Annotated in this window: 188 protein-coding genes and 3 tRNA genes (2 of these 191 only partly in view); 106 read left to right on the top strand and 85 right to left on the bottom strand. The window is 44.7% G+C overall.

Annotated features, from left to right (window positions below; translation table 11 throughout):
* On the top strand, positions 1 to 64 hold the end of the coding sequence (locus tag BUR09_RS07075; RefSeq protein ID WP_074216242.1) for a PAS domain-containing sensor histidine kinase. The gene continues 1,808 nt to the left of window position 1, outside the view; only the last 64 of its 1,872 coding nucleotides appear in the window; the start codon falls outside the window, past its left edge; it ends in the stop codon at positions 62 to 64.
* 9 nt (positions 65 to 73) lie between these two features.
* Positions 74 to 1,546: a sigma-54-dependent transcriptional regulator gene (locus BUR09_RS07070; RefSeq protein ID WP_074216241.1), complete on the top strand. Its 1,473-nt coding sequence runs from the start codon at positions 74 to 76 to the stop codon at positions 1,544 to 1,546.
* A 434-nt stretch (positions 1,547 to 1,980) separates the two neighbouring features.
* On the opposite strand, the gene BUR09_RS07065 is transcribed toward BUR09_RS07070, so the two are convergent.
* Positions 1,981 to 2,511, bottom strand: coding sequence for a PAS domain-containing protein (locus BUR09_RS07065; protein WP_074216240.1), 531 nt, complete (start codon positions 2,509 to 2,511; stop codon positions 1,981 to 1,983).
* Positions 2,512 to 2,560: 49 nt separating this feature from the next.
* Between BUR09_RS07065 and BUR09_RS16825 the strand changes: the two genes are divergently transcribed.
* Positions 2,561 to 2,749 carry a hypothetical protein gene (locus BUR09_RS16825; RefSeq protein ID WP_074216239.1) on the top strand — a complete coding sequence of 63 codons (189 nt, stop codon included), beginning with the start codon at positions 2,561 to 2,563 and terminating at the stop codon, positions 2,747 to 2,749.
* Positions 2,750 to 2,881: 132 nt separating this feature from the next.
* Here the strand turns inward: BUR09_RS16825 and BUR09_RS07055 are convergent, their stop codons facing one another.
* The 3 genes from BUR09_RS07055 to murI all read right to left on the bottom strand — a co-directional run bounded on the left by BUR09_RS07055 (position 2,882) and on the right by murI (position 5,144).
* Positions 2,882 to 3,040 (bottom strand): rubredoxin, encoded by a 159-nt coding sequence (locus BUR09_RS07055; protein ID WP_074216238.1) that lies wholly within the window; start codon positions 3,038 to 3,040, stop codon positions 2,882 to 2,884.
* Positions 3,041 to 3,130: 90 nt separating this feature from the next.
* Positions 3,131 to 3,961: an arylesterase gene (locus tag BUR09_RS16540; RefSeq protein ID WP_175566000.1), complete on the bottom strand. Its 831-nt coding sequence runs from the start codon at positions 3,959 to 3,961 to the stop codon at positions 3,131 to 3,133.
* 352 nt (positions 3,962 to 4,313) lie between these two features.
* Positions 4,314 to 5,144 carry a glutamate racemase gene (gene murI, locus BUR09_RS07045; protein ID WP_074216237.1) on the bottom strand — a complete coding sequence of 277 codons (831 nt, stop codon included), beginning with the start codon at positions 5,142 to 5,144 and terminating at the stop codon, positions 4,314 to 4,316.
* A 277-nt stretch (positions 5,145 to 5,421) separates the two neighbouring features.
* Here murI and BUR09_RS07040 point away from each other — a divergent pair, with 277 nt between their 5' ends.
* The gene (locus BUR09_RS07040; RefSeq protein WP_074216236.1) at positions 5,422 to 7,077 is read left to right on the top strand and encodes a DUF342 domain-containing protein; all 1,656 of its coding nucleotides are present in this window, start codon (positions 5,422 to 5,424) and stop codon (positions 7,075 to 7,077) included.
* 1 nt (position 7,078) lies between these two features.
* On the opposite strand, the gene BUR09_RS07035 is transcribed toward BUR09_RS07040, so the two are convergent.
* Positions 7,079 to 8,035 (bottom strand): DUF362 domain-containing protein, encoded by a 957-nt coding sequence (locus tag BUR09_RS07035; protein WP_175565999.1) that lies wholly within the window; start codon positions 8,033 to 8,035, stop codon positions 7,079 to 7,081.
* A gap of 359 nt (positions 8,036 to 8,394) precedes the next feature.
* On the opposite strand from BUR09_RS07035, the gene BUR09_RS07030 reads away from it, so the two are divergent.
* The 3 genes from BUR09_RS07030 (at position 8,395) to BUR09_RS07020 (ending at position 9,878) form a co-directional block, all read left to right on the top strand.
* A complete protein-coding gene (locus BUR09_RS07030; protein WP_074216234.1) occupies positions 8,395 to 9,159 on the top strand; it encodes a DUF4198 domain-containing protein in 765 nt (254 codons plus the stop codon).
* A gap of 1 nt (position 9,160) precedes the next feature.
* A complete protein-coding gene (locus BUR09_RS07025; RefSeq protein WP_074216233.1) occupies positions 9,161 to 9,646 on the top strand; it encodes a carboxypeptidase-like regulatory domain-containing protein in 486 nt (161 codons plus the stop codon).
* Between the two features lie 155 nt (positions 9,647 to 9,801).
* A tRNA-Pro gene (locus BUR09_RS07020) sits at positions 9,802 to 9,878 on the top strand.
* Positions 9,879 to 10,894: 1,016 nt separating this feature from the next.
* Here the strand turns inward: BUR09_RS07020 and BUR09_RS07010 are convergent.
* Both BUR09_RS07010 and BUR09_RS16820 read right to left on the bottom strand, forming a co-directional pair.
* Positions 10,895 to 12,286 (bottom strand): tyrosine-type recombinase/integrase, encoded by a 1,392-nt coding sequence (locus BUR09_RS07010; protein ID WP_074216231.1) that lies wholly within the window; start codon positions 12,284 to 12,286, stop codon positions 10,895 to 10,897.
* 393 nt (positions 12,287 to 12,679) lie between these two features.
* The gene (locus BUR09_RS16820; protein ID WP_175565998.1) at positions 12,680 to 12,856 is read right to left on the bottom strand and encodes a hypothetical protein; all 177 of its coding nucleotides are present in this window, start codon (positions 12,854 to 12,856) and stop codon (positions 12,680 to 12,682) included.
* 215 nt (positions 12,857 to 13,071) lie between these two features.
* On the opposite strand from BUR09_RS16820, the gene BUR09_RS07005 reads away from it, so the two are divergent.
* Positions 13,072 to 13,677, top strand: coding sequence for a recombinase family protein (locus BUR09_RS07005; protein WP_074216230.1), 606 nt, complete (start codon positions 13,072 to 13,074; stop codon positions 13,675 to 13,677).
* Positions 13,678 to 13,744: 67 nt separating this feature from the next.
* On the opposite strand, the gene BUR09_RS07000 is transcribed toward BUR09_RS07005, so the two are convergent.
* The 7 genes from BUR09_RS07000 to BUR09_RS06970 form a co-directional block, all read right to left on the bottom strand.
* Positions 13,745 to 14,152 carry a hypothetical protein gene (locus tag BUR09_RS07000; protein ID WP_074216229.1) on the bottom strand — a complete coding sequence of 136 codons (408 nt, stop codon included), beginning with the start codon at positions 14,150 to 14,152 and terminating at the stop codon, positions 13,745 to 13,747.
* A 723-nt stretch (positions 14,153 to 14,875) separates the two neighbouring features.
* A complete protein-coding gene (locus BUR09_RS06995; protein ID WP_074216228.1) occupies positions 14,876 to 15,946 on the bottom strand; it encodes a replication initiation protein in 1,071 nt (356 codons plus the stop codon).
* Positions 15,947 to 16,477: 531 nt separating this feature from the next.
* Positions 16,478 to 17,428, bottom strand: a complete 951-nt coding sequence (locus tag BUR09_RS06990) for an AAA family ATPase (RefSeq protein WP_074216227.1) — start codon at positions 17,426 to 17,428, stop codon at positions 16,478 to 16,480.
* 9 nt (positions 17,429 to 17,437) lie between these two features.
* Positions 17,438 to 18,232 carry a hypothetical protein gene (locus tag BUR09_RS06985; protein ID WP_074216226.1) on the bottom strand — a complete coding sequence of 265 codons (795 nt, stop codon included), beginning with the start codon at positions 18,230 to 18,232 and terminating at the stop codon, positions 17,438 to 17,440.
* A gap of 608 nt (positions 18,233 to 18,840) precedes the next feature.
* Positions 18,841 to 19,734 carry a sensor domain-containing diguanylate cyclase gene (locus tag BUR09_RS06980; RefSeq protein ID WP_074216225.1) on the bottom strand — a complete coding sequence of 298 codons (894 nt, stop codon included), beginning with the start codon at positions 19,732 to 19,734 and terminating at the stop codon, positions 18,841 to 18,843.
* A gap of 160 nt (positions 19,735 to 19,894) precedes the next feature.
* Complete coding sequence (locus BUR09_RS06975) at positions 19,895 to 21,895, bottom strand: autotransporter domain-containing protein (RefSeq protein WP_074216224.1); 2,001 nt, start codon at positions 21,893 to 21,895, stop codon at positions 19,895 to 19,897.
* Between the two features lie 617 nt (positions 21,896 to 22,512).
* A complete protein-coding gene (locus tag BUR09_RS06970; protein WP_074216223.1) occupies positions 22,513 to 22,938 on the bottom strand; it encodes a DVU_2496 family lipoprotein in 426 nt (141 codons plus the stop codon).
* Positions 22,939 to 23,181: 243 nt separating this feature from the next.
* Between BUR09_RS06970 and BUR09_RS06965 the strand changes: the two genes are divergently transcribed.
* Positions 23,182 to 24,300 (top strand): Fic family protein, encoded by a 1,119-nt coding sequence (locus BUR09_RS06965; RefSeq protein WP_074216222.1) that lies wholly within the window; start codon positions 23,182 to 23,184, stop codon positions 24,298 to 24,300.
* 509 nt (positions 24,301 to 24,809) lie between these two features.
* Here BUR09_RS06965 and BUR09_RS06960 read toward each other — a convergent pair.
* Positions 24,810 to 25,310, bottom strand: a complete 501-nt coding sequence (locus BUR09_RS06960) for a MarR family winged helix-turn-helix transcriptional regulator (protein WP_074216221.1) — start codon at positions 25,308 to 25,310, stop codon at positions 24,810 to 24,812.
* Between the two features lie 1,135 nt (positions 25,311 to 26,445).
* Here BUR09_RS06960 and BUR09_RS06955 point away from each other — a divergent pair.
* The 3 genes from BUR09_RS06955 to BUR09_RS06945 all read left to right on the top strand — a co-directional run bounded on the left by BUR09_RS06955 (position 26,446) and on the right by BUR09_RS06945 (position 30,725).
* Positions 26,446 to 27,456: a TRAP transporter substrate-binding protein gene (locus tag BUR09_RS06955; RefSeq protein ID WP_074216220.1), complete on the top strand. Its 1,011-nt coding sequence runs from the start codon at positions 26,446 to 26,448 to the stop codon at positions 27,454 to 27,456.
* 66 nt (positions 27,457 to 27,522) lie between these two features.
* Positions 27,523 to 29,385 carry a TRAP transporter large permease gene (locus tag BUR09_RS06950; RefSeq protein WP_074216219.1) on the top strand — a complete coding sequence of 621 codons (1,863 nt, stop codon included), beginning with the start codon at positions 27,523 to 27,525 and terminating at the stop codon, positions 29,383 to 29,385.
* Between the two features lie 518 nt (positions 29,386 to 29,903).
* The gene (locus BUR09_RS06945; protein WP_074216218.1) at positions 29,904 to 30,725 is read left to right on the top strand and encodes a potassium channel family protein; all 822 of its coding nucleotides are present in this window, start codon (positions 29,904 to 29,906) and stop codon (positions 30,723 to 30,725) included.
* Between the two features lie 356 nt (positions 30,726 to 31,081).
* On the opposite strand, the gene BUR09_RS06940 is transcribed toward BUR09_RS06945, so the two are convergent.
* The 8 genes from BUR09_RS06940 to BUR09_RS06900 form a co-directional block, all read right to left on the bottom strand.
* Positions 31,082 to 31,531, bottom strand: a complete 450-nt coding sequence (locus tag BUR09_RS06940) for an iron-sulfur cluster assembly scaffold protein (protein WP_074216217.1) — start codon at positions 31,529 to 31,531, stop codon at positions 31,082 to 31,084.
* A 453-nt stretch (positions 31,532 to 31,984) separates the two neighbouring features.
* Positions 31,985 to 33,658 carry an FmdE family protein gene (locus BUR09_RS06935; RefSeq protein WP_074216216.1) on the bottom strand — a complete coding sequence of 558 codons (1,674 nt, stop codon included), beginning with the start codon at positions 33,656 to 33,658 and terminating at the stop codon, positions 31,985 to 31,987.
* 33 nt (positions 33,659 to 33,691) lie between these two features.
* Positions 33,692 to 34,576 (bottom strand): formate dehydrogenase accessory sulfurtransferase FdhD, encoded by an 885-nt coding sequence (fdhD, locus tag BUR09_RS06930; RefSeq protein WP_084539367.1) that lies wholly within the window; start codon positions 34,574 to 34,576, stop codon positions 33,692 to 33,694.
* Between the two features lie 18 nt (positions 34,577 to 34,594).
* On the bottom strand, positions 34,595 to 35,551 hold the full coding sequence (locus BUR09_RS06925) for a formate dehydrogenase accessory protein FdhE (protein WP_074216214.1): 957 nt from the start codon (positions 35,549 to 35,551) through the stop codon (positions 34,595 to 34,597).
* A gap of 60 nt (positions 35,552 to 35,611) precedes the next feature.
* Complete coding sequence (locus BUR09_RS06920; protein ID WP_074216213.1) at positions 35,612 to 36,340, bottom strand: 4Fe-4S dicluster domain-containing protein; 729 nt, start codon at positions 36,338 to 36,340, stop codon at positions 35,612 to 35,614.
* A 46-nt stretch (positions 36,341 to 36,386) separates the two neighbouring features.
* Positions 36,387 to 39,428 (bottom strand): formate dehydrogenase-N subunit alpha, encoded by a 3,042-nt coding sequence (gene fdnG / locus BUR09_RS06915; protein WP_139296752.1) that lies wholly within the window; start codon positions 39,426 to 39,428, stop codon positions 36,387 to 36,389.
* 197 nt (positions 39,429 to 39,625) lie between these two features.
* The gene (locus BUR09_RS06905; protein ID WP_074216210.1) at positions 39,626 to 40,024 is read right to left on the bottom strand and encodes a winged helix-turn-helix domain-containing protein; all 399 of its coding nucleotides are present in this window, start codon (positions 40,022 to 40,024) and stop codon (positions 39,626 to 39,628) included.
* A gap of 892 nt (positions 40,025 to 40,916) precedes the next feature.
* Positions 40,917 to 41,111, bottom strand: coding sequence for a hypothetical protein (locus tag BUR09_RS06900; RefSeq protein WP_074216209.1), 195 nt, complete (start codon positions 41,109 to 41,111; stop codon positions 40,917 to 40,919).
* A gap of 243 nt (positions 41,112 to 41,354) precedes the next feature.
* Between BUR09_RS06900 and BUR09_RS06895 the strand changes: the two genes are divergently transcribed.
* Positions 41,355 to 43,127 carry a sigma 54-interacting transcriptional regulator gene (locus BUR09_RS06895; protein WP_175565997.1) on the top strand — a complete coding sequence of 591 codons (1,773 nt, stop codon included), beginning with the start codon at positions 41,355 to 41,357 and terminating at the stop codon, positions 43,125 to 43,127.
* A gap of 236 nt (positions 43,128 to 43,363) precedes the next feature.
* On the opposite strand, the gene BUR09_RS06890 is transcribed toward BUR09_RS06895, so the two are convergent.
* Complete coding sequence (locus BUR09_RS06890; protein ID WP_074216207.1) at positions 43,364 to 45,025, bottom strand: methyl-accepting chemotaxis protein; 1,662 nt, start codon at positions 45,023 to 45,025, stop codon at positions 43,364 to 43,366.
* A 701-nt stretch (positions 45,026 to 45,726) separates the two neighbouring features.
* Between BUR09_RS06890 and BUR09_RS06885 the strand changes: the two genes are divergently transcribed.
* Positions 45,727 to 46,686, top strand: coding sequence for an omptin family outer membrane protease (locus BUR09_RS06885; protein WP_074216206.1), 960 nt, complete (start codon positions 45,727 to 45,729; stop codon positions 46,684 to 46,686).
* Between the two features lie 188 nt (positions 46,687 to 46,874).
* Here the strand turns inward: BUR09_RS06885 and BUR09_RS06880 are convergent, their stop codons facing one another.
* Both BUR09_RS06880 and BUR09_RS06875 read right to left on the bottom strand, forming a co-directional pair.
* On the bottom strand, positions 46,875 to 48,587 hold the full coding sequence (locus BUR09_RS06880) for a cation:proton antiporter domain-containing protein (RefSeq protein ID WP_074216205.1): 1,713 nt from the start codon (positions 48,585 to 48,587) through the stop codon (positions 46,875 to 46,877).
* A gap of 538 nt (positions 48,588 to 49,125) precedes the next feature.
* Entirely contained in the window at positions 49,126 to 49,428 is a 303-nt protein-coding gene (locus BUR09_RS06875) for a hypothetical protein (RefSeq protein ID WP_322788045.1), read from the bottom strand.
* 324 nt (positions 49,429 to 49,752) lie between these two features.
* Here BUR09_RS06875 and BUR09_RS06870 point away from each other — a divergent pair, with 324 nt between their 5' ends.
* Entirely contained in the window at positions 49,753 to 50,157 is a 405-nt protein-coding gene (locus BUR09_RS06870) for a hemerythrin domain-containing protein (protein ID WP_074216204.1), read from the top strand.
* Between the two features lie 474 nt (positions 50,158 to 50,631).
* Positions 50,632 to 51,630: a TRAP transporter substrate-binding protein gene (locus BUR09_RS06865; RefSeq protein ID WP_074216203.1), complete on the top strand. Its 999-nt coding sequence runs from the start codon at positions 50,632 to 50,634 to the stop codon at positions 51,628 to 51,630.
* Positions 51,631 to 52,052: 422 nt separating this feature from the next.
* Here BUR09_RS06865 and rsgA read toward each other — a convergent pair whose 3' ends face one another.
* Positions 52,053 to 53,159 carry a ribosome small subunit-dependent GTPase A gene (rsgA, locus tag BUR09_RS06860; protein WP_074216202.1) on the bottom strand — a complete coding sequence of 369 codons (1,107 nt, stop codon included), beginning with the start codon at positions 53,157 to 53,159 and terminating at the stop codon, positions 52,053 to 52,055.
* 1,020 nt (positions 53,160 to 54,179) lie between these two features.
* Here rsgA and BUR09_RS06855 point away from each other — a divergent pair.
* The 3 genes from BUR09_RS06855 (at position 54,180) to BUR09_RS06845 (ending at position 56,816) form a co-directional block, all read left to right on the top strand.
* Positions 54,180 to 54,626: a type III secretion system chaperone gene (locus tag BUR09_RS06855; protein WP_074216201.1), complete on the top strand. Its 447-nt coding sequence runs from the start codon at positions 54,180 to 54,182 to the stop codon at positions 54,624 to 54,626.
* 2 nt (positions 54,627 to 54,628) lie between these two features.
* Positions 54,629 to 55,858, top strand: coding sequence for a lipase family protein (locus tag BUR09_RS06850; RefSeq protein ID WP_074216200.1), 1,230 nt, complete (start codon positions 54,629 to 54,631; stop codon positions 55,856 to 55,858).
* 748 nt (positions 55,859 to 56,606) lie between these two features.
* The gene (locus BUR09_RS06845) at positions 56,607 to 56,816 is read left to right on the top strand and encodes a rubredoxin (protein WP_020000753.1); all 210 of its coding nucleotides are present in this window, start codon (positions 56,607 to 56,609) and stop codon (positions 56,814 to 56,816) included.
* A gap of 296 nt (positions 56,817 to 57,112) precedes the next feature.
* On the opposite strand, the gene BUR09_RS06840 is transcribed toward BUR09_RS06845, so the two are convergent.
* Both BUR09_RS06840 and BUR09_RS06835 read right to left on the bottom strand, forming a co-directional pair.
* Positions 57,113 to 57,760, bottom strand: coding sequence for an OmpA family protein (locus tag BUR09_RS06840; protein WP_074216199.1), 648 nt, complete (start codon positions 57,758 to 57,760; stop codon positions 57,113 to 57,115).
* A 610-nt stretch (positions 57,761 to 58,370) separates the two neighbouring features.
* Complete coding sequence (locus BUR09_RS06835; protein WP_074216198.1) at positions 58,371 to 60,578, bottom strand: spermidine synthase; 2,208 nt, start codon at positions 60,576 to 60,578, stop codon at positions 58,371 to 58,373.
* Positions 60,579 to 61,011: 433 nt separating this feature from the next.
* Here BUR09_RS06835 and BUR09_RS06830 point away from each other — a divergent pair, with 433 nt between their 5' ends.
* The 5 genes from BUR09_RS06830 (at position 61,012) to BUR09_RS06815 (ending at position 66,685) form a co-directional block, all read left to right on the top strand.
* Positions 61,012 to 61,893: a helix-turn-helix domain-containing protein gene (locus BUR09_RS06830; RefSeq protein ID WP_074216197.1), complete on the top strand. Its 882-nt coding sequence runs from the start codon at positions 61,012 to 61,014 to the stop codon at positions 61,891 to 61,893.
* A gap of 190 nt (positions 61,894 to 62,083) precedes the next feature.
* Positions 62,084 to 62,833, top strand: coding sequence for a 4Fe-4S binding protein (locus BUR09_RS06825; RefSeq protein WP_074216196.1), 750 nt, complete (start codon positions 62,084 to 62,086; stop codon positions 62,831 to 62,833).
* A 424-nt stretch (positions 62,834 to 63,257) separates the two neighbouring features.
* Complete coding sequence (locus BUR09_RS16535; protein ID WP_084539365.1) at positions 63,258 to 64,484, top strand: paraquat-inducible protein A; 1,227 nt, start codon at positions 63,258 to 63,260, stop codon at positions 64,482 to 64,484.
* The gene (locus tag BUR09_RS16530) at positions 64,485 to 66,083 is read left to right on the top strand and encodes a PqiB family protein (protein WP_084539364.1); all 1,599 of its coding nucleotides are present in this window, start codon (positions 64,485 to 64,487) and stop codon (positions 66,081 to 66,083) included.
* The gene (locus BUR09_RS06815; protein ID WP_074216195.1) at positions 66,083 to 66,685 is read left to right on the top strand and encodes a PqiC family protein; all 603 of its coding nucleotides are present in this window, start codon (positions 66,083 to 66,085) and stop codon (positions 66,683 to 66,685) included. Before BUR09_RS16530 ends, BUR09_RS06815 begins: the two co-directional genes overlap by 1 nt.
* 45 nt (positions 66,686 to 66,730) lie before the next feature.
* Here BUR09_RS06815 and BUR09_RS06810 read toward each other — a convergent pair whose 3' ends face one another.
* Positions 66,731 to 67,150: a winged helix-turn-helix transcriptional regulator gene (locus BUR09_RS06810; protein WP_084539363.1), complete on the bottom strand. Its 420-nt coding sequence runs from the start codon at positions 67,148 to 67,150 to the stop codon at positions 66,731 to 66,733.
* 162 nt (positions 67,151 to 67,312) lie between these two features.
* Between BUR09_RS06810 and BUR09_RS06805 the strand changes: the two genes are divergently transcribed.
* Entirely contained in the window at positions 67,313 to 67,924 is a 612-nt protein-coding gene (locus BUR09_RS06805; protein WP_074216193.1) for a flavodoxin family protein, read from the top strand.
* A gap of 115 nt (positions 67,925 to 68,039) precedes the next feature.
* Here the strand turns inward: BUR09_RS06805 and BUR09_RS06800 are convergent, their stop codons facing one another.
* The 3 genes from BUR09_RS06800 to BUR09_RS06790 all read right to left on the bottom strand — a co-directional run bounded on the left by BUR09_RS06800 (position 68,040) and on the right by BUR09_RS06790 (position 72,802).
* Positions 68,040 to 69,236 carry a phosphoglycerate kinase gene (locus tag BUR09_RS06800; protein ID WP_074216192.1) on the bottom strand — a complete coding sequence of 399 codons (1,197 nt, stop codon included), beginning with the start codon at positions 69,234 to 69,236 and terminating at the stop codon, positions 68,040 to 68,042.
* 106 nt (positions 69,237 to 69,342) lie between these two features.
* Positions 69,343 to 70,338: a type I glyceraldehyde-3-phosphate dehydrogenase gene (gene gap / locus BUR09_RS06795; RefSeq protein WP_074216191.1), complete on the bottom strand. Its 996-nt coding sequence runs from the start codon at positions 70,336 to 70,338 to the stop codon at positions 69,343 to 69,345.
* A gap of 1,003 nt (positions 70,339 to 71,341) precedes the next feature.
* Positions 71,342 to 72,802: an APC family permease gene (locus tag BUR09_RS06790; protein WP_074216190.1), complete on the bottom strand. Its 1,461-nt coding sequence runs from the start codon at positions 72,800 to 72,802 to the stop codon at positions 71,342 to 71,344.
* A gap of 908 nt (positions 72,803 to 73,710) precedes the next feature.
* Between BUR09_RS06790 and BUR09_RS16815 the strand changes: the two genes are divergently transcribed.
* Both BUR09_RS16815 and BUR09_RS06785 read left to right on the top strand, forming a co-directional pair.
* The gene (locus BUR09_RS16815; protein ID WP_175565996.1) at positions 73,711 to 73,866 is read left to right on the top strand and encodes a hypothetical protein; all 156 of its coding nucleotides are present in this window, start codon (positions 73,711 to 73,713) and stop codon (positions 73,864 to 73,866) included.
* Between the two features lie 476 nt (positions 73,867 to 74,342).
* On the top strand, positions 74,343 to 74,879 hold the full coding sequence (locus BUR09_RS06785; RefSeq protein ID WP_074216189.1) for a hypothetical protein: 537 nt from the start codon (positions 74,343 to 74,345) through the stop codon (positions 74,877 to 74,879).
* Between the two features lie 100 nt (positions 74,880 to 74,979).
* Here the strand turns inward: BUR09_RS06785 and BUR09_RS06780 are convergent, their stop codons facing one another.
* Together BUR09_RS06780 and BUR09_RS06775 are read right to left on the bottom strand one after the other, a co-directional pair.
* On the bottom strand, positions 74,980 to 76,497 hold the full coding sequence (locus BUR09_RS06780) for an L-lactate permease (RefSeq protein WP_074216188.1): 1,518 nt from the start codon (positions 76,495 to 76,497) through the stop codon (positions 74,980 to 74,982).
* A gap of 990 nt (positions 76,498 to 77,487) precedes the next feature.
* On the bottom strand, positions 77,488 to 78,243 hold the full coding sequence (locus BUR09_RS06775) for a sulfite exporter TauE/SafE family protein (protein WP_074216187.1): 756 nt from the start codon (positions 78,241 to 78,243) through the stop codon (positions 77,488 to 77,490).
* A 579-nt stretch (positions 78,244 to 78,822) separates the two neighbouring features.
* Between BUR09_RS06775 and BUR09_RS06770 the strand changes: the two genes are divergently transcribed.
* Together BUR09_RS06770 and BUR09_RS06765 are read left to right on the top strand one after the other, a co-directional pair.
* Positions 78,823 to 79,755, top strand: a complete 933-nt coding sequence (locus tag BUR09_RS06770; RefSeq protein ID WP_074216186.1) for a diguanylate cyclase — start codon at positions 78,823 to 78,825, stop codon at positions 79,753 to 79,755.
* A 248-nt stretch (positions 79,756 to 80,003) separates the two neighbouring features.
* Positions 80,004 to 81,761: an HD domain-containing phosphohydrolase gene (locus BUR09_RS06765; RefSeq protein WP_074216448.1), complete on the top strand. Its 1,758-nt coding sequence runs from the start codon at positions 80,004 to 80,006 to the stop codon at positions 81,759 to 81,761.
* A gap of 97 nt (positions 81,762 to 81,858) precedes the next feature.
* Here BUR09_RS06765 and BUR09_RS06760 read toward each other — a convergent pair whose 3' ends face one another.
* Positions 81,859 to 83,445, bottom strand: a complete 1,587-nt coding sequence (locus tag BUR09_RS06760) for a methyl-accepting chemotaxis protein (protein WP_074216185.1) — start codon at positions 83,443 to 83,445, stop codon at positions 81,859 to 81,861.
* Positions 83,446 to 84,197: 752 nt separating this feature from the next.
* On the opposite strand from BUR09_RS06760, the gene BUR09_RS06755 reads away from it, so the two are divergent.
* Positions 84,198 to 84,273: transfer RNA gene (locus BUR09_RS06755), tRNA-Thr, on the top strand.
* 772 nt (positions 84,274 to 85,045) lie between these two features.
* Here the strand turns inward: BUR09_RS06755 and ald are convergent.
* The 4 genes from ald to BUR09_RS06735 all read right to left on the bottom strand — a co-directional run bounded on the left by ald (position 85,046) and on the right by BUR09_RS06735 (position 90,334).
* Entirely contained in the window at positions 85,046 to 86,158 is a 1,113-nt protein-coding gene (ald, locus tag BUR09_RS06750) for an alanine dehydrogenase (protein ID WP_074216184.1), read from the bottom strand.
* 33 nt (positions 86,159 to 86,191) lie between these two features.
* Positions 86,192 to 87,568: an aminotransferase family protein gene (locus BUR09_RS06745; protein WP_074216183.1), complete on the bottom strand. Its 1,377-nt coding sequence runs from the start codon at positions 87,566 to 87,568 to the stop codon at positions 86,192 to 86,194.
* A 120-nt stretch (positions 87,569 to 87,688) separates the two neighbouring features.
* Positions 87,689 to 88,840: a sulfoacetaldehyde reductase gene (gene sarD, locus BUR09_RS06740; RefSeq protein WP_074216182.1), complete on the bottom strand. Its 1,152-nt coding sequence runs from the start codon at positions 88,838 to 88,840 to the stop codon at positions 87,689 to 87,691.
* Positions 88,841 to 88,888: 48 nt separating this feature from the next.
* Positions 88,889 to 90,334 (bottom strand): APC family permease, encoded by a 1,446-nt coding sequence (locus BUR09_RS06735; RefSeq protein WP_074216181.1) that lies wholly within the window; start codon positions 90,332 to 90,334, stop codon positions 88,889 to 88,891.
* Between the two features lie 333 nt (positions 90,335 to 90,667).
* Between BUR09_RS06735 and BUR09_RS06730 the strand changes: the two genes are divergently transcribed.
* From BUR09_RS06730 to BUR09_RS06715, 4 genes are all read left to right on the top strand, one after another.
* Positions 90,668 to 92,407 carry a sigma-54 interaction domain-containing protein gene (locus tag BUR09_RS06730; RefSeq protein ID WP_074216180.1) on the top strand — a complete coding sequence of 580 codons (1,740 nt, stop codon included), beginning with the start codon at positions 90,668 to 90,670 and terminating at the stop codon, positions 92,405 to 92,407.
* A 202-nt stretch (positions 92,408 to 92,609) separates the two neighbouring features.
* The gene (locus tag BUR09_RS06725; RefSeq protein WP_074216179.1) at positions 92,610 to 93,698 is read left to right on the top strand and encodes a S1 family peptidase; all 1,089 of its coding nucleotides are present in this window, start codon (positions 92,610 to 92,612) and stop codon (positions 93,696 to 93,698) included.
* A 23-nt stretch (positions 93,699 to 93,721) separates the two neighbouring features.
* Entirely contained in the window at positions 93,722 to 94,531 is an 810-nt protein-coding gene (locus tag BUR09_RS06720; protein ID WP_074216178.1) for an HAD-IIA family hydrolase, read from the top strand.
* A 123-nt stretch (positions 94,532 to 94,654) separates the two neighbouring features.
* Positions 94,655 to 96,220: an NAD(P)/FAD-dependent oxidoreductase gene (locus BUR09_RS06715; RefSeq protein WP_074216177.1), complete on the top strand. Its 1,566-nt coding sequence runs from the start codon at positions 94,655 to 94,657 to the stop codon at positions 96,218 to 96,220.
* Between the two features lie 416 nt (positions 96,221 to 96,636).
* On the opposite strand, the gene BUR09_RS06710 is transcribed toward BUR09_RS06715, so the two are convergent.
* The 3 genes from BUR09_RS06710 to glmS all read right to left on the bottom strand — a co-directional run bounded on the left by BUR09_RS06710 (position 96,637) and on the right by glmS (position 100,707).
* Complete coding sequence (locus BUR09_RS06710) at positions 96,637 to 97,287, bottom strand: PilZ domain-containing protein (RefSeq protein ID WP_139296751.1); 651 nt, start codon at positions 97,285 to 97,287, stop codon at positions 96,637 to 96,639.
* A gap of 166 nt (positions 97,288 to 97,453) precedes the next feature.
* Positions 97,454 to 98,593 (bottom strand): alanine racemase, encoded by a 1,140-nt coding sequence (gene alr / locus BUR09_RS06705; RefSeq protein ID WP_074216175.1) that lies wholly within the window; start codon positions 98,591 to 98,593, stop codon positions 97,454 to 97,456.
* Between the two features lie 290 nt (positions 98,594 to 98,883).
* Positions 98,884 to 100,707: a glutamine--fructose-6-phosphate transaminase (isomerizing) gene (glmS, locus tag BUR09_RS06700; RefSeq protein ID WP_074216174.1), complete on the bottom strand. Its 1,824-nt coding sequence runs from the start codon at positions 100,705 to 100,707 to the stop codon at positions 98,884 to 98,886.
* 520 nt (positions 100,708 to 101,227) lie between these two features.
* On the opposite strand from glmS, the gene BUR09_RS16655 reads away from it, so the two are divergent.
* The 5 genes from BUR09_RS16655 to BUR09_RS06680 all read left to right on the top strand — a co-directional run bounded on the left by BUR09_RS16655 (position 101,228) and on the right by BUR09_RS06680 (position 104,992).
* Positions 101,228 to 101,533 carry a hypothetical protein gene (locus tag BUR09_RS16655; RefSeq protein WP_139296750.1) on the top strand — a complete coding sequence of 102 codons (306 nt, stop codon included), beginning with the start codon at positions 101,228 to 101,230 and terminating at the stop codon, positions 101,531 to 101,533.
* Between the two features lie 254 nt (positions 101,534 to 101,787).
* Positions 101,788 to 102,267 (top strand): acetolactate synthase small subunit, encoded by a 480-nt coding sequence (gene ilvN / locus BUR09_RS06695; protein WP_074216173.1) that lies wholly within the window; start codon positions 101,788 to 101,790, stop codon positions 102,265 to 102,267.
* Positions 102,268 to 102,287: 20 nt separating this feature from the next.
* The gene (locus BUR09_RS06690; RefSeq protein WP_074216172.1) at positions 102,288 to 103,214 is read left to right on the top strand and encodes a bifunctional enoyl-CoA hydratase/phosphate acetyltransferase; all 927 of its coding nucleotides are present in this window, start codon (positions 102,288 to 102,290) and stop codon (positions 103,212 to 103,214) included.
* On the top strand, positions 103,214 to 104,332 hold the full coding sequence (buk, locus tag BUR09_RS06685) for a butyrate kinase (RefSeq protein ID WP_074216171.1): 1,119 nt from the start codon (positions 103,214 to 103,216) through the stop codon (positions 104,330 to 104,332). The genes BUR09_RS06690 and buk overlap by 1 nt, the downstream gene beginning before the upstream one ends.
* Before the next feature lie 96 nt (positions 104,333 to 104,428).
* Positions 104,429 to 104,992, top strand: a complete 564-nt coding sequence (locus BUR09_RS06680) for a TetR/AcrR family transcriptional regulator (protein ID WP_074216170.1) — start codon at positions 104,429 to 104,431, stop codon at positions 104,990 to 104,992.
* A gap of 59 nt (positions 104,993 to 105,051) precedes the next feature.
* Here BUR09_RS06680 and BUR09_RS06675 read toward each other — a convergent pair whose 3' ends face one another.
* Both BUR09_RS06675 and BUR09_RS06670 read right to left on the bottom strand, forming a co-directional pair.
* Positions 105,052 to 105,435 carry a Spy/CpxP family protein refolding chaperone gene (locus BUR09_RS06675; protein WP_074216169.1) on the bottom strand — a complete coding sequence of 128 codons (384 nt, stop codon included), beginning with the start codon at positions 105,433 to 105,435 and terminating at the stop codon, positions 105,052 to 105,054.
* Positions 105,436 to 105,536: 101 nt separating this feature from the next.
* The gene (locus tag BUR09_RS06670; protein WP_074216168.1) at positions 105,537 to 106,592 is read right to left on the bottom strand and encodes a glycosyltransferase family 9 protein; all 1,056 of its coding nucleotides are present in this window, start codon (positions 106,590 to 106,592) and stop codon (positions 105,537 to 105,539) included.
* A 342-nt stretch (positions 106,593 to 106,934) separates the two neighbouring features.
* On the opposite strand from BUR09_RS06670, the gene BUR09_RS06665 reads away from it, so the two are divergent.
* From BUR09_RS06665 to BUR09_RS06655, 3 genes are read left to right on the top strand one after another with little or no spacing between them, the layout of a single operon-like run.
* Positions 106,935 to 108,374: an efflux transporter outer membrane subunit gene (locus BUR09_RS06665; RefSeq protein WP_074216167.1), complete on the top strand. Its 1,440-nt coding sequence runs from the start codon at positions 106,935 to 106,937 to the stop codon at positions 108,372 to 108,374.
* 5 nt (positions 108,375 to 108,379) lie between these two features.
* A complete protein-coding gene (locus tag BUR09_RS06660) occupies positions 108,380 to 109,651 on the top strand; it encodes an efflux RND transporter periplasmic adaptor subunit (RefSeq protein WP_074216166.1) in 1,272 nt (423 codons plus the stop codon).
* Positions 109,652 to 109,654: 3 nt separating this feature from the next.
* On the top strand, positions 109,655 to 112,822 hold the full coding sequence (locus tag BUR09_RS06655; RefSeq protein ID WP_074216165.1) for an efflux RND transporter permease subunit: 3,168 nt from the start codon (positions 109,655 to 109,657) through the stop codon (positions 112,820 to 112,822).
* 326 nt (positions 112,823 to 113,148) lie between these two features.
* Here the strand turns inward: BUR09_RS06655 and BUR09_RS06650 are convergent, their stop codons facing one another.
* On the bottom strand, positions 113,149 to 113,958 hold the full coding sequence (locus BUR09_RS06650) for a sugar phosphate isomerase/epimerase family protein (RefSeq protein WP_245796712.1): 810 nt from the start codon (positions 113,956 to 113,958) through the stop codon (positions 113,149 to 113,151).
* 535 nt (positions 113,959 to 114,493) lie between these two features.
* Between BUR09_RS06650 and hmcA the strand changes: the two genes are divergently transcribed.
* From hmcA to BUR09_RS06560, 18 genes are all read left to right on the top strand, one after another.
* Positions 114,494 to 116,050, top strand: coding sequence for a sulfate respiration complex hexadecaheme cytochrome HmcA (gene hmcA / locus BUR09_RS06645; RefSeq protein ID WP_074216164.1), 1,557 nt, complete (start codon positions 114,494 to 114,496; stop codon positions 116,048 to 116,050).
* Between the two features lie 16 nt (positions 116,051 to 116,066).
* Complete coding sequence (gene hmcB, locus BUR09_RS06640) at positions 116,067 to 117,173, top strand: sulfate respiration complex iron-sulfur protein HmcB (protein ID WP_074216163.1); 1,107 nt, start codon at positions 116,067 to 116,069, stop codon at positions 117,171 to 117,173.
* On the top strand, positions 117,173 to 118,333 hold the full coding sequence (gene hmcC, locus BUR09_RS06635) for a sulfate respiration complex protein HmcC (RefSeq protein WP_074216162.1): 1,161 nt from the start codon (positions 117,173 to 117,175) through the stop codon (positions 118,331 to 118,333). The genes hmcB and hmcC overlap by 1 nt, the downstream gene beginning before the upstream one ends.
* A gap of 16 nt (positions 118,334 to 118,349) precedes the next feature.
* Positions 118,350 to 118,493, top strand: a complete 144-nt coding sequence (gene hmcD, locus BUR09_RS16810; protein ID WP_175565995.1) for a sulfate respiration complex protein HmcD — start codon at positions 118,350 to 118,352, stop codon at positions 118,491 to 118,493.
* A gap of 42 nt (positions 118,494 to 118,535) precedes the next feature.
* On the top strand, positions 118,536 to 119,216 hold the full coding sequence (hmcE, locus tag BUR09_RS06630; RefSeq protein WP_074216161.1) for a sulfate respiration complex protein HmcE: 681 nt from the start codon (positions 118,536 to 118,538) through the stop codon (positions 119,214 to 119,216).
* A gap of 23 nt (positions 119,217 to 119,239) precedes the next feature.
* Positions 119,240 to 120,625: a sulfate respiration complex iron-sulfur protein HmcF gene (gene hmcF / locus BUR09_RS06625; protein ID WP_074216160.1), complete on the top strand. Its 1,386-nt coding sequence runs from the start codon at positions 119,240 to 119,242 to the stop codon at positions 120,623 to 120,625.
* 208 nt (positions 120,626 to 120,833) lie between these two features.
* The gene (locus BUR09_RS06620) at positions 120,834 to 121,190 is read left to right on the top strand and encodes a response regulator (protein WP_074216159.1); all 357 of its coding nucleotides are present in this window, start codon (positions 120,834 to 120,836) and stop codon (positions 121,188 to 121,190) included.
* Positions 121,191 to 121,211: 21 nt separating this feature from the next.
* Positions 121,212 to 121,661, top strand: coding sequence for an RrF2 family transcriptional regulator (locus BUR09_RS06615; protein ID WP_074216158.1), 450 nt, complete (start codon positions 121,212 to 121,214; stop codon positions 121,659 to 121,661).
* 340 nt (positions 121,662 to 122,001) lie between these two features.
* Entirely contained in the window at positions 122,002 to 122,505 is a 504-nt protein-coding gene (locus BUR09_RS06610; protein ID WP_074216157.1) for an LSm family protein, read from the top strand.
* 36 nt (positions 122,506 to 122,541) lie between these two features.
* Complete coding sequence (gene nusA, locus BUR09_RS06605) at positions 122,542 to 123,930, top strand: transcription termination factor NusA (RefSeq protein WP_074216156.1); 1,389 nt, start codon at positions 122,542 to 122,544, stop codon at positions 123,928 to 123,930.
* A 6-nt stretch (positions 123,931 to 123,936) separates the two neighbouring features.
* Positions 123,937 to 124,164: a YlxR family protein gene (locus BUR09_RS06600; RefSeq protein ID WP_074216155.1), complete on the top strand. Its 228-nt coding sequence runs from the start codon at positions 123,937 to 123,939 to the stop codon at positions 124,162 to 124,164.
* A 16-nt stretch (positions 124,165 to 124,180) separates the two neighbouring features.
* Entirely contained in the window at positions 124,181 to 127,156 is a 2,976-nt protein-coding gene (infB, locus tag BUR09_RS06595) for a translation initiation factor IF-2 (protein ID WP_074216154.1), read from the top strand.
* A gap of 175 nt (positions 127,157 to 127,331) precedes the next feature.
* Positions 127,332 to 127,622: a DUF503 domain-containing protein gene (locus BUR09_RS06590; RefSeq protein ID WP_074216153.1), complete on the top strand. Its 291-nt coding sequence runs from the start codon at positions 127,332 to 127,334 to the stop codon at positions 127,620 to 127,622.
* A gap of 91 nt (positions 127,623 to 127,713) precedes the next feature.
* Complete coding sequence (locus BUR09_RS06585; RefSeq protein ID WP_074216152.1) at positions 127,714 to 128,700, top strand: DHH family phosphoesterase; 987 nt, start codon at positions 127,714 to 127,716, stop codon at positions 128,698 to 128,700.
* Positions 128,701 to 128,706: 6 nt separating this feature from the next.
* Positions 128,707 to 129,630 carry a tRNA pseudouridine(55) synthase TruB gene (gene truB / locus BUR09_RS06580; protein ID WP_074216151.1) on the top strand — a complete coding sequence of 308 codons (924 nt, stop codon included), beginning with the start codon at positions 128,707 to 128,709 and terminating at the stop codon, positions 129,628 to 129,630.
* A gap of 30 nt (positions 129,631 to 129,660) precedes the next feature.
* On the top strand, positions 129,661 to 129,930 hold the full coding sequence (gene rpsO, locus BUR09_RS06575) for a 30S ribosomal protein S15 (RefSeq protein ID WP_074216150.1): 270 nt from the start codon (positions 129,661 to 129,663) through the stop codon (positions 129,928 to 129,930).
* A gap of 262 nt (positions 129,931 to 130,192) precedes the next feature.
* Positions 130,193 to 132,436 (top strand): polyribonucleotide nucleotidyltransferase, encoded by a 2,244-nt coding sequence (gene pnp / locus BUR09_RS06570; RefSeq protein ID WP_074216149.1) that lies wholly within the window; start codon positions 130,193 to 130,195, stop codon positions 132,434 to 132,436.
* Between the two features lie 341 nt (positions 132,437 to 132,777).
* A complete protein-coding gene (locus BUR09_RS06560) occupies positions 132,778 to 133,008 on the top strand; it encodes a hypothetical protein (protein WP_074216147.1) in 231 nt (76 codons plus the stop codon).
* A gap of 145 nt (positions 133,009 to 133,153) precedes the next feature.
* Here the strand turns inward: BUR09_RS06560 and BUR09_RS06555 are convergent, their stop codons facing one another.
* The 5 genes from BUR09_RS06555 to BUR09_RS06535 all read right to left on the bottom strand — a co-directional run bounded on the left by BUR09_RS06555 (position 133,154) and on the right by BUR09_RS06535 (position 136,705).
* Positions 133,154 to 133,735 (bottom strand): hypothetical protein, encoded by a 582-nt coding sequence (locus BUR09_RS06555; protein ID WP_074216146.1) that lies wholly within the window; start codon positions 133,733 to 133,735, stop codon positions 133,154 to 133,156.
* 54 nt (positions 133,736 to 133,789) lie between these two features.
* Positions 133,790 to 134,335 carry a hypothetical protein gene (locus tag BUR09_RS06550; protein ID WP_139296749.1) on the bottom strand — a complete coding sequence of 182 codons (546 nt, stop codon included), beginning with the start codon at positions 134,333 to 134,335 and terminating at the stop codon, positions 133,790 to 133,792.
* 190 nt (positions 134,336 to 134,525) lie between these two features.
* Complete coding sequence (locus tag BUR09_RS06545) at positions 134,526 to 135,119, bottom strand: hypothetical protein (protein WP_074216144.1); 594 nt, start codon at positions 135,117 to 135,119, stop codon at positions 134,526 to 134,528.
* 624 nt (positions 135,120 to 135,743) lie between these two features.
* Entirely contained in the window at positions 135,744 to 136,097 is a 354-nt protein-coding gene (locus BUR09_RS06540) for a hypothetical protein (RefSeq protein ID WP_074216143.1), read from the bottom strand.
* Between the two features lie 5 nt (positions 136,098 to 136,102).
* A complete protein-coding gene (locus BUR09_RS06535; RefSeq protein ID WP_074216142.1) occupies positions 136,103 to 136,705 on the bottom strand; it encodes a hypothetical protein in 603 nt (200 codons plus the stop codon).
* A 774-nt stretch (positions 136,706 to 137,479) separates the two neighbouring features.
* Here BUR09_RS06535 and BUR09_RS06530 point away from each other — a divergent pair.
* From BUR09_RS06530 to BUR09_RS06490, 8 genes are all read left to right on the top strand, one after another.
* On the top strand, positions 137,480 to 138,799 hold the full coding sequence (locus BUR09_RS06530) for a malic enzyme-like NAD(P)-binding protein (RefSeq protein ID WP_074216141.1): 1,320 nt from the start codon (positions 137,480 to 137,482) through the stop codon (positions 138,797 to 138,799).
* A gap of 138 nt (positions 138,800 to 138,937) precedes the next feature.
* On the top strand, positions 138,938 to 140,422 hold the full coding sequence (locus tag BUR09_RS06525; protein ID WP_074216140.1) for a leucyl aminopeptidase: 1,485 nt from the start codon (positions 138,938 to 138,940) through the stop codon (positions 140,420 to 140,422).
* A gap of 189 nt (positions 140,423 to 140,611) precedes the next feature.
* Positions 140,612 to 141,013 (top strand): VOC family protein, encoded by a 402-nt coding sequence (locus tag BUR09_RS06520; RefSeq protein WP_074216139.1) that lies wholly within the window; start codon positions 140,612 to 140,614, stop codon positions 141,011 to 141,013.
* 205 nt (positions 141,014 to 141,218) lie between these two features.
* Positions 141,219 to 143,156 carry a biosynthetic arginine decarboxylase gene (gene speA, locus BUR09_RS06515; protein WP_074216138.1) on the top strand — a complete coding sequence of 646 codons (1,938 nt, stop codon included), beginning with the start codon at positions 141,219 to 141,221 and terminating at the stop codon, positions 143,154 to 143,156.
* 40 nt (positions 143,157 to 143,196) lie between these two features.
* Positions 143,197 to 144,393: a saccharopine dehydrogenase family protein gene (locus BUR09_RS06510; RefSeq protein ID WP_074216137.1), complete on the top strand. Its 1,197-nt coding sequence runs from the start codon at positions 143,197 to 143,199 to the stop codon at positions 144,391 to 144,393.
* Positions 144,366 to 145,523: a carboxynorspermidine decarboxylase gene (gene nspC, locus BUR09_RS06505; RefSeq protein ID WP_074216136.1), complete on the top strand. Its 1,158-nt coding sequence runs from the start codon at positions 144,366 to 144,368 to the stop codon at positions 145,521 to 145,523. The genes BUR09_RS06510 and nspC overlap by 28 nt, the downstream gene beginning before the upstream one ends.
* 624 nt (positions 145,524 to 146,147) lie before the next feature.
* Positions 146,148 to 146,999 (top strand): agmatinase, encoded by an 852-nt coding sequence (gene speB, locus BUR09_RS06495; RefSeq protein WP_084539360.1) that lies wholly within the window; start codon positions 146,148 to 146,150, stop codon positions 146,997 to 146,999.
* Positions 147,000 to 147,061: 62 nt separating this feature from the next.
* Entirely contained in the window at positions 147,062 to 147,811 is a 750-nt protein-coding gene (locus BUR09_RS06490) for a metallophosphoesterase family protein (RefSeq protein ID WP_074216133.1), read from the top strand.
* Positions 147,812 to 147,919: 108 nt separating this feature from the next.
* Here the strand turns inward: BUR09_RS06490 and leuB are convergent, their stop codons facing one another.
* From leuB to BUR09_RS06455, 7 genes are all read right to left on the bottom strand, one after another.
* Complete coding sequence (gene leuB, locus BUR09_RS06485; RefSeq protein ID WP_074216132.1) at positions 147,920 to 148,993, bottom strand: 3-isopropylmalate dehydrogenase; 1,074 nt, start codon at positions 148,991 to 148,993, stop codon at positions 147,920 to 147,922.
* A 240-nt stretch (positions 148,994 to 149,233) separates the two neighbouring features.
* Positions 149,234 to 149,734 carry a 3-isopropylmalate dehydratase small subunit gene (locus tag BUR09_RS06480; RefSeq protein ID WP_074216131.1) on the bottom strand — a complete coding sequence of 167 codons (501 nt, stop codon included), beginning with the start codon at positions 149,732 to 149,734 and terminating at the stop codon, positions 149,234 to 149,236.
* A gap of 174 nt (positions 149,735 to 149,908) precedes the next feature.
* Positions 149,909 to 151,165 carry a 3-isopropylmalate dehydratase large subunit gene (gene leuC, locus BUR09_RS06475; RefSeq protein ID WP_074216130.1) on the bottom strand — a complete coding sequence of 419 codons (1,257 nt, stop codon included), beginning with the start codon at positions 151,163 to 151,165 and terminating at the stop codon, positions 149,909 to 149,911.
* A 5-nt stretch (positions 151,166 to 151,170) separates the two neighbouring features.
* Positions 151,171 to 152,691, bottom strand: coding sequence for a 2-isopropylmalate synthase (locus tag BUR09_RS06470; protein ID WP_074216129.1), 1,521 nt, complete (start codon positions 152,689 to 152,691; stop codon positions 151,171 to 151,173).
* 320 nt (positions 152,692 to 153,011) lie between these two features.
* Positions 153,012 to 153,761, bottom strand: coding sequence for a CDP-diacylglycerol--serine O-phosphatidyltransferase (gene pssA / locus BUR09_RS06465; protein WP_074216128.1), 750 nt, complete (start codon positions 153,759 to 153,761; stop codon positions 153,012 to 153,014).
* A 59-nt stretch (positions 153,762 to 153,820) separates the two neighbouring features.
* Complete coding sequence (locus BUR09_RS06460; protein ID WP_074216127.1) at positions 153,821 to 154,468, bottom strand: phosphatidylserine decarboxylase family protein; 648 nt, start codon at positions 154,466 to 154,468, stop codon at positions 153,821 to 153,823.
* A 133-nt stretch (positions 154,469 to 154,601) separates the two neighbouring features.
* Positions 154,602 to 155,240, bottom strand: coding sequence for an HAD family hydrolase (locus tag BUR09_RS06455; protein WP_074216126.1), 639 nt, complete (start codon positions 155,238 to 155,240; stop codon positions 154,602 to 154,604).
* A gap of 125 nt (positions 155,241 to 155,365) precedes the next feature.
* Here BUR09_RS06455 and BUR09_RS06450 point away from each other — a divergent pair, with 125 nt between their 5' ends.
* Both BUR09_RS06450 and BUR09_RS06445 read left to right on the top strand, forming a co-directional pair.
* Complete coding sequence (locus BUR09_RS06450) at positions 155,366 to 156,346, top strand: YbgA family protein (RefSeq protein WP_074216125.1); 981 nt, start codon at positions 155,366 to 155,368, stop codon at positions 156,344 to 156,346.
* 297 nt (positions 156,347 to 156,643) lie between these two features.
* Entirely contained in the window at positions 156,644 to 156,919 is a 276-nt protein-coding gene (locus BUR09_RS06445; protein WP_074216124.1) for an HU family DNA-binding protein, read from the top strand.
* Between the two features lie 285 nt (positions 156,920 to 157,204).
* On the opposite strand, the gene BUR09_RS06440 is transcribed toward BUR09_RS06445, so the two are convergent.
* On the bottom strand, positions 157,205 to 159,922 hold the full coding sequence (locus BUR09_RS06440; RefSeq protein WP_074216123.1) for a bifunctional acetate--CoA ligase family protein/GNAT family N-acetyltransferase: 2,718 nt from the start codon (positions 159,920 to 159,922) through the stop codon (positions 157,205 to 157,207).
* Positions 159,923 to 160,363: 441 nt separating this feature from the next.
* On the opposite strand from BUR09_RS06440, the gene acs reads away from it, so the two are divergent.
* The gene (acs, locus tag BUR09_RS06435; RefSeq protein WP_074216122.1) at positions 160,364 to 162,358 is read left to right on the top strand and encodes an acetate--CoA ligase; all 1,995 of its coding nucleotides are present in this window, start codon (positions 160,364 to 160,366) and stop codon (positions 162,356 to 162,358) included.
* Positions 162,359 to 163,375: 1,017 nt separating this feature from the next.
* Here acs and BUR09_RS06430 read toward each other — a convergent pair.
* Positions 163,376 to 165,430: a sigma 54-interacting transcriptional regulator gene (locus BUR09_RS06430; protein WP_074216121.1), complete on the bottom strand. Its 2,055-nt coding sequence runs from the start codon at positions 165,428 to 165,430 to the stop codon at positions 163,376 to 163,378.
* Positions 165,431 to 165,587: 157 nt separating this feature from the next.
* Positions 165,588 to 166,496 carry an HDOD domain-containing protein gene (locus BUR09_RS06425; protein WP_175565994.1) on the bottom strand — a complete coding sequence of 303 codons (909 nt, stop codon included), beginning with the start codon at positions 166,494 to 166,496 and terminating at the stop codon, positions 165,588 to 165,590.
* 185 nt (positions 166,497 to 166,681) lie between these two features.
* On the opposite strand from BUR09_RS06425, the gene BUR09_RS06420 reads away from it, so the two are divergent.
* From BUR09_RS06420 to trbJ, 11 genes are all read left to right on the top strand, one after another.
* Entirely contained in the window at positions 166,682 to 167,107 is a 426-nt protein-coding gene (locus BUR09_RS06420) for a DUF1937 family protein (protein WP_074216119.1), read from the top strand.
* A 24-nt stretch (positions 167,108 to 167,131) separates the two neighbouring features.
* Positions 167,132 to 167,506 (top strand): Rrf2 family transcriptional regulator, encoded by a 375-nt coding sequence (locus tag BUR09_RS06415; protein WP_074216118.1) that lies wholly within the window; start codon positions 167,132 to 167,134, stop codon positions 167,504 to 167,506.
* 210 nt (positions 167,507 to 167,716) lie between these two features.
* A complete protein-coding gene (locus BUR09_RS06410) occupies positions 167,717 to 168,985 on the top strand; it encodes a helix-turn-helix domain-containing protein (protein ID WP_074216117.1) in 1,269 nt (422 codons plus the stop codon).
* Entirely contained in the window at positions 168,978 to 169,310 is a 333-nt protein-coding gene (locus tag BUR09_RS06405) for a TraK family protein (protein WP_074216116.1), read from the top strand. Before BUR09_RS06410 ends, BUR09_RS06405 begins: the two co-directional genes overlap by 8 nt.
* Before the next feature lie 15 nt (positions 169,311 to 169,325).
* Positions 169,326 to 170,066: a nucleotide-binding protein gene (locus tag BUR09_RS06400; RefSeq protein ID WP_074216115.1), complete on the top strand. Its 741-nt coding sequence runs from the start codon at positions 169,326 to 169,328 to the stop codon at positions 170,064 to 170,066.
* A complete protein-coding gene (locus tag BUR09_RS06395) occupies positions 170,066 to 170,494 on the top strand; it encodes a hypothetical protein (protein WP_074216114.1) in 429 nt (142 codons plus the stop codon). Before BUR09_RS06400 ends, BUR09_RS06395 begins: the two co-directional genes overlap by 1 nt.
* The gene (gene trbB, locus BUR09_RS06390; protein ID WP_074216113.1) at positions 170,494 to 171,474 is read left to right on the top strand and encodes a P-type conjugative transfer ATPase TrbB; all 981 of its coding nucleotides are present in this window, start codon (positions 170,494 to 170,496) and stop codon (positions 171,472 to 171,474) included. The genes BUR09_RS06395 and trbB overlap by 1 nt, the downstream gene beginning before the upstream one ends.
* Entirely contained in the window at positions 171,455 to 171,775 is a 321-nt protein-coding gene (locus BUR09_RS06385) for a TrbC/VirB2 family protein (RefSeq protein ID WP_074216112.1), read from the top strand. Before trbB ends, BUR09_RS06385 begins: the two co-directional genes overlap by 20 nt.
* The gene (gene trbD, locus BUR09_RS16970) at positions 171,775 to 172,065 is read left to right on the top strand and encodes a conjugal transfer protein TrbD (RefSeq protein ID WP_084539359.1); all 291 of its coding nucleotides are present in this window, start codon (positions 171,775 to 171,777) and stop codon (positions 172,063 to 172,065) included. The genes BUR09_RS06385 and trbD overlap by 1 nt, the downstream gene beginning before the upstream one ends.
* 3 nt (positions 172,066 to 172,068) lie before the next feature.
* Complete coding sequence (locus BUR09_RS06380) at positions 172,069 to 174,483, top strand: VirB4 family type IV secretion/conjugal transfer ATPase (protein ID WP_084539358.1); 2,415 nt, start codon at positions 172,069 to 172,071, stop codon at positions 174,481 to 174,483.
* Position 174,484: 1 nt separating this feature from the next.
* Complete coding sequence (gene trbJ, locus BUR09_RS06375) at positions 174,485 to 175,291, top strand: P-type conjugative transfer protein TrbJ (RefSeq protein ID WP_074216111.1); 807 nt, start codon at positions 174,485 to 174,487, stop codon at positions 175,289 to 175,291.
* On the opposite strand, the gene BUR09_RS06370 is transcribed toward trbJ, so the two are convergent.
* Positions 175,288 to 175,476 carry a hypothetical protein gene (locus tag BUR09_RS06370; RefSeq protein ID WP_074216110.1) on the bottom strand — a complete coding sequence of 63 codons (189 nt, stop codon included), beginning with the start codon at positions 175,474 to 175,476 and terminating at the stop codon, positions 175,288 to 175,290. The genes trbJ and BUR09_RS06370 overlap by 4 nt on opposite strands.
* Before the next feature lie 37 nt (positions 175,477 to 175,513).
* Between BUR09_RS06370 and trbL the strand changes: the two genes are divergently transcribed.
* The 20 genes from trbL (at position 175,514) to BUR09_RS06270 (ending at position 197,916) form a co-directional block, all read left to right on the top strand.
* Positions 175,514 to 176,722, top strand: coding sequence for a P-type conjugative transfer protein TrbL (trbL, locus tag BUR09_RS06365; RefSeq protein ID WP_074216109.1), 1,209 nt, complete (start codon positions 175,514 to 175,516; stop codon positions 176,720 to 176,722).
* Positions 176,723 to 176,803: 81 nt separating this feature from the next.
* Complete coding sequence (locus tag BUR09_RS06360; protein WP_074216108.1) at positions 176,804 to 177,454, top strand: type IV secretion system protein; 651 nt, start codon at positions 176,804 to 176,806, stop codon at positions 177,452 to 177,454.
* A gap of 34 nt (positions 177,455 to 177,488) precedes the next feature.
* Complete coding sequence (trbG, locus tag BUR09_RS06355; protein ID WP_074216107.1) at positions 177,489 to 178,586, top strand: P-type conjugative transfer protein TrbG; 1,098 nt, start codon at positions 177,489 to 177,491, stop codon at positions 178,584 to 178,586.
* Positions 178,583 to 179,362, top strand: coding sequence for a TcpQ domain-containing protein (locus BUR09_RS06350; protein ID WP_074216106.1), 780 nt, complete (start codon positions 178,583 to 178,585; stop codon positions 179,360 to 179,362). Before trbG ends, BUR09_RS06350 begins: the two co-directional genes overlap by 4 nt.
* 3 nt (positions 179,363 to 179,365) lie before the next feature.
* Positions 179,366 to 180,865, top strand: a complete 1,500-nt coding sequence (locus BUR09_RS06345; protein WP_074216105.1) for a hypothetical protein — start codon at positions 179,366 to 179,368, stop codon at positions 180,863 to 180,865.
* Positions 180,858 to 182,123, top strand: a complete 1,266-nt coding sequence (pilO2, locus tag BUR09_RS06340) for a type 4b pilus protein PilO2 (RefSeq protein ID WP_074216104.1) — start codon at positions 180,858 to 180,860, stop codon at positions 182,121 to 182,123. Before BUR09_RS06345 ends, pilO2 begins: the two co-directional genes overlap by 8 nt.
* The gene (locus tag BUR09_RS06335; RefSeq protein WP_074216103.1) at positions 182,110 to 182,838 is read left to right on the top strand and encodes a hypothetical protein; all 729 of its coding nucleotides are present in this window, start codon (positions 182,110 to 182,112) and stop codon (positions 182,836 to 182,838) included. The genes pilO2 and BUR09_RS06335 overlap by 14 nt, the downstream gene beginning before the upstream one ends.
* A gap of 2 nt (positions 182,839 to 182,840) precedes the next feature.
* Entirely contained in the window at positions 182,841 to 184,427 is a 1,587-nt protein-coding gene (locus BUR09_RS06330; RefSeq protein ID WP_074216102.1) for an ATPase, T2SS/T4P/T4SS family, read from the top strand.
* Positions 184,427 to 185,500: a type II secretion system F family protein gene (locus BUR09_RS06325; protein WP_074216101.1), complete on the top strand. Its 1,074-nt coding sequence runs from the start codon at positions 184,427 to 184,429 to the stop codon at positions 185,498 to 185,500. Before BUR09_RS06330 ends, BUR09_RS06325 begins: the two co-directional genes overlap by 1 nt.
* 9 nt (positions 185,501 to 185,509) lie before the next feature.
* The gene (locus BUR09_RS06320; RefSeq protein WP_084539357.1) at positions 185,510 to 186,052 is read left to right on the top strand and encodes a type 4 pilus major pilin; all 543 of its coding nucleotides are present in this window, start codon (positions 185,510 to 185,512) and stop codon (positions 186,050 to 186,052) included.
* A 9-nt stretch (positions 186,053 to 186,061) separates the two neighbouring features.
* Complete coding sequence (locus BUR09_RS06315; protein ID WP_084539356.1) at positions 186,062 to 187,333, top strand: ATPase, T2SS/T4P/T4SS family; 1,272 nt, start codon at positions 186,062 to 186,064, stop codon at positions 187,331 to 187,333.
* Positions 187,330 to 187,758, top strand: coding sequence for a type IV pilus biogenesis protein PilM (gene pilM / locus BUR09_RS06310; protein WP_074216100.1), 429 nt, complete (start codon positions 187,330 to 187,332; stop codon positions 187,756 to 187,758). The genes BUR09_RS06315 and pilM overlap by 4 nt, the downstream gene beginning before the upstream one ends.
* Positions 187,759 to 187,767: 9 nt before the next feature.
* The gene (pilV, locus tag BUR09_RS06305; RefSeq protein WP_074216099.1) at positions 187,768 to 188,928 is read left to right on the top strand and encodes a shufflon system plasmid conjugative transfer pilus tip adhesin PilV; all 1,161 of its coding nucleotides are present in this window, start codon (positions 187,768 to 187,770) and stop codon (positions 188,926 to 188,928) included.
* Positions 188,929 to 189,034: 106 nt separating this feature from the next.
* Positions 189,035 to 189,637, top strand: coding sequence for a phage tail protein (locus tag BUR09_RS06300; RefSeq protein ID WP_084539355.1), 603 nt, complete (start codon positions 189,035 to 189,037; stop codon positions 189,635 to 189,637).
* 8 nt (positions 189,638 to 189,645) lie between these two features.
* Complete coding sequence (locus BUR09_RS06295) at positions 189,646 to 190,881, top strand: TrbI/VirB10 family protein (protein ID WP_074216098.1); 1,236 nt, start codon at positions 189,646 to 189,648, stop codon at positions 190,879 to 190,881.
* A 2-nt stretch (positions 190,882 to 190,883) separates the two neighbouring features.
* Positions 190,884 to 192,905, top strand: coding sequence for a type IV secretory system conjugative DNA transfer family protein (locus BUR09_RS06290; RefSeq protein ID WP_074216097.1), 2,022 nt, complete (start codon positions 190,884 to 190,886; stop codon positions 192,903 to 192,905).
* Positions 192,896 to 193,408, top strand: coding sequence for a conjugative transfer signal peptidase TraF (traF, locus tag BUR09_RS06285; protein ID WP_074216096.1), 513 nt, complete (start codon positions 192,896 to 192,898; stop codon positions 193,406 to 193,408). The genes BUR09_RS06290 and traF overlap by 10 nt, the downstream gene beginning before the upstream one ends.
* A gap of 12 nt (positions 193,409 to 193,420) precedes the next feature.
* The gene (locus BUR09_RS06280) at positions 193,421 to 193,633 is read left to right on the top strand and encodes a hypothetical protein (protein WP_074216095.1); all 213 of its coding nucleotides are present in this window, start codon (positions 193,421 to 193,423) and stop codon (positions 193,631 to 193,633) included.
* Between the two features lie 6 nt (positions 193,634 to 193,639).
* The gene (locus BUR09_RS06275; RefSeq protein ID WP_074216094.1) at positions 193,640 to 195,748 is read left to right on the top strand and encodes a zincin-like metallopeptidase domain-containing protein; all 2,109 of its coding nucleotides are present in this window, start codon (positions 193,640 to 193,642) and stop codon (positions 195,746 to 195,748) included.
* Between the two features lie 71 nt (positions 195,749 to 195,819).
* Complete coding sequence (locus BUR09_RS06270; RefSeq protein WP_074216093.1) at positions 195,820 to 197,916, top strand: DNA topoisomerase III; 2,097 nt, start codon at positions 195,820 to 195,822, stop codon at positions 197,914 to 197,916.
* Positions 197,917 to 197,978: 62 nt separating this feature from the next.
* On the opposite strand, the gene BUR09_RS06265 is transcribed toward BUR09_RS06270, so the two are convergent.
* The 8 genes from BUR09_RS06265 to BUR09_RS06230 all read right to left on the bottom strand — a co-directional run bounded on the left by BUR09_RS06265 (position 197,979) and on the right by BUR09_RS06230 (position 212,767).
* A complete protein-coding gene (locus tag BUR09_RS06265; protein ID WP_074216092.1) occupies positions 197,979 to 202,640 on the bottom strand; it encodes an AAA domain-containing protein in 4,662 nt (1,553 codons plus the stop codon).
* A gap of 53 nt (positions 202,641 to 202,693) precedes the next feature.
* Positions 202,694 to 205,840 carry a type I restriction endonuclease subunit R gene (locus tag BUR09_RS06260; protein WP_074216091.1) on the bottom strand — a complete coding sequence of 1,049 codons (3,147 nt, stop codon included), beginning with the start codon at positions 205,838 to 205,840 and terminating at the stop codon, positions 202,694 to 202,696.
* Positions 205,841 to 205,842: 2 nt separating this feature from the next.
* Positions 205,843 to 206,934, bottom strand: coding sequence for an endonuclease NucS domain-containing protein (locus tag BUR09_RS06255; protein ID WP_074216090.1), 1,092 nt, complete (start codon positions 206,932 to 206,934; stop codon positions 205,843 to 205,845).
* Positions 206,935 to 206,961: 27 nt separating this feature from the next.
* Positions 206,962 to 207,999, bottom strand: a complete 1,038-nt coding sequence (locus BUR09_RS06250) for an endonuclease NucS domain-containing protein (protein ID WP_074216089.1) — start codon at positions 207,997 to 207,999, stop codon at positions 206,962 to 206,964.
* Positions 208,000 to 208,018: 19 nt separating this feature from the next.
* A complete protein-coding gene (locus BUR09_RS06245; RefSeq protein ID WP_074216088.1) occupies positions 208,019 to 208,942 on the bottom strand; it encodes a DUF5655 domain-containing protein in 924 nt (307 codons plus the stop codon).
* Positions 208,943 to 209,020: 78 nt separating this feature from the next.
* A complete protein-coding gene (locus tag BUR09_RS16650) occupies positions 209,021 to 209,221 on the bottom strand; it encodes a hypothetical protein (RefSeq protein ID WP_139296747.1) in 201 nt (66 codons plus the stop codon).
* 244 nt (positions 209,222 to 209,465) lie between these two features.
* Positions 209,466 to 210,812 carry a restriction endonuclease subunit S gene (locus BUR09_RS06235; RefSeq protein WP_074216086.1) on the bottom strand — a complete coding sequence of 449 codons (1,347 nt, stop codon included), beginning with the start codon at positions 210,810 to 210,812 and terminating at the stop codon, positions 209,466 to 209,468.
* Positions 210,812 to 212,767: a type I restriction-modification system subunit M gene (locus tag BUR09_RS06230; RefSeq protein WP_074216085.1), complete on the bottom strand. Its 1,956-nt coding sequence runs from the start codon at positions 212,765 to 212,767 to the stop codon at positions 210,812 to 210,814. The genes BUR09_RS06235 and BUR09_RS06230 overlap by 1 nt, the downstream gene beginning before the upstream one ends.
* 266 nt (positions 212,768 to 213,033) lie before the next feature.
* Here BUR09_RS06230 and BUR09_RS06225 point away from each other — a divergent pair, with 266 nt between their 5' ends.
* On the top strand, positions 213,034 to 215,643 hold the full coding sequence (locus tag BUR09_RS06225; RefSeq protein WP_074216084.1) for a 3'-5' exonuclease: 2,610 nt from the start codon (positions 213,034 to 213,036) through the stop codon (positions 215,641 to 215,643).
* A 173-nt stretch (positions 215,644 to 215,816) separates the two neighbouring features.
* Here the strand turns inward: BUR09_RS06225 and BUR09_RS06220 are convergent, their stop codons facing one another.
* From BUR09_RS06220 to BUR09_RS06200, 5 genes are all read right to left on the bottom strand, one after another.
* Positions 215,817 to 216,806, bottom strand: coding sequence for a DUF2806 domain-containing protein (locus tag BUR09_RS06220; protein ID WP_074216083.1), 990 nt, complete (start codon positions 216,804 to 216,806; stop codon positions 215,817 to 215,819).
* 123 nt (positions 216,807 to 216,929) lie between these two features.
* Positions 216,930 to 218,681 carry a TraI/MobA(P) family conjugative relaxase gene (traI, locus tag BUR09_RS06215; RefSeq protein ID WP_074216082.1) on the bottom strand — a complete coding sequence of 584 codons (1,752 nt, stop codon included), beginning with the start codon at positions 218,679 to 218,681 and terminating at the stop codon, positions 216,930 to 216,932.
* The gene (locus tag BUR09_RS06210; protein WP_074216081.1) at positions 218,678 to 219,064 is read right to left on the bottom strand and encodes a plasmid mobilization protein; all 387 of its coding nucleotides are present in this window, start codon (positions 219,062 to 219,064) and stop codon (positions 218,678 to 218,680) included. The genes traI and BUR09_RS06210 overlap by 4 nt, the downstream gene beginning before the upstream one ends.
* Before the next feature lie 336 nt (positions 219,065 to 219,400).
* Entirely contained in the window at positions 219,401 to 220,372 is a 972-nt protein-coding gene (locus tag BUR09_RS06205) for a tyrosine-type recombinase/integrase (protein WP_245796711.1), read from the bottom strand.
* 37 nt (positions 220,373 to 220,409) lie between these two features.
* On the bottom strand, positions 220,410 to 220,697 hold the full coding sequence (locus BUR09_RS06200; RefSeq protein WP_074216079.1) for a hypothetical protein: 288 nt from the start codon (positions 220,695 to 220,697) through the stop codon (positions 220,410 to 220,412).
* A 205-nt stretch (positions 220,698 to 220,902) separates the two neighbouring features.
* On the opposite strand from BUR09_RS06200, the gene BUR09_RS06195 reads away from it, so the two are divergent.
* Complete coding sequence (locus BUR09_RS06195) at positions 220,903 to 222,252, top strand: NAD(P)/FAD-dependent oxidoreductase (RefSeq protein WP_074216078.1); 1,350 nt, start codon at positions 220,903 to 220,905, stop codon at positions 222,250 to 222,252.
* A gap of 339 nt (positions 222,253 to 222,591) precedes the next feature.
* Entirely contained in the window at positions 222,592 to 222,810 is a 219-nt protein-coding gene (locus BUR09_RS06190; protein ID WP_074216077.1) for a hypothetical protein, read from the top strand.
* Between the two features lie 50 nt (positions 222,811 to 222,860).
* On the opposite strand, the gene BUR09_RS06185 is transcribed toward BUR09_RS06190, so the two are convergent.
* The 8 genes from BUR09_RS06185 to BUR09_RS06150 form a co-directional block, all read right to left on the bottom strand.
* Positions 222,861 to 223,097 carry a hypothetical protein gene (locus BUR09_RS06185; protein ID WP_074216076.1) on the bottom strand — a complete coding sequence of 79 codons (237 nt, stop codon included), beginning with the start codon at positions 223,095 to 223,097 and terminating at the stop codon, positions 222,861 to 222,863.
* A gap of 83 nt (positions 223,098 to 223,180) precedes the next feature.
* Positions 223,181 to 223,840: an RluA family pseudouridine synthase gene (locus tag BUR09_RS06180; RefSeq protein WP_074216075.1), complete on the bottom strand. Its 660-nt coding sequence runs from the start codon at positions 223,838 to 223,840 to the stop codon at positions 223,181 to 223,183.
* 17 nt (positions 223,841 to 223,857) lie between these two features.
* The gene (locus tag BUR09_RS06175; RefSeq protein ID WP_084539353.1) at positions 223,858 to 224,679 is read right to left on the bottom strand and encodes a hypothetical protein; all 822 of its coding nucleotides are present in this window, start codon (positions 224,677 to 224,679) and stop codon (positions 223,858 to 223,860) included.
* A 468-nt stretch (positions 224,680 to 225,147) separates the two neighbouring features.
* A complete protein-coding gene (locus BUR09_RS06170; protein WP_074216074.1) occupies positions 225,148 to 225,546 on the bottom strand; it encodes a NifB/NifX family molybdenum-iron cluster-binding protein in 399 nt (132 codons plus the stop codon).
* Positions 225,547 to 225,592: 46 nt separating this feature from the next.
* Entirely contained in the window at positions 225,593 to 226,456 is an 864-nt protein-coding gene (locus BUR09_RS06165; RefSeq protein ID WP_074216073.1) for an ATP-binding protein, read from the bottom strand.
* Complete coding sequence (locus tag BUR09_RS06160; RefSeq protein ID WP_074216072.1) at positions 226,449 to 227,303, bottom strand: nucleotide-binding protein; 855 nt, start codon at positions 227,301 to 227,303, stop codon at positions 226,449 to 226,451. Before BUR09_RS06160 ends, BUR09_RS06165 begins: the two co-directional genes overlap by 8 nt.
* Positions 227,303 to 227,815 carry a NifB/NifX family molybdenum-iron cluster-binding protein gene (locus tag BUR09_RS06155; protein ID WP_074216071.1) on the bottom strand — a complete coding sequence of 171 codons (513 nt, stop codon included), beginning with the start codon at positions 227,813 to 227,815 and terminating at the stop codon, positions 227,303 to 227,305. Before BUR09_RS06155 ends, BUR09_RS06160 begins: the two co-directional genes overlap by 1 nt.
* 79 nt (positions 227,816 to 227,894) lie before the next feature.
* Positions 227,895 to 228,254 (bottom strand): DUF134 domain-containing protein, encoded by a 360-nt coding sequence (locus BUR09_RS06150; RefSeq protein WP_074216070.1) that lies wholly within the window; start codon positions 228,252 to 228,254, stop codon positions 227,895 to 227,897.
* 388 nt (positions 228,255 to 228,642) lie between these two features.
* On the opposite strand from BUR09_RS06150, the gene BUR09_RS06140 reads away from it, so the two are divergent.
* A complete protein-coding gene (locus tag BUR09_RS06140; RefSeq protein ID WP_074216068.1) occupies positions 228,643 to 229,512 on the top strand; it encodes a DMT family transporter in 870 nt (289 codons plus the stop codon).
* Between the two features lie 326 nt (positions 229,513 to 229,838).
* Here BUR09_RS06140 and BUR09_RS06135 read toward each other — a convergent pair whose 3' ends face one another.
* Both BUR09_RS06135 and BUR09_RS06130 read right to left on the bottom strand, forming a co-directional pair.
* Positions 229,839 to 230,174, bottom strand: a complete 336-nt coding sequence (locus BUR09_RS06135) for a zinc ribbon domain-containing protein YjdM (RefSeq protein ID WP_074216067.1) — start codon at positions 230,172 to 230,174, stop codon at positions 229,839 to 229,841.
* A 445-nt stretch (positions 230,175 to 230,619) separates the two neighbouring features.
* Positions 230,620 to 230,686: transfer RNA gene (locus BUR09_RS06130), tRNA-Asp, on the bottom strand (it continues 10 nt past the right edge of the window).

The following is a 230,686-nucleotide window of genomic DNA, read 5'->3' as shown; positions in this document are numbered from 1 at the left end:
CCCACTCGCTGACAATAAAGGGACACTTATTAAAATCTTACTTCCAAAGGCTCCGTCTGCTTAAGAGATCTGTATGCGAATACTCATTGTTGATGACAACTCCACCAGCCTGCAAAGTTTAAGCGTTGTGCTCACTGACTTGGGGCACCAGCCAACGACGTTCAGTGAACCCGTTGCTGCACTGAACCATGCAAAAGAAAGCTATTACCCACTCATTATTACAGATATCAAAATGCCGACAATGGACGGCCTTACCCTGCTTGCAGAGTTAAAAGCATGCGAAACAAGCAAACGCAGTGATGTAATCATCATCACTGGGCATGGAGACATGGATACCGCCATTACCGCATTACGCAATGGTGCTTATGATTACTTGAATAAGCCTATCAATGCGCGGGAACTCGCCGCTGCTGTGGAACGCAGCGCAGAGCATCAAACACTGCTTTTTGAAAATACAGATCTTAAGCAGAACATGGAAGAACGGGTAGCAGAAGCTAAAGAATCGTTGCAGGAAGACTTGGAGAAGATGCGCTCACAATTACGCAACGTATCCGGAATTGGAGAAATCATCTCCGGTTCATCAAGAATGCAGGAAATTATCCGCGATGCCACAATCTTTCATCACGAGCCGGATGTTCCTGTCCTCATTGAAGGGGAGACAGGGACAGGCAAAGAAGTTATTGCGCGCCTTGTTCACCATGGGGATACCCACTGCGATACTCCCTTTGTTGCCTTGAACTGTTCAGCGATTGCGGAATCCCTGTTTGAAAGCGAACTATTCGGATACGAAGCCGGAGCCTACACAGGCTCCCGCGCCGGAGGGTCTGCCGGTAAACTCGAATTAGCAGGTAACGGAACGCTCTTTCTTGATGAAATTGCAGAAATGCCCTTGCACTTGCAACCCAAGCTCTTGAGAGTTCTGGAAGATAGAACCTTCTACAGAGTAGGCGGTCTACAGAAAAAACGTTTCACAGCCCGCATTATTGGTGCCGGTAACAAAAATCTTGAGAGGATGGTAGAAGAAGGCCTCTTCCGTCGCGACCTCTATCACAGATTAACTGTAGGTCACTTACGCCTTCCACCATTACGTGAACGACAAGATGATATTCCTAAGATGGCCTCACTGTTTCTGCGTAACCAAGTAAAACGTAAAGGCAAAGATTTTCGTAGCATTGCTCCGGAAACATTGACGTTACTCTGCGAGCACCCTTGGCCGGGGAACGTTCGCGAACTGGAAAACACCATTGAACGCGCTGTGCTTATCCATGACGACATTGAGCTTCGTCCGGAACATATTGAATTTTTGACAGCATCACGTTCAACCGACAGCATTCCGGATATTACAGTTCCTCTTCATCAGCCTTGCCCGTTACCGTCTATTGATATTGCATCATCCGCAATTATTCTGCCGGATACGCCATTTAGCCTTGAAGATCTAACCCTATCAGTTATTCGCAAAGCTCTTGCAAAATTTGACGGAAACAAAACAAAGACAGCCCAATATCTTGGTATTTCCAGATATGCCCTTCACCGGAAGATTTCATAACACGTGCGATATCGCACGGTGTGCACTTTCGCACGTGCATTTTCGCACGTTTTTTATCTCTCCAACAAATTTTTGACATAAGCAAATTTCAACAAATCTGTAACAGACTGTTTTATCGATGTTTTTTTAACAACAGCAAACTTAACATTTTGGCACAGTAGATGCTATATGAGGAGCAGACGGTTGGATTGCCAGCGATTAGGCGTCCCCCCCCAACGTACCAACCGTCGTGCTTAGGCTCTGAATACGGTGCGAACCATAGCGGACTTCCCCCCCCTACTGTTATGGTTCTAATTCCGAGGCGTAGATTCAGACCAACCTATCTTGCCCCCTGTAATCATCCCCCCCCCGATTACAGGGGGCTTTCTTTTGGACGCAACAAAGCGCTCAACACCCATATAGGCGAGAGTCACAACTATCCTGTCGGAAAAATACTAAACTCCGTACAGCCTACAATTGTCTGCTTTAACTACTTCAGAAATATCAAGGCGGGATTCAATGGCAGCTGTAAGCTGACCCATTGCATCGAACACTGGAGAAACACTTACCAACCACAGCGCAGCCGTACCATCAGGATATATCCCTTCCTCTGTTACAACTACAGGTTCCTGCGTCATAAAGACCTTAGCAACTGGACAATTGCCCCCCGGAAATTCTCGGGTACAGACATGCCGACAGGAACGCCCTTCTGCAATAGCAAAGGTTTCCATAAACGCATTATTGGCATGGACAATTGTGAATGAGGTATCGACAACGGATACATACCCGGGCATCCCTTTAAACAACGACTCAAAATACGAGCGACGTTCTGTTGCATTCTGCATTCGCCTGCTGAACACTTCACCAGAACGCACAAGAGCCATGGTCAGGGCATCAAGCTCTATCTCTTTGGGGATTTCTGTAGGAAGTGGCGCACTACCAAGCTCTGTAGCGGTGTGAGTTAGCGCTTCAAGAGGGCGGCACACTAGCCCCCTGCACAACTTATTGAACAGGTAATAAAAACAGGGCACAGTAATGGCAGCACAGCAAGCCATAAGCCATAAGATATCTACAGGCGTAAGCGGAGAACTGGCTGCAAGTGTTAGCAATGCACAAAGCACCACCAGCCCTGAACAACTAAAAAAGATTGCTGCCGCAACAGCAAACTTTGTCGCTAAAGAAAATTTGGCATTACGAAATAGTAACAAAGATCTTGCCCCCTGAGTGTTCGTCACAACATACTACCACACAGCTGGGCAGGCGCAAAATAATCAATATCACACTAAAATATAAGAAATAAAAAAAGCGATTTCATTCTTCAACAGATCAAAACCGCTTTTAATTTTTTTGGGTAATTTACTCGATAGGTTCAAAGAATTCCTTTGCAGCACCACAGAGTGGACATACCCAGTCCTCTGGTAAATCTTCAAATGCAGTGTCTGGTGGAATATTGTTTTCAATGTCTCCAACTTCAGGATCATAAATATATCCACAAGGGCATTCATATTTTGTCATTCTTTCATTCCTCCAAGGAAAAGCTGTTACAATATAAGCATACTATGCCTGCAACAACCTCTCTTAACAAGCAGATTATACAGCCTGTTTTTAAAGCTGTTGCGTACAGATCAGTTCAATCTGCTTCACGATGTATGGGAGAATATTACCCACTATAACCTTAACCCCATCTGCATTAGGATGGTAGCCGTCCTCCTGATTCAAGGAATGATCAAGCGCTACACCTTCAAGGAAAAACGGGTAAAATGCTACATTATACTTTGCAGCAAGATCAGGAAATACGGCATCAAAACTATCGGCATATTTCTGCCCAAAATGCGGAACTGAATACATGCCGGTAAGCAGCAAGTGAATATTTAAGTCCTGTATTTCACGAATCATCGCTGCTAAATTCGCTTTCATGCGCGGCACGCTTCGACGCTGCAACATGTCATTCGCACCCAGCTCCAGAATAATAATGTCCGGTCTCGTCAGCAGAATTTTAGGTAAACGGGCGTGCCCCTGCGCTGTTGTGTTCCCCGCAATTCCATCATTATCCACAACCACAGGATATCCCAGCTCACGCAGCGTCTCCTGTAAAACCACAGGAAACGAGTTCATGGCGTTATCAAGCCCATATCCAGAAATAAGGCTGTCACCAAAAGCCGAAATAAAGAAAACTTTTCCAGGCGGAAAGGTAATATTCTGTGCCTCAGGAGTATAATAAGCAAGGGATGTTCGTGGATATATTACAGGCTGTGCAGGAAGCGGAGTATATGTGGTTCCACGAAGATGTAGCGGGGAAGCTTTAGCTTGAACCGCAACTGCAACCAGTTGTGATGCCTGTTGAGCACAGTTTCCCAAGCTGCACATAATAAACAGAAACAGAAGTATAACTCCGGCATAGATGCGACCGCACCGCATCAGTCCACCATGTCTCATCGTCTTCTCCATTGTGCTGTAGTGAAGGTTGAGTGTTGTCCATCCCAACCAATATACACCCGACACTATGTAAAAAAATGATATGAAAATATGCCTCCAACGACTCTTCAAGAAGGGGGATCTGCTGCCCACAGAGCAGGTACAACCTCTCAACTGCAAGACCATACTGTCTTTCTATGCGATTTATTTACGCATAAACAACGCGCTACTTTTGACTTTGCATGGTGGGAAATAAAAAAAAGGCTGAAACAGCCTTCTCTTTCAACGCGTTAGTGACACTCAAGTCATGAGTAATTTCACCACGCGGCAAAGCAGAAGACTCTCTCAGCCTTTAAGGTTCTGATCTATGTAATTACAGATCGACTAACTCAACGTCACCAACTTCGATAGGCAGCCCAAGAAACCAGCTACCGGTTCTGGCAAAACGTGAGATATCGTCTGTGGTCAGAAATTTTGTTCCGCCACAGACCGTGTTTTTTTGAAGCAGACCGCGTTCGGAAAGTACTTTTTTCACTTCCTGTGCTGTGGTTTCTGCCGAATCAACAATATGGATCGCATCCCCTACAACATTACGAATGGATGGAGCGAGCAACGGAAAGTGCGTACAGCCGAGCACGATTGTATCTGGGGCTTTTTCCTGTGCGGTCTCAAGTGGAGAAGCAAAGAGCGGGTCCAGATAACGAGCGATAATACCTTCAACAAGCTCACCGTCTGTCCAACCTTCTTCTGCCAAAGGGACAAACAACGGGCACGGAAGCCCTGTAACGTCAACATCCGGACGTAGCGAATAAATCTCCCGCTGGTATGCATTACCGCGAATGGTAGATTCTGTAGCAAGGACAACTATGCTTCCATTCTCTGTAGCTGCACAGCTTGCAGCCGCACCGGGCTTAACAACGCCCAGCACGGGAATATCCGGAAAAGCCTTCTGCAACGGCTCGATAGCTACAGAGCTGGCAGTATTACAGGCGATAACAAGCATTTTAACGCCACGTTCCACCAGCTTTCCCGCAGCCTGCACAGCATAGCGGATAATAGTTTCCTGACTCTTTGTTCCGTAAGGCAAACGAGCGGTATCACCAAGATACAATATTTCTTCGCACGGCAAGGTAGAACGTAATGCTTTAAGCACAGTTAACCCGCCAACACCGGAATCAAACAGTCCAATAGGAAGAGAATTCATTTCATTATCTCCAACATCAATTCATCAATTGATGATTACATCTGATCACCCTGTATGGCCGGGCTGAACCTACTCCTGCTGCTAAAAAAGGCAAGTACTACAAGCAGCCATCTACAGCGCACTGCAAAACAACACTATTTCTTTTATTATCAACCAGTATAGTCAAACATATACCATAGCTATGTAGAATCGCAGAGTAAAATAGCACATACTAAAAAGTCCCTACTCACTCTTATTCTTGCTTATTTCTGCAAAGAACCAGTGTTCGGAGGATAGTATGTCATATAACAACCCCATTCTCAGTGAAGAAGAATCTATATTTTCCAGATACATAGAACTGCAAGGCAATCCTTTACTCCCTGTAACACCCGGAACTTGCATAGGAAAAGCCTTACGCCTTCCTCACTTCTACCTCACTTCTGAGATAGGAAACGAAGAGGAAGACCTGAATCAATCGCACAATTATTCCATCGATACTGCAACAGATAAAATCTATGCGACAGCGCTTGGAATTCTTTATGTAGATAACAATAAAATTGTTGTTCGCCCTATTTTGTATCCGGCAAATGATGGAATGACTGTCTACGCCGATGTGTATCATAGAGATTTTAAAGGTAATTCACTACTACTCAGCCATTACGCAGCCGCACTCTGGCAGCTAGATGTTAATGCCCCCATAGACACTGCACGATTCAACTCAGCCGCTCGTAAGGCCATGACACAAGGGCATCCTGTTCGAATGGTTCCAATCTGCAAAGGCAGACCTCCAACCCACGAGGAGCCTCCCATTATTCTGCCGTTGCTGCCGGAACGAATACTGCGAACTATGCAAAAATCCTCCGCTCCCGTTGACTATAAGGACCAAGGTTTTTTTGCAGAAGTTCCAGCTCACACACCAATTGCCGTACAACTACCAGCACCTGAGTCATCCAACGGTTTTGATGTCTTCGGCAATGCGCTTCCAGTGATGGAGCAACCAACCCTTACCACTAACGAAACAAGAATGCTAAGTATTGGAAAAAATCTCTACGGAATCCCTCAACACGATGGACACACAGTATATTATTCTTCTTGCAAGGGACTTATGAGCATCCGTGATGACATTCTTTCCATTACAGATGTCTTGCGTATTGAAGGTGATGTGAACATGAAAACTGGAAATATTATTGCGCAACAGGGTTCTGTACACATTACCGGCTCAATCACACCGGGTTTTACTGTGCAAGCCCAACAGCATGTAATTATAGACGGCAACGTAGATCAGGGGAACATCACCTGCGGTGGTGATGTATTTGTTTCCGGTGCAATAATTATGAATAAAAACAGCACAATTACGTCGAGGGGATCTGTATACGCAAACCACATGCATAATGCAGATGTTGTCGCAGCACACAGTATTGTGACGTCCGGTTCCATTGTAAATTCAGAACTTACAGCCGGAAATTCCATCCGGACTTGTTCAGAAAAAGGAACAGTACTTGGCAGCACATTAGTTGCCGGAAGTGAAATAAATATTGCTGGAGCAGGTGGCGAAAATGGTGCACCCCCCATTCTTATTATTACAAATGAGGCGAGTTCCCCGAATGCTCTACGAAAAATAACATCCGAGGCCGAAACTGTCTTATCACAATCTATCTCTAAGTTGGACGACTGGATCAGAAGAAGTCAGGAAAAAGAGCTTTCCGGCTCCATGCGTCACCGAGCGGATAAGCTACTGGAAAAAGCCAAACGGATTCGTAAATCCATTGCAAACCGTGTTACTCCGCGCGTTACACATTCTGCTCACCGTATCATTATTCGCGGCACAGTTGCAGCAGGAACCTTAGTAACCATGCATGGACAAACGCTAACCATTGAGCACCCGCTTCCAAAACTCTCAATGGAACTGGAAAACCATCAACGGGCTGTGCGCGCCCAGCAAGTGGGACACTAGGTTACGGACAAATATAACGTTTCCATAAACGCTTCAAACTGCTTTGCAGTAAGCGGACAGGGTGAAAGGTTTCGGGTGTAAGCTCAACCGGAAGCATAAACCCTTCGGCATTAAACTCTTGCGGTGTAGCTAATACATATTCAAGATGCTCCTCAAAAGCGCCGCGCACGTTCTTACGTTGCAACTCCTTCCACAATGGCATTTCTTCGACGCTACAATTCAGTATCGAATACAAAGCAGTATCAAGTGACACAGGATCACCAGCCGCACCGATAAGTCCCAGCGAATATGGAACACCAAAAATTGGCCCTGTCTTATGCATACAGGTAATCCCATCCACGACACTTACACATTCTGGCAAAGCTAAAGCAACATCAACCAACAATTCTCTGAAGGCGTTTGCCTTATCTCCGTGTTTAGAATGTGCAATAGCCTTACGGACACCACTCACACACCCAAACAAATTTTTCACTGCAAACGTTGTTCGCATCTGACAATGAGCCTTCATACGTGGTATATTCAGCAGCAAATCACACTCAAGGGCACTCCGTGAAATACCTATAGAACTACCGCTTTCAAACGTCACACATTTCGGAGAATCCAACGTGATTATCGGCACATTGAACCGCTCCAACCGCTCAAAGAGGCCAATACTTCGTGCAACCGATACAGCAGAACCCAAAACAGGAGAGTCTCCGACTGTTACCGCACACCCGTGTTCAAGCAATACTTCACAGACGGCTTCCACGACAGCTGGGTGAGTACAACACAACCCATTACTATCTGCCTTCAGCAAATTAGGTTTTACCAATACCTTTGCACCTGTTGCAGGTGCAAAATTAATCGCCTGTAAACAGTCCCGCACTGCCTTGTGCACTGTCTTGTACTCATACTCAGCGCAATGCGTTAGCGCCACAGGAATCAACCCGCCAACCGCCTGCTGTACATCGTTCCTCAATCGTTGCTCCATCTCTCGTTATTTATTCGCCTTCAACCACAAGTTCCACTACCGACTCTCATTCAGGACATCACACACTCGCAAACTATAACCATATGTCTGTTACGTAGGGTACAAAATATTTTTTATCTTCAGCGCCTATTCTTTGTCATCAAAAAAGCATGCGTAAATATCTCTGAACCCCGCCGAAAGCACACTTTGCTAAGAAAAGTAACACATTTCAAAACAGCCAAAGAACGAGCACAAAGCCCTCATCCTAATAACATACCAAACATATTGCAGATATGCCTGTTGACTTCTTTCATCACGATTGCTAGCTGTATAAAAAATAAATATTCGTGCTACCAAAGGAGAACGAAATGAAGAAAAGTGTCATCTTAATGTGTTTAGTTTTACTGCTCGCAACCACTTCCTTCGCATACGCCCATGAATTCATTCTTGTGCCACAACAGTGGCAATCCTACCATGAAGGACAAAAACTCCCGTTCAGCCTCGCTTCTTCTCACTCCTTTATGCGCAGTGAAGAACTCGAAGCAGCTGAAAGCGTTGCTGCATCGTACGATGGAAGTGATGTCACCCTGTACCCGAACAAACCGTACTTTACGTGGGATGGAAGCGTAACACTTAAATCTGATGAAGCTGCTGTTATCTCCGCCCACCGTAAAGGAGAAGTCTGGAGCAAGACAACAACCGGTTGGAAAAAAGGAGACAAATCAACATTACAAGGTGTTATTCTTACAAGAAAATATGAAAAATTTGCAAAATCCATTCTTCCTGTAGATGGCAACACTGCAAAATTTGACCGCACCGTCGGCCACCTGCTAGAAATTGTTCCTGTGGATAACCCACTTACAGCATGTGTTGGCGATGATATCCGCGTGAAAGTCCTGTTCGACGGCAAGCCTGTAGCACCAGAAAATGTATTCGCCACCTACAAAGGCTTTACAGACACAGAAAACACCTATGCTTACACCACAGAGCCGTACGGTGATGGCATTGCAAAAATTCATATCTCCAACTCTGGTCTTTGGATGGTTCGAGTTCAGCACGTTGCAGAGGGTAACGGCGACAAATATGAAAGCCATATTATTCGAGCTACATTAACCTTCCCTATTGCGAAATAGCATGCCTAGATCTTTGTTCTTATTTGCGCTCACCATCATAGGCATATGCGCATTTGCTACTAAATCTGCTTTTGCTCACGGTGTAACTGCCAACAGTATCTCAAGCAATACAGCCGTAGTACAGTTCGGCTACGCTGGGGGCGACCCTATGTCGTATGCAGAAGTGTTTGTCTTTTCGCCAGAAGCAAAAGAAGGGGATGCCGAGTTTCAAAACGGCCGAACCGATGCAAAAGGCAATTTTGCCTTTGTACCAAGTATTCCCGGAACATGGCGCATCACTGCTTCAGATATGGGACATAAAGCTGAAATGCAAGTCAACGTTACCGAGGAAGGTATTATGCAAGCTCAAGCCCCCACAGGGCTTTCATCCCAGCCCCTGCGCATAGCGCTTGGCATAAGCCTTATCCTCAACTTACTTGCTGCCTGCCTGCTGTTGAAACGTTCATCACGTAACAAAATGTCCTGTCAGCCTCCATGCGAACAATAAAAAAAGATCACGGGCAAAACATTTGCCCGTGACCTCAACAAGGCTACCTTCAAACTAGAAACTTCGGTATCAGACTAACGCAGATTAGAATTCCCCCTGCAATCACAGAACATTATTGACGCCCTCATATCCTCGCGATACCTTATCCCTCACATCGGGATGTAGCGCAGCTTGGTAGCGCACTTGAATGGGGTTCAAGATGTCGGGTGTTCAACTCACCTCATCCCGACCAGAAAAAACACTATGAAATAATTACTTTTTTTGGGATGAATCTAGTCAGATTCTTCCCTTTTTTTTTGTATGGTGAACCTTCCGGTGAACTTTTTTGGTTCACCACTCCCCCATCCTTCCCAAATACATGCCCCACATAAAAATTATCATAATTTTTTTCTCCATCTTATGAGATAGTTAGAAACATAACTTCTCCATGAAGTACTGCAACGGAAGAAAGAGCCAGGGGTTTTACACCCCGTTTCACTCCTGGTCTCTTTCCTCTGGCAAAGCTCCATTGAAATAGGATCTTAGACCACATAAAACTCACTAAACCATACTTCATACCTATCTCTTGAAGGGATGTGATAGGAGGGGGGAGGAAAAAGGAATCGTCACACATCACTCTCTCTCCTCCTATCAACTTCACATATCGAAAAACAATTACCCACATTTCAAACCTTAAGAGATACAACAGAGCTTTCAATAGAAGATAAGTGAAGACTGATTTATTTGAAACACACTCGACTCTCCGTCCTCTTCTTTCCACATAAAACGCATTTAAAAAATCATATTAGCGATATCATATTTTGAAGATACTAGACGCCTGTTAGGAACTCCAACCAGATATAAACCATTAACTTGTCTTAGTGATTGTGGGAAGATTTCATGCTCTTCAAAATCTTCCCACTTTCTTTTTTGCAATACACACCTCGCAACACGATGGATATTAATACTTTTTTATGATACACATACCCTACATGCACCTTTAACAGATACACGTCCTAGTGAGCGAGGAAGGGTGTGTTTGCTCTACGTCCCGAATCCTAATACATTCTTCCTCCTCCCCCCGCTTACAAAAATGGCAGTCAACTAGCACAACAAGTAGGATGTCCGTCCGATCTTCCTACTATATTGCCTAACGGGGAGAGGGAGTTCCTCTGACTCTAAAAAGTCCCTCTCCCCATGCAACGCGCCATAAAAAAACCAGTCCACCTTACGATGGACTGGCTCTTCATTTTCTATACGTCGGAAAAACTATCCCAATGAGGGAAGCAGCGACACTGCGCGACGCATACCTGCCTTATTAGCATGGTAGTAGTTCTTAAGTGTCTGTGCAGTGGTAGCATGGCCAAGCACTTCACTAACACAAGCAAGGTCAGCACCTTCATTAAGCATGCGAGTAGCGGATAAGTGTCTAATTTCATATGGAACCACGTTACGAGTAATACCTGCACGGATACACGCATTGCGGAAACCTTTGGTTATACGCTTCATCGGCTTATTCCTATACTCCACGATATACTCTGAAGGTTCTTCTTGATACTTCTCCTTGAGTTTCTGTAAAAAACTAGGTTCAACAGGTACTAGACGGTAAGTATCTGTCTTAGGAGCGTATACACGAATTTCTAAACTATCCCAGAGTACGTGCTCCCACTTCAAAGCAAGTAATTCAGACTTACCAGTGCGAACACCCAAATTATATGCAACCTCAATTGCCCAAGAAATATGCGGAGCAGCATGATCTTGAATGCGTTTCAACTCTTCAACCGTGAGTGTTGCCTGACGAGCAGCTTCTTTACCCTTTGACCAATCTGCAAGTGGATTACGGTCAATGAGACCAATTTTCACACCGTGGTTGAAAACAATCTTCAAATACGAAAGGTAACGTTTTTTAGAAGACACGGAGAGTTTTTTCTTTGCTCTATACTCTCTAGCAATCAAGTTAACGAGGTAAGTACGATCCAATGCAGCAGCTGGTTTCGCATTTAACGGCTTCTTAAGGTACTTTTCATAAATATGCACCAACGACTGAAGCCATTCAGGATAGTATGCGTTCTGACCCACACAGTTCTTCTGCACCAAACCATTCGATTCAGCTTTCACGTCAACAACGAAGTCTCCGTCATCAGCCAACTCGTCATACTTGTTGCTGTTAATGTAATCATCCGCCTTCTTTTCGAGATAACGTCTAAAAATATCGTCAAAACGCACCTGTCCATCACTTTCTACACTGCGATGAACTGCACCCTTTTTCTTCATCTCTTTGATGTAGATGTCATATGCATGAGCTTTTCTTTCCGCGTCAGAACCTTTCCCAAAGTTTTCAGACTTCTGACAATTCAGCTCATCACGGTACTTCACTTCAAAACTACCGTTAGAACGTTGGTGGACACTCATATCACCCTCCATTGGTTCAACATTTTGGAAATTAATTGAACCTTTGGATTTAAAGCAGTTGGGGGATTGCATCCACGTGTTGAGATCAATCTGACAAAAACGATCCTTAAGAGGACCATAAAGCGGAATTTGGTATTCAGCAGCGAGTTGACGAAAGCGATCGTGGGAGTAACCGCAATATGTTGCAGCTTCTACACCATTGAGGAAAGGACCAGTAACAAAAGAAGAGGTAGAGGAAGGAGTACTCACTGTATTATCCTTGAGGACTAAATATTCCAATCAAAGTAGAATAATAGCCACATCAGCCACCGTGACTGACGGGAGAATTAATCAGCACCTTCAAGAATTGATACAACCAAGAGATGCGCTCAAAATAATACAGATAAATAGACGATGAGGAGCGTATGCGTTGGGTTTCATACACGGCGTTCCCGAAAGAACAACCTCATCAATGAGGTATAAATAATACTTAAGTAGTCAGTTTATAAGACACCCAACATCCATAGTTAGCGACAAAGCTCGTTAGCAGCCAGAATCCTTTGCTATATTAAACAAATTACGACCAGCTCTTTTTTAACTTGCCGAATCGTAAAGCAGTCGTCAACAAAAAACCCGACCTTCCGATCGGATTCTTCAAATTTCCTACCTACGCAACACTGCAAGTGCATACGCAGATGCACCCGCAGCAGCAGATGCAACAACCTTTGACCGCACCGCCCACATCAGTACTGGTGATGTTACTGCTAACGCAGGTGTTCCCGATACCAAAGTAGCTACCGTTACAGTCTGGCCTAGTAGTTTTAGAGCTCGTCCAAGCATTACAACCTCCATTAATGTTATTTGTATGTATAATTTCTATATTAACGAGCTAATTTTATGCATTACAGAACTCTTTCAATGTACTTTTGTACAAAAAAACGAACGTTTTTTCTTGATGCATATTTAAAAAAATATCCGTGCCTTATTTTTACAATTATTTGAAAAAATATTCAATTTTGACGATTTCTTTTTAATCCGCAAAAAATGAGGACAAAATGAATAAGACTATTGCATATATCAGGGTATCAACTGCAAAACAGGACATGGACACTCAAGAATTCGAAATACTCAGATATAGTCAGCGCAACAAAATTCAAATTGACACTTGGATTAAATTAAAAATTTCATCTCGCAAGTCATTATATGATAGAGGTATAGAGAATATTTTAGAAACACTTTCTAAAGGTGACACACTAATCACATCAGAAATTTCAAGAATAGGTAGATCACTCTCACAGGTAGTGTATATAATTGATAAACTTATTAACAAAGGTGTTAACTTCATTGCAATTAAACAGAATATGCATCTAACTTCAGAAAATAACATGACGTCTAAGATTCAGATAGGTCTCTTCGCATTAATGTCGGAATTAGAGAGAGATTTACTATCAGAAAGAACAAAAGTTGGTGTGCAACGTGCAAGAGAATCAGGTAAAGTTTTAGGGAAGCCACGTAATTGCCGTCACAGTAAATTAGATAGCGAAATAGAAAAAATACAGTCTCTTCTCGAAAAAAACGTATCTAAGTCTTCAATAGCAAAGATGCTTGATGTTACTCCGCAAGCAATGCATTACTTTATTAAAACAAGAAAGTTATGCTAATATTTATATCTACTTATATTCAAATAAATTTAAAAGCCGCACCAATTATGGAAGCGGCTTTTTTAATCTACTTTTTAGCAGACTCTATTGTATCTTTCTTTTCAGGTTCTTTATTTGAACTAATTTTAGTTAATGTAATACGTTCACTCGTGACTTCAAGGTTGAATTTATCTCCATGTGAAAAATTTCCATCAGATAAATTTTTCGATGAAATTTTTAGTTCACCCTTGAAGTTAATCATCGGGAGTCGTTGAGCACGTTCACTATAGAGACCTTTCACCTCTATGAACTTTTGTTCCTCATTAATTAATCTCAAAACGTGTTGTCTTAAAGATTGTTTCGACACAATTCCCAATTCTTCTTGAATTTCATCTGCATCTGCACCAGAATCTATAAGTTCTTTCAATCGCTTAGGGTTAAATTTACTTTCAAAATTCTTGCTTGTAGTATTTGTAACATCAGTTTTCTTCGACATAACATTCCTCCATCATAGAAATTTTATTACCATATATATTTCTATATAAGATGGGGATTTCTTACAGAAACGACGAAAAACACACTCCCCCCATGGGATTAGAATGGGATTTTTTCTCCCATATATCCCTCCTCCTGCAAATTTTAGGGTTTTAAACAGAATCCATCATAAAACCCGACTTCGGGCAGGAAATCGAAAATATGGGAGACTTTTTTATTTTGGGAACTGGATTTACTTTTAAAATCGTTCAGTATCATGGTGTTTCTACACAAAATGACATTACTTCTCGTACAGAACTCCAAGAATAGACTCCCTTACCACTACAATAGGAATAACTTTTATTGTAACTTATCTTTAGAAAATAGCGTTCAAGGTAAATTGCAGTAAGCAGGTGCGCTACGGATAATGCAAAAAGTGTTGTTAATTCTCCTTTTAGCATATCCCGTTGAATAACATATGGTATTTTTTACACACTTTACTTTGCTACCATATGTTTTCAATGATGAACCTTTTGTTACTACATCTGGTTCCAATAAAAAAAGGAGAGCAATTAAGCTCTCCTTATTCTTTAACGAAATGAAAAATAGAAATCTTATAGTACAAAAGATTTCTTTTCTGATTCAAGGCCAAATGGTACATCAAGATATTTGGCTAAAAAACTTTTTTACTTTTTTAAAAACAATTATTCCAATCTATTTTATATTAATACTTTTATTATTATATTTAATTAGAATTGATATAACTTTTATATAGATACTTATAGTTGTTTAGATTTCTAACACTAACACCTGAAAGAGTAGAAATAGCTTTTTTAGTAATTGGCATTTGTTCTGAACACAGTGAATCAATAGCATTAATAATTTTTTGTTCCGTGTTCATTTTGCGCGTTTGATGCGTATACGCAGCACCACGTGCTTGACGACACATTGTTGCTATCTCTTTGACGTCTTCCGGCAAACTCTTGTCTATTTTCGGAAGCTTCATAACACCATGGTTCTTTGCGCGTTGTTTAAAACCAGTGTCATATTTATGCTGATGCACCCAACGTATAATACCACGTGCTACACCTTGCACTTCGGAACGTGGCAACGGACCTCTATCAGGCCAATTTACTGGAATAGTCTGCTCATTATATGCATGCGCTTCTTCTTCAACTCGCGCATCAAACAGGTCTGAATCTAGCTTGAAAACCAACTGGTATGCTTTCTTTCTAATCACATAAAACAATTCATCATTTCTACCAGCAAAGTCTACGTCTTCATCACGCATAAAATATCCACATGTAGATTCTTCAGGAGAATACTCCGCTAGTTCCTCAAGAGAGTACTGCTTATCACGCCATATTACTATCCAGTTGGATGAAAACGGGTTCTTAATACTTGCGGAGGTGTAGCCAAAATCACCATCAAGCACCTTTGTAAAACCCTTTTGTATTGCTTTAAACCACTTCACTGGTTTTCCACGAACATTATTGTTGTTCATCCTACACGCTTTCAGTACTGGCACTTTCAATTCCCAAAAGACATTCGCATGACCTGTTTCTGGATTAATCAATATTAATGTCGGTTCCGGCAAATTCACTTCTTCCCAACGAGTTGCCGCTCCTTGATAATCCAGATCAACACCTAGATAAGCATGTTCGCGACGAGATAATTGGACATAGTTACCTCGTTGCAGTGCTTCTACCTTATCACCATAACGATCGAGCTGTTTTCCGACTCCGTAATAAAGACGCTCCTCAAGGTGTTCGATAAATCGCTCCTTAGGAGGAGAACACATGGTTACATTATGCATACTCCACTACTCCTGTTAAAAGGTTAATAAAAAAGGAAAGGTAACAACACCTTTCCCTACTGACTACGACGAAAAAGAACTCAACAAGAGTCTTCACCAATCTGCAAAACCCGCATACTTTCCGACGAAAATCTCTACAGGTTTCCGTTGCAAACATTATTTGTTTCTAAAAAGAGAAAATATTAAACAATCGCAGATTGCTTTCTAGGTATAAGAGCACCTCCTCATTTCTGAGACGCAGCACCTTGATTCGCCCCATCTTGCTTCCAAACAAAAAAAGGAAGTCCTACCTTCCTTACTACTAAAAGCACTCTGCATTTCCCATAAAAAAAAAGAGGAGATCACTCTCCTCTTTTCATCAACATGAATCGTATCGCTATTGCGACCAATCTGAATATGTAGTGAATAATGCTAATCACAGCATGCAAGAAATATTCACTTTTTATTCACCAAAAAGAACATTAACACTCTGTTTTAGTTACAAAAACACCACGAACTATTCATCATGCACAACAATAACGTTTTTTGAAGTTACTCATCGGCAAGCAAATCTTCAACCTTACCTTCTATCTGTGTTTTTCCTTTTTCAGTCAACACATAATGGCGATTTTTAAGTTCAAGAAGACCAGTTTGCAATGCTTTGTTGAAACGTCTGGAAACAGTACTTTGTCCGATACCCAACTCACGTGCTATCTGGATCTGAGTCATTCCCTCAGATGCCAAAAACGCAACTCTCTCTACAGCAGCATCGTTCCGATCAACATATGCTACCTTGAGAGAACCATCTTCGCCCTCTTTCAGTTCTGCGAAAAATGTACGACGCTTTGCAGCAGGCAAGCTACGTGATTTCTTGAAATCAATCTTTAATAACAACGAACCGCCCTGTACAACATCGGATAACTTCAAATTCAGGTCAATCAGTTCGTTATGCAATTTCATACCGCCATTGCTACCAACGACAATGGTAATTCCTTTCTGCTTCAATGACAGAAACCACTTATTAATGCTTTCTGCGTTTGCTTTATACTTTGGGAATAATGACTCCAAAGAATCAATCACTAACAGACGGTACTCATTATCTGCTTCAAAACCATCAAGCAAAACATCCCGATAATCTGGTTCACTGAGGTCGAAAAAAACTTTCTGCAACTTAAGAATCTCGTTAGTCACGAGAACTTTTACTCGGTTCAAGTCAGGAGTATCAATCAACTTGGCAAAGCGGGAAGTTACTTCTTCCAGTTCCATACCCGCATTCACATACACGGATTTAACAGCGGTATCTGTATCAAAGTGTTCTGCGAATCGACGCCCACTTGCAGCAGCACCAGCCAATTCCATTAACAACCATGACATACCTGCTCCGGGTGCAGCATCTACAACCGCTAACTGACCTTGCTTCAACAGATTAGAAAAGAACCAGTTCGGAGATGACTGACAGGAAACAGAACATGTAGGGAAAGAATCAAAAGACAAACGATTCATACTGGTCTCCTATAACTGAACGGGGCGAACGTATTCATACACATCTATATCAACTAAAGGCGTAAAACATATCTGCGAGTGCAACACATACGCCCCATCGACATTAGCTAAACGTACATCATAGTCCTTACCGACAATCGGTAAGAAGTGATAACTCTTCAACAACATGTCAGGTGTTGCTTGCTCTATGGAGTCTGGGACATCATCCAACGAATAACGACGTCCATCTTCCATACGTAGACCTTGAATACGATCTCCGACGACTTCCAGCAGAACGAAATCTTCCTTATGGACCAACTTATTAAGGTCTCTAAAATCTTTTGCCGTTATCTTCTGAGACGCTGTAAAATAACTCGATTCTGCGATATTTAAACTGAATGGTTCGGTCTCGGAGGTGCGACCAGCAATAGGAAAGGATAGCTCTTGCGCTTCGTTCTTAAACCAAACTAATCTATTTGCTTCATCCTTAATGACATACACTTCCCCACCACCTGAAAGCAGCGAATTTAAGCGGTTATCCGTGTGGTAGAGGTTTATACTAAGACTATCCTCTACGTATACCCGATTGCCATACTTATACTGCTTTGATGCATTTTCTTTCATCAACTTAGAAATGTCTGCTGTTAAATAGCAGTTTGCACCCAACCGCTCATACATATGGTTGTTATCGATGCGAAGAACATCTTTTGAAGGGAATAAACGAAGGATCTTGACCAACATATCGAAAACTAAGATACCTAGAATGGCATTAACTTCCTGATCGGAAGTAAGAGATGGGGAATACGTTCGAACCGAAGTACTCATATCAACAACTCCTAAAAAATTTTAAATCTCGATGAGTAGCTTCACATAAGCTAACTCACCTATGACGAGACACGAGCTGCACCAATTCACTATGAATTATGGTCAACTCAAATTTGCCTCTTCCAAACTCACCGGTCTGGACAAAAATAAAATCTTTTTAGGTATGCAGTCATAACCATGCACTCCGTTTTTATGATCGATACTGGAATCTCCGCTAATATTAGTCAGAACCTGCTGTCAAGATTAATACCGCAACTTTCTAAAAAAACTGTGAGTTTCTTCCTTATTCTTACCAACTCAAGGTTTTTAACAAGAAAAAACCCGCTCTTATGCGAGTCGGGCTTCATCATTAGCAGCTTTACAAATAAGCAATTACTTACATCATTACAAACAGTTAACATCTTGACTCAATGTCCAGCTGCTTATAAAAATAATTCGTCGCGATCGACATGGCACCCTTAAAATGGAAGGAGAGCTAAAAAATCTTTGTCTACGCCGACATAATTCTAGATTACGCCACTCTCCTTCCACACCTCTTCTCGACTCATCCCATGTCCCACACCATATAAAGCACTTACCACCTCCCCCACTGTAATTTTCCAAAAATTTTAACCTTCGATACTTACCATATTTCGCCCGTTATTTTTACAGAAGTACATTTGCGTGTCAGCGCGATGCACAACAGAATCAACCTGTTCACCTTCTCGAACAACTCCCCCACCAATCGATGTTGTCACTTCAATAAGATGTCCCTCATGGTCTAACCAACTTTTTTCTACCAACATACGTAACCGTTCTGCTATCGTAGTTAACTCCTGAACTGTTGTTGATGGAACAATAACTAAAAATTCTTCTCCTCCCCAACGACATACAGTATCAACATCTCGCAATCCTGATGTAATAGAGTTGGCAACCATTTGAAGTACACTATCCCCTACAGAATGTCCCCATACGTCGTTCACATATTTAAAACGATCAATATCTACAAACAAGATTCCATATGACGTTTTTTTTGACTTATTTGAAATATTTTCAAGTGTAATTTCACCAAAGCGTCTATTACCGACCTTTGTTAACTTATCAATAAGTGCATTGTTTCGTAATTTTTCAAATTCGGAATAAAAAATGTTCTTAGTATTAACTAAGGAAAAAGTCTCAACAGCACCAACGATATCCCCTTTCTTATCCTTCAAAGGAGATGCCGTGACAGTTACAGGAACACGATGACCTTGTTTGTGATGTAAAAAAACGTCTGTTGTTGCAACACTCCCATCACGAATTGTAGCTCTAAGAGGACAACCTTTAGTACACAGTTCTCGACCTTCCGCATCAACATGACAAAGAAGATTATCTGCACATCGCTTACCTAGAACTTCAGAAAAACTATATCCTGTTATTTCTTCCGCTGCTCCACTCCAAAATAGTATTTTACGTTTTTTATCTACAACATATAGACCATCAGAAAGAGCAGTTAATACATTTTCATAAAATTCGCATTCCATCGCTTTCGTCCTTAGCATAAAGGTTAACCTACCTAGTAAAGAACCTTAACGGGTTGATAGCAAGTACATTATCCACAACCAACTGCGAAATGTACTTATAACAACTACGCGAACAGCAATAAAAAAGACCTACTGTACAACAGCAGGTCTTTTAGGACATCTAAAAATCTACGCTAAACCCTAACTGAATATATTGGTCTGGAGCTGCGTAGTACTGATTATCAAACGCAAACCCAACCGTTGCAGTCAGTTCAACACCTTCCTCTGGAAGCCAACTTAATTTAACCCCAGCATCTCCCCAGTCCTGGTCTATTTGTCCTTTTCCATAGTCAAAGGAAGTTACACCTATCAATTCACCCTTCATACTTGGTCCCTCATCTTCATAACGATGGTTCCACGCACCCCAAATTGATACGGTAAGATCTTCTTTTACTAAACACCCTGTTTCAAGACCTAACCGAGTTTTGTTTGTAACAAAATCCCGTGAATCATACTTCGCAGGGAGTGGACCTGTGTCCTCTTCATAGTTATTAATTTTGATCTCTTGGACTTCATATTGCAAGAACGGTTGAACGATAAACGTGTTCTGTAATGCAAACAACCATGCAATATGAGCGACTCCACCTAAGACATAGCCATCAGTGTCACCTTCGGATGTAGTTGTTCCAGTACCATTGCTGTATGCTCGATCTAATGACAAATCGACATAGTTATACATAGCACCAAGTTTTATCTGAAGTCCCGTAGGTTCAGGCATGTAGCCAACAAAAAGACCAGGACCTACTAATGTCGAGTTCTGTCGCCCACCAAAAGATGACTCTACAGTTGTATTACCGACAAAAACACCTCCCCCAAAACTCCAACCAGAGCGCCAAAAATGAGTCATCCCCACTGCGCCATACCCATTGATATCATCTCCGGAAAACTCATAATCTGACCCAAAAGTTCCTAACCCCCAAAAACTTGTCAAAGAATCTTCTGAGTAACGTTGAGATTCAAGCAAAGAACGAAGGGTTAAGAGTGACATCCCTGAAATTCGTGGAGTAAGTGTTGAAAGGTCCTCTAACGATCTATTAACATCTTCAAAGGTTGTAAGTCCTGCAAACCCGTCATCATATTTCGCAATCCATGAAATAACTTTACCATCCGGATCCAGACCTAACCCAACAATAACAGTACCATCTTCTGAAATATCGCTAACCTGATACAAATTAAAGCCATCTAATTGAACGCCTTCCTTTTTTAAAAGACTATTCAACGATTCCATCCCTCTACTCACTGACCAACGAAACACCTCAGTACCAGATGCTACTTCTGATACTCCAACTATAATCGCACCATTTCCACTTATTGCTGAAGCTCCTGATGTTTTTCCTCCCGCTAATGTTCCCAAACCAACCATACCCTCTGACTGTGTCCACCGAAATGCTTGGTTTCCGTCATCAGTCTTCCCTGTACCAACAACCACTGAACCATCTGCGCTAACATCTGTTGCTTTAGACTCAAAAGATCCCGTAGGAAGGTCACCTAGCCCGACCATACCACTTGAGGAAGTCCACCTAAAAGCTTCAAAACCAGCATCGGATAAGCTCTCCCCAACAACAACAGAACCATCAGCATTAACTGCTAGTGCGCGTGAAAAATTAAAACCACCTGGCAATTCCCCAAGACCAACCATTCCCGATGCGGCGGTCCATCTAAAAGCTTCTTCATAACTTGAAGAGTTAGTTGAACTACCTACTACAACCTTTCCATCATCACTAATATTATATGCCGAAGAACTGGTCCCGCCAGATAAATATCCTAATCCAACCATTCCTAAGGTTGCAGTCCACCTAAATGCCTCATTACTACTTCCCGAATAAGCATCCCCTACCACTATTGTTCCATCTCCACTTACCCCACGCGCTGTTGACGAACCTCCAGAAGACAACTCACCTAAAAAAACATAGCTCCCATCTTGTCTTCGTATATAGGCTTTAGAAGAACGTCGCCCAACAATAACAGAGCCATCTCGATTCACCGCATTAGGAGCAAACTCGCTCGAAGGAAATGACACAAAGCTAGCAAATGCAATCACTTCAAAACAGCAAACCTGAACTAAAGCCATTAAAAAAACAAAGAAACCTATAACATAAACACGGTATTCCTTTAAACTCATATGTCACCCACGCATGTCGTTAAATTTCATACAGCACTAACAACATACCAAGATAACATCTAAAATTTATTATATTTTACACAAAATACACTGCCATAACCGACATAGTTAGGTCAGCATCATATGTTAAAATGCTTTCTCACGCCCTGCCGACCACAACACCTTGCAATTTTTCGACATATTCAGTACTGTGAAAACACATGGAGATGCTCTCCCTGTTGACTAAGCACCTACGCAGACAACTGCCTAAGCCAATAGTCATAGTACTGTAAGGGTAGCGGTGAACCATTCGCAGCACAGAACGGCAAATTTTAGCCAAAAAATGTTCACCACCAAAAACAACAGTCAACTAAAAACAACCAGTTACAACAAAACTACCTTTCATGGGGTTCAAGGGGTCGTGAGTTCAAATCTCGTCATCCCGACCAGAGAAATCAAGGGTTTGCAGCGATTCGCTGTAAACCCTTTTTTAGTGCGGCTGAACGTTGGCTGAACACCTGAATGTTCGTGAAAGTAGATATCTTCAATTAACACGCTGAAATACCATGACCACTAGGAGACTTACCAGTCAAGAATAAGTATTGCTGTTCACCAACAGAATAGATGGGGGAATACTTTTACTGTACACGCTTTCTTACCGAGCATGGCTTGCTTAAACGATAATCCCCTTGTTTTAACTCATAAACATCCGTTTCCCACACTGCGTTCAACTCATAAATATGCCAATTTAGCTCTGCTGGAAGAATTCCCTTTTTAAGCAATTCTTTTAAGCCTTTTTTTGCACCTGGGATGGTCTTGTACACAACTCCGCCCCCATAGCTTCCGTCTGCTTCTAAAAACGATTCTGGAAAAATAGAAGGAACACTGCCAACAGGAAGTGGCCCGAGCTTCACAGGAGCTTTTTCTTTAGCAAGTGAGATATCGTAGCTTGCGTCCCCTATAGTATAAACGTTGGAGCACATTCCGAGATTGGGCCACGCTAAAATAAGGACAAAAAGAAACAGAACAAATACGACTTCCGTAGTAATTACTTTATTTTTCATACTTTTCCTTTTTTCAATGATACGTCCATCTTCGTCAGCTACTTCAACCGACGTATTTAATCTGCTTTGTTTTTACAAAAAATATGATACAAGATGCGAAAGTAGCAACTTCAATTTTTATAATTTATTAAAAAGACTAGGAGGGGATGAATTGCCCCTAGTTTCGTAGACATTCTTGCCCTCGATTCAAATACATGTCATATTCAAATCACATTTTGATTTAAATAAGCGAGTATTCGAATCATGCTGACCTACATATGGAAATCAAAAAACTGGCCAACCTTCACATATGACGCAAACACAGTCCTGACTCCCCTTGGGCAATGCAGAAAACTGCAAGGCCAACTCCTGCAGCAATTGGCAACGCTTGATGAAAATTACTCTTTAGAAGCAGAAGCCACGTTACTTGAGGCAGAAGCATTACGTACATCTGAAATTGAAGGAGTCCAGCTTAACCCGCAATCCGTACGCTCGTCTGTAGCTCGCAAACTTGGTCTTGATGATGCTGGGGTAGGACATGTCGGTCAATATGAAGAAAATCTAGTAGACATTCTTCTAAATGCGACAACTCACAAAGAGTCCCCTCTTACAACAGATCAACTCTTTTCATGGCATGCTGCTCTATTCCCGACAGGGTATTCTGGAAGACATAAGATTCAAATTGGAGAATGGCGCTCAGATGAAGAAGGAGCTATGCAGGTTATCTCTGGAAGACCGGGAAGACAAATTATCCACTATGAAGCACCACCTGCCAAAGCATTAGAAGAAGAAATTGCTCAATTCCTAGAATGGTTCAATAGCGATGAGGCAAGCGATGGAATAATTAGAGCAGCTATCGCTCACTTTTGGTTTGTTACAATCCATCCTTTTGATGATGGCAATGGTCGCCTCGCTAGAATCATTACAGATATGGCTATGGCTCAGGATGAGAAGACTTCAAGACGTGCTTACAGTCTTTCCGCACAAATTGCTGGCAACCGCAAAGCATACTATCAAATCCTCGAAAAAACACAGAAGGGTGATGGAGACATTACAGAGTGGCTCCTCTGGTTCGTAGACTCACTTAAGCAAGCTATTCTAAAATCAAAAGAACTCATCAAAACGACGTTAGCTAAGGCTGACTTTTGGAAAACGCACTCTACTACTCCCATAAATGAAAGGCAGCGAAAGGTGCTCAACCGTCTTTTAGACGCTGGTTTTGATGGATTTGAAGGTGGGCTGACGAACAAGAAGTATACGAGCATAACAAAGGCGGCCTATGCTACCGCAACTCGTGACCTTGCCGATCTTGTTGAAAAGAAAATGCTTGTAAAAACAGCAGCTGGTAGAAGCACAAAATATGCTATCAAGTGGGGCAATTAACATCGTGTTCTCAGCATCTAACTGAACAAATTAGATCGGAAGATATCGTAAAAAGTCTATCTCCAAAACGTCTAACGCTCATAACATACTGAAATAAAAGACCATAACACAAAAGCCAACTGCATGGGGTTCAAGGGGTCGTGAGTTCAAATCTCGTCATCCCGACCTGAGAAATCAAAGGGGTTAGATCAATTTGATCTAACCCCTTTTTTAGTGCGCTTGAACACCTGTAGGTTGTGCAATCTATTTAAAGAATAAAACTTCTGATAAAAATCTCCACCCCGATCAGACGCAAAGACAAAAAAAGGTCTTACGTAACTACTGTAAGACCTTTTTGTTTAGTACTCTCAGGGATATTTACCCTTCGTAACCTGCGTGAAAGGCTGAAATGAAATTCAGCAGACACAACTTACCAAGTTACCTTCAACTATTTAAAAAACATTAAACAACGTATAAAAATAAGAGGGCATCATTAACTAAAAAAATTAAGAAACTGTAAAAACTAGGTATTATCTCGTAACATTGTTCAAATGCAGACTTAGCTCTTCAAGAATACTAATTGCGTCTTGTATTTTTTCAATACCCGCTTCGTCAGCAAAGTGTGCAAGAGCTGAATGCGATTTGGTAACAAGAACCGTGACTTCTTCCATTCCCTCAGCCGTCAACGATACAAGGCTCGACCTCTTGTCACGAGGATTAGCTACACGCTTAATAAGACCTTGGTTTTCAAGATTATTTATTATTTGAGTCATTGAGGTACGAGTAATCCCAACATGTTCTGCAACTTGACTAATTGGCACCCCATTTGGAAAACAAACATAAAGCAGACGTAATGCTTTGAAGTAATTCAAAGAAAAACCTGTCGTCTTTTCAGTAAATTGATAAATTGTATCTAAGAATTCCCCCAAAATCTGGCCGAGATTTAAAGTCATTTCTAAGTGCTCAGTGTTTATATCTGACACTTCAGAAACTTTATTCAATAAAGCTTTTTTGAATTCATTTCTTTCCATATTCTATACCTAAGACATATATTTCGCTAATTAATTTATTAGCTGAAAAATAGTCACCAAGAGACTGTTACGCTATTAACTAATATTATTAATAGCACACTTCATTACGATAATAATCTTCTATAACTCATTTTTTCTCAAAGAAAACTTTGAATTCTAGACCTGTCCCAAATGAAAAATTTGCCACAACATGGAATAGCTAATTAAATCAACACGAGCGCAATTACCTTCTTTAAGTTCATTAAAATGGTAATTACATCCAGTTAACTTAATAATGCCATAGAGAATACGATTCCTACAATAACACCTTCTTTATCACTCCTGTTTCTGGAGCAATCAATAGCATTATGGCGACGACAATAAAGTCATCAGTCAATTGCTAGAAATACGTCCACACACTGCAGGCACGATCTCAAAAGACAGCGAGTTCTTTAGTTATAATCAAATACAACTACATGTAGTATTTGACATTATAAGACAAATTCATCTTTTAATTTTTTACACCTTACAAACTGAGCTCCTTTCTTCAACTCTGTTAACTAACTCTTTATGCTTATAAAGTCCGTTTGCTTTGGGAACGCAAACGGTCAAAATTCCCTTACAGGATTTTTGCCAAATTTAGCTAAACAACTAAATGCTTATAAAAAAAGAAAATTTATCTTCATGCCAGATCTCTTTTGATAGCATTTTGTTGCAAAATCGAAACATGTTGCAACACTGCAATAGAACACTTCTATTTTTGAACACAAGTAGTTAGTGAGCTCACTCACTATTTTTCACACAAAAGCCCTCTTCAGAGATGCACCAGTGCAACATCACGTCCTAAAATTTCTTACTTATGTAAGCCTTTCATCTCTTCCGAGGATTCCTAAAAAAAAATTTACCCCTAGAGTAAATTTTTTTGACAAACCTTCCTACAAGCTACCCACAAAATTAAAATTATATATTTACAAAGCATTACAGACAAAACACTCTATGGCGTAAAACTACATCCCCCCCATAATCTCCTAAAAATTTTAGCTTACAAACATGTAGATCCTTTCTACTGGCATAAATGTTGCCCTCCTCTGAACGTTGGCTGAAACTGAATGCTGTCACTTACAGCTTCTTTAAACCAATGTTTTATGGAGGAAAAATGCGCTATTTTTTCAAAACGTTAATGCTCTTTTTTGCAGTAACCACTCTGATTATTTCTGCGACTTCTATGGATGCTCAAGCTCGGAAGATTACTCTTCGCCTTGGCCACCCAATGGCACCAGGTAACAATGTAACCCTTGGCTATGAAAAATTTAAAGAGCTCGTAGAAGAACGCTCTAACGGCAAAATTCGCGTTCAACTCTACGGAAATGCTATTCTCGGTAGTGACCGTGTAACCATGGAATCTGCACAGCGCGGCACTCTTGACCTCGCTTCCAGCTCTTCCCCGAACATGGCTAACTTCTCAAAAGCATTTATGGTGTTTGACCTTCCTTACGTAACCAGTCCTAAATATCAGGAAAAACTTTACGCAGCTCTAGATAACGGAGAGCTCGGAAAGTACCTTGCGGCTAAACTCGAGAAGATCAACCTTAAGCCCATCATGTACAGTGAATACGGCTACCGTAACTTTGTTGCTACCAAGAAAGAAATTAAATCTGTGGCAGACCTTGCTAACATGAAGGTACGTACCACTGCTTCTCCTGTAGAAGTAGCTGTTGCGTCCAAGCTTGGTATGAACCCAACTCCTATCGCATGGGGCGAAGTATACACAGCACTTCAGCAGGGCACCGTTGACGGCGAAGGTAACACCTTCTCTCTCCTCAATGATGCTAAACACACCGAAGTACTTAAGTACGCTATGGATTCTGCTCACAACTACTCAATGCATATTCTTCTTATGAACAAGAAGAAGTTCGACGGTCTTTCCCCAGAACTGCAGGAAGTAATTGTGTCCTCCGGTCGCGATGCGCTTGCTTACCAGCGTGGCATCACTGCTGAACTTGAAGCTAAAGCTGTTGAAGCTTTCAAAGCTCAAGGCATCAAAATTCATAAACTCAGCGATGCTGAGCGTACTGAATTCGTAAAACTTACCCGCCCAGTCTGGGACGAGTTTGCAAAAGATATCCCTGCGGATCTTCTCAAACTTGTTCAGGACACACAGAAGTAGTTCCGTTTAGGGGCAGGCTTCTGGGTCTGCCCCTTCCACAACAGCGGTTCTGCAGTAGGAGAAACAATGACAACTATTTCCCAGACAGCAGAAAATAAGTCCTGGCTTGCCTGGTTGGACGAAAACTTTGAGAAACCGTTTCTTTTTACGGGGATGCTTAGCATCATTCTCATTATTACTTTTCAGACTTTTTATAGATACATTGGAGCGTACTTTTCTTCCGATGCCTCAGCGGCAATCTGGACTGAAGAGCTCGCTCGTTTCATTTTTATCTGGATTTCGTACCTCGCTATTCCAGTTGCTATTAAAAACCGTAACAACATTCGCGTAGACATTGTCTATGACCGACTTCCAGCTCGTCTCCAACGTATGAGCTGGATTGTTGTAGACCTCTGCTTTCTTATTCTTGTTGCAGTTGTATTTTATATGGGGCTGAACCATCTTGAGATGCTCCTCGAGTTTCCTCAAGTAGCACCAGCCACCAATATGAGTTACTTCATCCCGTATCTCATTCTTCCTGTAGGCTTTGCCCTAATGGGTGTTCGTTTGCTTCAGGATATGTATAAGCAGGCTAAAGAATGTGGCTTGCTAGATACTTTTATCGGGTTTGCATTCACAGCAATTATCGCAGCTCCGGTACTTATTAGTGAAGATCTGAACACACTTCCTGTGCTGTTCGGGTACTTCCTCCTTTTCCTCGTAATTGGTGTACCTATTTCAATCGGTCTAGGTCTTGCTGCTACTGCTACCATTTACGCAACAGGAACTCTGCCGATTGAATACGTGGCACAGATTACATTCACATCAATCGACAGTTTCCCGATTATGGCTATCCCGTTCTTTATTGCAGCGGGTGTATTCATGGGAGCAGGTGGTCTTTCCAAACGCCTCTTGAACCTTGCGGATGAAATGCTCGGTTCACTCCACGGCGGTATGGCTCTGGCTACGATTGCGACTTGTATGTTCTTTGCAGCTATCTCCGGCTCCGGTCCTGCAACCGTAGCAGCTATTGGTTCTTTAACTATTCCGGCGATGGTTGAACGTGGCTACGACAAGCTTTTTGCAGCTGCTATTGTAGCCGCTTCTGGTGCTATTGGCGTAATGATTCCGCCGTCCAACCCGTTTGTAGTATATGGCGTATCTGCTCAGGTATCCATCGGTAAGCTCTTCATGGGTGGTATTGTTCCTGGTGTTCTCACCGGTCTTGCCCTCATGGTATATGCATACATCTACTCCAAAAAACGTGGCTGGAAAGGTGAAGCACGAGAACGTAATGCATCTACCTTTATGCGTGCGTTCTGGGATGCTAAGTGGGCACTCATGGTTCCTGTAATTATCCTCGGCGGTATTTACGGCGGCATCATGACCCCTACCGAAGCAGCAGCGCTTGCAGCGTTTTACGGTCTTGTTGTTGGTGTGTTCGTGTACCGCGAGCTTAACCTCAGCAACTTAGTACCAAGCTTCATGGAAGCTTGTTCCACCTCTGCGATCGTAATCGTGCTCATGGCGATGGCTACCATTTTTGGTAACATCATGACGATTGAACAGGTACCAACCACAATCGCGAATGCGATGATGAGCCTCACCAGCAACAAGCTGATGATTCTGTTCCTCATCAACATTCTTCTTCTGATTGTTGGTACATTTATGGAAGCTCTTGCTGCTATCGTTATCCTTACCCCAATCCTTCTCCCTATCGTGATGAAGGTTGGCGTGGATCCTGTCCACTTCGGTATCGTAATGGTAGTCAACCTCGCTGTTGGTTTTGTAACCCCGCCTGTAGGTGTAAACCTCTTCGTAGCAAGTGGTGTTGCGAATGCCAAAATCGAAAAGCTTTCCAAAGTGGCTATGCCGCTAGTAGGTCTGATGATCGCAGTTCTGCTTCTCATTACTTACATCCCAGCAATTCCACTTCTTTTCGTTAACTAGCAAACCGTAAAAATAAACGCCCTGCATAAAATAATGCAGGGCGTTTTTCATTTCTTCTGTCACATCTCCCACTCCCCTGTCTGAACGTAGAAGTTGAGATAACCATATGAATAGATAAAGTATGATGCTGACATCAAGATAAGTGAGTATTGCTGATGGGATTGAGGTACTGGGAGTGGCTGATATTGTTGGTAGGCTTTCGCTACGATAGGAAGACGCCCAAAGGTTACCCTTTCTAGCAGCTAGAACGTTACCATCTTGCCGCATTACTTTTAAAATCCGATAAAAATATTTTACCGATCAATGCTAACCACCTGTCAACTTGACGGAGAAGCTTGCGATGTCACGGGAATATCCGGAATAAAAAAATGCTGTGAATGGGGCGTAACTAGTTGCACATTACCCTTGGTTTTTAAGCGTGACATTCAAGCTGGGGAACCATATTGCAATGCACTGAAATCAAAATATGCATTTAACCTTTTTGAATCGCCACCAAAACCAATCCTAGGATATACAACATGACCATCTCTCCCCATCTGCGCGTCCGCATTGGCCTCGTCGCCTTAGGCACCCTGTTCCTCTGTAGCGTTTTTGGGTTTATGTATGCAGAAAAACTCCCATTTGCAGATGCCCTCTATTTTTCCGTTGTTACTGTAACCACCGTTGGCTATGGCGACATCCATCCCACAACAGGGGCTGGAAAAATTCTTGCTACCATTCTCATTCTCTCTGGCGTATGCACTTTCACCATCATCCTCACCAGCATGACCGAACGCCTACTAAATGCCAGAGAGAAACGTGAGCGCCTACAACGCCTTAACATGGTTATAGGGAGCTTTTTTAGCGAAGTGGGCACCAAACTCTTGTTTCAAATTTCCAACCTAGATACGAATCTGCCCACAGTGCAAAGCAGACTGGCCAATTGTGGCAAATGGCAGGCCAAAGACTTTGCCGGAGTACGCCAACACATGCTGGACTACCCCTTTGAAGCCCAACATGCAGGAAAGGATCTGGAAGAGCTCAAACAGCTATTACAAGCCCACACTCCTTTTTTAATGCGCATACTAGAAAACCCCAGCATGGCTGAACATGAACAATTTACAGATCTCATGTGGGCAACATTTCATCTCAAAGAAGAACTATTCAACCGAAGCACTCTCACCAATCTTCCAGAAACTGACATCAAACACCTGTCGGGCGATATCCACCGAGTGTACAAACTGTTGCTCTCCCAATGGATAGATTACATGCAACACCTGCAAACGGACTATCCTTACCTTTTCTCTCTCGCCGTTCGAACAAATCCGTTTGATAATACATCTAGCGCAATAGTGCGATAGCCCGGTTATGCCGTTATGCCGTTATGCAGTAGCAAGAGTATGCTATCCCACAAACTACTACCAAACCGTAAGATTCCTTGAAAAGGCACACGTCAAAAATCATAACATACTGATTTAAAATAATCTCACACGGAAACCAACGGCATGGGGTTCTAACGTTCCTCGCTAACACAAGAACCACCTAATCTAGCTCCATCGCGTGTTACACAAAAAATAGTAAGTTACCATAATGACCAATTATGAATTAAAAAAACAAGCTCCATAGGACCTACCTATGGAGCTTGTTCTTACTTTTCAGTCCAGATCGTTTTTACTTACGCAAATTTCTATTTTTGGATTCTTGAGCCGGATAAATCTCATTTTTCACGTTTCACGGTTTGTTTATAGTAGTCTCCCACGGCCTCGTGCAAGGCGTTGGCTGCTAACCAGGCGCAATGCTGGTCGTCAACAGGCAGGCAGTCAGCCCCCCCCAAACCTTCAAGAACGGTCTCTCCCGTAATGGCTGCAAGGTCGTCGCAGGGCTTACCCACGGCCAGCTCCGCAGCCATGGACCCGCTGATCATGCTTGAACCGCAGCCGTCAGTAGCGAACCCGGCATCACATACTGTGTCGTCGTTAATATACAGAAATATTCGTATAGTCTCACCGCACCCCCCAGTGGATGCGCCCTCGTAGTTGGCCTTGGCGGGTTTTCCCCGATGCGGAGGGTTGCGCCAACGCTCAAATCCCGCCTGCCCAAAGGCCTCAATGGTTTCGTTATTAATTTTACCCTGAAGTTCATTCACAATCTCATCAAAACTGGGCACTTTCTCATCCGTTTGTTAAATAGTTGTACTCTGCCTCAATACGAGGCTATGGAGTTTTTTTAACATTCAGACATTTATTCCTCAATAACAATTGGTTATCTAATTACAAAGTATACCTTGACCGGAGGAAACGTTCATTTTGTCTTATGAAGAAGCCACGCAACGCGCTGTCTACTTTTGTAACTAGTTTCTCTATTGGGCGAATTAATCTGATTCTAGAACAAAAAATATGGATAGCTAATTACGCCACAAGCCAACGACAGAGCATCGTGTTACGCAAAAAACGAAAGTTACCATGATGACTGATTATGAGCTAAAAAAGCTCCATAGGTACCATGACCTGTGGAGCTTTTCTGTATCCTTTAGAAAAAGGAAATCTGTAATTCAAGAACGGCTACGAAACTAGAGGCGATTCACCTTGCCATATGATATGTATTGCGCATTAATGTAACTCTATTTTCCAAATGGACATTTTGGGAAGGAGCAGTTCGCGCAATTAAGGCACATGCCGCCTTCGCCCATGGAAGCTAATTCTTCTCTAGTAAGTTGAATTCCTGCGAGCAGGCGCGGGAGGATGAGGTCGAGGCTGGTGTTTTTAAAGAATAAAGCACAAGCCGGAACGCCGAGTAATGGAATGGAACCTATTTTGCCCACAAGCGTCATGGCACCGGGGAGAATCGGCGCCCCGTAGAGCAGATTGTGCGCTCCGGCATCAAGCAGTCCTTGGCGGGTAACGTCGTCAGGATCTACAGAAAGTCCTGCTGTTGTAATGATAATATTGCAGCCAGCCTGAACAAACTTTTGAGCAGCGTCGCTGATTGCATTACGGTCGTCTGGAACAATGGTTGAACGGTGAATATTACCACCTAGACCAAGCAGTTTTTTATGGATGATGTCATGGAATTTGTCTTCAATTACTCCATTGAAGACTTCATCTCCTGTAATCAAAACACCGGCGCGAGGCTTCATTAGCGGGCGTACTTCGAACAGTGGTGTTTCCTGTAAGGTCTGCAAAGCCTGCTGGAATTGGAGGCGTTGTAGGTAAAGCGGAATGGCGCGGGTGCCGCCGATTTCTGTTCCCTTGCGCACAATTGTGTTCCCGTTACGTGATGCTGCCATGACTCCGGAGCACATGTTGAATCGCTTCATGGCATCTGTGTTAACCCTAAGAAGACCGTCCAATTCTGCGACTAGAGTTACCTTGCCTTCATGCGGTTCCTCTTTCGGACTTACACCAGAGCCGCACATGGCTGTGCCGAAGGCATTGGCACAGTCATCTTCATGTACCCATTCCTTACCAACTTCGGTTTCTGCAACGTAGACGTTGTTTTTGCCCATCTGTTGCAATCGACATAAATCGCCTGCTCCAAAAGTATCACCACGTTTAAACGCAGCACCTTTACTTGTGCCGGGAAGAATGCTGGTCATGTCATGCACTGCATCTTTACCTAGTGCGGTTTCAGAAGGCACGGCTTTGACTGCGTCCGGAACGGGAAAAACAATGTCTGATGGGACAGATAGAGTTGTGTGCCCTTCATATGGTGATTCTCCCTGACAGGCACGACACAGGGGGCCGTGTGCGGAAGGATATGGTTCTCCACAGGATGAACAAGGAACTATACTGCCCTTGCTACGCTTAATCAGCTTAGGCTTTGGAACGGTGATCGGGATGGTAGAAAGAATATCCGCACCGTAGCAGCCTATTTCTTTACGTAGTTTGTCAGAGTCTTGTTCCTGCTTTGGTTTTTCCTTCATCAACCATACAAGAATTTCAGAATCTTTCGGAATTTTGTTGATGTCCAGCCATACCCGAACCCCTTCACCAGTATGCTTGTCATATAGGCTCATGGCATATCGCCCCAGATTCAGCACATTCATCCATCCGTTACCAATAGTGCAAGGAGTAAGCATCTGAATTGCATCCGGCAAGCACCATGATGTTTCTGAAATGGCTTCGTAAAGAGTGCCTTCGGGCATGTGTTTTCTGGCTTCTTCCACCATATAACCGCCAATAAGCAGCCCCGGTGCAGGATAGTTGTGAAAGAGTGTGGCCATATCTATAAACTCATCAAAGGTGTGATCACCTATGTTTTTAAAAGCAGGTTCAATGCCGTAAGCTTGAGACATAATATTGCTCCAATAATCAATATGTTCTGATGACTACAGGGCGTAGTTAACTATGGTTTTTTCTGGAATAATATGTGGGGTTGGTGATGAGAATCCAAGCCGTTCGCTGTGGGAATAAATGTTCATCCGACCGTTGCGAACAAATCCCAGCAGTGTTCTGTTGGTTTGTTCCGCAAGATGGATTGCAGAGCTGGTAACAGCAGAAAATCCGGCTATGACCTGCGCGTTAACCGCAGCTGATTTACGCAGCATTTCATGGCTGACGCGTGAGGAAAGAAGGATCAGTCGAATTTTGTCGATATGGCCTGACTGTTTTGTTTGACCGATAGATTTGTCTAGCGCGTTATGTCTTCCTACATCCTCGCTGTAAGCGATAAGCGAAAGTTGTTGATCATACAGTGCACAAAAATGTGTGGCTCCTGTATTACTAAATAATGCCTGACATGCTTCAGATTCTTTTTGCAGGGAATGAACCTGAGCAGGGGTAAGAATGAAGTCGTTCCCGACTTCCGAGAAATTCTTTGACGCGCAACGAGCTTCAACGCTGTAACATGAACTGCTTAAACGAACGCCTTTGTGCCGAAGAATCTTGTGAACACGCTCCTTTCCTCCTTCGATTACAAGGCTAACCTCTGCCTCTTCCTTAGAGGTGTTGCAATATAGCAATTGTACCTCTTCATCAGTGGAAATGAATTGTTCAGTAATACAAAAGCCAAAAGCGAGGGCTACTTCGTTCCCTGGTGTACATTCAAGTGTGGCAATGGGGACTGTATTAAGTGTGATGAAAAGAGGAAATTCTACCAGGATTTGATCATCTGAAGGATGCGCCTGTTGCTCACGGTACCGCAGAATAGTTCGGGTCAACATGGGATGAACCAGTGAGCATAAATTTGGAGCGGGTGATGATTGTTTCGGCATAGAGATGTCCTATCCTGCTTAAAAAGTATTCCAAAGAGTATGGACAAGTGGTGTAAGTTTTTTCTGTGCAGCCTTCATATCAAGATGAATCAGGGTTAAAGGCGTAATAGTGAGGTCTGGAGTGGAAGTTGAACTGCGCAGATCGATGTTGTTGAGATAGATGTTGCATTTTTTGCAGTACTCAACACGTTCCGCAGACTGCTCTTCAACATGGAAATAGTGGATGGCTCCGGCTTCATCATTATTGCAGGCTGGGCAGGTGCCACGACGGAAATGCCATTGATGGGAACAGCAGGAGCAGTGCATCATTTTTTTACCGCCACCACCGGCAAGAAATTCGGACTGGTCTATGTCAGGGCGCTGTAGCACGCTGATGTCCGGAAATGATCCGCACACAGGACAGTATGCTTCCCGCCAGAAAATTTTAGACAACACCTCTGCGTGAACAGTTGCATATGCTCCCAGAATGCAGGCGAGAATTTGCTGGGTAATAAAAAACAAAAAGGCAGGTTGAATCTCTACTTTAAGAGCGCTGTCACGAAGCATGGATTCATTTGAATTCATTACAGCTCGAAACATATCAGGAAGAGTTATTTTACCTTTTGTAACAGCTTGTTTGAACTTGGCTACAGCAGGTTTTAGTGTGCCGATGTTTTCCAAATATACGAAAAGAGAAGACTCTATTTCCGGGTAATAGATTGCTGTCCATTCAAGATTGCTATCAGAAAGAACAGGGACACCTTGTTCAAGACGATCTTGTTGAAGAGCCGGCACAGGGCAGTCAACATCGCTTGCAAGCTTATCTGCGAGGGACTCTATAAGTTCACCGCGTGCAGAGAACAGTGCAGAAAAAGACTCGATAAGCGCTGTAAATGCAGGGTGTTTCTCACACGCTGCACGTGCTGTTTGCGATACTGAAAGTGTTTTGTATGGGGAAGTCACTTCATTTAAGGAAGAGGTGGCAGCAGTACGCATTTTCTTCTCCTGTCCAGACGGGGAGTGACGCAAACCGCCACTCCCCAGAGGGATATTTAGCTAGGATTTAGATGTGGAAGTCAAAGAGGAACGCAAGGAGGCAAAGAGCTGCCTGCGTGACTTAGGCGCAGGCGCCTCAGCAACTGCGTGGGCGTGGTATTGCTCCGGAGCCTCTGCAAGCAAGTAGATGACGTTTACATCATCAGGGTCTGCCAGCATTGCATTAGGATGAGCCTTTTTGACTGTTGCAAGACGCTTATTGGCAAGACGAAGTATTTCTTCTCTGTCGCCAAAGTTCATTGTGCCAGTCGGGCATGCTTGTACACACGCCGGAAGCTTGCCAGCCTGAATTCTGTCGATGCACATAATACATTTGGCCGGACGCTTGGTTGCCGCATCCCAGCGAGGGATATCATATGGGCAGGACTCCCTGATATACTGTAAATCTTCGTCGGAGAACTGCTTCATTTTATCCGTAAAGATAACAGCACCAGTTACTTCATCTTTAATGACAGCACCCTCTTCCACTGTGTCTGCTGCGCCCTGACAAGGAGGCTCAACACAGTGGCGGCATTGATCTGGAAAGAAGTTCCATTTGATTGTTTCTCCATCCAGATGCTCGTTGAAGCGTACCAGTTTGTAGTTATTCGCATTTAAATCAGGTGGATTCTGGTGTGTACCTACCTGTTTGGTTTTATTAGCCGGAAGCTCGTGCCATTCTTTGCAAGCAAGTTGGCAGCCGCGACAAGCCGTGCACCGTGTGGTGTCTATAAGAAAGGCTTTTGACATGTTCTTGCTCCTTTAATCCTGCTGAGTATGCAGCAGATGTGATGATCTACACTTCAATTTCGGTAAGCTTGTCTGCTTTACGGATATTGACGCAACTAGCCTTGTATTCCGGGATAGTTGTATTCGGATCACCTACAGAAGGAGTAAGTCTGTTCGTAGAATCACCAGTACCAGGGGTAGTCCAGCCGAAGCAGAACGGCATACCAATAAGGTGAACTGTTTTACCTTCTACCAAGAGTGGACGCATACGAACTGTCACCATCGCGATGGCTTCAACTTTACCGCGAATACTTTCCACAATCACACCGTCGCCGTTTGCAATGCCTTTTTCTTTAGCCAACTCAGGACTCATCTCAACATACAGCTGAGGCTCAGCTTCAAGCAGGTTCGGTACGTTTCGTGTTTCACCACCACCGCACCAGTGTTCGGTAAGGCTGTAGGTGGTGAGAACGATCGGGAAGTTCGGATCAGCAGGTTTGGCAAGTTTATCCATTTCACTGTCAATCTTCTTGTATACCGGACTGCTGAGCTGTTTAGAGAACGGATGAGAAGCAATAGGAGTTTCAACCGGTTCGTAATGCTCAGGGATAGGACCATCTTTTCTGCCTGGACCGAAAATCTGACCGTGTCCATGTTTACTCATGATGAATGGATGCTTGCCCTCTCCACTGGACATAGGCTTCCAGCCGCCATCAGGCACATCGCCAATCCATTTTTTGCCATCCCATTTGATAACAGCTTTTTTAGGGTTGAGCGGCATGCCATCTGCATTAACAGAAGCTCTGTTGTACAGGATACGGCGGTTTACAGGCCAACACCAAGCCCAGTTAGGGTACAGACCAATGTTCGCCTGCATGTCGGTCTGCTTAGGGTTACGGCGTTTTGCTTTGTTGCCGTCTTCTTCGGTGTAACTACCTGCGTAGAGCCAGTTGAGGGACATGGTGGAGCCATCGTCACCCAAGGCCGTAAAGGACGGAACCTGCTGACCTTTTTTGTATTTTTTGCCTTTAACAACGGTGTCTTTAGTGAACTGCCCGTTGATAAGGCGTGTCCAGTATTCAGCATCATATGTTTTAGGCCAGTTTTGCAGAGTAATTGCTTCCGGCAACTTGCCGCCATCTTTTTTGTACAGCTCTTGTACTTTGTTCATCAGAGGTACGAATGCTGCACCGAAGGAGCGCGCTTCTGCTTCCGGCTCAATGGCCTTGTCATGCCAACCAATCCAGCGACCGGAGTTAGTAACTGTGCCTTCTTTTTCTACACGGTGTGCAGATGGCAGCAGGAAGACTTCAGTTTTGATCTTTTTAGGATCAACGCCCGGACGGTGCCAGTTATCTGTTGTTTCGGAATGATGAAGTTCCTGTGTTACCAGCCAGTCCAAGTTGTCCAGTGCCTTACGCACCTTGTTGGAGTTTGGTACACTGTTCATCGGATTGAGGCCGATGATGAAACCACCAGTGATTTCATTTTTGTACATGCGGTCAAAGAGGAACATATAAGAATGGTCTGCGCCTTTTTCTATTTTTGGGAGCAGGCCGTAACAGTATCCGTTTTGGGCCGTTGCGTTTTCACCGAACCAACCTTTGAGCAAGCTGGTAAAGTACTTAGGCTTATGCTGCCACCAGTTTGCACTTTGGGTATCGTTGGAAACAGGTGTGTTGGCTTTGTTGTACTCTTCGTATGTCTGCCAATCGGCTTTTGGCATAGCCATGTAGCCTGGAATGATATGATAAAGGAGTGTGTGGTCAGTAGAACCCTGAACGTTCGGTTCACCGCGCAGCGCGTTGATGCCGCCGCCTGCTACACCAATGTTACCGAGAAGTAACTGAAGGATGGCAGCACTGCGGATGTTCTGTACACCAACTGTATGCTGGGTCCACCCAAGTGCATACATAATGGTGCCAGCTCGAGTGCCGGTGCCTGTGGAACTGAAGTTCTCATACACTTTGTTCAGGTTGTCTTTGGAAACACCCGTTACGGAAGACACGTTATCAATGGAGTAGCGTGAGAAGTGTTTTTTCAACAGATTGAAAACACAACGTGAGTGTTTGAGGGAGGTATCCTTTTTAGGTATGCCGTTTGAATCAAGATCAAACTTCCAAGTGCTTTGGTCGTATGTACGATTCTTAGGGTCATATCCACTAAAGAGACCATCATTAAATTCAAAATCTTCGCTCACGATATATGGAGCGTTGGTGTAATCGACTACATACTCTTTAAAGTACTTACCGTTTTCAAGCACGTAGTTAATCATACCACCCATGAAAGCGATATCTGTTCCTGAACGGATAGGTACATGGAAATCAGAACGGGCAGAAGTACGGGAGAACTTAGGGTCAACATGCATTACTGTTGCACCTGCGTCCTTAGCCCGCAGTACCCATTTGAAGGAAATAGGGTGATGTTCAGCGGCGTTACTGCCGATGATCAGAATTGAATCGGCATTCTTGATGTCGATCCAGTGGTTAGTCATAGCACCGCGTCCAAACGACTCTCCCAGAGCCGCTACAGTTGCGCTGTGTCAGATACGTGCCTGGTGGTCCATATGGACGACACCCAGGCTGCGCATAGCTTGATGGATAAGAGCACATTCCTCGTTGCTGGCATGCGAAGTACCGAGCAGGAACATTGATTCAAGACGGTTAACCGTCTGCCCTTTATCATTTTTTAAGATAATTTCTTTATCTCGGGTTTCTTTTACTTTTTTAGCAATCTTGGTGAGAACCCAGTCCCAATCCTTTTCTTCCCATTTATCGCTATATGGAGCACGGTACATAGGTTTTTTAACCCTGTGTTCGTTGCGTGACATGGAAAGAAGGGCTGCGCCTTTAGCGCAAAGTGCGCCTTCGTTGATTGGAAAATCTGGATCACCTTCTGTACTGATGAGCTTCCCGTCGCGAACATGTGCAATGATGTGACAGCTTACAGAACAGAAAGGACAAATAGTGATGACTTCCTTAGCACCCTTTGTTTTGAGGGAAGTGGCGTAGGCCTGTGCTTCCGTCAAATCAAAGCCCAGCTGTCCGAGGGAAAGGCATGCTACCCCTGCACTGGTAAGCTTAAGGAATCCTCGCCGAGTGACACTCATGTGTTGGCCTCCTGTAGTGAGTAAAAAATTGCACTGCATCCATACAATGCTCAGAGAAAACTCTCACACGCCACGCGCCCTGCATGCAATAAAAATGTTTAAAATCAATATGTTAACATTAGCACGGCTTTGGACACACCTTTCCTGTTCATGTGTTCTGAAATTTTTGGACACATGTTCGAATTGCAAGAAACAAATTATTTTTTGGAAACTGCTGGTGATGGCAGGTCTTTTATGGACCAATATTTGTCAGGAGCATATCCGAAGTGATCTGCAGCGGAAGAAAGAGCATATTGTTCTACATTTTCCAGCCAGCTTTTGTAGGATGAAATAAGGTGTCTTGCTGCTGTACTAAGTTGTGCAGAAGACCCTTTCCCAGCCTGTTGTTCTAACAACTTAACACCAAGTATTTTTTCAGATGCTTTAATTTTCCCCCAGGCTGCCCTGTATGACATACCTAATGCTTTGGCTGCTGCACTAAGAGATCCGGTATGTTCTATGTATTCAAGTAGCTGGAGCCTACCCTGTCCCATAAGGACTCCGGCGGAAGTTTCCAGCCAGAGATGAATTCGCATTGTTGGGGCGCCTGTCGTCATCTTCATATTCCATGTTAAACATTGTATTTATTATGCCCAACTAGATACAACAAAAAGCAAAAATGATACGATTTTAAGAAGTTACTCACCATTTGACACACAAATCATTAACTCCTGTAAAATAAGTATGTTAGCTTTATTAAAGTAGAAGTAGAACAGTCGTATGTTAAATAAAACATAACAATTGAAGGCTATTTGTATAACCTGTTTGAAACCTATGTCTTTTTAGACATAGGTGGTTGGAGTTCATCTGGTCCTACAGCAGATAAGTGGACACATAGCTAAGCTACAAACACAACGTACCAATTCATATCTGGGTGAACTATGTGCCATTTTTCCAACTGGCTATGGACAAAGAATCGGCCTTCAACATAAAAATTAGAAAAGAGCTGGTTAAACATCCGTATCAAAGTTTTTGCAGGTAATGAAAACTCTGCACCTCGAAGCTCTCTCTGAATTAATTTCGCCGAAGATATCGGGAACCATCTACTTGCAAGCTCGCAAAAACTTTTTTTACAGATCAATATAAAAATACTTAATTACGAAACCAACTCTATGGGATTCTGACGTTTCTAGCTATAGTTTTTGGAATAACGTAAGGCACTAGGCTAAAACGCCTCGTGTTACTCAAGAAATCAAAACTTACCATAATGCAGTCTTATGCGCTAAAAAAAGCTCCATAGGTACCATGACCTGTGGAGCTTTTCTGTATCCTTTAGAAAAAGAAAATCTGTAATTCAAAAACATCTACGAAACTAGAGGCGATTCCCTTTCATACTTTGTCACTTAATAAAAAATGCATTCTGAAGCCTTTTCTTACATGACTTCAGAATGCATTGCTTAACATAGATGCGGAAGCTCTATGCATTTTCATTGGAGCGTATAGCAATAATTATTTGGAAGAAGGCCATCCCATGCCGAAAGCATCCATAGCCATCGCAAAACTAGGCTGTGAACGCACAGTTTTGTTCGCTACAGCGTTGGTAGAAGCATTGCTCACTGCTTTTTTAGTTTTCTCGTCACGTTTCTCCTGTTGTTCTTCTGTTTTCATTCTACTAACTGTGGTGGCACTAATCTCATTACTCATGACACTACTCCTTAGTTATGGTGGATTTACCCACGTTAGCGCAGGACGTGCCATTTCTCTAAAAAACTTTGTTTTACAGACTTTTATATAAAAATTTATCGTATTTGTAGTTTACATACGGCAATGTTTTATGCACTAAAAATGAACATATGGTAAAAAATTAACCAGAAGGTATTTATGAGCATTGCACTAATTGCCCCGTATGCTGAGCTTGCAAGCTTAAGCCGTGGATTATGCCAAGATATGAATCTTGATGTCGCTGTATATACAGGCAATATGGAAGATGGCCTTAAGGTCGCGAAAGACATTTCGCTGCAGGGGGTGGACCTAATCATCAGCCGGGGAATAACAGCTGAACTAATTAGGAAAGGAGTGGATGTACCTGTTGTGGACATCAACGTTTCGGCCTTTGATGTATATCAAAGTATGTTGCCCCACCTTAAAGAGAAAAAAAGGATCGGCGTAGTAGGCCACGAAGACATTATTAGGAAGTCCAAGTACATAAATTCCTCTTTGCAGCTTAATGTCTCATTTTTTGCCATCGCAAATCTTAACAACATAGACGAGATAATAGTAGCCACAAAAGCCAATGATATTGAGGTGATTATTGGGGATACAACTGCATGCGAAAGCGCGATGCAGCATGGTTTACGCTCAAGCCTTGTTAACAGTGGGATAGATTCCGTCATCAATGCGCTCCAGTATGCAGTGGCAACACATGACTATCTTGTGCAAAAGGCAACCTCTGCAAGTAAATTACAAGCAGTCTTGGATACAATGGACTGCGGAGCTCTTGTAGCGAGTCCTTCGGGAGCTATTCTTCACTATAATATGACTGCAAAAAAGACTTTTTCTGAGCATACATTGCTGAATGCTCCTACTATGAATTCTTTCTTCCCTAAGACAGACTGGGCTTCTGTCGCTAACGGTAGTCGAAAATTTGTACAGGATATTGTTTTTGTACAAAACTCGCGGTTTTCTATTCTTATCCAGCCTCATGGACATGAAAATAAAGTAGAATATATAACTTGTACCTTTCATGATGCTAAACGAGTAAAAAATCTTGAAAACTCTTTCAGAAGGTCAGAGGCAAAAAAAGCACTTTCTGCTAAACATAACTTTGGCTCTATTCTGCATAAAAGCCCTGCAATGGGTGAGAGCGTAAAAAAAGCACAAAAGTACTGTAAGACAGAGAGCAATATTTTGCTGGTTGGAGAAACAGGAACAGGAAAAGAACTTTTTGCTCAAAGTATACACAATAGTAGTTCTCGGGCAAAAAACAACTTTGTGGCTATCAATTGTGGTGCACTTTCGGAAGATTTGCTTGAAAGTGAGCTTTTCGGATACGAGGAGGGAGCGTTTACCGGCGCTCTAAAGGGCGGCAAAACTGGTGTGTTCGAGCTTGCCCACAATGGTACCCTTTTTTTAGATGAAATTAATGCGACGAGCCAAAAATTACAAACACGGCTACTACGTACGCTTCAGGAACGTGAAATCAGACGCGTAGGCTCAAACGTTGTGTTGCCTGTAAATGTCCGGGTTATTGCAGCTTCCAACACTCCCTTGGATGAGGAGGTCTACAATGGAAGTTTCAGGATGGATCTATTTTTCAGGCTCAGTGTACTAGATATTACAATCCCGCCGCTACGACAGCGTTCTGATGATATCTACAATCTTTTTAATTTCTTCTTAGGGGAGCATTGCAGCAGGCACTCAATTCCCGTTCCTGCCGTATCTGCAAATACAAAAAAGAGCTTACTTGCCTACCCGTGGCCAGGGAACGTTCGGGAGCTTCGAAACTTTGCTGAGAAATACGCTATTCTTTACCCTGAAGTGATTACACCGGGCACACCGCAATCTTGGATTACAAAATCCTTGCAACCAGATCTGCAGGGAACTCTCGAAGAAATTACTGCTTCAATACTGCAAAAAGTCCTTGAAGAGGAATCAGGAAATATAAGCCGTGCTGCCCGCCGAATGGGCATCAGCAGAAATACGTTTCGAAAAAAATTGTAGTGGTGCAAGGGAAGACCTCGCCGCAAGCTTGACCTCAAAAGACACATATCAAAAACAAGGGCCATCATGTTACACATAAAATCAAAAGTACCATAATGACCATTGCGTGCTAAAAAAGCTCCATAGGCAGTTACCTATGGAGCTTTAATCGTTCAAGCTATCCCCTTAAAAGGGCAATTATTTGATGCTGATTCAATTTAACGGAAAAGCTTCTAGCATTTTCATGATGATGAAGCTTAAGCTTGCAAGAGTTTTTCAATCAACACCTGTAACTCATTTGCCATATTGGTCAACTCAGTCACTGACTGAGCAGAACTGGCCATAGTCCTTTCTGTCTCTTCAGCAATATTCTTAACTTCCTCGGCACTGCGGCTAATCTGCTCACTGGCAGCAGACTGCTGTTCACTCGCGGTAGCAATATTCCGAACCTGATCCGCTGTAGTTTCGATCATCTGCACGATAGACTGAAGGGAATCACCAGCAGCTGTGGCAAGTTCTGTGGACGTACCTACAGTCTGCATTGTACGTTCCATTCCGAGAATATTTTCCTGCGAGGCCTGTTGGATAGCCATAACGACCTGCCCTACTTCTTGAGTAGCATCCATAGTCTTTTCTGCCAACTTGCGTACTTCATCAGCGACTACTGCAAACCCACGTCCAGCATCCCCAGCACGAGCGGCTTCAATGGCGGCGTTAAGGGCTAGCAGATTAGTTTGATCCGCAATGTCCGTAATCACATTCATAATATGATTAATGCCTTCAGCCTTCGACCCCAACTCGTTAAGGCTCGATTTCATCTGCACGGACTGTTCATCAACATGATTTATCGCTTCGCTGACTGACTCGACAACATTCGCACCGCTCTCAGCTCCTTTGCGCGCATCCTCAGCGTTCCCTGCCGCGCTGTTCGCATTACGAGCAATTTCCAAAACAGTCGCATTCATTTCTTCCATGGCTGTTGCCGTTTCAGCGCTTCGCTCGAGTTGTATGTGAGATCCAGCAACGGCCCTGTCGATGTTTGCGGAAAGAGTATCTGCAGCTCCAGTCACACGCCGAACAATACCCTCTAAATGCCCTGCGGCTTCTAGTACCTTCTCACGACGGGCTTCCGCCTCCTCTTTAGCTTCAAGGGCATCGTGCATCGCTTGTCGAGATTGTTCTGCTGCACGATCTACCTCCGCCATCCTTTCCTCCAGCTCTTCGTTAAGATTACGAATATTCTTCGTATTGCGGTCTATCTCCTCGTTGAGATGTTCTTCCTGTGCCTTTGCCCCCTTATAAAGGATAAAAGCCAACGGCATGAGGATAAGAAGGAAGTATAGGCTGCTGACAATGGAGTTGACATAACTCTGCCTGCGGATGGCTTCTAGATCAGAAATATCTATGTCCGCTCCAGCAATATAACGGGTTCCATCAGATGCGTTCATAGGGACAAAAATAGAACGAAACGTCCCGTAGCTGTCGGTGTACGTTGCGTAAGTAACCTTTCCAATACGCAAGGCCTTGAGCATTTCAGGTCCAGCATCGTCATAAGGAGCAAGGTACTTCACAGAACCATTCCGCAACTCCTGCGCTGTTGCACTAGTGGAAGTATGGAGCACAGAACCATCGACCAGCTTCATAGTATAGACATAAGCAAACCCTGCAGTGTTGGCGTACCTGGAAAGCCTTTTGACAACATCATAAAATTCATCATGCCCCACGTTACCAGCGCGTACATGAACGTTGAACTTATCAGGAACAACGCTCACCGTAGCCGTAGCCCCTGAAAGAAGATCATGATCGACTTGCTCCATTTTCTGGCTAATTGTCGACTGACAACTATACACAGCATGTAAAAAGAGACCAAGGAGGAACAGAAGGAATCCAGCAAGAATAAGTTTATTTTGTCTAGTCACTGTTGATTTCCCAATTGTTTAAGTGTGAACCCAGAGAAGAAGGGAAATACGAAGCTCAATTAAATCCCAAATAAATAAACACAACCATCATGTATCTAATGCTAAAACACCTCTAATTAGACTGATGTTTTAACATAGCACTATGTACAACCTCCAATATAAACGGTTACAGTTAATGAGCGACAGAATGAACAACGTTTATTCTGTCATACATGAATGCATACTAAATATTTAAACATGATCAAAAAAATATTTTACACTTTTTTTACATAGCATCACTGCAACATTAGTAAAGAAAAGCCCTCGACATTAGTAATATCGAGGGCTTTTCTTTTTTTATTAAGTTTTTTTAGCAGATATTTTTTATTTAGTTACATGCATCACATCTCATATTTGATGTACAACATTAAAAATATAAAGCCTGCATCCTATCACAAACAACTATCTTGCAGCATAACTTAGTATTCACTTTTCGTAACAAGATCACTTTCTACAGAAAGTTACCATATCGCTCATATTGTCTCATTCTAAATACTCTGTTGCTTTTCTCGACACCATGATTTCACAACATCTCAACCAGCTCTAGAATATTAAAAACAAAAAATCATGGTCTGTTGGGTACGGACGTCGATACAGCTCAGTACTCACAATAATTATCCATCATCACAGTCAAATACATCAACCAGACATCATTATATCCAATGAAGAGCTTAAACATATTTCTACTGTTCTGTTGTCTTACTCCGTTTTTGTGGAACTCCTCTGCACTTGCAGCTGATCAGCAGATAACAACCACAGAGAGTACCCCCCTCCTCAATTCAACGACCGCTACGGTAAATCTGAATGTAGGAATTTTAAACGGACAAGCACGTGAACTCGTTTATGATATAGATACGGGAAAAAAGGTCAGTGAACTCACTTGGAGACTAAAGAACGTCCCTATGGTAGGACTTTCCGGTTCAATTGCTTTACCTTGGCGGATGAAACTAAATATTTCTGGATGGATTAAAGCAAATGAAGCTCAAGCGAAAATGGATGACTATGACTGGGTTCATGAAAAATATGGAGAGGATTGGTGCCACCATTCTCGTACGGACACAAAGCTAACTCGAGGCGAACTTTTTGATATTAATTTAGGTGTTCTTATTTATAAGAACAACAACTTCAAAACGTTTGGTGTCGTGGGATTTACTCATGACCATTGGCGTTGGCAGGACGGTGCTGGAACATATACTTATTCTATAAATGGCTTTAGAGACACCCACGGCACTTTCCCAGACCTTGTTGGCATTACATATGAACAGTGGTTTTATGCTCCATATGTAGGATTGCAGCTACATTATCAATACAAAGACTGGAGTATTGCTGGCCGACTAAATGGTAGCAGGTGGACTTGGGCAGAAGATGAAGATCATCATGTGACTAGAGATTTAGTATTTCGAGATTCTTTTAAAAACGTCCCTTTTTTAATGGCTGGACTCGACGTTAGCTATCCTGTTTCAGATAGATTGAGTCTAAAGACCAGTCTGGACTACAAACGTTTTTATCATACTATCGGCAATACAAGTATGTCTGGAGCAGAATCAGGATACTTCCATAACGGAGCAGGTATTGAACTGTTTTGGTGGATGTTTTCAATTGGAGCAGCATATGCTTTTTAGGTAAGGTAAAGATTGCATAACCTACAATTACGCGCCGCCCCCAAAAGATCATCAGACAGTTACCAATGAAGCTTTTCTTACTCTTCAATCCAAATATATTATGCTGATAGTTACGAGAAAATTTTACAACAGGAGCTCGAAAACCCATTATAATAATAACCAACTATAGAGCTTATCAAACAGACGCTCTATTCGTCTCTACTCGTTACATAACCGTAACGAATTAACTGATAGTCATCATGACGAAATTTATCACTCAAATCGTTAACCGTATCTTCAGGTATCCCAAGTCCCTTTAAAAGATTCCGCCCATGGGCGAGAGTGCTTTCAATATAATCTGTGTGCACATGCTTGATCCCCATAGCCAATAATTCATCTTTATCCGCAAGCGAGTGTACACGCACATAAAGATCTACATGCGGATAAAGGCGTTGCAGGGTTATGGCTAAGGCCTTAGCATGCTCAGCATCTTTCGAATTTATATAGATTGTAGAGGCTGTTCTTAACGATACAGCTTCTTGCATGGTGTAACTATAAACATTACCAAAATAAACCTTACGCCCCAACTGCTTGCCTTTGCATACCCGATTGTAATCATGATCAATAGCTACATGTGGAACATCTGCCTCCTCTAACAGAAAGTCGATGAGTTGAGCGCCTACGTCGTAGCCAATGATAACCACATGTTGGTTCAAATCGGTAATAGGAAGCAGCTCCTTCGTAGTTGGTTTAATATCAAAACGACGTGCCAGCCAATCACCGTATTTCACGATAATCGGAGTCATACTCATACTAGCAACAACTATCAGCATCACCAAGGTGTATCCTTGGTTGTTCAACAATCCCACTAAGAACGATGTCCCCAAAAGGACAAAAGCTAGCTCACCAACTTGGGATAGATATAAACCTGTTCGAATTACTGCCGATCGACTGATACCAAAAAAAGGGACAAGCCCGATTAATACCACGCTCTTTATAAATAGTATAATCGGCACATGTAAAAGAAGTAGATCCCACCGCTGAAATAACTCTTCAACGTTTATAGACATACCAACAGCAACGAAAAAGAGGCCCATTAACGTTGACTTGAACGGAGCTACTATAGCCTCGATCTGATACCGAAAATCAGAAGCTGAGAGGATCATCCCAAGTAAAAATGCTCCAAGCGTCATAGAAATACCAACATGTTCAACAGCCCATGACGCATAGATCACCGCAAGAAATAGCGCCAGCCCGAAAACTCCCATTTGCCGTCGACGCGCACAATAGTTCAAAACGGCTGGCAGTACATAACGTCCAACGACTAAAATACTCGTAAGCACCCCCACCACTAGGATGCTCTTTTCCCATAAAGGAATACCAAATTGAGACTGCGTATGAGCCAAAATAGGAATAAAAGCCATAATCGGAATGACCCAAAGATCCTGTGCCATAAGAATTGCAAAAATGGTTTTTCCATGCTCTGACCCCAATTCTCCACGGTCACCCAGAATTGAAATTACGATAGCCGTGGAAGACATTGCAAAGGCCAAACCAACTATAATTGCCGTTTTCCATGGCACAGAAACAAATAAAAAGAGGTAAAAGAATAGCATTACCGCAGTCACAACCATTTGTGCCGACCCTAAACCAAAAATCATACGACGCATGGCCCAGAATTTCTTTGGGCGCATCTCCAACCCCACAGTAAATAAAAATAACACAACCCCGAGTTCGGCAACGCTCTGTAATTCTTCCACAGCATCAAAAGCAACTGGCCCCGGCGTGTGCGGACCTATAAGGGTACCCGCAACGATCGACCCGAGAATCACACCAAAGCCAAGTCGTTCAAATACGATAATTGAAAAAGCTGCTGCTGCAAGAAAAAGGATAATTGCAAAAAGCACTGAAGACATATCCATAAATTCTCATCCTAACATTTTGAATCATATCGCTATATCTAGCTAGACCGATGACAAAAGAGAGGGTTAAAAAATATTCTCTTCGATACCAAATAACTCTTGTTAATATATCACGGCTATCGATTCATTTGAACAGATAGGACATTAAGGACAGAATTAAATCTGAATCGCCACTAAACTACTAGATACCACTCTTGCTTACTGAACAGGCGCAAAACATCTATGGGTTCTGCCAGCTATTTCAGAAGTAGAATGACGAACCGCCCTATATTCTTTGACACTCTTTTGTAACAGGATTAGTTACCATATTACTCATTACGGCTATCATTATAGCGATGCTTATTAGCGATCTCACTGTTTCCGTCGTGCTACGCAAAAAATTAAACGTTACCATAACGGGTTATTACACTCAAAAAAGAAGCTCCATAGGCATTGCCTGTGGAGCTTTTTTGTATCCTTCAAAAAATTGAATTCATAACTCAAGAGTACCCACGAACCAAAGAGTAATTCAGTCGATGGAGCATTGGACAGCAGGGCGTCAACCTCGATTCTTGACGTCTTTGCGCCAATCATTGAGCGGCGCATAGCAGCCCTGCCCTTCATGCTGAGATTTGCGCACCTCTTCACTATACTTTGGATCGAGCATCAGCTTGCAAATATAGCGGATATTTTTTTCGTCCCACAACAAATCAGGACACCGCTTGGTGTATCCGTATTTCTGATGGGATTCGGAACAAGGATCACGCAGACAGCACCAGCCACAACCAACACACGGCTCATTCTCCTTGGTAAGCGGATCCATCTGTCGAATATCCGAAAAAAAATCAAAATCGTCGAACATGGCTAAGCCCTAATTTCTTGTGCAGTTAGCTTCACATCAGCTCCAGCGTTAGTTTGCACATGCTAGTTCTTACAATGACTATTTTCAAGTAAACCTTGCTGGTTATCCCCAATACATTGGTCTCGAATAACTTGTGATCAAACATAACAGATGGACTAGCCCAACCACCAGTTCTGACTGTTCCTAATTACATGCTTGTGGACACCCAATTAATTTAAAAAGTCTAACAAGTTTGATTTATGTCAAAGTAATATAAAAAGATTGAGCATACTCCCTAGACATCGACAATGAAACAGCAACTATTTCATGTGCAGGAGAATAATAATGTCACAATTGATAGCTACACTAACCAACCAGCACAAAGATCTTCTCGAAGGATTTTCAGAGATAAAAAAACTTGGCGTTTGCTCCAAAGAAGGTCAAAGAAAATTACTTTCCTTGAAAGGCGCTTTAGTCACTCATTTAAATAAAGAAGATCGGGAACTGTATCCTATTCTCAAAAGGGCAGCTGAATCTGATTCTGATTTAAAGCGGATGTTGGATTCTTATCTTGTCGAAATGAATCAGATCACCAAAGATGTTATACAATTCTTTGAAAAGTACTCACACGGTGGTGAAGGACTCGAATTTGCAAAAGACTACGGTCGACTTGTCGGAATTCTTACCCGCAGAACCCGAAAAGAAGAATTAACTATTTATAAAAAATTTGAGGCACTAAAAACAAAATAAACTTTATTATGCGTGGTCGCGCATTGATAGAAACCCGTGCTTTTTTAGCCAAGAGGAACCTCTTTCCTTTTCAAAAGGAAACTGAGAGTTCAATAATCATAACAAGATACTAACACCAAACCACTTAACAATGAAACAAACTGCATGGGCTTCAAGGGGCGTGAGTGCAAATCTCATCATCCCGACAAGAAATTAAAGGGGTTAGATCAAATTGACCTAAACCCTTTTTAAGTGCGGTTAAACACCGGCTGAATACCTGCTTGCTTATCTCTATCTAAATATTCGAGAAAAACACCAGTAAAATCTATAGCGCTAAGGCTTTTGCAATAAATGTAGATATTCGGTTAGCCAAGTTTGATAAAACCGCTCAACTAACTCTACCTAGCATATCAAATTCCATCTTTTCTTCGCTTAGGGTAACATTGCGGGTAAATATTAGAAGTCTGTTTGATGTTATAATCGGTAGGAGAAAGTATGGTTAGGAAAACACTGACACTTGTTGCCCTCATAGTAATGATGGCAATTTCTCCTGTTTCTTTCGCGCAGGATCCATCCATTATCCGCATAGGGTTGGGTGATCCTATTGACTCTGAAATGGGCGCAATCGCAACCCGGTTCAAAGAAATCGTGGAAAGTCGTACTGACGGTAACGTTGAAATACGAATATACCCTAATGGTCAGCTCGGTGATGAAACCGAAATGATTCAGGACGTTCGTCGTGGCAACCTTGATATGGCAGTTATAGGTATTGCGAACCTCGTTCCTATTGTTAACAAACTTGGTTTGCTTACCCTTCCTTACCTCTTTGATAACATGTACGAAGTCGTTCGCGGTTCTTCCGGTCCTGCTCACGACATGCTCAACGAGTTCGCTGTTAAAGAAGGTGGCTTCCGCATTCTTGGTTGGACTTACACCGGCTACCGCTACCTTTCCAACGCAGTACACCCAATCAAGACCCTTGCTGACATAAAAGACATGAAATTCCGTGTTCCTAAGTCCGCAGTTATTATTGAGACCTACCGTTCTTGGGGTGCTATCCCAGTGCCGATCCCTTGGGCAGATACCTATATTGCTCTTCAACTAGGTGCAGTAGATGGCCAGTGCTACGGTTACATTACCTTTCAGGCAGCTGCGTTTGACGAAGTGCAAAAGTTCATCACTGAGGCACACTACACGTACCAGCTCCAACCTATGATTATTTCGGAGCGTATCTTCAAGAAGTTTTCTCCTGAGATGCAGGAAATATTCGTTGAAGCAGGCCGCTATGCTCAGCAATACTGCCTCGCATTCCAACTCATGAATGCTACTCGCGTTAAGGCAGAGCTTATCGCTTCAGGTATCCAAATCGACAATCTCGAAGACGAAAAAGAGTGGAAACGCCTTGCAATTGAAAACGTATGGCCCAAAGTGACTAACTTTATTGGCGGTCAGAAAGTACTTGATCGTTACCTCGGTTACATCGGCAAAAAATAGCTAGCAGGTGCAATTTGGAACTGGTGCTTGTCACCGGCTCATTTCCATTCAATTAAGGCACCGATGCTTTCATATTGTAATCCTGTAACAAACTTGTAGACGCCCGCAGCAAAGTAATTGCAGGTGAGGACAGCACGACGCAAACCATGCTCTTCGAAGCACTTACGGAACGAATGCCGTCAGAGTATATCGAAAGATGTCTACTTGCAGCATCAAAAACCACTTAACATTATGATATTAAATAACTTTAACAAACAAACCAGCTGCATAATTTCAAGAAAACGTGGGTTGAATTTTCGTCGTCCCGACCAATTAAACAAAACGGCTGCCTGTTAAGGCAGCCTTTATTATATGATCAGTTAACAATACTTTCTAAACATAACCCTTGTATATCTTTGTGTTTTGTTTTTCGCATTGAATAGTTACCCATGAGGTCGCTTCTTTTTCATTGCCTTTATCTTCAATGCAACATCTTTCCAGCGCTCTTTTTCTATTCGCTCTGAGCTCTTGTGCTGACGCTCTTCAAGATATTCCAGTTCACGCCGCATTTTCTGATAGCTGACAAGACGTGCTTCCTCTAGCTCACCCTTTTCAACAGCTTTCCTGACAGCACAAGCTGGCTCGTTCATATGCGTGCAATCTGCAAAACGACACAGCTGAGCAAGAGATTCTATGTCAGAAAAGGCGGTATCCAATCCACCACCATTACCCCAAAAAGCAATCTCACGAATACCAGGGTTATCTATAACAATAGAACCACACGGAAGAACAAGCAGATCACGTGATGTTGTTGTATGTTTGCCTTTCCCTACGCTCTTACTTATTTCCCCAGTTTGCTGAAGATTTTCACCAGCAAGCCGGTTAATCAGCGTAGATTTACCGGCACCTGAGGAACCTATCAGCGCTACAGATTCACCTTTATAAAGATACTCAGTAAGCTGAGTAAGCCCTGTAGGATCCTCTTTTGAAAGCAAAAGTACCGGCACACCAAACACAAGTGATTCTACCTCTACAACAAACTGTTCAGGCTCATCATGCAAGTCGCCCTTGGTGAGTACAACAACAGGATTAATACCACAGTTGTATGCCAGCGTAATATATCGTTCGATACGCCGAGGGTTAAAGTCATGATCAAGACCGCAGACAACAAAAACAGTCTCTAGATTAGTCGCAATAAGCTGCTCTTTACACGCATTGCCCATCGCATCCTGACTACCAGATGCTCCACGTGATAGAGCATTTTTTCTTGGAAGGACATACGTTATAACAGAGTCTTTTACGAGAACCCAATCCCCAATTGCAGGAAACCGTTCCACAACACCATGAAAGAATGTTCCCCCAATGGTTGTTAACCATTCAGAACTCCCATCAGAAACAAGAAGCATATTTTTACGCACACCAGTTACGCGAGCTATTTTGCCTTTAATTTCTTTCAGCAAGTCATAATTCTCTTGAAAAAACTTACTCCAGCCTAACAAAGCAAGAGAGTGGACTGAACGCCCTGAGCCATCACTACTATTTGATTTCATGTATTATCTCACAACAGTGCACATGTGCATCAAACTACACAAGGCACAAGAAAAATATATGCCAAGAGTAAAGATTGCATCTGTGCTTAATGATAAAGAAAAACGGGGGGTCTGCTCAAAGGGAACAAAAAAAGTCCCCCACAAACACGAGTTGATTCGAAGTAGGAAGGCGGTTGCAGATAACAGGGCAACCAGAAAAGACAAATGCCTGAACAGGCATTCTCGGCATTAAGCCGCTTTATTCTTTATTTGAAAAAAGTACGCTAGCAACTATGTAGCGCACTGAAAAAATATGTCTAGGCCCTGTTAACGGCAACCTGCTGACACATCATCCATAATAGCTTTAAACACAAAAACTCCTTTGAGTACAATCAATGCTATATAGATTCCTCTAGCAAGACAGGTCAACCCATTACTTTCAATAAAAGCTAACGCCCTGCCCTGCGATAGGCCCTCAAAAAGGTAACCAGTTAAGAACAAAAACATAGCGAGTTAACACAAAGTCATATTGAAAGATGATAACCCCTCTAACAAAAATAACATGTAACAATCGCCCCAAGCTCAACAAACACTGACTCAGGCATACTGAACAAATAACGACCTGAAATATCGGCAACCATCTTTTAAGACTCTCTATATAACCTCAAACAAGCTGAAGGACCAACACTTGCTAAGAAAACTCCTGCATAAGGCCCACGACAACATCTTTAATTGATAATTTTTTTGAAAAAAGCTCTTCATTGGTGAACCTACCGGACACCACGTACAAATTAAGTATAAAGCGGCACGATTGATGCAGCATATTGTTGTAACAACACAGATTGGAAGTAAGACTAGATCTATATCATTCTAAAAAAATTAGAATATTTTTATTACCCCTTTACCATACACAGCAAATACTTTCTTAAACGTGCCAAAATAATTGGCAGTATTGTTTCATTATGACTGAGCGAAAATATTACTTTAACTTTATGTGAGTCATATAAAAAAGACCTTTTGCTGCACTTAAGAGAGGATATTATGCATCATATGGACCATCTTGCACAACTATCTACAGCCTTAAATACTCCTGAATTGGTCTGGGAGCCGGACGGAACATGCATGTTATCACTTGATAACAACGCAATACAACTGGAAAAAATAACAGATACCCGTACGTTGTTCCGTGGCATTGTTGGACAGCTTCCCCCTTCTACTTCTGCCGAATTGCTTGAAAATATTCTTACAGCCAACCTCACACTTCAAGCAGCCTCTGGCATTGTTTTTGCCTTTGAACCAGAAAGCAGGTCACTCATTCTTCAAGGAGAATTAGAGTCTGACCCAACACAACTGGATTGCATTACATTTTGTGAAGTTTTCATCGAAGCCATTGAATTCAACCAGAACGTCTTAGAAAAATACAGTGACACAATCACTGATACAGCTATTGATACAATTACTGCTCCGCAACATTTCTTAAAGGTATAGCTATGAATTCAACCACATCTGTTACCAATACATTACAGACTCAGCTTGGCGTTACCATTGGGAAGCCTTCCACAGAAAATAACCAAAACGAAACCTCCATTTCTGTCACCGGTAATAAGATTAAAGGACGTCTCCTTGGTATTTTTCAAAATTTAAAAGGCATAAAAAATCTATCGTATTTTCAGCAACACCGCAGTAGCGATGTTAAATCACAAGCTATTTTACTACGTAGCATTTCTGCAAAATATCATGACAGTGAAAAGACCGCTTCTATCACCAACGAATTTGGACTAAACAATGGAGGAATTAATCCAAAGCCCCTGACAACACGCACCCTGGATAAGCTCCTTACTAAATTAGAGGGGATAGAAACTACTGCTGTAGCTCCTAAGCCAACAACACGTGCAGAAGCTGGACAAGTTGCGATTGATGCTTCGATTGCAAGCTTCCCGTACCACGGCAAACTTGATTCCATTAATGCTGCGGAAATAAATTTTTTTGGCAAAGCAACAGGTTGGGATTCTGCGCGAGAACTTACTCGGAATATAGGAAAACTCACCAAAATGGATAATATTGGTCATCAAGGCTTAATTTTTGATAAAAAATCTGGCCTTACTGCGTATGTTATGCAAAATCCGGCTCAAAAAGAGTTGCGTATTGTATTTGGTGGCACTTCATCCGGTAAAAACTTTGGTGGCTTATGGTCACGTCAAGCCCATAATCTTGGCTTTGTAAAACATCAATGGGGAGCTAACAAAGCGAATGCCACAAATTATAAAATCCCAGAAAGCTACAAACAAGCAGCTCAAATAACACAAGATGTTATTGATATGATTAAACACGATCCAGTGTATAAAGAATATTCTGTTGTTACTTCTGGACATTCCAAAGGTGGTGGCGAAGCTGCTTTTGCTGCACTTAAAAGTACTGGGCAAAGCAAAACAGACGGCACAACAACACCAACAAAAGCGATTTGCTTTTCCAGCGCAGAATTTGGACGAGGAATTATTGACTCTTTAAGCGAGCAGGAAAAAACGAAAGCGCTGGATAGTATTACCCATTACAATATCGCCGGTGATCTTGTTCCCAAAATGGGAAAACTCCTTACCGGGCTAAGTCATTTTGGTAAGATTGTTACACTACCCGCAAGCGGTCGCATTCCCGGCCCGCTGGATAGACACGACAAGTTTAATAAGCAAATTATGCAGTATGCTTTGCGGCAGAGTGTCTAATCCACATTTTACATTGATACAACAACAGACGTGAGAAAAATAAAAGTCTTCCCGCGTCTGTTGTTTTTCATTCAACACCTTCAAACAATAAAACTAAACTATTCAAGGTAGTAAAAGACACTCTGCAACGAATTCACTCGTATAGATAAGTGATTAAAAAAATAAGATAGTTAGCTATATCCTCATCCGTGCCATAAGATTTATTCATACAGCTTATCTGAAAAGATGGGTTGTTTTAACGAATAGCAAAGATATCAATATAATCAAGGCACGACACACTACGACACTTACAACCAAATATTTAAAATAATTTAAAAAAATACCATCTCTGAACAATACGCTGACATCAAAACTTACCCAGTTCAGATCTCGTAATCCTGACCATTAAAGCTGTCAGCAGTATTTCCAAGAATAACTTTCAAAGCTAAATTCAAATCCCGCACCGCATCCCTCCTACAAAATTACTTATTATTTTGAACAACTTATACTCAGAAATTCTCCACAAAAACAAGGTTTGCGGAACCCTTATCACTGTTCACCACAAATCCCTTTTTGTCCTAACGAGTTCTGAGTTTAAGTTGCCTGCCCAAGATGACTCAAAATAGACTAGCAGAAGAATCTGCATTAATTATGAAATTAAAGCCAATTCGTTTACAATTGACCATTCACTTTCGGTTTGTAATAGATAAGTAGTGGATTATCTTCGAGGAACAATACGGGAAAATCCAAACAAGATAGGAGAATCAACATGGCTGACTTAAAAGATATGTACCAGTGTCAGGTAAGCAACTGCGGATATGTATACGATCCTGACAAAGGAGAACCAAAAACCAACACCCCTCCTGGAACAGCTTTCAAAGACCTTCCTGACGATTGGAAGTGCCCTTTTTGCGGTTCTTCGAAAAAAACATTCAGGCCACTAGCAGGTCCAGGATCAGTTATTGAAGAAGGCAGCTAAGGTCCGTTAATTGTGTAGACAGCACTTTCTGAACCTCCACTCCCCAGACTTAACCTAAGCCTGGTCGTTGCTGTCGATCCAAAAATATCATCCATCGCATGTTCTCCAAACGATGGGTGCAGACTGCCCATAGGCTCCAAGCCAGTGAGCATCGTCACTCCTGTGCATCAGATAGGCAAATCGCTTCCTTGCACTCTCTTGTAGTAGGGTCAGTCATCATATTACTCATTACACGCCAATAAAAAAGAGGGAGTAAATCACTCCCTCTCTTCTTTTTACATTTACATCTCAGAACATTAGCCCTGCTGTATAGGCACTATAAGAATCTCAACCCTGCGGTTTACAGAATCTGATGAGGATATTGGACGAGTCTCACCATAACCGACAGCACGAATTCTATGAGGAGCAACTCCATTACGAATCAGTTCGTCTTTTACAGCCATTGCCCGACGTTCAGACAGTTTCTGGTTGTAAGAAGCAGAACCCCTTGTGTCCGTATGACCACCAACTTCAATTGTTGTTTGCGGATATTTATTCAAAACATCAGCTATCCGCCTTAACTCATAATAAGCACCGGGTTTGAGCGTGCTTTTATCAAAATCAAAATACGCTTCTCCCTTAAAGGTCGCACGCAGCACATCCTGTTCTCTTCGCACGCTGGCAGCTTCAGAAGCAGCAATGGCATTACGTAGATCCTGCTCCTGCATATCCATATATCTTCCAATCTGGTTACCAGCCAAACCACCAACTAAGGCACCAATACCGGCACCAATAAGAGTACCCTTTGTATCCTTGCCAATTGCTTGTCCTACAATAGCACCAACACCGGCGCCAATACCAGCTCCATAAGCTGTGCCCTTTTGTTGTTGCGTATGTAAACTTGTGCACCCAAACATAGTCGCACACAAAAAGCACACCAACAGCACTTTACAATATCGAACCATTTCGTGTCTCTCCTTACGGTTCTGTTTTATTATATATTTATTTTTTGCACTTTCGATTATCATTCGACGTACAAAGAGTTATCTCACTTCTTATATATGAATTTAGCAATGTGTCATGAGCACCCTATCCTGCAAAAAGTAGAGCTGCCAACTGAAAAATACAGACTATTAACTGAATTACTGTTAGTGAAAGTAATAAAAATCTTATTGTACAAACAGTTATAGTCACACTAACAACACTTTTAAGAATATGCATATCTCCCCTTAAAAAGGGGAAACAAGCTATAGTATGAAATAGCTATCTTTTTTTCTTCTCATAAACATATACACACTACAATTTAATAAAGACTTAAGTTAAAACTGAATAAAACTTACTAAAAGTTATTGCCTTTTGTCTTTTTTCTAACATAACAATACGATATGAAAATATCTTTCTTAGAAACAACTACATCACGTTTAATTGGGAGTAATATCAAATCACGTCAGCACAACCATAAAAAAAGGGTTCAGATCAAATCGATCTGAACTCTTTTTTTATGACTACCCATCCGTAACAACAGATACTATCCAGCCAAATATAATATATTGTCCCGACGTGCTGAATTAATCTTTACCATTTCAGTAAGTCTATTAAATTTGAATACTTGTCAGTCCAAATTGGAATTTTCTGTCGAGCTGTCACCTTATGCCACTCAGCGTTATGAATTAGTTGGTTAACAACAGGCCCTCTTCGTCCCATAACTACATATACTGATGGAGATTTTCCAAGCTTTTGATCTTCATGTTTGATGCTCAAGTCCTTTCTTATTAAGCAAACTAATCCAAGCTCTTTGGCAAGCTCCCCCATCAGCGGTTCTAAATTTAGAAAACGGTTCGAAATGTGGAATACTAACACACCGTCCGTCTTTATTTTAGTCAAATACAGTTCAAGAGCTTCCTTGGTCAGCAAGTGCACTGGTATCGCATCAGAACTGAACGCATCCAAAATAATCATACCATATTCATGGGCGTGAGCATTGGCCAACGCAAGCCGAGCATCCCCAAGAACCACCTCAAAACTCCCTTTCATACCTGACAAAAAGTTAAAGTACTGGGTATTACGAGCAATTTTTTCAACATCAGGATCAATTTCGTAAAAAACAAAATGATCTTGAGGAGTGGCATAACTGGAAACCGAACCTGTTCCAAGGCCAACGACGGCTATAGGTTGAGTTAAGTCCGCCCTATTATAGGCTGCAAACACATCACCAATAGGTCCACTAGGATGATAGTAGGAAAGGGGCTGTTTTTGAAAAGTTGGGTCGAGGAACTGAGAACCATGCACCGTCGTTCCATGATAGAGGTAGCGTATCCCTCTTGCAGGGTTAGCAATCACACGCTTTACACCAAAAAAGTTACGAGAAGCGTACAGTTGGTTCCCCTTATACATATCCGTGAAATAGCCAAGTGAAAGTAACACCACCCCAAATGCCAAAGCAAAACGAATGGGTCTTGTCTTAAAAGTAAAACAACTTAACGCAGCCGGTACAAAGAATAATGCAAGGAAAGTTAACCAATTACCAAGCTCAATCATTTGCGCGCCAATGAAAACTGCGCAAACAAAAACGGCTAGCAGTAACGGTAAGAGAACATCTAACAGCTTATCTGAGGAGGTATCTTGCCTTAATTTTACACCTGGTAACATCAGGCATGCGAGAAACATTGTTATGGGATATTCGACGACTCGACTAAAAACGACAGGGGCAACCAATGTATTAAACACCCCGCCAAGGACGCCGCCAATTGACATCCAAAAATAAAATTCGGTTAAGTACCTTGAATTTGGGCGGCTTTTTGCCAGCTCTCCATGACAAACCATGGCAGCAACAAAAAACATTAAGAGATGCGTTGGGATAAGTAACAATTCCAGATTATTAAGCGAAAAGAAAAATAAAGGAGAAAGAGGAATAATCACAAAAGGCATGATGCGAACCATGAAATCGTGAGGTAAGACTTGCCTTCTAGCAAACACCAATATGAATGTTACTAAGTACAAAGCTAGAGGCAAAACCCACAAAAGCGGAATGGCAGCAAGATTTGTCGTAATATACGTTGTGACGCTCAACATCATGCTTGAAGGAATAAATGAAGTAAGCACCCAGAAGGCTCTCTGCCGTCCAGATGGTTTGCTAAGCTGTTGCGCTGGTTCCGCAGCTATTGAATTGCTATCCTTATTGTTCTCAACACGCCGCCTACGTTCCAAGAAAATTAAGCAAGACAACGTCATAACAATGAGCAAACCATACCCATAACTCCAAACCCTGTTTTGTTCGATAACCCCCATCAATGGTTCGAATATAACAGGATAGCCCAACAGCGCTAGTAAGCTTCCAACGTTACTTGCAGAATACAAAAAATAAGGATCACTAGAAGAAGGATCATTCGTTTTTGAAAACCAACTTTGGAGCATTGGAGCACTGCTTGAAATGACAAAAAAAGGCAGAGCAACGAACACTATCAGACGTCCCAAAAGTAACAGTACGGGGTTCGCGTCTGCGGGAGGAGTTGTATTATATACAATGGTAATAGGTAATACCGCGACTGTAATACCCATTAATATCATATGATATTTTGCTTGGCGGAGAGTTCCGAGCCATTTAATCGATAAATGCACGTATGCATATCCCAGCAACAATACAGCCTGAAAAAACATCATACAGGTATTCCAAACCGCTGGCGCACCACCATACAGCGGAAGGAGCATCTTACCTACAATCGGTTGAATCAAGAACAAGAGGAAAGCACTCATAAAAATTGTAGATGCATAAAGAAATACCATGCGGTCTCGCTTCCTCTTCTTACAAAAATATTTTTTACAACACCCTACAGTGCGACGGCAACAACTCCACTATTCATCCCTATTTTCGCTCTTTTTCCTTATTAAAAAATGATTTTACCTCGACAACTCTCATCCCTATTAATTCCTCACAGCAATAGAAACGTCGCCTTACGAATAGTCCCTACGACAAAAAACAACGCCGCTTAATGCCATAGCCCCTATAAGAGAATCTACATAGCATTCAAGCGGCGTAAGTTTTCAATCTTTCAAAATATTTTAAATAATATCTATAGCCAAATCAAAACAGTGAGGTATTTCCCTTTGCAACTGCAAGGGGAACGAGTACCACAAAAGCAGGCTCCCTCGTACCTCAAGCGAGATTACAGCCACCATTTAGCGTAGAACTATTTTGCATACATAACGGAAAGTTTCCATGACACAAATCCCCCATATTTCTTTTCGCATAAAAACAAACTCAAAACTCGAATTTGAAATAGTCACGCTTAAGGAGCTATTTTCCAGACAAAAGTATATCCAGAACGACTTAAAACTGCCGCATCGGATTAACTTTTACCATATTTTATTCATAACGAAAGGAACGGGCACTCATCATATTGACTTTACACCCTATGATCTATGCAAAGGAAGTGTACTATTTATTGCGCCCAGCCAAGTTCACGCCTTTGAAATCAACGATGCTTTGGATGGATTCCTCATTCTGTTTACAGAGCAATTTATCCTGAAAAATCTAGGGCAAACTGATTTCGCATCACTCGCACGTACTTACAACTATCACTCCAGATCTCCACTCGTTGAAGGAACGAGTGCAGATAAAAAAGAACTTTTGCAGACGTTCAAAAAAATACATGACGAATTCATGCAACCCGCTGACCTTGCAACAGAAGAGATCCTGAGATTGCAGCTTAAACTTCTTCTTCTAAAAGTTGAACGCATAACCCAAACACTTCCAGCAGACAGTCATGATTCAGACTGGAGCAATCTTTTTACGCTGTTTCGTAGACAGGTTAAAAATAGCTATACCGAAACACGAAATGCGGCAGACTATGCAGCTATGCTGAACATTTCCTACAAGCATCTCAATACCATCTGCAAAGCAATGGCAGGCAAGACTGCTAAAGAATTTATTGATACGTATGTTGTTCTGGAAATAAAGCGCCAATTGTCCATGTTTACCATCTCAACGAAAGAACTGGCTTTTCAAATTGGTTTTGACGAACCTACAAATCTTGTTAAATTTTTCAAAAAACATACGCGCTATACCCCACAGCAGTTTAAAACAGCTTTTTTAAGTTAGCGCAAACCGCCTTTCCTCGCCTTAAAAACAAACCACTCAGTTCGACATTTACCATCTTTTTTCTCGAATCAACCTATTCTACTTCTGCTCTAGTTGGCATTTGTTTTCCACGAATTCAGAAACAACATAAACGAGCCTCGTCGATGACAAGCGCAAAAAATGAAATTCACGCCAACAACATGAGATCCCAATGAATATTGCTGAAATCTACAATATGTTTGACCAAATAGGCTGCTTAACCTTTGCAACTATTGAAAATGGTATTCCACAGACTCGAATTGCTCACCTTTTTGCTTACGACGCCGAAGGGTTATATTTTCGAACAATGATTACGAAACCATTTTACAAGCAGTTAACCGACTCAAAGAAGGTTTCCATCTGTGGTATGTTTCCCTCAACGTCCATCAGTCATGATGATCAGGGAATGCCTTACTTTCCTCCAGGCTATACAATCCGTGTGACTGGCGATGTTATTGAAGTACCTTTTGATACGCTCAGAAAGAAAGCTGAAAACAATGAATTGTTTCAGCTTGGTGTGAAAGATATTGAAAAATATCCTGCTATGGTCACATTCTGCCTTCATAAGGCGTGGGGGGAGATTTTTGACTTTGATTTCGAAATGGAAAAACGCTCCCATAAACTATTACGCACATCATTCTCTATTGGAGGACTTCAAAATCCCGCGCCTACGGTCCGAATCACTGAAAAATGTATCTCTTGTGGTAAGTGTTTTAAAAGATGCTCATTTAAAGCCATTATCAAACATGAAGATACTTATCGAATTGATCCGAAAAGATGTGACGTATGCGGTGATTGCTACATGGCTTGCCCTGTGAAAGCTATCGAGTATCTAAATACAGACCTAATCAACACCCAAAAAAGTGATGGATGCGACGATTGCTGCATGTTTTGTTCTACGAAGAGAAATGAGTCTCTATAAGGCATTATCAAGCAAAGAAACGGCAAACTAGTATGAAGCTAGTTTGCCGTTTTTTCTTCACCATTTTTCCAGCCACTTGATAACTCTATGCAGAATGAGGAATGACTACCAACCCTCCCCTTAGCTCTTGTGGCATTTTCAAGTTATCCCATCTCATGCCCTCCAAGAATCTTAATAACTATCCCTTGTTATTTTTAATGAAATGAAACTAAATTTAAGCTAAACAGAACATGCTAAACAAAAACAGCGCAATATATTAATATCAATACATTATTTTCTGTATTGCCGAGTCTTCCAGCATCAGGTAAGCGTTACTGGTAAAAACCACCAACGCCACTGCTACGGCGTTAAGTATGTGATCGATATATTCAGAGGGTGAATTCACATATTGTTTTGAAATTGTAAGGAACATCATTCATCACACATGGACTCGACAATTCCAACGACAGTTACATGCCACGACTGCGGACTGACACAACAGCTCCCTGAAATGCCTGTAGGGACAAAAGCAATCTGTACCCGTTGCGGCTCTGTACTGTTCCAAAAAACAAACGATACCACCCAGCGCACATTGGCACTTTCCCTTACCGGACTCATTCTTTTTGCCATTGCCAATGCGTACCCATTTCTTTCTATGCAAGTAGAAGGAAAAATTCAGGAAACAACACTACTCACCGGTATTACGTGGCTATTTACCCATCACATGCAGGGGCTCTCTGCCCTTGTCCTACTTACCAGTATCGCTATACCGCTGATTCAACTTCTTGCGCTGGTCTTCATACTCACTCCTATTCAAATGGGAAAACTGGCTCCCAAAACCGGAACCATCTTTCGAACAGTCCGACACCTGATGCCATGGAGCATGATGGAAGTCTTCCTGTTGGGTATTCTAGTCTCCATGATCAAGCTCGGCAAAATGGCCACCCTTATCCCCGGCACCGCAATATGGGCATACGGCGGATTAATTCTGGTGCTTATCGCTGCATTTGCCGGATTGAATCCGCACGACATATGGAAACGACTCCCTGTAACAACATCTGAAGACAGCTCAGACGGTCTCACACAGTCTGCCACATGCCATAGCTGCTCTCTGGAAAGCGACATACCGCAAACACACCATACAGCCTGCCCCCGCTGCGGAGCCGGGATGCATGTTCGCAAGCCCAAAAGCCTTGAACGAACAACGGCACTGGTTGTGGCCGCCATCGTTTTATACATTCCAGCAAATCTGCTGCCCATCACTGTAACTCAAGTTTTTGGAAGCTCTCAGGCAGATACCATTATGAGCGGGGTTATTTTTTTCATGCTCTCAGGATCATGGCATATTGCGCTTGTTATTTTTATTGCCAGCATACTTATCCCCCTCCTGAAGCTCATCACGCTGGTATATCTCCTGCTATCTGTAAAATTTCGACATCAATGGAAACCGGAAACCCGCACCAGAATGTACCGATTAACAGAAGCTGTAGGCCGTTGGTCTATGGTTGATGTGTATGTGGTAACGGTGCTGGTTGCGCTGGTTCAACTTGACCCGTTTGCTGCCATTCAAGCAGGACCGGGAGCTATCTATTTTGCTGCTGTCGTGGTTATCACCATGCTCGCGGCAGAAAGCTTTGACCCCAGACTCATATGGGATCAGAAGGAAGAATAAATGTCTGAAGAAAATAGTACTCCGTCATCATCTGAAAAGCTGCCACAGGCATCCGTCTGTAAGAAAAAGAGCTTTTCATTAATTTGGATTGTTCCACTTGTTGCCCTGCTCATCGGCCTTGGACTGGTTTACACAGCCATGACAGAAAAAGGCCCGACAGTCATAATTACGTTTGCTTCTGCTGAAGGGCTTGAAGCCGGAAAAACCAAGGTAAAATATAAAGATGTGGAAATCGGCAAAGTAGAATCAGTCGAACTTGCCGAAGATTTTGAACACGTCCAAGTTACTGTCTCCCTCGTAAAACGGGCAAATACATACCTGAACGAAGAAACCCGTTTCTGGGTTGTACGCCCACGCCTTAGCGGTGGCTCAGTAACAGGTTTAGGCACACTACTCTCCGGCGCATACATTGCGGTTGATCCGGGCAAGGGAGGAGAATCACAGTACGAATTCATCGGACTGGAAATTCCACCTGTAGTCACAGAAGACACCCCCGGAAAACTCTTCACTCTCAAAGCAACCGACCTTGGCTCTCTAGACTACGGTTCTCCTATCTACTACCGCGGCATTAAAATTGGCCAAGTAGTTGGGTACGAGTTACAAAAAGGCGGCGAAGGCATAGACATTACCGTTTTTGTTGATGCTCCATATGACGAATACGTAAAGAACACCTCTCGATTCTGGCTGGCATCCGGAATGGATCTTGAAATGGATGCAGACGGCATCCGTTTTGATACGGAATCCCTGGTAAGTCTGCTCATAGGTGGAATATCCTTATCCAACCCAGCCCACCTCAAAGGCACTCCAGTTGCTGATTCCGGTGACATTTTCCAACTGTTCCCGACGCGCGAAGCAGCAATGAAGGAACAGTTTATCGAAAAAGAATACTACGTCCTCAAATTTGCCCAGTCTGTTCGAGGTCTTGCCATTGGTGCACCTGTAGAATTCAAGGGCTTCCCTGTGGGACACGTAGTTGATATCGGCATTGAATTTGATTGGAAAAGCGGTGAAGTACTTGTACCTGTTCGCATTGAAGTGGAGCAGGAGCGTTTGAAACGTATTGCATCCAGTACAGGCGAAGCAGATACAGGCGCTATGCTCGATTTACTTATTGAGCATGGTCTGCGTGGTCAGGTTCGCACAGGAAACCTGCTTACAGGCAAGCTCTACGTTGCATTAGACTTCTTTAAAAACGTAGAACCGGCAAAGCTTCTTTCAGAAAATGGGGTGACTGAAATTCCAACGACACCAACACCGATTGAAGAATTGACCAGCAACATGTCTGCTCTGCTCGAAAAACTCCAGAAAGTTCCAATGGAAGAAATTGGTAACAATGCTGTAGAAACATTACAGAGCATTAAAGAAACAAGTGAAAAACTGGAACGTCTTGCAGATTCTGACGAACTCCGCCTTACATTTCAGAAAGCGCATGAGACCATGGAAGGAGCTAACAATCTGTTAGCCAAAGACTCTCCAACAGTTGTAGAATTACAACGCGCACTGCGTGAGATGAGTGAAGCTGCCAGAGCTGTCCGCTCATTGGCAGACCAGCTTGAACGTCATCCGGAATCTTTACTCCGAGGAAAAGAGGGAAAATAATGCGCAAAGCTGTATCAATCACCCTGCTACTTGCAGGACTATGTTTCGTGCTGACTGCATGTGGAAAGATGTCTCCATCTTCTTCGTATTACGTTCTCACAAGTTCCAGCCAGATGGCTTCTCAAGCACAGCCGCTCAGCGACCTAAGCGTCGGTGTGGGGCCAGTCATAGTTCCCGGCCATCTTGATCGCGCACAAATAGTGACAACCACAGGACAGAACAGCATCACCATCCACGAATACCAGCGGTGGGGCGATTCGTTCAAATCACAGGTAGAAGAAACACTAGCAGAAAACATCTCTATTCTGCTTCAGACACCTAAAGTTGCTGTATACCCATGGGAACGAGCGCAACGCCCTGAATATCAGATTTATGTCACAATCCGCCGATTTGAAGGCAAAGCAAACATAGATGTAACACTTGACGCTATCTGGCAAATTGTTGACGTTGATACTGACAAGTCCCTACTGACACGTCACTTTGTCCAGACCTTCCCCGTAACAGGGGATACAATGAGTGCGTATGTGCAGACACAAAGCGACGCTCTGGAAGCGCTAAGTCAGGAAGTTGCTAAGGGGCTGCACTCAGTAGCAGCACAATAAAAAAGAAAAGCAGGTTGAATTACTTCAATCTGCCTTTCTTTTTTATTAGCCACGTTCATCCGCAAGACTACTTGAGACTTCTACAGACTCATACCCGTCACCTGTTATGACCTCGCCAGCAACGCACTGCTCATAACGGATGCCCCATTCTTTCATCTCCAAAAAAATTGGAATTAATGACTCGCCAAGCTCAGTAAGAGAATATTCTACTCTGGGTGGAACCTCGTTATAGGCTTCACGCAAAACTAGCCTGTCTGCTTCAAGTTCTCGCAGCTGTTTTGTCAGCATGCGCTGGGTAATTCCCGGCATAGATTTCTTCAGCGCACCAAAACGCAGAACTTTTTCCTGCGAAAGATGATATAAAATAATCGGCTTCCACTTCCCGCCAATTACCTGCAAGGTCAGCTCAAAAAAACACCTGTAACTCTTACCTTCAAGCTCTTTCACGCCACATCTGCTAATCATTATATCTCCAACGGTACCCTGCATGATACTTAGGCACAAAAAAAACCGTACTTGTGCATTCTTAAAAATATGTCACTATCTCTCAATCTAGCCATCTTCATCTATTTGTCGAGGCTGGATCTCCATTAAGAATCATTCAAACTCAAAAAAGGTTTATAATCTATGTACGTAGTTGCCATTAACGGAAGCCCGCGTAAGGACGGCAATACTGGGATTTTATTGCAGAAAGCACTTGCACCACTAGCTGCAAGCGGCTGGGAAACTGAATTTATTCAGCTAGGCGCAAAAAAGATCAAAGGTTGCATTGCTTGCTACAAGTGTTTTGAGAAAAAAGATCATACCTGCGCAATGAAGAATGATATCTTCAACGAAGTATTTGAAAAGATTCTCCGTGCAGATGCGATCATCCTTGGCACCCCAACCTACTTCACCGATGTATCTGCCGAGTTGAAAGCGCTTATCGACCGTGCAGGACTGGTTGCCATTGCCAATGATCGTGCATTGGCGGGAAAAATCGGTGCCGGTGTTGTAGCGGTTCGACGTGGCGGGGCAACACACGCCTTCGATACTATCAACCATATGTTCCTTATGTCACAGATGATCGTCCCGGGCTCAATCTACTGGAACCTCGGTGTCGGCCTCGCTCCCGGTGATGTAGAAAAAGATGCTGAGGCAATGGCTAACATGGAAAACCTCGGTCAGACTATCCACTGGCTTGGTTCTGCCATCCAGCCACATAAAGACTCCTTCCCTGTTTCTGATTTCAGCAGATAATACTGACGCCCAGCCTCCACACAAAAAAAAGCGGCATGTTGAAATTCAACATGCCGCTTACTCTTTTTCAGCTACTGAAAATACAACCGAAAGATTGAATCCCCAGCTTCAGAAACTAAGCTTCTGTAAGAGCTTCTACACCCGGGAGGGCTTTTCCTTCGAGGAACTCAAGGGAAGCACCGCCACCGGTAGACACGTGAGATACTGCTTCAGAAAGACCTGCTTTCTCAATAGCAGATGCGGAATCACCACCACCGATAACGGTGATGCTGCCTTTTTTGGTTGCTTCTGCAAGAGCTTCTGCCACAGCGAAAGTGCCTTTTGCAGATGCATCAATTTCAAACACACCCATCGGACCGTTCCATACAACAGTACCGGATTTTTCGATGATGTCTTTGAATGTTTCCATGGTCTTTGGACCAATATCAACAGCCATAAGACCTTCAGTAATGGCATCTTCTGCTACGATATTTTCACTGCCGATCTCGCGTGCATCAAAATCGAGCTTGTCAGTTACGAGGTAGTCAGAAGGAAGAAGGATTTTTCCTTCGCCGAGTTCAAGAAGTTCTTTTGCGAGTGGCAGTTTCTCATCTTCGCAGAGAGAATTGCCGATTTCGCGTCCCATGGCTTTGAGGAAGGTACACGCCATGCCACCGCCGATGATCAGATTATCTACCTTCGGCAGGAGAGCTTTAATGACGTCAATTTTACCGGAAATTTTGGCACCGCCGATAATGGCAGTAAATGGACGCTTAGGTTCAGCAAGTGCGCCACCGAGGAAGTCCAGTTCCTTTTTAAGCAGGTAACCACATGCACAGATTTCCATATAGTGGGTGATACCTTCGGTGGAAGCATGCGCACGGTGTGCAGTGCCAAATGCGTCGTTAACATACAGTTCTGCAAGCTCTGCGAGCTGTTTTGCAAATTCTGGATCGTTATCTGTTTCCGCTTTGTGGAAACGGAGGTTTTCAAGAAGAAGCACTTCACCGGAACCAAGCTTTTCCACAGCTTTTTTTGCTACCTCGCCAATGCAGTCATCAGCGAATGCAACAGGCTTACCTAAAAGCTCTGCAAGACGGTCAGCAACAGGCTTAAGGCTTAACGCCTCAACACGCTGTCCTTTAGGACGTCCAAGGTGTGACATAAGAATAACTTTTGCGCCCTCATCTACCAAATGCTTAATGGTTGGAAGAGCTGCACGAATACGTTTGTCGTTATCAACGGCACCATTTTTAAGCGGCACGTTGAAATCTACGCGTACAATTACAGTTTTCTCTTCGCAATTGAGATCGTTAAGAAAAAGTTTGTTCATATGTGATGCCTCGTAAGATCTGATAATTTTATTGTTAAAACGCTGCACTAAATCACTGCGGCTCACCTTATAGAAGGTAAGCCGCAGTGTATACTTCATAGTGGAACTAGTTTGCAGCTACATGTGCAAGCAGATCGAGAACTTTACAGGAGTAACCCCATTCGTTGTCGTACCATGAGATAAGCTTAACAAAATTATCATTAAGAGCAATACCAGCTTCTGCGTCAAAAACAGATGTGCAAGATTCACCAACAAAATCGGTGGAAACTACTGCATCTTCTGTGTACGCGAGAATACCTTTAAGCTCGTTTTCAGAAGCAGCCTTGATAGCAGCTTTAATTTCTTCGTAGGTTGCAGGCTTTTCAAGGCGACAGGTAAGGTCAACTACGGATACGTCCGGAGTAGGAACACGGAACGCCATACCGGTAAGCTTACCGTTAAGTGAAGGAATAACCTTGCCTACTGCTTTTGCTGCACCAGTGGAGCTAGGAATAATATTCTGACCTGCGCCACGTCCGCCACGCCAGTCTTTACGGGAAGGACCGTCAACGGTCTTCTGTGTAGCAGTAGTTGCATGTACAGTAGTCATAAGACCTTCCACGATACCGAATGCGTTGTGCACAACATGCGCGAGAGGTGCAAGGCAGTTTGTTGTACAGGAAGCGTTGGAAACGATGTCCTGACCTGCGTAGTCATTATGGTTAACACCCATAACAAACATAGGGGTCGCATCTTTGGAAGGAGCAGACAGAATTACTTTCTTAGCACCAGCTTTGATGTGTCCACGGGCAGTCTCGTCAGTAAGGAAGAAGCCGGTAGATTCTACAATGTATTCTGCACCGATTTCATCCCATGCAAGTTTATCCGGACAGCACTCACAAGACACACGGATGGTTTTACCGTTAACAACGAGGTGACCGTCTACAACTTCCACAGTACCGTCAAAGCGGCCATGGGTGGAGTCGTACTTAAGAAGGTAAGCGATGTAATCAACATCGATAAGGTCGTTAATACCTACAACTTCAATATCATCACGCTGAATTGCAGCCCTGAAAACAAGGCGGCCGATACGGCCAAAGCCGTTAATACCGATTTTAATCATAGTGTTCTTTTACTTGTGCTAAATGGTTACTTTCATACCGAGACGAGTGTGGCGTTCTGTAATCTGCAACATCACTGTAAAACGTATGGGCGAGCACGCTTTACCTCGGCACCTATGCCATACTTAGCTTCTTCATCATTGGAATTGCTAACCGCACAAACTCAAATGAACTGCTACTAATACATGACGTAGGTCGCTTGAAAAGAATAGTTCTAGAGAATTTTATAGAGCATTTTTGAAAATATTTACAACACAAAATAATGTAAACGGTCTTGCAATTGATTTGACTACCGACATGCACCTACTCTGGGGAAACCCGCTAGGAGCCTTGCTTTCCACAAGATAGCCATCACATATGTAAACGGTTTTACCTCCAAAGCAGAAAAAGCAGAAAACAAGGATGAAAACCATGTAACCATTTTTTTTAATTATACTTTGAATTATTTTGCTATTTTTTTTGCTGCACAAAGCATGAAACGGTTACATTGTGCCAGTTACATACGTCTCGACACACCAAATATAGAGTGGCTGGTACGAATCCAAAGAGAGCGATAAGCGCGTTATATAAATCTGATACTGTTATTGTAGTTCCGCCTTTCCGCTACCAATACCTACTAAAAGTGATGTGAATTTTCATGCATCGTCATTTCTTTCAGCAGACATCTACGGCCATCACCCATGAATAGTCAGCAATAATGGAACAAATTAATCCGAGAGAATCACCAAAGCCCAGGTGAGAACAAAAACCCTACTGGCATAATAGCGCAATGCAATTTTTATTACCGTTATAGCAACGTTGAGTCAGTGTACTGGGTGAAGAAAAGCTTAAGCTCTAATTAGGTGGGAAAATATGAAAAGAACAAAGCGCTCGGCAAGCATGTCAAAAAACATCCTACGCAACAAAAAAAACAGCAGCATGATAGTAATATCATGCTGCTGTAGACTACCAAAGAGCTTGTTATATCGAGCCCCTTGCACATGGAGCTAAACAAGTATCATTGTATTATTTGAAGAATACCGGACGTGATGAACAACCCAGAATCAATTCTGTCTGTTCTTTACGGCTCATTGATGTAAATTCACCAATTTTAGTTTTGTAGAAGATGCCGCCAAGGACGCACCAAACTAACAGAGCCATCCAGGATTCAGAACCAATTGCCCCTGGGGAACCCGGGATAGTCAAAAGACAAAGGCAGATAACAGAGCTCAATGAACCAAGAGCTGCGTTAATTTTACCTGCTTTAGAACCTTCCTCAAGTGGGTGGGCAACCATATATTTATAGGCTGCAAGACAGGAGTAGAGGTACGCCACTACTGTACCGATTGCAGACATGTCTACAACCCAGTTGAGTACTTCACGACCAAAGAAAGGCGCAGTAATTGCGATAGCAAGTACGAACAAAATAGCATTGTGCGGAGTCTGATGCTTAGGATGAACCTGTGCAAACCATGCTGGGAGCACTTTTGCACGTCCCATACTAAAGAGCAGACGGGAAGAAGCAATAAAGAAGCCGTTAATACCGGTAAAGATAGCAGCGGATACAGCAATAGCCAGAATCACACTACCTGCACTACCAAGGCTCATTTTTGCAACAGTACCAGTTGCCCATGGAACGTCCATCTGAAGCAGGTCAGAGTACGGCATAACAACAGCTACAGCAATGGTTACGAGTGCATAAAGAAGCACACCCCATGCAATAGCTGAAAGCATCAAGCGCTGAGCGTCCTTATGAGGGAAATCAAACTCTTCTGCTGCTTGAGGAATAGTATCAAAGCCTACATACAGCCAAGGTGCAATAGCTGTAATAGCCATAACGCTGGCGATAAGGCCTTTATCTTCCACGTAAAGTGGATACAGGTTTGAAAGAGATGCACCCTCAGTCGCGCAGGAACCTGCGAAGAGGGCAAATACTCCAGCAACCAAAGCAAATGCTAAGAAGACTTGTATCTTACCTACAAGATCGGCACCACAGTAGTTCAAAAAGCCACAACCAGCGAGAATAGCAATAAGCATTGCCAATTCACCTGCGTACACTTTCCAACCTACAATAGTATACAGGTACCCGACTTCAAATACACCCGGTAATAAAAAACGCGACAATAACGCGAGGGCAGTTGCGTTAAGTGCGATAATACAGATGTATCCAAGAACGAGTGCCCAGCCGCAGATAAACGCTGCGGTCGGCCCGAAGCCGATGTAAGCAAAAGTAAATGCGCCTCCTGCTACAGGATACTTGCTCACCATGTTTCCATAACTAATGGCTACAAAGAATAACATCCCTCCACCTAAGACAAATCCGATGCAAGCTGCCAATGGCCCTGCTGAAGGCAAAAAGCGCAATGCAGGCAGAACAAATGCACCCCATCCAAGAATAGCCCCTAACGCTAGAGCCCATGCCTGAGATGGTTTAATAGATTTTTTTAACGATGAAGTTTCGTCAGCATTCGATGAAATACCACTCATAGTAAGCCTTCTCCTAAATTAAGAAAATAACCGAAGTCACTTTCAAGTTTACCTTTTTACCATAGCGTCGTTACTGGCAGCGAACTAAGCTTGGGGACAGGTTACATACCACCCAATAGCAACGATGAGATTACTCATGCAGAGGGGCTCTGTTCTATCTATTATAGTAGGACATCACCCATGCCTAAGGTTTTGGCACTCTTTTAGGAGCACTCTGCCCTATGCATCTCACATGCCAAAAAAGCACATTATCTTAACTATACGTTTTTACTGAACTTTAAAAAAACCATTTGTTTCCACACTCAATATCGATTCAGTTTTGAATCAACTTTAGATCTTTTTAAGTCACTTTAGACTTAGACATCCCGATACACATCGTTTTACCCAAAAAGTAAGAGGTATAAGCGGCCATTGAACACATGAATGTCAACTTGCCAACCCTACGCGCTATTGAAAAACCCGAATCTACGGAGGTTACGCATGGAAGTATGATCATGATGACAATTTGACTTACAAACGATTCAAAAGCGCATCGCCGCCTCTGTTTCGTTAGAAAGTCAAGATAAACAACAGCATAAAAAACAAAACAAAAATAAAAGAACTTTGAAATAACTATCTACTTTAAAAGAACTTATTTAGGAAAAACTATCAAGCTGTCATTTATCATTCCATCAAACTCATTTATGAGAGTGGTTCACTTTAAACAACTTCATAAAAGCCTTCCAAATATCGAATAGTACTTTTTTTCAAATAAACTCCTTTTTCATTTCAGAACACCCTAAGCTGCCAGCAAAAATTTTTTCGAAACCCAATTTACCGCTTTACAATGTGAGCACTTTTGATATTGTTTGTTCGCTCAATCAAAGACAATTTTATTTAACCTCTTTTGCGGAACAAAAGGGACTACAATGAATCTGTTTTTTAATGTTGACGACTCAAAATTCAACACCGGCTCTGTAAAACACGCAACACTGCTCACTGCGGCAATTCTCATCACTGCTTTCTCCATCAAAGCACATGCCGTAGGCGCAAACGTTTTACAGATCGCCCAGTACATTAAGTAAGACAGCACTTGCTTAATAAGGCTGACCTTCCTCTCCACCACAAGGTCATGCCTAATTACCTCCTTCATACATGAAAGGCCCTGCATAACAGGGCCTTACAGTGTATGGTTTCAGTACCATCCATCCATTTCATTACTAAAAACAAAAATACACCCTGCGAAAAGCTTAGTACTTTTCTTGCAGAGTGAATACTTACGTCCCCAAAAAGGTGAATTTTATTTGAATTTTCTTTAACTACTCAAAGAAAATTTAATACTAAATTTTAATTAACTTTTTAAAATAGATGCGCTTTACCAGGGCACAACCTAAGAAACTGTTTGAAAGCACAACTAAGAAATAGAACTTGAAAACATAAAAAATAACCTGCAATAGTAGTTCCCAGCATTGTACAAAACGTGCCTGCATCGTCCCCATCCCAACCTGTTCTTGTACTACAAAACGGGACGATTCGTCACACAGTACCAAGGGGAAACGTTATGAACCGCTGGTTACGGATTCTGCTCGAACTACTGCCGCTTCAGGTTTTTGCATTTTCATTTCGATATGTTGATGTTTCACAACCCGACAGCTGGATGATACCATTTTATGTGGCAGCCGCTTCTGCACTGTTTTCCCTTGGCATCTTGTTAAAAAAACAGGCTATTCCAGATCCCGTAATTTTCGGGATTGATATGTATATTTTATTGAGCGCTGCCCTGCTTAGCGGCGGCACCGCTGGATTTCCGGTTTTGCTTGCGGATTTAAAGGCAGCTGGAATTCTTGGTGTAGTTTTTCTGGTCTCTCTCTTCTTATATGGCACCAAGCCGCAATGGCTGCTTGTATCCCATAACGCTGTACCAGAAAAATTTGCGCAAGCTCAGCTTGCAGTAACAGCAATATGTTTTGTTGTATCTTTTGTTTTCCGAGAAAATGTTTTCGTTTCCGGATTACTTATGCTCGGTGTCCTGTATCTTGCACGGCAAGTGCTGTGCGACCAACTTACAAAGTTTGGTTTTGCAGAACAGGCGCTGTAGTGCCCCAGCAAAAGGCAACAAAGCATAGCTGTAAACGTAATTGACGGTTTTTTTTCAATGCGAAGGAGGCGCTTAGCGCCTCCAGCGCATTGCGAATAGTCTAGTAGATTGCGTCCAAGTACGGAATAAGACCGTACACAAGTGTACCTAAAATAAGCACATAGCCGCAGCAAACGACGATAGTCTTATTCATAATACGACCTTCGCTACCGGTAATACCGGTTGCTGCTGTTGCAATAGCAATAGACTGCGGAGAGATCATTTTACCTGCTGTAGCACCAGCTGCGGAAGCTGAAACCAGCCAGGCCTGATCTACACCGATCTTTGCTGCAACCTGCATCTGCAACTGCCCGAAGAGCACATTTGAAGATGTATCGGAGCCTGTGACAAAGGTACCAAGCGCACCCACCATTGGAGAGATGAACGGGTAGAAGGAGCCGGTAAGCTCGGCAATAACCATTGCAATGGTATTAATCATACCACTGTAAGACATTACCTTCGCAAGCGCGACAATGGCCACTACTGTGACAGCAGACTTGGTGAGCTGCTTTGCAGTATTGGCCAAAACTTTTGTGATTTCTGCGATTGAAACACCCTGAATCATGCCGCCAAGGTAGGTAGCAATAATGATCAGGACACCCGGGGTAGCAACCCATTTGATAGTAAATGGTTTGTCACCGTAGATAGTGATAGCGGACTTGATAGAACCAACCGCCTCTTTAATCGCAGGGAACAAGTTACTGCAAAGAACAATAAGCGTGAGGATAAGAATGTAAGGAACCCACGCAAGGAATTTGCTCTTTGCAGTGAGAGCTTCTTCCGCTTTGGCTGCGGTGCTGCGATGTGCCATACGGGTGTATGCAATGGTTGCCGCCATACTACAGATACTACCAACAAGACATGGAAGTTCTGCACCCATAAATTTAGCTACATACAGCTGCGGAAGAGCAAAGCTGAAACCAGAAACAAGGCAAGCGCCAATTACGCCTTTCAGACCTTTGACACCATCAACAAGGCCAACAACCAAAAAGGTGATAAGCACAATAAAGAGAGAAAGCTGGAATGCTGTGAGATAACTTACGATCTCAACAGGAATGCCGGTTACGCTTGCCATTGTGGAAATCGGGATACCGATTGCTCCAAATGCTGTCGGAACGGTGTTAGCTACAAGGCAAATTACAGCTGCGTGCATAGGCGCAAAACCCATTGCTGCAAGAATACTTGCTGGAATTGCTACGGCAGTACCGTAACCTGCTACACCTTCAAGAAAACCGCCAAAGCCCCATGCTACGATAAGCACGAGCAAACGGCGGTCGGTAGTAATGCTGGAAAGCATCTTTGTGATCACGTTCATGCTGCCAGTCTGTGTAGACAAGTTGTATGTAAATACAGCAGCGATGATAACAATCATAATCGGCCAAAGTGCCAATGCACCGCCTTCTGCAGCAGCGGTAACAGCTTTAAATGCAGGCATTTGCCATTCACCGAATATTGCAATGGCAATTGTTGCAACTAAAGTTGCTGTACAAGTTTTATGTGCTGGGAGCTTGAGAACAACAAGCGAAAAGATAAGCCACGCAATTGGCAAGAGAGCCAATAGAAAAGACAAGTATTCCATCACAGGTCCTAGTTCAGGTATGTGTAGGTAGAGACCAGGCCAACGGAACGCTACCTACATGTGTCTAACTCTCTATCATACTGCCTAGCTGTACCAGAGCTCAGGCAGTATGACAGTCCACCACCCTTTTATGCAGAAGACGGCAACCTTCTGCATAAGGGCCCACAGAGTTGTTGCTCAACGCATTGATTGAGCAATCAACCCGATGATCTATCACGATGTAAAAATTTAGCAAAGTCCCCTGTTGCTCTATTCCGCAAAAGCATGCCTTTCACTGACGCGAGCGAATTCACAAAAAACAAATGCAGAAACTCGATTTTTTAATGAGTCTCTGCATTTTTCTATTTGTGCACAGCAAAAGTATCTTTTTGCACTCAACAAAATTACGCACTTTTTATCCCTCAATAATATGCTAAAAAAATTATACATTGCATTGAGTTCGTTTATTAACGTGGCGGGAACAGAATTACCTCCATAAGAAACGAATCGTTCTAACGACTGTAAATTTATCTTACCAAGTCAGCTTTCACATACAGTTATTCGCTCAGTTTTTTTTCAAAAAAATTTCATTATTCCAAATGTGTTACAGGATTTAGTCACCATAAAAAAATTTTTTATTATTCTTCATGGCGACACTCTACTCATATAATACTCTGTTTTTTATACTTTTCTCAAGAGATACACTTAACTCATAAAAGTATTACTCTCGCAATTCTCTTTTTTTACGTTGACACAGCTGACGTGAATATTTACAAAAACACATATTGATTGAGCAATCAATTTGTTCTGGTACCAAAGTAACTATTCCGCAGGTTACTTTTATGCACCACCATCCATGCAGGTACCTTCTAAATAAATTTTTAGAATCAGAACGCTCTTCACGTGTGCCTCCCTCTCACCAGGGGAGGCACACACTTTTTCCTCTTAGAATATCCCCCCGAAAAAAAGCAGCTAAGAATTCTTAGCTGCTTTTTTTTTCAAGGTACCAAACTATCGCCAAATCATATTCAGCAATATTCGCATTGCCACCACAAAAAGAATAACGCCAAGGAACTTTTTTACGGCAGCCGGCTCCATGCGCTTATGCATAACACTTGTGCCAAAATATCCACCGATGCAAGCCGCAACACCAGCCACGATCCAGATGCTCCATGCAACTGATCCCATTAGCGCATATGTAATAAATCCAGCTACAGAAGAAAAAGGAACTGCAAAAGCTGTAATTGCAGCAATTTTCTTTGGGTTAAACCCTTGCATGATGAGAAGCGGAGAAATAAGTCCACCACCTCCTACGCCAAGCAAGCCGGAGCAGAAGCCGGCAAGAACGCCCACAAGCGCTGGACCGAAAAAAGGATGATCTTCCCGATAGATAACACTACCTTTTATCCCCCTAAAAAAAAGCATCATAGAGGAAGCAAACACTAAAAATAGAACAAGACCAATCATAAGATATTGTGTAGGGAAAAAATGCCCACTCCAAGCACCGATTGGTGCCATCACCAGTGATGTTATAATAACCGGCAGACCTAATTTAAAATCGAGCCTTCCACCCTTAATATTCGAATACGTTGCTCCCCCCATGCTAAGGGTATTAATAAATAAGCCTGTCGGTCGAGCTATATTAAAAGGCACACCCACCCAAGTTAGCACAGGAATAATCGCAGCAGCAGAACCAATGCCGCCTAAAGCAAAAATAAAGCTGAAACTGAACGACAAAACGAAAATAAGTACCTGAAGGGAATTCATACGAGTACATCCTACTTATGTTTTATCACACCCTATCACGACGAAATCAGTAATGCACGGTATTCAATTCACACTAACCTACTCATAATACGAACCAAACACACTTCACATCCAACTACCAGCTGCTATCACGAATCTTTTTTCTCGCAACATTACTTCGTTATTAATTCAATCATCTACAATATTAGTTTTTATACTCTCCCACCTATTTCACAAATATTACAGAGTCTACCTCCATACGCTACTCTCTATAACACCCTACAATAGAAGCACTTTTGGCAAAAAAAACAGGTTCATTAATGATTGCTACAATTAACTATATAAGCAAGCCACAGGTTCTCTGTAAAAACTCTCAACAAGTTGTTTTTACGCAATAAACAATGTATACATATAGATATGTCTTTTATTTGCGCAAAGCACTCTACGCCACTTCTCTAAATCGCTTGCAATTGATTACAACGCCACTAATCAGGCAGCAACTTTATCTAGCTTTGCGTTTAGTCAGCATAGCTGTTCTTTGTCTGTTTTCGGGGGAAAATTACATTGTGCGGGCTGTACTCTTTTCGGGGGGAGTAGCTCATGAATCAAATATTTTACCAAACGTTGCTTAACTCAGTTACAGACGGAATCTATTTCGTAGATGCCAGCCGGCGCATTACATACTGGAACAAAGCAGCTGAGAGGCTCAGTGGGTATACTGAGGACGAAGTAATGGGCAAAGTATGCTCAAGTAATCTTTTGCGACATGAAGATGAAAATGGTTGTTCACTCTGCGACAAAGGCTGTCCACTCTCTGCCACACTAGATGACGGTGAGAAACGTCATATAAATACTTACATGCGTCATAAGCTTGGTCACAGAATTCCCATTACAATTCAGGCAACCCCTATATTTAATTCAAGCGGAAGTATTATAGGCGCAGTTGAAGTTTTTGCAGAGAACAGTGAGTCCCTCAACATGCGAAGGGAAATGGAACTGCTACGCAAAGAGGTGTTGACGGATGAACTTACGGGCATTGGAAATCGGCGTTATGCAGAAATCACAATGCGAAACCTTGACCACGCAATGGAACAAAACCTTGCGCCATTTGGCATTTTATTTATTGATATTGATGACTTCAAGTCAGTTAATGACACATATGGGCATCAGATAGGAGATAAGGTTCTCCGAATGGTTGCGCAAACCTTAACGAAATCATTACGTTTCCTTGATGTTATCTGCCGCTGGGGGGGAGAAGAATTTGTCATATTTGTTCCTAACACGACAATCAACAATCTAACTGTAATGGCAGAACGACTACGCCGTCTTGTTGAACGATCATGGCTCATGCACGAAAAACAAAAAATTAGCGTAACTGCATCATTCGGTGGCGCAATCTCACAACGCAATGAATACAGTTTTGCCGTCCTCACGCGTGCTGATAGAAAATTATACCATTGCAAGAATGCCGGACGTAACCGTATTTTTATTGATAAGCCAGAAGAAGAAAAAGTTTTTTGCTCCACTGTGTAGCTTGTTGGCACGAATACTAATAGATTCTTCCAATAAAAAAACATTTTATTATTGCTAGTAACAAAATAATTAAAATAAAACTTACAAAAAAATAATTTTTTGCTCTTACATGTAGTGCAGCTAATAATTACTCAAATTTCTTTGTCGTGGAACACTACAGTATGCGCACCACTAGCAAAGAAAAAACATACTTTATACCTACCTATTATACTCTATTTTTTTCATATTTTCATTTCATACAGCGTATAATGTTCTTTCTTATTCTTTTTTGCATTATCTTTTCTATTACTGCTTCCTATGCTGCACATCCTAAAAATCCAAAAAAAATTCTCGTCATTCATTCGTATTCATCCAACGACACATGGACGATAAATACCGGCAAAGCAATCAAGGATACGTTGAAAGAGAATTCTCCTTCAACGCTTCTTAAGTTTGAGTATATGGATAGTAAGAACTACACAGACCCAAGCTATCTAAGCTCGCTAGCCCTCATGTATGCTAACAAGTATGCATGGATCCGTCCTGACGGCATTATCGTTACAGACAACAACGCACTCTGTTTTATACGTACATATGGATCAGAAATATTTCCAGACGTTCCTATTATCGCATGCGGTATTAACAACGCACATCCACCATCTATTAACTCTAACATCCGCTCAATCATTGCGGAACAAGCAGACCATCTTGGAACAATTCAACAAGCTATCCAAATGCGTCCTTATCTTCGCACGATACATATCGTTGGTGACGAAAGTTCAACATGCACATCATTAGTAAAAGAAATTAAGACTATTGCTTCAAAGCTTCCGCCACACATCACACTCAACTTCACACCACACATGACACTTAAGGAGCTAAAGTCATTTGCCAGCTCACGAAAAAAACACGAAATAATCTACCTGCTTCCCCATTTCAAAACAAAAGACAACACCTTTTACCCACAGGGAACCATAGAAAGAGAACTTGCTAAAACCTCCTCAGTTCCGATCATTGTATCCTGGTCATTCCAGCTCAAAACAGGGGTTGTCGGCGGAAAGGTTCTTTCAGCATATAACCTTGGACGGCAGGCAGCTTTTACGCTAATCCGTCTTTTAGCAGGCCAGCCAGTTATCCCGCTTCAACTTGATGCGAACATCCATAAAAGCATTTACGACTATCGCAGGCTAGTCACATACAACATTAACCCCGACACTCTTCCAGTTGAAGCAACTTTCATCAACAGGCCGGAATCTTTTTTTGCTCTGCATTACAAAGCAATCATTCCCGCTACAGTAATTATCACGACTCTCTCACTCATTCTCTTTCTCACGTATAACAACCTGCAAAAACAAATTATTCTACGTCAAAACAAAGAACGAATTATCGTTTTGGATCAAGAAGTGATAGAAACACAGAAAGTTATTGTTTCAACTCTAGGCGAAGTTATTGAAGCCCGTTCCCAAGAAACAGGTGGCCATGTTCAACGGGTTGCCAAAATTTCCCGCTTCCTTGGCGAACGCATCGGGATGCAAAAAAAAGATCTCGATTTACTGGAAGCAGCATCCCCCATGCATGATGTGGGTAAAATAGGCATTCCTGAATCAATTCTTCATAAACCTGGAAAACTAACAGTTGAAGAATTTGAAGTAATTAAGACACATACATCTATAGGCAAAGATATCCTAGAGGGATCTAACAAGGATCTACTGCAGATTGCCTGTGAAATAGCATATCAACACCACGAACGATGGGATGGAAACGGCTATCCTAACGGACTAAGGGAAAATGACATCAGTATCTTTGCTCGCATTACGATGTTGGCAGATGTATATGACGCACTGAGCTCCGAACGCTGCTACAAAGATGCCTGGCCGCAAGAGCAGGTTTTTCAATACATCGCATCCGAACGGGCTAAAGCTTTTGACCCACATCTAGTGGATATTTTCACCCAGTACGAAGAAGACATACGTCGAATACGAGATCAATATTTAAATATAAACGAAATCCCCCTCATCAAATTGTAACAGAGCATCAAGCAATAAAAAAAGCTGAAAACGTGCGCACGTTCTCAGCTTTTTTTCATTTCACTACAAGCGTAATGCCTTATTTCAGACGTTGAGCCTATGACCCTATAGCCTGAATAATTTCACGCAACTGCCTTGCCATAACAGACAACTCACGAACACCATGAGAAGCCGTAACAATTTCTCCTGCTGATTGTTCAGAAATCGTTCGAACTTCATCCACAGAGCGATTAATATGGTCACTGGTTGCAGCCTGTTCGTCTGCAGCAGTGGCAATTGCCTGAACCTGATCAGTTGAATCATTCACAAGTTCCACAATTTGATTAAGAACTTCACCGGAAGCACCGGACAGCTCTCTAGAACGGGATACGGCGGAAGCTGCTTCTGTCACGCTTTCAAGGTTTCGCTGTGCACCTGTTTGGATCGCAGTAATAGCATCACCAACCTCTTTAGTTGCCTGCATCGTTTTTTCTGCAAGCTTACGCACTTCATCAGCTACTACTGCAAATCCCCGCCCTGCCTCACCGGCGCGGGCAGCTTCAATGGCAGCATTCAAGGCAAGCAGGTTTGTTTGATCTGCAATATCAGTAATCACGTTCATTACAGTACCAATACCCTCTGCCTGTTGCCCCAAAGAAGACATGTCATCATGCAACTGATGAGACAAACGAGCGACCTCATCAATAGCCTCAATAGCTTCTCTTACAACCTGAGAACCTTGATCTGCTTTATCTCGTGCGGAGATAGCCTGTTCCGCTGCATTAGAGGCATTCTGTGCAACCTCAGTAACAGCAGCGTTCATCTGCTCCATCGCCGTAGCAGTTTCCATTGCGCGTTCTGTCTGACGGGAAACAGCAAGGCTTGTCTCTTCCATCTTTGTCGAAATATCTTGAGCAATACGTGCCACATCATCTGAAACATCTTCTGATTCGCGCACAGCAGATGCAATCTGTTCGTTTTTGCTAAGAATCTCTTCCTCACGCTGACGTAACGCAGTTAAATCCTGATAGATACAAAGCGCACCCATCAAATCCCCATTCAAATCAAACAACGGTGATGCGTTAATATAAATTTTCCGCTGACCGCCCTTACGCCCAGTAAGAACAACTTCGCGCTTCGTTACAATATGTTTTTCAAGACTATCAGCCAGCACTGTTCGGCGGGAAGAATCACCATAAAAGAAATGAGCAACGTTCTGCCCATAGTAGTCTTCCGGTTTCCCGTCCTGCTCCAGAATAAAAAGAAGGGAATCATTAGTATACGTCAGGACTTCATTGGTATCGACAACAACAAAAGGAGTATCAATACCGGAAAGTACCCCCTGTGCAAAACCTAGACGATGCTTCATACTGGAGAACATGGCCTCTAAATCACGTTCAAGCGCAGCAAGGTCCGGCGACTGGGAAAAAGGAAATGCAACAGAATAGTCACCACCACAAACCTGTTTACACTTCTCGCGAATAGCACCGCCTGCGGTACGCTGGGTGCTAATTGTAACAAAAACCAACGGCAGTACCAGCAAGCTAAATAGCCCGCCTGTTACCAACAGCGAAGTATGAACAGTCCCCATTGAGACGCTCGCGCCATCCGCTCCCGCATACAAAAATCCATACCCAACACCAAGTGACAACAACGCACTTGCTGCAATCAGGACCACCTGCATCTTAAGGGAAAATTTTCCCATTACTCCACTCCTTACAATATCCACACATAATTAAGCTGTACCCTGTTTTCGAATGAAATATCCCCAACAGTCGAAAACGGTGTATACATTTTTCATTGCGTAGCGGAAGAGGGCATATAAAAACAATACCCCTACACAAATATCTTTTCGGTTAATTATTCTTATTCATTATGCATTATATAAACTATTACCAAGACAACCTCTCTAATTTCCTACAACATCAACAAGTTGCAATGTGGCTTCGATCTATTAACTAGGTCTAAAACTCTTATTCATAACAGGGCTAAGCAAAATAGCGAAAGCATCACTTGGTAAGACAGGCATAATTTTTCAAATTAGGTATGGTAAGCTTGGGTCAGATTCTGGGAAAAAGGAAATAGGAGAAAACAACTCAGCTAGCAGGGGCTAGCCCGACTTAAAGGAACCAATATCATAGTGTTCTTGTATCGAATCCCCCTGCTGCCTCATATCATGCCCTCAGATAACCATCAGCCCTACAATGCTCAAAAACTGCCGCTAAGGACGCTTTTTTGAAAACACGAAGGAGGGTTAAGGAAACGAAAAAAGAGCGCTGAAATCACTACACAGCTGAATAACAGAGTCCACTGAAACAACCTGCACCTGAACTAGCTCATAAGACATGAAGAAATTGAATAATATTTCGAATATCAAAAAAAATTGTTTTTTCGTAAAAAACGACTAGATTTTTTTTCCAATAATACGTAGAAAGCCCCTGTGTTAACGCACTTAAGGCTCTTGTAGCTCAGTCGGCAGAGCGCATCCTTGGTAAGGATGAGGTCAGCAGTTCAATCCTGCTCAAGAGCTCCACGAATTTAAATCCCTGTATATAAAAATATACAGGGATTTTTTTATGCATCACACCGACGCAATGAAGGGAGTGGAAACGCCCTTCCACTCCCTTCTACAAGGATATGCGATCCAAATCTGTGGACGCATCAGCGAATATCGGCATAGCCCACACTATACCACACCAACCCTACCCAGAGTTGTACAAAGGCACCCTACATACCTTTGTCGCTTCCTTACGGTTCATTCTCGTCTAACAATAAACGACAACGAACACCGCAATCATGCTACGCAAGCTGCGGTAAAATTTTTAGCAAGCAGTATCCAACTACTTGATTCCAGCCCTTCGACTCTACACTGACAGCCAACAATTTGCATCTTTAATATATCTAATACGATGACACAGTTGCATCACTTCATATTACATTTATGTGGATATCGTTTATGTCAAAAAACATAGCTATAATATAAAAAAAGACCATAATAGCACATTAACACCATGGTCTTGTTCAGCTTTTACATTGCATCAAACATCACAACTTCAAAGATACACCCTTAATACACCCACCTCGCCATCATAATAGAACAACTAAACATAACTCTTCATGTTGTGCATCACATTACAAATTACCTATCTATACAAAAAAAAGCAGCAGCATGAAAAACATGCTGCTGCTTATATACCCAAATAGCGTTAGCTACTCAGACACGCTTACGCGTGCTTGCAAGAATAATTACCACAACTTTCGGATTAAAGAGTTATGCTGAGCCGAAAGCTGGCTGGTAATCAAACTTATAATACGTCTTCAACTGGGGTGTACTCAAGGCCGAATGCGTCGCAAACAGCTTTGTAAGTGAGTTTACCTTCGTGAACGTTGAGACCTTTACGGAGAGACTCGTTGTCCTGACAAGCTTTCTTCCAGCCTTTGTTAGCAAGCTCAAGAGCGTAAGGAAGAGTTGCGTTGGTAAGAGCCATGGTGGAGGTCATTGGAACTGCACCTGGGATGTTAGCTACGCAGTAGTGAACGATGCCGTCTACTTCGTAGGTTGGCTCTTCGTGAGTGGTTGCTTTAGAAGTTTCGAAACAACCGCCCTGGTCGATAGCAACGTCAACGAGTGCAGCACCTTTTTTCATGAGTTTGAGGTCTTCACGAGTGATAACTGCAGGAGCTTTAGCACCTGGGATAAGAACTGCGCCTACTACGAGGTCCATTTCTGGAAGGAGTTCCTGGATAGCGCCTTTAGAAGACATGAGGGTGGTGCAGTTAGCTGGCATTACGTCAGCGAGGTAACGGAGACGATCAAGGTTGATGTCCATGAGGTATACCTGTGCGCCGAGGCCACAAGCCATTTTAGCAGCCTGAACACCTACAACACCGCCACCGATAACCATAACTTTAGCTGGAGCTACGCCTGGTACGCCACCGAGGAGTTTGCCGAGGCCACCGTTAGTTTTTTCGAGAGCTTTAGCACCCTGCTGGATAGACATACGACCAGCAACTTCAGACATAGGAGTAAGAAGTGGGAGGGAGCGGTCAGCGTTCTGAACGGTTTCGTATGCGATACAAGTAGCACCGGATTCCATGAGACCGTGAGTCTGAGGCTCGTCAGCAGCAAGGTGGAGGTAAGTAAAGAGGATCTGGCCTTTACGGAGCATGCCGTATTCGGAAGGCTGAGGTTCTTTAACGTGCATTACCATTTCTGCTTTTTCGCAGATTTCCTGCGGGGTGTCGATGATGGTAGCACCAGCTGCTACGTATTCTTCATCAGCGAAACCGGAACCAACACCAGCGCTTTTCTCAACGAGGAGTTCGTGACCAGCAGCTACCATGGTTTTAACACCAGCTGGAGTCATACAAACGCGGTTCTCTTTAACTTTAATCTCTTTAAGAATACCTACGATCATTTTCTTATCTCCTAAGAATATCGAATTATTTTACTATGCAGAAACAGATGCAAAAGATTTATCAAGTGCATCAATGATTTCATCAATTTCGGATTTGCCAGCGATCAGTGCAGGGCTGAAGCAAAGAGTGTTGTTGAACTCTTTGAAGGAACGGTTGGTACGGCCGATGATAACGCCTTCTTTAGCACAACCGCCAGCAACGCCAGCTGCAACAGCTTCGTCAACAGGTTCTTTAGTAGCACGATCTTTAACGAGCTCGAGACCCTGGAAGAGACCTTTACCACGAACGTCGCCGATGATGGAGTATTTGTCTTTCAGTTCGAAGAGACGATCCTGGAAGTAGTCACCCATTTTAACAACGTTTTCGAGGAGGTTTTCGCGAACGATGATGTCCATGTTAGCGAGAGCAGCAGCTGGACCTGCGGTACAACCACCGAAAGTGGAGATATCGCGGAAGTAGTGCATACGATCGGAAGGATCAGCTTTAAACTGGTCGAAAACTTTTTCAGTAGTTACGGTACAGGAGATACCTGCGTAACCGGAAGCAACACCTTTAGCCATGGTTACCATGTCTGGGGTGAAGTCAAAGTGCTGGTAACCGAACCATTTACCGGTACGACCGAGGCCACATACAACTTCGTCAATGTGAAGGAGAACGTCGTAGCGGTCACAGATTTCGCGGATGATTGGGAAGTACTCAGGTACAGGAACGATTACGCCACCACCAGCAGTGATAGGCTCGAGAACTACGCCGCCAACGGTTTCAGGACCTTCGTTCTGGATGAGGGTCTCGAGAGCGTGAGCACATTCGATGTTACAGCTGCCGTATTCTTTACCGAAAGGACAACGGTAACAGTTACAGTTGGAGAGCTCTACGAAGCCAGGAGCGAATGGACCGTACTGGTTTTTACGCTCGAACTGACCAGTGGAGGAAAGAGCACCAATGGTAGTACCATGGTAGTCACGATCACGGAAGATGATTTTGTGTTTGGAACCGTCACCTTTGAGGTGAGCGAGCTGGCGAACGATTTTGTAAGCTTTTTCGTTAGCTTCAGAACCGGAGTTGGAGTAGTATACACGACCCATGCCAGGCATTTTGTCGAGAAGAGCTTCAGCAAACTGAGCACCTGGAATGCTACCTGCAGAACCAGCGAAGTAACAAAGCTTTACGAGCTGGTCGTAAACTGCTTTAGCAATTTCTTCACGACCGTAGCCTACGTTAACAGTCCATACGCCACCGGAAACAGCATCGAGGAATTCTTTGCCGTTTGCGTCTTTGATGCGCATGCCGTTACCTTCAACAACAACCATAGGGTTTGCATCACCGTCGTATGCTTTGTGCTGAGTGAGGTGGTGCCAACAGTTGTCTTTATCTTGCTGTACAATTTGTTTCAAATCTACATTGCTCATTTTTTTACCCTTCTACTAAATCAAAGTATAATAAAATAAAATATATAACATTTAGGAGGGGGAGCCCCTTAGTCGCGACGGTGATAACGGCTCCGGCGCTGCTAAGGGGGCCCCTATGCGCTAAAATGTTTTCTGCAAGTGGTCGAGAAGCTGCTTCTCAGTGCACTGGCGTGGGTTGTTGTCCATAAGACGTTTAGCAGCCATTGCACGAGTTGCGATACCTTCAAGATCAGATTCCTGCACACCGTAAGGAGCGAGACCAACTTTAATGTCGAGGTCTTCGAGCATTGCGATGAATGCATCTGCACAGCCTGCTGCACGCTCAAGAACTGGACCGAAGGAATCTTCACCGTTCAGGATGTCAGCTACGATTGCGTATTTCTCTGGGTTAGCCATGTAGTTGAAGCTAATACCAACTGGAGCGAAACATGCCATCAGGAGACCGTGAGGGAGCTTGTATTTTGCAGGAACAGAAGTACCTACTGCGTGGATAACACCGTTCTGAGTGTTACCGAAGCCGAGACCTGCGAGAGCGGAACCGTAAAGCATTGCTTCACGAGCTTCGAGGTTAGAACCGTTAGTGTATGCTTTACGAATGTTAGCAGCGATCATTTTCATAGCTGCAAGGTTCTGAGCATCGGTAAATGGTGTAGCGCGGAGACCTACGAAGGATTCCATAGCGTGTACGAATGCGTCTACACCAGTCATTGCGGTAACGTGAGCTGGAAGACCAGTAGTGATTGCTGGATCAAGGATTACAGAATCAGCGTACAGGTAATCACTTACAACACCCATTTTCGCACCAGTTTCGTTGTTGGTCAGTACAGAAATGGAAGTCATTTCAGAACCAGTGCCCGCAGTTGTAGGAATTGCGATCATTGGCATACATGGACCAGGAACAACGTTTACGCCGAAGTACTTGGAGATAGGACCTTCGTGTGCTGCGAGAACAGAAGCTGCTTTTGCAGTATCGAGTGCACTACCACCACCGAAGCCGATGATAACGTCAGCTTTGAATTCGGTTGCTGCGTTGGCGCAATCCTGGATAGAGTCAGCATTTGGCTCGAGTTCTGCTTTTGCGTAGAGAACAAACTCAACGCCTGCAGTTTCGAGAGCCTCTTCTACTGGCTTGTGAAGGCCGAGAGAAGCAAGACCCGGGTCAGTTACGATAATTGCACGCTTGCCACCGAGGTTTTTAACTTCTTCGCCAGCCTGTGCAATAGAACCTACGCCGTGTACAGTTTTGCTTACTGAATGGAATGTGTGATACATCACTTTCTATCCTTTTTATTTGTTTAATACCTTGAAATTAGGCTTCTTCTATTTCTTGAAGAATACAGGGAGATCAATGCCGCCCATCATCAGCTTACGCTGAGTCTTAAGATCAAGGCCTTTGAATTCGCCCATTTTCATTTTGTAGAAAAACGCGCCAAGTAAAGTCCAGAGAACCAGTGCCATCCAGGATTCAGTACCGATGGAACCAGGGGAACCAGGAACGGTAAGAAGCAGGATGCAGATCACGGAGCTTACAGAGCCCAGCGCGGCAAAAATAATCTTCTTAGAGGATGTCTCTTCACTACGAAATGCTACAGCAACTTTGTATGCAGCAAGACAAGTGAAGAGGTAACCAATAACTGTACCAACCGCGGACATGTCTACTACCCAGTTCAGTACCTCACGACCGAAGAACGGTGCGATAATGGTAAGCAGGGTTACAAACACAATAGCCTTGTGCGGGGTACCATACTTAGGATGAATATCTCCGAACCAGGAAGGAAGGATTCTTGCGCGACCGATGCTGAAGAGCAGACGGGAAGATGCGATAAAGAAGCCGTTAATTCCTGTAAAGATCGCTGCGGATACTGCCATTGCAAGAATCACACTACCTGCTTTACCCAAGGAGAGGTGTGCAATGTGGCCAGTAGCCCAAGGTACATCCAAAGCCAAAAGTTCTTTATAAGGCATGAGGCCAGCTACAGCGAGAGTAACCATTGCGTAGAGGAACACTCCACAAATAATCGCAGTGATCATCAATTTTGTTGCCATCTCATGCGGAAAATCAAATTCTTCAGCAGCCTGAGGAATGGTATCAAAGCCAACGTAGAGCCAAGGTGCGATAGCTACGATTGCCATGATAGATGCCATAGGACTGCGGTGCTCTGCATACAGCGGGAACAAGTTGGAAATAGAGGATGTCTCGTGCAAGGTAGTACCTGCGAACAGCGCGAATACGCCACCAACAAGTGCAATTGCGAGGAAAACCTGAATTTTACCAACAAGATCCGCACCACGGTAGTTGATCCAGCCACTACCAACGAGAATTGCAACAAGCATTGCAAGTTCGCCGGCGTAAACGTCCCAACCTACGATTGTGTACAGATAACCAACTTCAAATACCCCTGGTAAGAGGAATCTAAAGAGCAGCGCGAGCGCTGACGCGTTAAGTGCAATAATACAAATATAACCAAGCGCTAATGCCCAACCACATACAAATGCAGCTGTGGGGCCGAATCCAACATATGCAAATACGAATTCGCCACCAGCAACTGGGTACTTGCCGATCATGTCACCATAGCTCATGGCAACAAAAAGAAGCATAATCCCGCCAAGTGCAAAACCGATGCAAGAAGCAAGTGGTCCCGCTGTTGGCAAAAATCGCAGTGCTGGCAATACAAATGCGCCCCAACCCAAAATTGCGCCAAGCGCAAGCGCCCAAGCCTGACTAGGCTTAATCGTCTTTTTTAATGAAGTCTGTGCTTCAGCCATAAAAGTTATGCCCTCCAAAACCTTTTGCGGCGACATTCGCCGCTGTAATCTCGTTTTTTTGGTGTAACCTAATACACCAAACCTATGAGTAGTATGTAACCTGTCCCACGAAGTTCATTCTACTGCTTTGCAACACCAATCTAACAGCAATCCTTGTGCCAATTATCACATCTCTCGCAACCTCATGCTATTTAAGGATTTTCATTGTTCACCTGATGAATGCAAACTAACGACTAAGTCACTCTTGCATTGATTTTAAAAAAAACTTAATGAGAAGTATAAATTTTCTGAAAAAACGATTCAGAAATGAATCATCATCAAGCGAAGGACGCTATGCCAACTAATCGAACTTTAACATCCGATTCTGCAAATGAGAATTTTTTCTCAACCATATTTTGCAAAGGAAAAGAGTGGCTTATTGACAGCTACACTAACAATCTATGCACCCTTTTCACCAATTTTTCACAAGCTAACGAACCTAAGTCATTCTTGCATCACATCCAAGAATATGCACCTCCAGCAGACGCGCTGCAAGTTGCAAACCTAAACGAAGGTGAAACAGTTTTTGTGAAAATTCAGAACGTTAACTACTGTGTAACGTGGCATTGGATTGATGAGACTACCGAATACCGCTCAGTTACAATCTACAGCATCAACGATGAGAGCTTCCAAAACGCAGCACTTCATAAAGAAGAGCTAGATGTTCTTTTTGAATCCATGCACGACGGTATTTGGGTAATTGACGGGAACGGCATCACACAACGCGTTAACAAAGCGATGGAGCGTATTGCCGGTATTAAAGCCGAAGGGGTGATTGGCAAACACGTTTCAGAAGCGGTTGAAATGGGCTACACAACAACATGTGTAACTTTGCGTGCTCTGGAAGCAGGTCACTCAGTAACAATGTTTGATGACTATAGCAACGGCGTACGCTGCCTCAACACAAGTACACCTATCTTTGACGCAAATGGTGAAGCATGGAGAGCAATTGCGTGTATCCGAGACATCAGTGAAATGAAAACGTTGCAGACCAAGCTTAGCAAATACGAGTTGGAAGCACAGGTATATAGGGATAAGCTAAAAACTTTAGAAAAAGGTCAAGCCGAAGGCATACTGGGCAACAGCCCTGCCATGCTTCAGCTCTCGCAGGACGTTCAACGCGCTGCGCATGTTGATGCCCCTGTATTATTGTTAGGCGAAACGGGTACCGGTAAAACACTTACCGCTGGAACTATCCACAAACAAAGCGGACGAGGTGAAGGGCCTTTCATCTCAATCAACTGTGGTGCTATCCCAAGCGAACTTCTTGAAGCAGAACTTTTCGGTTATGAGCCTGGTGCATTCTCCGGCGCTTCCGACAAGGGTAAAGCAGGTATGTTTGAACTGGCAGATGGCGGGACGCTCTTCCTTGATGAAGTCGCAGAGCTTCCACTGCTCATGCAGGTTAAGCTCCTGCATGTTCTTGACGGTGACGGCTACCGCAAAGTGGGCGGCACAACACAACTCAAGCCTAATGTACGTATTATCGCTGCAACAAACAAATCTTTTGACCAGCTTCTTGCTTCTGGCAAATTCCGTGAAGACCTGTATTACCGTCTGCGTGTTCTTATCGTATCCATTCCACCATTACGCGAACGATCAGAAGATATCCCACTGCTGGTACAACACTTCCTCACAACCGCAAACTTAAAATACAACCTTCGCAAGACTCTTTCACCCGATCTACTTTCTATACTTTCTCAGAACAGTTGGCCTGGTAACGTTCGTGAACTACGCGCAGCTGTAGACTATCTGGTCGCTATGAGTGATCAGGATCTTATCACTCCGGACTACCTTCCCCCGCACTTCCTCTCCGGATGCGAGGACGGAGGAACTATCATGTCAAACGCCACCCGTATTAATTTGAAAGAGGAAGTAGAAAGCTTAGAACGTAAATTGATCAAGCAAGCACTGATTGAAGGCAAAAGCACATACAAGGCTGCCAAGCTGCTCGGCACCAGTCAGTCAACCATTGTCCGTAAGGCTCAGCGATATAGAATCGGACTCGTTGAGGTAAGCCACGACCTGTCGTAACATTATATATAGGCAAATAGTTCGACCTTCGATGAATAAAGCTCCGCACTAATGTGCGGAGCTTTTCTTTCGACTTTCATTTAGTTTTACTATAGAAATAACCTGTTATTTTGAATAGATGAAGTTGTAAGTATTCTATCAATAAAACTTCATTGTGCACCACCTGCCATCTAAATGTTTTTTTGCTACCGGAGACTACACAATGCGCAACCACCACTCATTCCATCTATTTTGCATATTCCTTCTACTTTTTACCACTATCAGCGGATGTTCTAACCGACAGTATATATCCGGTACAGACACATATAAAAACAAAAACTGCATCCGTGTTCTGGACATTGATGAATATGAAGCATGGGAAATAGGAGTAGCTGTTGCAAATTCTACATTCGATAGCGTCCAAACAACAGCGGGAACAAGACAGATTCATGCAAAAAGTAGTAAGATTATGATGGGGCAAGCCCGTACCACGATTGAACCAGTTGAACTTCGCTCCACAACCAACAAAACTGTTTCAGGTTTTGTCTATGACGTTTATTCAAAAAGTGACGGGATAAACCAGACATTTATTCCCGGCTACATGGCAAGCAATTTTGCTGATGAACTGCAAAATTATTTAGAAATCCAAAAAATCCGGACGAACGTAATCTGTGGCTTCGAACGAAGCAAACTTACAGGCGCTCTGGGGCGAGCTACAGGCACATGCTGGCTTGTTGACTCACGCGGCTACCTTGTTACATGTGAACACGTTGCAGGAAACAAACGTACTCTTGAAATTGTTTTACCGAACGGTGCTGTACAAACAGCAACTGTAGTTCTTACAGACAAAACAAATGATCTCGCTATACTGAAAGCTACTCCGCTTCCAGAACAATACCACCCTATCCCAATTGCCCTTACCAAACTCAGTACCCCCGGTGAATCAGTCCACATTCTAGGTTTCCCAGAGGGCGAGCACTACGGAAACTCTCTCAAAATTTCGACTGGCAATATCAGTTCTATTCTCGGTTTTAAAAACAACACCACCGAATACCAGCTTGATGCTTCCATCAATGGAGGAAACAGCGGCGGGCCAGTCTTTGACGAACACGGCACAGCTATCGGTGTAGTAAGTTCCAAGCTGGTTGGGTTGGGTACTGAGGGCATTGGTTATATAAAAAAAACAAACTGCCTCTCTTTACTCTTTGCGCAGGTCGGTATTTCTCCAACACCTTCCATTAACGAAACATTTTCAGCTGAAGAAATTTACGAACAATACAAAAATTCTGTATTCCTTATTAGACGTTACTAAGAATAATTAGAGAAATAAGAACAATGCATTCACCAAAAAAACTTTTTGACTACTCAACATTCATCTTCGACCTTGATGGATGTATCCATTTTGGCAACACCGTTGCCGAAGGTGCTCCAGAGCTATTAACGCTCCTACGCAAACAGAATAAAAATGTTTTATTCCTTAGTAACAACTCAACGCATTCCCCTGAAACCATAAGCAAGAAATTAGAAAAAATGGGAGTAGATGCTCCACCAAGTACTCTTTATCTCGCATCTACGTTAACTTCACGCTTCGTCACGCAGCAGCATGGCATCTCAACTCTTTGTGTTGCTGGAACAGACGACCTAATCTCTGAGTTCACAAAACAGGGGCACACTGTTGTTTTGCCGGAATCTGATGTCGAAACGGACATTCTTATCCTTGGTCGGGATCTAAATTTTGACTTCACACGTCTGAAAGCCTGTGCAAATCGGATTCTTAAAGGGGCAATTTTTTATGCGTGCAATGCTGACCTCACTCACCCTTCACTGGATGGAGGGAAGGAACCGGAAACTGGTGCGCTTGCTGCTGCCGTTACTGCCATGACAGGTATTAAGCCACAACCATTCGGTAAACCTGAAGCATATGCTTATGAATGCATCATGCAGGACTTCAACATCGCTGCAGAGTACTGCTTGATGGTTGGGGATAATCCTGCAACAGATATTCAAGGTGCGCGTACCGCTGGTATGGATGCATGCTGGCTTATGTTAACTGCAAAATCTGCAGAACGCCCCAAGGGAGCCACACATATTTACCGTACTATACAAGATGGTTATGAAGCCATGTGTAAACATCTAGAGCAATAAACTTATATTTCAAGATATTACAATTTCACATTCTTTTTTGACGAACCAACCAAGATGATTATATAGAGAGCGGCGTTATCGTAATAACGACCAGCATTTTATATTTTCAGAAAAGAGTACCGAATGACACCAGTAACCGAATCAAAAACGGTTGAGGTCAAAATTGACCCGCGCGATATTACCAATGAAAAAGTAATCCGTAAGGCTGCACTTAAAAAAGCTGGATTTCCGAACGCACCAGAAATTCAGACACATACCGTGCGCCGTTCAATTGATGCGCGCTCCCGCCGCCCTCAGTTTGTCTGCCAAGTTCAACTGGGCGAAGCACTAGAAGAGCAGGCCGGCTCTGTTTTTTGTCCGGAAAAATTAACTGGAAAACGAGTAGCTATCGTTGGTGCAGGACCTGCCGGTTACTTTGCAGCACTCACTCTTTTAGAAAAAGGCATAAAGCCGATCATTCTTGAACGCGGTAAAGATGTAACAGCACGACGCTATGACCTGAAAAAAATTCAGGCTGATGGCGTAGTTGACCCAAACTCAAACTACTGCTTCGGTGAAGGTGGCGCAGGCACCTATTCAGACGGCAAGCTCTACACACGTGCTACAAAACGCGGCAATGTAAAACGTATTCTCAACCTGTTTATCGAGAATGGTGCAGATCCAGACATACGCATTGATGCGCATCCGCATTTGGGTTCCAACATGCTGCCACGCATTGTCAGCAACATGCGCGAAGCTATTATTGCCGCAGGCGGTGAAATTCACTTCAACGCACATGTCACCGACCTCATCAAAGATAGAGATACCATAAAGGGTGCTGTTCTCGCCTCTGGTGAACGTGTTGATGCCGATGCCGTAATTTTGGCCACAGGCCATTCTGCGCGTGACATCTTCCACATGCTTGTTCGTAACAACATTCCGGTTGAAGCTAAGCCATTTGCACTTGGTGTTCGAATCGAACACCCGCAGCCACTCATCGATCAAATATTCTACCACCAGTCACCGCGTCATAAAAACTTACCCGCAGCAAGCTACCGTATTACAACACAAGTAGAAGAGCGCGGCGTGTTCTCTTTCTGCATGTGTCCCGGAGGCTTTGTAGTTCCGGCTTCAACTGCTCCCGGAGAACTGGTACTTAACGGTATGAGCATGTCCAGCCGCAGTGCGCCGTTTGCAAACGCAGGACTCGTCGTTGAAATTCGTCTTGAAGATGTTGGTGGTGATCCTTCCAATCCTCTTGCCGCACTCGCATTTCAGGCTGCTGTTGAAAAAACGATGTTTGAAGCTGGAGACGGTGCATCACAGAAAGCACCAGCACAGCGTGTAGGAGACTTCATCGCCGGAAAAATTTCGGACACACTTCCTAAGTCGTCCTATGTTCCAGGGTTATACTCAGCGCCGCTCAACGAGCTATTGCCGCACAATGTTGCAGACAGACTCGCTAAGGCTCTTCCTGTATTTGGCAGAAAATACAAAGGGTTTGACTCTAACGAAGCTAAAATGATGGCGGTTGAATCCAGAACAAGTTCTCCGGTTCGTGTGCTTCGCGATAGGCAGACACTTGAACATCCATCTGTGCGTGGACTTTTCCCATGTGGTGAAGGTGCTGGATATGCAGGCGGCATTGTTTCCGCTGCTATTGACGGAGAACGCGTTGCCGCTTCTGTGGCTGCCGCTCTTGGAGCTTAACGCCAAATATCAACAACATTTTTCCCAAATCATTCACTAAGCCCTTATCATTCTTGATAGGGGCTTAGTTTTTCATAGCTTCATCTTTTTGCATTGACAGCCTCAGCTTCTGGTACTAAACTTCACTCACTGATTGACCAATCAATCTAAGGTACGAGATGCGTTTCCGCTTGCATCACTGCTCCACCACCACTAGCAGGTATCTTTCTCATAAATTTCTTTATGAAACGCTCTTCGCCCCCCTTCTCCACCAGAAGGGGGGTTCTGTTTTTTTATTTATACTGCCCCTATTCATTGAATGGGTTGGCGTATTTTCTTTATTATACACAAAAAAAGCGCCTAGAGCTAACTAATAGCACTAAACGCTTTCACCAATCCTAACTCAACAAAAATAGAACAAAGCAAGCCTTATTCTATTATGCCAGTTCGCTAAATTTTTTACAACGTTCTAAAAATTCAAAGAAAACTTTTTCTTCTTCAGGAACATTTTCAATAAATACACCTAACGTCATACCACCATCACGCATGATTATGCGCCTGATCACTGCATTAATCGCAACTGACGATGAAGCCCCGAACGGTTTAAAATTAAATGCAAGCTTCTGATCTTCATAAAATGGATATTCCTGAGGCTCCCCGCTCTCATCCTCCGATAATGCAGGCAATACTATTTTCCCTCCATGCTGAGAAATGTTTATCAACATCCCATCATAAAGCTTATCTTCATATTGCACAGTCACAGGGCAGAAGCAGTTGTATCTGCATTCATTACGTAATTGCATTCGCTCAATATCCTGAGGGTAATGCAAAATCACCTGTGTAAACGGTTCCGTCAGATAGCGCGCAACGGTCGTTCTAAAGCCACAAAGAACACCATCTCCATTATTTATACAACGTATGGTTACAGAATCTTCAGGAAAAAAAGTTATAGAGTTCTGGCTCTTACCAGTTTCAACAAGGATATACTTATCCTTTTTGACTCCAACAACTTCCCCCCAACAACGTTGTCCCGTGCTAGCCAACTGGATATTAAGAGATTCACCAACATGCATATTAAACGTGTTCACTTTTGTACCTACTATTCCGACGATGACATCACTTTATATTAAACGTTTCCAACAATACTGAATTGTTAATAAAAAATAAAGAGACACCAAGCAGATTGGAATAATATAAAAAAAAGCCGGAACAACAGTCGGTCCCGGCTTATCTTACAGTAACTAATTTGTTCGACTAAATATACACTCGGCGTACGCGCGCCATAAGACTTGCAACAACCTCATAGTTGATGGTGCCAAGCATCTGAGCCATGTCATCTGCAGTAACAGAGTTATCTCCCTGTTTACCAAGAATAACTACCTCATCGCCACATTGAGCCGTGGAATCCTCACCAAGATCAATCATGGTCTGATCCATACAAACTCTGCCTACAACTGAAGCACGCTGGCCATGAACAAGCATTACCCCTTTGGAAGAAAGATATCGATCATACCCGTCTGCATAGCCAATAGGTACCACACCGATTCGAGTATTTCCCTTGCATACATGTGTATGCCCATAGCTCACGGTGGTACCGTTTGGAGCTTCCTTAACACTCACTAAAGACGCCTTTACCGTCATGGCTGGCTTCAGATCTAGCAAGCTGCGGTCAACTGAATCAGATGGATACAATCCATATGTTACAATCCCCGGACGCACCATGTTAAAATATGCTTCAGGCATTGTCATAATTGCCGCACTATTTGCAGCATGGATAAGTGGGAAATCAAATCCTGCAGTCTTCAAAGCATCAATAGTCTCTGTAAACAGCTCTAACTGACGGTAGGCATTATCCAGACATTCCGCATCGCTTGCAGCGAAATGCGTAAAAATTCCTTCCAGATCAAAAACACCGTGACGCGCAATATCCTGAACACGGTCAACAATAGAAGATTGTCCTGGAACACTTTCCGGAAGCAACCCCAACCGTCCCATGCCAGTATCAATCTTAACATGGACAGTCAGTTTAGCATTGGCACAACGCAGAAATGAAGCAAGGCGCTCTGCGTATTCGCATGAATGCACAGTCTGTGTCAGCTTCAAATCAACCAGCCGTGGCGCACAGTCAGGCGGAGTATAGCCGAGAATCAAAATAGGCGCTTTAATGCCTGCATTTCTCAGGACAATTGCTTCGCTCAACCGGGCAACACCCAAGTACTCTACACCTTCTCGTACAACGGCATTTGCGACCTGAATTGCTCCATGGCCATACGCATTGCCTTTGACAACAACGAGCATTGCCTTCTGGTCTCCAACGAGATGACGAATTTCCCGAATGTTGTGACGAATTGCAGAAAGATCTATTTCAGCCCATAGCGGCTCTGAATGCAGCATATTTCCTTCCTTAGATGTAAGACAGCTCTCTCTTTCCCCCATATGTTATCCATACAAAATGTACGACTACAAACGCACAGGCAAGCACCTTCCTGTTTCTGCAACCAAACAGCATTGTTGACAAAAACACGACACCTGTAATTGAAGATAAAAACGCACAGCAATCTTCACGCGTCTAAGGCAGTATACATTCCGCTTATCTCAACCACCCTTACACAAAAAAACCTTCCTGATTGTGCTACCAAAGCAGGAAGGTTTCTTACTATTCAATTACCAATAATCCCGTCCCGCTACTCTACTGTAACGCTCTTGGCAAGGTTACGCGGCTGATCCACATCTTTACCAAGATAATCAGCAGCCTCATAACTAAACAATTGTAACGCCGGAAGTACCAAAAACGATGAAAGTGGATACGCAAATTCCGGCAGGACCCATTTATGTTTCACAGAGAGATCGGAGTTCGGGTTCGTCAATGCAATCACATCGCCTGCGCGTGCCTGCACTTCTTCAAGGTTAGACTTAACCTTGGCAAAGAACTGGTCATTTAACGCAATAGCGAAAGTTGGAAACTCCGGATCAATAAGAGCAATAGGGCCGTGTTTCATTTCACCGGCTGCATACCCTTCAGCATGAATATATGAAATCTCTTTAAGCTTGAGAGCACCTTCCATTGCAAGCGGGTACCCGACACCGCGTCCAAGGAAGAAGAAACTGCGAGCTGTGGAGTATTCGCGTGCAAGACGTTTTGCATCTTCACGAATACGCGGCAATTCCGCTTCCAGAATTTCAGGAAGCTTACGGAGACCGTCAAACATTTCACGGCGCAGTTTATCATCAAGCATATCTTTACGATCTGCCCAGGAAAGCCCCATCAGTAGCAATACCGCCATCTGAGAACACATTGCCTTAGTAGAAGCAACAGAAATCTCAGGACCAGCCTGTGTGTAGACCGTAATGTCAGATTCACGTGCTATAGATGAACCCACAACGTTACAAAGTCCAACTACCGGAATACCCCTTTCTTTCGCAATGCGGAGCGCTGCAAGAGTGTCTGCGGTCTCGCCGGACTGACTGATAACCAGAACTACGTCACCCTCATCAAGGATCACGTCTCGGTATCTGAACTCAGAAGCGATTTCAACGGTAACAGGAATACGCGCCCAACTTTCAAAAAGGTGCTGTGCCCATTGCCCTGCGTTAAAACTTGTACCGCATGCAACAATATGCAAGCGCTTTGGAACAGGCATAGTACTCAGCTCTGGCAAAACAGCAATCTGCTTCTGCCAGTCAACACGGCCGGCAAGACAATCTTTCACAACACGAGGCTGTTCAAAGATCTCTTTAAGCATAAAATGCTTGTATCCGTCCTTCTGTGCAGCTTGCACGTCCCATTCAATGTGGTGCACTTCTTTTTCAATCGGAGTAAGAGTGTGTGCATCTTTTACAGTCCAGCTGTTTGCATCAATACGCACCATCTCACCGTCTTCAAGGAAAACTACATCACGAGTGTACGCAAGAAACGCAGGGATGTCGGATGCCACAAAGTTTTCACCCTGCCCTACGCCCAAAACAAAAGGACACGCACAACGTGCACCATAAATAACACACGGGTTACTCTCTTCCATAACAAGAACAGAGTATGCACCATCAGCTTTGTTTACAGCCCAGCTCAATCCTTTTTCCAGAGAACCGGTCTCTTTTACACCTTCTGCGATGAGGTTACAAAAGACTTCAGAATCTGTGTCTGAACGGAAACCGTACCCTTTTGAGGTCAACAGGTCTTTCAGCTCCTGATAGTTCTCAATGATACCGTTGTGAACTATCGCAAGTGATTCATCCCATGATTTATGTGGATGAGCATTGCGTTCAGTCGGTGCACCGTGCGTTGCCCAACGGGTATGCCCCATGCAGGATGTAGCAAGTGAAATATTCATGGCCTCAAGCTTGGACTCAAGATTCACAAGCTTGCCTTCAGCACGAACGGTTGTAAGCTGCTTGTTCTGAACAAACGCAACACCAGCTGAATCGTACCCACGATATTCAAGGCTTTTTAAGCCCTTAACTGCAATAGGGACAGCAGGTCTATGACCTGTATACCCAACAATTCCACACATATTATTACGTCTCCTAATTTCAAGAGATTCAAATCCATTTTCCAATTATGTATATGCTTTCCCAACAATAGGCAAGAACAGCACATAACCTACTTAACAATCGAGAATTTTTAACCGTTTTCACTCGTCAATCTCACCATCCATTTGCACAACATTATTAGCCATTTCAATCAACTTTCGTACAACATATATCCTTCTGCAACTTGTTGCGCAAAAAACAACGATGTAGCACCATGAATACGCCTGCAAAGAGCAAGTGAAACAACTCATCCGATGTCATCAGCAACATATGAATTCCATAACAGGACTACTCCTTAGCACTGCTGCCTACGCAACTGACACCACGACCAACCACGCTACCATAAAAAACTGACTTCGCACACATCCATCCCACTCTCCTTATTAGTATTTTCAGTATACATGTTTTTATTTCGGAAACAATCATTGTTCCAGCTGGTATGGGGTGGCAGAAAGATATTGTGGGAAATCCCCCCTTTTTAGCGAAACACGAGGTGATGATATGGGACAGCGAGTACCAGATATTGACTTCCAACTGGTCCGCCGAGGCGATTTAGCAATTGAATCGATGGATCGGGCTGTTCAGGCAACAGGTGTGAAACAATGTTATCCGTACAAAGCACGGTGGCAATGGATGCGCCGTCTTTATATACAGGGGCGAGCTACGCCTTCGCTTCTACGGACATTCATCATACGGCTATCAAGGCATACTCCCTACTCCCTGCGCACGTTAATGGACCTTCATATACGCTCCGGAGTTGACCTTGTATGTCCAGTTATGGATGAAAAAGGACGCTTCGACCTGTAATAAGCTAACATTATAGAACTTTCAGCAGGGCTACCGTTTTTACGGTAGCCCTGCTATTGTCTTATCTAGAAAACAAGCAACATACTCCCGCTTGTTTGTAGTCACTAACTTGTGTACTTTTCTGAACTCAAGCTTTCCTATCGTTGTTGAATATATTAGGAAGAAGTTACTGACCACTGCGTAACTTTCTCGCAGTGCCACCTCTATACCCATATCAGGGTACTGTAAGAGTTACTGGTAGTAAGGAGTGTTAGATGATTTATACTATCTCAGCGCTGGTTAAAAACCAGCCGGGTGTTGTTGCAGACGTTACTGCTGTATTCCGAGACCGTAGCGTCAATTTCAAATCAATTTCCTGTGCTGAAACAGAGGAATTTGAAGTTTCCAGACTCGTTATTACTGTTGATTGCAAGTCTGCTACTATCAAAACTCTTATTGAAGACATTGCAAACCTCCCTGCGGTATCCGAAGTAGATACACTTGAACGCCATGACTTTGTTGATCGCCAGATGGCACTTATCAAAGTAGGCTTTACTAAAGACACCATGACGCAGGTAATGCAGATTTTTGAAGTATTCCGTGCAGATGTTGTAAGCATGGGGCAGGAAACTATTACTATTGAAATTACAGGCGATGAAGACAAAGTAGACGGGCTCATCAAAATGCTGCGCCCGCACGGCATACGCGGTCTGTGCAGAACCGGTGTTGTTGCTCTCAAACGTGGCGATGAATAAATAGGCCGGAGACTTGCACTATGCCTATAAATTCCCTTCAGTCCCTTGCAGATTATATTATTGAAAGCCACGTAACAACAAAACTCGCAGTTGCAGCTTGTGCCGAAGGCTTTGTGTTACGCGCTTGTGCTGAAGCATATGCAAAAGGAATTGCAGAACCAATTCTTGTTGGCAATCTGGAACTCGCAGAAAAACTTGCTGCAGAACGTGATATTGATCTTTCCCCATTTGAGAAACATCACGTACCTGAGCCTGCAGAAGCTGTGGCAAAATGTATTGAACTGGTGAAAGAAGGCCATGCCAGCGCCATCATGAAAGGCAAAGTTAACACCGATGTCCTATTGCGCGGTATTCTTAACAAAGAAACCGGCATGCCTCCTAAAGGCGTTCTTTCCCATGTCGGGCTTTTCAATGCCCCAAACGATGACCGGCTAATGATTATCACAGATGCCGGCATCAACATTGCGCCAAATATGCAGCGTAAAGTTGATATTGTTAAAAACGCGTTACGCGTTGCAAAAGTGCTCAAAATTGAGCGCCCCAAAGTTGCAATGCTCGCAGCGACAGAAAAAGTTATTTACCCTGCAATGCCTGCCACTCTCGACGCTCAGATGGTTGCAAAAATGGCAGAACAGGGAGAATTCGGTGACGCATATGTTGCCGGTCCATTTGCACTCGACCTTGCGGTATCTATGCGTGCTGTTGAGTGCAAAGGCGTCGAAAATCCGGTAGCAGGCAAGGCTGATATCCTAGTTGCACCGGACATTGAGAGCGGAAACATCCTATACAAGTCGCTTACCGCACTCATGAATCTGGATATGGCCGGCATGGTAGTCGGCAGCGAAGTACCAATTGTACTTCCTTCCCGTGGTGATACTGACCGCACAAAATTCTACTCTATTGCACTGGCCATCGCTATGGCTATGGATGAAAAGGAGTCGCCTTAATGGCAGAGCATATTCTGGTTATTAATCCGGGTTCTACTTCAACCAAAGTTGCTGTTTTTGATGGTGAAAAAGAACTTTTCTCCCACACTGCAGAACACGACAAGCAAGAAACACTCGCCTTTAACACTGCTACTGAACAAATGGAACTTCGACGCAGTACCATTAAAACAGTACTCAAAAAGCACGGCATGGACGCCATCAAATTTGATGGAATTGCAGGTCGTGGAGGACTTCTTGCTCCAATGCGTGGCGGCACGTGGAATGTAACCCCCGCCATGCTTTCAGATCTGGCCTCCGCTAAATACGGAGAACACGCATGCAACCTTGGTGCACCGCTAGCACTCGAATTTGCAAAAGAACATGGAGTTAAGGCATATATTGTCGACACCGTTGTTACTGACGAGATGGACGACCGTGCCCGACTCAGTGGATTACCGGAACTTCCGCGACGCAGTGTTTTTCATGCTCTATCCCAAAGGGCGGCAGCACGAAAGGCAGCGGAGCAACTGGGAAAAGAATATGCAAACAGCCGCTTCCTCGTATGCCACATGGGTGGAGGCGTATCTGTAGCTGCACACCGTAATGGTAAAATTTGTGATGTAGTCAATGCACTGGAAGGTGACGGCCCGTTCTCACCGGAACGAACCGGCCGCCTGACGGCACTGGGTGTACTTGACCTTGTCAAAAATGGAACCTTTACTTACGAGGAATTGCGGTCACGTATCCTCAAAACAGGTGGGCTTTGGGCACACCTAGGTACCAATGACCTGCGCGAAGTTGAAAAACGTATAGCCGCAGGCGATACAAAAGCGCAGCTTGTTTTTGAAGCTCTCGCATACTGTATTGCAAAAGAGCTCTCGGGGCTTCTCCCTGCACTTATGCACCTTGAGGAAGGTGAAAGTGCCCCTATTACCGTTGATGGGTATGTTCTCACTGGCGGTATGGCAAACAGCAAGAAACTTGTTGAAACTATCATTAACAATCTACCACCGCTTGCACCTGCCATTATCTTCCCTGCTGTAGAAGAGATGCATGCACTTGCTGGCGGCGTTTTACGCGTACTTCGGGGCAAAGAAACAGCCCGTGATTACACAGGAACCCCTCAGGATTTACTGTAAATCACAACGCATTGATTTTCCTTCTTATTTCCACTATCAAGGAGGAATAAGGTTCCCGTATTTCAGAGGGCCATCATTTAACATCGTGGGGCAGACATGGGTTCATCCAAAGAACTAATTCTTAATAATGCACGCCAACTCTTCGCTGAAAAAGGTTTCAAGGGCACAACGGTAGCTCTTATTGCGCAACTTTCACATGTAACAGATGCTGCTATTTACCGACATTACAAGTCGAAGCAGCAAATCTTTGATCAGATCATCGAAGAACTCATTACTGAGTACAAGGGCATGCTTGATGAAATTAAGGCTCGCCAGAAATCCGGCTATTGCCTTTTAGAGACACTCATTCAGGACGTAGTGGGTTTTGTTAACGAACATGAAACAGGATACAAAGTTATCCTTACCACGTACGCCACAATTCCAAGTGCTAAAATTGCTATGGAAAATATGACAGGTGCACTGAAGCAGACCATTGTTGCCTGTCTTGAACGAGGCATTAAAGACGGTACAGTGCGCGAAGACATTGAAGTGGACGAAACTGCTGAAATTATCACCTGGTTGCTTGCAGGGCTTAACCGCCGACGCATTTTCTGGCCAGAGCGTGATGAAATTACTAAATCCGCTGTTACCTTCTGCCTTAATTCCATTAAGGGCTTTTAATCAATACGATTTGCTCATTAAAAAAGGGAGAGCTGCATATGCTCTCCCTTTTTTAATGCTTAACCTTGATTCCGCTTTTTCAATTCTTGTTTGTGGTTATGGATAACTTCCTGATACTTCTTTGCCTGCGCATCAGTTAGAACGCCATTAAGCTCTTCTCTAAACCGCTGATGCTGCTCTAGGATATCTATCTTAATTTCCCGCTGTTCTTCTTTGTCAGTTGCTTCAGAAAGTGACTTAAAAAGCGGCCCCATTTCAGCATCCCGCCGTATAATGATATCTTTTACTTTTGCCTGCTGTTCCGGAGTCAGGTCCAGCATCTTTGTCATACGTTCAACACGCTGTTCCGGAGTCTTTTTGTTATAAGAACAATCCTTAGCAAAAGCAGAAGAACATAACGCGACAGATAACACTGCTACACACACTATCAACAATCTTTTCATACCAGCCTCTCAATATTGAATTAATGCAGCAAATTCACCGCACACACATTTCAGACCAGTATGTAAGGATAGGAGGCTGTTGTCATAGTATATTAATGAAGCTAAACACTTACACAATTAATATGTTCCAAGATTTTTGTCGCAACATACTCTGGATCAAGTTCTGTCAGACACTTATATCCAATAGCGCAACTTGTGCTATCACAAGGACAACATTCTATATCAGATTTGATAGTTACATGTTCATCTGACGGAAAACGCCATGAATCACTGCTTGATCCCAGTGGTACAAAAGTAGGTGTCCCTACCGCTACTGCCATATGGCGTGGAGCAGAACAGTTTCCAAAATGCAGAATACTGCGTTCCTGACAGGCAGCAACCTCTCTCAATTGTAAGCTCGGAGAAGGCACTATCACTGCTTCCGGTGTCTCGCAGGCACTCAAAACCTCATCAAAAATACCTTCCTCTCCAGGACCCGCCAGCAGTACAAATCGTAATTCTTTATGTTTTTCAGCTAAAAGGCTGATGACTTTCGCATAGTTTTCTGCAGGATACTTTCTGCCAATATCATGGTGAGTAGCATCAATAGTAATAATTCTATGCTCATCCGTTACGCCCCATTCTTTAAGTCGTGCAGACATAGCATCACGTTCCTGCTCTGTAAGAAACAACTTCGGGGGAGTGCAGTTCCACTCAATACCAAGTGGAGCAAGGATTGCAGCCTTAGACTCTGAAGCATACCCGCTCTTGCTTTTGGTAAGGTGGGTATAGCCGATATCGTTAATCCATGAAGAACGATAACTCAGCTTAACAGGCGCATCTGTAAGATAAGATACCCAGCGGACTCGAGGAAGATGCTGCAAACCAATCATCAAATCATACCCCTGCCGCGCAACCTTTCTGTAAAACGCAAATTCTTTAATAATGTTGGATAATTCTTTTTTATCCAACGCCCATATTTTTGAAATATACGGGTTATTCTGAAGCACAGGAACACATTTTTTTTCTGTAAAGTAGTGAATCTCCGCATCAGGAAACTTCTTGGCAAGCAACTCAGCAACAGGCGTAGAAAGCATAACATCGCCAATTTGTCTAAGCTGACAAACAAGAATTTTTTTTACTTTTTTGGAATCAAGAGAAAGGGTGCTATCAGTCACGGATACTCCAAATGATAAATGCAATTTTTATGTACGGCTTGATACCATAATGAGCACTGCATACATCGTCAACGCACAGCCGCTTGCAGCAGCATGCTAACCACACACAACATGAAAAACTAATAAAATACAAACCAATACACAATCTGGAACAAACAAATAAGCTAATTTGTATAAAAACAATACAGTTTCAAGCTTTAAAAATCGCTGCGACGAGTATAAGGTTTTGTTAATTGCAACTTGAATTATTGACACGACAACAAAAAAGCTGCCATTACTTGACATGTCAACAACCAAACCTCGACTATACTAACCACTCATACTGCACTCGAGAAGAACTGTATGCCCAAATATACATTTCCAGCACTACTTCTAAGCATTTTTCTTTGCTCTGCATGTGCTCCTTTTGCACCGACGCACTCCTTACAACCCAACATCCCGCTTGATAAACCGTACTCTATTCAAGTGGAAGGGCAGGAGTCGGACACACTATGGTGGAAAAATTTTAACAGCGCTGAGCTTAACGCCCTTATCGAAAAAGCACTCTCCGACAACTTTACCATTAATGTTGCTTACGCCCGTCTTAAACAAGCGAGTGCCAACTTGAAACGCGCAGGTGCTGACCAGTACCCGACGTTAGACCTCACGGGTGGAGCCAAAGCCGGACGAACAGGATCAAAAGCAGGTACCGGAAAGCCAAGTAAATATGATGACACCCAGCAATACCAACTTGGTGCAGCCGCTGCTTACGAGCTCGACTTATGGGGACGCATTAAAGCACAACGCAGTGCAAGCGAACAACAATTTTACGCAACGCAAGCTGATCTCGACGCTGCTGCCGTTACCGTTGCGGCATCTGTTGCGGAAACATGGGTTGATTTACTCAGAGTTCGCCAAGAAATTGCTATCTTAAATGAACAGATTGAAAACAACAAAAAGCGACTTGAATTTCAAGAACTGCGCTTTATAAATGGTATTGCAGAGTCTGTAGATGTACTGCAGCAACGACAAATTTTAGCATCCAGTCAATCAGAACTCCCTTTACTGATTGCCAAAGAACAAGTGCTGCTTAACGCTCTTTCCGTCCTTATCGGAAGTACTCCGTTGGAACGCCCGACCATTATTCAAAAAGAATTGCCTGAACTGATTGCCCTTCCGACAACAGGATTACCTTCTGATCTGCTGATAAACAGACCGGACGTCCGCTCTTCCGGCTTCAAGCTCTTCTCAGCTGAATGGAGCGTTGCAGAAGCACGGGCAAACAGACTGCCGCAATTCACGCTCAACGCGAATGCAGCCTTCCAGAGCAGTGTTGCAGCCGTACTGTTCAACAACTGGGTAGCGACCCTTGCCGGTAACGTTATGCAGCCACTTCTTGATGGTGGATTACGAGCCTCGGAAGTAGAACGCACACGTGCCGTTGTTGAAGAACGTACTGCACAATATAGTGACACCGTGTCCAAAGCCATTCAAGAAGTTGAAGATGCGCTGGTCAATGAAGAACAGCAACAAGAATATTTACGGCTAATTTCCGCACAGAAGGACGCCACAGCAAAAACCCTTGAAGATGCTCAATTGCGCTATCTCCAAGGACAAAGCGGTTACTTGCCGCTGCTTCAGGAAGTCTTAAACGTCCAGAGCCTAGAACGACAAATGATTCTACAACAAGCAGAGCTTATTAAGCTCCGTATTACTTTATACCGTGCCCTCGGTGGAGGCTGGACATACAGCCTGGCACAAGTGCACGATGCTACGCCTGACGATAAAAATGGGGGGATCTAACCGGTATGCAGAACAATCCTACATCCCGAAAAAAAGCAGTTATCAACGCCATTGTATTCACTCTCATGATTGCATTAGGCGTTAGTGGATATTCATATTTTATGGGCTCAAAGCCAAAAGTGGCTAAAAAAGCTCCTACTAAAAAAGTGGCGACCGTTCAGGTTGTTCACCTGAAAAAAGGTCCTGTTCCAATGCAAATCAAGGGCACAGGCACTGTCATCCCTGCACGAAAGGTAAAACTTACTCCTGAGGTTTCAGGAACAGTTGCGTGGACTGCCCCGCAATTTGCTGGTGGTGGTATCATCAAAAAAGGCGAAACAATCCTTCGTATAGACACAAAGGATTATGACATTGCCCTGCGTAAAAGCATAAGCACTCTTGCCACTGCTGAAGCAGAATTAATGCTGGAAGAAGGTCAGCAACGAGTTGCAAGAGAAGGGGTGCGCCTTCTTGACGAAAGCAAAAGCTCTGCTAAATACAGCACAGCACTTGCGTTACGTAAACCGCAGTTAATGAAAGCAAAGGCTGAACTGGAAAAAGCAAGAGCTGAAGTTGCACAGGCTAAGCTTAACCTTGCCCGATGCGTACTCCGCGCTCCGTTCGACGTTATGATACAAGAAACAAGCGTAAACCTTGGCTCCAGAGTCACTACATCTACCAACGTCGCAACGCTGGTTGGCATTGATGAATACTGGGTTGAAGCCGCTGTTCCTGTAGACCGCCTTGAGCACCTTGGGTTATCCCGCAAAAACATTACAGCCACAGTTGTTCGCCAAGGTGGTGTGTCCAAATGGAAAGGCGACGTCCTGCGCCTTACCGGTACCCTTACAGAATCCACACGCCTTGCACGTGTTGTTGTTGCTATTAAAGATCCGCGCGGCCTGAAGTCGCAAAACTTTACGATGCCTCTTATGCTCGGCGACTACGTTGATGTAACCATCGAAGGCAATACTATCGAATCCGCCTATAAAATCCCGCGCTCTCTGGTGCGTAACGAAAACGAACTGTGGCTCTACGCCAACGGTCAATTAGCCATTCGAAAACTTAATATTATCTGGAAATCTCCTGAGGCAGTGTACGTTACTGAAGGAATCTCAGAATCCGACGCAATTGTGTCTTCAAACCTGAGCAATGCATACTCCGGAATGGCGCTCATCCTTGATTCAAAAGCTACGCCGACCATTGCAGGAGAACGAAAAGAAGGCACTGGAAAAAAGCCACTCAATAACTCCGACAATGGTGTCCATTCTGGCAACAATGTCGCAACGGCGGAGTAACTCATGGCATCATCACCTCTTGCTTCGCAGCACCGCCAGCCCAAAGCCCCCCTACCGGAACAACCACGTGGAGCCGTAGCATGGATGGCAGGTAACTCAGTTGCGGCCAACCTGCTTATGCTCGTGCTTCTTATCGGCGGTCTTGTTCTCGGCTCCAGCACCACACAGGAAGTTTTTCCTGAAATTGAGCTGGACTCAGTATCTGTTACAGTTTCGTATCCCGGTGCCAGCCCTGAAGAGATCGAACGTTCAATTGTTCAAGCTGTTGAAGAATCCATTGAAGGAATTGAAGGGATTGAAGATGTTACTTCCACTGCCAACGAAAATAGCGCCACCATCCGTGCAGAACTACTCGATGGTGCCGATGTTGATCGTGTCTGGCAGGACATCAAAACAGAAGTAGATAGAATCACCACTTTTCCTGATGAGGCAGAAGACCCGCGCATAACCATTGATTCCCGTAAACGTAGCGTGCTCACACTTGTTGTAAGCGGAAACGTATCTGAACTGGTATTGCGCGATTACGCAAACCAATTGGAAGATGCTCTCCTGAGGAATCCCAACATCACGCAGGCAGACATCACTGGAGTGCGTGATTTAGAGACACATGTTGAAATCTCCCGCAACACGTTACGCAAATACAATATTACCCTTACCCAAGTTGCCGATCAGATCAGAAAAGCATCTGTAGAGCTCGGCGGCGGCAGCCTTAAAACTGCACAGGGTGAAATTCTTGTACGTGTGACAGACCGTAAACTGGTTGCAAAAGATTTTGAACAGATACCTATCCTGACAGACGAATACGGCGCCTCCGTCTACCTCGGAGATATTGCAAACATATGGGATGGATTTGAAGACACAGATGCTTGGAGCAGCTTTGACGGAAACCGCGCTGTATCCGTCGAGGTCTATCGCATCGGTTCACAAACCCCTATGAGCATTGCCACAGCAGCCCTCAATGTTGTTGATGAATTCAAGGAAGACTTACCTCCGGGAGTTACTATCGGCTCCCACCACAACCGGTACGTAATGTTTCAGGATCGAGCAGACCTGCTTCTGCGCAACGCGTATATCGGCCTTGGACTGGTGTTCATCTTCCTGGCATTGTTCCTTGAAATCCGTCTTGCCTTCTGGGTAAGCCTCGGTATTCCTATTTCATTCCTCGGTGCTTTTGTCTTCCTGCCGTTTACTGATTTCAGCATAAACATGATCACCATGTTTGCATTTATCATCACCCTCGGTATCGTTGTGGACGACGCCATTGTTGTCGGTGAAAACGTCTATTACCATCGAAATCTAGGTAAAAGCAGGTTGCAAGCAGCCATTGATGGCGCAAAAGAAGTTATGGTTCCGGTAACATTCAGTGTTATCACAAACATCATAACCTTTATGCCGCTATACTTTGTACCGGGTACAATGGGTAAGATATTTAAATACATTCCGGTTGTTGTCGGTATTGTATTCTTTATTTCACTTATCGAGAGTATCTTCATTCTACCCGCGCACCTTGCGCATGGCAGTGAACGTTCCCGCATTCCAGGGCTTAGCCGGCTCATCGCGTTACAACAACGATTCAGTAACCGTTTTGAACATTTCATTGCCCATCAGTACGGTAATTTCATCAGCAAACTTATCGGCTATAGATTCGCTGTTCTCGGCACAGCGCTGGCGATCCTTTTTATTACCGTAGGCTTCGCTCTGTCAGGTCGTTTGGGAATGGTGCTTTTCCCGACTGTTGATTCTGACTATGCCTATGGTTCAGTCACTATGCCATACGGCACACCGGTCTCACGCATTAAAGAAGTTGAAAAGCAACTAGTTGATGCCGCCAATGCCGTCATCGCCAATAATGGTGGAGACAAACTCAGCACCGGCATCTTAACGACAGTTAACACCAACAAACTTAATGCGCGTATTTACCTGACCCAACCTGATGTTCGTCCGGTATCCACACCAGAAGTGACAGCACAATGGCGTAATGCTGTAGGCACAGTACTCGGTGCAGAAGCAGTAGATTTTGTTGCGGACAAAGGAGGTCCGGGTTCCGGCAAAGGGGTCACCATTCAACTTTCACACCGTGACAACACCGTTCTTGAACAAGCCGCCACAGAGCTTGCCGAAGCAATGGCATTGCTCAAAGGCGTAAGCGATATTGATGACGGTAACGCGCGAGGCAAACGTCAGTTTGACATTAAGCTACTACCTGCAGGTGAAGCCGCAGGTCTTAGTTCACGCGAAATTGCAACCCAGTTGCGTAACGCCTTTTACGGAGCAGAAGCAGTAAAACAGCAAGTTGGGCAGGACGAAGTAACTGTACGTGTACGTCTACCTAAAGAAGAACGTGCATCTGTAGCGACCTTCGATAACCTGGTACTTACCCTCCCAAACGGTGGTGAGATGCTCCTGCGTGATGCAGCGCAAATCACCCGAGCCTTCGCGGATACATCAATTACCCGTGAAAACAGCAAACGTATTCGAAGCGTTACAGGCAACGTAACACCTCGCAAGCTTTCAGAACAGGTCATAGCCTCAGTCAAAAGTGATATTCTTCCAGATTTGTTACGGAAATATTCCGGTCTAAACTATTCCCTAGAAGGGAAACAGGCAGATATGCGTGACAGTATCCAGAGTCTCATAAAAGGCTTGCTGCTGACGCTCCTCGCCATCTACGCACTGTTGGCTATTCCGTTCAAAAGCTATATCCAGCCGCTCATTGTTTTGCTCGCAATCCCGTTCGGCATGGTGGGTGCCGTCGTCGGTCATCTCATCATGGGTTATTCCCTTAGTCTCATGAGTATGTTCGGGCTTGTGGCATTAGCTGGTGTGGTAGTGAACGACTCACTCGTTCTTGTGGACTTCACCAACCGGCTACGACGAGAAGGCTACACACCGACAGAAGCCGTTGTTGCAGGCGCAATTAAACGATTCAGGCCAATCCTGCTGACCACAATCACAACATGCTGCGGGCTTGCGCCGATGATTCTGGAAACCTCACGACAGGCTCGATTCCTTATTCCGATGGCAATCTCCCTCGGATTCGGTATCCTGTTCGCAACAATCATTACGCTTTTACTCGTGCCGTGTTTCTACCTCGTATTCGAAGATGTCACACAGCTCGTATCTTTCAAGACATCCCGAGTCGCACAGGGAACTAAACAGCATGTGCAATAATTTCTGATTAGCTATGCCTCCGGCGGTGCTTGCCAGTAGGACTTTAAGAACCTTTTTGAAAAAAGGTTCTTAAAAACTCCAAAAACTTTTAACTACGAACTAAGCACGTTGTTTACCTAGCCTCGCGACTGACCCCCACTTCCTTTCATAAAACCCAAAAGGGCTGCCCTAGTTAGTTAGGACAGCCCTTTTTTTCTGTTCAAGTCAGTGAAATTATCATGCGTGGTACTTTAAGTAATAATCCTCAATCGCAGAATAAAATTCGTTGGAAAGCAGAAGCTGAGGAATACGAAACAAAAAATATCGTAGATTCAAAAAAGGCAACCCTAATCATCAGCTACTAGGAAGCAGACAGACGTGCTGTGCGCTTCGAGAAATTCTATGGACGCAGGGAACGCATCTTCGGTGTGCGGCTCAAGGGTCGCTGTTGGGAAAAGTTCATTCTTTTGAATGTAATCGAACAAGTCAAGAAGCGGAATAGTACCAGCGCCAAGGGCAAGGTGCTGATCTTCTAAACCGTCATTATCGTGAAGATGAAGATGGCCAAGACGAGGTGAGAAAGCATTAAGCCATTCAAGCAGATCATTGCGCTGCGCCCCTTTGGCAAAAGAATGCCAATGCCCAACATCAAAACAGTGGGACACTCGATCTGCTGGTAACAAATTGACAAGATCAACAAGTGCTTTGGGTGTCTTTTCGTACGTGTTTTCTAAAAAAAGCTGGGTAGTTAATCCATCTTTTTTGAGGAATTGTGACCACGTTTCGTAGGAACGCGAAAGCCATTCATCGTAATAAAAATCATGCTGACCGGCTTCATAGTCAGGATGTCCAACAAAATGAGTTGGTTTGTAGACTTGTGAAATTTCGAGCGCTCTCAGCAAAGTTGCGCGCGTTGCTTCCAAAATTTGGTCATTCAAACTTCCCGGTGCGAGGTCGAAAAATGGAAGATGAATGCCACAGGAAAGCCCCGCCTCAGAGAATTTTTTTGCGGTCGCTGCATGCCAATGTATATCGAGATTCTGAACCGCGAAGGTATCCATGCCCAGCTCCGGTGACACACCTTGTTCAATAAGCATATCGATATATCGCGGCTCATTAGCAGCGAAGCTGAGCGGCAAATTTACAAACAGACTCATAGGGAACTTGATCCTTTTTTTCATTTTATGAAATTCAGACACACATGATCTTTATGCCATGTCCGAAGCATGGCCTGAAAACATTTTACACATTTTCTCTTCGAGAGACTATTTTTGAAAAAATCCATTTCGATTGTCTACTCCATCGTTGGACAATAAATCCTACTTTTTTTGTATATTTTTGCACAAATATTTTTCTGCTTTTTTATCAACAAGTTAGGCGCAAAAAACACCTCTCTCACCCCTATGCGATCCCTTGACGAAACCTGACAAATACCCTACCCCGTCGGTATGATAATAACTCATACCGAATCGGTAGGTTTTAAAACCACCGGTTTACCGGTGAGTTATCGGGCGTCGTGACTTTTACGAAGTCCGTGCAACCGCATACATATCCAGACTGCCACAGTGCCCTTAGGCCGCATGGCTAGTTCTGCGCGGTTCTGCTTTCTCTTGAAGTTGGGGAACTCTCAAGAGGTTAATGGCTAAGGGGTGTCTGAGGACGAGTTAATATTTCATCGAAAGGACTGCCACTATGATGAAGGGAAGATCACTGCTTCGCTGGGCGGGCATGCTGATGGTTGTTGCGCTTGTATCGATCGTAGGTATCGAAGCGCACAGCTCAAATGTTACAGCGGCTCCTGCCAAGCACCGTGCTGACATCATCACCATTGATGTTATCGGCAAGCTTGGTGATATGGAGTTGCCAGCCGTTACGTATCGCCACGATCTGCATACTGATGCGCTGAAAAAAATGGAAAAAGACTGTGCTACCTGTCACGATAACGACAAAGGCAGCATGGACCTCACTTTTAAACGAACTGATGATATGTCTGCAAAAGAACTGCAGAACTTATATCACCAGAACTGTGTAGGCTGTCATGCCGACATGGCTAAAGCCGGTCAGGACACTGGTCCTCTGGAAAGCGAATGTCGTACATGTCACAATCCAAAGCCGAATGAGGTGGCAAAACGCCAGCCTATCGACATGGATAAGTCCCTGCACTTCCGTCATATTTCTTCTAAAAAAATCGTTGTTTCTGAACAGGACAAAAACTGTGGCGCTTGCCACATGAACGTTGATGTTGTTGCAGGTACTGCTAAATACGTACCTGGCACTGAAGACAGCGATAACGGCTACGGTGAAGGCTATGTAAAGTACAAATGCCCTAAAGCCGCAGCACACACCAGCTGTATCAGCTGCCACATGACTGAAGCGAAAAAAGACGCTACATCTACAGGCCCTGTTTCCTGTGCAGGCTGTCACAGCGCTTCTGCTCAGAAAGAAATGAAAAAAGTAACTGGTAAACGCCTTGATCGCGGTCAGCCAGACACTCTTCTTATCGTTCCAACCACCGCAAAGAAAAGCGACATTGCACCTGTGGCATTCGACCACAAGTCCCATGAAGCAAACGTAAGAGACTGCGGTACTTGCCACATTAACGGCATCGGAAACGAAAAAGACGGCTTCAAGCCTCTCTACAGCGACATGCACGACGCTCAGTCTTCTGCAAGCTGTGTTGGCTGTCACGCAATGCGTGTAGCTCAGGATGCTTCCTGTGCAGGCTGTCACTCCATGATTCCAGTTCAAAACTTCAACGAACAGTCCTGTGCGACCTGTCACAACGCTAACGGCGTTACTGCAGAGCAGGCAGCTAAAATGAGCAAAAAAGAACGTAACGCAGTTGCTGCTTCCGTTGTTGCTGCTCGCGAAGCTGGCAAAGTGACCTACACCGCTGAAGAAATTCCTGAATTCGTAAAAATTGACGCTCTTGCTGACAAGTACGAAGCATCCAACATGCCACACCGCAAAATCGTTGAATCTATGCTCAACGCAACCGCGGACAACAAGCTTGCTGGCAGCTTCCATGCAGAAAAAGGCAAAGTATGTCAGGCCTGTCACCATCAGAGCCCTATCAGCATCAAGCCTCCAAAATGTCAGAGCTGTCATAGCGAAGCTTTCAAAACCGGTGACCGTCCAGGTCTTAAAGCTGCTTACCATCAGCAGTGTATGACTTGTCACACCGAAATGAAAATTCAGAAGCCACAGAACACTGAGTGCGCAGGCTGCCACGCCGCACGCGCTAACTAGGAATCAAGGAGCAATTATGCATCGCAGAAAATTCCTAAGCCTGCTTGGCGGCGCCGGTATTGCTTCCACCTTGGGAACTACTAAGGCGAAGGCTGCCAGCAACGCTTCATTCGATGGATATCCTGACGCTATGGGCGTACTTCACGACAGCAGCCGTTGTATCGGTTGTCGTAAATGTGAAGAAGGCTGTAACACCGTTAATAACTTCCCAAAACCAGAGAAGAAATTTGATGACCTCTCTGTTTTGGATACCAAACGCAGAACCAACGCCACCGCGCACACTGTAGTTAACAAATACAATGTTGCCGGTCTGGATCACCCTATCTTCCGTAAACAGCAGTGTAACCACTGTATGGAACCAGCATGTGCATCCGCATGTTTTGTTAAAGCGTTTTCTAAAAACCCTGACGGCTCCGTTACCTACAACGGCGACGTTTGTGTTGGTTGTCGCTACTGCATGATCGCATGCCCATTCTCTGTTCCTACTTTTGAATACGATGATCCATTAGATCCACTCGTTCAAAAATGTACTATGTGTCACCCGCTCATCAAAGAAGGCAAGCTTCCAGGCTGTGTTCAGGCATGTCCTAAAGAAGCTCTCACCTTTGGCAAGCGTTCTGACCTTATTGAAATTGCACGCGAACGCATCCGCAAGCATCCTGACCGCTACGTAAACAAAATTTACGGCGAAAAAGAAGCAGGCGGAACCAACTGGCTCTACCTCGCTCCGGTAAAACACACCGAACTCGGTCAGCCTGTAGTTGGTAGCAAGCCAGCTCCAGAACTTACTGCTGGCGCACTCGGTGCTGTTCCTATGGTAGTAGGCATCTGGCCTGTTCTTCTCACCGGTGCATATGCAATCAGCAAGCGTAAAGAAAAAATCGCTGCTGAAGAACAGAGCACCGCTGTTGCACAGGCAGTTTCCGAAACTCAATCTGCTGCTGACGACAAGCTCAAAGCTGCAATGGAAAAAGCTGCAAAAGACAAAGAAGCTTCCATTGAGCGTGAAACTAAAAAAGCTGTCGCTAAGGCTGAAAAAGAGTTTGAAGAAAAGCTTGCTGCACTCCAGAACCCTGAGAGCGAAGAAGTAGAAGAAAGCTCCAAGCCTGAGGGAGATGCATAATGAGTAACGAACAGAAAAAATTCTGGCACGCCGGAAACATCATCACCGCTATCATTCTAGCTGGCGGTCTGGTTCTCACTTTCCTACGTTTCTACAAAGGTATCGGCGCGGTATCCAACCTTGATGATAACAACCCTTGGGGTATCTGGATCGGCTTCGACCTTATGTGTGGTGTAGCTCTGGCTGCCGGTGGTTACGTAACCTCCGCATCCTGCTATCTCTTCGGCATGAAGCACTACCATTCCGCGGTGCGTCCTGCTATTACTACTGCTTTTCTTGGCTACTTCTTCGTAGTTGTAGCTCTTCTGTACGACTTGGGTCACCCATGGAGACTCCCGTATCCACTGGTATACTCACAGGGCACTACTTCCCTTCTTTTCGAAGTTGGTCTGTGTGTATCCCTCTACGTGTCCGTTCTCTTCATTGAATGGTCTCCTGCGGCATTCGAATGGCTCGGCATGCGTAAGCTGCGTAACTTCGTAGTAAAACTTACTCTGCCTCTGACCATTATGGGTGTTGTACTTTCCACAATGCACCAGAGCTCTCTTGGCGCTCTGTTCCTTATCGCTCCTGGTAAAGTACATCCGCTCTGGTACTCCAGCTTTATGCCAGTGTTCTTCTTCTTCTCCTCCATGGTGGCTGGTACCTCCATGGTAATCTTTGAAGGCACTCTGGCTCATAAAGGTCTGCACCGTATGATGGACGAAACACATCTTAAAGAAGCTAACGGAGTGGCATTCGGCTTTGCTAAAGCTGCCTCCTTCATTCTCCTCGGTTACTTCTTCATTAAAGTGTTCGATATCACCATGGACAACGACTGGAAGTACCTTGCTACCGGCTACGGTGCTATCTTCCTTGTTGAAATGTTCGGTTTCGTACTGCTTCCTTCTCTCCTCTACGCGATCGGCGTACGTGAAAAGAATCTGAAGATGGTACGCATCGCATCCGTTTTCGGCGTACTCGGTATTGTCGTAAACCGTTTCAACGTGAGCATGGTTGCATACAACTGGCAGCTTCCTGCTGCTGAGCGTTACTTCCCTAGCCTCATGGAAATCGGCATCTCTATCTTCGTTGTAACACTTATTATTACAACATACCGCTTCATTACTACTCGGATGCCAGTTTTGTTCGAACATCCAGAGTACAAAGACGCACACTAGTCCGGAGGTAAAAACTATGGAAACCATTATCTATACTCTCCACGACTTCATGCTCCACACCAAAACCATCACCTACGTGTTGATGGGTGTGGCTCTGGTCAGCTTTGTCGGTTACTGGACTTTCCTGACCGGCCGAGAAGAAAAAATCAGAAAGTACTAGTCAAGCAGGGAGGGCAACCTCCCTCTAGACAAGGAGATAACAATGATAGCATTTCTTACCGGACCGATGCTGTGGATATCACTGCTGGTATTCTTTGGCGGTCTTACAGTTCGTGCCGTAATGTACGTGCGCGGTCTTGATTGGAAGCTCGACCGTGTAGCATATAAGCCACACATGTCTCGTGGCATCCGTGGTGCAGTTCATTCCATCCGTTGCTGGCTCATTCCGGGCGGCACATACGGCTGGCGTCAGCAGCCATTTATGGCAACAGGCTTCTTCCTGTTCCACATTGGCGCAATCCTGCTCCCGCTGTTCCTGATCGGCCATCAGGAACTCCTTAAAATGGCATTCGGCTTCAGCCTGCCGACTTTACCGTCCAGCGTTGCAGATGCACTTACAGTTCTCGCAATCATCGGTGGCTTCATGCTTGCCATCCGTCGCATTGTACTTCCTGAAGTACGCATCCTGACTACAACATACGACTGGTTCATCCTCGGCATTTCCGTAGCACCTTTCGTGACCGGCTTTATCGCTCGTCTGCATCTTGGTAACTACGATTTCTGGCTTACCTGCCATATCCTTACCGGCGAAGCTGTGCTGCTTCTGGCACCATTTACCAAGCTGTCCCACATCGTTCTGTTCTTCATGTCCCGTGGTCAGCTCGGCATGGATTACAACATCAAGCGCGGTGGCTCTAAACGCGAAACCGCATTCCCGTGGTAACAGTAAGCCGCTAGGAGATAACAATGCCTCAAGGTACTTTTTGTAACACCACACCTATCAACAGCGAAGAAGAGCTTAAAGCTCTGCTCGGCGACAAAGGTGGCGCTCAGTACTACGAAGAAATGAAAGAGCTTGACGTTGATTCCGACGCCATTGCTAAACTTCTTGAAAACACTTGCCAGTCCCGTATTCGTACCTGGCTTGAAATATGTGCCCACTGTGGCATGTGTGCAGATTCCTGCTTCCTGTACCGCGTAAATGATCGCGATCCTAAACAGGTTCCTGCATACAAAATCCAGTCTACCCTTGGTGAACTGGTTAAGAAAAAAGGTAAAGTGACCAACGAATTCATGCGTCATTGCGTGGACGTTGCATGGTCCCAGTGCACCTGTTGTAACCGCTGTGGCATGTACTGCCCGCACGGCATCGACATGGGGGTAATGTTCAGCTACCTGCGCGGTATTCTTAACTCTCAGGGTTTTGTACCTTGGGAAATGAAAATCGGCTCCGGTATGCACCGTGTGTACAACGCACAGATGGACGTTACTACCGAAGACTGGATCGATACCTGTGAATGGATGGCTGAAGAGTATGAAGAAGAGTGGCCAGGTCTGGAAATTCCTATCGATAAGGAAGATGCAGACATCATGTACACTCTGAACGCTCGTGAGCCTAAGCACTACCCTGAAGACCTTGCAGAAGCAGCTATCCTGTTCCACCTTGCTGGCGAAAACTGGACTGTGCCAAGCACAGGCTGGGAGCAGACCTCCCTTTCCATGTTCGCAGGTGACTGGGCAGCATGTAAAATGCAGGTTGAATCCGTATACAACGCTATCGAAAAACTTCGTCCTAAGCGTGTTATCGGTACCGAATGTGGTCACGCTCACCGTGCAACCGTAATCGAAGGTCCTTACTGGGCTGGTCGTGAAGACGGTCTGCCACCTGCACCATACATTCACTACGTTGAGTGGGTTGCAGAAGCACTCCGCACCGGTAAAATTAAAATCGACCCAGAGAAAAAGATTAAAGAACCTGTTACACTTCAGGATTCCTGTAACTACGTACGTAACCACGGCTTAGCAAAAGCTACCCGTGAAATTATGAGTTACATTGCTGAAGACTTCCGCGAAATGGGTCCTAACCGCGAACACAACTACTGCTGTGGCGGTGGTGGCGGTTTCAACGGTATTGGTAAGTACCGTAAAGAGCGTAACAAAGCGCTCCAGACCAAACGCGACCAGATTCTTGCTACTGGCTGTAAGCTCGTAATTGCTCCTTGTCACAACTGCTGGGACGCAATCCGCGACCTCGAAGAGGAATACGAAATCGGCATCCGCTGGTCCTTCCTCAAGCCTCTGCTCATTAAAATGGCGATTGTTCCGGATCACCTTAAGCTTCCGGAAGAATAGACCGACAGCAGCAGTCATATATTGAAGCGAACAAAGACAGTACCAAATATATTGTAGCAATACGACTCCCAATCCCAAATGGTACCGTCTCGGTTTGTCGTCAATCTAAGTAGTTATGCCCACCGGAGCGGAGAGCACACCGCTTTCCGCTCCGGTTTTTCTTCCTGCGCCATGCAGGCGCCCCAACATCTATTCCGAAGAGTACGGTATGAGAAAACGTATCCTTGTCATTGAGGAAGATCCGAATGTCCTCGAGTACATGATCAATTTTCTACAGTCTGGTGATTACGATGCGGTGGGCGCACAAAACGGAAACACCGCCCTCGATCTTGCTGCTATGACACCATTTGATCTTATCACCCTGAATATGGAAATGCTTAACGATTCAGGGGCAGTGGTCTACAAAGAACTCGCTTCCGGCAATTATAACAGGGAAACTCCGTTTATCTTTGTGGGTGGTCCCAAAGAAATCCATCAGGCCATCCCAAATGCAGTGGCGACTGTTAACAAGCCATTTGACCCCGACAGGATGCTCACAATCATCCGACAGACTCTCGGCGAATAGCTTTCAGGCTAGGTCCGAATTATGAAATTCACCACACGAAGCCGCTATGCAACACGCATGCTCCTCGACATTGCCATGAACGAGGAAGACGGCCCTGTCTCCATTAAAGACGTGGCTATGCGGCAGGAAATGTCCATTAAGTATTTAGAAAAACTTATGCGTGATCTGAAAAAGGAAGGCTACCTTACCAGTACATTAGGAGCCAAAGGTGGCTACCACCTTGCACGCAATCCTTCCAGAATTCGACTGGGAGAACTGGTACAAGCTCTTGAGAAAACTGAACCTTGCTACGGGTGCGATGAAAACCATTCCTGTTGTCCGCGTATTCATGTCTGTCTCACCCGCACCATGTGGGAAGAAGCATCAAAGGCTATGTATCAAAAACTCAACCAGTTCTCTTTAGCAGACCTTATCCGCGATACATCTCTGTGCCCTAAAAACCAGCCGGACTCTGTTCCACCCCGAATCTAACTTTTCAGATCTGTAACATTATAAGAGTGTCGGTTTTATATTCTTCCGCCCGACACCTTCATAAAAGTTAGAAACCGCTTACAGTTACAAAAAAACAACTTGACAATTACACAAAACTTTCTGCTCCGCCCCTTGACTTTATATACGTAAGAGAATAGTTAATAGCAGTTCAGCGCTTGCTGTCGTGCTATTGTTGCGCGCAAAAACAGGGCACAACGGGTTCGCCCTGTGCACTGTTTGCTGAAAACATCCTGTGGCCGAAAGGCCGTCGTTTACGGGGTGGCCTTTTCTCAGGGGCCTCCTTTTTTTTATTTGAGCGACAGGAAATAAGGAAGCAAAAATGACCGGAAACGGACTGTACCAACAGATCAAAGATATCATTACACCACTTGTTGAGGATGCAGAACTCACTCTTTGGGGGTTTGAGCTCGGCTCCGGCCAACGTATGGTGGTTAGAATTTATGTAGAAGGCCCTGACGGTGTAACCATCGACCAGTGCGCCAAGCTTTCCAGACACATTGGCTTGACGCTCGAAGTAGAAGACGTTCTCTCTGATGCATACACACTGGAAGTTTCTTCACCAGGCCTTGAACGCCCGTTTTTCTCAGCAGAGCAGGTTGCCAACTACATTGGCAAACCGATTGCTATAGTACTGCGCGACCCGCATGATGATTTCCCGGGACGCCGTAAATTCCAAGGCGAAGTCAAGTCCGTAACCGACAATACTATTGTTCTCACCCTTCCGGATGATGAGGGCGACCTGACTGTCGATTGGAATGATCTGAAAAAAGCACACTTGGTACACATTTTTCCTGATACCAGCAAAGGCAAGAAAAAGAAGTAGGCAGACTTAGCGCAAGAGCAAGTCGGAGGAATTTAAATGAGCATGGATATTAAAAAAGCCATCGACCAGATCAGCAAAGATCGTGGCCTTGACCGAGGCATGCTGATTGACACCTTAGAAGAAGCTGTTCGCACATCAGTTATCCGCAAGTTTGGCGAAGACCTTGATGTGGAAGTTAGCTTTAACGAAGACAACGGTGAAATTGAGGTGTTCCAGTTTAAAGTCGTTACCCGCGATGAAGACATCGAAAACGACATTACCCAAATTTCTATTGAAGATGCTCGTGAACACGACCCTTCAGTACAGCTTGACGACGAAATCGGCTTCCGCCTTAAAGTAGAAGACCTTGGTCGTATTGCTGCACAGTCTGCCAAGCAGGTAATTATCCAGCGCATGCGTGATGCTGAGCAGGAAATTATTTACGAAGAATTTAAAGACAGAAAGGGCGACATCTTAAGCGGTATTGTTCAGCGCCGTGATAAAGCAGGTTGGATCATCAACCTTGGCCGCACTGAAGCACTGTTACCGAAAGATGAGCAGATCCCGCGCGAACACTACAAACGCGGCGACCGTGTTCAGGCTCTTGTCATCGACGTTCGTAAAGAAGGTCGCGGACCTCAGGTTATTGTTTCCCGCTCCCACCCGGACTACATGGCTATGCTCTTCAAGCGTGAAGTTCCGGAAGTTGACGACGGCACCGTTGTTATTATGAACATCGCACGCGATCCAGGCAGCCGCGCAAAAGCTGCTGTTATGACTCGTGACCGTGATGTTGATCCAGTAGGTGCATGTGTCGGTATTCGTGGTTCCCGTATCCAGAACATCGTTCAGGAACTGCGCGGCGAACGCATCGACATCGTTGTATGGAGCCCTGAAATTGCAACCTACGCACGTAATGCATTATCTCCTGCTGTTATTACCCGCATTGTTGTGGATGAAGAAAGTAACATGCTGGAAGTAATCGTTCCGGATAACCAGCTGACCAACGCAATCGGCCGTAAAGGCCAGAACGTTAAGCTTGCATCCAAGCTTCTCGGCTGGAAAATCGATATATTTACTGAAACCCGCTATAACGAAGGTCACGCTATCGGAAAAGGTCTCGACCAGCTTGCAAGTGTGGCAGAAGTTCCACTTCAGGCTTTTGTTGATGCCGGATTCCAGACCATTGAGAAGCTTCAAGAAGCTACTGATGAAGAACTTCTTACTGTTGAAGGACTCACTGAGTCTAAAATTACCGACCTTCGCACTGCCATCAACTTCCTTTCTTCCGCAATTGAGGGAACTCTCTCCGAGGAAGATAAAAATGCTGTGATTGACGATGACGCTGCCGAAGCTCCTGTAGCAGCTGAAGAAGCACCTGCAGTAGAAGTTGAAGAAGCAGAAGAAACTGAAGAGTCCGTAACCGAGAAGAAGGAAACGGAATAATACCGGATGCACAAAGCCATCCGGAAAAACCATACACCCGTCCGCAGATGTGTGATATGTCGAACCAATTTACCTAAGAGTGAACTTAATCGATATGTTTGCATAAAGACAGAATCCGGTGAAATTAAACCTGTTCTTGATGAAGAACAGGTAATGCCGGGTCGAGGTTACTATATCTGCAACAGCCCAGAGTGCGAAAAACGCTTCGCAAAGTTCAGAGGCTGGCGGAAGTAAAGGGGGTCTTTGCTACATGAGTGATAAGAAAATTAAAGTTAAAGAATTAAAAACAGAGCTGGATGTACCTACCAAGGATATCCTTTCAGCTCTGCGCGAGCTTGGGGTCTCCGCAAAGAGCGGTGAAACCTCTATACCGACTGAAATGATAGAGCAGGTTCGCGACCATATAAAAAACGGTCCGGCTAAAAAAGAAGTAATGCGCAAAGAGACTTCCTCTGGCGTTATTGTTCGCCGCCGTAAAAAAGCTGCTAAGCCAGCTGACGCAAAGCCTGCAGAAAAGAAACAGGCAGCCGAAGCAGAGAAGGTACAGGAAGAAGTGAAAGAAGCTCCTGCAAAAAAAGAAGCTCCTAAAGCGAAAATTGTTACCCCTAAAAAGGAAACAAAACCTGAACCTGCTGCGGAAAGTGCCAAACCTGCTAAAGATGAGGCACCAAAGGTGCGTGTAGTGAAACCTGAAGAACTTGCTAAGCCGGAAGCCAAAAAGAAAACTGCTGATACCCCCCAGCAGCCTGCTAAAGCTGAAGCTCCTAAGAAAGAGCAGAAGCCGGCTCCTGAAGCAAAAAAAGAAGTTGCTCCTAAGGCTAAAGTTGTGGAAGCGAAAAAAGTTGAAAAAGCTGAGGCTGCTCCTAAAAAAGCTGCTCCTGCAAAAGCAGTAGCTCAGGAAAAAGCCGAAGCTGCTGACGCCGAAGGCGCAAAGAAAAAGAAAAAGCCAGCTAAAAAACGTGAGGAAGCTCCGGAAGCTCCGGCTACCCCTCAGGTTCGTATTATTTCCCGTCCTGACCCTGCTGTGGCTGCAGCAGAAGCCAGAGAACGCGAACAACGTGCTGCCCGTCCTCAGCAGCGTCGTGATGACCGTGGCGGTCGTCCAGCCGGTGGCCAGCGTCGTGATGATCGCGGTGGTCGTCCGGGCGGTGGACAGGGTCGTCCAGGTGGTCAGGGTCGTCCAGGTGGCCAGGGTCGTCCAAGCGGCGCTCCACGTCCAGGTGGCGCTCCACGTCCAGGCGGCGCTCCACGTCCAGGACCAAACTTTACTGATGCTCCAGCACCTGACAAAGCCGATCCACGCAAAAAGCGCGGCAAGGGTAAACGCACTGTAGACTTCAACCAGCGTGATGCTTTCGATAAGAAAAAACGCGGTGGTAAGGATGCTTTTGCTTCTGATGAATGGCAGCGCAACAAACGCAAGCGCAAAAAGCAAGAGCCAACTCCATCTACCCAGCCTCTTAAGGCCGCTAAGCGTAAAGTCAAAATTGAAGATCACATCCGTGTATCCGACCTTGCTCACCAGATGGGTATTAAAGGTTCCGAGATCATTAAGGTCCTCATGCAGCTTGGTGTAATGGCTACCATTAACCAGTCTCTTGATTATGATACTGCGGTTGTTGTTGCGGGTGAGTTCAAGTACGAAATCGAAAAAGTAGGTTTCTCCGAAGAAGATTACCTCACTCCACGTGAAGAAGATAAAGCAGAAGATTTGGAAATCAGACCTCCTGTTGTTACCATCATGGGTCACGTTGACCACGGTAAAACTTCTTTGCTTGATGCTATCCGCAAATCCAGCATTACCGACCGAGAAGCAGGTGGTATTACCCAGCACATTGGTGCGTACCACGTTACTACCCCTACCGGTGCACTCTGCTTCCTCGATACCCCTGGTCACGAAGCGTTTACCGCTATGCGTGCCCGTGGTGCGAAGGTAACAGATATTGTTATTCTTGTTGTTGCTGCTGACGACGGTGTAATGGAGCAGACCCGTGAGGCTGTTGCACACGCCAAAGCTGCGGAAGTACCTATCATCGTAGCAGTTAACAAAATGGATAAAGAAGGTGCAAACCCAGACCGTGTAATGCGCGAGCTTTCCGAAATCGGACTCGTTGCAGAATCATGGGGCGGTGACACCATCTTCGCTAACGTATCCGCTAAAACTAGACTCGGTCTCGAAGATCTTCTCGAAATTCTTGCTCTGCAGGCTGAAGTTCTTGAACTGAAAGCTAACCCGAACAAGCCAGCACGTGGTCACATTGTTGAAGCTAAGCTCGACAAAGGCCGCGGTCCAGTTGCTACCGTACTCGTTCAGGAAGGTACCCTGAAACAGGGCGACATCTTCGTATGTGGCACCTTCTCAGGTCGTGTACGTGCAATGTTCAACGATCAAGGCAAAAAAGTTCAGGAAGCAGGTCCTTCTACTCCAGTAGAAGTACAGGGCTTTGACGGTGTACCTGAAGCTGGTGAAGAGTTTGTAGCTCTCGACGACGAAAAAGTTGCACGCCGCATCGCGGATCAGCGTTCCATTAAAGAACGTGAACGTGCTCTTGCTCGTGAGTCTAAAGTTACTCTCGAAACCTTCCTCGCAAGCCGTGCCGACGCTGAAGAAGCTCAGGTTCTCAACGTTGTTCTTAAAGCTGACGTACAGGGTTCTGTTGAAGCGATTGTTGATGCTCTGAAGAAACAGGCTACAGAGAAGGTAAAAGTGGATGTTATCCACGCTGGTGCAGGTTCCATTACCGAATCCGATATTCTTCTCGCTTCTGCTTCCAACGCAGTTATCATCGGCTTTAACGTTCGCCCAACCGTGAAAGTTAAAGAAGTTGCTGAACAGGAAGGCGTTGACATCCGCTTCTACGACATTATCTACAAACTCGTAGAAGAAGTACGCGCAGCAATGGCCGGTATTCTTGCTCCTATCGTTAAGGAACAGTACCTCGGTCAGGCAACCGTGCGTGATACTTTCAGCGTACCAAAAGTTGGTGTTATTGCCGGTTGTCACGTTGACGATGGTAAAATCACCCGTAACGCTGGCGTTCGCCTGCTTCGCGATGGTGTAGTAATCTACACCGGTACCATCTCTTCCCTGAAGCGCTTCAAAGATGACGCTAAAGAAGTAATGAAGGGCTACGAGTGTGGTATTGGCCTCGAACGTTTCAACGACATCAAAGTTGGTGACGCTATCGAAGCATTCGAAGAAGTTGAAGAAGCCGCAACTCTGTAAGTAATAAATGCCAATCGCGGAACCGGATGTCCGTCCGGTTCCGCGATTTTATGTTTTTTTAGTACTCTTAATAACAAGACGTTGTCTTCTTCCATTAAGAAGTACACCTATCCTTGCCACCAATTATTATGGCTCAAGGAAACAAGAAACATACTAACCAGATTTCGGTGCTGTTATGATTATCGGAGTACTACGGGTTGAATACGCCCTGCACGGCAATGAATCGCTTAAAGACAAGCGACGTATTGCCAACAGCCTGAAGATAAAAGTCCGTAACAAATTTAATGTTTCCATTGCTGAAGTTGGCTCAGAAAACTCTATGTCAACGCTGGCACTCAGTATTGTGAGCGTAAGCAATAGCGAAAAGCACCTGCAAAGCAGACTCACAAAATGCCTGAACATGATGGAAGCTGTGTGCCATGAAGAGATGACATACAGCGACATGGAGTTTTTTGGCGTTGAGTAAAAGGAAGTCTCTTCCTTCCTTTTATCATCCAACTCCAAGTAACCACAGATTTCAGACAAGAGTCTGACAGAACAACAGAAAGAAATAAACAATGCCAAACGTAGTATCACAAATAGCACAGGCGATTCGCGCCAACGAAACATTCCTTCTTACAGCTCACGTCAACCCTGACGGCGATGCTGTTGGGTCTATTGCTGCGATGGCATGGATGCTTATCAAGCTTGATAAGAAACCAATTATCTTTCTAGAATCAGGCGTTCCTGACTATCTTGATTGGGTTGAACTGCCAGTTACTGTTCTGACCACTGCAGAAGAACTTGCAAGCTGCACTCCTGACCGCATCTTTGTGCTGGACTGCGGCGACGCACATCGCTCCGGCGAAATCATGATGGATTTTATCGCCCGAACTAACACACCGATAATCAACCTTGATCACCACCTGCATAACCCTATGTTCGGAGATCTCAATCATGTTGATATTGGCTCCAGCTCCACTGGCGAGCTTGTTGCGGATATTGTGGATGAGTTAGGCATTAGCTACGAAGGCTTCCTTGGAGAAGGACTGTACCTTGCAATCAGTTCAGACACAGGTCGCTTTACGTTTAACAACACAACTCCCCGTGCACATGAAATTGCCTCAAAGATTATTCGTGCTGGATTAAAACCAGGCGATTTGCATGAGAAGCTGGACAGCAACTGGAGTATGAATAAAATAAAACTCTGGGCTGAGCTCTTTGCAAATATTGAAATTGCGCTTAACGGAAAAGTAGCATATCTGACACTTCCTAAAGCACTCTTTGAGCGTACCGGTACTGAATACTCAGATGTTGAAGCTATCATTAACTATCTGCGTAAAATAGAAAATGTTGATGTGGCAATGACCGTACGCGAAACAGACCATAGCTCCAAAGCGAGCTTGCGTTCTCACGGTGCTGTGGATGTACAGAAAATGGCAGCAAGCCTTGGTGGTGGCGGACATAAAAATGCCGCTGGTGTAAACCTTGATCTTTCATTGGATCAAGCTTTAGAAACCTTGCTTGCCACTATTGCTCAGAATCTGGTATTAAACGAGGCATAAGTTTTCATGGCACAAGTACCTCAGCAGCACGGTATTCTGCTTCTCAATAAGCCAAAGGGGCCATCTTCCGGTGGATGCATCGGCAAGATCAAACGCCTCGGGCAAAAAAAAATCGGCCATGCCGGCACGCTTGATCCTATGGCGCAAGGTCTGCTGGTCGTATTACTCGGGCAGGGCACTAAACTGTCCAACTACCTGATGACTGGCGGCGAAAAAGTGTATTCCGGCACCATTAAGCTTGGTGAAACAACGGATACATGGGATGCTGAAGGTCAGGTAACCGCCACTGCAGACTGGCAGCACATTACAGAAGAAGATGTGCGTGCAGAAGTTGCACACTGGCTAGAAATTACCGAGCAGGAGGTTCCTGCTTACTCAGCGGCAAAACACAAAGGGAAATCCTTGTATAAGCTGGCTCGAGAGGGTAAAGAAACACCGGTTAAAATAAAAACCGTAAAAATTTCTGAAGCAGCAACTCTATCGGTTGAGTTGCCGTTTCTTCGGTTCCGGGTTCGTTGCAGTACTGGTACGTATATTCGGTCCCTGGCCCACAGCTTGGGGATACGATTAAAGTGCGGGGCCGTTCTCACTGAACTGATCCGGGAATACAGCCATCCGTTCTCGCTGGACAACGCCTGCGAGCCCGATGAATTGGTTGAGAACCCAGACCTGCTTGAATCCAAGGTTATTCCTTTGGAACAAGCTTTGCCCACATGGCCTAAGATAATCCTCAATAATGAGGAAGTAGCTTTGGTCAAAAACGGCAACCCGATTCCGTACGACCCAGAAAAAATTGCACAGATGCCGTTCTCTGTCGGCATTAACGCAATGCTTCTGGATTCGGACAGAACCCCTCTGGCTCTCGCTGAAACCAACATCGTGCAACGTCAGCCGGTTTGGTCCGTCTTGCGCGGCCTTTGGCAATCTTAATCAACCTTATTATCCTTGGAGGATATCGCTGTGGTAATGACACCTGAAGCTAAACAGGCAGTTATTAATGAATTTGCTCAGAAAGAAGGAGACACCGGTTCTCCAGAAGTACAGGTAGCTCTTCTGACTGCCCGTATCAAATACCTTACTGAACACTTCAAAGAGCACAAACACGACTACCATTCCCGTACTGGTCTGTTGAAACTTGTTGGTCAGCGTCGTAAGCTTCTGAAGTACCTTGCAAGCAAGGACATTCAGCGCTACCGTGACCTCATCAAGAGACTTGGCCTCCGTAAGTAGGCATTTTTACAGGGGAATCCCATGGATTCCCCTGTTCTCATATATTATTGTATCCGTAAGGAGTACAAGAAGGAGTAGCATCTCCTTTTAACAACCAGGAATTTTACCTGCATAACTCCTACGAGATACCTACGCAGTATCGCGAAAGGGGGGTCCGGGAAGAAGGTTTTTTCTCCGCTCAACGAGTCTGTTGAACGGCTAATATAGCCTGTTAAAAGCACTCTCCCCGGAATCCCCTTCGCCAAACGATGAGGATTTTATAATGGAAAATAAATTTGGCGCGAAGCGCCTTACAGCCACTATTGGTGGCAAAGAAATTACTTTTGAAACCGGTCGCCTTGCTAATCAGGCTGACGGTTCCATCTGGATTCAGTGCGGTGGCACTGTAGTTCTCGTAACTGCATGTACCCAGCCGACCGAACGCGATCTCGGCTTCTTCCCGCTTACTGTTGAATACACCGAAAAAATGTACGCAGCAGGCCGTATCCCTGGTTCCTTCTTCCGCCGTGAAATGGGTCGTCCATCCGAACGTGAAACACTTTGTGCTCGTGTAATCGACCGCCCTATCCGCCCAATGTTCCCAAAAGGGTTCCGCGACGAAGTTCAGATTCTTGCTAACGTTATCTCTTCTGACCAGCTCAACGAATCTGACGTTCTTGCTCTTACCGGTGCTTCCGCAGCACTCAGCATTTCTTCCATTCCTTTTGACGGTCCAATCGCAGGTGCACGCGTTTGTCGTATCAACGGCGAATTCGTTCTGAACCCGACTGTTAAAGAGCAGGAAAACGCAGACTTGAACCTCGTTTTCGCAGCATCCCGTGACGCTGTAGTAATGGTAGAAGGCGAAGCTAACTTCGTTCCTGAATCTGTTATTGCTGATGCTCTGAACTGGGGTCACAAAGAAATCGAGCCTCTCTTCGACGTTCAAGAAGAACTCCGCAACCTTTGCGGCAAAGAGAAAATCGAATTCGTACCACCAGTACCTAACGAAGAGCTCAAAGCACGCGTTGAAGAAATCGCAACTGAAGACCTCAAAGCTGCTCTTCAGGTCGCTGACAAAATGGAACGTAAGCACGCTCGCAAGGCTGTTAAAGTTAAGGTTATGGAAACTCTTTCTGCTGAACCACAGTACGAAGAAGATCCATCCCCACTTGCAGAAGTTGGCGAAATTCTCGGCGCTCTTGAAAAAACTATCGTTCGTACCCGTATCCACAAAGAAGGCCTGCGTATCGACGGTCGTGACGTAAAAACAGTACGTCCAATCGTCGTTGAAACCGGCGTACTTCCACGTGCACACGGTTCTTCTATTTTCGCACGTGGCGAAACCAAGTCCATGGTTGTTACAACCCTTGGTTCCACCACTGATGAGCAGCGTATGGACTCCCTTATGGGTGACGTAACCAAGCGCTTCATGCTCCACTACAACTTTGCACCATACTGTGTTGGCGAAGTTAAAATGGTTCGTGTATCCCGCCGCGAAATCGGTCACGGTGCACTTGCTGAAAAAGCTCTGCGCCCTATTCTGCCTTCAAGCGACGACTTCCCGTTCACTGTTCGTGTGGTTTCTGAAACCATGGAATCCAACGGTTCTTCTTCCATGGCAGCTGTAACTGGCGGCTGTATGTCCCTTATGGACGCAGGTATTCCTGTTAAAGCTCCTGTTGCTGGTATCGCAATGGGTCTTATCAAAGAAGGCGACGACTACATCGTTCTTACCGACATTCTCGGTGACGAAGATGCACTCGGCGATATGGACTTCAAAATTGCGGGTACTGCTGAAGGCATCACCGCAGTTCAGATGGACATCAAAATCTCCGGTATCCCTTCTGACGTTATGGTTCGCGCTCTTGAACAGGCACGTGATGCTCGTCTGCACATTCTCGATGAAATGGCAAAAGAACTTCCTGCTTCCCGTGAAGAGCTGTCCAAATACGCACCGCAGATTGCTACCCTCGAAGTTAACCCGGATGTTATCCGTGTTATCATCGGCCCTGGTGGTAAAAACATCAAAGCTATTACTGCAGCAACTGATGCTTCCATCGACATTGAGGACAGCGGTAAGGTAACCATCTTCGCACCTACTCTCGAATCCCTTGAGCAGGCTCGTGAAATGGTTCAGTACTACGACCAGCGTGCTGAACTTGGTAAAGATTACATGGGCAAAGTTAAGAAGATCCTCGAAATCGGTGCGATTGTAGAGATTCTTCCTAACGTTGAAGCTCTTGTACACATTTCCCAGCTCGACATCGCTCGCGTTGAGAAAGTAGAAGACCTCGTATCCCTTGGCGAAGACATGAAAGTTAAGGTTATCGAAATTAACGATGGCCGTATTCGTGCTTCCCGCAAAGCAGTTCTTCTTGAAGCTCAGGGTACACCTTGGACTCCGGAATCTACTGCTCGCCCTCAGCGCCGTCCTGGCGGACGCGATGATCGTCGTGGCGGAGGTCGTGATGACCGTCGTGGTGGCGGACGTCGTGATGATCGCCGTGGTGGTGGCCGTCGCTAGAGCCTATAGCATTCAAAAGAGCGGAAGCATGCTTCCGCTCTTTTTTTATCCTTTTTACGAATCATTCTCACAAAGGCATGATACCCTTTCCACAATATCCCCTGACATCCTTTTCCCAGAGCACGCTTAGACAAACACCTATTCAACATAAAAGTGATAAAGTCAGGATGCAGTAACTTGTTTTTAACACAGTAATATGTATCCCAAAAAATCAAATCCAATTGACATAATCCATGTCTGATAGATAACATGCAGCGTCCCTGATGTTCATAGGGGAGAGCATCGTTTAGAGTTCAGATTCAACACGCCGTTTCCGGGGGGGATCGGTAAGAGAGTATAATATGTACAATGTGGATCACCTTCAGGCGCAGCATCTTGAGACAATGCAGCAGCTCTCAAAGGATCAGGCAAAAAGTGCTCGTAAACTGCAATTTCAGTTAGACCAAATCAACGAAGCTTTTAACGAATTACATGAGACGCTTATTGACAGCATTTCCCATGCTACCCCAGCACATGTCAAAGCGCCTCGCATCGGCGGATTTTTTTCCCAAGTTAAAGGATTATTCCTCTAACTATTCCGCTCCGCCTTTTCAGGCGACTTTTTTACGCGCAGCTAATGCATCCACTGCGCACAAAAAAAAACATCCTGTCCTAAGACTGGATGTTTTTTTATATTTCAATCCAAGTCACTGCTCGTAATCACAGACAAACGGATTACTAACGTGACCTAAAATCGTCCCTTTCAAGAGTATACAATTCTTTTGCAGGAGGGGCCGCAGGATTGCCGCTCACAGCATCCGGAGTCAAAACCAGAACGCGAGCTATTAACTTACGACCAATCAATCGATCATACATTTCCATTTTATACCCGGATGCCACTGGATGCCCAGTACCTTTTATATAATCCATATACCGCCGGTACTCGACACTCGTATTGTTCGGATCAAGTTGATACATATTCATACGCCAGCTGCTTCCCCACTTGGAAACACCCATGCCTCCTAATGGACGAATGTAATATCTCTCGTTCGTCAACTGCATAGTCTGTGAAAGAATATACGCTTCTCCATCTCCAAAAACAGTCGTATTAAAAGTTTGATATGGGTAAGCACCAGTTTCCGCTGTTTTTGGAAGCACACTGACACCTAGGCCACCAATCTTTTCATATCCCTGAGGAAGCGCAAACTTCGACGAACCATACACAGAGTACAAACCTGTCTGTGGATTATATCGGGAGCCGCACCCAAAAAGTACTAACAACATCCCCAGTAGAACAAATACCTTTTGCAGGCTCTGCATTGATCACCTCACATAACTTTCAAAAAAATCACCCCAAACAATATTTATCTTTTCTTACGGGGTAAGAATACGCTGCGCGTTAGCTTCTTCAACCGTTTTATACGGCACTACGGGGTAAAGTTGGTTGAACTGATAAATACGAGCGCTGGCACCTTCAGCAGGAGTAAATTCGAGCACACGCACTATAATGCGTCCAGAAAAACGCTTTGCATACACTGCAACGTCAAATGCCTCTGGAAGAGACTGCTCCAGCTGCTTTAAGTAGTCAATATACTGTCTATATTCTTGACTATCTGTATTCACCGGCACTGTAAACTTCAGACTCTGCCATTTACTACCCCAGCGCTCAGTAGCTTCCTTTTCCAACGGTTTAAAATAGTATTTTTCCGTATCAAGCTGGGTCCACTGCGTCAGATAGTATGTTCCATTATTTGCATACACCGTTGTCGATAAATATTGTGGAAGAGGCATGTCAGGAATGCGCACAGTAGGATTCCACGCAACCTCAACAGTTCCAAGACGGGTATATGTCGAGGGCAAATCAATAAAAACATGGCCATACACGACTTCTCGCCGTTCCTGAATATCCTCTCCAAACACTGCATCCTCTCCAAATACAGAAGGAAAAATCCTAGACGCAGAACCTCCACATCCTACTGCTACAACGCAGAAAAGTAGAAAGACAATTAGTCTGATCTGTTTTCTTTTCATCCTTGTTGGTTCCCCCTTAAAAAAAGAATGCCCCCGAAGTATACTCCGAGGGCTGTTTCTTCTTATATGATTTCATCAACTATGAGTTGTCGCTACCAAAGGCATTTCCGTACTCGTAGTACTGATAGAGATCATTAAAGGATGGCATTGCAGCCATACCACCGGATGTTGTCGGAGTAAGGCTGATTACACGTGCTACAACAGCAGGAGTCACTTTCTGATCATACATGGTAACTTTGTACATAGGAGCAAGCTGTCCGCCTTTTTCACGAATGCGTGCAAAGTACTTTGAATACTCTTGCTCTTCGGTATTTGATGAAAGGGTGTAGTCGCCTTTTCTCCAACCAGAACCCCACATTTCCTGAGTTGATCCCCGCAACGCTTTGAAGCGGTAGAACTGGTTGTTAAAGACCATATTCTGTACAATTACGTAGCTGTCACCCATTGCGTAAATTTCAGAATTCCATCTCTGATACGGATACATACCTTCCACCGGAATATTCACGGTGTCAGGTAAAACAGTAAATGTTGTAGAATCAATCATTGAATAGCCAACTGGCACTACAGTTTTTGCGTTTCCGTACACTCGCATCGGCTCGCCAGCCTGAGTCTGAGCGCAGCCTGCAAGCACCATAAGTGCGAGAATAACAAACAAGCAACGTGTTAGTTTCATAGCATTCCTCACTAGAGTTATGTGAAAATACTGTTGAACAAGAATAATTCGTTTAATACCTTGCCAAGGGACTCTGCTCTTTTCAGCATTTCAACAATAGCGAATAGCGAATCTATTGCCATAATATTTTGTAATAACATCATTCTTTATAACAAGTTACTACAGTTCTAGCTTGATCATTAATTTATATAGAACAAGGAGCGGATTTCACCAGTCCTACACAGCTTATTGTTTTTATATTTAATGTTGTCGAAGAGTATCAGCATCTTATTTTAGCTATGCAACATTCATATTTTTACTCTTTTTAAACAATTATCCATTTTAGCAACAACTTTACAATAAGAATCAACTGCAAACAGATCATTAATACATGGGATTTTCCTTCCAAAACATATTACAGTGTAATTTAAGCCAAAACTACCGACTCCTTTCACCCGTAATTGTCAAAGCTTGAGGCACTCTTGAACACGCATAGATAAAGAAAGAAGCAAAGCGCAGCACCCTTCACGATTTTCCGTAAAGACGTACTGCGCTTCCAACGTATTATCGGGACCTCTCAGTCCAGAAATATATACTTAGGTCATCAGCAATATACAGCAGTGAGCATGCTACAGCACACAGCCACTACCCTTGCCTGTCCAAACAATTGGAAATCGAAACACCCGGCCGGGTAACCGATTTCTGGTAACCACGATACCCTGATGACTTTTTCTTGCTTGCTAAAAGTTGAGACTTTAATGAGGCATGTAATTTCTTAAGTTCATCTGTCAGCAGTAATTGAACATTCTGCATTTTCAGAAGCTTCTGTCGCAATTCATCCTCTATATCGCCTGTTCGGATAGCCCACGCCTCAGAAATAAGACGTTCGCGTTCCACAGCGGCCTCATCAGCAACATCCATGTCACCATTTTTCAAGGCTTCCAGTTCTCGCTCTCCAATCCGGAGGGCTTCATCAAGCAATGTAAGGCTGTTTGCCATACCTGTTATTCCTCGCAGACATTCTCCAGTTTCCCGCGCATAATAGCGACAACACCTTTCCAACAAGAAACGGCTGTTGCGAATTCACCATCAAGAATGTCAGCCAGCGCAGGCCAATCTTCTTTACTGGTAGATTCTCCCATACTTTCAAACTGAGCTGATACTTCTTCAACAGTTTTTTCAAACAACTCTTCTTTTGCATCCACGTATTCATTACGGAGTACGGCAAGCATACCCATGAAGTCGTGGAGTACATTCAACAACTCAGTAAACAGTACAAGCGCCTCTGCTTCCTGACCATTGCGGAACATTCCTGCAATGTGATGCGAGCTGTTCTCCATAAGAGCAACAACTTTATCAAGTTCTGCAACAATGCCGAGTGCAAACTCGTTCGCAGGAACACTTTTAATTTCAACGCGTTTAATGGAGCTAGTTTCTACTTCTCCAGCCTGATTAGGATATTCTTCCTGAAACTGAGTCTCATCTACGAGCACGTCAGTAACAACTCTATCCTCAAGCGCGTCTTCCATAACCTTAACAAGTAATTCTTCTAGGTTAGAAAAAGCGTTCACATTGTATTCTGCTGCATTACCGTCAATAACAATCATTATTGAGCCTCCTGATGCCTTATATGGCGAAATTTTCCGTCATGAGCAGTACTACAATTTCCATGCCACGATTTTTTTATCGTCTTGCAACGTCTCCTCTTTCCTACCTCAAAGATAACAACAGCAAGTTCAACACAGTGATAACACGCTGTATTAAAAATATTTCACTTAGAACTCAGTCTTACATTTCCTCAAAAATATCCATTCTGGATTCAGACTGTTTTCCTACAAGCCAAGGTCGATCTCACTGTTCTCGTCAACTTACTGACGTGATTCATCGATAGTGTTTTGACATAAAAAAACGCAAAAACTGCAACAGCAGTCTTTGCACTCACGACACCTATGATGTTGATCTATCGTAGAAAAACAGTGCATCACTCCTCAGTAAAGCCAGTATCAATTCCATCCAGCTTCAAAACAAAAACCAAACTTCAATGTGTAGCTTGTTCAAGCTCCCCCACCTATCATCAAAATAATAACTCCTGTAGCGAGCGAGTCATAATTTCTTTTCACCCCCACTCAACGCTCTCTGGGGCATCTCTTGAGAAGTATCTATGTAAAGTAGTTACTACTTTTCTAGTGAGATTTACTTGCTTTAACGGGGCAAGATGCTTAAAGCCTTTTGAAAGCAATTTTTATCGCATTCTTTAAGCAGTGCAACGGCTCCGGACTGATTAGGCACCATGGGAGCACAGTCCCTGCTGACATCAGTTCGCCTCCGGACACTTCTTACAGTGTGCACAATCTGCCCAACGTAAACAAAGGTTCAAAAAAATGGCGTTATTCACGAAAGAAGAAGCGCTGGAGTACCACAAAGCTCCTCGCTGCGGTAAAGTTGAAGTTATCCCAGTAAAACCATGTGGTTCACAGAAAGACCTCTCACTGGCCTACTCTCCGGGCGTTGCAGAAGCATGTAAAGAAATTCATGCAAATCCGGAAACAGCAGCCCTGTACACCAACCGCTCGAACCTTGTCGGCGTAATCACAGACGGCACAGCCGTACTCGGACTTGGCAATATTGGCCCGTTAGCAGCAAAGCCTGTTATGGAAGGTAAAGGTGTTCTGTTTAAAACCTTCGCAGACATTGATGTGTTCGATATCAACCTCGACATCAAGGATGCTGATCAGTTCATTGCTGCAGTAAAAGCAATGGAACCGACATTTGGTGGCATCAACCTTGAAGATATCAAGGCACCTGAGTGTTTCTACATTGAAGAAACATTGAAACGTGAAATGGACATTCCTGTTTTCCATGACGACCAGCACGGTACTGCCGTAATATCAGGTGCAGCCATCATCAACGCATGTGAAATCACCAACCGTGACATTGACAAACTCAAAGTTGTTGTTGTGGGCGCAGGTGCTGCTGGCATTGCTTGTTCCAAATTCTACGTAGAAATGGGTGTTAAGCGCGAAAACATCTTCATGTTCGACTCCCGTGGCCTTATCCACACCGGTCGTGAAGGACTCAACAAGTACAAAGCTGAGTTTGCACAGGACAAAGACTACGGCACTCTTGCAGAAGTACTCAAAGGCGCAGACTGCTTCCTCGGTCTTTCCGTAAAAGATCTGCTCACTAAAGAGATGGTTGCGTCTATGGCTGACAATCCAATCATCTTTGCTATGGCAAACCCAGATCCGGAAATCCCTTACCCTGACGCAAAAGAAGCATCTCCTGACTGCATCATGGGCACAGGTCGTTCTGACTTTCCGAACCAGATCAACAACGTTTCCGGCTTCCCATACATTTTCCGTGGCGCACTGGACACATGCGCAACCGAAATCAACGAAGAAATGAAGATTGCTGCTGCGCACGCACTGGCTAAACTTGCAAAAGAACCTGTTCCACAGTCCATTTGTGAAGCATACGGCGTTGATTCTCTCGAATTCGGCACTGACTACGTTATCCCTAAGCCGCTCGATCCACGCATTCTCGAATGGGTTGTACCGGAAGTAGCCAAAGCCGCTATAGAGACAGGTGTTGCACGTCTAACCATTGACGACTTTGACGCATACAAAAAAGAACTCACCGCACGTCTTGAAGCCTCCCACAACCGCGTTGACGCCTTTGTGAAGAGCTATATTTCCAAGTAAGATTGCGTTAGCATCTGGACTACTAGCCTTTCCGGTCTTATATAATCGGATAGACAATAAAAGCGGCGCGTCATGCCCTGCATAACGCGCCGCTATCATGTATAAAAATAACCAAGACAATCTGCTGTGGAGACAAACATGGATCTTCGATTCCAACCGGCACCAGCCGCTGAGTGGCAGGCAAATGCTGTTCTTCTTTTCAACTTTAAAGATGAAGCGGTAACTGAAAGTATTCCTAACCTGAGTGACACCATTCCATGGATTACCATCACTCCAGCTATTCAGGATGCAAAAGGCGAAAAGAATCAGGTAACCGTTGCATACGGACACCCTTCTATCGCGCTGCCACGCGCTATCATTGTCGGCCTTGGTGAACGTAAAGCATTCACTCTTGAAGTACTCCGCGAAGCTGTTAAAACAGCAGCCCTTAAGTGCAGAGAGCTCAAAATTGATACCTGCGCAATCCCTGTTGAAACATTTGACACCATCGAAGAAGAAAACGCAGTGCTTGTAGAAGAAGCCGTTGCTTCTGCACTGATTGCACTGCACACCTACGATGAACTCAAAACAACTATGAAAGAGCCAGCACACTCTCCACGCTGGATGACTCTGCTCTCCACAGAAGAGTACTTCCCGGATAACATTCACGCAGCAGCACGCCGTGGTGAAGCCGCAGCAGCAGGTGTTAACTACACACGCGACCTCGTAAACGCACCTGCCAACATCATCACCCCTACCGCTCTTGCTGTTAAAGCTGAAGAACTTGGTAAAAAATACCACTTCAAACGCACCATTCTTGGTCGCAAAGAAATCATCGAAGCAGGCATGGGCGCATTCATGTCCGTTGCAGCAGGCTCCGATGCAGAACCAAAATTTATCGTACTTGAGCATGCACCAAAGGGTACTGAAAACGACGATCCTATCGTATTTGTCGGCAAAGGCGTTACCTTTGACACCGGCGGCATTTCCATCAAGCCTTCTCTCGGCATGCATGAAATGAAATCCGATATGGGCGGCGCAGCAGCAATCTTTGGTCTGTTTGAAGCTCTCGGCAACTCTGACATTGAACGTCGAGTTATCGGTATCACTCCATGTACTGACAACATGCCTAGCTCCACAGCGACCCACCCTGGTGACGTTGTGACATCCCTCAATGGCAAAACCATTGAGGTTATCAACACTGATGCTGAAGGCCGCCTCATTCTTATCGATGCACTTACCTACGCACAGAAAGAATACAAACCGGCAGCAGTGATCAACCTTGCAACCCTCACTGGCGCATGTGTTGTTGCTCTCGGTACCCACGCAGCAGCAGTGTTTGCAACTGACGAAGAACTTTCCAAAGCTATTTCCGACACTGGCACACGCGTTGGTGACAAATACTGGCCAATGCCACTGTGGGACTGCTACTTCGAAAGCCTCAAGTCTGACATTGCAGATATGAAAAATGTTGGCTCCCGTGAAGGCGGCGCAGTTACCGCAGCGCTCTTCCTCAAGCAATTTATTGAAGAAGATACACGCTGGGCGCACCTCGACATCGCAGGAACCGCATACAACGCTAAAGGCGGCGCTTCCGGATTTGGTGTGCGCACCCTGCTTGAGCTCGTTCGCAAAGGTGTTTAATTTTCGCCTTAACTCTCCGACACAACTTTTCTGTTGGCCGGAATCATAACAAAACAAAAACGGCTGTCCTATACAACGGGGCAGCCGTTTCTTTTATGCCGTCTCTTTGTTGCCAGCCAACTATACTGCCGCCCTGCAAATGAGTATGATACCGTGTATGCTATTCCCCCAAACCAAAGGATACAGCATATGAACATTGAAATAGACCACCTGACGCTTAATGTTGAAAGCCCTGATGTGTGTGTGAAATTTTACACCGAGATCCTTGGTCTGACACCGGAAAACTACGAGGAATGGAAGGAAGGCACAGCAAGGTTCCCTTCAGCACGTATCAACTCACATAACATAATCCATTTTTTTCCGCCAAAGATGTGGAAAGAACTAGGCAACCTCATTGATGCGCCGGGCAAAGCTAATCATGTATGCCTTGCTTATGCCGGTAACAATTGGAAAGTACTAATGAAACGGCTTGAAGAACATAACGTGCAGATTAAGGGACCATTGACCTTACAAGGGGCACGCGGAACCGGCACATCAATCTTCATTGTCGATCCTGAAGGATTTTCAATAGAACTAAAAACTTACGACTAGGACTACCGTCAAGAAAATTACACTTTTTTTCCTCTATTTTTTATATTGACATGACTACCGGATGCCCACTAAAAATTCGCACGCGTTTAATGTAAAATACGTGTTATTGTGTGCCTGCCATCCGGTTATAAGGCATGCACCTGTAGCGGATACGGCAACGCTCCTTTTTTTCGATGTTGCCGGTGGGACACACCATTAATGGAGTATGTATGAGGTACGACAGTTGGCAAACAAGAACGCCCTCCAGCAGTGGAGCATTGATGACTCTGCTGAACTGTATGGCATCCGCAATTGGGGTGCCGGTTACTTTGACATTACTGAAAATGGCGACGTTGCCATCCACCCGTTTGGACGTGGCAGCAACGTAGCTGTCAGTATTCCCGAGGTTATTAGAGAACTCAAAGAACGCGGCCTTGAGCTGCCTGTTCTCTTGCGCATTGAAAACATCCTCGATTCGCAGATTTCCTCGCTACACAATTCCTTTAGAGACGCCATCAGCACCCTTGGCTACAAAGCTGAATACCGTGGCGTATTCCCCATCAAAGTCAATCAGCAACAGCAGGTTCTTGAAGAGATAGCCAACTTTGGCTCATCCTTCCATCACGGTTTTGAGGTAGGCAGTAAGGCAGAGCTTATCGCTGCTATTTCTCAAATGCGTGACCGTAAGGCATGCCTTGTCTGTAACGGATACAAAGATGAAGAGTTCATCGACCTTGGTCTCCACGCCATGCGCATGGGCTTTAACTGTATTTTCGTTATGGAAATGGGCTGGGAACTTGCCACGCTGTTAGAGCGTGCTGCATTGCTTGGCGTAGAACCGCAAATCGGCGTGCGTGTTAAACTCTCTGCAAAAGGCGGTGGTCACTGGACTGCATCCGGCGGCGAGCGTTCCTCTTTCGGGCTCTCAATGTCACAGATTACTGACATTATCGACACCCTGAAAGAACAGAACAAACTGCACTGCTTAAAGCTTCTGCACTACCATCTCGGCTCACAGATTCCTAACATCCGCAGTATTCGTTCTGCTGTTCAGGAAGCATCTCGTGTGTACGCTGAACTGGTAAAAGAAGGCGCACCAATGGGATATATTGACCTTGGTGGCGGTCTTGCAGTGGACTACGACGGTTCACACACAAACTACGTTTCAAGCCGAAACTACAGCGTTAATGAATATGCTATGGACATTGTAGAAGCGGTTATGACAACGCTCGACAAGCAGAACATTCCGCACCCGCACATCATCACCGAATCCGGTCGTGCTGTAGTTGCGTACTACTCTGTGCTGCTTTTCAACATCCTCGACGTTAGCAGAATTGAAGACGGTAAGGTTCCGGAAGTAATGCCGGAAGACACACCGGAAGCAATTCTTAGCATGTACGAGGCATACAAGTCCCTCAACCTGCGTAACCTGCAGGAAGCATACAACGATGCTCTCTTCTACCGAGATGAAGTACGCCGTATGTTCCTTGACGGAAGAGTGAACCTGCGTCAGCGCACGCTGTCAGATAATCTCTTCTGGGCGATTACCAAAGCTGTTGCCAAGTTGAAGGACAAACTAAAAATCGTACCTAAAGAGCTGGAAGAAATTGATACAGCTCTTGCAGATATATATTACGCAAACTTCAGCGTATTCCAGTCCCTTCCGGACGCATGGGCAATTGACCAGCTATTCCCTGTGATGCCGTTACACCGCTTGAAAGAAGAGCCTACCCGTAACGCAATCATTTCAGATATCACCTGTGACTCTGACGGTAAGCTGGACACGTTTATTGACCCGAAAGGCGAAAAGCCGCTTCTTGAGTTGCACCCGATGAAAAACGGCGATGAGTACTACCTTGGAGCCTTCCTCGTTGGTGCATATCAGGAAACTCTCGGCGACCTGCACAACCTTTTCGGTGATACAAACGTTGTCAGCGTTCGCATGTACGAAGACGGCAGCTACGAATTCGTACGTGAAATTGAAGGCGACACCGTGGGCGAACTGCTTGAATACGTTGAATACGACCAGCGCAGAATTATGGAAGATCTGCGCTCTATGGCAGAACAATCCGTGCGCGAAGGACGTATTACAGCTGCAGAGCGATACGATCTTCTTCAGGCATTCTATGCCGGTCTGCGCGGCTATACCTATTTCGAAAGATAATTTTTTGCGGCTAGTTTCCGCACCATGTAAGGAGTAAACTATGTCTAAAGTGTTGATCATCGGCGCTGGTGGCGTTGGCGGCGTGTGCGTACACAAGTGTGCACAGGTTCCAGAAGTTTTTACTGAAATCGTACTTGCATCCAGAACTATTGAGAAATGTGATGCAATTGCAGCTTCCGTTAAAGAACGTACCGGTCGCGACATCGTTACCGACACCGTAGACGCGGACAACGTTCCTGAGCTTGTTGACCTCATCAACAAGCACAAGCCTGTTCTCGTTATCAACCTCGCACTGCCATATCAGGATCTCACCATCATGGACGCATGTCTCGAAACTGGTGTGCATTACCTTGATACCGCGAACTACGAGCCAATCGATGAAGCTAAGTTCGAATACAAATGGCAGTGGGCATACCAGGAGCGTTTCAAAGAGAAAGGTCTCATGGCACTTCTCGGTTCCGGCTTCGACCCAGGCGTAACCAACGTATTCTGCGCGCATGCAATGAAACACCACTTTGATGAAATCCATCAGTTGGACATCATTGACTGCAACGCAGGCGACCACGGTCACCCATTTGCAACTAACTTCAACCCTGAAATCAACATCCGCGAAGTTACTGCAAACGGTCGCTACTGGGAACACGGCGAGTGGATTGAAACCGATCCTCTCAGCTTCTCCATGAACTACGACTTCCCAGAAGGCATTGGTCCTAAAAAGTGTTTTCTCATGTACCACGAAGAACTTGAGTCTCTCGTAAAACACTTAAAAGGTCTCAAACGTGCACGCTTCTGGATGACCTTCTCCGACCAGTACCTCAACCACCTCAAAGTGCTCGAAAACGTTGGCATGACCCGTATCGACACTGTTAAGTACAATGGTCAGGACATCGTGCCTCTCAAGTTCCTCAAAGAAGTTCTTCCAGAACCAGCAGGACTTGGTGAACGTACTAAAGGTCGTACATGCATCGGTTGCCGCATTAAAGGTATTAAAGACGGTGAGCCTAAGGATTACTACATCTACAACATTTGCGACCACGAAGAAGCATTTAAAGAAGTTGCTTCTCAGGCTGTTTCCTACACCACCGGTGTACCAGCTATGATCGGCGCAATGCTCATGCTCACCGGCAAATGGACTGGCGAAGGCGTATTCAACATGGAAGAACTTGATCCAGACCCATTCATGGAAAAACTCAACATTCACGGTCTCCCATGGACAGAAGTTACCTTCAAAAACTAAATCCAGAGCGCCTGCCTTCTCCATGCTTCGTTGTGGATGAGGCAAAGCTTGCGGAAAACGCGGCGATTTTAGATTCCGTTCAGAAGCGTACAGGAGCAAAAATCCTCCTCGCGCTCAAAGGATTCGCCACATACAGCACCTTTCCGGTACTAAAAGGCATCCTGCATGGAACCTGCGCCAGTTCTCCGCACGAGGCGAGACTTGGACGTGAAGAATTCGGCGGCGAAGTGCACAGCTTCGCCGCTGCTTACTCAGACGACGATATGGCAGAACTTATCAAGTACTCTGACCACATTGTGTTCAACTCCTTCGTACAGCTTCGCAAGTATCGTCCGTTCATTCAGGCATCCAAACGCACCATCAAAATCGGCGTTCGCGTTAACCCGCAGCACTCCGAAGGTACAACGCCAATTTACGACCCGTGTTCACCGGGATCACGTCTTGGTGTACGTCTAGAAAACTTTGATGAGAGCGATCTTGAAGGCGTATCCGGCTTACATTTCCACACTCTCTGCGAACAAGACGCTGAAGCCCTTGATCGCACACTGGAAGCAGTAGAAAAGCAGTTCGGTCATCTCCTTCACGACATGGAATGGCTCAACTTCGGCGGCGGGCATCACATTACCCGTGAAGGGTACGACATTGACCGTCTCTGCGCCTGTATCGAACGCGCTAAGAGCCGCTACAATGTTCAGGTATACCTCGAACCGGGCGAAGCCGTTGCACTCGACGCTGGAATCCTCGTAGCCACCGTACTTGACGTAATCAAAGCTGACATGGCTATCGCCATTCTCGACGCATCCGCCGCATGCCACATGCCGGACGTGCTCGAAATGCCATACCGTCCATTCGTCATTGATTCCGGTGAAAAAGGTGAGAAAGCCTACTCCTACCGCTTTGCTGGTAAATCCTGCCTCGCAGGAGACGTCATAGGAGAATACTCCTTCGACACTCCGCTCCGTGCAGGTGACCACGTTGCATTTACGGACATGGCTATCTATTCCATGGTAAAAACAAACACCTTTAACGGGTTACAGCTTCCTGCAATCGCACGCTACAACCCGAACACTGACGAACTGCACATCGTACGCGAATTCGGCTACGACGACTTCAAGTGTCGTTTGTCATAGAGTTTGTTTTTTCGGTTTCTTTATTTCTATTTTTATTTTTTGCCTTCGGTGACCAGAGAACCTTTTTGTAAAAAGGTTCTCTGGACTCTCCAAAAACTTTTACTCGCGATATCAGCACATTGTTTGCGAACTTCGCGGCTTTTGCTCCACTACTTTTTTCTCCTTCCCCCACAGAGCTCACGACCATAACTAGCTAACAAAAACAGAAGCAGCCTTAAATATCCCCTCATCACCAACATCCCTCTACCTAATAACCGTCTTCTTTTCTTAAATCTTATTGCATTAAACTATCCCGTCTAAAACACAGGGCATGGTTCTACTGATAAAACTGCACAGGCTTGTACCAAGCAACATTACTAGGTAATAACAAGCAATCCAAAAACATTAACAGCACGTAGTAAATGACGCAGAGGTTGTCTCATGCGTAAGGCTCTCACGCTGTTTTTACAACCGATTCTGATTTTCTTTCATTACTGTGCAGTTCCGAAATTTGCCTGAGAGCCTGAAGCTGAGACGACCTCTGCGTCCTACACCTTCCCAAACCTCACACACATTCTATCCTTCCCTCTGAAGCCCCGTACTTTCTGAATTGCCAAGAAATTCATCACAAAGTATACTTATAAGATGAATAGATTTTTAGCATCAGAACTTGAAGAAACCACTCCAGAACAATGTCGATTCCAAATTGTTCCGGTTCCTTTTGAAGCTACCGTTTCATACGGTGGCGGTACGGCTGAAGGCCCACGCGCCATTCTTGACGCGTCTGACCAGCTTGAACTGTGGGACGGAGAATCCATTCCTGCAGATGAAGGCATTTACACTCACGAACCAGTAGACTGCACCGGTCCTACAGAACAGGTTCTCGCCCGCATTGAAGCCGCTGTTTCTCACGCAGCTGAATATGGTCTTCCTGTTATGCTCGGCGGAGAACACTCTGTTACGCTTGGAGCTCTCCGTGCACTGAAAAAGAAGCATGGCAGCTTCGGCATCGTGCAGTTTGATGCCCATGCAGACCTGCGTAAAGCGTATGAAGGCGATCCTTACAGCCACGCTTCCGTCATGCATCGTGCACTCGAGTTGGAAATCCCAGTATTCCAGCTCGGCGTCCGTGCGTTCTGTACAGAAGAAGTAGAAGTCCGCAAAAAACACAATGTGCCACATATCGATGCAAAGGATCTGGCGCGCAATCCACTGCCGGAAACACTGCTCCCTGAAGATTTTCCTAAAGATCTCTACATTACTTTTGATGTAGATGGACTAGACCCGTCCGTTATCCGCGCAACAGGCACCCCTGTTCCGGGTGGCATCCAGTGGTGGCAAGCCATCACACTACTCGAAAAAGCCGTAAAAGGACGTAACGTAATTGGCTGTGATGTAGTTGAGCTCGCACCACAGGAAGGCGATCATGCTTCAGATTTTGCCGCTGCACAGCTCACCTACTCAATGATGGGAATCATCCAGCGCTCAACTAAATAGCACTACAAAAACTAGTGTACTGCTAGCTTGAGCCACCACACGTAACTCTTGGAAGTGACAGCATGAAACTCGCGGTTATTTCTGACATTCACAGTAACGTATATGCGCTTGAGGCCGTTCTTAATGATATTGCAAAGCGCGGTGCTGACCGCATCGTAAATCTTGGGGACACTCTGTACGGCCCCATAGCCCCAAAAGCGACTTACAACCTGATAACGTCCTCTGATGTTACCTCAATCTGTGGCAATCAGGATCGCATGCTGCATGAAGTCACACACAAAGAGTTTGCCGCAAATCCAACGCTTCAGTTTGTGTTAGGTGACCTCGGTAATGCCCCCATTGACTGGCTAAAAACGCTCCCCTTTGACTGTCAGGTTAATCGTCAAATTTATGCCTGCCATGGCTCTCCAACGAACGATCTGACATACTTAATGGAAGATGTTTCGAGTGGCGAAGCACGGGTGCGCTCTGATAGCGAGATACTACAATTAGTTGACGGACAAAATTCTTCTGTCATTCTGTGTGGGCATACACATATTCCGAGAGTTGTAGAATTATCTACCGGTCAACTTATAGTAAACGCGGGAAGTGTCGGTCTGCCTGCATTTACTGATGACCAACCTACTGTGCATTCCATGGAGACATATTCTTCACACGCATCATACACAATGCTGGAAACAAATTCTGACGGCTGGAATATTCAGCAAATGAAAATTCCATACCCTGTACAGGACGCAGTAAATGCTGCTGCAAAACAAGGACGCTCTGACTGGGCACATTACCTTGCTACGGGCAGAATCAATGAGCTCTAGTATTCAAGCACAAAAAAAACGAAGCTACATTTTGTAGCTTCGTTTTTCTCTTTATAACAAAACATCCTCCTCCCGAATAAGGCTCTCCGGAAGGAGGAAATTTGGCTTCTATAAGCGCTCTACAACTAAATTACCCATGGTATTACAACCAACAAGGGTTTCCCCGTTGGACATAATGTCCCCAGTTCTATAGCCTTCACTCAGCACTTGCTGAACGGCATTTTCAATCGCATTTGCTTCTTTAATGAGGTTGAAGGAATGACGCAGCATCATTGCCATGGAGAGAATTGATGCAAGCGGGTTCGCTTTATTCTGACCTGCGATGTCTGGTGCAGAGCCATGAATCGGCTCAAAAAGACCAGTTCCAGACTTATTAAGGGATGCAGAAGGAAGCATACCGATAGAACCGGTGATAACAGCTGCTTCGTCAGACAAAATGTCACCGAAGAGGTTACCGGTCACGATAACGTCGAACTGGTTCGGATCACGAACAAGCTGCATTGCTGCGTTATCAACATACATATGTGTGAGTTCTACTTCTGGATATTCAGTTGCAACTTCTTCAACAACAGCTCTCCAAAGACGGGAAACTTCAAGTACGTTAGCTTTATCTACAGAACACACACGCTTGTCACGTTTCATCGCTGCTTCAAAAGCAATGCGGGCAATGCGGCGTACTTCATCTTCATTGTAGACCATGGTATTGTAGCCATATCGAACGCCATCACGCTCTTCCTGCCCCTGCGGCTGACCAAAATAGATACCACCAGTAAGCTCACGAACAACCATTACATCAATACCGTCTTCTACAATGTCAGGACGGAGATAGCATGCACTGGAAAGCTCAGGGAACAACTTCGCAGGGCGTAAATTCGCAAACAGGCCAAGCTCCTTACGGATACCAAGCAAACCAGCTTCAGGACGAGTAGCGCCATCGAGATTATCCCACTTAGGGCCACCTACAGCGCCAAGAAATACTGCATCCGCCTTCTTGCATGCCTCAACAGTTTCCTTCGGTAACGGACTGCCTGTAGCATCAATAGCGCAACCACCGATAAGCTCTTCAGTGAAGGTTACTTTGTGACCGAACTTATCTGTGACTTTCTTCATGACCTCTACAGCCTGAGCGGTGATCTCCGGCCCGATGCCGTCACCCGGCAACAAAACGATATTCATATCCATTGTCTTTCCCTCGATGAAAATTTTGTGTGTATTCAATTTATTTCTTTGGCGGCTGAAGAAAGCAAATTGCGCTGTCGCTAGTCATACATTCCGACTCGTAAAAACCGACTACCGCTTTTACAAAAGAATTTTTCTCCAGCCCGCTACCCAAAGACTATTACTTGCGAGACACGCTTACTCGTATAAATCCAATAAGTTGCTCCACGTCCTTGCAGTGATCGGGAACAGGAATCTTTTGGACTAATTTTTGGCTTTTAACTTTTCTCGCACGTATGGAATGAGTCCCCCGTTATCGACAAAGTCACGCATAAACTGTGGAAGCGGCGGGAAGCTAATTACTTTACCAGTGGTTACGTTAGTCACTGTACCCGCTTCGATATCGACTGCTACTTCATGTCCATCTTCAATGTGCTTAACGTCATCGCCAACTTCAATGAGTAACAATCCCATATTAAAGCTGTTACGGTAGAAAATACGCGCAAAAGAATGCGCAACAACTACCTTCATACCAGCACCAAGGATAGAAATCGGAGCATGTTCACGTGAAGAACCGCAACCGAAGTTCTCACCGGCAACCATGATATCGCCTTCGGAAACACGCTCTACCCAGCCTGCTTCGAGACCTTCCATGCAGTTTGCGCCAAGCTCTTTTTCATCAGTTGTTACCAAAAAACGCGCAGGAATGATTGCATCAGTATCTATGTGATCGCCCACTTTGTGGACTTTACCTTGTAAGGTCATGGTCATTTCTCCCAAAAAGAATCAAATCGTTTGTGGCTGAAATCAGAGCAACATCTTTAACTCGATGTGTTGCTATATTTTCAACCGCCTCTCACCTCTTCGCGGTCAAGGGGGCGTCCCCCTTGCGGGTGCAGGGCAGCGCCCTTGCCCGTCGGAGACCCGCCGGAGGCAACATTACACTTTGCGAGGATCAGCGATCTCACCTGCAAGTGCACTTGCCGCAGCAACGGCAGGACTTGAAAGGTAGACTTCTGACTCGAGGCTGCCCATGCGTCCTTTAAAGTTACGGTTGGTTGTAGCTACTGCTACTTCACCGTCAGCAAGGATGCCCATATGTCCGCCGAGACAAGGGCCGCATGTTGCAGGGCCTACGATACAACCTGCTTCCATGAAGGTTTCGATAAGACCTTCACGCAGTGCCTGCTTCCAGATGTTTGGCGTTGCAGGAAGAACGATGGCACGTGTGTGTGATGCGACTTTGCGTCCTTTGAGTACGGCTGCTGCTTCACGCAAGTCGCTGATACGACCGTTAGTACAGGAACCGATGACGACCTGATCAACCTTTTTAGGCTCGACATTTTCTACTGGGTGCACGTTATCCGGCAAGTGCGGACATGCAACCATTGGTGACATATTCGATACGTCGAATGTAAGAACACGTTCGTATTCTGCGCCTTCATCCGGTAAGAGAGCTTCATCGTTACGACCGCGAGCTGCGGTGTATTCGAGAGTCTTTGCATCTACCGGGAAGAGGCCACATTTGCCGCCAGCTTCAATAGCCATGTTAGCGATGGTCATACGACCTTCCACATCAAGGGAATCAACTGTGGTACCACCGAATTCGAGCGCCTTGTAGAGCGCGCCGGATACACCGATTTCGCCGATAAGACGCAAGATGAGATCCTTTGCGCCTACGAACTCAGGAAGTTCGCCATTGAAGATTGCACGGATTGTCGGCGGCACTTTGAACCATGTGGAACCAAGTGCCATACCGCCTGCTACGTCTGTGGAACCAAGACCGGTTGCGAAAGCACCGAGGCCACCGTAGGTGCAGGTGTGAGAATCTGCGCCGATAACGATGTCGCCAGGGCCTACAAGGCCGAGCTCCGGCAAAAGTGCGTGTTCAACACCGCAGTTACCACCCTCGTAGTAGTGCGTAATATTCTGCTCTTGCGCAAATTCACGGGTATTTTTCACCTGAATTGCTGATGCAATGTCTTTCTGCGGAGTAAAGTGGTCCATTACGAGTGCCACTTTATCTTTATCAAACACTTTTTCTGCGCCCATTGCCTTGAAAGATTTAATGGCAAGCGGTGCAGTAATATCGTTTGCAAGAACCAAGGAAACATCGCACTGAACGATCTGTCCGGTTCCTTCGATTTTTTGATCTGTGTGTCTCTGTAAGATTTTTTGTGCGAGTGTGTGTGCCATGACTGTTAGCCCTCCGAGTTCATTTTATCGAGTCTGTTTAAAGCGTTGAGAAATGCCCTTGCGCTAGCTGCAATGATGTCAGGATCGGATCCACGTCCTACAGTTGTGCAACCATTTTCTTCGAGCCGTACGGTTACTTCGCCCTGTGCATCTCCGCCACTGGTGATGGCGTTTACACTGTATCGTTTGAGCTTTGGTGCGCGTCCAACGATTTGGGAAATGGTTTTAAACACTGCATCAATAGGACCTGTGCCGAACGTAGTGTGCTCTCTGCGGATACCGTTAATTTCCATTACAACGGCTGCATTCGGTGGCACTCCCACATCACTTGACTGAACGGAGAGATGTACCAGTCTGTATTTATCAGGAATACGGTAGACTTCTTCAAGGATGATTGCCTCAATGTCTGCGTCGTAAACCTTCTCTTTTTTGTCTGCGAGGCGTTTAACAGCCTCAAAAACAATCTGTAATTCGTCATCTTCCAACGGGTAACCAAGTTCGGTAGTTTTGCCTTTAATTGCATTGCGACCGGAATGCTTACCGAGGATGATATCTGTTTTTTCGCGTCCTACGGATTCAGGAGTCATAATCTCGTAGGTTTCACGGTTCTTGAGCATGCCGTCCTGATGGATACCGGACTCATGCGCAAATGCGTTTGCACCGACAATTGCTTTATTTGCAGGAATAGGCTGACCAATGATCATTGAAAGCAAACGGCAGGTAGGGAACAACTGCTCTGACTTAACGTTGGTTTCAATGTCGTAGTAGTCACCACGGGTGCGTAACGCCATAATAAGTTCTTCGAGTGCTGCGTTACCGGCACGCTCTCCAATACCGGAGATGGTTACTTCAGCCTGTCGTGCACCTGCATCAATCGCTGCAAGAGTGTTTGCCACAGCCAAACCAAGGTCGTTATGGCAATGTACACTGAACACTGCCTTATGGCTGTTGCTGGTGTTTTCAATTACGTGGCGAATCATCTGTCCAAATTCCTGAGGTTGTGCATACCCTACGGTATCAGGAATGTTGATGGTAGTAGCGCCAGCGTTGATTGCAGTCTCTGCAACCTTTGCAAGGAAGTCCCAGTCGGATCGGGACGCATCTTCTGCAGAAAACTCAATGTTAGAAGTATATTTTGCTGCATGTTTTACAGCCGCTTCAGTCATTTCCAAAACCTGTTCCGGAGTCTTACGGAGCTTGTACTCCATGTGCACCGGACTGGTTGCAAGGAATGTATGAATTCGTGGATGCGTTGCGTCTTTGATTGCATCCCAGCACCTGTCAATATCCGCCGCCATCGCGCGGCACAAACCCGCTACCTGTGAGTGCTTAATGGTTTGTGCAATCTTGCGTACTGCCTCAAAATCCCCTTGGCTTGCAGCAGGAAACCCTGCTTCCATAATATCGACACCCAAATTTTCGAGCTCACGCGCAAGGCGAATCTTCTCAATCTGGTTCATGGTTGCGCCTGGAGACTGCTCTCCATCTCTCAAAGTGGTATCGAAAATATATAAGCGATCGGACATTGTTTTCTCCTGTGGAGTTACTTTTTTCTATTCTAATTCATAAACTACTTTCACAAAAACCTCACTTAGTTCGCAAATAGATTACCTAGTAGTGGACCAAACGGGCGATATTCTACTCGAGATCGTGTCCTTTGCTTGTTGACGTGTGCTGAATCCATTATCCTAGCTCCTTTTTATAACATAATTGTTAAATTTTATTCAGGATATAAAAAAAAGCTCCGGTTCCTTCTGTGTAGAAGAAACCGGAGCTTTGGTTTGCTTATACTTTTAGGGTATGGCCTTGGGGCGGTGTGTTACTCGCCGTGCCTTCCCTTTATTCTTTAGCTCTCGGAAAGGTCACCCAGTAACTTTGTGGACCTGCGTGATAGAAATAGGAATGTATACACAGGTCCGCTAATAATGTAGCCGCCAATAATAATGAAGCCTAGTAGCTTCGGCTCGCTAATAATTAGGGTAAAGATAAGGATAGCAGATACGAGAGTGCTAAATGGACGAGCCTTCACGAAACCGTACTCTTTAAAGGAGAAGTAACGTACACGGCTAACCATTGAAAATGCTGCAACAAAGGTAAGACCCAACGCAATCGCAGGGATAAAACCAGAGAAATCAGCAGGAATGTACTGAGTAAAGAATACGAAGGCAGCAAGTGCGCAGCCACCAGCAGGTGAAGGAAGTCCGATAAAGAACTTCTTAGGAACCACTGCTGTGGAAACGTTGAAACGCGCCAATCTGAGTGCAGCACAAGCTGCGAACAAGAAGGCGACAGCAATGCCGAGGCGGTTGAACTGATGAAGGTACATTGAGTACATCATGAACGCTGGTACGAGACCAAATGCCACGAGGTCACACAAGGAGTCGTACTGCACACCAAATTCACTGGCAGTGCCAGTCAAACGCGCAACTTTACCATCTAAGCCGTCCATGAGGGCGGAGAAAAGAATAGCGGTAGCACACATTTCAAATTTTCCCGCAGATGCCCACACCAACCCCATAAAGCCTGCAAAAAGGCTCGCTGTGGTGAAAAGGTTAGGCAAAATAAAGATTCCCTTGCGGGCTTTTGATTGATCCATGTCTATGTGCTTCCTTGTTTAAATCCAAAAACAGTCGGTGATAATCTCAATTCAGAAAATTAGTTGTCATCTTTACTGGCAATTACAGTTTCACCTGCAAACACCTGCTCACCAACGGTAACGGAAGGAGCATAGCCCTCTGGAAGATAAAGGTCAACCCGAGAACCAAACTTGATCATTCCGTAACGTTCTCCACGGGTTAACTCTTCTCCCTCGTTCACACGACACACAATTCTGCGGGCAATAAGACCTGCAATCTGTACCATTGTCCAACGGCTGCCGTCAGCATGTTCGAGATCGTATGCACAACGTTCGTTATCGGTTGAAGCCTTGTCCCAAGCAGCATTAAAGTACTTTCCGGAGAAATACTTGATGCCGCGGACAGTGCTATCAAGAGGAGAACGGTTCACATGTACGCTAAACACGTTCATGAAGATACAGATACACATGCGGCGCTCACCGGTAAACGGATCTTCCATTGGTGTAATTTTGATAACCTTGCCGTCAGCAGGACTTACAGCAAGTCCTTCACCGGTTGGTGTCACACGCTCCGGATCACGGAAGAAGTGCAGGCTGAACCAGAAAAGGATAAAAAACACAGTGGACAGTACCCAGCACCCCATAATTGCAAACGCAAGGGTACCGAGACCGGTTAACAGTAAAGAAGGGATACCTTCAGGGGTAAGGCCGCTAGTTGGTTTTCTCATAAATAATTATGCCGGAGTAAACACTCAGGACTTGCTTGTCAGTTAAAATCAGCGGGTACGTTATGCAATTTTCTCCCATAACGCAACGTTTGCAGAGTGTGTTACTCTCATCCACCATTTCCAACAAGCACAGTTATGCCATAGGGAATTTAACACTTGGGAATAATGACTGAAGTCGTTCCAACACTTTTTCGTGCTCATCATACAGCAAAGTCTGCATCCCAATCTCACCAGCACGCAATAGATTGGAAGGATTATCGTCTACAAATAACGCGCGTTCCGGTTTAACATCCATGGCACGCAAAGCATGATGGAAATAATCGTGCGAACGTTTGGATATGCCTTCTCGGTATGAATTAAAAACCCGATCAAAATGTGAGTAAATGGAAAGCTCAAAATCAAGAGCTTCAAGCCAATTTGTATGATCACTTAAAATGGCTGTTTTTACGCCACTCGCACGAATAGCATCCACAACTTCAAGCATCCAAAGACGCACATTGAATCCCGCCATGATTTCCATATGCAGCATCTCAACCTGCTCTACCAATCCTGTTTTTTTACGCAACTCTTCCCAGAATTCAGCTTCACTGGCTTTACCTGTGGCGTAGCCGCCTTCATAGCAAATTTCGGTAGCAACAGCCTGAAACTCGTCAGGGTCAAACCCATTACGGACGGCAATTTTACGTAACCCGTCTACAAATCCCTCATCAGCAAGAACACCGCTGAAGTCAAAGAACACAACTTCAATTGGTTGAGACTGTTCCGTGGTCATATAGAGACTCCCTATTTAGGTAAGAACCGTTTCAATTTTTTTATATTTGCACCAACAACTCAACTGAGCCAATCTAAATACGAATAAGTAGAAACAATCTTATACCTCATAGAGGAAAGAGCAACATGCAGAACACAAAAAAAATTCGTATTGGTGTTTCTTCCTGCCTGCTAGGAAATCCAGTCCGGTTTGATGGAGGACATAAAAAAGATCAATGGCTTGTAAATATCCTTGGAGAGTATGTTGACTACGTTCCGGTGTGTCCTGAAGTTGAAATGGGCCTCCCTGTACCTCGAGAAGCACTGCGTCTCGTAGGAGATCCAGAAAATCCAAGACTCGTTACAAACAAAACATATATAGACCACACCAAACAAATGAAAAAATTTGCAGCTCGGCGGGTTAAAGAGTTAGAAAAAGAAAACCTGTGCGGCTTTGTTTTCAAACGAGCTTCGCCTTCCAGCGGTATGGAACGAGTAAAAGTCTACAAGGATGTTGACCCAAAAGAAGCAAAAAATGCTGGAGCACCGAGCCTTAAAGGCATCGGAGTATTTGCCAGAACATTTATGGAACACTTTCCACTACTCCCTGTAGAAGAAGAAGGGAGGCTTGGTGACCCTCGTCTGCGTGAAAACTTTATTGAACGAATTTTCGTCATGCAACGCTGGCGCGAGATGCTGGACCAGCCGTTTTTGATGCGTAATCTGATAAGATTCCATACCCGCCACAAACTACTAATCATGTCGCATAGCATCGTGCACTACCGTGCCATGGGCAAACTTGTGGCACACGGTAAGCAGACTGTCCCCCATGATCTTCTTCAACAATATCAAACTGAGTTGCTTACAGCGCTTAAAATAAAAGCGACTATTAACAAACATACCAACGTATTACAGCATATTGCCGGATATTTTAAAAAGAAACTTACCCCAGATGAGAAGCAAGAGTTTCAAGAAATAATAGAACGATATCACTCCAACTTAGTGCCACTTATTGTTCCAATTACCATCGGTAATCATTATGTACGAAAATATGGCGAAGAGTATCTGCAGTCACAATGGTATTTGAACCCGCATCCGATTGAATTGAAGCTTCGGAACCATGTTTAAATACTACTACGTCCAGTTAGTATAACGAAGCACATGCTACTTTAAATGCATTTTTGCTTAATTCTAACTGTTTGTTTGATGATATATTGCAACTATCACTACAAATTGAACTATTTCTCCTCTGTCAGAATGTACAAACATTACGCTTCATTGTTCCTGCTCTTTATACTTTTATAAACAAAACCCCTTTGAATAACAGAAGAAATAACCATCACCCCCTTGTCACTATTGCGATGAATAGGTACTACTCTAATATCGTGGACTAAATTACGAATTGATATTCCATAGGGGGTTCTTGTGAATAAAAGCGAACTTGTAAAAGTAATGGCTGAGGATCACAACCTGTCCAAAGATGAAGCAACAATGCTAGTAAACGTCTTTTTTGACAGCATCCGTGAAGCTCTCGTTGAAGAGGGTAGAGTTGAAATCAGAGGATTCGGTTCCTTTAAAGTTAAAGAATACAAGGGATACAAAGGCCGTAACCCTAAAACAGGTGACAGCGTAGAAGTATCTCCGAAAAAATTGCCTGTATTCCGGGCAGGAAAAGAACTCAAAGAAATGGTTAACAAGTAGAGTCTCTTTTTCCTGTAGACCTAACTACTTTGCAACATGAGACACACGCTCCGGCTTCATTGCGCCGTGCGATTTGCGCGCGATGGTGCGGTTACCAGCGATAACGCCGGAACCATCTCTAACTCGTATTAGCGTTCGCCTTCCTGTGGAATTCGCAAGTATACGATGCAAAGCAAAAAAAAGAGTGGAGCCAATGCCCCACTCTTTTTATTTCCCTTTTCTATAAAAAACGCCCTGTTCTTACATACTAAAAACAGGGCGTTTTTCAGATATCATCACAACATGCTAGAAACCATCGTCAGCTTCCGCATCATCATCGCGTAAATCCAGTGTAAAGTGGTAGGTATCGTCATTAAAGTCTTTCGAGACAACAAATCCCAGAGATCGGGCAAGCTCTACCATATTCTTATTGTCACCAAGGGCTTCACCAGTAATCTGCTTTGTCTTACGAGATCGCAGATATTCCACCAAATGAGACATTAGCATACGGCCAAGCCCCTTACGCTTCCAGTCACTACGTACGACTACTGCAAACTCAGATGTTTCGTTATCCGGTGAAATTATTGCACGAGCAGACCCTACAGTAATCGGATTCTCCCCATCCTCAGGGATTGTCTGTGCAATAAATGCCATCTCCCTGTCATAGTCGATCTGGGTTAACTTAACCATTTCAGAACGTGGCAGCTCACCCACATTACCAAAGAAACGGAACCGCCTATCTTGAGGGCTAAGGTTCTCTACAAAATCCCAATGCGCCGGTTCATCCTCAGGACGGATTGGACGCAGGCGAACAGTCAGATCATCAGTCACTTGTATAATTTCTTCCAGCTCAGCAGGATACGGACAAATTGCAAGCTGATCTGCACCACCGAGATCAGTCCATGCCACACGGATTTCAGCATCCAAAGCGAATGCACCGCTGGAATCAGCCTGCACCGGATTGATCTCCAATTCAAAAATTTCCGGTATATCAATCAGCATTTGAGAAATCGATACCAACAACTCATACACAGCCTGCGCGTCCACTCCGGAAACAGTACCATGTCCAACAAACTGCTTACTCACATGAGTCGAAGCAACAAGCTCTTTTGCAAGGCTCATATTCAGTGGCAGTAATTCTGTCTGCTTATCCTGAATGAGGTGAGCAATTGATCCCCCCTGCCCAAAACGGATAACAGGACCGAACTGTGGGTCTGTATCAACTTCTACAGCCAGTTCAACACCACGCATACGCTGCGTCATACGCTGCACGGCAAAACCGTTAATACGTGCGGACGGCTGATACTGCGCTACATTCATTAAGATAGATTCGGCAGCGGCAGTGGCTTCCGTGCTGTTCTGGATATCCAGCATTACACCGCCTACCTGTGACTTACGGAAAATATCTGGAGAAAGCACTTTAATTGCTAGGGGGTACCCCACCTCATCCGCAATGCTTGCAATCTGATCCACAGAATCTGCGCTACGAGTAGTAATACAGTTAATACCATAAGCTGCCAGCAATTCCTCTGCTTCCTGCACAGTAAGCATCTGACGTTTTTCTTCCAGCGCCTGCAATACGATCGCGCGGCTTTTCAGCACATCTGTATTACTATCTGGTCGTGACTCCGGAGCTTCCGCAAGTTTAATCTGGTTCCGTCTGTACTGCACAAGATGCAAGAAAGTGCGTACAGCACTATCCGGAGTAAAATAGGAAGGCACTTTGGCCTTAAAAAAGATATTCCGGGCAATATCTCCATCACCTGCACCGAGCCAACTTGTAAGAATAACTTTCTTGCTGCGTTTACAGGTTTTCACCACCTTTTCAGCAATGGTAGCGCTATCCACACCAGGAGTTGGAATATGCAAGACTAAGATACCGTCTACGGAGCTATCTCGAAGTAACGGCTTAATGGCACTGGCATACATTTCAGCGTCAGCCTTGGCATCCATAACCAGCGGGTTCCAATATGACCATGCGCTTCCCAATGCATCATCCAGAAGCTGACATGCCTCGTCAGTCAACTCAGCAAGCTCTCCGCCTCCTTTCAACAGCAGATCAGTTGCAATGAATGCAGGAGCACCACCGTTTGCCACGATCGCCAACCGCTTACCTTTAAGCGGCTTTGACCATGCAAGAGCCTGAATTGTATCGAATACAGAATCAATAGAATCCATGCGCAGCATACCGGCTCGTTTAAACGCTGCCTCGTACACTTCGTCAGCACCCAAAATCATACCTGTATGAGCGGCAACTGCCTGTTCTGCTGCATGAGACTTACCCGCCTTAACAACAATAACCGGTTTTGAACGCGATAACGCTCGGGCGGCAGACATAAATTCCCGCGCGTTGGCAACAGACTCAAGATACAAGAGAACCGCACGGGTGTTCATATCCATATGCAGATAATCCAGCACTTCACTGAAGCCTACATCGAGCATATCGCCAAGAGAGATTACATGGGAAAAACCAAGAGATTTGGAGACAGCCCAGTCAAGAACAGACGTAAAAAGAGAATCTGACTGCGTAATAAAGGCAACTTTGCCCATGGAAAAAGGAGACGAAACGAGACTGGCATTAATGCCGAGAGAAGGATTGATGAAGCCAAGCCCGTTAGGCCCCAACAACCGTACAGAAAATTTATTCGCAAGCGCCAGAAGCCGTTCACGTTTACGTACGGCTTCTTTTGTATTGAACCGTGAATAACCGGAGGAAAACAAGATTGCGTTCTGGGTTCCACGCTTACCAAGTTCTTCTATATAAAAAGGAACTTCGTTTGCATCCACACATATAATAGCAAGATCCGGCGTAATCGGAAGTGTATCAATGGCTGTATAAACTGGCTGGCCGAAAATTGTATCAGGCGAATCCGGCTGTGTAACAACCGGCAGAACAGGCCCCAGAAACGTTCCGCCAAGCAAGTTCTGCATACAATCACAGGCAGGGGTTCCAGACTCTTCAGAAGCACCAATTATTACCACAGAAGTCGGTCGAAACATCTGTTTTAGCGTCGATTGGCTCACACAGGCTCCTCAATTGGTTCCGGTTGGTATTTGAAACACTGTAGTTGAAACTCAAATTAAGTTCAAACAGTTGTATTGCTTTTATCGCTGCTGACAAAAACGCTCTTTCCCCTGCCATTCACAGTGTCGTTTTCTACCGTTTACCGGAGAGCATGCTGTTCACCCTGCGATTCATACCGTTCACCGAAAATGAGTGTCCTTTTTGTTGCAACTGGTTGCATAGTGCAGTTGTTCATTAACAAACCGAACCTGCTCTAACAGAGTACATACGAATGTTTCCACCTTTCCCTTATGGTTTGTTTACGGTTGTGGCGAGCACTATCCTTGCAGCACCAGTGCCCGCCACAACCGGAACATAAAAATTTTCTGGTCAGGATATGATGCAGAAGCATCGGGAAGATTCTGTCATATACTGCAACCAATTATTTCGAGGAGAACACTATGAGCCAACATAACATCATTTCCATGCAAGAAGAGGAACGCCTGTTCACCCCTTCAACTCCCAAAGCTGGCACTCATATCCAGTCCCTGAAAGAATATGAGCGACAGTACAAACGTTCCATGGAGGACAATGAAGGCTTCTGGGCGGAACGTACAAATGAGTTATTGGACTGGTTCTCCCCGTTTACCAGTGTGCTTGAAGCAGACATGGACACTCCAGACATCCGCTGGTTCTCCGGCGGTACCCTGAATGTTGCCCATAACTGCCTCGACAGGCATCTGGAACTTGGACGTAAGGACAAAAAAGCCCTCATCTGGCAAGGGGAGCCGGAAGGGGATGTTATTACATACACCTATCAGGAGCTCCATGAGCAAGTATGTAAGTTTGCTAACGTATTAAAAAAGTACGGCGTAGGCAAAGGCGACCGTGTATCCTTGTACATGCCTATGATTCCGGAATTAACCATTGCCATGCTTGCCTGTGTTCGCATTGGCGCTGTACACTCCATTGTTTTTGCAGGCTTTTCTGCCCTCAGCCTTCAAAGCCGCGTAATGGACTGTCAAGCAAAAGTGCTTGTTACTGCAGATGCTGTATTACGCTCCGGTCGTGTAATTCCCCTTAAAGCAAATGCTGACGAAGCACTTAAATCCTGCCCGAGCGTTGAACATTTAATCGTAGTTGACCGTGCAGGCATTGCTGAACAAGGCAAATTGGAATGGCAGGAAGAACGGGACATCTGGTGGCATACAGCTATGCAGCAGCCGGATATTAAACCGTTCTGTGAATGCGAGCCAATGGAATCAGAAGATCCGCTGTTCATTCTCTACACAAGCGGATCAACTGGTAAGCCAAAAGGCGTAGTGCATACAACCGGTGGTTATCTCACCTATACAGCACACACCTCACAGTGGGTTTTTGATATTCAGGAATCCGACGTGTACTGGTGTACCGCTGATATCGGCTGGATTACCGGTCATTCATACATCGTGTATGGCCCGCTATCCCTCGGTGCCACAACAGTTATGTTCGAAGGTGTTCCAAGCTATCCTAGCCCTGACCGCTTCTGGAGCATCGTAGAAAAGTTCGGCGTAACAGTTTTTTACACAGCACCAACAGTTATCCGTGCTCTTATGCGCGAAGGACAGGAGTGGACCCAACGCCACGACCTCTCCTCACTGCGGGTACTGGGAAGTGTTGGTGAACCGATCAACCCTGAAGCATGGATGTGGTACCATGAACACATCGGTAAAGGGGAAACCCCTATCGTTGACACATGGTGGCAAACAGAAACCGGCGGTATTATGATTGCGGCTCTTCCTTTTGCAACCCCGCTTAAACCGGGGTCTGCAACACTGCCGCTTCCGGGCATTGACGCACGAATAGTGCGCCCTGACGGAACAGATGCCGAACCAAACGAAGGCGGTCATCTCGTCATTCGTAAACCTTGGCCGGGAATGCTTCGCGGAGTATTCGGGGACCCTGAACGTTACAAGAGCACGTATTTTGAACGCTTCCCTGGAATGTATGAATCCGGTGACGGTGCACGCGTAGACAGCGACGGCTACTTCTGGATTATGGGACGTCTTGATGATGTTATCAACGTATCCGGACACCGTATGGGTACTGCTGAAATTGAATCAGCTCTGGTTGCCCATCCGGCAGTTGCTGAAGCGGCTGTAGTAGGTATGCCGCACCCTGTAAAAGGAGAAAGCATTTACGCCTACGTTACCTTGAAAGCAGATGAAGAAGAAACTGAAGAATTACGTGCACAACTTCGCACATGGGTACGAAAAGAAATTGGCCCGATTGCTACACCGGAAGTATTGCAGTTTGCAGAAGAACTGCCAAAAACCCGAAGTGGTAAAATTATGCGAAGAATTTTGCGGAAAATTGCTTCTGGAAGCACCGGAGATTTTGGTGACACATCCACGTTGGCCGACCCAAGTGTCATCTCCGAACTCGTAGAGGGACGCTCCGAGCTTACTGGAAGCTAACTTTCAGCAAATATTCCCGCTCTTCCCGGAGACAAAGGACGCAATCAGCATAATTCAATCGTGTCCAGCTGATACTCACATGTTGAAATGCACCGATTGCGTGCCTTTGCTCAACGAATGCACAAAAAGACTCATGACATTCCTCCCCTTGGATAAAAAAATACACTGACGGATGATACCATCTGTCAGTGTATTTTTTTTGACAACATAGTTTGCATACAGCCAACACAATTTGCACTCAGGAAAGACTATTCAGTATGCAGATATATTACCAATTAGCGAGCACACCGGCGGGCGTAACGCACGGTTGTGCTCAGATTTCACCAGCGAAGAGTGGCAAAAAATTCTTTGATTATAAGATACTCAAACTCTGGTAATAGAAAAAGCTGAGTATTGAGACAAATACTCAGCCTTTTCTATAGCACTCACTAGCGGCCATTAAGCCGAATAACATTCTCGCAGTAAGTCGCATCCACTGTGGCAGGTTATGCCGTCCATCAGCTTCCCCCGCAGTCATAAAACCTAATAGGTTTTTCTGCGAAACAGAGCGGGACATAACCTGCTCTTATTTAATGTATAGTATTGAGTACTATACCCCCCCATGCCCCGATGAGGATTTCATCCTCACCCGGCTATCCCCCGATCTGCACCATCAGATGCAGACAGTGTGTGCAAAACCTTCCATGAACCAAGCTATTCCCCAGCGAGGCTCTTAACGATCTTTTCCCCAAGACCGTCAGAAGGTTCTGCACCTTCAGGCGTAGTACAGTATCGTATAGGATACTGCTGACCGAAATTTCTGTCTCGTTGTCAACTGTTGCATTGTGACAAGCTCGGACTGTACTTTTACATTAGCAAGCACAGTGCCAACTTCCCAATCCCGTAATAAATATTATATTTTCAATCAGTTATAAACTAGGGCATTTTTTTAAACAGAACAAAAAAGCGTCTCGTGAGACGTATCACGAGACGCTTTGAAACAGGTTGAGACAGTTGAGATGTATAGCCGAATAACTATTAACCCAAACCAAGCTCCTTGAGCTTACGATATAATGTAGCCCTGCCCATCCCAAGTAACTTTGCTGCTGCTGTTTTATTACCATTGGCTGAGGCTATAGCCGCCTGTACTTCTTCAGCGGTAACAGTATGGCAAGGAACACGCACCTGCTGCACTGCAGATGGCATGTAGGCATTTGGACTAATGAGCGGCTGAGGAGAATAATGAGAACCATACGAAGCGCCACGCCCTCCACCATAAGGTGGATGACGAACAACATCAGAACTGGAAAGTGGGTCTGCACCCAAAATCTGAACAGGAAGATGATCCGGTGTAATCCGCCCTGTTCGGGCAAGAATAGAGGCATGCTCGATAGTATGCTTCAATTCTCGAATATTTCCCGGCCACGAATGATTCATGAAGACTTGCATAACCTGTTCTGACACACCGGTAATAGAAACACCTAACGTGTCATTAAACATATCAATGAAATACTGCACCAGCAATGCCATGTCATCAAGACGCTCACGCAACGGTGGAAGGTGTACATTCATGACATTCAGCCTGTAAAACAGGTCTGAGCGGAAGACTCCCTGCGCCACACGCTGCTGTAGATCTGCGTTGGTGGCTGCTACAATACGCACGTTAGCTTTGCGAGTTACGGTATCACCCACACGCTCAAACTCATGAGACTCAAGGAATCTGAGTAATAACACCTGAATACGGAGAGAAACATCCCCGATTTCATCAAGGAAAATAGTACCGCCCTCTGCGGCTTCAAAACGACCTATCTTATCTTTGGTAGCACCAGTAAATGCTCCACGCACATGACCGAACAGTTCACTTTCCAACAAGTTTTCTGACAACGCAGAACAGTTAACTCGAACAAGCGGTCCGTTTGCGCGAGGACCGTTGTGGTGCAGTGCTTCAGCTACAAGCTCTTTACCTGTGCCTGACTCACCGGTCACGAGAACGGTGGTATCAAGATCAACAAGGTTTTCGAGCATGGAGTACACGTTAAGCATACTCTTGCTGGTACCAATAATATTTTTAAAAGAACGTCGTTCCTGCAGCTGTTCTTCAAGAGAAACAAGGCGGGTAATATCACGCAGCATCAGCATGGCACCACGCTGCCCTTCGGCACCGGACGCAAATGGAGAGCAGTTGATCATAAAGATATGCCGCGCATCAGAATCCAACAACAGCTCAACGCGCTCTTCTACAATACGTTCACCGTAGGAAAGCACATCATGGAAAAACTCATCACAACGTAATGCAAGGTCTGGCATAACCTGCGGCAACAGTTTACCCACAACATCTTCCTGCTTGACCCTGAACAACTCTTCGCCCGCGCGGTTAATACTCTGCACAGTAAGTTCTGGATCAACAGAAATCATCACATCCTGCATGGAAGAGAATAATAATTCCAGATGTTGCTTGTATGTTGCTTTTTCCTGAAGTGTGCGCCTTAGTTGCCTGTTAGAAGCGCTCAATTCTTCTGTTCGGCTGGCAACCTTTTCTTCCAGCGCGCTGTTGCTTTCTGAAAGCTGCTTAAGAAGGAAAAAGTTTTCAATGGCAATACTTGCTGCAACAAGCGTCATGGAAAGGAGATAATAGGATACATCCTCAGCAGGTTTGCTATCCGGCAAAATCCCAACAAACATACCGACGGGACCGGAAGATGTCTGCAACGGATGCAGCAGGAGCTCACCAAGCCCTTCTGCTGTAACCGTTGTAGGGTGGTTACGACGAAGCGCCCATGAAAAAGTATGATCTTCCATAAGCTGACGACAGGCGTCCATTATACGCTCTTCATCTGTTTTAGAAGAACACCATGACATAACAAAGTCATGCGAGTCTTCATCCACAAGCAAAAACGCCTTCGTCTTGAACGGGTGGATAGCCTCTACATTGGCAGCAATCTCAGACAGCATACTTGAAACATCAGCTACTTCACTTAACCGATACCCAAAATGCCCCATCCCTGTTGCTGCCTCCAGAATTTTCAACAACGCTTGCCGGTTCTCCGGTGTATTGTTTTTGTCTGGAGAAACAAATGCTTCATGCTCTACCATCTCACCCAACTTTGCTTATAAGTACGACTTCATCAGCCGAAAAGCACGCACTCTCCGGCTCTCAACCCACGGCAACTCGTAAACTGTGCATACACAATCCGCTGCCTCTCCCTACTTGAATTACACCAGCTACACTAAGGCTGCAACACCCGCCTGACTACATACCGTCGGTCAAAATCTCGTGTGTATCTGCAAACTGCCTATCATATTGGGTAAGAATAGGCACAAGTGCTGAAGGAGGAATTTTTGTTTCTTCCAATGCAGCCGGAAAAAAGTCCGGCATATAAAAAGTGCAGAAATCTTTTCTACGCAAACCAGTCGCCATAGTTGTTGCCAGATGCACAATACTGGAATCTACCGGCAGCGGAGATGACATCGGGGTATAACAATGGCGAACAATATTTGTCAGTGTATCCGGAATATTCCATGACTCAAGTAACGCGGCACCGACCTCGGCATGGTTAAATCCGAAAATAGCACGCTCCGCAACCGGCATGGATACACCCTTTTTACGGCTTAGCAACACAGCCTTACACATGGATGCTGGATCATAGCTTATCATAAGCAGCATACCAACAGGCTGCAACAACCCGCCAACAAACAAACGTTCTTCCATCAAGTCCGCGCAATGTGCACCAAGCAGTCGAGACAAAATACCACAGGAAATTGCATATTCCCAAAAATCCTGAACAGTAAATACAGTCTCGGGCACACCGGAAAAGCTGTGCACAACAGCCAAACCTAATGTCAGCGTCGTAAGCTCGTTCGAACCAAGAATCGTCAATGCGCGTTCGATACTCTCAATACGAGATGGAAATCCGTAGAACGGACTGTTTACCAACTTAAGGATACGGGCTGCCAGACCTGTATCTTTTGAAACAATCCCTGCAAGTCGACGTGATGTTGTAAACGGAAACTCCAGCTCACGGACAATCTCATAATAAATGTCCGGAAATGATATGAGCTCAAGCTGCTTCTCTACAATATCCTTCGGGGTTATCTGCCCCGGACGCAAAGCACTTTTGACGGCCCGCTCATGCAGGTCACGCTTTGTCTCGGCAGACATCACAGAAAAATTCCGATTGCGTATTGCCTTGGTTGTGCGCTTAACACACTGCGTTTTTAACTGACGCATAAAGCTACAGCCATTTTCCTGCCCGCGAAATGCCTGCGTCACATACCGCTTAGGAGGCGTCTGCTCCCGTATAAATAAGTTTAATCAAGCTTATTCAGTAAGATACGGAGAGAGGCGTGCTCAACATTTATCTAACCTGCCCCTACACCTATTCAGATAAATCTATTTGCCGTGAGCAATTCGACGTTGCTGCACAACTAGCCAGCCAAGTCATTGCATCAGGTGAACTTATATTCTCACCTGTCCTTCTCGGTCACCCAATTATTTTACAGCACACATCCTTTCCTACAACTTCTTATGAAGAGTGGGCTCTTTCCGCATGGGAAAAGATTCGTCATCAAGCCGAATCACTTCACTCATGGGCTGATGCTCTTTTAGTTGTCGACCTTGAAGGCACTTCAGAATGCACTCAAGTTCAACTAGATATAGCTCTTTTCCGAAAAGCTGAAAAGCCCGTCCGATTCGTAAAGCCAACACATGTCCAAAATCAACTAGTAACTCTGCTTGAAGAACTTAAGCGGAGCAAACTGTCACGTCTTTAGACCAAAAACACTGGAGAGGTTGTTATGCAAGAACACACTATTACAGAACCAATCAATATCAATGTTTGCGTTTTCTTGCCCGACTGGATTCTCGTTCGTCGAGACATTTCGATCGGAGCCAAGCTCGCATTTGCGACACTCGGAACCCTTGTAAAAGCAAAAGACTACACAGCAATGCTCAATCCTAAAGAAATCGCAAAACGTATGGGAACACAAGAGGCTTTTGCAAAGAAATTTTTACGTGAACTCAAAGAAGCTGGCTGGATCGGTCCAGAGAATATGCCACAGCCACATTTGAAGAGAGCCGCTGAAGAAAGCGACGCTATCTGCAATGCAGAATTCATGGCGCAAGCGATCTGGGCAAGTGAGCCAGGTGTAAACGTCCCTGCGTTTAACTAATGCACTAAGTGGAATTGAAAAGATTTTTTGAAAGGAACGTACTAGAAAACATACGCTTGAAAAAAGAAAAAGGGTGAATCTGCAAATTCACCCTTAGCAGTCGGGTTTGTCCCCAACCATCGATAAAGGGACACTAGCCCAAGGGAAAAACCGTGTCAAGCGGTCTGCACTACCCTATTGCCTTTTTTCTAGCGCCAACAAGGTGCTGATATGAAAAAGTTTTTTACAAAAAAATGCGAAAATGCATTCTCCCCTGTTCCAAATTGGGTACAACGTCTTGCAACAATTACTATGGGCGCAAAGCTCACTTATGGCCGCCTATTACAATGCGCTAACGATGACGGAGTTGCGTGGCCAACACAACGCTACCTTGCTAGCGAGTTGGGATGCTCTTTACGTAGCATTGTTAAATATGTTGGTGAACTGAAAAGAAACAACCTTATTGAAGTCTCTAAGGTTTTCTTTGGTGACTACCCTCGAACCACGTACCGCTTTATTATTCCAGAAGATCTTTCAGACGTTCTTTTAGCGCAGAACAACTTGAACCTTGTTACCTCTCCTATCGCTCATCAATCCTCTGAAGCTTCAGAGCTTCAACATATTTCATCAGCACCAGCCTCTTGCCAAGGTTTGCACGACAAAGGTGCAGATCAGTGCAAACCTTGCGCAGAGGCAAGCAAGAATTGCCTAGGGGGTACGCAAACATTGCGTATGGACTACGCAACATCTGCACTTCCATATAATGATAATAAGAACAAAAGATTAAAACAAAGTAACAAGACTACCCCCCATATCCCCCCACAAACAACAGCGACTAGTCTAGCCACTAAAACAAAACAAAACGTATCCGGGGAGAAGGTATCTTCTTTCTCTTCTACTCTTCCTGATTCCCCCAGGAACCATTCCATTCCTACCTCACTCATGGACGCACGGGGCCAGACCCCATCTCGCCCCGCGTCCCCCTTCTTTGAAGATCTTAGTTCAAGCTTCGAAGCTGTATGGGAGCTATTTCCTCTTAAACAAGGAAAAGCTCCAGCACAAACCCGCTGGAATCAGCTTTTTAAGCATAAACAGCTTCCAGAACTCTCTGTAATTATCTCTTCAATCAAAGAACATATTGCAAAAGATAGTCGCTGGAAACGTGGAATGATACCGAACTTGGAACGTTGGCTGCGTGAACATCGTTGGACAGACCAGCCCTTTGCAGATCCAGCTGGAGATTCTCAGCGAAATAAAACATCTCAAAAGCAAGAACTGGAAATTAAAGCTGCAATGCAGCTTAAACATATTCGAGATGCCATAAAAGGCTACCCCGTACCAATCGATGATCCTGTCACAAAAGAAGTTATTGATTCTCATGGAGGCATATCAAGTCTTTCCCGAATGCCGGAACGAAATCTTCCATTCGTTCTAAGCACATTCGTTAAAGAATACACAGCGTTGTCTATTAGTAAAACTATGGAGGTAATGCATGTCTAAAAAGCGGCTTGGATTTGCAAGAGTCGAGTTCATCGCTTGTAAACCCGAAATCGATAAGCTCCTTGCTGCTGGTTACACCATTATCGGGGCACATGAGGTACTTCGAGAAAAAGGTAAAATAACCATGGGGTATGGACGCTTCACTCAACTATTACGAAAGGGTGTAAAACGATCTTTTCCAACTCCCCAAAAAGAAAAAGCTAGGGATATGGAATCACAACCAGCGCAAACAAAGGGTTCATCTATCCCAACAGAAGAGCGAGTTTTAGGTGTTGTTGAAGCCAACAGCTTCAAAAAGAAAAACTCAGATGAAGAACTCATTTAAAAACAAGGAAAACAAATGGCTACTGTAAACATGGTACTTCAAGGCAAAGGCGGAGTTGGCAAAAGTCTAGTTGCGAGCCTCCTCGCTCAGTATTTCATAGAATACGACTATCCAATCACTTGCATTGATACTGACCCAGTAAACACAACATTTGCCGGTTATGATGCACTTCAGGCAGATATTATCGAAATTATGGAAGGGGACAACATCAACCAGCGATGCTTTGATAAGCTGATGGACCGCATTGAAAAGCTCCCTGAAGATAACATTTCTCAAATGGTCGTCGATAATGGTGCTGCCACCTTTGTCCCTCTAGGCTCCTACATGGCCGAAAACGTCATTACTGAGTACCTGCGAGACGAAACTCCGCATAACTTGCGACTTCATAGCGTAGTTACTGGCGGTCAGGCTATGCATGACACTCTCGATGGACTCAAGCAACTTCTTAAAGCATTTCCTGACACACCAATTGTACTCTGGCTCAATCCCTACTTCGGAAACATTGTTCATAATGGCATCCCCTTCAGCGACTTCAAAATATACAAAAACAATATTCATCGGTTCGAATCGGTCGTTCAACTCCCAATAAAAAACCCGAGCACATTTGGGCAGGATTTAATTCATGTTTTAAACCAACGCATGACATTTCGTGAAGTGGCGGCCTCTGACATGCCGACTATGCAACGCCACAGAATCAAAAAATACTGGGCTGAAATCAAAGCTGAAATGGATAAAGCCGGCTTATTGGAGTTCTAATGGAAGATGATGCAAAGCAAGAACCTGCCAAGCTCACAATGGAAAATATCCGTCATGCCCTAATCGAAAAGCATGGTCAGCCATTAAGCGAGGACGACCCGATCCTGATGGTCGCAAGTATGTTTGAAATGTTTCAGATGGAATACGACTCCACACTTAAACGTCATCAAGCAGCCATAGAAAAGTTCATGGCAAGCAACTCCACTTACTACGCCGACAAAGTGAAGCAAAGCACGGATGAGCTTTTGGATCGCGCTATTCAAGGAACCATTCGTAACAACATTGATGCGATGGCAGATTTCAAACAATCCATGACTGACTTTACTAAAACTAACCGGCTTTACTCAGCAGTTTCTCTTTGCACCTGTCTCATTTCAGTCTGTTTATTTCTTGGCTGGCTCGGTTGGTACCTTTTGGGGAGAGCATAATGGATACCTTAATAGATGAAGATCAAAAACGTCTTCTCGCGAATCTTAGACATAGTCTGGGCGATGTCACCTGTAGTGCGTTGGAAGATCCGACCGTAGGAGAAATCATGTTGAATCCAGACGGTAAAGTCTGGATCGAACGTTTTGGTGAACCAATGGAGCATGAAGATACCCTAACAGCCCGAGAAGGTGAGCTCATCATATCCCTTGTCGCAAGCTCTCTGGAATTAACAGCAAACCGTAAAAACACAAGCGTGGCAGGCGAATTCCCAATCGGAGGTCACCGTTTTCAAGGGCAGCTTCCCCCAAACACCCCTGCTCCAATGTTCAGCATTCGAAAAAAGGCAGAACGTGTTTTCACGTTAGATGAATATGTTGCCAGCAGAATCATCACAGAGGACGTCAAATCAACGATTGAAGAACTGCTCAGATGTAAACGGAACATCCTCATTGCTGGAGGAACAGGGTCAGGAAAAACCACTTTGACCAACGCGATCATTCACTCGCTCAGTCAAATAAGCCCAGATGACAGGCTTTTTTTACTTGAAGATACATATGAGTTGCAAAGCCAAAGTAGAAACACTGTCCGTCTAAAAGCGACAAAAGAGTTTCCAATGACATCACAAATTGAGGACACTCTTCGCCTTCGCCCTGACCGAATAGTTGTTGGAGAAATACGTGACGAGGCTGCATTGGGTTTACTGGAAGCCTGGAACACAGGACATCCGGGAGGCATATCCACACTCCACGCCGACTCCGCTTTTGATGCTCTCCAGCGCCTTGAGACTTTAGTCAGACGTAAGTCAGTCTCTCCACTGTCAGAGGTCATTGGAAGCGCAATAGACACTGTTATTTACATCACTAAGGCAAACACAAAGAGCTGTCGTAAGGTCACTGAAATTATGGACGTAGCGGGCTTTGACACCTGCACCCACAAGTACACAAAGGAATACCTCTACTATGAACCGCAGCAATATTAAATTTTTCTTTCTAGTAGCGATTACCGTTGCAATCATACTTCCGGACACCGCTCATGCTTCAAATGCAATCAGCGATTTCAATGATCCATTTGAGAAAGTCGTTGGTACAATCACCGGCCCTGTCGGGCGTTGGATCGCAATCTTCGCAATGGCCACCTCTGGCGGGATGCTCATCTGGAAACGTGAAGATCCAATGGGCGGTTTCAAAATGCTTCTTAGCGTTGTATTCGGGATCTCATTCATCGCCTTCGCTGCAAACATTGTTGATTCACTCTTCTCGTTCTCTGGAGCGCTCGTCTAATGCGTGTCATTCCTGTCCATCAATCCTTACACCGTCACACATTAGTGCTAGGTGCAGAGCGTGACCTCGTCATGTCGTCTGGTTTGCTTTCTTTCCTTATTGGTATTGGCGGGTTCACCCTCCCCTCTGCACTCGTAGGTCTTGGATTATGGATCGTTTCTGTTTTTGTTCTACGCCAGATGGCAAAAGCTGATCCGCAGATGTCTCTTGTCTGGCGTAGGCACATCAGAATGCAAGATTTCTACGAAGCTAAAGGGACACCTTGGCAACATAACGTTTGGAAAGGATAATCGATGCTTTCTCTAAAAGAATTCCGTCATAAAGATCGCAGCCTGGCAGACATAATTCCATATGCTGTTCTTGTCGATAACGGCATCATTATGTGCAAAGATGGCGCTCTGCTCGCTGGCTGGAGTTTTTATGGGCAAGATACTGCCTCAAGTACACCAGAGGAACTGGCTGCGATTAGTTCACGCGTGTCGAATGCATTTAAGGAGTTAGGGACTGGATGGACTATCAACATCAACGCCCAGCGAGTTCCTGCAACAGAATACCCTCAACAAGAAAGAAGCTACTTTCCAGACAGCATAACGAAAGCAATTGAGCTTGAACGAAGAAACATTTTTGAGAACCATGGTGGTTTCGCTACTAAGAACACCCTGACTGCTTCTTATCGTCCCGAGTCTTCGGCTGAAAAACTGAAAAAGCTTGCGTACAGCAAGAATGAAATCACTCAACAGCAAAATGAGCTTGAAAAGAGCATTCTTCATTTTAAAACGACGATTGCTGAAATTGAGGATGCTTTGAGTACAGTGCTCTACCTAGATCGTCTTTCAGATTACACGGAAGAATCTGAAGACGGGTCTGTTAGAGTTTTTTCAAGACTTCTTTCCTTCCTCAGAGAGTGCGTCACTACTGAAAATACACCTGTAGCTCTAACTGAAACACAGATGTACCTAGATGCGCTCCTAAGCGGGGCTGATTTAACAGGTGGCGTTGCCCCTAAAATTGGTGACAAAACTCTTGGTGTCTTATCTTTGGACACATTACCCGCTAAGAGCTGGCCTTCCATGCTCGCATGTCTGGATCATCTGCCAGTTTCTTTCCGTTTCTCAACTCGTTTCATCTTACTTGATCAGATGGACGCACTTGATGAGATCACAAAATATCGCAAGACCTGGAATCAGTTAAAAATCAAATTTTGGGATGCCATGTTCAGCAACCCTCAAGCTCGCGTAAACCGTGACGCATTGTTAATGACTGAAGATGCGGAGCAAGCTGCTACATCGGTTCAAGGTGGCGTTGTCGGATCAGGATTCTACACGGCAACAATCATTTTAGACGATGAAGATCCTGAAAATATCAAAGAAGGATTACGATTATTACGCCGTAAACTTGGACCGCTAGGTTTCGGGTGTAGAATAGAAACAGTAAATGCTCTTGAAGCATGGTTCGGATCACATCCTGGTAACACCTATGCGAATGTCCGCCGCCCGTTAATTAACACGCTGAACCTTGCAGACTTTTTACCTCTTTCGTCGATATGGGCTGGAACAGATACCAATCCTTGTCCTTTTTATCCCCCAGAGTCACCGCCACTCATGTACTGCACCACCGACGGCTATACTCCATTCAGGTTTAACCTCCATACTGGAGATATCGGGCACTCATTAGTCTTCGGCCCAACTGGTTCCGGTAAATCAACTCTGCTTGGTATCATTGCGGCACAGTTCAGACGTTACCCCAATGCAACGATCTATGCGTTCGACAAGGGCATGTCTATGTATCCACTTTGCAGCGCTGCGGGAGGGACTCATTATGAGATTGGTGGAGAAGGCTCTACTCTTGCGTTTTGTCCACTCAGCAATATTGATTCCGCTAACGAAAGGAACTGGGCTGAAGACTGGATTGCAACCTGTTGCACTATGCAAGGGCTAAAGATTCTACCGGTACATCGCAGTGCAATTCATGACGCAATTGTTCTCCTGCAAGAAAAACCCTCTTCTTTACGCTCACTCTCAGACTTTTATCACGCCGTTCAGGATTCTGAAGTTAAGGAAGCAATCAAGCACTACACCATCAAAGGTGCAATGGGGCGTTTACTCGATGCACAAAAGGACTCTCTGGGACTTTCAAACCTCACTGTATTTGAAGTCGAAGAACTCATGAACCTTGGAGATAAAAACCTCATTCCCGTTCTTCTTTATGTGTTTCACCAAATCGAAAAGTCTTTCAGCGGACAACCTTCACTACTCATTCTCGACGAAGCATGGATAATGCTCGGACATCCTGTTTTTAGAGAAAAAATCAGAGAATGGCTGAAAGTTCTGCGTAAATCCAATTGTGCTGTGGTGCTGGCTACACAGTCCCTTTCAGATGCAGCAAATTCAGGAATTCTAGATGTCCTAGTGGAGTCATGTCCGACAAAGGTTCTATTGCCTAACGTGACGGCGAGACAGGACACACAGCGCGACTTGTACATCAGCATGGGGTTGAACTCGAAGCAGCTTGAAATCGTCGCTCTAGCCACCCCGAAACGCGATTACTACGTGATGTCTCCTGAAGGTAACAGACTCATTAACTTAGCGCTTGGGAAAACAGCATTGGCATTTGTTGGAGCGTCAGACAAAGACAGCATTTCGCGAATTAAGGAACTAGAAAAGCTTCACGGCCAATCTTGGCCTAATGAATGGCTAAAGGAGAACTAACATGCGTTCTACAACATTTCTTATAATCGCCTTACTCCTGAGTATCATTTCCTTTTCCCAAGCACACGCCCGAACTGTTTATTGTACAAATTGTTCAAACAACTTCGTGCAACTATTAGATCGCGTAACAAACATGAATCAGCTGAAAGCTCTTTGGAAGGAATACGGTGAGAGCGTTCAGCAAACAGCGCAACAAATTCGTATGGTGCAACAAAATATCGAACAATACGCCAATATGGTTCACAACACTGTCTCTCTGCCTGTGAACACCATGAATAGAATGGTTGGTGATTTCAATAGGCTCTCTGGATATGTAGAAAGAATTTCCGCACGAACTGGCGAAATTAATACAATGAAAGACTTGTACAACACATTTTATGCCAAACAGTCCGCACTACGAGGTGTCGTCCGCACTGCGGAAGGCACGAAAAACTATTCAGATATGTGGGACCGATGGTCTGGTGAAGTTGATCGAGCAGCTGAAGCAACTTTCAAGTTAACAGGAAATCAGCTCGCTGATCTGCGAGAAAATGGAGAGCTGGAAGCCCACATTCGTGATCTTCTTTCAACTCCAAAGGGAAGAATGGAAGCAATTCAGGCAGGGAATAAGCTTGCAGCAATACAAATAAAAGAGGCGCAGGAAACCCGCGCGCTCATGGCCACTTATCTTCAACAAGAAATGGCTAAGACACAAAAAAGAGAGAAAATTGAGCAGGTGCAAGAAGAAGCAAGACGAAGTCTGTTCAACCCCAACCCTGAATCATATTTTTCTGCACCACAAAAGCCCGTTACATCTAATAACTTTTAAAAATTATTAGTCGTCACTGGTTTGGATTCTTTTTCAAAATAGCTCTTTGAATCTGAGTTAAAAAGCTCTTTATAAGCCTTCTCTTGCTCAGGTGTTCTAGTATTTTCATCTACTTTTTCTTCTGTGCAACCTAAAAGAATCATGCACATGAATGTTATTAAAATAGCTACAAGTACATTCTTCACAACACCATCTCCAGTCAATCAGTTATAAGGCAACAGTATGAAAAAACTCACGAGCACACATATCGTACTAACGTTTTTGACTTTATTACTCTTTCATCCAAAAGTCACCTTTGCAGCACAACAAAACGCCAATGTTCTTTCAGAAATAGCTTTCCAGTTTCAACAGAAAGCCTCTGCATGGCAGCCTGTAATAGAAGCACATGCACTTTCTCTTTTCCGCATATTACTCATTGGCAGCATTGCATGGATGGGAATTACTTCAATTCTAAAACAAGAAGACTTCAAAAGTGTACTTGTCAATTTCATCAGGCTTATCTTTTTTACATGTTTAATGCTTGCAGTTTTAAAATATTATACAGAGTGGGCAAACATGCTTATTTCTGGCCTTTCTGGAATAGCAACAGAACTCAATGCTCCTCCGGCAGATCCAAGCACTGTTTTTGTTGTTGGAATGAAGTTAATTTTTAAAATTCTAGATAAAATCAGCCTGATGAAACCTGTTGATAGCTTGGGGCTACTAATCTGTTCTCTCGCGATTGCCATTACTTTTGCCTTAATTGCTGCACAAATGCTCCTAGTAAAATGCGAAAGCTATATCGTTTTAAACGCCGGCATAATCCTCCTTGGTTTTGGCGGAGCGGAGCAAACACGCAGCTATGCAACAAACTTTTTAAGATATTCACTTGGAGTTGCGGCAAAACTCTTTGTAATGCAGCTCCTCATTAGCCTTGGAACGTCTTTCATCAACGACATCGGCAACGCTACAATCCTACTACAAGACCTTTTCATCTTGATCGGTGCCTCTATTGTTCTGCTGGCACTCACGATGAGTATTCCAGACATTGTCTCTGGAATTATTAACGGCGCACACGTCTCTACGGGCCAAGCAATAACCTCAGCAGCATCAACAGTTGCTATGGGCACAATGGCTACTATGGGAGCAATAAAAGCTTCAGGCTTCAACACCTTTGATGGAGTTCAAGCAACACGAGCTGCGGCTGGAATGGCTAACGCTGACGGTGTGAGTGGATTAAGTAAAGCCGGTCACATGGCTCGAAACCTTGGTTCAGCGGCCATGTCTACAAGAGGACAAGGACGAGTTCAAAATATCCGCTCCGCTATTCATGGAAAAAGTGAACTGCAAGATCTAATGAACAGTGCTGAAGTCCCTTCTACTCCACCAATGGAAGATAAGCCCTATGAAAGCCCTGCTGTCGATTTAACCCTCAAAGATACTACTAGTTAAAAAGTAGCCATATGTTTTCAGACTAAGCATAAAAACATACACCCATCAAATGATTGGTCAAAATAAGAAAATGAGGTTCAAATGTCTTCCTCACCATATTTAAGAGGCCGTGAAGAATGGCTTGAACGATACGGAAGCTACATCAAACGTGCGCGCAACTGGCAGGTAGTAGCATTCTTATCACTTTGTATCGCCATTCTGTCTATCGCTGGAAATGTAATACAAGCGACACAATATAAAGTTGTTCCATACGTCATTGAAGTGGATAAAATTGGAAATGCTGTAGGTGTAAAACCTGCTGCTGAAGCCTCTACCATTCCACAAACGGTTATTCAGGCAAATATTGCAGAATGCATTGTAAACTGGCGTACCGTTACTGCGGATCTCGGTTTACAGAAGCAGATGATTAAAAAGTTTTCTGCATTTGTTACCGGCTCTGCAAAAGGTACTGTCGGCGGATGGTATCAAGAAAACAACCCATATGAACGCGCCCGTGATGTTCTTGTTGAAGTCCGAATAAAGGGCATTCCCCTTCCCGTCAGCAAAGAAAGCTGGCGAATTGAGTGGGAAGAGATAACCCGCAACCATTCTGGAGTCGCCTTAGGCAAGGCTTCCTATGAGGCGACAGTCAGCATTCACCAAAGTCCTCCAACATCTGAAACTCAAATCATGCGTAACCCCGGAGGGGTACACATCACTGCTCTGTCCTGGAGCAAGCTACTTAGCTCGTAACACACGCTAAAACATAACGATTCAGGAGAATACTATGAATCTGTGGAATCCCTATATCTTAGGGGGACTGCTTTCGCTTTACCTAATTTCAGGATTTACGGCTCCTGTTATGGCAGAGCAACTTCCCCAAGACAGCCCGCCAAACAAGGCTTTACAGGCAAACAGACAACTTCCTCCAGCAACTCAAACCTCAACCGGTCTGATGAACAAAATCTTCATCGATGGTCGTCAGTCTCCATCAACAGGACTGTCAGCCGGCACCCAATACCAATACATGGCCAACACAAAAGCTACAGAGAAGGATCTCTACGAAACACCGCTCCCAGACTATCTCAGTCCGGTCAATGTGCCGCTAAACAAAAAGGAAAAGAAGGCGGTGAAGCTTTCAAAGAAGTGGATCAACAACAACGTGCCTCCATTCCTAAGTAACGGCGGAAAGTTGATGTACGTGTTCGGCTCCACCCTTCCCACAATCATCTGCTCTCCCCTTATGGGGTCAGATCTTGAGCTTCAGGAAGGCGAGATAGTTAAGGACGTTCTCTTGGGAGACACAGCCCGTTGGCGTTGGCAAACAACGAGTTCCGGCGAACTAGGTAGAGAAAAGGTGCACATCATCTTTAAGCCCACAGACACCGGTCTTGTTACCACAGCAGTCATCCCGACAAACCGGAGAGTCTACCACATCAAACTGGTATCTAACCGCAAGAACTACACGCCGTACATCGGCTTTGAATATCCAGAAGATCAACGCCGACTACTGCAACAGCAGTTCGCAGAACAGGCTCGAAAAAAGACATGGGAAACGGCTCCAACAACAGCCGGCACAGTTCTTGACCTATCTGCACTCGACTTTGGTTATATCGTGACCGGAAAAGCCCACTGGAAGCCGCTTCAAGTCTACAACGACGGGACTCGAACAGTCATCCGTCTGCCACAAGAAGCGTCACAAAGTGATCTACCAGTCTTGCTTGTTGAGAAGGCCGGCCAAGAAGCACTCGTTAATTACCGAGTCCGGACAAAAGGCAGACACACCAGTCTGATTGTGGATGAGATTTTTGAAGAAGCAATGCTCATTGCCGGCGTCGGCACCAACCAACAAAAAATAAAAATCCTTAAGCAGGAGGAAAAATGATCTCTCTATCACTACGCCGCACAGTCTTGCTACTGCTAGCACTTGCCCTGCTTTCAGGCTGCGCTGCCAAGACGCACAGACCTGTCATGGAGTCGTGGCAAGCGTACAATGGAATGTCAGATGTTCCAGAAGAACATATGCAGTCACTTGCGGAACTGACTGCACAAAGAGTTGCTGACAGATACCCGCCAGGAAGAACAACTATCGGGCTTCACTACAGAGAATTCGACAAATTTGGGTCACTCTTTGAAGCGCAATTACGCGAAAAAGGATTCTCCATAGACTCTACTGAAGAGCCGGAAATAGAGGTGCTGCAATGTTCTTACCTGATGGATGCCATTGCTTCACCTGACCAGAAAACAAAAGCCAGCTACCTGCGCCTCAAGTTTTCAGACGGCTACAGCGTAAACCACATTTACAGCTACAGCTCTGAAGCAGGGTTCTTTGAGCAAGGAGTTGCTACAAGCACAGAAGCTCTTTTCACCCTTGTCAGCTCCAACAGCGCCCAACTTGAGCCTTACGAAGCATCAGAAGACCACACTTGGCACATCCAACCAGGAAGTCTCAAAAAGCAGCTTTCTGAATGGGCACAAAAGGCAAAGTACCAGCTCGTCTGGAAAGCAGCGCACGACTTTGAAATGCAGGCAAATGCCACATTCAAAGGAAGCTTCTATGGCGCAGTTAAACGTCTTTTCACCCGTATGAACCGTAGCGGTAACTCTCTTCGAGTCACACTTTACCAACAAAACTCCGTCCTCGAAGTTCGGGAGGATTAACGCATGCGAAAAGCTCTTATTACACTGCTCCTCATAACTTCAGTTCTCTCTGGGTGCGCTCTGAATACCCCCAACGAGCCACAGACGCGCATTCAGCATCAGGCTGCAAAGCTGAAGCAAACTGTTCAGCCACAAACGATTCAAGTCATCCAGCAAGCTTATCTCGGCGCTGATCCAGTAAAGATCGACCGAGGTGCAGCTCTCCCATTCATCTTCAGTAAAAAGATAACTCTGCGCACGAGGGGGACTCTCCCTGAGCTTGTAAATGCCATTCAAGACATTGTACCCCTTGGAATCAAATACTCTGTTGATGAAAAGGCACAGTCTAACTCCAAAGAAGGCATTGTTAGGCAACCTAAACGAATTTCGCTGGCGTATCATGGAACAGTTGAAAACCTACTGAACACCATAGGGCAGCACTTCGGGCAGAGCTGGGAATATGAAAATGGAGTCGTAGAGTTTTCATATCTGCAAGTTAAGACTTTCACTCTCTTCACCTCACCGAGTGAAGTCGGGTTTGAAGGCACGATTACGAACAACACGGAGTCAAAAAGTTCCGATTCCGGCAACGCTGCCAGTGCTTCCGGATCTTCCTCACAGACATCCCAGACAAGCAAAAGCCGCTACAAAACCGATGCATGGACAGAATGTAAAAAAGGCGTTGAATCAATGCTGTCAAAGCGCGGCAGTGTTTCAATGAGCAAATCCAGCGGGACTATTACAGTAACCGATACAGCACCCGCACTGCGCCGCATTGAGAAGTACATCAACAGCATCAATGCTAAGCTCGGCAAACAGGTTGCTCTCAGCGTTCATGTCTGGGCGCTTGAACTTTCTGACAACACATCCACAGGAATAAACCTTAAAGTATTACTTGAAGGTTCTGGGATCAAATTAGCGTCAACCGTCGCAAACCCTTATCAGCTCTTGGACGGAGCAGGTTCTCTTACCGCTACAATTCTGGGTAATAGCCAGCTGAACGGCTCTGAAGCTGTGCTTCGTGCGCTTAAAAAGAAAGGTCGCACCACACTGCTCACATCCGGCAGCGGCATCAGCATGAACAACCAGACACTACCTGTTCAGGTCGATCGACGTATCGCTTACCTGGCAGGCACCAAAATTACCACGACAAACGACACTTCAAGTACTGAATTGACAGCAGGGGAAGTTTCCCCAGGGTTTGCAATGGCTGTAATCCCGCACATCCTCGACCGCCGACGCGTAATCCTGCAATGCAATGTGTCCCTTTCTTCTCTCGACAAGCTTGTGGAGTTCAAGTCTGGAGATCAGACTATTCAGCTGCCACAGCTTTCTACTCGCAGCTTTGCTCAACAAATCAGCATGAACATGGGACAGACTCTTGTTCTGGCAGGCTTTGAACAGGAGAAAGGCATTGAATCTGAAGGGGTGAACATCCTTGCAGCTGGTCAAAGCGCCCAGCGCGAAAAACGCATCATTGTGATCACAATTGATGTCGAAAGTGCCGGAGACTTAAATGCTTAGCATCAAAATCAACGGCAGAGCCTATGCTGTCGGGCTTTGGTGGCAGGTTCTCAATGGCACCAAGAAACGGGATCAGCTCGATCACATCCGTAAACAGGTTGCTGAATTTAAAGAAGAGCACTTCAACTGCTACGTTATTCGCAACTCACAGTTCGGCCTTGGAAACCTTGAAGGAAAGATTAAGTCCTACCCTTCTCTTGTCTGCGCTCTTATTGATCGCACACCGGATACATGGCTCGGACGCTTCTTGCTTGAAGAGTCTGAAGGACAGCAACTTTGGTGGGTTTGCGCAGTAAAAGACGGTAAACCGCTAGCTGACGGCGACGCTATTTTTACGTCTCTGGAAGAAGCAGACAGCCATCTCAAGCGATTCCGCGCTATCTCACAATGGGAAACCGAAATCCTTACTGACACGGTAGACGGTACTGCCGAACAGTTCAAAGGACTCATAAAACCTGCCCAGAGACTACGTTCAGTCGAAGAGCGACGAATTCCTACCTCACTCAAGCTGATTATCTTCTTGCTCATTCTCGTTGGCGGTTACTCGGCTTATACAAAGTACGAAGAACAAAAGCTTGCAGACTTCAAACGCATTCAGCAACAGATGAACGCTAAAAATGCTTTAGATAGACGTAAAGCGCTTGAAGAAGCTCCGGAGCAGTTCTTCCCAAAGGTATGGGAACAGTTTCCAGATGTCGCTCACGTGGCAACACTTTGTCTTCCGATAATGCAGAACATTTCGCTCTACAACAATGGCTGGGCACTCTACAGCACTACATGTGATCTGAAAACAATACCGCCGTTACTTAAGACAGAATGGAACCACACAAAAGGTGCTCGCTTTGATGCCCCACCGGTGATGTTTGGAGATCCTGCCTCGTTGGATACGAAAACACCGACTAAGGCAGTCTCGTCTTATACACTCCACATAGAATGCAAGCGCCCATCAAAAGAGCTTTTCCCAAAAAAGAAAGCTGTGGGCAAACTGTACCAGCTCACAGCAGCAGCTCAGGCGCATATCAACGTAACCTGGTCAGAGCCGAAGACTCACAAAGTAAGTGATGTCATTGGCAAGCCTTTGTTCTTCACTTCCCCTTGGCGTCACTGCAAGTGGACGCTTTCTGGAATCCCGAGCACTGCCATTACTGACCAGTCTCTTCTCAACTCACTTCACGACCTTCCTGGCGTTGTGATCAATCACATCACCTACCTTCCACAAGGATGGACCATCACGGGAGAACTATATGCGAAAAACTAACCTCACAACACTTGCCCTACTGCTTTGTTTCGTCTTTGCAGCGACAGTTCATGCGGCTCCTAAAGAGGAAAAAAAGAAGCTTCAAGCTAAGCCTGCTACGCAAGAAGAGGCACAGAAAGCAACAAAGCAGCTCACCCAGCTTTTCAATAGCGGGAATGAGAAAAGACCTGCCGCCCAACAGGCGGCAGGCCACAATACAGAGAAAAAGCCGTCTCTTTCTACTCCAAAGGCAAAAAAAGAAGAAAAGGCATCAAAAAACGACGGAAAAATAGATAAGCCTATTGTCGATAACTCTAAAGACACCAAAAAAGTCGATTCAAACAAACCTACTCTTTCGCCTGAAAAAGTAGCACACCTTAGCGCTCTCGACTTTCTCAAATCAAAGCTGGAAATTCTCAACGTCAAAGTTGAGATCGCTCAGAAGGAAAAACGCCTCAAAGATTTGAATCAGGAGATCCGCCCTGTGGTCACACCTAAAGTGTACCACTTGCCTCGTCCCAAAACGAAAAAGCGAAGCACTCCCCCTGTCGTCCTCTCAGTTCAAGGAATTGAAGACCAGCTGACAGCAACCCTTCAGTTCCAGAGCACAGGCAAACCTGTCCGCACTGTTTCTGCAGGAGACAGACTTTCGTCCGGAACCATTTCTTCGATCGCATATAATCGCGTCACAGTTAAAACTACCAACGGGGTCATCACCCTGCCTTTCAAGGAGTAATCATGAACTCCGCAATGCCTGAAAACCTCAAAGGAACCGTCATCATCGTTGATGGTGTGGTGCATATTTCCGACTCGCTGGCCAAAGACGACCACGAGCTGCTCTCCTACCTCAGCTTTGCAGCTCGCAAAGGCTTTACGGAAAACAAGTGGCACTCCATCAAGGAATTTGCCGAGCTCTACAAGAAAAATAAGAAGGCCGTCAGTGAAAGTGAGGTTCAGAACATGGCCGTTAATATTCTGCAAGATGCCCGTGAGGTCGGTGCATCCGACATTCACATTGCCGATTATGGCGCATTCACCACAATCCAGTTCCGTAGAATGGGAATGCTCGAAGAACGCGAACAGCTTCCGGAAGGCGTGGGTCATAAGCTTTTAAGCTCGATGTACACCACCATGACTGAGGGAGCTGATTCCAACTTCAGTAAAACTGAGCGACAGGACGCCACACTCAAAAGTGAATTTTTGCCGGCTGATGTCCAGTCTGTTCGTCTGCACACTGAGCCGCTTCAAGCTGAAATGGCAAAAGACAAGCAAGGCACATTCATGGCTATGCGCCTCTTGTACGACGTTACAGAAGCAACAGGTACACTTGAAGAACGTATGCGAACTCTCGGTTACACCGAGCAACATATTGAAATCTTCAAGTACCTCTCAACCCGTTCGGGATGCGTGATCTTCTCCGGCCCTACTGGTTCCGGTAAAACCACTGCTATGAAACATGTCATGGAGAGCATTGCCGCTGAGAACAGAGACAAGTCTTACATGTCTCTGGAAGATCCGCCGGAATTCACCATGAACCTCGTGAAGCAGATCCGTCTTGTCAGTGACTACACAGATGAAGCAAAGCGTGCTGTTCTCTTCAGGGCTGCCCTTGGCGGCATGATGCGCTCAGACATCGACGGCTTGATGATCGGCGAAATGCGTTATCCGGAAGTCGTCATGGCCGTTCTGCGAGCTGCGCAGACAGGTCACAGCATTTGGACATCCACCCACGCATCAAGCGCGCTGAACATCATTACACTGCTGTCGACAATGCTCACTGACTACGGCATTGCCCAGCCAAGAAACTACCTTTGTGATCATTCTATTTGCTCCGGACTCATCAACCAACGTCTGGTGCCTGTGCTTTGCGAGCACTGCAAACGTCCGTTCACAGAGATCGTGAAACTACCGGAGAATGATCCAGAGCGCCTGCGCATCCTTCCCCGTGGTGTTTTTAACCGCATGTTGGAAGTCATCGACACCGACAAGCTTGAAAACGTCTACTTCAAAGGTAATGGCTGCGAGCACTGCGACAACATGGGAATCGTCAGTCAGACTGTTGTGGCTGAAGTCATTGCAACCGATTACATCATGCTCGAGCACCTGCGTAAAAATGACTTCATCGGCGCACATAAACATTGGATCAACGAACAGAACGGTAAGTCCTACGTCGGGCACGCTCTTGATCTCATTAGTGAAGGAAAAGTGGACCCGACAGCCGTTGAAAAGAAACTCGGCGTTCCGCTTAACTACGACAAAGCATTTGGGCACTACAGCTTCAACGCAGAGGACTTGAACCGCATGTCCGGTGCCGGAGGCAAATAATGTTTGCCCAGTCTGACAAAATGCGCATCATCTCCGCCCTGTTCTTTTCCGGAAAAGTTCGCCGTAAGTTTTACCTAAAACTTGCTGCGATGACTGAGAACGGACTGAGCCTAAACGATGCCCTCGAAACCATGCATGAGCGGCTTGCCCGAAAAAGTAATCCACAACAGATGATCTTCTCTGAAGCGCTTCTGCGTATGCAGGGTGGCGGCTCTCTGGCTGACGCTTTCTATGGTTTCATTCCTGATGCAGAATACATGCTGATTAAAAGTGGTGTGGACGGTGGCGATCTGCCTCATGCTCTTGAGCTGACCTGCGGGTTGATTGAAGCAAAGCAAAAAATTGTCAAAGCCATTATCGAAGCACTGAGCTATCCGATCCTGCTTTGTTCCCTATTACTCGTTTTCATGCTGGTTCTTGCGCACTACGTTGTCCCGCAGCTTTCGCTCATCGTAGATCCTGCGAGCTGGCGCGGTGCAGCAGCCACTCTCTACTCAGCTGCCTTGTTTATCGGCTCGCCGTCAGGGGGCTTATTGTTGTGTAGTGTAGCCGGCTCTCTGGCATCCATTTTGAGCACCTTTCCGTACTTCACTGGAAAACTCAGAATTAAATGCGACAAGCTCCCGCCGTGGTCACTCTACAGGTTGATTCAAGGATCTATCTGGCTTTTCACGTTAGCCACTATGCTCAAAGCAAACGTGCAGCTCTCTGTTGTTCTGGATGACATGCTGGAATCCAGCAAGCGAAACAAATGGCTTAAAGAACGCGTCTATGCGTTTCGCGCACAGCTTAATCTCGGCAAAAGTCTCGGCGAAGCACTGGACGACAGCGGTTTTGAGTTTCCGGACAAAGAAATCGTCGAAGATCTTGTCATCTACTCCACACTTCCTGGCTTTGATGCCCGTCTTTACTCCATTGCACAGCAGTGGCTCACAGAAGGCATCGACCACATTAAAGGGCAATGCAAAATTCTCAACTATGCCCTTCTCTTCCAAATCCTTGCTGTGCTTTGCAGCATCGCACTCGCAGTTTCATCCCTTCAACAACAACTTAGTCCTTCAGTTCAATACTAGGAGATCATTATGAATACTCAAGAAACGACTACTCACAACACCCCAAACCTTCCTCCACATCTTAAAAAACAAGGCGGCTGGGCAATGGCCGACATGCTGGGAGCAACCCTGTTTTCTCTCATCATGCTTGCCGGCGTCGGACTTCTCTTCAGTAACCTGTACGAAAACAACAACCTCGCAGACACAGAACAGGCCCTCTCCACTCTTCGTATGGAGATTAAGCAGCTCTACACCTCATCTCCGGATTATGCGGGACTGACAACTGCTAGCGCCAAAACCTCCGGCATCATTCCAAAGAAAATGGAGAAAAGTAACGGTATTCGCAACGTCTGGAACGGTGCTGTGACAGTTGAAGCCGGCGTTAACCCGAACACCTTTGTAATCGGACTTGCAGAAGTCCCTCAAGGAGCATGCACCAAGCTTGCCACTTACCAGAGCGGCTCATGGGTCGAGGTCAAAGTTAACGGCTCCACCCTCAACCAGAACAGCATTGTTTCAGAAGCAGCAGCGCAGTGCACAAACACTAACACCCTTACTTTCACCTCTAACTAAGGAGCACATATGCGTCTTAGTGACTTAACCTTTTCCAGCATTCTTGTTTTCGGTTCAGAACAAATTGTTGTCCTGGGCGAACAAGAACAGATCCCAATGGATCACGATGACACAGAGTTTCTCGAAGATGTGGCACAACTCATCGCAGCTATCGATGAAAAGCGCTCTATGCCCCCTGAATTACGTTCATTCACTGTTCCTGTTGAAAAGTACAACTACAATATCATCGCTGCAAAAGAAGGTGTGTTCTCAATCTCCAGAGGTGAAGCTGCGCTTGTAGACCCGAACGAAAAGCCGCTGACGCTCAATGAGCTTGAGTTTTCAGACATCCTGCTCAACAACGGAAGCGGAACCTATTTGCGCGGGTTACGAGGCTTCGGGCGACAAGTGCTGCCTTCACCAAGTGAGTTTCAGGAAGAGATCGACGAGCTGCGTGCTCAGGTGAATAGCGAGTTTGCAAAGCACAAGCGTCATTCCTTCCGGATCAACTTCAAAGGCCGCTCATACCGCGTTGCTGTGTTTGACGGAATTGCCTCCGGAAACGGACATGCTTTCTCTTTAAGGAAAGGTATGGACACCATTCCAGACTTCTACAGTCTCGGGCTTCCAGAGCCTATTGCTGAATGGCTTACAGATGCCAACCAGAAAAAGGGACTAATCCTTTTCTCCGGCGCACAAGCTTCCGGCAAAACAACATCGGCTGCCTCATGCATTTCAAAACGTCTCGTTAAGTTCGGCGGCCATGCCCTGAGTATCGAAATGCCCGCTGAAATGCCGTTAAGCGGAATGCACGGCGAACATGGTACTTGCTGGCAGTGCGACCTAGACAGTGAAGCGGACCTTCCTGCTGTTCTTCAGGTCTCACATCGCTCTACAGCAGACATCATCTACATCGGTGAGGTACTCGGAAGCACGACCGCAAGTGAGTTGTTGCAGGTAAGTCTCAGCTCAAGTCACCAGCTCATTTTCAGCACCATTCACGGAAACGGCGTTGTGGCTGCTCTTGATCGCCTCCTCACATGGGCAAAGGAAACGACCGGTGAGGCAGCTGCGCTCAACCTTTCCGAATGCCTTCTTGGAGTCATCCATCAAGAGCTAATCCCGACAGATAACGGAGGATGGAAACTCGATGTTCCGGAATTCCTTCTATTGCCCAACACAAACTCCCAGCGTGCAAAGTCTGCCCGAGCCCTCATCAAGGACGGAAATCTCAAAGCGCTTCATGATGTGATCAAGTCACAACGCAGCGTTGTCCTGTATCAAGGAGTAGAAAACCTATGAAAGCTCTGGCTGTTTTTGCAGTGCTTCTCGGTGCTATTGCTTTGTATTCGCTGCAACCGCAACTCGGTCAAAGTGATGAATCTGCACAGACTATAGCGACAAATTACGTCGTCTACCGCAATGCAGCAATTACGTACGCAGTAAACAATCCAGTAACCACCGGAACACTCACACCAGCCATGCTCGGCCTGCCATCTGATTGGCGGGCCTTGCGGATCTGGCAAAACCGCGTCGAGGGAAACACGCTCTATGTATACGGCACAGCAAGCTCACAAGAAATCGTTGCCGTACAAAACATTCTCAAAGGAAGTTTTGCAGTAGGCGTAAACCAGAACAACCACCTTGTAACAAGTCACGGCACATGTGTTGCCCTTCCATCATTCATTCCTGAAGGCAACCTCACAACCGTGATCAGCGTAAGATAGGTGGCTGTTATGGAAAAACATAAAAAGCCCACACCCAATGCGCAATCCGGTTTTGCAACCGTGGATGTCATGGCAGCACTGCTGATGCTTTTAATCCTGACACCTACCCTTTTGGGGTACATCGAGGACGGGCTGGAAAAGAGTAAGCAGCGCGCTATTGCAGATCACTTGTCCGCTGTCACAAAGGCAGTTTCCAAATATACCAAGGAGCACAGGGCAACACTGCTTGCAGCAGCCACAGCCACTGCATCAAAAGAAGTACCCTTCAATGACGTCCGCTCTGCCGGCTTTCTGCCACCTTCATTCTCAAACAAAAACGCATGGGGGCAGACATACCGGATTTTCGTCCTCGAACCTGAGTCGGAAACCCTGCAAGCCGTTGTTCTGACATACGGAGGCAGAACACACGACACAGCTAAACCCAAGTTTGCCAGTGCTACAGTGCCGGCAACAGCAGCACTTGTTGGAGCAAACGGAGGATTTATCCCCACAGGACTCCTAACAGGACAAAGTAATCAAGAACTTCGCGGAGCATTCAGTGGATGGGTATTACCTCTGTCAGCAACAGACATTCCTGTCCCGCCGGCTGGCCATCTTGGTTCACTTGTTTTCTATGACCAGTACGACATCAGGCAGGATTATCTCTACCGTTTCGCAGTGCCGGGAAAGCCCGAACTCAACGAAATGCGCACTGAGCTGGATATGACTTCGAATGCGATCCGCAACGTAGGGGAAATCCAATTCGCCAAACACGACACAGTGCCGGCCAGCTTTTGCGATGCTCCGGAGGATGAAGGTCGCGTATTTCTCCACAAGGATTACGGGCTCTATATTTGCCGTGAGCAAAAAGCGCAGACCGTGGCTGACACCGGCAACACAGACCTCGTTCGCACCACAGCGCTTGCGGCAAACGGCGACCGATTCAAAAAGCCCAAGTGTCCTGAAGGAACTAACACCACACCTGCCATCTTTGTAAGCCCAACAATCGTTGCCGAAGGAGCGCTGGCAAAGCCAATGGTCACATTCCAATCGTGGGCACTGGATTTAGGCGACGAATGGGAAGTGAAACTCCGAGTCAAAACCGACGAGGAAGAAGGCTATCAATTCCCGACTTCCAACTATGCCCGAATGAACGTGCAGACTTACTGCGCCAAAGACACCAACGACTAATCTCTATGCCTTCGGCGAGTCTCCGACGGGCGAGGCGCTGCCCCTGCTCACCGCAAGGGGAGACTCTCCCCTTGCCCTTCAATGTCTTTTTCAACAGGAGCACCTTATGAAAAAACGTTTCTTACGCACCTCAGCGTATCTACTGGCATCACTGGCAATCATCTTTGCCGTTTCCTTCGCCAATGCTGGCGATTCAACGAGCTTTAACCCCACAGCAGTAACAGTACAGGTTGATTCCATTGGCGGCGTTCCAATCGGTAGCATCATTCCTTGGCCTTCTTCAACACCACCCAAAGACTACCTTGAATGTAACGGGCAATCTTTTTCAGCTGCGACATACCCCAAACTAAAAGTAGCTTTGAATGGAGCAACAACGGTTCCCGATTACCAAGATGAATTTCTTCGTGGCGCCAGTGCTAGCCGAGCCGTTGGGTCAAAACAAGTTGACGCAATCCGAAACATTACTGGCAGTTTTTATGCAGGCGAATTCAATTCGCTCGACGGTGATCCCAATGCCTTCACTGTTATGAAAGGCAAGGGAGCCTTTAGTTCAGGCGGAGTGACATCAATCCACGGCTGGGGAAGTCAGTCTGGATTTCATAGTGACCATACATATCGAATTGATTTTAAAGCCAGTGACCAAGTACCAACAGCAAACGAAAACCGTCCCCGCAACGTAGCTGTCATGTACATCATCCGCGCAAAATAGAGGTCTTTATGTCTGATGAAAAGAAAGATCCGAACGGTCTTGAGCGCCCAAAAGTTAAAGTTGTTAAGCTCAATCGCAATCTGTTTTACTTCCTTATTTTCGCTGCAGTCGGACTCTTTATCTTTCTGGCAATGGAAGTTGACAGATCCACTACCAAGACCACCATCATTCAGGAACAACAAAAAGCTCCAGCTCCTCCGGACAATAAACTTCCTATAGAAAATCCAGACCAATCCGCCGGTCTGGCAGTTCCCAATGATCCACCAGAAGAACCACAACCTGTAAAGGAATTCGATGAGTACGAACCGATCAATATCGTACAAACCACCACAAGAAATCCGCTATTAGAGCAGCAACGAAAGGAAATGGCTAAGCTGCGTCAGTTGAAATGGCAGCAACAGCAACAAGCCTTTGTTTCTCCACTCCGTTCTGGAAACATTCCGCAACAAGCGTCTCAAACTCAACGTTCAGCAACAGTTCAACAGCCTCTTTCTGCTCAAGCTGAGGTGTACCCAAGCGCACCGCCAATGCCTCATCTTCCAGAGGGCGCTTACAATCCAGCTGATCAGAAAGACAAAGAAGCGTTTCTTTCAAAACGCTCCTCCGGAAACTCTGAATGGACGTTGAAACACGCACGAACTCAGGGCAATCCCTTTGAGTTGAAAACTGGAGCGGTCATTCCTGGAATCATGATTTCAGGAATCAACTCAGACTTACCAGGGCAACTCATCGGGCAAGTATCACAGAACGTCTATGACACGGCTACAGGGAAATATCTCCTCATTCCTCAAGGGAGCCGGATGATCGGCGTCTATGACTCCAGAGTTGTTGCTGGTCAGTCCCGCGTCCTTGTTGCGTGGAACCGCATCATCTTTCAAGACGGATCTTCCATAACGCTCGGCTCAATGACGGGTGCAGACATGGCAGGCTACAGCGGTTTTTCCGACCACACAGACAACCACTACTTTCAAACCTTCGGTACTGCCGCGCTCATGAGTCTTATCTCAGGAGTTGGTGCCTATGCATCTGACACGTTCAAAAGCGACACAGCTTCAAACAATAAACCGTCTCTTCAGGACGAACTAGGCTCTGCCCTTTCAAGCGAACTGGGCAAATCCAGCCAAAGGCTGTTGCAGCAGAACCTCAACGTACAGCCGACCCTCACCATCCGCCCTGGCTACCGCTTCAATATGGTTGTTCAAAAAGACATTGTCTTCAGCAGCCCTTACAAACCGTGGAGATAAGTATGTCGGACAAACCTAAATACGGACTTGGCAGTATTAACAAGCACAAGTTCCTCTGGCTTCTCTATCCTGCGATCCTGTTTCTTCTAGCTCTAATCGCCTTCAGTGTAGCCACGCAACAGGTGGCAGCAACATACAATTACCATCCAGCGCTTAACGGCATGATCTTCAACGGCTGGTATGTACCGTGGGCTATCATCGGCTGGAGCCAGCAGTTTCCAGAAGCCGCCAACGTCATTGATGACGCTACGCTCTCAGGTCAACTAGTGTTCGTGGTTCCGTTATTTACAATCTTCGGACTTTGGCAGTTCTTCATGCGAACACCAAACCTCTACAAAGATCTTCACGGATCAGCTTGTTGGGCAAAGGAAAAAGACATCCAGAAGGCAGGACTTTTCGCTGACAAGGGCGTGTACGTCGGCGGTTGGCAGGATAAAGAAAATCTTCGTTATCTTCGGCACAGTGGTGCAGAACACATCCTCGTGTTTGCCCCTACCCGATCAGGTAAAGGCGTCGGGCTTGTTTTGCCTACACTTCTGAGCTGGAAAGAAAGCCTCATTGCCCTCGATATTAAGGGGGAAAACTGGGCACTCACTGCCGGATGGAGACAAAAGCAAGGGCACAGAGTGTTACGCTTTGAGCCGACAGACGAAACCGCCAGCGGTGCGCGTTTCAATCCGCTACAAGAAATCCGCTTACACACTGCCCACGCGATCGCAGACACGCAGAACATCGCCAGCATGATCGTTGATCCAGACGGCAAAGGGTTAAAAGACTACTGGAACAAAGCCGCCTTTGCCCTTCTTGGCGGAGCTATTTTACATTGTCTGATTGTGACTCTTCAGAACAAAAAGCGCATTGCAAACCTAAGCGACCTTGGATTGATGCTCGCTGATCCAGAGAAAGATAACGCAATTCTCTTTCAAGAAATGCTTGTTGCTGAACATGCAACCTTCCTGCAGGAGGCACTCGGAGCAAGCAAAGAAGAAGCATTAAGCGTTCAACGCTTCATTGCATCCTCAGCTCGTGAAATGCTCAACAAGGCTGATAACGAGCTGTCTGGTGTTGTTTCGACTGCTGTTGCTAACCTTGCCCTCTATCGAGATCCAATCGTTGCCGCCAACACTGCGGAGTGCGACTTCCGAATTGATGATCTGATGAACTATGAGGCTCCGGTATCACTCTACTTGGTAATCCGCCCTTCAGATATCGATCGTCTTCGACCGTTAATCCGTCTTATCCTCAACATCATTCTGCGTCGTCTTACTGAAGACATGGAGTTTGAGGACGGACGTTCTGTTGCCGGCTACAAACATCAGCTCCTTCTCATGATGGATGAGTTCACCTCTCTCGGTCGTCTGGAAATCTTTGAACGCTCTCTAGCATTCATGGGTGGATTCGGTCTGAAAGCGTACTTCATCGTGCAGGACTTAACGCAGCTCCACGCAGCGTACTCCAAAGATGAAAGCATCATGAGTAACTGCCACGTGCGAATAGCCTACGCGCCCAACAAGGTCGAAACGGCAAAGGTGCTTTCTGATATGACCGGTAAAACAACGGTCGTCACAAAAAAGACATCTCTCTCCGGAAGCCGCTCCGGCCACCTTGGCCGAGCAAGCGTGAGTGTTGGTGAAACTGGCCGCGCTTTGCTTACTCCGGATGAATGCATGAGACTTCCTGGCGCAAAAAAAGACGCCAACATGCAGATCATTGAAGCCGGCGACATGCTCGTTTTCCCTGCCGGCTTTCCGCCAATCTACGGTAAGCAAATCCTCTACTTCCTCGATCCCGTGTTCTCTGAACGAGCAAAAGTCAAAGCACCGTTAGCCTCTGACCGCCTTGTTCCAGTGAAAAAGAAAACAGCAGAGGACAGTTCTCCAGTTGTCTACACGGTAGAGCCAGCCACAACAAAAGCCTCTGAACCGGACGTTCCAGAGTACAACGTGGAACATGAACCAGTCTTTGAAGAAGAGCCAACCTATGACGGTGAAGAACCGAACTATAAGGAGGAATCATGCGCGTAACTCTGTTCTTTGTTTGTGGCGTCACACTCCTTCTCACTACTGCCTTTCATTTGGGATATCGGATCAACCTCACCCACTCTGAGCCAACCGGACTCTACAAACTGGCAAGCGCTCCGCTGGCAAGAGGTGACCTAGTCGCCTTCTGCCTCTCTCTGGAGAACGCCTACACAGCTATCTCAGCTGAGCGAAACTATCTTGGCACAAGCGCGCTCTGCTCTTCAGGTCAAAAACCACTTTTAAAAGAGGTTGTAGGACTGGCTGGCGACTCGGTCACAGTTCATTCGAGCTCTATTCAAGTGAATGACATGCTCTTCATTCTCACAAGCCGAGAACGCGACAGCCAAGGAAGAGAGCTGCCTCGCAAATTGCACAGCGTTGTCATCCCTGAAAGCAAAGCGCTCCTGCTTTCCACGCACCATAAAAATAGTTTTGACAGCAGATATTTTGGTCTTGTGGATACATCAAAGCTCCGCAAAGTAATTCCCATTTTCACATTTAACTAAATGGAGTCAATCATGACAGTTACCACCGAACAATACTTACGCGAAGCAGCATTGCTGTCTGACTCAGACGCAGCAGAGCTGGCCGAGTTCAACGAAGGCGTTCCTGTTGATCCGGACGTAGCCGATCACATGGGCGCGTTTGAAGAGGTAGCCCTGCGCTTCAAGGATCTAGACAAGCCACTTAATCGTGAGCTGCTGGAGAAAACCCTCAAAGAAATGAGGTAATCGTGTATGTCTGCCAAAAGAAAACCATTCCATCAGGAGTTTGCAGAGCAGATTATCGACGACTTGAAAAAAGGCACCGCGCCTTGGCAAAAGCCGTGGAAAGCTGGCGAATTCCATCCACCGTTCAATCCCATCTCTGGCACCGTTTACAGCGGCGTTAACTTTGTCTCACTTGCGCGTGAAGGCATGGAAGACCCGCGCTTTGTAACGTTCAACCAAGCCAACGCCGAAGGTTTGCGTATCAAAAAAGGATCTAAATCCCGTCCTGTCGTCTTCTGGCAGTTTACAAAAGAAGAAAATGTCCTCGATGACGACGGCAAGCCAATTCTGGATGAGGAAGGAAAACAGCAGAAAGAAACGTTTCTGCTTGAACGCCCTATTCTACGCTTTGCAAGCGTGTTCCACGCCACACAAGTCGAAGGAATGCCGGAGTGGAAAGGACAGGATGTTAGCTGGAATCCGCACGAACGTAGTGAAGCGATTCTCGAAGGCTCCGGCGCATCTATTAGCCACGACCAGCGCGACCGCGCATTCTTCTCTTACACATTAGACAAAATCAAACTTCCTCCCAAAGACAAATTTGATTCTCAGGACAAATACTATGCGACGGCTCTTCATGAATTAGGTCACTGGACTGGTCATGAAAAACGCTGGAAAGGCAGTGAACGAACCTTCGGCCCAAAAGGCACTCAGGAGTATGCCAGAGAGGAATTGAATGCTGAAATCGCCAGCTGGATGGTCAGCATGGAAGTCGGTCTTGAATATGATCGCGGCCGACACCTCGCCTACGTAGACAGCTGGATTCAGGCTCTCGAGAAAGATCCTTACGAGATTATGCGCGCCTGCCAGACCGCAGAACGCATCAAAGGTCATATGCTCGGCTTTGAAAAGGGTATCAAAATGGAAGACCAGAAAGAAAAAAACATCACAAAAGAAAAGGTCAAAGAGCAAGAGCCTGAGCAAACTCTTAGCCAACTGGCTAAAGAAAAGACTTACCTTGCTGTCCCATATTCTCAAAAGAACACAGCCAAGAAGCTTGGAGCCAAATGGGATGGCAGAAAAAAAAGCTGGTACGCTCCGGAAGGCTCAGATCTGACATCACTCAGCCAATGGCTTCCTGACGGAAAACAAAAAGAAGAAAAGCCTCAGATGGCTCCTGAACAGGAGTTTGCTCAAGCATTGCGTGAGGCCGGTCTGATCGTGGAGGGCCTGCCTATCATGAACGGCGAACTTCAGCGAGTCCGCGTTGAAGGCGGCAAGCAAAACAAAAAAGACGGTGCGTATACCGGTTATCTAGACGGTCGCCCTGCCGGCTTTATTGAAAACCATAAAACCGGTCTACGAACAAACTGGAAAGCAAACGGACACAAGCTTTCTCCTGAAGCAATGGCCAAAATAAAAGCCAACGCTGCTATGAGGCAGGAGGCTCGCGACTTAGAGCGCAGAGAAGCACAGGAACAAGCCGCAAAACGTGCGTATGCCAAATGGAGAAACGCGAAAGGCTGGGCACCAGAAGATCAGCCGTACCTCAAAAAGAAAGGGGTAAAAAGTCACGGCACTAAAATCGACATGCACGGCAACTTGCTTATCCCAGGTCGCGACTCGAGCGGTCGAATCCAAACAATGCAAACCATTACCCCAGAAGGAAAACTCTTCGAGTCTGGAGCCAAGAAACAAGGCGCGTTCCACCTTATCTCGCACTATTCAGGCACAAACCCAAAACAGCCACTTCTTATTGCCGAAGGCTATGCCACGGCTGCGAGCATCCACGAAGCAACGCACAAGCCAGTCGCAGTAGCATTCGACGCTGGGAACCTCGAACCAGTGGCAAAAGAACTGAAAAAAGCCTTTCCTGACGCGCCATTCGTGTTTGTTGCAGACGATGATCACACTCAGAAAAACAATCCTGGTATCAACAAAGCTCACGCAGCAGCGAAATCTGTGGATGGTGTTGTGGTTGAACCAAAGCTGACTGAAGCTGAGAAAGCAAAAGGACTCACCGACTTCAACGACATTCACCAAGAGCGCGGTTTAAACGCACTAAAAGTTGAGTTGAATGCCGGTATTCGCAAAGCACTCAGCAAAACACAAAGTCAGGAACTCATCCCGCAATAACACTTCAGCGTCCCGCAACTCTGCGGGACGCTCCTCTCCCCTCTATCCCACCAAACTAAAAAGGATACATCATGCGATTATTCATAGCTGAAAAACCCTCTCTTGGCCGAGCTATTGCCGAAGGACTCGGCAGCCCTCAAAAAAACGAAGGCTACATGACTTGCGGAGACGACACCGTGACATGGTGCTTCGGGCATTTGCTCGAGCTGGCAAACCCAGATGACTACAAGCCTGAATGGAAGAAATGGGATGCAAACACACTCCCGATCATACCGGACGAATGGAAGGTTCTTCCGCGCAAAGGTGTTGCTAAGCAGCTCAACGTCATCAAAAAGCTTCTGAAGAAAGCTGACGTTGTCGTCAACGCCGGCGATCCGGATCGCGAAGGTCAACTCCTCGTTGATGAAGTACTCGACCACTTCAAATACACAGGAAACACGCAAAGAATCTGGCTTGCGTCTCTTGATGAAAAGTCCGTCTCTAAGGCGCTTAATTCGTTAAAGGACAACAAGGACTACACTACGCTCTCACAAGCAGCCCTTGCTCGCTCCAGAGCTGATTGGCTGACAGGAATCAATGCTACCCGTGCAATGACGCTGCTCGGTCGTTCCAAAGGAATGCAGGGAGTATTATCATTGGGTCGTGTTCAGACCCCAACCTTGAATTTAATCGTCTCTCGAGACAAAACGATCGCTAATTTTAAGCCGCAAAAGTACGCGGTCGTTCAAGCTACATTGACTCACGAAAAAGGATCTTTCAAAGCTCAGCTTCAGCCTTCCGAAGACACGACGGGATTAGACGAAGAAGGACGTCTCGTTGATACCGCTAAGGCTGAGGCTATTGCAAAAGAAGCAACAAACCAGACAGGAACGATCGTTGAAGCAACTTCACAGAAAAAGACCGTTCATCCACCGTTGCCGCATTGCTTATCCTCTCTGCAGAAGGCTGCTTCAGCAAAATTCGGCATGTCGGCCAAAGAAGTTTTAGACATCGCGCAGCGTCTCTATGAAAAAAAGCTGACCACGTACCCACGCTCTGATTGCCGCTACCTTCCTGAAGAGCAATTCGATGATGCTAAGCGTATCCTTCAGGCGCTCTCTTCAACTCCAGTATTTGAAGTAGCAAATCCAGACCTAAAATCCAAAGCCTGGAACACAAAGAAGGTCACTGCACATCACGGCATCATTCCGACCGGACAAGTACCGGCGAATCTTCCTGCAGGAGAAGCAAAACTCTTCGAGTTGATCAGCACGACCTACGCCCTTCAGTTCCATCTTCCTCGAACCTACGAAGCAAAAAAAATAGTCTCCGAAATTGCCGGCTATCTCTGGTCAACAACCGGCCAAACAACGCTTGAGACTGGCTGGACGAAGTTCGACAAGCAACCTGAAGAGCAACCACTGCCGACAGTGAAAAAAGACGATGCTGTCTCCTGCGTGGAGTCAAAAGTGGACCTAAAACAAACAAAGCCCCCTGCAAAATTCACAGAGGGCACACTTATCGCAGCTATGGCCAGCATCCACCGCTTCATTGATGATGCTGAAGCTAAAAAGACATTGAAGGAAAACGAAGGCATCGGAACAGAAGCCACACGAGCTGGCATTATTGAGACTCTGAAACAACGTGGTTACATCAAGGCAGAAAAGAAAAATCTCGTTTCAACCGAACTCGGCCAGAACATCATCGCTCTGACTCCGAAAGAATTGAAAGATCCGATTACAACGGCACTCTGGGAATCTCGCCTAAGCGCGATCGCAGCCGGCACAGAACAGTTCGACACATTCATGGCCGATCAAGCGCACCTACTGCCAATTCTCATTACACCAATTACAAACTCAGCCGGCACTGGTCTGGAAGGACATCCCTGCCCAGAATGCGGCAAGCTTCTTAGAAAGCTTCCTTCCAAAAAAGAAAAAGGAAAATTCTTCTGGGCCTGCTTTGAGCACGACAAGCCAGTCTTCCTGCCAGACGTAAAAGGAAAACCAGGAACAAAACAACCAAAGACGAAACTGCTTCAAGCCCCATGCCCTGAAGAAGGCTGCGACAAGATGATGCGTCGTTTTGAGTCAAAGAAAAAGAAAGGAAAATTCTTCTGGGTCTGCGAAAATAAGGAGCATCCGCTAAGAAATGATGATGGTGGTAAGCCTGGTATGGCGTTTAGGGCATAGCTAAATAAAAAGTGCACCTTACTCGGTGCACTTTTAACATTTCTATAACATGCCAATAACGCCTACTCATCAACTGTTGATTGGAATTTTTCGGCTTGTTGCTCTTTAATAGCCAGGAGGGAATAGCCCTCATCCATTTCACCAAATTCAAGATCGTTTTTATATTCACGAAATTCTGAGTAAATGTTTGCTTCAGCCTCACCTTGGTGTGGATAAATTTTCATCGCACTTAACAAGTCAGTTAACTCTTTAAGACAGCCATCAGGGTCGATTGTATAACTTGAACCCCAGCAACGCCAAAACTTCCATCCAACTCGTTCCATTACCCTTTGACGCTTCCAGTCATCCATCCATTTTTCTTTTGGATGATATTTGTCTCCATCAAGTTCAACAGCCAACCGCCTATCATTCTCGCCCTCTACAACCAAGTCAATTGAAAACGCCCCTACTTTTACTTGTGGCGTAACTTGATATCCTAACTCAACAAGCTTTATGTAGACATCTCGCTCAAAATCTGAATCACAAAGTTGAACAGGTTCATCACACACATCTAATTGTGACATTGGATTTGCAAAGTGGCGTAAAATTTTAAGCCGTAGGTCTGCTTCATTTTTTAAATCAGCTTCACGTACACTTCTAAACAGGTACATACGATCACGAGCTCGTGAAAGCGCAACATTCATTCTTTGCTCGTCCTCACGTTTAGTCATCGCCGCTCCCTGCTTTGCACCTACTACCATGGAGATAAACATAATATCACGTTCTTTACCCTGGAAAGTCGCAGCATCCCCACAAGCAAAACAATGGCGTTCAAAAACTTCTTCACCAATTTCACGAAGTAATAAGTCTTGAATATATTTTGCTTGCTGAGCCCCTACAAGAGAAACTACTCCCATAGAGCGATTTGTAAATTTCGGGTCGTTAATGAGTAGCTTGATCTCTTCAACAATAGCTTCAGCTTCAAGCTCGTTAACCTTTCTCCGCTCATCTCTCTTTGCACCTGGAACAAAGATGTCTACTAGTGGTGGGGTAATTTTTTCAGAGCCTTTTGGAATTCTCAAAGGCACTAACGACTCAGCATAAAACTGCATACTAAAACGTATAATCGGCTCTACACATCTAAAATGTTCGGTAAGCATTATACGCTGACTTGGAAAAATAGAAGCGGCTAGATCGTATACAGACACACCTGGCATGAGAAGCTGAGCATTAGGCTGTGAAGAAAGAAAGTTATGTTTTAATTTTAACATGCTTTCTTCTGGGATAAATGCAGCTGTTGGGCTTACCTGCTTGTCATCACCGACCACAAGAACTTTCTTTGCCCGTAAGATCGCAGGAAGTGCATTAGTTATATCAGACTGAGACGCTTCATCTATTATGACTAAATCAAAAGAACCAAATTCAGATGGCAAGCTCTCGCTAATACGCCAGGCAGGCATAATCCAACATGGAACACCATCATAACAATCCTGCATCGCACGATACGCATCTTTACGATGCCTCGGTGCACGCTTCCCAGTTCCTTTGCCAATCTTTGATACAGCAGAAACAAAGCGCATCAATGCTCCCTGCACCCGTTCTGTCATATTTGATTGTAAACCAATACTCGTTTTGAGCTGTACAAGCTCTGAAAAGACTTTTTGCAAATCGCTAGCGCAATTTTTTCGTCTTTCAGAAAGTACTCTAATTTCAGTTCTTCCATCAATTTCTTCTAAATATTGGCGACATCTGCTCCACTTCCATGAAGAAAACCAAGTATCAGGTGCCCATATGTCTTCAGCCGCAATAAGAGGGTCGTTACAAAGAGCCGCGCTCCAATTTTTTGCACCTGCATCAAAAATCTTTTGTGCCACCTCGTCAACTGAGTCTAACGATAACGCCATACTATGAATTCGTTTGACTTCAGACAATAGCTCTTGCCATTCACGTCCTATTTCATCTGCTGAAACATTTTCATCACCAACTCGATTTTTTACAAAGGCCAAAAGCATCTCGGATATCTGCCCAGTGCACTGCTGCAAGGAATCGATAAGGCCAGAAAGTTGAGAGCGTCGTGAACTAAGTGCTATACAAGAGGTACTATCTGATATTGTTTTTATAAAACTAACAACCAATTCTAAATCATAAGGCAACTCGTCAATAGATACACCATATGGAAACAAAATTGAAATCTCAGCCTTCATATTTGGCCATAACGTTTCAACGTTTTTAGAAAGTTTTATTAATCCTAATAAATCAAAGAAGTCCTTAAAGTGCTCTCCAAAAGCATATGAAAAATTAGGCAAACCTAGTTCTTGCCCAACATGATTCCATCTAGAAAAGAACTTACGCATTTGATCTTGGTAATGGACATAATCCAAAACAATTTGCCATTCTTCTGGAGTGGTGGGCTTGGAACCATTCAGCAAGGTTTGTTGAATTAATGGCTGCGCAGCCTTGTTACTTAACTTTAAAAAACCAAAAGGTTTTTTACCTTGTACTAGCCTCTGGAGGGCATCTTCCACCTCAGAAAAACATGAAGAGAGATCAGCGATCTCAACATGATTTAAAACAAATTGGTCGCGAGATTCTGCAAGCCCTAGTGCTGCTTCATAGAGTTCATCGAAAAATTTCTTCTCAGGCACACATTTGGCTTCATCACCATTCACCCCTAACCTATAAAATATGGCAAGCCACTTCTGAGCAGACAATTGTTCTAAAAAGTCCCTTAACTTTTTTAAATTCGGCAATAAGTTATTTGCCCGCTCTACCGCATTTTCAACAGAAAAAGACAACGTTGGCAGTTTTTGAGAAGCGGCCTGACGCTCTAATTGATGAGCAGAGACCAGGTCATGATGAATAGCCATTAACACAGCTGGGTCAGGTAACTCACCCACAGGAATAATTTTTTTACGTACGTAATGAAGATCTTGACCCAATCGTCTTCTAGCTTCGCGGATTTTAGCAACATCCTCGTTTGTGATATTTGGAGGAAATTCTAATGAGGAATTGACCTTATCAGGGAACCAAGAATGCTCTGACTGTTCTTCTGTGACTAACTTCGCTAAATCCATGGCCGACAGTTCTTCGCCATTCAATGTAAGTTCTTTTCCGATTAACGTAAGCTGCCGCTCTCCCCACTCCAAAAGCTTCTGATCAATCCTTGTTATTTCCTGCTCAAGTTGCTTTACCCTATTTTCATTTGCAGTTGCTTGCTGGTTTAAATCTCTTAAGTTGGTTTGACTAACAATACCCGCAAGAGTTTGAACAGCCCCTTCTAGTTGCTTCATCCCCTTTCGCTCGTTGGAAAGAAGACTAATCGTCAAAGGGCGAAGCTCTTCAGGAATTTGATTTTGCAATACAGAAAGAGCAGGCTCACCTTTTGAAGTAACTAGCACCCTGCGACCTAATGCAAGATAATGACAAACTATGTTTGCAATAGTATGCGTTTTACCTGTTCCAGGAGGCCCCTGAACAACAACACCGTCATGGTGCTCAAGTCGATCTACAACACGTACCTGTGCGCTGTTAAATGCTTTCGGGAAATATAAGCCGTGGTTCTCTGAAAATTGGCATTCGGAAACACCAGACTTGCTCCCTGAATCTACATACCGCTCAGTTGAGAGTTCTGATACTAAACGTTTCGCCGGTACGGGAAGACCTCCGCCATCTTCTAAGATTGCTTTAAACCTATTAATGTCTTCAATATAGTTTGTTGCTCTGCGAGGTCTAGCAAAAAACACCCAGCTGTCTGTGACTTCTAGCGTGCTAGAAATTGGGTTAGGCTTTCTATTAGCTTTATCAGGATTAGTGTCAGGCCAATAAAGACCAGACTCACTCAGTTGAGAAGCAGCCTGTCTCAACACTCCCTCATAACTTTCGCCATTATATGGAGAAAAATCTACGTCATCCGAAAGTTCAGAAAAAAACTTCTTCTCGAATCGTATTAGGGCATCTACACCTGGATTATCAAATTTAAAAAACGCTCCGGTATAAAGCGCTGGTGATGAATTTCTGGGAACAATTGTTAAAGCGCCTGTTTTATCTACGTCAATCTCAACAAGCTGCTCTAATAATGGATGGTCTATCGGATGTCCTTCATAATTCCAGCGTGCAATGCCAATTCCCCAAACCAACTCTACTGGCTGTTCATCGCTCTGGGCTTCGATTGATTGTTGGAGACTAAAAAGAGAATCATATATCTTAATTGAAGCACGACGTGGTTTTTCCTGTTCAGCCCATCGACTCCATTCCTCAAGAATATACTGGTCAATTTCATTCTTAACAGCTGGGTCATCACTCAAGTAATAAACAACATCTTTTAAGTTTGCTTTAATAGCTGCTTCAGCTAAAGGTTCCGTTACTTGCCGCTCTGTAATCTCACCGACATTTAACATTTGCTGCGCATCTGCTGCAGAAATTGTTTTTATTATTTTGTCATGAACAACTGGAGACTTCTCAGGGTCATTACTTACTTGCAACCATTCACTAATTTTTTCTTTAGGTTCCGGCGGAGATATTCGTTTAAGCCGCTCAAGTCGCAACCACCCCGTAGCACCTTCAGAAAGTTTTATATCATGGCTAATGCCAACCTTGTTTAAAGTTTCATGCTCCCACAAGGTTAGCTGCTTATATTCTGACAAAGTACAAACAGGTTTCTCGTTAATCTTCCCAAGATGGTGGGCATAATCTAATAAATCTCTGAAACGAGTGGCAACTTCAACACTAACAGGATCCTGACTCATGGCTAATGCTCGTCCTTAAAACAATTCTAAATAATTTATGATCGTCAGATTTTTTAAACAGCCTCTTTGGGCCCCTCACACAACATCTCCAACAACACCCGTACAAAGCTTCTGCGCACTTGCTCATTACTCAGTACTTGCATTGCTAAATCCTTATGGATGCCCATGCTGTCTATTACAGCTTTTTGGACAACATTAGGAAGATCACCCTTCATTGCAACTTCTGGTGTGTTGTTTGCGATCTGCTCAACGACACGTTGATCTTCGCCAACTTTATCCATGATCGTGCGGGCGTAGTTCAGCAGATCCCCTTCTGTGAAGTCGCCAGCAAAAATTGCGTTCATCTTTTCAATAAGATCTGCTAGCGCTTCTTTTTTTCGATCTTTCGCAGTACGGGTCCCGATCGCGTCCGTAGGCAAAAGGGGTACATCCTCACCTTCGCTCAATTGCAATTCTCTGACGCGCTGCTTTGAAAGACGATAATGCGTCATCACGACATCAGAAAGGTCAATCTCTTCATGCAACTGTTCATCGCGTAGTAAGTTAATTAAATGGCGAGCATAAATTGTTAAAGACTCAAACTCTCGATCACCGTAATCGATAATCTGGCTCGAAAACTCATAGAACCGTATAAAGCTGGCTAGATCCTTCTTAAAAGTATCCAACACGTCTTTTGCTTTAAGTGCTTCTTTCAAGCTGAAATCAGCATTCCTTATGGCAACATCATCACCTGATTGTTTTGCGTGTTGAACAGCCTGCTGCGCCTTTCTAATGACATCCATTGCCTCGATGTATCGCGTCTTAAAGCGATCCACCGCAGGACGACAATGCCGCAGCAGCACGTCTTGCGTGCTTTTAGGATCAAAGAAAGCCTCTACAAATGCTTCTACTTCATCCCAGTAATAAATATGCTGGTCATCCAGCTTGTCTTTTAAGTCTGCTGCAAGATTAGGGTCAGAAACATCAGCCAGCTCTGCAGTTTTATAGAATGGCTTAAACGCCTTAAGAATATCGGCTGGATCATTTACGAAATCGAGAACAAACGTCGTGTCCTTTCCAGCATAAGTGCGATTCAAACGGGAAAGGGTCTGCACGGCATCAACACCGCCAAGCTTTTTATCCACGTACATGGCGCACAGCTTAGGCTGGTCAAACCCTGTCTGAAACTTGTTTGCAACAATCATGACCTGATATTCATCAGTATCAAAGGCTTCGCGCATGTCACGCCCGTGCAGTCCGGGGTTCATGCTTGTTTCGGTAAACGGCTCAGGTGCATTCTCATGATCAATCACCTCACCTGAAAACGCCACCATTGCAGAAATATTGCCGCAGATATCTCTGTTTTCCGCAACATACTTATCGAACGCCAACTTGTAACGCACAGCAGCCTTTCGGGAATCAGTTACTACCATTGCTTTTGCCTGCTGGTTGAGCAACGGTGCTACGTTCTTTCTGAAGTGCTCAAGAATGACCTGAACTTTCTGACTAATATTATGCGGATGAAGTTTGACCCACTTAGCAAGTGTGGTTGCGCCTTTTTTAGCGTCAACTTCCTCTTCACCAGCCCCGGTCTGTAACCCCAACTTACACGCCATGTTGTAGGTAGTATAATTCCTCAACACATCAAGGATAAAGCCTTCTTCAATAGCCTGACGCATAGTGTAGACATGAAAAGCTTCAGGTAGGTTGGTCTTTGAGGGCGGCAATGCAGGTTTTGGTAACCGACCAAATGTTTCGAGAGTTTTAGCTTTTGGTGTTGCAGTAAACGCAAAGTAACTAATATTCTTTGAAGCCTTCCTGCTTTCAACCAACGCATCCAGCTTTTCTTCAACGGAGAACTCGTCATCCTCCTCTTTCTCTTCAACACTCAACACTTCGCGAAGCTGTCTTGCGGTATTGCCTGTTTGTGAAGAATGCGCTTCATCTGCAATAATTGCATATCCGCGCCCTTGCAGGGTTGTTCGCTGTTGCAACATTTCGAGAACAAATGGGAAGGTCTGAATCGTTACGATAATAATCGGCGTATTACTCTCGAGAGCATCAGCCAACTGATTCGACTTAGCACCGCCCTTATCGCGATTAATGCAACAAACAACGCCACTGGCATGTTCAAACTGCCCAATCGTTTCCTGCAACTGTGCATCAAGCACAGTTCTGTCAGTTACTACAATTACCGAGTTGAAAATTTTCTGATCCTGCTCATTACGTAAGCTTGCAAGCTGGTGCGCTGTCCATGCAATTGAGTTGGACTTACCGGAACCCGCACTATGTTGGATAAGATACTTGTGACCAGTTCCTTCCTCACGAGCAGTATCAATAAGTTTTGTTACAGCAGCCCACTGATGGAAACGAGGGAAAATAAGCGTCTCATGAGTATATTTAGTACCATCCCATCGCTCTTTTTCTTTTCTTTCTAAATGGAGGAAACGACCGAGAATCCGCAGCCAGTTATCAGGCTGCATAACTTCATTCCACAAATATGCTGTAGCATAGCCCTCTTTAGGCTGTGGGTTGCCTTTTCCGCCTTCCAATGTGCCTTTGTTGAAAGGAAGGAAAAAAGAGTCTAGTCCGAGTAGCTTTGTACACATGGCTACTTCATTTTGCGTTACAGCAAAATGAACCAACGCACGTTTGCCAAATGCGAATAAAGGCTCGGGACGCCTTGTGGCAGGATCAATGTGAGGACGATCTTTTTTATACTGCGTAATGGCATTTTCTATTGGCTGCTTAAAATCTGACTTCAGCTCTAGTGTGGCAACTGGAATACCATTCACAAACAGCACAAGATCAAGGCGACCGCCATACCCATGCGGAGAATAGGTTACCTCCGGCACTACACGTAAAATGTTTTTAGAGTACTGCTGAACAGTTTGAGGGTTTAGACCATGATCCGGCATAAAGCGACATAGTTGTATCTGAGCGCCTCTGTCTTTGAAGCCCTTACGCAATACACTGAGCGTCCCTTTTTTATCCAGCTGTTTTGAAACACTCCGAATAAAGTACCGTTCTGTATCTTCAGAATACTTAATACAGAACTTGTCCCACTGATCAGGAAACGCACCTTTCATGAATGCCAAACAATCTTCAGGATACAGCGCGTACTCTCTGTTGTACCTGCCTGCTGTACCTTCAACCCACCCCTGTTTTACAAGTGCATCTACAATGTCACTTTGAAACTTCTTTTCTCGTGCGTCCGCCATAACTACTCTGCAATATCCAATCGTGTTTTAAGTCGAGAAACAGTATGATTCCATTTTGGAGTGCGTGGACGACAAACGGAGTTCTGGTTTCCAAAAAAGCCAGTCTCTCGTATCGCCTTATCTTTTGGAACAGTTTTCTCCCACTTAACTCTTACTAAGTAAAAAGCCTCTTCTGTACCGTCATTTTCAGCCAACTTAACCCCATACTCATCAGCCTGAGTAAGCGGAACTTCGTTACCATTCTCATCCTGAACAAGAAATTTAGATGCTAATACGGGAGCATCCATAACGGTACCTACTCCTACATACCCGCTGCCAACCAAGTTCACCCAAACACGACTTCCTTTTTCTAAACTCCAAAGAGTTCGACTATACCAAGGACCGCCACCAGCGGCTATAAAGCCGTGCTTCTCTCCAACGTCCCATTTGAAACTTGACCACAATGATACGTAAAATTCACCGTTCCAACTAGAAGCTGTAGACTGTGCTTCATCTTCCACTACAATTGTCGGATCACGGAACCAAGCTCGAGTAAGGTACTGTTGATTATTATCTTGGAAGATTCGGAAAAATACGGCGTTAATAGGCACACCATGTGTTTCGGAAAGGTAGGTAATAATACGTTCTGTACTGTCATCCAACTCAGATGCTACAACAACAGCTTCGTGTTGAGTCAAATAGTTATCCGGCAAGACAGTATGATTGAACTTCTTAAGAAAGGCATCATCAAGTGATGTCTTTGCATCACCATGTACGCTACTTTGGTATTTAGCATATATATCGGCAATACGTTCTTGCGGTAACTCTTTCACCCAAGAAGCATAGTCTAAAACTTGTCCAACCACATCACGCGGTGTCTTATCGCGCTTAAGTTCCAACACGATTAATTTCCCACCACGATCAACAGCAAGTAGATCAATACGCCCGCTATAATCAGTCTGAACTTGCCTGCCCACTAACATCCAGTCAGGTGACGCAATTGATATATCAGCAGCCAATATATCTTCTAACTTTGCCTCAGACTCCATTTTCGCAGCTGAAACTTTATTTGCCGTATTCCCGTCTATATTCCACATACCAAGTTCAAGCGACATATCCCCACCTTCATTTAATCAGCAAATCTACCGGACAGATTCAGTACATTCAAAAAAAGAGCCATACTTATCTTTCAACAACTTCATTGCAGTAAAAAACTCCTCTCCGCCCCACTGAGTAGACATAACAACAGTTCGCTCACCTACATGAATAATTTCTTCCGGCTTTTCAAAGTAGCGCCCTTTGCGATATCCATCCACGCCTTGAATAATTGTCCCTGCATCATCAGTAACAATATCAGCAAACAACTCTAGATTCGTGAATCTACCAATCAACGTTTTAAGCTCATCTACAGAGGCATAGCCTTTCTCAAGCAACCACTTAACAATACACAAAATAGTTCTGTTTTTTGGTAAAGGCCCACGCTTAACTCCATCACAAACAACAGTGAACTTAGTGTAATCACGCTTCACATTACTTGCTCTCACTTCTCTCTCTTTTCGAGCAAACTTGCCCTGCCACTCACTAGCTTCGCGTAAAGGAATGAGACGTTGAGAGAACAACAACAGATCATCATTATGCTTATAGGGACTTAATGTGTAACAAGAAATGTCCAGCCCTTGAGTATTCAGCCACAGTACCGTTGCTACCACTTCATCCGTAAAATCTTGTGCAACAATAAAAATACGAACTTTTTCACCAAGGCTGTGTTCCTCAATTTCACCACCAAGGAATGCACTAATTACAGCTTCTGCTTCACTTTCTGTTTCGAGCTTAGCGTACTCTTGATATGTCGAAACAATATCTTCACGGCTCATAACAGAAACCATCCCTGCATAGCGAATAGCCTGTAAGTCTGGCGTGCTATCGTTAGTCCCGCGTTTGAGCTCGATAACAATAAGGTTTCCGTCCTGATCAATAGCAAGAATATCAATCGCCTTTTGGCTTCCTGCCCACTTATTATACTCGCGGGCAATAACCATCACCCTCTGCTCAAGAATCTCAATATCCACAGCTAATGCTTCTTGAATATGCTTTACTTCCAAGACCCCTTCATCCAAAAAAGTTGTTTTTTCTACAGGAGAAAGGCGAGTATTATTGTTAGAAAACTTATGAAGTGACATTCTATATCTCCTGCTTAAGCTAGCTCCGCTCGTAACTCATACGGAATAGCGGCATTGCTTTTTCTATATCCTCTTCAGTACGAATAGTAATCTCAAGCTCACCTGTTCCCCAATGCCCAATGTTGCTAACGTCGCGGGTAAAGCCTTCAACAAATTCAACAGAATCAAGATCTGCTTTAGTGTACACGTACAAGTTTGGAAACGTCGCACCGAAATTCACGACTACAGTTGCAAAGTTTTTTAAGCGCTTAAATGCAAGATAGTGCTTAAGCTGCTTAACTTGCACATCTTCACCCAATGTCTGTAATTGCTTACATAGTGATTCGTACACAGAAACAAGCCCGCTAGGAGCCTTGGCAAGATACTCTTCATGTTTGCATACATCAGCGTCTATTTCGACAGCTGTAGCGACAGAGCACACACTACGCTTCTTCTGTGCAGCCGGAACATTCACCAACTCGAACATTAGGTAGCGCTCATCAAACAAACGGTAACGAATCAACTCAATGGTTCTTTCAATCTGCTGTACGGCGTGTTCATCGTAGCGGGTAAAGTCAGCAGCTATGCAAAGTAGGCGCGGGACACTCCAATCAATATTGGAAGCAACCTCTTCACCGAATTTACCCTGTACGAGTAACTGGAACTCAGCCTGATGCTCCATCAACCAATCGAGATAAAACAATCCCTGATTGATAACGTTTTCGCTGACATCACGCTTGTACTCAATAATGACAGGACAGTTGTTTTCATCCAGTCCTAATGAATCAATGCGCCCTCTATGGCGGTTACCTGTAGAATATTCTGAAGCAAGAAAACGGACACCGAGAAACGTCTCCATGTTATTTTCAATAAGTGTTTGAAGCTTCTTTTCTACATCAACATTTTTGGGTTCAAGTTCACGCACAGTTCCATTGGAATAGTCAAACAGCTTAATATCACTCATAGTATTCACCTTAAAAAAATATCGCCGCTCAAAAATTGAACGGCGATATAAATTTGTCAATCGAATTTAAGGAATAAGTTATTTTTCTGAATAGATGACACGTAGTGAGGACGTAATACGACGCAGTTTAGAACGAATTTTAGGTACAGCTGGGTGCACTTCAGCAATACAAGCCTCCATCCAAGCAATTGTCGCATCCAATTCTTCAATTAATCTTTTATAGTCGCGCCCTGACCAACTATCACGCAGCCCCCCGAAGAATCCGCAAGGACGGCTCATAGTATTCCACAAATCGTCTAAGCTCAAAAACGACCGCAAGCTGTCTATCGAGAAACAGGGGACCCTTGGAATCTTCACCCTCCACAAGTTCCTTTATTAACGCATGATACGTTTCGAAACGTCGATTTTTTTGCTCCTGCCGTTTCTGCAAAATATACTGAAAAGCGAGCCAAAGAAGAGGTATTGCAGCAAGAACAGCACTGACTACACCGGTTAATTCTGAAAAAGTCATTCTCGCCTCACATTAATCCTTATTCCAATCCCGCACATCAATCTTACCTGTAACGGCTGCGGAAATAAGGGCGGTGCGACGTTCTTTGAGGGTACTTATCGCCCCCTCTGCTTTAGCAAGCAACTTGCTAAAAAGAGCATCTTTCTTTTCGAGATAACCTGCAATTCCTTCCTGTTCCTCTCTCGATGGAATTGGAACACTAAGTCTTTTCAGTAAATCCTGACTTAAAGAAGCGCGAGTTACTAAATTCATTTCTTTAACAAAAAATGCTCGCAACAATTGGCTGCTGAAATAAAAAGCAGAAAACTCTTTTAATAACTCACGAGTATCAGGTCTAAACCGAATTAAAAAGCCGGCAAATGTTGCATCCGGAATTGATTTAAAACAAGTTGCAACAAAACCAATTTCTTCAACTGACTCAGAAGTTCTTGTAAAAAACACATCCCCTGCTTCAACAGAATACCGTTTTCTATCGTCAACAGTTGACTCAACAAGTCCCGAAACCTGAACAGGAAGAATTCTATTTTTATACACATCACCATAGCTAACGAATGGAAAGCCTGAACCAAATGAATCGGCACCGATATTAATGCCATTTTGGCAAACTCCAAGATAACCAAGAGGCTTAACCTCCCAATGCTCAGGCACTTCTCCCAGCCATTCAACGCCGGAGTCTTTCATTGGTGCATCAGGATTCAACCCTTTAGTTACAGCATGAGAAATTACCGCCTGCCGTTTTTCTTTAAGCAGCTCGATAAGCTTTTCCTGCTTCTCGATGAGGCGGTCAATTTTTGCTGTTTCGTGGTCGAGGAATGCGGTAATAATATCTGCCTCATCCACAGGCGGACAAACTACAAAGTAATTAACCACATCAGAGACATTTATCTGCTCTTGAGCAGCGCCTTGCTGTAATAAGCGTATCTGTTCAATCCCAACCTGTGAATTAATCTGGTAACATAACAACCGAGACGGCAACTCATGAGGCTTGCGAATTACCAACAATGATGCACAATTTGCACCATCTAATTCGCTAGGAACTACAGCTGTCACCCCAGGATATCCAACTCTAATAGATACAAGATCGCCTTCAAACAATTGGGATTTAGCAAGGTACTCATTACTTTCTTCAGTAATATATTTTACTTTGCGTAAGCAAATAGAGTCTCTCTCAACATCTACACCACGAAGAAATGGTATCTTCCCGTTATCATCAAAATATGTTGATGGATTAACAACAACCCCAACTGTGACGTCTGGAACTGCAAACTTTAATCGTTTCACACTCCACTTCTCTGGAACTTCTCTCAACCATTCAACACCTGAGCTCTTATACTCTGGATACGGCTTGTACTTACCCATTAGGAGTGTACCTCCTGAAGGAGAGTCATGATCTCTGCGCTCAGGGCATCGAGCTCTGCGTCAATCTCTTCCAAAGAACGTGGTGGAACATATTTGTAAAAATGACGATTAAACGGGACTTCGTACCCTACGATGCCTGCTTTGCCGTCTTTTTCGTCAGTCTTGGACTCATCAATCCATGCGTCTGGAACATGCGGGAGAACTTCACGGGCAAAGTAGTCTTCTACTGACTCTGTGAGCGGTACGTTTTCATAATCGCGGAGGTTAGAGTCAGCTTCCGGCTTGCCTTTTGTTGTGCATACTTCGGCTTCGCTGTCGTGCTCTGAAAGGTGTTTTTGCAGCAATTTAAACTGTGCTGCGGAAAGCTTTGCACCTGCTTTTGTAACTGCTTTTTTAAAGCCATCTCGAGAAAGATATTTATCATCCAGTGTTGCAAGCGCCTCCAGAGTCTGCAACCGTAAGGATTCATCCCACTTTGCCCATGCCTTATCAGCAGAAAGAGCGCTTAGACGAGCTTCATCTTGTGGATAGAATGCAAGCTGCAACGGACGCTCAACCGTAATGCGGCGATACCCGAAGGCTGCTGTATCGAAAATCTTACAATTCTCAGAAGGCTCATATTCTCCATACTGCTTTACTATGGAGTCAATCTGTTCCTCGCTAAACATACGACGTTTAGAGCCTAAGGACTTACGCATAGGCACAAAAACATCCGTCGCGTTTACAAGCTGCACCTTGCTCTTACGCTCTTCTGATTTGCGATTGCTGAGAACCCATATGTAGGTAGCAATACCAGTGTTGTAGAACATGTCCGTCGGCAATGCGATGATGCCTTCCAGCAAGTCATTTTCCAAAATGTAACGACGAATTTCGCTTTCTCCGGAACCAGCACCACCAGTAAAGAGCGGGGAGCCGTTCAAGATAATGCCGATACGGGAGCCGCCTTCATCAGCCGGCTTCATTTTACTGATAAGATGCAAAAGGAAGAGCAAGGAACCGTCAGATACTCGAGGGAGTCCAGCACCGAAACGACCGCCGTACCCTTTCACTTTGTGTTCACTTTGAATGACTTTTTGTACCTTTTTCCAGTCCACACCAAACGGCGGGTTGGAAAGCATGTAGTCAAACTTTTCGTACTGGAGCTGGTCGTCAGAAAGGGTGTTACCAAGCTTAATGTTGGCCACTTCCTGATTCTTAATGAGCATATCACCTTTGCAGATTGCGTATGACTCTGGGTTTAATTCCTGACCATGCACACGGATAACAGCGTTCTGGTTCATTTCTGACATAAGCGCTGTACCTTCAGAAAGAAAACCGCCGGTTCCTGCTGTCGGGTCATAAAGGGTACGAATTGCACCGGCCTGCGTTAAAGATTCATCGTCGTCCATAAACACAAGGCTGGTCGCAAGATGGACGATGTCACGGGGGGTAAAGTGTTCCCCTGCTGTCTCGTTGGAAGATTCAGCAAACTTTCGGATCAGCTCTTCAAAAGCCAGACCCATTTCATAGTTGCTGATCTTTGCCGGAGAAAGATCCATTGACGCAAACTTCTTTACTACCAAATAGAGCAGGTTCGCTTTATCGAGCATCTCCAGATATTCTGAAAAATGGAAGTGATCGAAAATCTCACGCGCCTCTGGACTAAAGGATTGAACATAGGCTTCGAGGTTTTCAAGAATCTGCGTTTCACCAAGGTTACCAAGAGTCATTGGTGACGTATTATAAAAAGGCTGCTCCGCTGCGTTAGAAAGCAACGCCGGAAGTGCATCACCAAAGCTTTCGCCCTGCCCTGCTATTTGCAGCACTGCATCCTTCGTAGGTTCCAGCACACATTCAAGACGACGAAGAAGCGTAAAAGGAAGAATCACACGTCCGTACTGAGATTGTTTAAAATCTCCACGAAGCAAGTCAGCAACAGCCCAGATAAAGTTCGCAGTAGCAGTAAAGTTAACCACAAAAGCTCCTATATTCAGCACGATAGCATGGCTATCTAATTAAGTTCATCAAGAGCTGTGGTTGTATGGTTTTAGGGAATGTGTGGCAAGGGGGAAGGTGGTAATGGATTGAATAATAAATTTGACAAAAAAACTTCATCTTGACGGCCAACATCTTCTAACCTTGATAAATAATTGACTCCTTACAGGAAGACGTATCTTTTACTAAATTTCAAATCATGCTCGTATTTCACTCTAGCTCTGCTTAAAAATCTAGGAAAATGATTATGAATAGCATCATATACATGCATACAGTCGAACTCTACCCCCAACTGCAACGACTTATGAAGCGAGGGGGATTTGCAAGCAAAAGTGCCGCGAAAGTAAATGAAATAATGGGACGAATCTACCTAGAAAACCCATTCCATGGAGTTAATACTACCAATCATGGTGAATCACGAATCGATCACTGTATTAAATACCAACTGTTTGATGGCTACAGACTTATCACCATTAAGAATAAAAAAGTATGTCTATTTGCCTTTGCTGGTTCTCATGATGAATGTGATCGGTGGATTAAGAAAAAAAGCGGTCTTTCTCTTATAAAAAACAAAGACAACGAATATGATTTAATTCTTAGATCTAAGGATGCCACTATTAAGACAAAAAGAATCCAAACAAAAACTGATTTTTCAAATTCAAACTTAATAGACAGGCTCGACAAACCATATCGAAATAAATTTCTTAAGTTATTAAGTGGACCCGAGGCCATGGAATTTTCACGCCTCACCACTCAAGCTCAAGATAAAGATATTCTAGAGATAGCAAGTACATTAGCTGATCCACAAGATGCGGCATTATTATTCGATGTAGCTGCAATGCTACGAGAAGGAAATATTGAGGGGACATTAAATCGATTAGATTTACACTTTGGCGACGCAAAATGTTTAGATAGCCTCTCTGATGAAGAAGTTTTAGAAATTCAAGACGGTAGGACTGTAAAACGCTTAGAAATTGGCAGTCCGGAATACTTTGCTTGGCTAGAACACTACATTAAAAGCTCAAATTATCAAGATTGGATGTTGTTTATGCATCCAACTCAAGAAAAAGTTGCGCACGCAGAGTACGAAGGGCCGGCAAAATTATCAGGAGTCAGTGGTTCTGGCAAAACATGCGTTGTTGTCATGCGGGCAATTTATCTTGCTAAAAAAAATCCATCGTTGCCAATCTTGATTGCGACCTTAAACAAAAGCTTGGCGCAATTAATTAACAATCTTCTTAATTACGCATGCCCTGACACGGAAATTCGAGCCAAAATTCATTGCAGCTCTTTCTTTTCATTATGCCAAAAACAATTACGAAAGTATGACCCCAAAAATGAAAAGCTCTTCGACGAGGTAACATGGAAAACTCATGAGCATGTTGATGAAGTCTGGCGAGAATTCTATCGATGTGAGCTTAACAACAATTCTGCTGACGTGCTACTCCCTTTACACAAGACACTCAACAAACAAGGAATCAATGCGGAGGAATACCTTAGACAAGAATTTGATTGGGTTCGAAGTGCGGTTGCTGATAGAAATGATTACTACAAAATAAAGCGAAAAGGACGTGCAATCCCCTTTGTTGAAACGCAACGTGCTATGATTCTTGACGGCCTAGCAGCTTGGGAAGAAAAGATGTCTGAAATCGGGGTCATCGATCCGGTTGGCCTAGCAGCGGAACTCTCTAAATACGCATCACGCATACAACCACTTTTTAGTTCAATCCTCGTAGATGAAGTTCAAGACTTCGGAACATTAGAGCTGAGCCTTCTTAACAGGTTGGTCGCCCCTGGAAAAAATGACTTTTTTGTTGCCGGAGACATGGCTCAACACATCCTCCCAAAACACCAGTCTTTTAAAGAAGCAGGGATCAATATCCCTGGTGGCCGTTCAATCACATTTACTAAAAACTATAGAAATAGCAGAGAGATATTAAAAGCTGCCTACGAAGTCTTTATTCATAATCTTGATTCAGAAATCATCACAGATGGAGACATTGAGCTTCTTGACCCTAAGTATGCAAACTTTTCTACGCCATTACCCTCTGTTCTACAGGCTGAGTCACTTGAAGAAGAAATAGCTTTTTCACTTAGTGTTGCCAAACAACATCTGATAGAAAACTCAACGCAAAAAGCCTGTATCGCGATAGTGGGCTATAGTCAGTATGAAATATCAAAATTAGCTAACCAAGCGGGAATTCAAACTCTTGATGGAAGTGCAGGTCTTCTCGATGACAATATCTTTTTCTCAGATTTAGATCAGACCAAAGGCTATGAATTTGATTTCATGTGTATTCTTAATTGCTCACAAGAAGTCTTACCAAATCCTACGGCTCCACATGATGAGTACTTCCGTGACGCCTGTCGCTTTTATGTAGCCATGACACGAGCTAAGAGTGAGCTATACTTATCTTATACTGGCCACCCTAGCTCTTGGCTGACCAACGATTCCTGTAAAACTTTTTTTGATTTCTTACGATGGGACGATTTATTTGATTTCTCACTAGAACATCTCATAGGTGCCCCCAGAAAACTCCCTAGAAACATTAATAATCCAAACAAAAACATTCTTTCATATACCGGACCACAATTCATTCGAACAAGCTTAGCTAGAGGAATGTCATTAGAACTTCAAAATAAAATTGAAGAACTTGTAGATGGTGCTGGTCTCAGTAGAGGCTGGGAACGTATCAGATGGAAAACCGTAAAAGACGCTTATGATGATGTAAAAGCGCATCCTCACGCCAAAACTTTGTTTGGTCCCAAAACATGGGTCGAATTTGTGGATTGTATAGAACAAAAGGTAATCGGTTTACAATCAAGGAATGAAGATCGTTACGAAGACGCTATATAAAGCATCTAATCCCCTAAATCGTCTTATATTCAAAATACAAAAAAGGTGGCACTATCGCGTCACCTTTTTTCTATCTTACTCACCTTTACGGTTAGCATTGCTTTCCTTAAAACACGCTTTTGCCAAAACATCTCGCGCTAGAAGTAAAAAACAATAACATTCCTATGAGATAGCTAAATCGAATCTAAAGGACGTTCAATCTCACAAAGTAACTTTTCTTGCTCATTTTCTTTTTTAAATATCGAGAGGTGGCTTGGTCTCTGACGCGAAATAACAAAGGGGGCACATTCAGAAGCTATTTTTTTCAACTCGTCATCAAAATATCCTGACTCATCAGAAATATTACATAAGCACTTCCCAACATCAGTTAAAAAAAGTCCATGATAACGGATTGTATTTTGACACCCTTCGGCTATTAGCAGTTCTTTCCCAGCGAGACCGTAAGAAATATCACCAAATAGATCTGTAAACGCTCCACCTGAAGCAAAAACTGTTTCCGTCATATTTAGTAAGCCACAATCAGATAACAACTTTAAATCTTCGTACGTAATTCCTCCTGGAAAGCTATTTTCAGTCAAATCACATAAGAAGAAATCACTATAAACTACATATGGGATTATTCGTTGAAAAACTTTGGCTTCATTAGGAGTTAAGTTCTTAACTACATCTAATGTCCGATAAGAAACCGTTGCTGTTGTTTTCACTTCTTCTGCAAGCAACTTTCCCCATATTAGTTGCAACCTATCATTACCAATTACCTGTGCTTCACGCTGCCAACGCGAAATAAAATCTTGATCGACTTCTGAATCAGAAATTCCTTCCTCTGCAGTAACAGCAAGTTCATGTAGTGCAACCTGAATATTCCGAACAAGATTATCCATTGCCCGTTCCTGCTCTTGAGCAATAATAGGGGGCAAAGTATTTAACGTAGAAATAGGAACTAATTCCCCGTTAATAAACCGTGCAGTTCCCATTGCAATATCAAGTTGATCTTTTACAGTCTGAGCTCCTTGCAAGGCCTCATAACGAGATATATCTGCATATTTTTTTCCAAAAAAAGCTTTAAATAATTTATTAACGCCTTTACTAGATGCATTAGCTAATAATTCACTTGTTCTAGTTGCATCATATCTTACATCAACTGTTACTGGACATTCTTTCATTTCCACTCCACAATTTTAGTCTATAACATTTATAAACCAACAAGTTATAAAGTGTCCAACATTCTCCAGCCAATAGTTTTGTATTTGAGAAGGTTAGATTGCTAGTGTCCTTTCTGTAGAGTGTTACCGATAGTTCCCTTTCAGTTTCTTTTTAGTTTGCCCAAACCGCCTTGCTTTCAATTTTTCAGCAAACGTCACTGCTTCAACATCATTGCTCGCATAAATGCTCTTACGGCAATCGCGCACCACACCGCCATTCTTAAGTTTGTAGGTAATATTTCCTTCGTTATCGACGGTGTAAGTCATCCCTTCCAAAAGTTTCACCACTGGGCGCTCTTTATGGGCTGCTTTTTCTTTCTCCTTTAATGACTGAAGAACGGCTAACGCCACCATATTACCGGCCTCTGCTTTTTGCCGAAGAAACTCATTCCAATTCCCATATGGAATTTCGTTTTTGATCTTGGCGCGCTGGGTTGCGTACTTCTTTTTAAGCAGCTCTTCGTGGCGTAACTGCTCAGCTTTAGCGACATTGATCAGATATCGCTTCTCTTTCCAGCTTAACGTGCTATCTATTTGGTATTTTGTGATTTTTATTTTCCACTTAAGCCGTTGTTCGCGCACCTCCTGTTCCCTTTGTTCCTTCTGCTCTTCAAACATTTTCTTACGCTTTTTGATGCCGGCTTTGTATTCCTGGTATAGCTTGCCGCGCTCCGGATCACGATGAAGAGGCTTCCTGCCGTACCCCTTTTTAGGGGTACTCTGTCGCCCTTCCTTTATTCTCTCCAGCTTCCCAAACTCTGCCTCTAATTTTGATCTAGAGTACTCACTACCAAGACAACTCAACTTTGCATGAGGTTGACTCTTCCCTCTTGTTGCAAAATCGGCAAAGACTGCACCGCGTCCGCGCTCCTTGATGGTAATACTTAACTCGTCCTGAAGAATATTTTGAAATTCCTGCCAAGATGATGCGGATACTCGTGCAGAATTGATAATCTCTTTATGTCGCTTAAGGTATCCATCAAAGCTTTCTTGGCCGGTGTAGGCTTCAAGTGCGTCAGCCTTGTCGTTCTTCTGCTCATTATCCTTCGAACGACTTGGAGCAAACACTTCCCGTGCCGGATAAAATTTATTCTTTGCCTGAAATTGCCCTAACCGCTCTTCCAAACTTTCTTTTCTGAAAGCAGAATGAAGTTCATAACCTTTTATGCGGTAGGCTATCCCTGAATGATCAAACGGAGTAATAGAAATTTCCTTTTTGCATGAAAGCTGAAGTCCATAATTTGCCATTACACCATGTACATCCTCCCATGACTTTGCTTTTTCTATTGCCGGCATAAAGTTCTTACTTCTACTTGAAACATATTGGAAAAACTCACGGCGCTGCTTACGTCCAGGATCTAGCGCAAGTTTATACTTTTGCTCAAGCTCACGGCACAAGTTATCCCGTTTCCAGTAGTCTCGATATGGTTCATGTCTTGTTTTCTTTTCAGGGTGAATCATGTTGTAAGCAACATGCATATGAAGATTGTTTGTATTGGTATGCACCCCGCAATGACGCTGGTGCTCTTCAAAGCCCAAAACCTCGGCAAACTGCTTCTCAATGTCTTTGAAAGCTTGCTCAGAAAGCTTGCTTTCGTCTTCAGGGCGAAGAGAGACAATCAAATGATAGGTCTTTTCTTTCTTTGTTCGCTCGTTACATGCTTGTGTTACCAAAACTTCAGATATGCCTAACTGAAAATCTTCACCAGCCATACATCCAACGCTCCAGACAGCCATACACTTCTCCCCCTTATGGGAGGCATCTGCAATGTAGTTGGCCAAACGAGCATAATTATCATTTTGCGGAGATGGTGAGGGCTGCTTCTTTGAAATCATGCAGATGATCCTTTTAGGCTACGTTTAAGCACTGCTTTTTCGACTAACTTAATAAGCTGTCGCAGCTCTTCCTGCCGCTCTTCAATTTCATGCAGAATGCGTCGAAGTTCTCTATGGCTTGCCACTTTTCTGACATTCTCTGTTAACGCCAACTTAAATAAGCCTCCTAGACGACCAAGGTCTGCATTGACCTTCAATAGATCTAAAAAAGCTTCCTTATCTACTTTAGAGTTGAGCTCTTGCCCAAGAGCAAGCCTTCGTATGAGTTCAGACACAGAGATACCGCACTGCTGAGCTAGTGACACAACCTTCTCATATTCTTCCTTAGTGATGTAAGACTCAATACGAACTTTTCTTACCTTTTCTGCTGGCTTCTTATTCATGATTTTTCTCCGGTCGGAGGATGTGTGATCTTGCAGCGCATGATGAGCTGCTCAGAAGGGAGTGACTCAAAAATGAGTCAGAGTTTTTTAGACGTTGAGCCGATAGGCGAATAAGTTCTTCTCCACCTTTACGGTGGCAGGCAGTAAACTCCCCCACTTTAAAAGTGGGGGCAGTTTACCTGTCCTGCCTTTCGGACTCCGTGTAAAAGAATAGCACAACAATGCACATATTCTTCAAATCAATTTTATTTCACTCTCTGCAACACTTCGTACATAGTAATGAACACTTCGTGTACACTTATGAACGGTTTGTATACAGTCGTGAAACTTATAAAACTATAAAAACACAGTTGACGTACAAACATTATCGAGATAATCATTTAAGTAACTTACAGCTTTTCTTCCTTGCTCAGGAGCTAGGTGTGCATAGCGCAAAGTCATCTTAATATCACTATGACCAAGCAACTGACTCACCACGGCTAAAGGAGTTCCTCCTTGAACCAGCCATGAAGCAAAAGTATGCCGTAAGGTATGAAAAACGACACGTTGACGACGATCTTGGATGCCGTCGTTTAGCCCGCAGGTTTCAACAGCTCTTCGAAAGAGTTTTCCTGCAAACTGAATTTTATTTCCGTAGATAGTCGTAAAGAGATATGACCCCGTATTACGGGCAAGATAGGCTTCAGCGATGGAAAGTGCGGCATCATTAAGCGGCACTACTCTGTTGTCAGATTTTGTATCTACTATCGCAACAGTCTTTGCTGAAAGATTGATGTGTTCAGGAAGTAAATGGAAGATTTCTCCGGAGCGTAAACCGGTAGAAAGTGCGAAAAGGCTAATGTCGTACCAGAGATCGGAACGCCGTTTTAGCTCAGAAAGCAAAACAGCTGCTTCTTTTAACGTAAGAAACCGCGTTCGCTCATTCTGAACTTTAGGCATTTCAAAAACTGGCAACGGACCTGAATAGAGTTCCCATTGAATTGCCTTACGTAAGATTCGACGAAGCAACCCTAAAACATGATGTACCGATTGTGGACTCAGCTGTTTTGCTTCGATTTGAGCACGAAGGCGAAGAACATCAATGCTTTTGACCGCATCCAATTCTTTGGCACCTAAATAGGGAGCAATATGCATTTCCCATACTCGGATGTCAGTTTTCGGTTTGCGAACAGAAGGTAATTTTAGTTCTTTATATAGGTTCCACGCGGTTTCAACAGTAGGTCTCATAATCTTGTCCCCCTTGTTCGGATTTTTTACTTGAAACAAGTGAAAGCAAGAACTATGACTACTTAAAATTTCGTTAACCATAAAAAAAAGTCCTTGTAGAATAAGAACTTTTTTAAACTCACTTATACGTGATGGTGCGCCTGACAGGAGTCGAACCTGTGGCCTGCCGCTTAGCAAGCAACTGCGCTTCATCCGCAACAGACTCTTTTTCTATTTGTGCCTGTCGGGAACTTTCACGTGTACCCCCTACAACATCAGCCTCAACCACTCCCCATGCTTTAAGAATTGTAATCTTTTGGTTATCCAACTTAACACCGGCAGGAAACAAACGTTTCCCCTTCATCCCCCGAACTTCGTCCTGAAGCACCATACCGGATTTAAGCAGGTCAATACTGAGTTTTCCCACAAGCAACTCCTGCTATAAATAATCACAATGCAACTTAACTAATCTATCTAAAATATGATATAATTAATAGTCCTCAGTATCGTAAAAAACTCTATACACTATTGCTAAAATCATACATAGGTATAGTAGGAAGAGCCTCGTAATTAATATGCTACAATTCTAGCCTGATAACCATAAGATAACATTCCCGCATCATGGTGTACTTATGTCAAAAAACAACAGCACGAGTAAACACATCATTATATTAGGCGGCGGATTTGCCGGACTCTGGGCAGCAAAAGAGCTCGGAAAAAAAGGTCAATACCAAGTTACAGTAATTGACCGTAACAACTACCACCTATTCCAACCGTTACTTTATCAAGTTGCATCCGCAGGACTGGAACCAGAGCAAATCTCATACCCGCTCCGCGGAACCTTCCGCAAGATGCCCAACGTTGAATTTCGCATGGCAGAAGTTACAGGGCTTGATCTTGACCATAAGGCTCTGATCACTGATGTGGGACGTATCAAGTATGATGGGCTCATCATTGCTTTGGGAAGCGTCACCAATTTCTTCGGAGTCCCCGGAGCAAAAAAATATGCCTTCTCACTTAAAAACGCAGAAGATGCGATAGATATACGTAACCATATTCTTTCCTGTTTTGAATATGCACAATATGAATCGGATCCAGACCTACGTAATCAACTGCTCACCTTTACCGTAGTTGGCGGCGGCCCAACCGGCATCGAATATGTAGGGGCACTGGCAGAGCTCGTTCATACTTCACTACGCAGAGATTTCAGTGAATTAGCTAAAGAAGATATAAAAATCATTCTCATTGAAGGCGAAGACGAACCGCTTTCCGGATTTCCTGAGAAACTACAGATGTATACCATGAAAAAACTTGAAAAACTTGGTGTACAAGGTTGTTACAAGCAGCATGTCGTACAGGTGGACGTTGACAAAGTAACCTTGAACTCAGGAGAAGCCATCCCTACACGCACCGTTATATGGACAGCAGGTATCCGTGGAAACAAGGTTGCAGAGCGCATGGGCATGCCGCTCGGTAAGGCAAAACGTATCATCACCACTCCTGAATTAAACCTTGCAGATCATCCGGAGGTTTTTGTTGCGGGAGACATTGCGCTACCAATGGATGGAGACAAGTTAATACCAGGCCCCACCGTAGCTCCAAACGCAATCCAGCAAGGGACTCTGGCAGCACAAAACCTCGCAAACTTTTTTGAAGACAAGGAGCTTTCCCCGTTCTCCTACTTCGATAAAGGCTCCCTTGCGACGATTGGTCGCTCAAGCGCTGTTGTCCATCTGGGGAAACTCAAAATTACAGGATTCTTCGCATGGATAACCTGGCTGATCATCCACCTACTATACCTCATTGGATTCCGTAACAGGCTAATTGTATTAATCAACTGGGGATTCGAATACCTACTCTATGAGCGCGGAGTACGCTTAATCATGCCCAAAACAAAAGATACCATCCCGAGTGAAAAAACAGATGAATACGATTCTTCAAGCATTGAAGGAGCTGCTCTGAACAAACGTTCAGCAGAATAAATATGAATATAGCCTGCCAAGGTTGATAACTATTGAAAGTACAGGCAGTATATACTCATGATAATGGTTCTCTTAGAGACACCATGAGATTACAGTCCCGTGCGCAGTCAGTCATAAAACACTGGTTGCCGATGAGTCTTTTTTAGGCAGATTGAGACAACACAACACGACGAAAGGCGTACAGGCAGGACTACCCCGATATTTTAACATGCAACATACGGCATCGTATGTACGACTCCATGTCTTTTTAACCGATATCTGTTATGCACTTTCTAACTGCAATCCCTGTTCAACAGGAATCCGTGTGTGAATATGTCATCAATTTGAAAGGATGTGCTTATGATTTTGAATGCTAATCAACTGAAGGCACTACGCCAACGCAATGATGAAGAACTGCGTAAAGAACAGCCAAGCTACGGTTACCCTGCACAGACAATTCGAGACCTGCTTCATACAATTGAAGCAACCAAAAAAGAAAAGAAAAAATGGCAACGTCTTGCTCAGGAACGTGGGAGTGTCATTGAACTTCTAAAAAAAGCACAAGAAGAAAGCGCCTAGCGGCTAATTGACTAGTCATAAAAAAAAGGAAAGGGATACCTTTCCTTTTTTTATTTCTTCGATTCTTTCGTTCCAGAATAGGTACAGGCATTACGGATCATTCTGTAATGTCCTTCTTTATCAACTCCGATAGGACGCCCGCACAGACAAAAGACCTTACCGTCCCGTTCGTCTATCTCAAAAATTTTCTTAATTCTATCTTTGTGACACCGGACAACTTCACCTTTGCCTATCTTGTAATACTTCCAAAGCTTTCTGCGGCATGCAGCACACTTAAATGTCAGCATTTATATCCTCCCGAAGCATTACTACAGCCTGAACTCTGCCGTAGATTTTCAATATTCAAAAAGAGTGCAGAACAGCTCCCGATCTAAAAGTCCGGAGCTCTGTCGAACTCCATCATTTCACCAGAAACAGGGTGCGCAATCTTTAAATAACGGGAATGCAACATAAGACGTTCCCCCGGATGACGAGTACCGTACAAATTATCCCCAACAATCGGACATCCCAGACCGAACTTGTGGGAAGAATGTACACGCAACTGGTGTGTACGTCCGGTAATAAGATCGAAAGCGATTCGAGTTTTGCCGTCTGTGTGATCCAATTTCTGCCACAAGGTAATACAACGCTTACCCTGAAGCGGATCATAAATACGGATAGGGCTGTTAAACCAGTCCAGACGCAGAGGCAAATCAATCGTTCCGCTTTCCCCACGAACTTCACCATCTAGAATGGCCTCATACTTTTTCCCGACGCGACGTTCACGGAACTCGGTAGACAAATTACGCTTAGCTTCCATTGTCAGACCAAGAATAAGGATGCCTGAGGTAGACATATCTAGACGATGCGCCTCTGGATGCTCAATACATCCCGGAAACATCTCACGCACGCGACTTACAACACAGTCTGCCTTTTCCGGCCCTTTTCCAGGAACGGAAAGTAACCCTGAAGGCTTGTAAACGACAACGCAATGATCATCTGCGTACAAAACATCCATTGTAAGATGCGATGCATCATATTTATCAAACATGTATCAATCCAAAAAAATTATGGTAATCCGCAAAGCATAAAGCCGAGAATCGGCTGGCATTTTTCTTCGCACGCCTCATAAAAATTACCGTGCTGCCTAGTTTGCGATTTGTTTTCAGTCCCATAGAAAAATTCTGCAATACCCAACGGGGTCAACTGATGTTGCTGTGCATAGTTGATGAGCTTCGGAGCACAACAATCCGCGGTACCGGTACGCATTCCATGCCTGCTATAAAAAACATCTCTAAGCGTTTTTCTTTCACCCTTAAAGTTTTCAAGAACATACAGGTCGTACAACTCATCCATTAATGAGCGCGAACAGACTTTGCGTTCCCGCTTAAGCTGTTGCAGAAGTAATGTTTCGGAAGGAGCGACGGCATTAATCCGTTCTGTGTACTCATTAACTACTTTATTTCCAACAGAGTACACTTCATTATAGCGTACCAAGTTCATTACAGGCGGCGCCCAACCTGGTATCTCATATAACCTGTCATACTGCCCTGAAAATGCCCGCACAATCCCGATGGTACCATCCTGTTTTTTGCAGACCATAACACCGAGCATCTGCCCCAATGCGATACCCCAAAGGTAGTCCATGCTATACCGTGGGTTCCCTGCAAGACCATCGAGCTGTGCCTGGATTTCCCGCTGATTTTCAACGCCATCGGGTACAGGAAGAAGCATATCACCTTTGATTTCAAGCTGCTCGCGTAGTTGACGAGCATAAAACTTAGCTGCCCCGAACGGTAACGAATGCGTTACACCGCATGTAGCACAATACCCGAACGCAGCTGCTTCTTTAGAAAATTCATCTGTACACGTATCCAAAGGGATAAACACCGGAGTCTCCTTGCTCTCAACAAAATGGCAGGATTCAACGCCCTGCACCGCAAGGGATATAAGCACTGAAAGCAAGAACAGCAAGGAAAGATAGACAGAAGGACATATGACTGGACACAGTAAAAAATATGCTGTCCCCCAAACGCAGAAAAACGAGATGATAAACATCTCGTTTTTCTGTTGCAATACTACCGGATAGAATCAGTATATCAAGAAAAGAGCCTCTGCTGGCAACAAAAGATTGCGTTGGCGCGGTGCCGTGCAGCAATGACTGTCAGCAGAGAATATCCATGTATCGAACGAATGCCCCGGTAGTTGCGCGATGTTCCCATCGCAGGTGTTGCAAATAGATCTGGAGTGAATGGAAGACATATCCGTGGGCAGGAAATGCAAACTCGGAATCCGAATTTGCAGCGCTGTTTCCCCAGCCGAGGAACACTACCGCTCCATACCTGATGCAATTTTCTTCTAGTGGTTGCCGCAACCGTGAGAGCTGCCGCCACCGCAAGTGAATTCCTGAGAGAAGCGTGGCAGGGAGCCAGCGATAAATGCGCTTACTGCATCCTGAACGCTTGCTGCACCGTTGCCGTGCAGAACGTCAATACCAACCTGACGGAAGCCCATCAGAGGGCGCATACCCATACCGCCGGAAATGATTGCCTGCACTTTGTGCTCTGCAAGATAATTTACAGGAGCCATGCAACCACCCTGCTCATGCGGGATATTAGGAATAACTTCCACATTAGCAATGTTACCGTCTTCTACGGAAACAAGAGTGTACATCTGGCAATGGCCGAAGTGTGCATCTACGCCTGCGTCTAGTCCACCTGGTGCTGCAGATGGAACTGCTACGAGAATTGAAGACATATTTTCTCCTTGTAACATGTCAAAATTTCAGTGCTGCAAGGGTTAATTACAGCTGTGAGAGTACATTGTTCCAAATACCGGCAAAATCAGCGTACATGGTTGAATCAAATTCCGTAACAGACTTACGATCCACCATTGCTGCAGTAACAGCATTGGTATGAGGGACTCTTCCGACAACCGGATATCCCTGCTGGTTACAGAATGCTTCAATTTGCGCTGTCATGTCGGTATTCAAATCATATTTATTAATGACTACACATCCCTTTACTCGGAAGTGGTCACATAATGCAGCAACACGTTCTAAATCATGCAAGCCGGAAGGGGTCGGCTCTGTTACAAATACGGCAAGGTCAGTTCCGGAAAGAGAGCTGATTACGGGGCACCCGATACCCGGTGCACCGTCTGCAAGCAAGATATCAAGATCAAGCTCTTTTGCTGTCTTACGGGCTTCATCTTTCAGCAAAGCAACCAGCCTGCCGGAGTTTTCTTCCCCTGGATACAGCTGGGCATGAACAAGATGCCCGAAGCGAGTTTTTGACCTGTACCATTCGCCGCATTTTTTAATGTTAAAATCGATAGCTTCACCCGGACACAATGTAACGCAAACTTTGCAGCCTTCGCATTTCATCGGGTCTACTGTGTACGTTCCATCTTCAAGCTTAATTGCATCAAAACGGCATCGTTCCCGACAATCACCGCAATGCATACACTCATCCTGACGGATAGATGCTTCATACCCTGACCAGAATTCATGCTCCTGATACTTATCAGGCTGACTGATAAGATGGAAATCCGGCGCATCTACATCCAGATCGCAAAGTATTGCATTATCTGAAAGGTGGGCAAACGCACCAGTAACAGTTGTTTTACCGGCTCCGCCCTTACCGCTGATTACGAGAATCTCATGCATGGACGGACTCCTGAATAGAACGGGTCAGCTCTTCGAACACAGGTTTCAAGGTCGGAACAGCTTCTGTAATAACTGCACCGGATGAATACGCCTCTGCAATACATCTTTCGAACGGAATCTCCGCCCAGATAGGAACATTATGTTCTTTGCAGAAATCGTATATCTGCCTGTCACCAACGCCGGCCTTGTTCACAACAACCCCCATCGGTTTGTTAAAGACGGCAAAGGCTTCATAAGCTATTTTAAAGTCATAAAATCCAAATGGGGTAGGCTCGGTCACCAGTACCACACAGTCTGCATCTGCAACTGCACAAACTGCTGGGCAGCTTGCACCGGGAGGAGAGTCTAGAATAACGTCACGAGATACCTCTTCATATCTAGAAAATACCTCGTTCTTAACCAACTTCATTAGTGGAGGACACATCGCCTCACCGATGCGAAGTCTACCCATATGGAACGCAATATCACCGGAAGTGCCATGGCACAGCTCGCCCAGCTCGCGAGTACTTTCTGTTAATGCGCCGGTTGGACACACAGCTATACAACCGCCACAACCATGACACATATCAGGAAAGGTAAGCAGGGTATCCCCGATTAAAGCAATCGCCTTAAACTGGCACAACTCAGCGCAGGCTCCACAAGAGGTGCACATCCCCTCGTCTGCTTGAGGAACCCCAATATATCCCTTCTCTGTTCCGGTGATCGCAGGATGTAAAAATAGATGAAGATTAGGCTCTTCAACATCCAGATCAACTGCAGCAACGGGGGACTTCCAGTTTGCTGCCAATGCAGCAGTAACTGTTGTTTTACCAGTACCGCCCTTACCGCTAGCCACTGCAATAATCACTAGAAACGACCTCCGCCTCTGCGACCGCCACCTTGGCCACCACAACGTCCGCCGCCCTGTCCACCTTGCCCACGACCGCCGCCTTGTCCGCGACCAGCACCCATTCCGGCGCTTTGAGTCTGAGTAGCATCGCCGCCCATTCCGCTTTTGCCCTGTGAGTTCGGTGAAGAAGCAATAGTGATATTGCCTTTGGTAAATTCTTCTACTGCCTGACGCACTGTCATATTTTCAACATCCTGACCAACTTGGATCTTTGCTGCTTCCAGTGCGGTAAAAGCTTTTGGACCTACATAACCGGTAAGCACAACTTTTGCGCCGCTGCCTGCAACGTTCTGTGCAGCCTGAATTCCGGCACCTTGAGCCATTGTCTGAGAGAGACCATTATCCAAGTAAGTAAATTCAAGACTCTGAGAATCAACAATCAAAAAACCTGGTGCTCGCCCGAAACGAGGATTAACGGTATCATCAAGTGTTGGGCCGTTGGTACTGATTGCTATTTTAATAGATTCCATTTGTTACTCCTTGGTGATGTCTCTGCATCAGAAAATGGTCGTTTTAAGTGTCACAGGTATGTAAACATTCACACCGGACTTACCTATCTGTTTGCTTACCACCAGAACAACAAGGCTGTCCTGCTTCGTTCTTAGCTTGTAAGTCTGCTTCAAATTTATAGTCTCCACCTTCAACTCGAATTGCGCATCCTTTTGAAAGTGCAGTTGCTACTGTTTTTCGTGCCCCTGCTAAAATGCGCCCAAGTGTAGGACGGGAAACGCCCATTTGTGCAGCAGCCTCTTCCTGTGAATAACCCTCAGCATCAATCAACTGCAGCGCTTCAAATTCGTCCACAGATAACTCTACTGTTTTTAAATCCATCATCGGAATACCCTGCGGCTTATAAAACACCACATGGGGCATCCTTCTGACAACGCGGGTTATTTTTCGTCTGCCCACAAATTCTCCTGTTCGGTTAGTAAGTGTTTACACTTTATGTATCCGTTCTTCAAAGTCAACGGAAAAAATGAACATACGTTCAAAACAACCCAGCAAGATATTGTTTTACTTAACATATCTACTTGAAAATTTTTTTCATTTAGCCATTCAGACCGATATGAGAAATACCTATTATAATCGTATTGCATCTTTTTAAAGACGTAATCACTGTGCTCCCCCATTTTCAGAACATGTCGCCTCTCTTTTTTTACCCAGCCCATTTCTTTCAATATTTCAACACCTCTTTCCCTGAATTTCTGGTGACTTAATGTACTAAAAATAGTATTTCCGCCCGCAGTTACATTATTCACGGTACACGATACCAAATAAACTCTGTTGCGAGACGCAAATGCATTCTGAATATATCAAAGGCCTGCTCCTGACAGCAGTAGGCGTGCTTGTACTGAGCTTTGACTCCCTCATGATCAGACTCATTGGAGCCCAAACGTTTGACCTGCTTTTCTGGCGAGGCCTACTGCTCAGTCTAATGGTGTTACTCTGGTGCCGGTTCAGTATCCCTAACCAGCCTATTTTATCTTTTGACCGCGCCTTAATCAGATCTGCCCTGTTATTTACCGCCAGCACTATCACTTTTGTTTCAGCCATTTCGATGACCTCTGTAACAAATGTGTTGGTTATGATCAGCACCCAGCCACTGTTTGCTGCAATACTGGCGCGTTTTTTCCTCAAAGAAAGCTCTTCTCCCATCACATGGGCAGCCATCGTAATCTCGATGATAGGTATCCTGTGGGTACTTTCTGATTCATGGCACAGTCCAAACCTTACAGGTGATTTGATTGGACTCGTGTGCAGCATTGCTCTAGCAGGAAAATTTGTAAATGACCGCGCCTCCGGCTCCAGAAACATGACTCCGGCTCTTATTCTTTCGGGAGCACTTACTGCCAGTATCAGCGCAGTAGCAGGGCACCCGATAGAAATCATTCATAATGGATGGGGATGGATGCTCCTGCACTGCGCCATCATCATTCCTATCTCTTTCATACTCATAACCTTAGGCCCTCGACGCATCCCTGCGGCAGAAGTTGGTATGCTCATGCTTTTAGAAACAGCAATAGGCCCTTTATGGATCTGGATCTGGCTTAACGAAATCCCAAGCCTAAGAGCTGTTGAGGGTGGAACTCTGGTTGTAGGAACACTCCTGCTTCATGGCCTTATCAAATGGCGATCCGGTCAAACACAAACTGCGACACACCATTAAGAACACCCAAAAGCCTTCATGCGATGCACGAAGGCTTTTTCATATCTATCAATCAAAATTATACTTTTTTCTGAAAGCAAAAAACAGACGTTCACCAGCTACCGTCAAACTAATCTAGAATAACTTTCAACAAATAAAATTTTACCATACCATCACGAGTTGGCTATAGCGAAACAACCGATTATAGATATTCACAAAAAAGCCCTAGTATTACTACTAGGGCTTCCTTACTTGGTAGAACCTTCGAAATTATGCTCGATGACTCTAGCTCCACAGGGGCTTGTTTTTTGTGAACACGCCGCCTGCTTAATTAAGCGTCTCTAAGACTAAGCTTTCTTAACTACGGATGTTTTCAGCAGCATTGAGCCAAAGCCTGGAATTTTACAAGAAATGTCATGAACGCCATCTTCAGGCTCAATCAACTTAATGTTCTTAACCTTTGTGCCCTTCTTAATCGGGCCGGATGCGCCTTTAACCTTCAAGTCCTGAATAACAACAACGGTGTCTCCATCATTCAAAACATTGCCGTTTGCATCCTTGTAGACTCTCTCTGCCACGTCTTCAGGTTGAAACTCGAAGCCACATTCAGGACAAACGAGCATACTGCCATCATGATACACGTACTCAGAATTACACTGCGGACAATTTGGTAAATTTTCCATAACTTCCCAACTGCTTATTCTTTATTCCCCACTTTCATAAAATAGGGAGTTTATTAAAAAATCAAACTCATCAAATCACCCAACGGGCGAATAATCCGCAACTTATCAGAATGCTGAAAAAGGAAAAGGACATTGTTTGCTAGATCTCCAGCAAGGGGCGGAAGCAAATATATTGAGAGTCCGGCAACTGCTAAAAAGATTAATCTGCTAGCACCACCATTCGATCTGTGCGGAAAGTTAAAACAAAAATATGGACTTCATGCCTCAACAAGGGACTGACATCCTTTTATTGAACAATAATCAAATTGAACTGAAACGATGGGGCCTGCACAGAAAGCGGGATAATACGATAAAGAAAGTAACCTACAGGGACTTCACATCGATCCACAAATAGCCCAGAAACGAAAAAAGCACTTACGCTTTCGCGTAAGTGCTTAATCTTCAGTGGCGGAGCCGACGAGACTCGAACTCGCGGCCTCCGGCGTGACAGGCCGGCGTTATAACCGACTTAA

Origin of the sequence: Halodesulfovibrio marinisediminis DSM 17456, from assembly GCF_900129975.1 — a bacterium.
GTDB lineage: Bacteria > Desulfobacterota > Desulfovibrionia > Desulfovibrionales > Desulfovibrionaceae > Halodesulfovibrio > Halodesulfovibrio marinisediminis.
This window is presented reverse-complemented; position numbering and strand designations above follow the sequence as displayed.

Coding starts and splice junctions, on each gene's coding strand:
- BUR09_RS06490 (WP_074216133.1), top strand. CDS start 147,062: ATGAAACTCGCGGTTATTTCTGACATTCACAGTAACGTATATGCGCTT.
- BUR09_RS06405 (WP_074216116.1), top strand. CDS start 168,978: ATGTCTAAAAAGCGGCTTGGATTTGCAAGAGTCGAGTTCATCGCTTGT.
- pnp (WP_074216149.1), top strand. CDS start 130,193: ATGGAAAATAAATTTGGCGCGAAGCGCCTTACAGCCACTATTGGTGGC.
- trbD (WP_084539359.1), top strand. CDS start 171,775: ATGCGTGTCATTCCTGTCCATCAATCCTTACACCGTCACACATTAGTG.
- BUR09_RS06745 (WP_074216183.1), bottom strand. CDS start 87,568: ATGAGCAATGTAGATTTGAAACAAATTGTACAGCAAGATAAAGACAAC.
- BUR09_RS06180 (WP_074216075.1), bottom strand. CDS start 223,840: ATGTTTGATAAATATGATGCATCGCATCTTACAATGGATGTTTTGTAC.
- BUR09_RS06620 (WP_074216159.1), top strand. CDS start 120,834: ATGAGAAAACGTATCCTTGTCATTGAGGAAGATCCGAATGTCCTCGAG.
- speB (WP_084539360.1), top strand. CDS start 146,148: ATGAATAGATTTTTAGCATCAGAACTTGAAGAAACCACTCCAGAACAA.
- BUR09_RS06220 (WP_074216083.1), bottom strand. CDS start 216,806: ATGAAAGAATGTCCAGTAACAGTTGATGTAAGATATGATGCAACTAGA.
- BUR09_RS06235 (WP_074216086.1), bottom strand. CDS start 210,812: ATGGGTAAGTACAAGCCGTATCCAGAGTATAAGAGCTCAGGTGTTGAA.
- BUR09_RS06190 (WP_074216077.1), top strand. CDS start 222,592: ATGATTTTGAATGCTAATCAACTGAAGGCACTACGCCAACGCAATGAT.
- BUR09_RS06210 (WP_074216081.1), bottom strand. CDS start 219,064: ATGAATAAGAAGCCAGCAGAAAAGGTAAGAAAAGTTCGTATTGAGTCT.
- BUR09_RS06780 (WP_074216188.1), bottom strand. CDS start 76,497: ATGGAATACTTGTCTTTTCTATTGGCTCTCTTGCCAATTGCGTGGCTT.
- BUR09_RS06255 (WP_074216090.1), bottom strand. CDS start 206,934: ATGTCGCTTGAACTTGGTATGTGGAATATAGACGGGAATACGGCAAAT.
- BUR09_RS06905 (WP_074216210.1), bottom strand. CDS start 40,024: ATGACGACAGGCGCCCCAACAATGCGAATTCATCTCTGGCTGGAAACT.
- pilO2 (WP_074216104.1), top strand. CDS start 180,858: ATGCTTAGCATCAAAATCAACGGCAGAGCCTATGCTGTCGGGCTTTGG.
- BUR09_RS06350 (WP_074216106.1), top strand. CDS start 178,583: ATGATCTCTCTATCACTACGCCGCACAGTCTTGCTACTGCTAGCACTT.
- BUR09_RS06665 (WP_074216167.1), top strand. CDS start 106,935: ATGCCCAAATATACATTTCCAGCACTACTTCTAAGCATTTTTCTTTGC.
- hmcE (WP_074216161.1), top strand. CDS start 118,536: ATGATAGCATTTCTTACCGGACCGATGCTGTGGATATCACTGCTGGTA.
- BUR09_RS06925 (WP_074216214.1), bottom strand. CDS start 35,551: ATGCGTACTGCTGCCACCTCTTCCTTAAATGAAGTGACTTCCCCATAC.
- pssA (WP_074216128.1), bottom strand. CDS start 153,761: ATGGATCAATCAAAAGCCCGCAAGGGAATCTTTATTTTGCCTAACCTT.
- BUR09_RS06600 (WP_074216155.1), top strand. CDS start 123,937: ATGCACAAAGCCATCCGGAAAAACCATACACCCGTCCGCAGATGTGTG.
- BUR09_RS06590 (WP_074216153.1), top strand. CDS start 127,332: ATGATTATCGGAGTACTACGGGTTGAATACGCCCTGCACGGCAATGAA.
- BUR09_RS06385 (WP_074216112.1), top strand. CDS start 171,455: ATGAACCGCAGCAATATTAAATTTTTCTTTCTAGTAGCGATTACCGTT.
- BUR09_RS06400 (WP_074216115.1), top strand. CDS start 169,326: ATGGCTACTGTAAACATGGTACTTCAAGGCAAAGGCGGAGTTGGCAAA.
- hmcC (WP_074216162.1), top strand. CDS start 117,173: ATGAGTAACGAACAGAAAAAATTCTGGCACGCCGGAAACATCATCACC.
- BUR09_RS06205 (WP_245796711.1), bottom strand. CDS start 220,372: ATGGTTAACGAAATTTTAAGTAGTCATAGTTCTTGCTTTCACTTGTTT.
- BUR09_RS07025 (WP_074216233.1), top strand. CDS start 9,161: ATGCCTAGATCTTTGTTCTTATTTGCGCTCACCATCATAGGCATATGC.
- BUR09_RS06135 (WP_074216067.1), bottom strand. CDS start 230,174: ATGGAAAATTTACCAAATTGTCCGCAGTGTAATTCTGAGTACGTGTAT.
- pilV (WP_074216099.1), top strand. CDS start 187,768: ATGGAAAAACATAAAAAGCCCACACCCAATGCGCAATCCGGTTTTGCA.
- BUR09_RS06510 (WP_074216137.1), top strand. CDS start 143,197: ATGTCTAAAGTGTTGATCATCGGCGCTGGTGGCGTTGGCGGCGTGTGC.
- BUR09_RS06880 (WP_074216205.1), bottom strand. CDS start 48,587: ATGGATATGTCTTCAGTGCTTTTTGCAATTATCCTTTTTCTTGCAGCA.
- BUR09_RS06265 (WP_074216092.1), bottom strand. CDS start 202,640: ATGAGTCAGGATCCTGTTAGTGTTGAAGTTGCCACTCGTTTCAGAGAT.
- acs (WP_074216122.1), top strand. CDS start 160,364: ATGAGCCAACATAACATCATTTCCATGCAAGAAGAGGAACGCCTGTTC.
- BUR09_RS06320 (WP_084539357.1), top strand. CDS start 185,510: ATGAATACTCAAGAAACGACTACTCACAACACCCCAAACCTTCCTCCA.
- BUR09_RS06680 (WP_074216170.1), top strand. CDS start 104,429: ATGGGTTCATCCAAAGAACTAATTCTTAATAATGCACGCCAACTCTTC.
- BUR09_RS06775 (WP_074216187.1), bottom strand. CDS start 78,243: ATGAATTCCCTTCAGGTACTTATTTTCGTTTTGTCGTTCAGTTTCAGC.
- BUR09_RS06525 (WP_074216140.1), top strand. CDS start 138,938: ATGGATCTTCGATTCCAACCGGCACCAGCCGCTGAGTGGCAGGCAAAT.
- BUR09_RS06170 (WP_074216074.1), bottom strand. CDS start 225,546: ATGTCTTCAATTCTCGTAGCAGTTCCATCTGCAGCACCAGGTGGACTA.
- BUR09_RS06530 (WP_074216141.1), top strand. CDS start 137,480: ATGGCGTTATTCACGAAAGAAGAAGCGCTGGAGTACCACAAAGCTCCT.
- BUR09_RS16535 (WP_084539365.1), top strand. CDS start 63,258: ATGGACTCGACAATTCCAACGACAGTTACATGCCACGACTGCGGACTG.
- BUR09_RS06720 (WP_074216178.1), top strand. CDS start 93,722: ATGCATTCACCAAAAAAACTTTTTGACTACTCAACATTCATCTTCGAC.
- BUR09_RS06165 (WP_074216073.1), bottom strand. CDS start 226,456: ATGCATGAGATTCTCGTAATCAGCGGTAAGGGCGGAGCCGGTAAAACA.
- BUR09_RS06245 (WP_074216088.1), bottom strand. CDS start 208,942: ATGAGTGATATTAAGCTGTTTGACTATTCCAATGGAACTGTGCGTGAA.
- BUR09_RS06330 (WP_074216102.1), top strand. CDS start 182,841: ATGAACTCCGCAATGCCTGAAAACCTCAAAGGAACCGTCATCATCGTT.
- BUR09_RS16820 (WP_175565998.1), bottom strand. CDS start 12,856: ATGCTTGGACGAGCTCTAAAACTACTAGGCCAGACTGTAACGGTAGCT.
- BUR09_RS06675 (WP_074216169.1), bottom strand. CDS start 105,435: ATGAAAAGATTGTTGATAGTGTGTGTAGCAGTGTTATCTGTCGCGTTA.
- BUR09_RS06430 (WP_074216121.1), bottom strand. CDS start 165,430: ATGGTAGAGCATGAAGCATTTGTTTCTCCAGACAAAAACAATACACCG.
- BUR09_RS06290 (WP_074216097.1), top strand. CDS start 190,884: ATGTCGGACAAACCTAAATACGGACTTGGCAGTATTAACAAGCACAAG.
- BUR09_RS06960 (WP_074216221.1), bottom strand. CDS start 25,310: ATGGAAAGAAATGAATTCAAAAAAGCTTTATTGAATAAAGTTTCTGAA.
- BUR09_RS06395 (WP_074216114.1), top strand. CDS start 170,066: ATGGAAGATGATGCAAAGCAAGAACCTGCCAAGCTCACAATGGAAAAT.
- BUR09_RS06155 (WP_074216071.1), bottom strand. CDS start 227,815: ATGGAATCTATTAAAATAGCAATCAGTACCAACGGCCCAACACTTGAT.
- BUR09_RS06690 (WP_074216172.1), top strand. CDS start 102,288: ATGCCTATAAATTCCCTTCAGTCCCTTGCAGATTATATTATTGAAAGC.
- BUR09_RS06325 (WP_074216101.1), top strand. CDS start 184,427: ATGTTTGCCCAGTCTGACAAAATGCGCATCATCTCCGCCCTGTTCTTT.
- fdhD (WP_084539367.1), bottom strand. CDS start 34,576: ATGCCGAAACAATCATCACCCGCTCCAAATTTATGCTCACTGGTTCAT.
- BUR09_RS06260 (WP_074216091.1), bottom strand. CDS start 205,840: ATGGCGGACGCACGAGAAAAGAAGTTTCAAAGTGACATTGTAGATGCA.
- BUR09_RS06760 (WP_074216185.1), bottom strand. CDS start 83,445: ATGGGAAAATTTTCCCTTAAGATGCAGGTGGTCCTGATTGCAGCAAGT.
- BUR09_RS06765 (WP_074216448.1), top strand. CDS start 80,004: ATGTTCTTTCTTATTCTTTTTTGCATTATCTTTTCTATTACTGCTTCC.
- BUR09_RS06315 (WP_084539356.1), top strand. CDS start 186,062: ATGCGTCTTAGTGACTTAACCTTTTCCAGCATTCTTGTTTTCGGTTCA.
- truB (WP_074216151.1), top strand. CDS start 128,707: ATGGCACAAGTACCTCAGCAGCACGGTATTCTGCTTCTCAATAAGCCA.
- BUR09_RS07000 (WP_074216229.1), bottom strand. CDS start 14,152: ATGTCGAAGAAAACTGATGTTACAAATACTACAAGCAAGAATTTTGAA.
- BUR09_RS06845 (WP_020000753.1), top strand. CDS start 56,607: ATGGCTGACTTAAAAGATATGTACCAGTGTCAGGTAAGCAACTGCGGA.
- ald (WP_074216184.1), bottom strand. CDS start 86,158: ATGATCGTAGGTATTCTTAAAGAGATTAAAGTTAAAGAGAACCGCGTT.
- BUR09_RS16815 (WP_175565996.1), top strand. CDS start 73,711: ATGAATCTGTTTTTTAATGTTGACGACTCAAAATTCAACACCGGCTCT.
- BUR09_RS06885 (WP_074216206.1), top strand. CDS start 45,727: ATGAAGAGCTTAAACATATTTCTACTGTTCTGTTGTCTTACTCCGTTT.
- BUR09_RS06810 (WP_084539363.1), bottom strand. CDS start 67,150: ATGATTAGCAGATGTGGCGTGAAAGAGCTTGAAGGTAAGAGTTACAGG.
- BUR09_RS06965 (WP_074216222.1), top strand. CDS start 23,182: ATGCTGACCTACATATGGAAATCAAAAAACTGGCCAACCTTCACATAT.
- BUR09_RS06660 (WP_074216166.1), top strand. CDS start 108,380: ATGCAGAACAATCCTACATCCCGAAAAAAAGCAGTTATCAACGCCATT.
- BUR09_RS16650 (WP_139296747.1), bottom strand. CDS start 209,221: ATGAGCCGTCCTTGCGGATTCTTCGGGGGGCTGCGTGATAGTTGGTCA.
- BUR09_RS07030 (WP_074216234.1), top strand. CDS start 8,395: ATGAAGAAAAGTGTCATCTTAATGTGTTTAGTTTTACTGCTCGCAACC.
- BUR09_RS06585 (WP_074216152.1), top strand. CDS start 127,714: ATGCCAAACGTAGTATCACAAATAGCACAGGCGATTCGCGCCAACGAA.
- BUR09_RS06725 (WP_074216179.1), top strand. CDS start 92,610: ATGCGCAACCACCACTCATTCCATCTATTTTGCATATTCCTTCTACTT.
- hmcB (WP_074216163.1), top strand. CDS start 116,067: ATGCATCGCAGAAAATTCCTAAGCCTGCTTGGCGGCGCCGGTATTGCT.
- BUR09_RS06295 (WP_074216098.1), top strand. CDS start 189,646: ATGTCTGATGAAAAGAAAGATCCGAACGGTCTTGAGCGCCCAAAAGTT.
- BUR09_RS06520 (WP_074216139.1), top strand. CDS start 140,612: ATGAACATTGAAATAGACCACCTGACGCTTAATGTTGAAAGCCCTGAT.
- BUR09_RS06380 (WP_084539358.1), top strand. CDS start 172,069: ATGCTTTCTCTAAAAGAATTCCGTCATAAAGATCGCAGCCTGGCAGAC.
- BUR09_RS06945 (WP_074216218.1), top strand. CDS start 29,904: ATGACCATCTCTCCCCATCTGCGCGTCCGCATTGGCCTCGTCGCCTTA.
- BUR09_RS06815 (WP_074216195.1), top strand. CDS start 66,083: ATGCGCAAAGCTGTATCAATCACCCTGCTACTTGCAGGACTATGTTTC.
- BUR09_RS06275 (WP_074216094.1), top strand. CDS start 193,640: ATGTCTGCCAAAAGAAAACCATTCCATCAGGAGTTTGCAGAGCAGATT.
- BUR09_RS16530 (WP_084539364.1), top strand. CDS start 64,485: ATGTCTGAAGAAAATAGTACTCCGTCATCATCTGAAAAGCTGCCACAG.
- BUR09_RS06615 (WP_074216158.1), top strand. CDS start 121,212: ATGAAATTCACCACACGAAGCCGCTATGCAACACGCATGCTCCTCGAC.
- BUR09_RS06990 (WP_074216227.1), bottom strand. CDS start 17,428: ATGAATCGTTTGTCTTTTGATTCTTTCCCTACATGTTCTGTTTCCTGT.
- BUR09_RS06825 (WP_074216196.1), top strand. CDS start 62,084: ATGAATATTGCTGAAATCTACAATATGTTTGACCAAATAGGCTGCTTA.
- BUR09_RS06450 (WP_074216125.1), top strand. CDS start 155,366: ATGCAGAACACAAAAAAAATTCGTATTGGTGTTTCTTCCTGCCTGCTA.
- nspC (WP_074216136.1), top strand. CDS start 144,366: ATGGACAGAAGTTACCTTCAAAAACTAAATCCAGAGCGCCTGCCTTCT.
- BUR09_RS06870 (WP_074216204.1), top strand. CDS start 49,753: ATGTCACAATTGATAGCTACACTAACCAACCAGCACAAAGATCTTCTC.
- trbJ (WP_074216111.1), top strand. CDS start 174,485: ATGCGTTCTACAACATTTCTTATAATCGCCTTACTCCTGAGTATCATT.
- BUR09_RS06280 (WP_074216095.1), top strand. CDS start 193,421: ATGACAGTTACCACCGAACAATACTTACGCGAAGCAGCATTGCTGTCT.
- BUR09_RS06840 (WP_074216199.1), bottom strand. CDS start 57,760: ATGGTTCGATATTGTAAAGTGCTGTTGGTGTGCTTTTTGTGTGCGACT.
- BUR09_RS06980 (WP_074216225.1), bottom strand. CDS start 19,734: ATGGAATGCGAATTTTATGAAAATGTATTAACTGCTCTTTCTGATGGT.
- hmcF (WP_074216160.1), top strand. CDS start 119,240: ATGCCTCAAGGTACTTTTTGTAACACCACACCTATCAACAGCGAAGAA.
- BUR09_RS06985 (WP_074216226.1), bottom strand. CDS start 18,232: ATGAGTACTTCGGTTCGAACGTATTCCCCATCTCTTACTTCCGATCAG.
- nusA (WP_074216156.1), top strand. CDS start 122,542: ATGAGCATGGATATTAAAAAAGCCATCGACCAGATCAGCAAAGATCGT.
- BUR09_RS16825 (WP_074216239.1), top strand. CDS start 2,561: ATGGCAGCACAGCAAGCCATAAGCCATAAGATATCTACAGGCGTAAGC.
- BUR09_RS06460 (WP_074216127.1), bottom strand. CDS start 154,468: ATGAGAAAACCAACTAGCGGCCTTACCCCTGAAGGTATCCCTTCTTTA.
- BUR09_RS06250 (WP_074216089.1), bottom strand. CDS start 207,999: ATGTCACTTCATAAGTTTTCTAACAATAATACTCGCCTTTCTCCTGTA.
- BUR09_RS06270 (WP_074216093.1), top strand. CDS start 195,820: ATGCGATTATTCATAGCTGAAAAACCCTCTCTTGGCCGAGCTATTGCC.
- rsgA (WP_074216202.1), bottom strand. CDS start 53,159: ATGAAATCAAATAGTAGTGATGGCTCAGGGCGTTCAGTCCACTCTCTT.
- BUR09_RS07055 (WP_074216238.1), bottom strand. CDS start 3,040: ATGACAAAATATGAATGCCCTTGTGGATATATTTATGATCCTGAAGTT.
- BUR09_RS06865 (WP_074216203.1), top strand. CDS start 50,632: ATGGTTAGGAAAACACTGACACTTGTTGCCCTCATAGTAATGATGGCA.
- BUR09_RS06335 (WP_074216103.1), top strand. CDS start 182,110: ATGCGAAAAACTAACCTCACAACACTTGCCCTACTGCTTTGTTTCGTC.
- BUR09_RS06830 (WP_074216197.1), top strand. CDS start 61,012: ATGACACAAATCCCCCATATTTCTTTTCGCATAAAAACAAACTCAAAA.
- BUR09_RS06225 (WP_074216084.1), top strand. CDS start 213,034: ATGAATAGCATCATATACATGCATACAGTCGAACTCTACCCCCAACTG.
- BUR09_RS06995 (WP_074216228.1), bottom strand. CDS start 15,946: ATGCATAATGTAACCATGTGTTCTCCTCCTAAGGAGCGATTTATCGAA.
- leuC (WP_074216130.1), bottom strand. CDS start 151,165: ATGGCACACACACTCGCACAAAAAATCTTACAGAGACACACAGATCAA.
- BUR09_RS06935 (WP_074216216.1), bottom strand. CDS start 33,658: ATGTCTCAAGCTTACGGCATTGAACCTGCTTTTAAAAACATAGGTGAT.
- BUR09_RS06835 (WP_074216198.1), bottom strand. CDS start 60,578: ATGGTATTTCTTTATGCATCTACAATTTTTATGAGTGCTTTCCTCTTG.
- BUR09_RS06455 (WP_074216126.1), bottom strand. CDS start 155,240: ATGACCACGGAACAGTCTCAACCAATTGAAGTTGTGTTCTTTGACTTC.
- BUR09_RS07040 (WP_074216236.1), top strand. CDS start 5,422: ATGTCATATAACAACCCCATTCTCAGTGAAGAAGAATCTATATTTTCC.
- pilM (WP_074216100.1), top strand. CDS start 187,330: ATGAAAGCTCTGGCTGTTTTTGCAGTGCTTCTCGGTGCTATTGCTTTG.
- BUR09_RS06730 (WP_074216180.1), top strand. CDS start 90,668: ATGCCAACTAATCGAACTTTAACATCCGATTCTGCAAATGAGAATTTT.
- infB (WP_074216154.1), top strand. CDS start 124,181: ATGAGTGATAAGAAAATTAAAGTTAAAGAATTAAAAACAGAGCTGGAT.
- BUR09_RS06735 (WP_074216181.1), bottom strand. CDS start 90,334: ATGGCTGAAGCACAGACTTCATTAAAAAAGACGATTAAGCCTAGTCAG.
- BUR09_RS07070 (WP_074216241.1), top strand. CDS start 74: ATGCGAATACTCATTGTTGATGACAACTCCACCAGCCTGCAAAGTTTA.
- BUR09_RS06410 (WP_074216117.1), top strand. CDS start 167,717: ATGAAAAAGTTTTTTACAAAAAAATGCGAAAATGCATTCTCCCCTGTT.
- buk (WP_074216171.1), top strand. CDS start 103,214: ATGGCAGAGCATATTCTGGTTATTAATCCGGGTTCTACTTCAACCAAA.
- BUR09_RS06975 (WP_074216224.1), bottom strand. CDS start 21,895: ATGAGTTTAAAGGAATACCGTGTTTATGTTATAGGTTTCTTTGTTTTT.
- BUR09_RS06805 (WP_074216193.1), top strand. CDS start 67,313: ATGTACGTAGTTGCCATTAACGGAAGCCCGCGTAAGGACGGCAATACT.
- BUR09_RS06560 (WP_074216147.1), top strand. CDS start 132,778: ATGTACAATGTGGATCACCTTCAGGCGCAGCATCTTGAGACAATGCAG.
- BUR09_RS06470 (WP_074216129.1), bottom strand. CDS start 152,691: ATGTCCGATCGCTTATATATTTTCGATACCACTTTGAGAGATGGAGAG.
- leuB (WP_074216132.1), bottom strand. CDS start 148,993: ATGGATATGAATATCGTTTTGTTGCCGGGTGACGGCATCGGGCCGGAG.
- traF (WP_074216096.1), top strand. CDS start 192,896: ATGCGCGTAACTCTGTTCTTTGTTTGTGGCGTCACACTCCTTCTCACT.
- BUR09_RS06855 (WP_074216201.1), top strand. CDS start 54,180: ATGCATCATATGGACCATCTTGCACAACTATCTACAGCCTTAAATACT.
- BUR09_RS06655 (WP_074216165.1), top strand. CDS start 109,655: ATGGCATCATCACCTCTTGCTTCGCAGCACCGCCAGCCCAAAGCCCCC.
- BUR09_RS06345 (WP_074216105.1), top strand. CDS start 179,366: ATGCGAAAAGCTCTTATTACACTGCTCCTCATAACTTCAGTTCTCTCT.
- alr (WP_074216175.1), bottom strand. CDS start 98,593: ATGCTGCATTCAGAGCCGCTATGGGCTGAAATAGATCTTTCTGCAATT.
- murI (WP_074216237.1), bottom strand. CDS start 5,144: ATGAATTCTCTTCCTATTGGACTGTTTGATTCCGGTGTTGGCGGGTTA.
- BUR09_RS06800 (WP_074216192.1), bottom strand. CDS start 69,236: ATGAACAAACTTTTTCTTAACGATCTCAATTGCGAAGAGAAAACTGTA.
- BUR09_RS06610 (WP_074216157.1), top strand. CDS start 122,002: ATGACCGGAAACGGACTGTACCAACAGATCAAAGATATCATTACACCA.
- BUR09_RS06195 (WP_074216078.1), top strand. CDS start 220,903: ATGTCAAAAAACAACAGCACGAGTAAACACATCATTATATTAGGCGGC.
- gap (WP_074216191.1), bottom strand. CDS start 70,338: ATGATTAAAATCGGTATTAACGGCTTTGGCCGTATCGGCCGCCTTGTT.
- glmS (WP_074216174.1), bottom strand. CDS start 100,707: ATGTGTGGAATTGTTGGGTATACAGGTCATAGACCTGCTGTCCCTATT.
- BUR09_RS06415 (WP_074216118.1), top strand. CDS start 167,132: ATGCAAGAACACACTATTACAGAACCAATCAATATCAATGTTTGCGTT.
- BUR09_RS06770 (WP_074216186.1), top strand. CDS start 78,823: ATGAATCAAATATTTTACCAAACGTTGCTTAACTCAGTTACAGACGGA.
- trbL (WP_074216109.1), top strand. CDS start 175,514: ATGAAAAAACTCACGAGCACACATATCGTACTAACGTTTTTGACTTTA.
- BUR09_RS06545 (WP_074216144.1), bottom strand. CDS start 135,119: ATGAAACTAACACGTTGCTTGTTTGTTATTCTCGCACTTATGGTGCTT.
- BUR09_RS06140 (WP_074216068.1), top strand. CDS start 228,643: ATGCATTCTGAATATATCAAAGGCCTGCTCCTGACAGCAGTAGGCGTG.
- BUR09_RS16655 (WP_139296750.1), top strand. CDS start 101,228: ATGGGACAGCGAGTACCAGATATTGACTTCCAACTGGTCCGCCGAGGC.
- BUR09_RS06875 (WP_322788045.1), bottom strand. CDS start 49,428: ATGTTCGACGATTTTGATTTTTTTTCGGATATTCGACAGATGGATCCG.
- BUR09_RS06425 (WP_175565994.1), bottom strand. CDS start 166,496: ATGTCTGCCGAGACAAAGCGTGACCTGCATGAGCGGGCCGTCAAAAGT.
- BUR09_RS16540 (WP_175566000.1), bottom strand. CDS start 3,961: ATGAGACATGGTGGACTGATGCGGTGCGGTCGCATCTATGCCGGAGTT.
- BUR09_RS06920 (WP_074216213.1), bottom strand. CDS start 36,340: ATGTCAAAAGCCTTTCTTATAGACACCACACGGTGCACGGCTTGTCGC.
- BUR09_RS06715 (WP_074216177.1), top strand. CDS start 94,655: ATGACACCAGTAACCGAATCAAAAACGGTTGAGGTCAAAATTGACCCG.
- speA (WP_074216138.1), top strand. CDS start 141,219: ATGTATGAGGTACGACAGTTGGCAAACAAGAACGCCCTCCAGCAGTGG.
- BUR09_RS06970 (WP_074216223.1), bottom strand. CDS start 22,938: ATGAAAAATAAAGTAATTACTACGGAAGTCGTATTTGTTCTGTTTCTT.
- BUR09_RS06850 (WP_074216200.1), top strand. CDS start 54,629: ATGAATTCAACCACATCTGTTACCAATACATTACAGACTCAGCTTGGC.
- trbB (WP_074216113.1), top strand. CDS start 170,494: ATGGATACCTTAATAGATGAAGATCAAAAACGTCTTCTCGCGAATCTT.
- BUR09_RS06360 (WP_074216108.1), top strand. CDS start 176,804: ATGTCTTCCTCACCATATTTAAGAGGCCGTGAAGAATGGCTTGAACGA.
- BUR09_RS06790 (WP_074216190.1), bottom strand. CDS start 72,802: ATGAGTGGTATTTCATCGAATGCTGACGAAACTTCATCGTTAAAAAAA.
- BUR09_RS06540 (WP_074216143.1), bottom strand. CDS start 136,097: ATGGCAAACAGCCTTACATTGCTTGATGAAGCCCTCCGGATTGGAGAG.
- BUR09_RS06895 (WP_175565997.1), top strand. CDS start 41,355: ATGAATCTTGATGTCGCTGTATATACAGGCAATATGGAAGATGGCCTT.
- trbG (WP_074216107.1), top strand. CDS start 177,489: ATGAATCTGTGGAATCCCTATATCTTAGGGGGACTGCTTTCGCTTTAC.
- BUR09_RS06900 (WP_074216209.1), bottom strand. CDS start 41,111: ATGAGTAATGAGATTAGTGCCACCACAGTTAGTAGAATGAAAACAGAA.
- hmcA (WP_074216164.1), top strand. CDS start 114,494: ATGATGAAGGGAAGATCACTGCTTCGCTGGGCGGGCATGCTGATGGTT.
- BUR09_RS06185 (WP_074216076.1), bottom strand. CDS start 223,097: ATGCTGACATTTAAGTGTGCTGCATGCCGCAGAAAGCTTTGGAAGTAT.
- sarD (WP_074216182.1), bottom strand. CDS start 88,840: ATGTATCACACATTCCATTCAGTAAGCAAAACTGTACACGGCGTAGGT.
- ilvN (WP_074216173.1), top strand. CDS start 101,788: ATGATTTATACTATCTCAGCGCTGGTTAAAAACCAGCCGGGTGTTGTT.
- BUR09_RS06535 (WP_074216142.1), bottom strand. CDS start 136,705: ATGATTGTTATTGACGGTAATGCAGCAGAATACAATGTGAACGCTTTT.
- BUR09_RS06300 (WP_084539355.1), top strand. CDS start 189,035: ATGAAAAAACGTTTCTTACGCACCTCAGCGTATCTACTGGCATCACTG.
- BUR09_RS06650 (WP_245796712.1), bottom strand. CDS start 113,958: ATGAGTCTGTTTGTAAATTTGCCGCTCAGCTTCGCTGCTAATGAGCCG.
- hmcD (WP_175565995.1), top strand. CDS start 118,350: ATGGAAACCATTATCTATACTCTCCACGACTTCATGCTCCACACCAAA.
- traI (WP_074216082.1), bottom strand. CDS start 218,681: ATGATTTCAAAGAAGCAGCCCTCACCATCTCCGCAAAATGATAATTAT.
- BUR09_RS07005 (WP_074216230.1), top strand. CDS start 13,072: ATGAATAAGACTATTGCATATATCAGGGTATCAACTGCAAAACAGGAC.
- BUR09_RS06785 (WP_074216189.1), top strand. CDS start 74,343: ATGAACCGCTGGTTACGGATTCTGCTCGAACTACTGCCGCTTCAGGTT.
- BUR09_RS06950 (WP_074216219.1), top strand. CDS start 27,523: ATGACAACTATTTCCCAGACAGCAGAAAATAAGTCCTGGCTTGCCTGG.
- BUR09_RS06955 (WP_074216220.1), top strand. CDS start 26,446: ATGCGCTATTTTTTCAAAACGTTAATGCTCTTTTTTGCAGTAACCACT.
- BUR09_RS06555 (WP_074216146.1), bottom strand. CDS start 133,735: ATGCAGAGCCTGCAAAAGGTATTTGTTCTACTGGGGATGTTGTTAGTA.
- BUR09_RS06480 (WP_074216131.1), bottom strand. CDS start 149,734: ATGACCTTACAAGGTAAAGTCCACAAAGTGGGCGATCACATAGATACT.